The organism is Sphingomonas hankookensis, from assembly GCF_028551275.1.
GTDB lineage: Bacteria > Pseudomonadota > Alphaproteobacteria > Sphingomonadales > Sphingomonadaceae > Sphingomonas > Sphingomonas hankookensis_A.
Map to the genome: position 1 here is coordinate 1,359,235 of NZ_CP117025.1, position 228,638 is coordinate 1,587,872.

Genomic DNA, 228,638 nt, shown 5'->3' on the forward strand with positions numbered 1-228,638 from the left:
AGCAGATAGTCGTGGATGCCGCTGGACAGCAGGTCGCGGTACAGGCGGACGTCGTTCACCTGCCCCATGGCGATGACGATCGTGCCCGGTTCGCACACTTCGGCCAGGCCGTTGATGTCGTTCAGCGGATCGCCCGATTCGGACAGGTCGACGAACAGGATGTGCGGGCTGGCAGAGACGGACAGCGTCTGCACCGCATTGCGCAGCCCGCCCTTCATCACCTTTTCGACCGGCCAGCCATGGTCGCCGGCGACGCCGCGCAGCGTTTCGGCCGAGTTTTCGTCGCAGACGAACGCGACGAAGGCGTCGCGCTGCCCGGATTTGGCGAGGGAGAAGGGGGCGTTCATTACTGGCTGCTCCCGCCCGAACCGCCGGTGCTGCCCGCGGCGTTGCTGACCTGTCCGCCATTGCCGCTGGGCGCCGCGCGGCGCAGCGCGCCGACCGCCTTGGTGTTGACCATGGTGTCGGTCGTCTCGGCATTGCCGCGTCCGAGCACCATGTCGCCCGGACGCGCGACCATCGCCGCCAGGTTCGAATTGATCGAACAGCCGAAGTCGGACGAGGTCTGCGCCGAAAAATTGGGCTGGTAGGTGCGCGAGTTGTCGGGGCATCCCGGCACGCTGGCGGTCATGCGCGACACGACGACGCGGACGGTGCCGGGGGCGAGGGCGCCGGGCGTCGGCGGCACCGCATCGGCGAGCAGCAGCCCAACGCGGGCGGCTTCGGCGGCGATGTCGCTGCGCACCGCGTCGTCGCCGGCCCCGGCATCGTCGACGCCGATCTCGTCGCCATAGCGCAGGTGCATCGCCTCCAGCCAGCCGGCGAGGCGGGCGCGTTCGCCGGGCGCGAGGCCGGCAGGGCCGGTCGCCATGTCGAAGGCATAGGCGGAGCGGCTGACCACCGGCTGATGCACCGATTCGACGCCGCGATTAACGGTGCCGGAGCAGCCGGCGACCGCGATCGTCGTGCCGAGCGCGAGGATACGGAAAAGGGTCATCGGGGCGTGCCTCACTGGATGCTGAAGCCGGGGGCGACCGGCTGGGCGCTGCGGCCGCCTTTGCGCGGGGCGGGGGCAGCGGGAGAGGGATTGGCGGACTCCGGCACGACCGGGGCCGGTGCGGTGAGCCCGATGGCCGGACGGGCGGCCCCCTGCGGCGCCATGGTCGGTACCGGGCGCGGGGTCGGTTTGCGCTGACCGGTCAGCTGGCCCATCAGCACCCGTTCGACATCGTCGGGGGTCGAATAGGCGTCGGTCGGCAGCGCGATGCGTTGCTGGCTGTCGACCGGCTTCACCAGATAGGGGGTGATGACGATGACCAGCTCGGTTTCGTTACGGGTGAAGGCGTTCGAGCGGAACAGCGAGCCGAGGATCGGCAGGTCGCCGAGACCCGGCGCCTTGTCGATCGAATTGTCATGGCTGTTCGATAGCAGACCGCCGATCATCATGCTCTGACCCGAGCCCAGTTCGACGGTCGTTTCAGCCCGTCGCGTGGTGAGCGCGGGGATCGTGGTGCCGTCGATCTGCACCGCGCCGGCGGCCGACAGCTGCGATACTTCGGGGCGGACGCGCAACGAGATGCGGCCATCGGCCAGCACGGTCGGCGTATAGGCAAGGCTAACGCCGTACTGCTTGTACTGCACCGACACCGCGCCCAGCCCCTGGCTGACGGGGATCGGGATTTCGCCGCCCGCGAGGAACGATCCGGTTTCGCCGGACAGGGCGGTCAGGTTCGGATTGGCGAGCGTCGTCACCTGCCCGATGCGCTCACCCAGATCGAGCGCGCCGAGCAGTTCGAGGCCGAGCAGCTTGCCCGCAAGGTTCAGCGTGGTGCCGTTGGTGCCCTTGGTCGGGAAACCGTACAGCGTGCCGCCGGGACGCCCGCCATTGGCGAGGAAGTCGGTATTGGTTGGCGAACCCGGGATGGTCGTGATCGTCCCCTGCCGTCCCTGCGCGACACCGAACAGCATGCCGCCCGACACGTCGCGCGACGTCAGGTTGACTCCGATATTCTTGACGAAGTTGCGGCTGACCTCGGCAATGCGAACCTGCAGGTTGACCTGCAGCGGGGTGGCCAGCTTCAGCCGGTTCACCACGCCGATCTTCAGCGCGACATTGGGATCGCCCACCGCGACGCCCGGATTGAGCAGCGAGGCGACCAGCCGTTCGGCCTGCGCGCTGTCGGCGGGCGAGGCGATGGTACCGTTGAGGACGGCCAGCTGGCCGACCGTCGTCACGCGGATATCGGCCTCCGGCATCGCCGCCTTCAGCATCCGGTCGAGCGAGGTCAGGTTCTGCCCCACGCGCACATTGGCGGCATAGACGACCGCCCCGCTGGCGCTGGTGGCGAAGATCGTCGCTTCGCCATCGGCCTTGCCGAACAGGTGGATCTGGCGCGGATTGCCGACATAGACGTCGGCGACCGCGGGGTTGGACACCCAGACATCGGCGACATTGGCAGGCAGCGTGACCAGCTCGCCCTGCCCGATCGACAGCTGGACGTCGTTGGTCGGGCGCATCGTGCCGGCGGGCGGGGTGCCGACCCGCGCCGCACGGACCGCGCCAGCGGCGGTGCCGGGCGCGGCGAGCGCGGTGGCGGGCAGCGCCGATCCGGTGACGAGCGCGACCGACAGGGTCGCGGCCAGCGACCGGCGCATGAGGTTCAGGCGAGGCATTACTTGGCTCCTCCGACCGGCACGGCGGTCACATCATTGCCGCGGGTGATCCGCACGACCGGTCCGGCCGGGGCGGCGGGTGCCGTCGGCGTGGCGGTCATCGATCCGGCGGGCGGTCCGGCATTGCTGGGGCCTGCCATCATGCCGGCCTTGCCCGGCACCGAGCTGCGCTGGAAACGCGACACGTCGGCACCGGTCGAAAAGGTCGATCCGCCGTCGATCGGGCGGCTGGCGATACGCTCCAGCGCCGCTTTTTCCGCCTTCGGATCGCCATTGGCCGGCAACTGCACATCGCCGCTGGCGATGGCTTCCTCCAGTTCGGAACGGTTGTCGGCGATCGAACGCAGCGACAGCGACAGCGTGCCGACGGTCTGCGCGACGGCGATCTTCTCGGCAATGCGCGGCGTCGCCTCGACCGTCACGGTCGAATAGGTCGACACCAAAGTCTTGCCCTGATCGTCGGTATTCTTGTCGGTGCGCTGGTCGGTCGCCAGCACGCGCAGGTTGCGCAGGAAGGTTTCCGATGCCTTGAGCGGCGGGCCGTCGCCGCCGCCGGCCACGGTCTGCGTCAGCACCAGGTCGACCCGGTCGCCGGGAAAGACGAAGCCCGCGACCGCGCTCTGCGCCGACACCGGCACGGTGACCGCGCGCATGCCCGGCCCCAGGGCGGCGGCAAGGAAGCCGCGGTCGCCCGGCTTGACCAGCGCGCCCTGCGTGATCGGCTGTCCCGCCGGAATGGCGAAGCGGACGACGGTGCCGACCAGATTGCGCGATTCGGGCATGGCTTCGAGGAAATAGGCGTTTTCGACCAGTTCCTTGGGCCAGGGCGTGAACCGGAGCGCGGTCGCATCGATGATCGTGCCGACCGGCAGCGCCTTGGTCGCGACCAGCACGCGCGGGCCGTCGATCGGCGCCGCCATCGGCGCGGCGGTGGCGACGGGGGCCGAAGCGCCGGCCATCAGGTTGCGCGCCATGAACGCGGTCAGGCCCGCCACGAACAGCGCTCCGATCAGCAGGAACAGTTTCCGAGAATCCATGACCTAGCTGGCCCTTCCATTCGTCTGGCCGGTTGATTCGCCGTTAAACATCACCGAAATGGGTTAAGAACGGGTTCGCAATCGCGAGCATGCCGGCGACGGCGATGGCGATCCCGTAGGGAATTTCCGCCACCTGGGCCGCCCGCCGCCGCCATCGATCGGCAAGGAACAGCAGCGTCAGCCCTCCGCCCAGCAGCGACATGACCATCAGCATCGACAGCACGCCGCCCGGCGGCAGCCACAGCGCGAGTGCTGCGATCATCTTCACGTCGCCGCCGCCCATCTGTCCGGCGACGAACGCGGCGAAGAACAGCGCGAAGACGATCAGCGCGACGCCCAGCTGCCACGCCATATCGACGCCCGACAGATCGTTGGCCCACCACCAGGGCAGCGCCAGCAGCGCGATCGCCGCATTCTTCCAGTTCGCGATTTCGCGGGTTCGTGCATCCTCGATGCCGGCGAGCAGCAACAGCAGCAGCAGCGCAAGCGCCAGCCAAGGAACGACGATACCCCCCATGTCGTTAAGCCCTAGACGTAAGGGGTTTCGAAACCGTAACCGGACCCATGGCCGCCCACGCCCTCTACCGCCGCGCGATTCCCGCCGCTGCCGCCATCACCCGGTGGCAGGCGCCCGACGGCTGGTCGCACCGCCGGTTCGACTGGGCCGCACCCGCCAATGTCCGCCCGCGCGGCAGCCTGTTGTTCCAGACCGGGCGGGGCGACATGTTCGAGAAATATCTGGAGACCTTCGCCCATTGGCATGTGCGCGGATGGAGCATCACCGCGTTCGATTGGCGCGGGCAGGGCGGATCGGGGCGCTGCACCCCGGCGGGCGATTGCGGCCATATCGACCGGTTCGAAACCTATCTCGACGACCTCGCCGCCTTCTGGACGCAATGGGATGCGGAGGGGCCGCGGGTGCTGATCGGCCATTCGATGGGCGGGCATCTGGCGCTCCGCGCGGTGGTCGAGCAGCGTGTCGATCCGGCGGCGTGCGTGCTGGTCGCGCCGATGCTGGGGCTGCGCGCGCCGATCGGCCCGCGCTTCGGCGAGCGGATGGCGCGGCTGATGAGCGCGATGGGCAGCCCGCTGAGGCCCGCATGGAAAGGTAACGAGCGTCCGCATACGGTGCGTCCGCGCGAAACGATGCTGACCCATGATCCGGCACGCTATTCCGACGAACTGTGGTGGCAGGGGACCGATGCCGCGCTGCGGACCGGGCCGCCGAGCTGGCGTTGGGTAATCGATGCGTTCCGCTCGACCCGCGAGCTGCGCGCGAGCCCGGCGCTGGCGTCCGTCCGGGTGCCGATCCAGATGCTGGTCGCCGATGCCGATGCGCTGGTCGATGCGCGCGCGGCGGTGGAGGTTGCCGGGCGGTTGCCCGATGTCGAGTTGCTGCGCTTCGGGCCGGAATGCGCGCATGAAATCTTGCGCGAGGCCGATCCGGTCCGTTCGCGCGCCATTGCCGCGATCGACACCTTCCTCGACGCCCGCGCGCCCGCACCGCACCGGACCCACGCATGACGCGCAGGCGGGTGGCGATTATCGGCGCGGGGATGGCGGGGGCGAGCCTTGCCGCCGAACTGGCCGCGACCGACGATGTGTTGCTGCTGGAGGCGGAGGCGCATCCTGGCTTTCACGCGACCGGGCGGTCGGCGGCCTTCTGGTCGGAAACCTATGGCGGGCCGCTGGTGCAGCCGCTGACCAGCGCATCGGGACCGTTCCTGCACGCGCCGCCCGCCGATTTCGCGTCGCAGGGTTTTTTGCGCACGCGCGGCGAATTGCTGCTGGCGCGGGATCGCGCGGTGCTGGCGGCGATGGCGGCGGAGTTCGCGACGAGCGGCGTGCCGATCGAATGGAGCGACCCGCATGGCGTGGTCGAGGGCTTGCGGGGGCCGTGGCATGCTTTGTGGTCGCCGGGCTGTGCCGATATCGATGTGGGCGCGCTGCATGCCGCCTATCTGGCACAGGCGCGGCGTAGTGGCGTCGCGTTGCGCTGCGATGCGCGGCTTACCGGTGGTCGGCGCGCCGGCGGGCAATGGCGGCTGGAAACGGTGACGGGTGAGGACGTCGTGGCCGATATCGTCGTCAACGCCGCCGGGGCATGGGCGGACGAAGTGGCCGTGCTGCTCGGCGCCGCGCCGCAGGGCATCCGGCCCTATCGGCGGACGGTGGTACAGGTGCGGGTCGATCCGCCGGCCTCGCCCGACCTGCCGCTGGTGATGGATGCGGCGGGGGGGTTTTACTTCAAGCCCGAACCGGGCGGGCGGCTGTGGCTGACGCCGCATGACGAGACGCCCGACCGGCCGCACGACGTCGCCGCCGAGGAGATCGACGTGGCGCTGGCGATCGACCGGTTCGAAGCCGCCGTCGACTGGCGGGTCGAGGCGGTCGAGCGGCGCTGGGCGGGGCTGCGCAGCTTCGCGCCCGACCGGCTGCCGGTCTATGGGTTCGACGCATGGGTGCCCGGTTTCTTCTGGTGCGCAGGGCAGGGGGGCTTCGGGATCCAGACCGCGCCCGCCGCCGCGCGGTTGTGCGCGGCGTTGCTGGGTGTCGGCAATGTGCCGCAGGGGGTCGACGCGGCGGTCTATTCGCCGCATAGATTGTCGGAGTAATTCGCGACACCCATTTACGTTAGCGCTATCAGTTCCTATCTGGGCGCCAACACTTGGCGCAAAGAGGATGCACATGACGATCACCGGCGAACTGTTCCTGGGTTCGAAGCGCGTCGCCCGCGACGACCAGTTCCAGGCCTATGACCCCGCAACCGGCGCATTGTTCGGCGAAGGTTTCTCGAAGGGCACGAAGGAAGACGCGGAAGAAGCGTGCGCCCGCGCGGCCGAGGCGTTTCCGATCTATTCGGCGCTACCGCTCGAACAGCGCGCCGGCTTCCTCGACGCGATCGCCGACGAGATCGAGGCACTGGGCGACGAACTGCTCGAACGCGGCAGCCGCGAAACCGGCCTGCCGATCGCCCGCCTGACCGGCGAACGCGGCCGCACTTGCGGGCAGCTGCGCCTGTTCGCGAAGGAAGTGCGCGACGGCGCGTGGCAGCAGCTGCGCATCGATCATGCCGATCCGGCACGCGCGCCGGTGCCCAAGCCCGACCTGCGGCTGCGCACCGTGCCGGTCGGCCCGGTCGTGGTGTTCGGCGCGTCGAACTTTCCGCTCGCCTTCTCGACCGCCGGTGGCGACACTGCGTCGGCGCTGGCGGCGGGTTGCCCGGTGATCGTGAAGGCGCATCAGGCGCATCCGGGCACCGCCGAGCTGGTGGCGCTGGCGATCGTCCGCGCCGCGGAAAAGACCGGCATGCCCGATGGCGTGTTCTCGATGGTGTCGGGGTCGGGCCAGGTGATCGGCACGACGCTGGTCGCCGATCCGCGGGTGCAGGCGGTGGGCTTTACCGGCTCGCGCAGCGGCGGCACCGCGCTGATGAAGGTTGCACAACAACGCCCGCAGCCGATCCCCGTCTATGCCGAAATGTCGTCGATCAACCCGGTCGTGCTGATGTCCGAAGCGCTCAAGAACCGCGGCGAGGCGCTGGCCAAGGGCTATGTCGGCTCGCTGAGCATGGGCGCGGGGCAGTTCTGCACCAATCCGGGCCTGGTGCTCGGCATCGACGGACCGGAGCTCGACGCGTTCCTCGACATCGCCGGCGACGCGCTGCTCGGCACCCCGGCGCAGGTGATGCTCAGCGACGGCATCCACAAGGCGTATGAGGAAGGCCGCGCCAAGCTGGCGTCGAGCCCCGCGGTGACGCTGGTCGGCGAGGGGCAGGAACCGGACGGCCCGACCCGTGGCCGCGCCGCGATCTTCGCCGTGTCGGGCAAGGACTTCATCGCCGATCCGGCACACGCGCACGAAGTGTTCGGCATGTCGTCGGTCGTCGTGAAGTGCGCGAATGCCGACGAACTGGCCGAAGTGCTGTCGAAGCTGGAAGGCCAGCTGACCGCGACGCTCCAGATCGACGAGGGCGATTATGCCGATGCGCGCAAGCTGATCCCGGTGCTGGAACGCACCGTCGGCCGCATCCTGTGCAACGGCTGGCCGACCGGCGTCGAGGTCGGGCATGCGATGGTCCATGGCGGCCCGTTCCCGGCGACGTCGGACGGGCGCACGACGTCGGTCGGCACGCTCGCCATCCACCGCTTCCTGCGGCCGGTATCGTATCAGGACTTCCCGGAAGCGCTGTTGCCGGAAGCGCTGCGCGAAGGAAACCAGCAGGGCGCGCTGACGCGCATCGACGGGGCGTGGACGGTCGGTTGATCGATCGCGAGGATGCGATGCCGGCCTGAGGGAGCGGGCCGGCAGCGTATCTCCGTCGGCGATGTCGACGGAGACAAGGAGGCGGCGGGTCGTTGATCCGTCGCCTTTTTTGCGTTTGGATGGACCCATGGACGACGATACGATCATCGATACCCCCGAAGGCCCGAAGCGTTGGGGGGATTGGAAGAAGAAGAACCCGGTGCAGGTGCCGTCGCGGCGGACCAAGGGGAAGGATCTGCCGAACAAGGTGAAGATTCGGACAGATGAGTGAGGCTTGCGCCCCGCCGCCCGTTTGTCCTGAGTAGCCATGGAGCTTGTCGAAGGACCGTGTGGGGCGGGCGCTTCGATAATGATCGGGTGAACCATGCCCCGCATGGTTCAGGATCGTCAGGGGGACGATCCGACCCGATCATCCTCGACTTCGCTTAATCCTACTCAGCACGAACGGGTGGGTTGAGTTTGTTGACCTTTCCCCACCCACCCCGTTCGGTTCGAGCAGCTTCGAGCTTGTCGAGAAGCGTCCGTCGAGAACGGGTTGCTTGAGGCAGGCGGGTTTTCGACAGGCTCGAACCGAACGGTGGCGAAGGTGGTTTGCTGCCGATAGCTCCACTCTTGCGGAAACCCGTTCTCGACAAGCTCGAACCAAACGGGGGAAGGGGGAGGCCCGAACCAAATGGAGGGGGGGAGGCTCGAACTAAACGCGGGCGGGGAAGGAGAGAAGGTAGCCCCTACCGCCGCCCGGCCAGCCAGATCACATGCCGCGCGCCCTTGGTCCCGCGCGCCCGCACGACCTGCTCATCCACCAGATACCCGCAATCCTTCAACCGCTTGGTGAACGCCGCATCAGCATAGGCCGACCAGATCGCCAGCACGCCCCCCGACCGCAGCGCCCGCTTCGTTACCTGAAGTCCGCGCGCGGAATAGAGCTTGTCGTTGCTGGCATGGGTCAGCCCGTCCGGCCCGTTGTCGACATCCAGCAGGATCGCGTCCCAGCCACCATCCTCGATCGCCCACGCCACGTCGCCGACCGCGATCCGCACGCGCGGGTCGTCGAGGCAGCCGTCGAAGATATGCGCCAGCGGCCCGCGCGCCCATTCGACGATCTTGGGCACCAGTTCGGCGACGACCACCTCGGCATCGGCGGGCAGAATCTTCAGAGCACGCCGCAGCGTGAACCCCATGCCGAGGCCGCCGATCAGCACGCGGGCGCCCTTGCGTCCGGTCAGATGCGCGCAACCCAGATCGGCCAGCGCCTCTTCCGACGCCGACATGCGGCTGCTCATCAACTCGTTGCGGTCGAGGACGATCATGAAGTCTTCGCCACGCTGGACCAGGCGCAGTTCGACGCTGTCGCCGGGGACCTGTGCGGTGTCGATCAGGACGCGCGGGATCATTGGGCCAAGGCCGCATCGCTGGCGAGCTTGTCGGCGCGCTCGTTATCGGGGTGGCCGGCATGGCCCTTCACCCACACCCATTCGATGCGGTGCGGCTTGGCGGCGGCGAGGAGTTCCTGCCACAGCTCGGCATTCTTGACCGGCTGTTTCGCAGCGGTCTTCCAGCCATTCTTCTGCCAGCCTTTGATCCATTTGGTCAGGCCGTCCATGACATAGCGGCTGTCGGTCGACAGGATCACCCGGCACGGGCGCTTCAACGCCTTCAGCCCCTCGATCGCGGCCATCAATTCCATGCGGTTGTTGGTGGTGACCTTTTCCCCGCCCGACAATTCGCGCTCGCGACCGTCCGCGGCGCGCAGCACCGCGCCCCAGCCGCCGCGGCCCGGATTGCCCTTGCACGCGCCATCGGTCGCGATTTCCACGCGAGGGAGTTCGGCAGTCTCGGTCATGCGAAGGCGGTCGGGTTCGCGTCGTACCAGTCGAGCCGGCGCAGATAGGCGAGCGGGTCCTTGCGCGTCACCAGCGCGTCGGCCGGTGTGTTGATCCAGTCCCAGGCGCGGGTCAGCAGGAAGCGGATACAGGCACCCTTCGCGAGCAGCGGCAGCGCGGCGACCTCCGCATCGGAGAGCGAGGCCTGCGTGCGATAGCCGGCCAGCAGCGCCTGTCCGATCGCCGGGTCGAGGGCCACACCCTTGGCGTCGAAGCTCCACGCCGAATGGGTGATCGCGACGTCGTAGGCGATGATGTCGGTGCAGGCGAAATAGAAATCGATCAGCCCCGTCACCCGGTCGCCGAGCATCAGGACGTTGTCGGGAAACAGGTCGGCATGAATCGCGCCGATCGGCAGGTCCGTGGGCCACGTCGCGACGATGGCATCCAGCGCCGAACCCACCCGCGCGCGAAGGCCTGGCTGAATCGAATCGAGCTGATCGGAGCAGTCGGCGAACAGCTTCGGCCAGACCGCGACGCCCATCGAATTGGCGCGGGTCGGCGCGAAGCCGGCAAGGCTGCGGTGTAGCGCGCCGAGCGCCGCGCCCGCCGCATGCGCCTGTTCGGCGGTCGGATGGCTGACCGATACGCCCGACAGGAATTCGATCAGGCAGGCGGGACGCCCCTCCAGCGTCTGGATCACCTGACCCGCGCGGTCGGGCAGTGCGCGCGGTACGGGGTTGCCCGCATCCGCCAGCGCATCGGTCATCGCGAAGAAGAAGGGCAGGTCGGCCAGATCGACCCGCTTTTCATACAGCGTCAGGATGAAACGGCCGGTGGTGGTGTCGACCAAATAGTTGCTGTTCTCGACCCCCTCGGCGATCCCCTTGGCCGAAATCAGTTCGCCATGGTCGTAACCGGCCAGGAAGCGCGCGAGCGCTTCCGCCGACACTTGCGTATAGACGGCCATTACGCGGCTTCGAGACCGCGCGGCAGTTTGAACGCGATCGTCTCGCGCGTCATCTCGACCTCGCGCTCGGTCACGTCGAAGCGGGTGGCGATGCGGTCGACCAGTTCGCGCACCAGCACTTCGGGCGCCGACGCACCGGCGGTGATGCCGAGCGTGCCGACACCGTCCAGCCACGCAAAGTCGAGATCGGCGGCGCGCTGGATCAGCTTGGCCGAGGTGCCTTCGCGTTCGGCCACCTCGACCAGCCGCACCGAATTGGACGAATTGGGCGCGCCGATGACGAGGACGAGGTCGCAGCTCTGCGCGATCGCCTTCACCGCATTCTGCCGGTTCGACGTGGCATAGCAGATGTCGTCGGCCTTGGGCGCGACGATGGTCGGGAAGCGCGCGATCGTCGCCTCGACGATGGCGCGGGTGTCGTCGACCGACAGCGTCGTTTGGGTGAGGAAGGCGAGGTTGTCCGGATCGGCCGGGGTCAGCTTCGCGACATCCTCGACCGTTTCGATCAGCGTCATCTGGCCTTCGGGCACCTGGCCGAAGGTGCCGATGACCTCCGGATGGCCGGCATGGCCGACGAACAGGATATGGCGGCCCGATGCGACCAGCCGTTCGGCCTGGCGATGGACCTTCGACACCAGCGGGCAGGTGGCGTCGAGATAGTCGAGGCCGCGCTCGCTCGCCGCCGCCGGCACCGATTTGGGCACGCCGTGTGCGGAGAACACGACTGGCACGCCGTCGGGCACCTGATCCAGTTCCTCGACGAAGATCGCGCCCTTGGCCCTCAGCGAATCGACCACGAACTTGTTGTGGACGATTTCGTGGCGGACATAGACCGGCGCGCCGTGTTTCTGGATCGCCAGCTCGACGATCTGGATCGCGCGGTCGACCCCGGCGCAAAAGCCGCGCGGGGCGGCGATCAGCAATTCGATGGCGGGGCGCGGGGTCTCGGTCATGGAGCCAGCGCTTACAGCTTGTTCGGGCGCGCGCCAAGTGAAGCCGGGCGGCGGGCCTGCAAACACGCCATTGCTTGCGTGCGCGTAAGGCGGTTCCTATGAAGCATCGCTACTCAGGAGGCGCGGCATCGCCGCACCGTTGCATAAGGTACAGATTTCCGTGACCCTCCGCAAAACCGCCGCCGTCGCCACCATCGCCCCCGTGCTCGCTCTGGTCGCGCTGTCGGGGTGCAAGCGCACCGGCGAGCTGGACGTGACTTCGGGCGTCGGCATTTCGGCGGTGCGGTCGGCCTGTCCGGTCGCGGGCGTGCCGGCCGGGACCGGCGACATCACGCTGTTCGATCCGCCTGCCAGCACCGATGCGAAGGCGATCGACGTCGTCGCGACGCTGACCAACGTCCGCGCCTCCTGCGTCGAGGGGACGGACACGATCAACAGCACGGTCAGCTTCGACGTGCAGGCGCGGCGCAACCGCACCGATGCGGCGCGGGTCGTGACGTTACCCTATTTCGTGACGGTCGTGCGCGGCGGCACGCAGGTCGTGTCGAAGCGCATCGGGCAGATCACGCTCAACTTCGCGGCCGGTGAGGCGCGGGCATCGGCGCAGGGGCAGGGGACGGCGATCGTCGACCGCGCCGCCGCGACGCTGCCGCAGGAAACCCGCGACCAGATCAACCGCCGCCGCAAGCCCGGGGACCAGGACGCGGCGATCGACCCGCTGTCCGATCCGGCGGTGCGCCAAGCGGTGCTGGCCGCGACGTTCGAGGCGCTGGTGGGATTCCAGCTGACCGACGCGCAGCTGCGGTATAATGTGACGCGGTGAGGCCGGGCGGAGCGGGTAATCTGCTTCGTCTTCGTCATTCCCGCGAAGGCGGGAATCCATAGACGCTATGGTAGCGCCTCTTGCCTTGACGTCAGCGCGTATGGATTCCCGCCTTCGCGGGAATGACGACGTGGTTGAGTTGGCATGCCTACGTCATCCGGTCTGCGCGGGGACTGCCAATCGCGTCGGGAAACGGACCGCTTGCAACGCCCCTTCCGTCCGCTAGCCGCCCGCTTTCCCGATTGACTAATCCCCACGCCCAAGCCAGAGGTTCGGGCATCAAGGCTTGCAGCCGACGCCACGCGCGGGAGAGTGCGGAGTGATCCGCCGCCGAAGGAGCAACCGCCCCGGAATCTCTCAGGCAACAGGGACCGCGCGGGGCCACGATACTCTGGAAAGCGTTGCGGCCATAACGGTCGGACCACCGAAGGGGTAAGCAGGGCATGTGCCCCGCGAAAGCTCTCAGGTTCCGTGACAGAGGGGGCGATGGTTGCAGGGCGCGCTGTGCCCCTGCGTCCGTCGATCGTCCCTATCACGAAGGATGTGGCCCATGAGCGACATTGCGCCCGAACCCGCCCACGAACTGCGCGCCGACGGCACCGATCCGGTCGAGGAACTGCCGCCGCAGGTGCTGCCGCTCGACGCCTGGCACCGGGCGAAGGGTGGCCGCATGGTCCCGTTCGCGGGCTATACGATGCCGGTCCAGTATGAAGGCATCATGGCCGAGCATCTGTGGACGCGCGAAAGCGCCGGGCTGTTCGACGTAAGTCACATGGGCCAGCTGGTGATCCACGGACCGCATGCGACTGCCGCGCTCGAAGCGCTGCTGCCGGGCGATCTGCGCATCCTGAAGCCTGCCAAGATGCGCTATTCGCTGCTGCTCGACGAACAGGGTGGCATTCTCGACGACCTGATGGTCACGCGGCTGGATGCGGCGGACCCCGGCGTTCCGTTCCCGATGGATGCGGCGGCCGGCGAGGACGCCTTCTATATGGTCGCCAACGGTGCGACCAAATATGACGATATCGGCCATCTGCGCGAGCATCTGGCCGACGAGATCACGCTCAACCATCTCGACGACCGCGCGCTGCTGGCGTTGCAGGGGCCGAAGGCGGTCGATGCGCTGGATCGCATCCTGCCGGGCGTCGCCGCGCTGACCTTCATGACCGCCGGTGCGTTCGAATGGAACGGGCACAAGCTGTGGATCAGCCGTTCGGGCTATACCGGCGAGGACGGCTATGAGATTTCGCTGCCCGAGGACGCCGCCACCGCCTTTGCCGACGCGATCTGTGCCGAACCGGAAGTGAAGCCGATCGGTCTGGGCGCGCGCGATTCGCTGCGCCTCGAAGCAGGGTTGCCGCTCTATGGCCACGACCTCAGCCCCGATACGACTCCGGTCGCCGCCGACCTGGGTTTCGCGCTGTCGAAGCGTCGTCGCGAGGAAGGCGGCTTCCCCGGCGCCGAGCGTATCCTCGCCGAACGCGCCGCCGGCCCGCAATTGAAGCGGATCGGCGTGATCGTCGAAGGCCGCCAGCCGGTGCGCGAAGGCGCCGAGGTCGTGGACGCCGACGGCAATGTCGTCGGTCACGTCACCTCGGGCGGGTTCGCGCCGAGCGTGCAGGCGCCGATCGCCATGGCCTATTGCCCGCCGGCGCTGGCGGAAAGCGGGGCGATCACCCTGCGCCAGCGCGGCAAGCTGCATCCGGCGCGGGTCGTGCCGATGCCGTTCGTCCCCCATCGTTACGTCCGTTAAGAGGGAGTTGCCCCGATGAGCCGTTTTTTCACGCAGGAACATGAGTGGATTGAAGTCGACGGTGAAGTCGCGACGGTCGGCATCACCGAATATGCCGCCGGGCAGCTGGGCGACATCGTGTTCGTCGACGTTCCCGCCGATGGTCGCGAACTCACCAAGGGCGACGATGCCGCCGTCGTTGAGTCGGTCAAGGCCGCTTCCGACGTCTATACCCCGGCATCGGGCACGGTGATCGAGGGCAATGCGGCGCTGACCGACAACCCGGCGCTGGTCAACGAAGACCCCGAAGGCGATGGCTGGTTCTTCAAGCTGACGCTCCGCGATGAGAGCGAGCTGGGCGAGCTGATGGATGAAGAGAAGTACGCCGCGTATATCGCGCGGCTGTAAGGATCGCGCCCGACACCATCGTGGTCCCGGCGCAGGCCGGGACCCATGGATACGGGCCGTTCCGATATTTCGATGCCGCCCGTGTCCATGGATTCCGGCCTTCGCCGGAATGACGGATGCGATGGCGGTTCTGCAGTAGGACCATCATGCGCTATCTTCCCCTGACCCCGACCGACCGCGCGGACATGCTGTCCGTGATCGGTGCCGACAGCATCGACGACCTGTTCGTCGACGTTCCCGAATCCGCCCGGCTCGACGGGCCGGTGCCCGGTCTGCCCAACCATGCCAGCGAGCTGGCAGTCGAGCGGCATCTGTCGGCACTGGCGGCGAAGAATGTCGCGGCGGGGTCGGTGCCGTTCTTCCTCGGCTGTGGTGCGTATCGCCATCATGTGCCGGCCAGCGTCGACCACCTGATCCAGCGTGGCGAGTATCTGACCGCCTATACGCCCTACCAGCCGGAAATCGCCCAGGGCACGCTGCAGATGCTGTTCGAATTCCAGAGCCAGGTCGCCCGGCTGCTGGGCTGCGACGTGGCGAACGCGTCGATGTACGACGGCTCGACCGCGGCATGGGAAGCGGTGACCATGGCCCGCCGCGTGACGCGCAAGGCGAAGGCGGTGTTCTCGGGCGGGGTGCATCCGCATTACGTCTCGGTCGCCAGGACCATGGCGAAGTACACCGGCGACGTGCTGGACGTGACCGACCCGTGGCTGGTCGCCGAAACCGACGACGATCGGGTGATTGAAAAGATCGACGCCGATACGTCGTGCGTCGTCGTGCAGTATCCGGACATTCTGGGCCGTATCCCCGACCTGAAGCGCATCGCCGATGCGGCGCATGCGGTAAAGGCGCTGCTGATCGCGGTCGTGACCGAACCGGTCGCACTGGGCGCGATCGAGGCGCCGGGCCATCTGGGCGCCGACATCGTCGTGGGCGAAGGCCAGTCGCTCGGCGTAGGCCTCCAGTTCGGCGGTCCCTATGTCGGCCTGTTCGCCTGTTCGGAAAAGCTGGTGCGGCAGATGCCGGGGCGCCTCTGCGGCGAGACCGTCGATGCCGAGGGCAAGCGCGGCTTCGTGCTCACCCTGTCGACCCGCGAACAGCATATCCGCCGGGAAAAGGCGACGTCGAACATCTGCACCAATTCGGGGCTGTGTGCGCTCGCCTTCTCGATCCACCTGACGCTGCTCGGCGAAAAGGGGCTGCGGCAGCTGGCCGAGGTCAATTATGCCAAGGCCTGCGCGGCGGCCGATCGTCTGGCGCAGGTGCCGGGCGTCGAACTGGTCAACGACAGCTTCTTCAACGAATTCACGCTAAAGCTGCCGACCGAAGCGCGGCCGGTGGTGCGCGAACTGGCCGATCGCGGCGTGCTGGCCGGCGTGTCGCTCGGCCGGCTCTATCCGGGCGACGAGGGGCTGGCCAACGGTCTGGTCGTGGCGGTCACCGAAACCGTGACCGAGGAAGATATCGAGGCGCTTGCCGTAGCGCTGACGGAGGTACTGGCATGAGCGTGAACCAGAGCGGCTGGCGTCCCGAAATGGGCGATGCTTCGCAGGCAGCACAGGCGACCTTTACCGGCAACCGCGCGCTGATGCTGGAAGAGGCGCTGATCTTCGAGATCGGATCGACCGAAACCACCGGCGTCGACATCGATGCAGCGCCCAAGGTTGCCTCGCGTCTCGGCAACCATGCCCGCAAGGGCGCGATCGGTCTGCCCGGCCTGTCGGAACCGGAGGCGGTGCGCCACTATACCCGCCTGTCGCGGCAGAATTACGCCATCGACCTCGGCCTGTTCCCGCTGGGGTCGTGCACGATGAAGCACAATCCGCGCCTGAACGAACGCATGGCGCGGCTGCCGGGCTTCGCCGATCTGCACCCGCTGGGGCCGATCGACACGGTGCAGGGCGCGCTGGAGCTGATCCATCAGCTGGCACACTGGCTGGTCACGCTGACCAACATGGATTCGGTCGCCATGTCGCCCAAGGCGGGCGCGCATGGCGAACTGTGCGGTATCCTCGCGATCAAGGCGGCGCTGGAAAAGCGCGGCGAGGGTCATCGCAAGGTCATCCTCGTCCCTGAATCGGCGCACGGCACCAATCCGGCGACGGCGGCGTTTGCCGGCTTCACCGTGAAGGCGATCCCCGCCACCGCCGAAGGGCGCATCGATACGCAGGCGCTGAAGGACCGGCTGGGTCCGGACGTTGCCGGCGTTATGATCACCAACCCCAACACCTGCGGTCTGTTCGAGCGCGACCTGAAGGAAATTTCCGACGCGGTGCATGCGGCGGGCGGCTATGTCTATTGCGACGGTGCGAACTTCAACGCGATCGTCGGCCGGGTGCGGCCGGGCGATCTCGGCGTCGATGCGATGCATATCAACCTGCACAAGACCTTCTCCACCCCGCATGGTGGCGGCGGTCCGGGTTCGGGTCCGGTGGTGTTCTCGAAGGCGCTGACCCCCTTCGCGCCGCTGCCGTTCGTCGAGAAGCAGGGCGACCGCTTCGTGCTGGTCGAAGAGGAAACCGCCGGCGAGCATCACGCCGACAGCTTCGGCCGAATGGTCGCATTCCATGGCCAGATGGGCATGTTCACCCGCGCGCTGAGCTACATCCTCAGCCACGGCGCCGACGGCCTGAAACAAGTTGCCGAAGACGCGGTACTCAACGCCAATTACGTCCTCCGCAGCCTCGACGACACGCTCGACGCGCCGTTCGGCGACAGCGGCCCGTGCATGCATGAAGCGCTGTTCAGCGATGCGAACCTTGCCGAGGGCTTCTCGACGCTGGACGTCGCCAAGGGGCTGATCGACGAGGGCTATCACCCGATGACGGTCTATTTCCCGCTGGTCGTCCACGGCGCGATGCTGGTCGAACCGACCGAAACCGAGAGCAAGGCGGCCCTCGACCAGTTCATCGGTGCGCTGAAGTCGGTCGGCGAACGCGCCAAGGCGGGCGATGCCGCGCTCAAGTCCGCGCCGCACTTCGCCCCGCGTCGTCGCCTCGACGAAACGCTGGCGGCACGCAAGCCGGTGCTGGCGTGGAAGGACAGCGTCGCGCCGGTGGCGGAAGCGGCCGAATGATCGCCGCCGTCCCGCCCGGTCACCGGGCGGGACGATAGCGCCAGCGTCAGAGGATCGCTTCGCGCAGGCGCGGGGCCGGTTTCGCCCGGGCCCGCGCCGCATCGCACACCCGCCCGACCACGACCGCCAGCGCCATCATCGCGGCGAGCGCGACCAGTTGCGCGATATCGGCGCCGATGCCTGCCGCCTGCAGCCGGGCGATGATCGCATAGCCGATCACGGCATGGACGAGATAGAGCGGGTAGGAGATCGCGCCGAGCCACAATAATAGCGGATGGTCGAGGCCGCGGAGCCGTCCGGTTGCAATCCCGAGGAACAGCGCCATCATCGCGATCAACAGCAGCGTGGCGTGCAGACCACCGGTCAATGCCTGTACGCCCAGCATCGCCGCCGCCAGCAACCGCTGATCCTGCCAGCGAACCGTACCGCGCCAGACGGGATAGGCGATCAGCCCGACCGAGAACCAGATGCAATGTTCGGTCAGCAGGACGAACTGCAGCCAGCCCGGCGTCGGCAGCAGCCAGCACACCAACCGGACCGCGAGCCATCCGAGGACGAGCCGCTCGATCGACCGCAGCGCGCCGATCCGCCACATGATTGCGATCAGGGCGTAGAAGATGACCTCCACATTGAGCGTCCAATAGACGCCGTCGACCATCGGCACCCCGGTCAGCTTCTGCATCAGCGGCAGGTTCGCCAGCCATTCGAGCGGAGTGACTGCCAGCCGCGCCGGTCGGAACGTCCATGCGACGATGCCGGTCAGTATCATCGCCAGCCAATATTCGGGCAGCAAGCGCCGGGCACGGGCCTGCGCGAACGCCCCCAGGGTCGGCGTCCGTTCGAGCGTGGCCAGCATCGCGAAGGCTGAAATGGCGAAGAACAGCTTCACGCCGTCATCGCCCCAACGCAGTTGCAGGTGCGGCAGCGCTGTCCCCGGCACCATGAACTGGATGAAATAGCTGTAGTGGTACAGCACGACCGCCAGCGCCGCGAGGCCACGCAAGGCGTCCAGCTCCCGCAGCCGGTCGGCGGGGCGGCGGGGGGCGGTTCCTACCATTCGCCCGATGTGCGGCCACCGGAGTCAAAACCGCGTTAATCGTCGCGCCGTGGCTCCGCACGGCACCTTCCGCGGCGGCGTGGCGACGCATTGCCTGACGGAACCTTGTCCGATGCGACCGGTTGCCATCGGTACATGACCGAAACATCCACCCCCGCCGACGCGGCGACCGAGGAAGAGCGCAAGGTCGCGCTGGATCCCGAACAGGAAGAGGTGGTCGACGATCGCCGTGCCGCCTCCGCGCTGATCGTGCACGAAGTGGTCCGGCGACAGGGGATCGAGGAACTCGAACGGCCCGCCGCGTCGCTGATGTGGTCGGGCATCACCGCCGGTATCGCCATCGGCCTGTCGCTGCTGGGCAAGGCGGTGATGGAAACCGCTGTCCCCGCCGGCCCATGGACGCCGCTGCTCCAGGCGCTCGGCTATGCGATCGGCTTCGTCGTGGTGATCTTGGGGCGGATGCAGCTGTTCACGGAGAGCACGTTGTCGGCGGTCCTGCCGCTCGCGACCGATCCGTCGGTGCGCAACCTGGCGCGAACGCTGCGCCTGTGGGGCATCGTGCTGTTCGCCAATCTGATCGGCACCTTCGCCTTTGCCGGTTTCGCCATGCTCGGCGGGCTGGGGTCGGAACAGGCAGCCGAATTGCTCGAGGTAAGCGGGGTCGTGCTGAAGCATGTCGGGATGGAAGGGTTCCTGGCCGGCATCCCTTCCGGCATCCTGCTGGCCAGCGTGGTGTGGACCTTGCCAAGCGTCGAAGGGCAAAAAGTGACGCTGATCGTGCTGCTGACCGGGTTGATCGATCTGGGCGGCTTTGCCCATGTCGTCGCCGGGTCGGCGGAGATGTGGGTGCTGGTGCTGCACGGCGACATGGGCGCGGGACAGGCGCTGGCGTTCTTCGTTCCGGTACTGCTCGGCAATATCGTCGGCGGCAGCGTGCTGTTCGCGCTATTGGCCCACGCACAGGTACGGGGCGAAATCGAGGAAGATTGAACTCAGTCCTCCTCGACCATCGCGCGGACCTTTTGCCGCCCCAGCCGGTGCTCGCGCCATACGATGAACAGGCCGCTGGCGATGATGATCGGCGCACCGACCCAGGTCATCGGCGTCGGCAGCACGCCGAACAACAGCCAGCCATAGACCGTCGCCCATAGCAGGCCGGAATAGTCCATCGGCACGACGACCGCGACCGGCGCGGCGCGCGATGCGGCGGTCAGCGCGATCTGCCCCATGCCACCGACCATGCCGATCGCGACCAGGTTGGCCCAGGTCAGCCAGTCGTGCGAGCGGATGTCGAAGGCATAGGCGGTGGCGATGAACGGCAGGGTCAGCGTGGAAAACCAGAAGACGGTCGTCCCCGCCGGCTCGTCGCGCAGCTGGCGCAGCGCGATCGCGACGAGGGCGACGAACAGCGCCGCCATGAGCCCGACGAACGCCCCGAACAGCGGCACGTGCGAACTGCCCGGTTGCGACACGACCAGCACGCCGACGAAGCCGACCAGCACTGCGCTCCACCGCTGCCAGCCCGTCCGCTCTCGCAGCACCAGCGCGCCGAGCAAGGTCGCAAAGATCGGCACGGTGAACTGGAACGTGGTCGCCTCCGCCAGCGGCAGCAGCAGCACCGCGCCGAAGGTAAAGACCATGCCGACCAGTCCGATCATCGATCGGGTCAGATGCCCCTTGAACCGCGTGGTGCGAAGCGACCGCAGCCCCGGACCTGCCGCGACGAAGCCCAGCACGATCGGCAACGCGCAGAGCTGGCGATAGAACATGGTTTCGGGCAGCGACGCGCCGCGCGTCTCGGCCAGCTTCACCAGTGCCGACATGGTGGACAGGAAGAAGATCGCGAGCAGGCGGAGCGCCAACCCCGTCAGGATACGGTCGCCGGGCATGGGGGGGCACCTACAGGCTGTAGCGCGCCGACGCCACCCCGCGCGCGTGCCCGCGAAAGTTGCGAAGGTTGCGCAAAGTCGACCGCGAAGGAATCGCTAACCATGACGCCGTGGTGGAGGGCGGCAGCCCGCCACGGCCATCGCCATGACACGTCGACTGCGGAAGTTGACGCCGCCGTGTCGTGCGGCGCCGCGCAAGGAATGCGGTGCTACCGCATGGCGACCGTGGATCGCCGGAGCGAAGCGTATGAAATACAATGATATTAGTCGAACTGCGGGGGCAAAGTCCTTTCCCGCCCAGCGGATCGTTCGTCCCGCGGTGCCGGTGCGCCCGCGCGCGACGTTGCTGTTCTGGCTCGCCATCGCCGTCCTGCCATGGCTGGTGATCGCCGCGATCCTGTTGGCGGGCGATTGAGCGCGTATCCCCGCTTGGCGAACGGCCCCGTTTGCCGCTATCGCGCGGTCCCATGAAGCACGCTCTCAACGTCACGCGCGAACAGGATTTCGCCGCCTGGTATCAAGCCGTCATCACCGAGGCCGATCTGGCCGAGGAATCCGGGGTGCGCGGGTGCATGGTCATCCGGCCCTGGGGCTATGGCATCTGGGAGCGGATCCAGCGGCTGCTCGACGACCGGATCAAGGCGACGGGGCATGAGAATTGCTATTTCCCGCTGTTCATCCCGCTGTCCTATTTCGAAAAGGAGGCCGAGCATGTCGACGGCTTCGCCAAGGAAATGGCGGTGGTCACCCATCACCGGCTGGTCGCGGACGGCAAGGGCGGGCTGACCCCCGATCCCGAAGCGAAGCTGGAGGAGCCACTGGTCGTGCGCCCGACCAGCGAGACGGTGATCGGCACCGCCTTTTCACGCTGGGTGCAGTCGTGGCGCGACCTGCCGGTGCTGATCAACCAGTGGGCGAACGTCGTGCGCTGGGAAATGCGCACCCGCATGTTCCTGCGCACCGCCGAGTTCCTGTGGCAGGAAGGGCATACCGCGCACGCCACGGCGGAAGAGGCGCAGGGCGAGACGCTGAAAATGCTCGAAGTCTATCGCGAGTTCGCCGAAACGTGTCTCGGCCTGCACGTGATCGCGGGCGAGAAGCCGGAGAATGAACGCTTCCCCGGCGCGGTCGCGACCTACAGCATCGAGGCGATGATGCAGGACGGGAAGGCGTTGCAGGCGGGCACGTCGCACTTCCTCGGCACCAACTTCGCGCATGCGCAGAACATCCGGTTCCAGAATGCCGAGGGCCAGTTCGAACACGCCAACACGACGAGCTGGGGCGTGTCGACGCGGATGATCGGCGGCGTCATCATGGTCCATGGCGACGATGACGGCCTGCGCGTGCCGCCCGCGATCGCGCCGTGGCAGGTGGTGATCGTGCCGATGCTGCGCGATGCGCCCGAGGACGAACCGCTGATCGCCTATTGCCGCGAGTTGCAGGCGTCGCTGACCAGGCAGACCGCGCTCGGCGAACCGGTCCGCGCGCTGCTCGACCTGAAACCGGCCAAGGCCGCCAACAAGCGCTGGGGCTGGGTGAAGAAGGGCGCGCCGGTGATCATCGAGGTCGGCGGGCGCGACATGGCCGGCGGCAATGTGTCGGTCGTGCGGCGTGACCGGCTGTATCGTGGCGATGGCAAGCTCGACAGCGCGGTCGTCGCGAAGGACGATTTCGTGGGCGAGGTCGGCGCGACGCTGGCCGATATCCAGGCGGCGCTGCTGGCGCAGTCGACCGAGAAGTTGCGTGCCGCCATCGTGCCGGTCGAGGACTGGGCGGGGGTCGAGGCGCATTTCGCGTCGGGCGTGAAGAACCCCGGCTGGGTCGATGTCCGCTGGTCGAAGCCGACCGGCGATGCGCTGGAGGCGGTGGTGCAGCGGTTGAAGGGGCTGAAGCTGACGATCCGTAATGCGCCGTTGGGGCAGACCGGGTGTGACGATGGCCCGTGCGTGTTCACCGGTGCGCCGGCGGTGGAGCGGGTGCTGATCGGGCGGGCGTACTGACGCCGGCCCCAACGTCACCCCGGACTTGATCCGGGGTCCCGCTTCTTCTCAACCGCTGGCAAGAAAGCGGGACCCCGGGTCAAGCCCGGGGTGACGATTGGGTAAGGGGCACGTTGTGGCAACCAGCCGGTAGAAACCATGCGTATCCCCGCGCAGGCGGGGATCCAGAGTCACGAACGGTAGCGCTTGTAACCCTGGACCCCCGCCTGCGCGGGGGTACGGCTCGGCCGGCAAGTCACAGAAGCTGCACCTCGCCTGGACCCCCGCCTGCGCGGGGGTACGGCCCTCGATTGGGTGGGTGGATCCGCGCACTGACGTGGACCCCCGCCTGCGCGGGGGTACGGCTTATCGTCTGGTAACAGCCTCCGTTCAACCGTACCCCGGCGAAGGCCGGGGTCCAGTTACGGAATGGTTGCCATAAACTCGCTGACGTCCCCCAACTGGACCCCGGCCTCCGCCGGGGTACGGTTCGAGTAGGTCAGGACGCGACCCTCAATCCTTCAGCTTCCCCGGCACCTGCCCACCGGCCTTGCCGAGTTCCTGCAACACCGCGCGGTGCAGCCAGATATTCATCTCGGCGCTGCCGTCCTTCGCGCCGGTATAGCCCAATTCGGTCGCCAGCTCCTTGCGGTTGTCGAGGCTGGAATCGAGGTCGAGCAGCTTCATCAGGTCGACAATCGACGTCCGCCAGTTGAGCGGCGGATTGCCCTTCTGCGCCGCGATGCGTTCGATCGCGGTCATCGGGTCGACCGGCTGGGGCGCGGCGGGGGTCGCCGGTGCGGCAGGGGCCGCGGGTGCAGGGGCAGCGGGCGCAGGCGCGTGCTGCGCGGGGGCGGGTGCTGGCGTCGGCTGCGGCGCGGGGGCGTCCTTCTTCTGCCCGAAATAATTGTCGCCGAACGGGCCGCCGTCCTTGCCGAAGATCTGCGTCTTGATGCGTTCGAAAATGCCCATGGTCGTCTCCATTCCGGGTGGATCGAACCCCAACGGGCAGGCGGCGGATCGGCTCCCTGACGATACGCCATTGGTCTGACGGGCAGGGCACTCTATGTCATGGCCGATGGTACGCACCAAAACGCCGCCCGGCCTGCCCACGCGTGAGCAGATTATCGATTTCATCCAGACGTCGGATACCCCGGCGGGCAAGCGCGAGATCGCGCGCGCCTTCGGCCTGTCGGCGCAGCAGAAGATTTCGTTGAAGGCGCTGTTGAAGGACATGGCCGACGAGGGGCTGATCGACAGCGCGCCCGGCCGTGCCTTTCACAAGATGGGCGGCCTGCCCAAGGTGACGGTGCTGCGCGTCGCCGATGTCGATGACGGCGGCAATGTCTGGGCGGTGCCCGAACGCTGGGAGGCGGAGACGCCGCCGCCGCGCGTCCGCGTGCGTGAGCGCGGCCGGCGCAGCGCGCTGGGCATCGGCGACCGCATCCTCGCGCGGACGGAGGAGGCGGGGAACGGCTGGGCCGCGTACCCGATGAAGAAGCTCGACCGCGCGGCCGAAGCGGTGCTGGGCGTGCTGCGCGCCGAGGGCGACAAGCTATGGCTGCAGGGCGTCGACAAGAAGGAACGCCGTGAGGTGCCGGTGTCCGACGCCGGCGGTGCGGCGCCCGGCGACCTTGTTCTGGCGGCGATGGCCGGCCGCCCGCCACGTATCACCGCGCGGGTGGTCGAACGGCTGGGCGATCCGTTCGAGGCGCGCAGCTTCTCACTGATTGCGATCCACAAGCACGGCATTCCCGACGTGTTTTCGGAGGAGGTGCTGGCGGAGGCGCGGAAGGTGGCGGGATATCCGATCAGATCCTCTCCTCCCCGCGAAGCGGGGAGGATTTCGGGCCGTGAAGACCTGCGTCACCTTCCCATCGTCGCGATCGATCCGATCGACGCGCGCGACCATGACGATGCGGTGTGGGCGAAGGCCGACGACAGCGAAGACAACGCAGGCGGCTGGCAGGCGATCGTCGCCATTGCCGACGTGTCCTTCTATGTCCGCCCCGGCTCCGAACTCGACAAGTCGGCGCGCTCGCGTGGCAACAGCGTGTATTTCCCCGACCGGGTCGTGCCGATGCTGCCCGAAATCCTGTCGGCCGACGTCTGTTCGCTGAAGGCCGGACAGGACCGTGCGGCGCTGGTCTGCCACCTGACCATCGCGAAGGACGGGACGCTCAGGAAATGGCGCTTCACCCGCGCGGTGATCCGGGTTGCCGCCAACATCGCCTATGAACATGCGCAGGCCGCGATCGACGGCGCGGCGGACGCCCCGGTGCCGGCCGAACTGGTCGAGAACGCGCTGAAACCGCTCTGGGCGTGCTGGGCGGCGCTGGCGAAGGCACGGGCGAAGCGCGAGCCGCTCGACCTCGACCTGCCCGAACGGCGCATCGTGCTGGACGAGAAGGGCCGCATCCTCTCGGTCGCCCCGCGCGAACGGCTCGATTCGATGCGGCTGATCGAGGATTACATGATCGCCGCCAATGTCGCGGCGGCCAAGGCGCTGGAGGCGAAGAAGGCGCCGGTCATGTACCGCGTCCACGAACCGCCGACGCGCGAGAAGCTGGTGGCGCTGAAGGACTATCTCGAAACCTTCGACGTGCCGTTCGCGCTGGGGCAGGTGATCCGCCCCGCGACGTTCAACCATGTCCTCGACCGGATCGGCGAGGCCGATTTCCGACCGCAGGTGATGGAGCAGATTCTCCGCACCCAGACGCAGGCGTTCTACGGTCCGCAGAATCATGGCCATTTCGGGCTTGGTCTCGGCAGCTATGCCCACTTCACGTCGCCGATCCGCCGCTATGCCGATCTGATCGTCCATCGCTCGCTGGTCGGCAGCTATGGCCTGGGCGAAGGGGCGCTGCCCGCCGACGACGCCGCGAACATGGAACGGGTGGGCGAGGCGATCAGCGGCCTCGAGCGCCGCGCGATGGAGGCGGAGCGCGAGACCGTCGACCGTTATGTCGCCGCGTACCTCGCCGAACATGTCGGCACGGTGATGGAGGCGCGGATCACCGGCGTCGCCAGCTTCGGCTTCTTCGCCACGGTCGAGGGGGTGGGCGGCGACGGCCTGGTCCCCGCGCGCGACCTGGGCACCGAATATTTCCGGTTCGACGAAAGCTCGCAATCGCTGATCGGCGACCAGAGCGGCGAGACCTTCGCCGCCGGACAGCGGCTGCAACTGCGGCTGGCTGAGGCCAATCCGGTATCGGGTGCGCTGCGCTTCGAACTGCCCGATGGCAAGGGGTCGGCGGGGAGCGACCGGCGCAAGGGACCGCCGCAGCGCATGTTGAAACGCCGCGGGCGTCCGGCCAATATCCGCCATCAGGGCCGCAAGCGATGAACGTCGCGGTGCAGGACGTCCCGGCGCGCAACCGTCGCGGCCGGTTCCGCCGCTGGTGGCGGATCAACGTCATCGGATCGGTCGATCACGATGCGGTGCTGCGCCAGGTGGCCGAGGAGGCGGGCTGGTCGCCGCGCTATGGGTTGATGATCGTGCTGTCGATGGCGCTGTCGCTGCTGGGGCTGTTGATGCCGTCGGTCGCGGTGCTGATCGGCGCGATGCTGATCTCGCCGCTGATGATGCCGATCATTGGCCTCGGCTTCGGTATCGCGGTGCTCGACGTGCCCGACATCCGCAAGTCGCTGATCGCGCTGGCGATCGGGGCGGGGCTGGCGGTCGGGCTGTCGGCGCTGCTGGTCGCGCTGTCGCCGATCCAGACGATCACGACCGAGATTGCCGGGCGGACGCGGCCGACGCTGTTCGACCTGCTCGTCGCGTTCCTGTCGGCCATCGCCGGTGCCTATGCATTGATCCGCGGGCGTGGGGCGACGGTGGTCGGGGTCGCGATCGCCATCGCGCTGATGCCGCCTTTGTGCGTCGTCGGCTTCGGCATCGCGACCGATAATGCGACGGTGGCGGGCGGGGCGCTGCTGCTGTTCTTCACCAACCTCATCACCATCGCGCTGACCGCCGCCGCGATGGCGCGGATCTACGGCTTTGGCCGGCACCTGACGCCGCGCAACACCACGTTCCAGATCGTGCTGTTCGTCGGCGCGATGCTGGCGCTGTCGGTGCCGCTGGTCGCGGCGTTGCGCCAGATCGCGTTCGAGTCGGTCGCGCAGCGACAGGTGCGCAGCGCGATCCTGTCGCGCTTTCCGGGCGAAGCGCGGCTCAGCCAGCTCGAAATCACCTATGACCGGAGCGCTGTGCGGGTGCGTGCGGTGGTGCTGACGCCGAAGCTCGACCCGCAGGCCGATGGCGCGCTCGCCGCGCAACTGGGGCAGCGGCTGGACCGGCGGCTCGACCTGCATGTCGACCAGATCCGCAGCTCGATGGACCAGCAGGCGACCGAGGCGGCGCAGATCGCCAAGGTCAACGAACGTGCCGGCGCGACCTTCGGCCCGGTGCGCGACCGGATCATGGCGCAGGTGGCGCTGGTCACCGGTGCGGCGGTCGATGCGATGCAGGTCGATGACGCCGGCCGCAGCGTCCGCGCGGTCGCCGCAGAGCTGCCGGGTTTGCCGCCGCGCGGCTATCGCGCGATCGAGGCGCGCGCCCGCGCCGCCGCGCCGGGTTGGCAGGTCGAGGTCGTGCCACCGATCGCCGGCGATGCGCCGCCGCCGATCGCCTATCAGGCCGGCGTGGCCGATGCCCGCGCGCTGGACGACGCGGCATGGCTGTCGGCGCGGTTGAACCGGGGGATCGTCGTCAGCGGCGGCACGACCGCGCAGCGCGACGCGCTGGTCGCCGGGATCGGCGCGCGCGGTGGCCGGGCGGTGGCGGGCGCGCCGGCCGGAGCATTGTCGCTGGCATGGGAACCGGTCGCGAGCGAATGACCGGCGGTGGTTTCTTCCAGGAAAACGATCATTGTCATCTCGCTGTCACGCCCGGTTAGCGCCTGATTCACCGGGCGCACCTATCGCTTGCCAGGCAATGGTTCAGCATACCCGCCTCGACCCGGCTTTGATGGCCGATCATCTGACGATCGGTCATGACGCGACCCTGACGCAGGTCGTCGACCGGTTCCGGCGCCATCATGACCTGCGCCTGCTGGCGGTGCTCGACGAACGGCGGCAGCCGGTGGGGGTGCTGCGCGAGCTGGATGTGCGCGAACTGCTGTTCAACCCGTTCGGCCATGCCCTGCTGCGCAACCCCAGTTTCGGCGATGCCATCGCGCAGCTGATCCGCCCGGCGACCGTCACCGATCACGACACGCCGCTGCCCGATCTGCTGGCGATGCACAGCGACCGGGGCGTCGTGCTGGTGCAGCACGGGACGTTCCTCGCGCTGCTCGATCCCGAACAGCTGTTGCGCATGGCCAGCCGCTGGCATGGCGACGCATCGGCGCTGGCGCAGGCGCGGTCGCAGCGGGTCCATGCCGCCGCCAATGCGTTCGAGGCGGGGATCAAGGCGCTGGCGAACGATATCGGCACCGCCTGCAGCGCGATCGGCCGGGTCGCCGCCGAGCTGGACCAGCGTGCCACCACGACCCATGGCAGCGCCGCATCGGTCGCCGCCGCCGCGCACCAGACGGCGGTCGGCATGGTCGATATCGAACAGCGCGGCCGGGCGCTGGCCCAGTCGATCGAACGCATTACCCGCGACGCGGGCGAGGCGCTGCGCCTGCGCGAACAGGCGAGCGCGGCGGTCGAGCGCACCGGCACGCAGGTCCGATCGCTGTCCGACGTGGCGACCACGATCGAGGAAATGCTGGCGCTGATCCGCGGCCTTGCCAAGCAGACCAACCTGCTGGCGCTGAATGCCGGGATCGAGGCGGCGCGCGCCGGGGCGGCCGGCACGGGCTTCGCGGTCGTCGCGGGCGAGGTGAAGTCGCTGGCGCGTCAGACCGAAGCGGCGGCGGGCGATATCGCACGCCGGGTGGATGCGGTCCACCTGCTGCTGGGTGACGTGGGGCAGGGGCAGGCGGCGGTGCAGAGCGCCATCGCGGCGATCGGCCAGATCACCACGACCATCGGCACGGCCGTCGCCGCCGAGCGCAGGACCACCCAGGCGATCGCCGAACGGGTCGAGGAAGCGCGCGGGGCGGGCGCCGACATCGACGCCAGGGCCGGGGCGATCGCCGCGGCGGCGGACGGCATCGGCGACCGGGCGGGCATGCTCACGCGGCTGGTGGAGGGACTGTCGGGGCTCAGCCGGCAGTTGCAGGGGCGGGCGAGCGAATTGGTGTCGGCGGTGGCGTGAGGGGGCTACCCTCCTCTCCCGTTTGCTTCGAGCGCAGGTTCGAGCCTGTCGAGAACCGAAGTCGAGAAGGGGTTGCCCCAAACTCAGGGTTCTCGACGGACGCTTCTCGACAAGCTCGAAGCTGCTCGAACCGAACGGTTGAGGTGGGAATGCAGCGCTCCAACCCGGCCGTCAGCCCGGACTCGATCCGGGGTTCCGCCTTATTTCCGGCGGTCGGGAAGAAGCGGGACCCCGGATCAAGTCCGGGGTGATGAAGAGGAGCGTAGCGCCGCTACCTTACCCTCACCCTGCCTCTTGAAACTGCAGATTCGCCAACCGCGCATACAGCCCGCCTTGCGCGATCAACTCGCCATGTCGGCCGCTCTCGACGATCCGACCCTGATCCATCACGATGATCCGCGACGCCGCGCGTACCGTCGCCAGCCGGTGCGCGATGACGAGGGTCGTCCGGTTCGCCATCAGCCGGTCGAGCGCATCCTGCACCAGCCGCTCGCTCTCGGCATCGAGCGCCGAGGTCGCTTCGTCCAGCAACAGGATCGGCGCGTCGCGCAGCAGCGCGCGGGCGATCGCCACCCGCTGCCGCTGGCCCCCCGACAGCCGTGCCCCGCCTTCGCCCAGATAGGTGTCGAGACCGTCGGGCAAGTCGCGCAGAAACGCACTGGCATTGGCGGCATCGGCGGCGGCCCAGAGCTGTTCGTCGCTCGCATCCCAGCGGCCGTAGCGCAGATTGTCGCGGGCGGAGGCGGCGAAGATCACGGTTTCCTGCGGGACCATCGCGATCCGCGCGCGCACCGCCGCCGGATCTGCATCGCGAACATCGACGCCATCGACCGCGACGCGGCCGGCTTCTGGATCGTAGAAGCGTTGGATCAGCTGGAACAGCGTCGACTTGCCGGCACCCGACGGGCCCACCACCGCCACCGTCTCCCCCGGCGTCACGTCGAGCGTGAAATCGGTCAGCGCGGCGACTTCCGGGCGGGTCGGATAATGGAAGGTGACGCCTGCGAACGCCACCGCGCCGCGCGCCGGTTCGGGCAGCGCGACCGGATTGGCCGGCGCGGCGATGACCGGGCGTTGCGCCAACAGGTCGGCCAGCCGCCCGGCGGCACCCGATGCACGCAGCAAATCGCCATAGACTTCGGTCAGCGCGCCGAACGACCCGGTCACCAGCGCAGCGGTCAGCACGAAGGCGGTGATCGCGCCGCCGGTCGTCCGCCCCGCCGCGACGTCGCTGACCGCATCCCACATGATGAGGGTGATCGCGGCGAACAACATGCCGATGACGAAGGCGGTCATGATCGCCCGCGTCGCGAACCGTTTCTTGGCGGTGGCGAAGCCGCGATCAACCGCATCGGCGAAGCGTTCGCTCTCGCGGCGTTCCTGCCCGAACGCCTGCACGATCTTCATCGCGCCCAGCGTCTCCGACGCGACCGTCCCGATGTCGGCGATCCGGTCCTGGCTGCTGCGCGACAATTTGCGCACCCGCCCGCCCAGCCACATGATCGGCAGCACGATCACCGGGATGCCGACGATCAGGTAGAGCGTCAGCTTGGGTTGCAGGCTGAAGAGATAGATGACCCCGCCGACGCCGACCAGCAGGTTGCGCAGCGCGACCGATACGGTGGTGCTGACGATCCCCTCGACGATCGCGGTGTCGGCGGTCAGGCGCGACGCGATCTCGGACGGGCGGTTTTCCTCGAACCAGCCGGGCGACAGTGTCAGCAGGTTGCGATGCACCGCCAGCCGCAGATCGGCGACGGTCCGTTCGCCCAGCCACGACACGAAATAGAACCGCCCGGCGGTCGCGATCGCCAGCACGACGACGACGCCCAGCAGCCCTTCGAAATAGACGCCGATCTCGCTGACGCTCGCCCCTTCGGCAAAGCCGTTGTCGACCACCTTCTGAAAGGTGCGCGGGATCCACAATGTCGCGACCGCGGCGGTGACCAGCGACACCAGCGCGCCGACCAGTTGCAGCTTGTAGCGGATGGTGAAGCGCCAGATCAGCCGGAGCGCCGGCAGCATCTTCGCACGATCGGGGGCAGGGGGCGTGTCGGCCATGGCGCTGCCTAGCGCCTGGGGCGGGCGACCGCAAAGGGAACCTCCGACCCCGTCATTGCTTCAACGTATCGAAGGGACGCGATGATGTGTCCACGCATGCGCTTTCAGCGCAGGGACAGATTTGGCGTGCGACGTTCGAAGCGTTGCCGATGGCAACGAATCGCTATATTTTCACTGGTACGGGTAGTCCCCGTCAGAGAAGGTCCGGGGATGCCCATGTTGTACGACGCTTATGAATGGCAACGCTCGCTGCTGGCCGGGGCCAGCGCGATGGCGAATTTCAGCGCGGGGCTGTTGCAGAACCCCAGCAATCCGTTCGCCTATTTCGGTGGTGGCCCGGTGCTGGGATCGGCGTTGCAGGTGTTCGCCCATGCCGCCGCGCCGCGCGGCAAGCCGGCCTTCGGCCTCACCACCACGACGATCGACAGCAAGCCGGTGGCGGTGCGCGAGGAGATCGTGCTGCGCCGCCCGTTCGGGCAGCTCAAGCGCTTCGTCCGCGAAGGGGTGGAGGGCAGCCCCAAGCTGCTGATCGTCGCGCCGATGAGCGGCCATTATGCGACGCTGCTGCGCGGCACGGTCGAACGCATGCTCCCCTTCGCCGATGTCTACATCACCGACTGGCGCGATGCGAAGCTGGTGCCGGTCGGCGACGGCAGCTTCGACCTCGACGACTATATCGACTATGTCATCGCCTTCCTCGAAAAGATCGGCGAGACGGGCGATGCCCGCGCGCATGTGCTGGCGGTGTGCCAGCCCTCGGTCCCGGTCTATGCCGCGACCGCGCTGATGGGGGCGGACGAGCATCCCAACCGGCCGCGCACGCTGACCATGATGGGCGGGCCGATCGACACGCGGCAGGCGCCGACCGCGGTCAACATTCTGGCGACCGAACGGCCGCACGCGTGGTTCGAACAGAATGTCATCGCGACCGTGCCGATGACTTATCCCGGTGCCGGTCGCCGCGTCTATCCGGGCTTCCTGCAGCTGGCCGGCTTCATGAGCATGAACCTGGGCAGCCACATGATCTCGCACTGGGAGATGTTCAAGCATCTGGTGCAGGGTGATGGCGAAGGCGCGGGCGCGACCCAGCGTTTCTATGACGAATATCGCGCGGTGTGCGACATGACCGCCGAATTCTATCTCCAGACGATCGACCTGGTGTTCCAGACCCATGCCCTGCCCGAAGGAACGATGAAGCATCGCGGGCGGCCGGTCGATCCGGGCGCGATCACCGACACCGCGATCCTCGCGATCGAGGGCGAGCGCGACGATATTTCGGGATTGGGCCAGACCCGCGCCGCGCTGACGCTGGCGACCGCGCTGCCCGACGACATGAAGCAGTACCATATGGCGCCCGAGGTCGGCCATTACGGTATCTTCAACGGATCGAAATGGCGCAACCGCATCGCGCCGGTGCTGGAGGAATGGATCGCCCGCCACGACGGCTGATCCGTTAGTTCGGGTACAAGGAACGGGAAGGGCGGGGGCTGCAAGACCCCCGCCCTTCGTCCATTCAGACGTCGACGACGGCGTGGCTGCCGGCTTCGTCCCCGCCCTTGATCGTCTGGCCGGTGAACATCTTCAGCTTGCCGAGCAGCGACTGGTCGGTTTCCCACACCTCGGCATCGTCGAGGTCGAAGCGCAGCATCAGCAGCGACGGGTCCTGCCGGCCCTGTTCGTACCAAGCCTCGACCTGCTTCGACCAATATTTGTCGATGATGGCCGGATCGCTTTCCTCGGTCAGCGTGCCTGCGATGCAGGCGAACAGGTCGTGCCCCTTGGCGACGAACTGCACCATCGCCGGACCGCCCTCGGCTGCACGGTTGTCGCGCTTGGTATAGAACCAGAATTCGCTGTGCGCGTCCTCGTCCAGCACGGCGTACATCGGTTCGGCATGCTGGTGCTTGCCGGTCAGGCCCAGCATGACATAGGGGCTGGCCGCCATCGCCTTCCACATGGCGTCGCGGATTTCGGCGGGGCTCTTGTTCGACATGGATTTTCCTTCCTGGGTAGGTGACCCGACAACGACCCAGAACGCACAGGTTTCCCGCGAAGACGGCGCATGCAAATCCCATTGCGCAACGCGCCGGACTTCCCTAGTGCCTCCCCACCGCGCAACGCGCGATCGCTGGGGCGTCGCCAAGCGGTAAGGCACCGGTTTTTGGTACCGGCATTCGTAGGTTCGAATCCTGCCGCCCCAGCCAATTTGCCATCTAAGTTATTGTTTTAGCGGCAGAAAATTGGTCTCAGCCACTGGATTGGGCCGGTGGGTGTGACGGCTCCATGTGGAGATGCCGTGCCTGCAATTCAAAATGTCGAGCGCAGAGGCGCCGTCTATTACTGGCGCCGTACCGTCCGTTTTCAGGTTGGTAAGCCTTTCACCCTACGCCTCAGCCTCCGAACTACCGCCCAGGCGGTGGCGCGCAGCATGGGGTGCGCGATGACCGCGAAGAGCGAGACTTTGAAAATGACCTTGGGCCAGGACGGCGGAGCCGCAAGCCTGACAACGACCCAAAAGGCCGGGATCTTCCGTAGGGCGATGGAGGAGATGCGCGACCATCTCGAGTTGGTCCACGTCGGATTCCAGCGTACTGATCCGAACGCCACCTTTTTGATCGAGGGCCTCGTCGGCATCTACGAAGCAATGCTCCGGGATTTCGTCGTGAATGGCGTCCCAACGAACGTCGGTAGTCGCGAGCATGTCGAGGCGCGATTTCCAAGCCTGACGGACGACCAGAAGGAGACACTGATCGACTTCTTTGCCGATCGACCAGACTGGCGTGACCGGTCCCTCGACAAGGCCGCGTGTGACCTTCGCGCGTCAGGCGTATGCGAAACCGCCGACAATCTCGACATTGCCCGGAAGGTCAATCTCGAAGGACGGCTCGCCGCCGCTCTTGAATATCGGCGGCGACTGGTCGATCCCGCAACGATGTGGACTGGCATGATCGACGATCGCGCCGCGTCTGGGCCGATGCCCTTCGCTGCGGTTGCCGCTGTACCCGCGGCCGTTGCTACCACGGCGCCGCCGCCGGAGTCCCAGGTCGCCGAGCCATGGGCATCGATGACGCCGACCCAAGCGGCGGAACGCTTCATCGCCGACAATCCCAAGATCGTTGGTGACGCGAGGCGGAAGGCGCGCTGGACCGCGAAGACCCGGACGCAATTCCTGTCAGCGGCGCGCCTGCTTGAAAAGAGCTATGGTGCCCGCCCGATACGGCTCGTCGTGCGGAAGTGTGGATCGGCGTGGAAAAGGGACCCCGGTAGCGGGGTGATCGGCGTCGAAAAGGGACCCCTCATCCCGTTGGTCTAGGCTGTTCGCTTGGCGGTGTGTCAGGCGGCGAGATCGGGATGCTGGTATTGGAGACGGTGTTGAGGATCCGGCGCGAGCACGCGTCGGGGAAGGCCATCAAGGCGATAGCGCGGGACCTGCACCTGTCGCGCAAGGTGGTGCGCAAGGCGATCCGGGCGCCGGAAGCGGACATGGGGTATCGGCGGGAGGTACAGCCGCTGCCGAAGCTGGGGCCATTTCAGGCGCGACTGGATGCGTTGCTGGAGGAAGATGAGGCACGGCCGCGGCGCGAGAAGCTGCGCCTCACGCGCATCCACGACCTGCTGCTGCGCGAGGGGTTCGACGGCTCGTACGACGCGGTGCGGCGTTATGCGGCCCGCTGGCGCCGGGCGCGACGTCGCGATGTGATGAATGCGCCGGCGTTCATCCCGCTGCTGTTCCGGCCGGGCGAGGCTTACCAGTTCGACTGGAGCCACGAGGACGTGGAGATTTCGGGCAAGCCGATGCGGGTAAAGGTCGCGCATGTCCGGCTATGCGCGTCGCGGGCAATGTATGTGCGAGCCTATCCCCGCGAGACACAGGAGATGCTGTTCGACGCGCATGCGCGGGCGTTTGCCTTCTTCGGAGGTGTGCCGACGCGCGGCATCTACGACAACATGAAGACGGCGGTCACGAGCGTGTTCACGGGCAAGGAGCGTGTCTTCAACCGGCGCTTCCTGGTCATGGCCAACCATTACATGGTCGAGCCGACCGCCTGCTCGCCGGCGTCGGGCTGGGAGAAAGGTCAGGTCGAGAACCAGGTGCAAACCGCACGCGGCCGCTTCTTCCAGCCACGCCTGCGATTTACCAGCCTCGAGGAGCTGAACGGTTGGCTGGAGGCCGAGTGTCGGCGCTGGACAGAGTTGCACCAGCATCCCGAGCAGAAGGAACTGACGGTTGCTCAGGCCTGGGCTGCCGAGCGCAGCGTGCTCCAGCCTGTTGTCGCACCCTTCGACGGCTTTCATGAGAGCGAGCATGCGGTAAGCGGCACATGCCTCATCAGCTTCGACCGCAACCGCTACTCCGTTTCTGCCAGGGTGGTGCGACGTGCCGTTCAGGTCCGCGCCTATGCCGACCGCATCGTCGTGCGCTGCGACGGGGAAGTCGTCGCCGACCATCCCCGGTTTTTCGGCCGGGACCGGACCATCTACGACCCGTGGCATTATCTGCCGGTGTTGGCGACCAAGCCGGGCGCCCTGCGGAACGGCGCGCCGTTCCAGGGCTGGGAGCTGCCGCCTGCGCTGGCACGACTGCGGCGCAAGCTTGGCGTCGGTGACGATGCCGACCGGCGGTTCGTGCGGGTGCTGGCCGCGGTGCTCGACGACGGACTCGAGGCGGTGGAAGCGGCCGTGCGCGAAGCATTGCTGGCCGGCGTCGCCAGCGACGACGTCATCGTCAACATCCTGGCCCGCCGGCGCGAACCGCCGCGACCGCTGACTATTGTCACGCCAGAAGATCTGGCGCTGCGCCATCCGCCCCGCGCCGACTGCAACCGCTATGACAGCCTGCGAGGCCTCCATGCAGCGGCATGAGATGATGACGGCCATGACCGAGTTGGGGCTGAAGGGCATGGCTGGCGCTTTCGACGAGGCGGTCACTACCGGTCTCCAGCGCAAGCGCACGACCATGGAGGTCCTGACCGACCTGCTGCGTGCCGAGGCGACGCACCGCCATGCAGCCTCGGTCCGTTACCGGATGTCGGCCGCCAGGTTGCCCGCGGTGAAGGACCTCGACGCCTTCGTCTTCGGCGACACTCCCATCAACGAGGGACTGGTGCGCTCGCTGTACAGCGGCTCGTTTCTTCCGGGCCGACGCAACGTCGTGCTGGTCGGTGGAACGGGTACCGGCAAGACGCATCTCGCCACCGCCATCACCGCCAATGTGGTACGAGCCGGCGCCCGCGGACGCTACTTCAACACAGTGGACCTGGTGAACCGACTCGAGGAGGAAACGCGCCTTGGCAAGGCCGGCACGCTGGCGGCCCAGCTCTCGCGCCTCGACCTCGTGGTGCTCGACGAGCTTGGCTACCTGCCGTTTGCACGCTCGGGCGGTCAAATGCTCTTCCACCTCGTCAGCAAGCTCTACGAGCAGACCTCCGTCATCGTCACCACGAACCTCGCCTTTGGCGAGTGGCCGACCGTCTTTGGCGACCCCAAGATGACCACCGCACTGCTCGACCGTATTACCCACCATTGCGACATCGTCGAAACCGGCAACGACAGCTGGCGCTTCAAACATCGAAGCTGACGCCCAGGACCACCGGCAGAGAACGCTTCGCGCTGGTTGCGCCTCCGGTCGGGCTACGCCCGCCCTACGCCGCAACCAGCGCGAACGGTGCACCCGTCATACCCGTAACGCTGCTCGACGAAGGGGGTCCCTTTTGGACGCCGATAGGGGGTCCTTTTTGGACGCCGATTGACAGATGAATGGGGTTCCGCGTTCATCCGATACCGCTGAGACTGCAGAAAGGTGGTCCTGCTAGAGGCCGCAATGTAGAATTCTGTTCTTCGTGCATAGATATGGGGGCAAGCGATATGGATCGATTCGACTGCGCGATCCTGGCGGAACTGGAACAGGATTCGCGACAGGGCTTCGGCACAATCGCGGACAAGGTGGGACTGTCGAAAACGCCGTGCTGGAACCGCGTCCAGTCGCTCGAACAGCGTCGGGTCATCACCGGCTATCGCGCCACGATAGATCCGCACGCCATCGGCTTGCGGCTTAGCGCCTTTGTCGAGGTATCGGTCGACTTCGCCCATCATGCCGCGTTCGAAGCCGCCGTGCTCGACCATGCGGCCATACTCGACTGCTATACGGTCGCTGGTGACGGCGACTATTTGCTCCATGTCATCACCCGCGACGTCGAGACGCTGGACGGACTGTTGCGTAGCGAACTGAGCCGGCTTCCCGGCGTTCAGCGCTTTGCGTCGACCATTTGCATGAAGACGATCAAGCGCGCCGCACCGCTAATGGCTGCGGTCAAGGTCGCCTGACCGGCTCGTTATCTTTCCGGAACGTTACATTTCTTGTCTCTGCCCAATCGGGTTGACGCCCCGACGTCCGATATTGCACCTGCCCCGCAAATGCTAATCACTCGCAAGAGTAATAAGGGGGTTTCATGGCAATCGGATTGGGCCGCAGGGTATCGGCAGGGGCGTTGGCTTGGGCGCTGACACTCGCGCCAGCCGTCGCGCAGACGCAGGCCGGGGCGAGCGATAGCGAGGATGTGGCGGCCCCCGACATCGTCGTCACCGCCTCTGGGTATGAGCAGCGCATCATCGAGGCACCGGCCAGCATCAGCGTGCTCGACCGCGCGAACCTTGAGGCAAAGCGCTTCGGCAGTCTCGCCGAGGCGTTGCAGGACGTGCAGGGCATCGATGTCGGCGGGGAGGCGGGCAAGACCGGCGGGATGAACATCTCGATCCGCGGGATGCCGAGCGACTATACGCTGATCCTGCTCGATGGTCGGCGACAGAACCCGCCGGGTGGCGTCACGCCCAACGGCTTCGGCGAAACCACGACCAGCTTCCTGCCGCCCTTCTCGGCGATCGACCGGATCGAGGTCGTGCGCGGACCGATGTCGACGCTGTATGGGTCCGACGCGATGGGCGGGGTCGTCAACATCATTACCCGCAAGGTCGGGAACCGCTGGGTCGGAACGGCGACCGCCGAAAGCACGATCCAAGGGGACGACCGGTTCGGCAATATCCAGTCGGTGAACGGCTTCGCACAGGGGCCGGTGGTCCGCGACCTGATTGGCCTGACGCTGTGGGGCAGCCTGTTCCACCGCGAAGGATCGGACATCCCGATCCCCGGCGATCCCGCGCTGACCCTCGGCCGCAATCCGGTGCGCGCCGATATCTACAATTACGGCGCCCGCCTGTCGCTGACCCCGCATGCGGATCATGATCTTTGGATCGAGGCGGATCGCAACACTCAGGCCTATGACAATAGCGAAGGGCGGCTCGGCACGCTGGGGTCGGGCGGCTATGCACCGGAATTGCAGTTCAACCGGTCCAACTATGTCGTCGCGCATAGCTGGCGCAGTGGCCTGGGTACGCTCGACACGACGCTGACCCGCAACGAAACCGCGACGATCGGTCGCCTGATCCCGCGTGGCACACCGGGCAAGGTGGCGGGCAGTCCGCGCACGCTGGAGGCGCGCAACGACATTATCGATTCCCGCTTTGCCGGACGGCAGGGGCCGCTCGCCTTCACCCTCGGCGGCCAATATTGGCATGCCCGCATGGTGGAGGGGGTCGCGCCCGAACCGTTCACCTTCACCCAATGGGCGGGCTTTGCCGAAGCGACGCTGACCCTCGCTGAAGGCTTCAACCTGACCGGCGGCGTGCGCTATGACGATCATTCGACCTTCGGCAATAAATGGTCGCCGCGTGCCTATGCGGTGTGGAACGTCACCGACGCGCTGACCGTGAAGGGCGGCGTCAGTCGCGGGTTCAAGACCCCGCGCGTCGAACAGATTGCCGAGGGGATCATCGGCTTCGGCAATCAGGGGCGCACCCCGTTGCTGGGCACGCCGAACCTCATTCCCGAAACCAGCACCAGCTACGAAGCCGGTGTCTATTACGACGCCGATGGCTGGTTCAGCGGCAACGTCATGCTGTTCAACAACGACTTCACCGACAAGATCGCCGCCGGACCGGGCATCCCCAATTGCCAGTTCGCCGGCAATCCGAACCGGCCGGGCTGTCTGGACGTGGGGCCGTTCCCGGCGGTCGACCTGTTCGCGCAGTCGATCAACATCGACAAGGCCCGCGCACGCGGCGTCGAAGCGGCGGGCACATTCGCCTTCAGCCCCGCCGTATCGCTCACCACCAACTATACCTATACCGAAACCGAACAGCTGAGCGGTGCCGACCGGGGCCTGCCGCTGATTGGTATTCCGCGGCATATGCTCAACGGCAATCTGCGCTGGAAGCTGGGGGAAAAGGCGAATCTGTGGACGCGCGCCGAAGTCCGCTCCAGCCGTTATCGCGGCAACAACGAACAGCAGCGCGCGATCGGCGATTTCCGCGGCTACGAGCTGTTCCATGTCGGCGGCAGCTATCAGGTAACCGACACCTTCCGTCTATCGGCGGCGATCTACAACATCCTCGATACCGATTATGCCGTGTACGAACCCTATCGCAGCGGTGCCAACACCGTGTTCACCCCGGCCTATGCGATCAATCAGGAGGGGCGACGGCTCTGGCTGTCGGCCAATGTCGATTTCTGATCGCCGAACAGCGGCCCGAGCGGATCGCCGATCAGGCCGCTGACCATCGCCGCCTGGATACGGGTCGCCGGCCACAGCTTCGACAGTGGGCCGACGATCCGGTCGCGCAGGAAGGGGAGCAGCCGGCTGTCGGACTGATAGACCGGGGTGAACAGCGCGGTCAGCGCCTGATACACCCGGACATGCCGCTGCCGCATCACGACCGCCTGCGTGAGTGCGGTAGCGACATCCGGTGATCGCCGCAGGGCGAGGGCGAGCGCATAGGCGTCAAGCAACGCCATATTGGCGCCCTGTCCCAGCTGCGGGCTGGCCGAATGCCATGCGTCGCCGATATGGATCATGCCGGTCTCGGCCGGCGTCGCCAGCGTGCGATGCGCGTAGCGGGCGAAGGTCAACTGATCGGCGGATCGGATCTGGTCGAGCAACGCCTGCGTCGCGGGCCAGAGCGTCGCGACGTCGGCTTTCCACGCCTCGAGTCCGGCACTGTGCCATTCCGCCAGCCGGTCGGCCCGCAACGACCAGAACAACGCCGCCTGCTGCCGGCTAGTGCCCGGGAGACGGCCGACCGGCAGCACGCCGACCATCACGCTGGCCCGGCGATAGCGCTGCTCCAGCGCGGTGGGATCGAACCCGGCGGCGTCCGGCCAATCGAGCGTGCCCCACAAGGCGCCATAGGCCAGTTCCCGACCGCAGGGTGGCGCGAGCGGCGTGCGCGTGCCGAGGGCGTCGACGATCAGGTCGAACGGCCCGGCACGGCGTCCGCCTTGCAGCAGCAGGATGCGCTGCCCGCCGGCGGTCGCCTCGCTACCCGTCACCGCGCAGCCGGTTTCAATGGCGATCCCTTCAACCGCGACGGCGCGATGCAGAAGCGAGAACAACGCCGCGCGATGCACGCCGATGCCGAACCCCGCGCGTCGCCCAAGCGCCGCATAGCGCACGTCGAGGACGATCCGCCCGCTGCTTCCCGCCTCGCCATGCAAACGATCGACCCGCGCGCCATGGTCGAGCAAATCGTCGGCCAGTCCCAGTTCCCGCAACACCGCAAAGCCGGTTGGCTGGATCATCAGCCCCGACCCGACCGGGCGCGGCGCATCGAACCGTTCGAACAGCGTGATGCGATGACCGTCGCGGTGCAGCAGCAGCGCGGCGGCGAGACCGGCCGGGCCGCATCCGGCAATGGCGATGGCGAGCCGCTGCATCGGATCAGTCTAGGCGCGGACGGCCGAATGTGACCAGTAGAACCAGCGCGATCAAAGGCCGCGTTCGATCTTTTGCGGAGGACATCCCGAGACATCATGCAGTTTGCGAATGTCAGTCGCCCTTTGCGCAGCCGATTTTGGCATGGACCAGCGCAAGGCGAGAGCGTATGCACAAGGTATGTTATTACATAACCAATCAATGCTCGCTGATCGGTCGAGTGTTTCGCCCGAAGACGGCATGGGGAGTGCAAGCGCGGCGTTGCCGTCGCACGTCCGGATCGGTGACGGGATCGATGCGTTGCGCTGCATCCGATCGGCGGACGTCAATCTGGCGATATGGCGTCGATCGTATCCAGATGTCGCCATCGCCGAAGTCATATTGGACGCGGTCGATGACGTAGCAATGGTGCAGCCGGTCGAGGAGATCGCCACGACGTTGCCCGACGAACTCGCGACGGCGGGTTATCCGACGGCGATCGCCCGTCTGCTCGCGGCCGACGTCGCAACGCTCGCTTCGGCCCTCGCGACGATCGTCGGCGTGACCCGGGTATCGATCCGGTTGGACGTGGTGGAAACCGACGCGTGCCGCCGGTTCCACGCCGATTATGTAACCGCCCGGTTGATCTGCACCTATGTCGGGCCGGGAACCCAGTGGCTTACAGCTGCCGACGCAGCAGCGCTGGGCGAGGGGGCGGCGGTCGACAGCTTGGTCGTCCGGTCGCTTTCCACCGGCGATGTCGGGATGTTCAAGGGCAAGACTTGGGCGCCCGACGCGCCGATCGTTCACCGTTCCCCGCCGATCCTGACCACCGGCGAGCGCCGCCTGTTGCTGGTGATCGACCCCGCGCCCTAAACCTCGTTCAGCTCGGTCACGAATTCATAGCGGTCGCCGCGATAGACCGACCGGGTGAACTCGACGATCCGCCCGTCGGACAGCCGGGTACAACGTTCGATGCGCAGCACCTCCGACTGCTGCTCGATCGACAGGATGCCGGCCTCGGTCGCGGTGGCGAGCGATGCGCGCACCCGCTGCGTGCCGCCGACCGGGCGGAAGCCGTGCGCCTCTAGCGCTTCGTAGAGCGAGTCCTGCAACTGGGCGAGGTCCGGCATGAATTCGGCCGGCACCACCGCATGTTCGATCGCCAGCGGATCGCCGCCCGACAGCCGCACCCGGCCCAGCCGTGCGACGCGAGTATCGGGCGCGACCGCCAGCGCATGGGCCTCCTCCTCGGTCGGCAGGGCATAGCTTTTGTAGATCCACACCACGCCCGGCGCTTCGCCACGCGACCGGGCATCGTCGCTGAAGCTGGTCAGCCGTGCGCCGCGCGCCTCGATCCGGGGGGCGACGAAGGTCCCCGACCCCTGTTTGCGCACGACGATGCCCTCGTCGATCAGCTGCTGGATGCCCTTGCGCACCGTGACGCGGGAGAGTCCGGCCATCTCGCTTAGGTCGCGTTCGGAGGGGAGGGCGCCGCCCGGAACGATCCCGCCATCGCTGATATGGTTGCGCAGGCTGCGCGCGAGCTGGAGATAGAGCGGCGTGTCCTTGTCGCCGCTGGGCCAGGCGATTTCGCGCATCAATTGCCTGCCGCAATCGCGGCATCTAGCCGTCCGTGATGCCGGTCGAGCAATGCCGCCGCGTCCTCCGGCGTCATGCCGCGCGCGATCAGCACCGCGCGGCGGATATCATTGTCGCCGCGTTCCAGCGCTTCGGCGGCGGCATCCGGCGCGACCCCGGTCAGGTCCTGCACCATTGCCCGCGCGCGGCGCAGCAGCTTCGCGTTCGACACCCGCATCGCCACCATGCGACCGTCATAGACGAGGCCCAACCGGATCATGATCGTGGTCGACAACAGGTTCAGCGCGGCCTTCTGCGCGGTGCCGGCCTTCATCCGGGTCGATCCGGCGACGATCTCGCTCCCGGTCGACGCGACTACAACATGCTCGGCGGCGTCTACCAGCGGCGTTGCCGCATTGTTGGCGATACCGATGGTCAGCGCGCCTGCCGCCCGCGCCGCTTCGATCGCCGCGACCGTGAACGGCGTCCGCCCGCTCGCCGCCACACCGATCATCACGTCCTGCGCACCCACTCCGGCAGCGGCAACCTCGGCGCGCGCCGCATCGGCATCATCCTCCGCCCCCTCGCGTGCCTTGGTCAGCGCGTCCGCGCCCCCGGCCATCAGGAACAGCGTCCGCTCGCCCGGCCAGCCGAAGGTCGGATGCAGCTCGGTCCCGTCCTGCACCGCCAGCCGGCCGGACGTACCCGCGCCGACGAACACCAGCCGCCCGCCGCTCTCCAACCGCGCCGCAGCGGCGTCCGCAGCGGCGGCGATGGCGGTGGTCTGCGTCTGGAGCGCGGCGATCGCCGCCATCTGTCCCTCCAGCATCGCCTCGACGGCGCACTGCGTCGGCCAGCGTTCGACGCCCTGATAGCGAGGATCAAGCGTTTCGGTATTCATGCGGAAAGTCCGTCCGGTTGGCCGCGCCCCGCCGCCCCCGCCGGAGCGGCGCAGACGAGGAACGCGACGAAGGTGCCGATGCACAGCTGAAAGGGAAAGGCGAGACCGGTGAGCGCTCCGGGAAGGCCGAGCACGCGGGCGATGCCCGGCTGCAACAGCACGATCACCGCAAAGCCGATGAGCAAAGCCGCGACCACGGAGTTCGTTGTACCCCGAGTGGTGAACAACGCGGTGAAGTACACACCCAGCAGCCCGGCATAGGTGAACACCATCACCTGCAGCGCGAACTCCAGCAGCCCCATGTTGCTATGCCGTTGCCAGTAATAAGACGCGACCGCCATCGCGAGCATGGCGAGACCGATCACGCCCATGCCGGCGCGCCCCGCACTCACGAAATGGCTCTCCGCCACCGTGCCGCGCCGCTCGCGCCACGGGCGATAGAAGTCCTGCACCAGCACCGACGACATGGCGTTGAGCGCCGAATTGGTCGTCGCCACCGCCGCCGCGCAGATCCCGATCGTCACCAGCCCGCGCAGGCCACCTGGCAACTGGGTCAGGATATAGTGCATGAAGATGCTGATCTTCTCGCCCCCGAATGCCTGCCCGGCGGTCGCCGCGGCACCGCCCATCAGGTCGGGGCGGTTATAGAAGACGTGCAGTAACAATCCGATGACGATGAACAGCCCGACTGTCGGGATCGTCGCGAATACCGACAGGTACAGGCCGCGCGCGCCGGTCTTCGCATCCTTGCACGCCAGCAGCCGCTGGGTCGTGTCCTGATCCATCCCGGCATTGGCGATGTAGAGCAGGGTGATCCCGGTCACGATCGCCAGCAGCGAGAAGGGCCGCGACAAATCCGTCGAAACATCGAACAGCCGCAGCTTGTCGACCCCGCCGGGGGCATTGCGCAGCGCGTCGATGATCGCTTCGTTCGACGCCGGGATCGACAGGCGCAGGAACACCAGTACCGCGATCGCCGACCCCAGATATACGACGAACTGGATCAGGTCGTTCCACAGCACCGACTTCAGCCCGCCGATGAAGGTAAACAACACGCTGGCGACCACCAGCAGCGCGGCGGCAATCAATATGCCGGTCGCATCGACCGATCCGGTGATGACCATGGCGAGGGCGATCGCCGCCAGATACACCCGCGCACCGCCTGCAAAGACCCGCCCGACGAGGAACATGCCCCCCGCCCAGCGGGTCGCACGGATGCCGAAGCGCATCGTCAGCAGTTCGTACGCCGTGGTCGCGCGGATGGCGTAGAAGCGCGGGATCATCACATGCGCGACGAACATCGCGCCCAGCAACCCGCCCAGATTGCCGGTCAGATAGGTGAGGTCCGCGCCATAGCCATAATCCGGACCGCCCAGAAACGTCGCCGCTGACTGGGTCGCCGACAGCACCGACACCGCCGCCAGCCATGCCGGCACATTGCCGCCGGCCAGGAAATAATCATGCGCCGACGCGGTATTGCGGGGGGTGAAGATCCACCCCCCGGCGACCAGCAGCACCAGATAGGCGGCGATGACCAGCCAGTCGGCCAGCGAGAAGGGCAGGCGCATCGCGCTTACATCTTGGCCGTCAGGGTGAACCCGATCGTGCGGCCGAGAATGTCATAGGTATCGGGGAAGGTATTGAAGACCCCACCCGCCGACACGCGCGGCGGACGCCGGTCGAGCAGGTTGTACACGCCCGCGCTCATCGAGATCGCTGGGGTGAAGTCGCGCGACGCCGACAGGTCGAACGTGTCCTGCGCGCCGATGATCTCGCTCGATCCAGCCGCACTGGACTTCACCGCGCCGATCCGCTGCCAGTCGAACTGGATCACGCCATGATCGAACAGGATGCCGATACCGGCGGTATGGCGGTAGTCCGGCTGTACCAATGTCGTACCATCGCTGGAACAGGTAGCACCGAACGTGCCCTTGCACTGCACCGCGTTGACGGTCGGATTCGCCTGGATCAGGTACGATGTGACGATATTGCCCTGATAGCTGGCACGCAGCCCCACGCCGTTCATCCATTCGGGCCGCAGCGTATAGCTGGCGGCGACGTCCAGCCCGCGCTGGAGCAGGCGCCCGAGATTCTGGTTGTTGACGAACGCGTCCTTGAACGACCCGTTGGCGTTGCGCGTCACCAGGTTGCACAGCGGGTTGCCGGCAGTCGGATTGGTGATGTAGCAGCTGGTGATCGCCGCGATCGGCTGGATCACGCCCACCGCGCCGCGCAGGTCCAACTCATACCAGTCAACCGTCGCATTGAGACCTGGCAGGAAGATCGGGGTCAGCACACCGCCGATCGTCTTGGTAAAGCCGGTTTCCGGCTGGATGTCCGGATTGCCGCCGTAGAAGTAATTTCCGGTCAGATAGCTGGCGGCACGGGAATCGGTCGAACCCGCCGCCGGCGCACCCAGTCGGTCGCACTGCGCGCGGTTGCCGGTGCCGATCACGCACGGATCGCCGCCATAGCGTGGGCGCAGCCGGTCGACCGTGACGAGGCTGCTGAACGGCAGCGACGATGTGCTGGCGGCGAACTCGCCGAAATTGGGGGTGCGCAGCACGCGCTGGTACGTTCCGCGCAGCCGCAAATTGCGGTCGACCGCCCAGTTCGCCTCGACCTTCCATGTACCATGGGTGCCGAACAGGTCGTAGTCGGACAGGCGATAGGCACCGCCGACGTCGAACTGGCGGATGAACGGCGTATTATGGATCAACGGTACGCGCAGTTCGCCATACAGCTCCTTCACGTCGAACTTGCCGGTATAGGCCGCCTGCACCCCCTGCCGATACGTATTGCCCGACAGCAGCGCGCTGTCCTGCTGGATGCTCGCCGTCTCGCGGCGATATTCCACGCCGGCGGCAAAGCCGATCGACCCGGCGGGCGGGGTGAACAGGTCGTCCAGCGTCCCGCTGACCGTCGCCGCGGTCACGAACTGGTCGCGCTTGCGGTTGAAGCCGTTGATCGGGCTGCCCAGCGCCGCGGCGATGCCGGGGCGGTTGGGGCCGAAGATATCGACCGTGTTGACGATCGATGCGAAATTGTTCGCGCCGCTGGCATTGGCGACCTGCCCGTCGCCGCCGATCAGCGAATTTTCGATCGACCGCCCATATTGCGCATAGATGTTCCACTGGAGCGCGCTCGTGATCGGCCCGCGCAGCCCCGACTGCAGCTGCAACGTGTCGCGTTCGGTGCGATAGGTTATGAGCCCCAGTTCGGCCAGCGAGCGGCTGACATTCACCTGCGCCACGCCGTTCACGAAGGTCAGCTGGCTGCGGATCGCATCGGTCAGGAACGGGTTGGTCGCATTGATGCCAACCGTGCGGCTGACGCTGGCCGGCTGCGCGCCGGGCGTGCCGGTCTCTTCGGTGCGGGCGTTGGTGAACATCGCGCGGCCGTAAATCTCGACCGCCGGGGCAAGCTCGTATTTGTACAGCGCGGCAAGGTTGATGCGCTTCAGCGGCGATACCAGCGGGTAGCTGCCTGAGACGTTCGACGTCGCCGACGGCGTGGTGGTGAACGCGCCGGCATCGGTAAAGCCGAAGCGGCGGCCGCTCGCGACATCGGTGAACACGCCGCCGATGCTGGGAATGGTCTGGTTCGGTGTCGCCGCCCAGTCGCGCTGGCGCGCGAGAATACCGTCACGCTGGGTGTAATCGGCGGCGAACACCAGATTGCCGCGGTCGCCGACGCCCAGGCCCAGCATCACCGACCCGCCATATTGCGCGCCGCCGCGCACCGACAGGCGGCTGGCGGCGGTCCCGCGCACCCCTTCGAACTCATCGTTCAGGATGAAGTTGACGACACCCGCGACCGCATCTGCGCCATAGACGGCGGCAGCGCCCCCGGTCAGCACGTCGACCCGCTTGATCAGCGACGCAGGGATGGCGTTGACGTCGACCGAGTTGCGGAAGCTGAACGGCGCGGCGCGGGTGCCGTCGATGAGCACCAGCGACCGGCTCTGCCCGAAATTGCGCAGTTCCAGCACCTGCGCCCCGAACGCATCGCTCCCCTGCGACCCCTGTCGCACACCGCCCGACAACTGCGGCAGTTTGGTCGAGAAATCCTCGATCGTCAGCGCGGATTGCAACCGGATCTGCTGTTCGCTGGTCGACGCGACCGGGCTGCTCGACACCAGTCCCGGCGTGGGGATGCGTGTCCCGGTGACGACGATTTCGCCATCGCCCTGATCGTCGCTGGCGGTCGAGGCGCCGGCAGGGACGGGAGTCGTGGCGGTTGTGCTTTGAGCCATCGCGATCCCGGGTAACTGGGGCAGCGCAATGGCTAGCGCCGCCAGCGCGGTCGAATGCCGGAACGATGGTGCCATGGTCTGCTCCTCTGTCGCACCGCCGGTTTTGTGTTCGGTGCCCTTATTCGCGAATCAGCGACGGAGTTGAAGTGTGTATACCTGCAGCTATCATGTAAAGGGGCGGTATTAATTTGGTATTGTAATAATTGAGCAGTTCTCTGCGGGGGCGGGGAGACTCGGCATTGAGGTGACGGCGCGCGCGCAGGATGGGGTGGATCCCCGCGGGGGCGGGGGAGACGTATATTTAGTCGACGCGAACCCGGCGTTCCAGGGTGGATCCCCGCGGGGGCGGGGGAGACCGACTGGCGGCCTGATATACCTGCCCGCCCTGGGTGGATCCCCGCGGGGGGGGGAGACTGTCGTGTCGCGCTGGCAGTTGTCGGGGCAGGAGGTGGATCCCCGCGGGGGCGGGGGAGACAGTTCCTCATAGGTGAATTTGACCCCGGTATTGGGTGGATCCCCGCGGGGGGCGGGGGAGACCACGATATCAAATCGGCAACGTCGATCGCTTCGGGTGGATCCCCGCGGGGGCGGGGGAGACTCACGCACCCACTCACGCTTCTGGCGAGCAACGGGTGGATCCCGCGGGGGGGGGGGGAGACTAGGTGCCGATGGTCGACGCTCCGCCCAGCGCGGGTGGATCCCCGCGGGGGCGGGGGGAGACTGCTATTGGAAATGTCATATCGAAAGCGTCAAGGTGGATCCCCGCGGGGGGGGGAGACAACGTCATCAACCTGGGGGACGCCGCGAAGTCGGGTGGATCCCCGCGGGGGCGGGGGAGACAAGCAATATTGGCGGCTTGTGCGCGGCGATACGGGTGGATCCCCGCGGGGGCGGGGGAGACTCAGTTGGTAGAGCATCTCGTTTACACCGAGAGGGTGGATCCCCGCGGGGGGGGGGAGACGCCGCGCGCGGTCCGCACCGCCTCGACCAAGCGGGTGGATCCCCGCGGGGGGCGGGGAGACGCGATGCCGCCATCTCGCGCGCGAAGTTGTTCGGGTGGATCCCCGCGGGGGCGGGGGAGACCTGGGCTTCGTCCACCTCTGCATCCCGATGGAGGGTGGATCCCCGCGGGGGCGGGGGAGACACGAACGGAACGCCGGGGGCGGTGCCGGTGAAGGGTGGATCCCCGCGGGGGCGGGGGAGACAGGCTGGGGAGCTTATCCTTGCCGATGATATCGGGTGGATCCCCGCGGGGGCGGGGAGACTGGCACTACGCCGAGGAGCTGATGCACGACACGGGTGGATCCCCGCGGGGGCGGGGGAGACGTCATCCCGTGGTCGGAGTTGCTGATATGAAGGGGTGGATCCCCGCGGGGGCGGGGGAGACTCGGCGACGGAGGGCTGAGCGATGGAGATTGGGGGTGGATCCCCGCGGGGGCGGGGGAGACAAGACAGCAGGGTCGCTACACACATCAGCGAACGGTGGATCCCCGCGGGGGCGGGGGAGACAAGCTCGTCGAGGGTATCCAGTGTGCCATCGCGGGTGGATCCCCGCGGGGGCGGGGGAGACCATATCTAATCCCATAGCGTAATGTTATGGGAGGGTGGATCCCCGCGGGGGCGGGGGAGACACTGTCACTCGTTGGCGGGTGACGCCTTCCGGGGTGGATCCCCGCGGGGGGGGGAGACCGTGCCGCACCGATCGGCGGCCGCAAGAAGGGGGGGGATCCCCGCGGGGGCGGGGGAGACTCATACTAGCGTGACTACCCGTATAGTCGGACGGGTGGATCCCCGCGGGGGCGGGGGAGACCGCAACGCGACGGTCGGGGAGTTCCTGACCTGGGGTGGATCCCCGCGGGGGCGGGGAGACACATACGCGGCAGCGGCTTTTCCGTTCACAAGGGGTGGATCCCCGCGGGGGCGGGGGAGACACGGGCCGCAAGCTCCGCCAGCCGCGCCACACGGGTGGATCCCCGCGGGGGCGGGGGAGACGGCGCGCAACGCGACGCCATATTCCCGCAACGGGGTGGATCCCCGCGGGGGCGGGGGAGACGGCACACCATCCGACAACCCCGCGACGATCTCGGGTGGATCCCCGCGGGGGCGGGGGAGACCCGCTTTCGGGCCTGACCGATGTGGCGCTGTCGGGTGGATCCCCGCGGGGGCGGGGGAGACGCGGCTTTTCCGATGCGGATCTTCATGGTTTCGGGTGGATCCCCGCGGGGGCGGGGGAGACGCCGGAGGTCAGGTCGAGCTTTTCGCCGTAGCGGGTGGATCCCCGCGGGGGCGGGGGAGACCGTGCCTGCGGAAGCCGTGACGATCGCATATCGGGTGGATCCCCGCGGGGGCGGGGGAGACGCCAGAGAGGACGAACAATGACCTTCCGTTCCGGGTGGATCCCCGCGGGGGGCGGGGGAGACTCAAGCTCCCGATGGATGCGCTCGAGGGGATCGGGTGGATCCCCGCGGGGGCGGGGGAGACGACGTCCTCGACGAGCAGATGGTCGTCATCTACGGTGGATCCCCGCGCGGGGCGGGGGAGACAGCATTCCCCTTTACCTCTCAGCTCTTGAACGGGGTGGATCCCGCGCGGGGGGGGGAGACGCGCTTCCTTCCGCGCTGCTTCCGCGCAGGGTGGGTGGATCCCCGCGGGGGCGGGGGAGACTTCGCATACGGACGTGCCGCTTCTGCCGCATCGGGTGGATCCCCGCGGGGGCGGGGGAGACCCATCGCCAACGGCGACGATCCCGGCGAACCTGGGTGGATCCCCGCGGGGGCGGGGGAGACTATGTCTCTGTCTCTGTCTCTGTCTCTGGTGAGGGTGGATCCCCGCGGGGGCGGGGGAGACGCGTTGCGCGGGCGGTGACGCATGAGCCGCTGGGGTGGATCCCCGCGGGGGCGGGGGAGACGGGCTGGTGGCCTCGGAGGGACTGCAATTAGCGGGTGGATCCCCGCGGGGGCGGGGGAGACATTATCCCAAGTCATCCCCGGAAGGAACTGGCGGGTGGATCCCCGCGGGGGCGGGGGAGACTTGGTCGGATGCGCGACGATCCAGACCGCGACGGGTGGATCCCCGCGGGGGCGGGGGAGACCTTCTGCTTGTGCGGCTTCATCTTGCGCATTTGGGTGGATCCCCGCGGGGGCGGGGAGACGGCATGCCGCTGCTCGCGCCGGCGGTGATGACGGGTGGATCCCCGCGGGGGCGGGGGAGACGTCAACGAGGCCGGCGAGTTCAAGTACGGCACGGGTGGATCCCCGCGGGGGGGGGGGGAGACCCGTTCTTGCCCGGCACGTAATCGAAGTCGGTGGGTGGATCCCCGCGGGGGCGGGGGAGACACTTGGCGTTAGGTTGGTGAAATTGTTTACCTTTTCAAAGATCGTTGGTCGAGGCTGATTATCTAGGGGTTGCGGGAGCTTAGCGCCCGGCGGACCAGAAGAATGCCGTCATGGGCCACGACGTCCTTGGGCGGTTCGCCGAGCACGGAAAGGCCCAGACCGCCTGCGGAAGCGGGTTCGGCCCAGCACATTACGATGCTGCCGCGGCGCAGGCGGCCATGCCATTCCTCGACCACCGTCCAGATGCGGCCGCGCACGCCGGCGCTCATGCGCGGCTGGGCATAGACGCCGGGGGCGAGTTCGAGCATCGCCGAGCCGAGGAAGCCGCGATAGCGGTCCTCGACGCCGCGGGTGATGACGACGGTCAGCGGCATCAGGTCGTCGCCCCCGCCGCCTCGCCGGGCATCAGCAGCCCCTTGATCCGGTCGATCATGCCGGGAATGACGCTGCGCTGCCGGAACAGCAGGGCCGCGCGCTTGCGCACCAGCCGTTCGATCGGGGCGGCACCATGCGCCCGCGCCTCCCTGACCGCGCCGAAGGCGATGTCGAGCAGCACGTCGTGGCGGTAGAGGTCGGCGATGTCGAGGACGAAGCTCTGCCCCGAATCCTCGTGCACAAAGCCTAGTTGCGGGATCGCGCCGGTCGAGGCGACCGCGACGGCGGCAGCGGCGGTCATCGCCGATCCGGCGTGGTTGATCGCCTGGTTGGCGAGGTCGCCGGCCTCCGGGTTTTCACGGTCGTAGCGGCGGCCGTTCCACGCGATGCCATGGCGTTCGGCGGCAAGGACATAGGCACGCTTGATCCGCGCGCCCTCCTGTCCGCGCAGCACGGTGATGTCGCGGGTCCGCACGATCTGACCAAAGCGCATCGCGTACATCGCACGGGCGGTTTCCATGCGCAGCTTGGGATCGGCCCAGCGGCGGACCTGTGCGCGGGCCAGCGCCGAACTGTCGGGCATCAGCGGCGGCGCGGTGTAGAAGCGGACCGCGCCGTCGCCGATCGCCGCCAGCGCACAGCCATGGCGCGCCAGCAGCCGCAGCGCGTCATGCGTGACGCTCGACCCCGGTCCCAGCAGCACGATCGAGATGGAATGATAGGGAATTTGATAATCCCCGGCGACCAGCGCCCCGCCGCCCGCCGTCACGAAGCGAAGACACCCGTCCTCCACCTCCAGCCGCCCGCGATCCAGCCAGACCAGCCCCTGCCGGTCGGCATGGGGGATGCGCGCCTTTTCGAGGCCGAGGCGACCCGAGAGCATCTATCCGACCCGGCCCGGCGGGGCGAGCAGCAGCATGCCGTAACCGAAGCCGGAATGCCGCCCGATCCCCTTGGCCAGCAGCGCGGCGAAGGCGGCGGGATCGGCGATGGTCAGCGTGCCGCCGATGAGCGCGTCCGGTCCCTCGACGCGGTGGGTGCGGCGGCCTTCGCTACGGTGCGTGTTGCGCAGGGTGCGGGTTCGGCGGAAATGGCGCAGGTCGGCATGGTCGAGCGTCGCGGCGTCGGCAAGGCGCTTCGCCAGCCAGTCGATATAGACCGCTTCTCGGTCGACCGTATCCGGGTCGCCGCCTGCGCGCGCAACCCGTTCGCGTGCGGCGTGGTTGGCGTCGATCTCGCCTGCCCCGGACAGCCAGCCGCCGTCCCGCTCGGTCCGCGCGGCGCGGGCTGATTTGCCGAAGCGCACGACGGGCCGCACGCGGACCTCGAAACCGAAGCGTGCGCCTTCGCGCCAGCGTTCGGGCATGGGGCGCAACGCGGGTTCGCCGTCGAACAGCGCGTCGATCACGGCATCGGCGGGTGGCAGCGCGGCAGCGTCGGCGAATTCCGCGCGGTCGTGGACATAGCCGAGCAGATGCGGGCCCTTTTCATGATCCGGCAGGAAGCGGAACGGGCGCGGCGCAGCATCGCCGAACCGGGCGAGCAGGGCAGCATGGAGCGCATAGCCCAGATCCTCGTCGCTCAGCCGCCGCGCCACGGCGAAGCCGGCCAGCGCATGGACATGGATGCCGATGCGGGCGAGATGCAGCGTCACGGCGTCACCCCCGGCCAGTCGAGCCGCCCGACCGTCACCCGGCGCAGCCCTGCATGGACACCGGCGGGCCAGTGGCGTTCGTCGGTCAGTTCCTCGTCCTGCGTGTTGCTGGTGGCGACGCTGCCGGTCGGTTCGCCGAACGGCCATTGCGCGCGGATCGTGGCGGGTTGGAGTTCGATCATTGCGAACCCCAGCGCCAGCGCGTCGGGAATGGTGTCGGCGTCCACCATGGCGAGCAACAGCGGTCGCGACGGCAGGAACGGCTTGCGGCCGAGGAACAGCGGGCGTTCGGGCCGGGTCAGCGCCTCGGCCAGCGTGGCAAGATCGGGCGCTTCGTCGGCCGGTTCGAGGCGACAGGCGATCAGAACGCGGGCATCGGCGTCCATGTCGCGATAGCGGATGTGCGGCGATTTATAGGTATCGGCCCCGCCCGCGCGCCCCTCCACCCGGCCGCGCGTGGTCCAGCCGCGATCGTTTGCGCCGAGCTGCGCGGTCTGGAACTCGCGTTCGCGGCGCCCCTCGGCCACGCGCGCCGATCCGATCACCAGCCGGTCCTGCAAGGCGGCGTGCGCGTCGACGTCGAAGCGTTCCCAGCCGAGCGCATTGGCGAACAGGCCGGCGACCATCGATTTCGACGGAAAGTCGCGCACCACGCCGTAAGCATCGACCAGATCGCCGCCGAAGCTCATCAACGGCGCGTCGCAATCGAGCAGCAGGTGTTTCACGCAGCCGCGTCCCGCACGACCGACCCGGCCCATGCCGCCAGTTCGCGCAAGCTGCCATTGGCGACTTCGGGCACGGCGAGGTCGGGCAGGGCGGCGAGGCGGCGCGCCTCTCCGGTTTCGTACATCCGGTCGAGGTCGGTGAGGTGGCCGGCCATCGCCTGTGCCGTGCGGTGGCCGAGCGAGCGGTTGGAGGTGCGGTCCTCGGTCGCGATCGCATCGCGAAAGGCGTTGGCGAGGGTGCGCGGCTGGCGGTCGCCGGCCTCGACCAGCACCAGTTCCGCGCGGCTGTAAGGCGCGGTCGACCCCTTCTTCGCGCCGGGCGAGATTTCGGCGACGAGGTGAACGAGATGCTCGACCACCTGTGCGGCCAGCGTGCGGTCATGGTCGCCGGCCCAGTCCTTGCGGTCGCAGCCGGTCAGGTTGGAGACGAGCAGCGGCACGTCGACCACGACATAGCCATAATAGAGGCCGGAGGTCAGTTCGGTGTCGAACACGCCGGCCGCGCCGGCATCGTCGCCCTGTTCGCGGTCGCTGAGGTCATCGACCACGGTGAAATAGTCGGTCTCGGTCTGCATCGCATGGACGGTGAAGGCATGGGCGACATGGATCGCGGCGTCGCGGTTCGCCTTCGTATCGCTGGTCACCATGCGGCCGAACAGGGCTGCCTCCAGCGAGGCCGCCAGAAGATTCTGGTCGCGCAGCTGGTTGAGATTGTTCTTCTGTTCCTTGACCCAGACGTCCGCCGCCGCCTTCACGCCCGCCGCGCTCCCGCTTTCGGCGAGCAGGCGTTCGGCCTCTTCGCGCAGCCATGCCAGTTCGGGGCGGCCGAACAACAAGGCCTGACGCTGCTGCTTGTCCTTGGCATTCTTGCCGTAGAATTTGGTGATGAAGGCTTCCTCGACCGCATCGACCATGGCGCCGTCGAAACGTGCCCGCAGCGGGCCGGTGACCTCGCGTTCGATCGCCTGTTTGGAGCGGACGCCCTCGACGCCGTTCTGCCTGGCGAGTTCGTGCAACGCGTGGCGGTCGTCGGCCATGCGCCAGTGGCGCTTGAGGCATTGCGACGACACGCGGGTGCGGGTGGCGGTGCCGAAGGGCAGGCGCTTGGCAAGGCCGGCATCGTCGCGGTTGAGCAGCGCGCCGGGCCATGCGGCGAGGAAATGGATCTGGATGAGTTTCGGCACGATGCCGTCGGTTGCGGTGGTCGTCATGCGGAATCCCCTCAGTTCGATTTGGCCTGCGCGGCGTAATAATGCCGCGCCATGCGCAGCCGGGCGGCGTCCGATTTGACCGGATCGCCGCCCAGCAGGTGATAGATGTCCCACAAGTTCACCGGTTGCCGCTCCCGCGACAGGATGCGGACGGCCAGCGCCAGTTGGTCGCCCAGCGCCTCCCCCCGGCTGGCGAGCAGGCGCAGCAGGCGTTTTTCGGAAAAGCTCGCCTCGAACAGCGCGGCACCGACGCCGCGCCGTTCGTCATGCGCGTAGAGTGCGGCGGTGCCCGACAGCAGCCCGGCGAAATGGCCGATCAGGCGCAAGCGGGTCCAGTCGTCCTTGATCCGCGACTGCGGGACCTCCGCGCGCAGCAGCGTCTTGATTGCGACGGCATCGGCGGCGGGCGATTTGGTCAGCTCCATCCGGCGCAGCGCGGCGCGGTCGCCGCTCGACATGCCCTTCATCTGGCGCGAGATCGACGTCATCCAGTCGTCCGGTGGGGCCATGTTCGCGGTGGCGGGATTACTCGCCATGTTCGGCCTCCTCGACCCATTTCTTCATTTCATAATGCAGCAGCGATCCGGCGCGGGCGCGTGCCGGGACCCGGCGGACTTCGGTGCCCGGCGCGGCTTCGGCGGCGATGTCGAAAATGTCGCCGGCGAGATCGCGCAGCGTCTCGCGCCATGCCATGCGGTGATTGTCGTCGGTCGCGGCGACCTCTTCCCAAAAGGGGGCATTGAAGAAGATGCCGTCGACCGCTTCGTTGAAGCGGTTCATCCAGCGTTCGATCTTCTTCTTGGCGCCGTCATCGTCCAGCCGCGCCTTGTCCGGCCCGCCCTGTACCAGCGAGATCAGCGCGCGGCTGAGGCGACGGCTGGCCTGAAAGCCTTCCTCCGCCCGCTTGCCCGCAACCTCGCCGATGCGGTCGAGGGGCAGGCGGCGGCCATCGGCGTCGCGCAGCGCGCCCGGCGTGCGGATGGTGCGGCGGTGCAGCCCTTCGGTCTTGCCCTGTCCGCGCACCAGCGCGGCGGCGACGATAGCGAGACCTTCGCGGTCGTCGGCGGGGTCGGGTTTGGCGAGATGGGGCAGGGTGATCTTCTTGGCGTCGAGCAGCGTCGCCATCTGGCGATAGCCGAAGCCCGCGCCGGTCGGCGTGTGGCTGGTCGATCCGTCCGCCTTCATCGGTGCCCAGGGGTCGCGCGTGTTGCCCTTCAGGTCGGAGGCGGCGACGCGGGCGCATTTCGATCCGGCGGCGAGCGCTTCGATCGCGTCGCCGCTGCGTCGCAGCCGGATGCGGCGGCAGATTTCGACATAGAGTTCGTCGAGCTTGCCGTAATCGAGCGAGAGCGTGCCGTCCCAGGGCACGGTCCACAGCAGCATCGTGCCGGTGCGTCGGTCGGGCCGGGCGCGGGCATCGGCGACGAGGCGTTCGACATCGCGCCGGAATGCGCGGGCGGCACCACCGGTCGGGCGGATGCCGAGGCTCATGCGGCTGGCGAAGCCGCCGTTCATGCGCGAGATGCCGTAATTGCCGGCGCCGAGGAACCCTTCGGTCGTCTGCAGCGTGACGAGGGCGAACAGCCAGTCCTCGTCGCTCGCCGCGACCATCCGTTCCTGTTTCAGGTCGTGGTTCTTGGCGGTGACGAGCATGTCGAGCGCGTCGGGGGTGGGGATGCGGTTCTTGTACGCCGCCCGGTCGGTGGGCTGAACGGTCGGCGGCTGGAGCAGGGCGGGCTTCGACCAGTCGTCGACGACGAGGTCCCATGCCTCCGGCTGGTCGGGAGTGAGGGCGAGCAGCAGGTCGCGCCATGCCGCTTCGGTGGCGGGAAACGTATCGGTGCCGGCATGGGTCAGCGCGAGGGCGGCGACCTGTACGGTGAAGGCGTGCCACGGCTCGCGCTGGTGGGGGCGGAGCGCGGGGAAGCTCCATGCCTGTCCGCCCGCGAGCGCGGCGAAGGCGGCGAACAGGCTGCCGCGATGCGTGTCGCCTTGTTCGTCCCGCCAACCGATCATCTGCCCCTCCGCCGGGGACAAGGGAGCCGGATCGGGGGCTTGCGTCAAGGCTTTACGATCAGTCACGGAACAGCGCCGTTTCGGCCGTCAGGACGGTGGGGGCGGTGAGCGCGCGGTCGAGATAGAGGTTGCGGGCTTCGCACGAGGTTTCGGCGACCAGCAGGCAGCTGTGGCAGGCGGCACCGCTCAGCGCGCGTTCGTCGCTATGGTGGTCGGGGTCGTGCTCGGCGCAGATCGGGTCGCCCGAGCATAGCGCCAGCCGGTCGAGCGCGCGTTCGGCGATGGCGCCGAGGCGGGGGAGGACGGCGACGAGGCCGCCCAGCGTCCCCTGCGCGCCGGTCGAGGCGGTGTAGAGCAGCAGGCCGTAGCGTGGGCCGTCTTCTTCGAGCACGGCGTAGAGGCGCTCTTTCAGCGCGGTGGCGGGGTAGCCGCAGTCGAGCGCGATCTCGTTCATCAGCGCGTGGGAGAAGCCGTGCATCGCGTAATAGGCGAGGTTCGGGAAGCGCAGCTTGTCGCCATAGGCCTGTCCCTGGCGCCAGCGTTCCCAGCCGCTCCACAAGGCTTCGTGACGGGCGGTGACGGTGGGGCGGGCGAGCCAGGCGGCGATGGCTTCGGGGTCAAAGCGCAGGAAGATGCCTTCGCCCAGCTGTTCGACGGCGGGGAGCCAGTCGAGGTCGTGGGCGAGGGCGGCGCCTTCGACCGCGACGTGCAGTTCCTCGAGGTCGCCGTCGATCGCGGTCGGGGCGGCTTCGAAGCGGGTGAAGCCATAGAGGCAGGCAACCTCGCGCAACCGGTGCACCGCGACGACCGAGGCGATCGGGGCGAGGCGCGGGCGGTCGCCGTCCCATGCATCGCGCGGCAGGGTGCGGGCGTGGAGGCGGGCGTCGGGGGCGTCGGTGCCGATCTCCGCGAGGCCGGAGGCGAGGAGGTCGAATTCGGCGACCTTGGGTGCCTTGGCGAGGGTCTGGTGGCCCGTCGCGCGCAGTTGCGCTACGCGGGCGACGATTTCGGTGTCGCTCCATCCCTCCAGCGCCGCTCGGAGCGACGGGTTGGCGCGGCGGGCGAGGGTCATTTCGGCTTCGGTCGTGACCCAGTCGATCGCGTCCATCTGCCCCTCGACCAGCCGGGTCAGTTCGTCCTCGGCGGCGGGGAGCGAGATGACGGTCAGCACCTGCGGGAAATAGGCGTTGGTCGCGGTACGGGTGAGGAAGCGGAGATTTTCGCCGCATTCCGCATCGTCCTTGTTCAGCCATGGCCGTCGTCCGCGACATTTGCCGAAGCGTCCATCGGCCTGGGCATCGCGCAGCGACAGCGATGCGCCGCAGCCGCAGGTGATGCGGGTCGAGGCGGGATCGCCCGAGGTGCCGCGCTCCTCCAGCCAGAGCGGCTGCACGCAGCGGCCGGGCTGGTCGACATGGACGGCGTAGGACCAGTCGATGTCCTGCAAATGCCCCTTGTGACAGCCCGCGACGAAGCGGATCGGGGTGACGGGTACGCGGCAGCCGTCATCGTCGGTGAAGTCTGCCCGCCCCTTCGGATTGAGGTCCTGCCAGCGGACGAGGCGGCGGCGGCGGATGTCGCCCTTCGTCTCCGCATCGCGCGCGACGAACCATGCGGGGAAGATACGCGCCTCGATCCCCGGCGGCTCGCCCGTACCGCTGCGTCCCTCGTCATCGGCAGGCGGGGTGCGCAGGGTCAGCTGCACGTCGTCGGCGAGCCGCCCGGTCGCCCGCAACAGCGTTTCGAGCACGGCGGTCGCACGCGGTTCGTGGACCGGACGCCAGCTGCCGCGTTCGCGCATGTGCCACAGGTCCAGCCCGCCGATCACGACCGATCGCGTGGGCAGGTCGACCATCGCGCCGGGACCGAAACCGAAGACCAGCTGCGACTGGCGAAGGGTAATGCGCTTGCCGCTCATGCCATGTCTCCTGCGCCGCTGACCCGTTCGCCGTTCGGCCCGCGCGGCTTGACCAGCACGCCGGGTTCGACGTCGCGCATGCTGTAGCCTGCCTGGAACCGCCGGTGGGCGGGCGACAGATTGGACAATGCGGGATCGAGCGGCGGGTGGAGCAGCCGGTGCGGGCGGTCGTCATAGGTGAAGCGCCCGCCGGCCATCGTGCCTTCGTCGGCGAGCATCATCCAGTCGTCGAGCAAGCCATCGACGGTCGCCGCCAGCCGGTCGCGTCCGCCGTCGATGGTTGCGGGCGCGCGCTCGACCAGATGCGCGACCACCGCCGCGCGGGTGTCGGGTGCGTTGGCGAGGGCGGCGACGGCGGCGGAGGGCGTCAACGACGGGTCGAGATGGCGGGCGATGGCGACGACCACGGCGGCGAGCGACCGGTCGAGCGCGCGCGCCGACCATGGCGTCACGCTGGTCGCCTCCACCGCGCGGTAGAAGGTGTCATGGAAATGGGTGAATTGTTCGAAGTGCATGCGGTCGCGCGGGCGATGGACGTTGAGCACGACGGCGACGAGGCCGGGGCGGGCGGGGTTGCGGCCGACGCGGCTGGTCGCCTGAATATATTCCGCCGCCGTCTTGGGTTGGCCCTGCACCAGCATCAGCCCCAGGCGGTCGATGTCGAGGCCGACCGAGATCATGTTGGTCGCCAGCGCCACGTCGACCGGTTCGCCGGTGCCGTCGAAGCGGGTTTCCAGCCGGGCCTTGGCCGCCGCGACCTGATCGGTCGAGACGCGTGAGGTGAGTTCGACCGGTTCCCCCAAGCTGCGGTTGCCGAAGGGGTGGTCGACCGGTTCGATCCGGCGGCGGCGGTCGCCATAGTCGGTCAGGCGCGCGGCGACCTCATCCTCGACGATCCGGCGCGCGCCGCCCAGTTCGCGCAGCGCGTTGAAATAGCAGAGCGCGGTGCGATAGGCGTCGGCGTCCCCTTCGGCATCGGCCAGCCCCTGCGCCGCGCCCAGCAAGGTCACCAGCGTTTGCAGGAACACCAGCTTCGGCCCGCGCCCCGCCGCCGCGATGCCGACATACCAGCGCGCCGGATCGTCGGCGCTTTCGGGCTTGGTCAAGGCGAAGAAGCTGTCGCGGCGGTCGATGCCGGGCGGCGGGAAGATGCGGGTATCGTGGCGGTCGAACAGCGCGCGGATCTGATCGCGGGCGCGACGGACGGTGGCGGTCGACGCGATGATCTTCGGCCGGACGCGCTGTCCGTCGATCCGGCGCGAGGCGAGGCGGTCGATCGCCGCTTCGTAGAGGCCCGCGACGGTGCCCAAGGGGCCGGAGATCAGGTGCAGTTCGTCCTGCACCACGAGGTCGGGGGGCAGGAGCCGGTGGCCGTTGTCGAGCGCGCGGCCCTTCCCCGGTTCGGCGGCGCCGTAGAAGCCGTCCGCATCGGCGCGATCGACATGGCCGAAGAATGCGCCGGCCGCGCCGTTCCATGGCAGCGCGGCGAATTTGTCGACGGTCGCGATCAGGAAGGCGGGCAGGCGGCGATAGATCGCCTCGTCCACCGTCACGATCGGCAGGGGGCGGTCGCCGGTGAACGGGCAGTCATGGTTGACGCAGCGCAGTTCGAGATTGGTCGGCGCGTCGCTGTTCGGCACGCAGCGAAAGCTCTGCGGCGTGAAGGCGGTGTCGCACCACGGACATGCCTTGATCGGGGCGGGGGCGCGGGAGTCGCGGCCGCTGGTATAGGCGCGGACCCGTTTGACGGCGGTGCCTTCGGTCTTGTCGCCCTTGCGCCCCAGCCGGTTGGGGCTGGCGTCCGATCCGACCCATAGCCCGATTTCGATCGGCCAGTCACCAAGCAGCGGGCGGGCGGATGCGTCGCGATAGTCGGGTCCGGTGCGCAGCAGTTCGAGCGCGCAGACGAGCCCGGCGGCGCGGCCCAACTGGTCGAGCGTCAGCAGGCGCAGCGTATAGCGCATGATGACCGCGACGCCGGCACCGAGCAGCCCGCTGGCCCCCAGCCGCCGGAGCGCGATGGTGAAGGCGGCGAGGCCGAGATACGCCTCGGTCTTGCCGCCGCCGGTCGGAAAGAACAGCAGGTCGGCGGTGTCGCGGTCGGGGTGACGCGGATCGGCCATGCCCGACAGGTTGAGCAGGAGGAAGGCGAGCTGGAACGGCCGCCAGGTCGGCTGGGTGTCGGTCGGGCGGCGGGCGCGGGTCGCATCAGCGACCGCGCGGTTGGCGATGGCGAAGGCGCTTCGGACGGTGGCGTCGCGTTCGAGCAACGCGATGCCGGCAGCGATGCGGTCGCATGCTTCGGCCTGATCGGCGATCAGTTGCTGCGCGGTGCGGACCCGTTGGGGTGCGGTAGCGATGTCGGGGGCGGTGGTCGCAGCGTGCTGGTCGGACGACCAGGTGCGATAGGCGGTGACGAGCGGTTGCAGGGCGATGGCCAGTGCCGTGCCGTCGCCGGCGAGGCCGGACAGGGCGTCCATGCCGAAGGTGACGTCGGGGACGGGTGCCGCCACCGTCCGCTCGACCGCTGCGCGCGGCAGATGGGTGGTGTGGACGCTTCGGACCGCGCCATCGGGGTCGGCGACATGGCCGGTGGCGCAGCCGAGGCCGACCGCATAGGCCGCGCTGTCGCGATAGTGCAGGTCGGCAAGCTGGTCGTCCCAATCGTCGCGGGCGATGCGCGACAGGTCGTGCTGCGCGACGAAGCCGGTGGCGCATGTCAGCGTCAGGCGCACCTGATAGGCGTAAGCGAGGTCGCGGTAGCGCGAGGGTGGCTCCAGCCGTTTGTTGACGAGGAAGACCGTCACGACCTGCACGGCGCGCGTCGTGCCATCGGCGCGGCGCAGCGCGAACGGGCGGGCGCGGATGGCGAGTTCGAGCGCGCCGCCGGGGCGGGCGGTAGCGGCCGATCCGACGAGGGGCATACGGGCGATCCCGTCCGCCTCGCGCGGGATGCGCAGCGTTTCGGTGGCGTGGCGGGGCACGCGCCGCCAGCCGACCGGTGCGCCATGCGGTTCGGCCCCGCTTTCCAGCATGTCGGGCGGCAGCGGCGGTTCGGGGGCATAGTCGCCCCAGTCGATCGTGACCGACAGCGTGTCGACCGAGGCATCGACCATGGTCGATAGGCCGATGGTGCCGGGCAGGAAGCGGCGCCGCGCGGCGGGTGTTTCGGGTTCGTCGTGATCGCCTGCCGCACCGCCCGCGCCGAACCCTTCGTCGGGGAGCAGGCCGTCGATCTCGTCCCATTCGGCGTCGGGGGTGTCGCTGTTCTCGGCGGTCAGTTCGCCGGAGGGGGCGATATAGCCCGACAGATACCAGCGCGACGGGCTTTCGCCCGGTGGCAGGCGTTCGGTGGCGAGGTCGGCATCCTCCGCCTCGCTGGGGCCGATCAGGTTGCGCCGGAGCCGCGCGACCAGTTCGTCGCGTACTCGTGCCGCGTTCATGCCATCCGCTCCATTTTCGCGCGTTCCTCGTTCAGTCGCAGCAGCCGGGCCAGCACCGCATCGCGAAACGGCGCGTTCCAGAACAGACGGCCCCGGTAGCGGTGGTCGTCTTCGGTGTCGGGAGCGAGGAAGACCGGCGCGGCCTGCGCGGCAAGGTCGTCCCAGCCATAGGCGGACAGCACCGCGCGATCGATGGCGGCGTGCAGGTCGCGAAGCTCCACGATGTCGGCGTCGGTGTCGGTTGCCCGGTGGAAGCGGTTATAGGTCGGGGTCATGCCCTGATCGCGCGCGATCATCAGTTGCGCGCGGTGGTCGTGGTAGGACTTGCCGGCGGCTTCGAGGGTGGGGTCGGTGTCGAAGGCTGGCGGCAGGGGGAAGGTTTCGAAGCAGTCGGACGGGGTGTAGCGCAGATCGTCCTTCATCGAGGATGCGAAGGCGCGTGCCCAGACTTCGTGGACACGGGATTGCAGCGTGGCGAAGGCGGCCATGGAGTCGAAGGCGAGTACCGACAGGGTGTTACCGAAAAGGCCGTTATTGCCGACGCGGACCAGCGCCCAGTGCGGGGTCGCAGCGCAGCTTGTCACGAACAGACTACTCAGCCTGCGGGTAGCAGCATACAGGCCGGGTCGAGGCGCTTCGTAAAGCCACCAGCGATCGCGCGTGCGCGGATTGCGCACCGTGTCCCGATACGGCTTCACCACGTTCCGAAGCAGCTCGACTGCTTCGGGAAACCTCGTTTCAGCTTCCTCCAACGATAGACCGGTAAGGTCGATGGCGTAGCGGAAGGGACGATGGTGAGGGTCGTTATAAACTTCCTCACCGCCCAAGAAGGAGCGGATGACCGCCCGCGATGCCGGTGCGCGCGCAAGTAGTGCGTGCATGGCGGCGATGGTGTTGTCCGGGCTTGCCGGCTTGTCGTCGCGGAACAGGAAGCCAGGGCCGTAAACCTTTGTGCCTTCGAAAGCCGTGCCTGCATTGGCCTGCAATTTAGTTGGTGATCCATCCAGATCGCCCTCCATCAGATAGGCCGAGATGCGGCGGACCGGGCGGCCGTCGAGGATGGGCGGGGTCGTCGTCGCTCCCTTCGTGACGAAGACCTGTGCGACGACGACCGCCGCTTCGCCTTCCCAGACGTGGCGGCTGACGGCGCGGGTGATGGTGCCGCCGTCGGCGAGGATGCGGGTGAGGCCGGTGTCGCGGGTGTCGCCCTGCCGGATGGTGTTGGTCGCGATCAGGCCAAACGCGCCGCCGATGCGCAACAGGCTGAACGCGCGGCGGAAGAAATGGGCGGCGAGATCGGCATTGCCGTGCGCGCCGTCGTGCAGCGTCTTGAGCCAGTCGGGATAGGCGGCGGCATTGCCCGCCGCGATGGTGTTCTTGCCGGCGAAGGGCGGGTTGCCGATGATCGCGTCAAATCCGGGATTGGGGCGGCTGAAAACGTCCTCGAACGCGAGTTCCCAGTGGAACGCCTCGATCCCGATCGGGGGAGCGCGGAGAGCCGCCTGCCATGTCGCCAGTTGCGCCCAGCTTTCGGGGGTGGGGGCGAGGACGCATTGCTGCACCTCGGCCAGTTTTGCCGCGCGGTCGCGGGTCTTGTTGGCGGCGAAGTAGGACCAGAGTATCGCATCGGCGACGAGATGCGCCCGGGTGAGCGCGGTGGTTGCCGCCCGGTGCCGGCGTTCCTGCGCGGCATAGGGGGCGATCTCCGCCTCCTGCCGCATCAGCCGGCGCAGTTCGGCGGCGGCGTCGATGCCGTCGCGCACGATCGCCTCGACAAAGCCGTGCTGGCGCGAGACGCGGTCCCAGGTCACCGCGACGATCTTTGGATTGGGCAGGCCGACCAGGCTGTCGCCCGAGCGCAGTACCGCGTCGAGAAAGGTGAATTCGTGCGCGCTGGCCAGCGTCTCCAGCCAGAGCGAGAGTTTCGCCAGGTCGATGGCGAGGGGGTTGCGGTCGACGCCGCGCAGGCAGTGCTGCGCCACCAGCCGCTTGGCATGCAGCAGTTCGTCCTCGTCCGCCGGGATGGTCGGGCGCTGCGCGGGCCAGCGGGTCCAGGCGGCGACGAGGCGTTCGCCGAGCTGGCGGCACGCCTCCACCAGGAACGCGCCCGATCCGGCGGCGGGGTCGCAGACCTTCAGGTCGATCACGTCGGCGGGGCCGGCATCGGGACCGATGCGGGCGAAGGCGGGGGCAAGGGCATGGGCGACGATCGGGCCGGTCAGGCTGGGCGGGGTATAGTGGCTGCCGGTGCGGCGGCGTTCCTCGGTCGGTTGCAGGATCGGCGTGCCGGCCGCGACCGGATGGCCGCGCGGCGCGGCGCGGTGGTCGGCGACGGGGGCGAGGGCGGCGGCGAGCGACGTCGCGTCGGTGGCGGTGCGTAGCGCGCGGGAAACTGCGGTCGGCCAGCCGCTGCGGCCGGTGGCGGTCTTCAGCCACTTCTCGCGCTCGCTGGCCGGTGTGGCGGCAAGGGCCGATAGGTCGACCCAAACCGGCACGCGGTTCGCCTTGCCCGCGCGGATCGCCAGCATCGCCGCGGGGGCGCACTCGGCGGTGAAGCCCATCACGGTTTCATAGACCGACCCGATCTGTTCGACGCTGAGCGCGCGATAGTGGAGCCGTTCGCCTTGGTCGATCAGCAGCGCGTCGAGCATGCGCAGCACACAGCCGTCGCCGACCGGCAGCACCGCTTCCGGATCGTCGGGGCTGTCACGGCCGAGCAGGAAGGGGAAGGCGTCCTCGTCGAACAGCTTGCCGCCGCGCGCCTGCATGAATCCCGACGGATCGCCGCGCCCGACCAAGCGGAACAGCGCGATCAGCTGCCCCCAGGCGCCGCGGCGTTCGTCCATTATGTCGGGATAGAGCGCGGCATCGTCGCGCAGCCGCAGGTGGAGCGCGCCCAGCGCATAGCCCTGTTCGTACAGCGTCGCCGCCGCGCCGCCGGGCTGCGAGGGCATCAGCGCGCGATCCTCGGCATAGAGAATGAAGATCAGGCGGAGCAGGACGGTCAGGAGGCCTTCGTAGAGATGCTGCGGCCGGTGTTCGGCGAGCGCGCGGATGCGGGCGGGATCGGCGGCGTCGAGACCGCGCAGCAGTTCGTGCAGCGAGGCGAGCACCTGAACGGCGAGGCGGCTCGATACGTCGGCCTGCGCGGCACGGCTTTCGGCGAGGAGCGCGGGGAGGCGGTGCGAGGGCGGGCCGGTGAAGAGGGCATGGGTATCGAGCAGCAGCTTCAACCCCGCCAGCATGCCGCGCCCGGCGACATCGGACAGGGCGTGGAGCGGCCAGCTCATATGGCCCGACACTTCGCCGCGCGGGGCGACGACGAGGCGCAGGATCGGTTCGACGGTCGCGCCTTCGCGGCGGCCGGTTTCGCGCGACCCAAGGATGACGCCCGCGCCGATGCCGGTTTCGCGCAGGAGGCGTTCGAAGCGTTGCTGCGCCGTCGCCTCCCATCCATCGAGCGTGCCGCGCCGGTCGAGCAGCAGCCCCGGCGCCTCGATCCGCACCAGCAGTTGCGGGGTGCCGTCCGCCGCCAGCACCGCCCAGTCGGGTTCGAGCAGGACGTCGAGTTCGGGGAAGGCGATGCGCAGCGTGTCGGGCAGGGCGGGGCCGCCGGGCGCTCCGGCGACGCGTGCCGCCGGCCAGCCGAGAACGTCGCGGAAGAACGGCCACGGATCGGGTTCGGCCAGCGCCGCTGCCACCCCCGCGCTGTCGGCGGCGTCCTGCGGCGTGACCCATGCGCCGATGCGAGTCAGCGCCGCGGGGGCGACGACCAGCCCGACTGGCTGGAGGTAGCCGATCCAGTCGTGGGGACCGGTGGTCATGCCGTCGGCCAGAGATAGACCAGCCCGATCGGCTCCAGCCGGGTGGCGTGGATGCGGGCGGCGGCGCGGAGGCGTTCGGGTTCGCGGACCAGTTCGTCGTCGAGCCGGGTGGCGGCGCGATCCCAGGAGCGGCGGTCGGCGGCGCGCTGCCGTGCTTCCGCAGGGTCAAGCAGCAGGTCAAGCTGTCCGGTATCGGACCCGCGTTCGCGCAGGATCCGGGCGATGCGCTGTTTGAGCAGCGTCTCCAGCCCCTGCGCCTCGGCAGCGGCGCGGCGGGTGAGGTCCTGCGCGACACGGGCGGCACGGGCGTCGGCGCGTTCGGTCAGCGCGGGGCGGAGGTCGGCGACGTTGCGCGCGGCGTGGGCGGTCGCGATGCGCACGGTGTCGGGGTCGGCGTCGGTCGCGTCGCGCAGCGCGGCCAGCAGTTCGTCCAGCACGCGCGCTTCCGCCTCGCGTCCTTCGGCGAGCGGACGCAACGGGGCGTCGTCGCGCCAGTCGGCGGCGACGCTCAGCACTTCCTCATGCAGCCGGGCTGCATGTTCGCCGTAGAGGGCGAGGCGGCCGAGCAGGACGACACGGGGGCTGGCGGTGGTCGCGGTGCGGATGACGCAGCAACGCTCCAGCCCCTGCCGGAACCCGGCCGACAGGAACCGGCCGAGGAGGCGTCGGACGAGGCGGTGTTCGAGGTGAAGCTGTACAACATCGCCGGCGTCGCGGCCGTCGTGCAGGATCGCGGGCGCGAAGCTGATGCGGCGGACGGCGGCGTCGGGACTGGCGCGCCATTCGCCGGGACGCTCGCCGGGCCGGACGGGGCGTGCGCGCAGTTCGTCGATCAGCGGGGTCCAGCTGGGATCGCCGGCGAGGCGCGGTTCGTCGAGCGCGAAGACGGGCGTTTCGCCGACCGTACCGGGCATGGTCCATGCGCCGCCCGATCGGTTGAGCGCGAGTTCGACCACCGATTGCAGCTCGTCCGGGTCGACGCCGACCCGCGTGCGTGCCTTTTCCAGCGCGCCGGCCAGATCGGCCTGTTCGCGGCGCAGGCGCGCCAGGCGGGCGTCGGCGGTGTCGTCGAGGTCGCGCACGGCGGCGGCGACGCGGGCATCGGCCTCCGCATCGCGGATGCGGGTGGCGAGGTCGCGGGCCCCGTCGCGGTCGATGCCGCTGCGGAAACTCTCGGCGATGCGGTCGCCCAATACCTGTCCGGCGGAGCCGAGCTGGCGCCGGATCGCCTCCGTCTTGCGGACCAGCGCGTCGAGCACGACGTCCTCGGGCCGCTGGGCATAGGTGAAATAGCGGCAGGTGACCGTGTCGGCCGGTTGCAGTTTCCGGTCGATGCGGCCGTTGCGTTGTTCGAGGCGCGACGGGTTCCAGGGCAGGTCGACATGGATCAGGTCGTGGCACTGCGACTGCAGGTTGATGCCTTCGCGCGCGGCGTCGGTGCAGATCAGGATGCGAAGCGGGTTGGTCGGATCGTTGAAGGCGCGCTTGATATCCTCGCGCCGTTCGGTCGAGGTGATGCCGGTGAAGCTGTCGATCCGTTCGGCTTCGTAGGGGTCGGCGGGGTCGGTCAGTACCGAGAGCTGGCGCTGGAGCCAGCGGCGGGTATCCTCATATTCGGTGAACAGGATCAGCCGCCGGTCGCGCCAGCCGCCATCGGCGTCGAGCAGGTTGGCGCGCGCCCAGTCGACGATCCAGCGGACGCGCGCGTCGGGGGCGGTGCGGGCGGTTTCGGCCAGCGCCAGCATCGCGGCGGCATGGGCGCGTTCGGCGGCGAGGCGGGCGGGCGGGGTGTCCCGTGCGCCGGCCAGTGCTTCGGCGCGGGCGCGGGCTTCGTCGCTGCGGTCGAGCAGGTCGAGCGCGGTGTCCTCCTGCGCGGCGAGGTCAGGGGCGTCGGGTTCGGGGTCTTCGACCGGCGTGGTCGCTGCCGCCCCGGCGATGGCGCGGTCGAGGCCGTCAATATGGACCTTCAGCGTGCGGGCGAAGGCGGGGATCGAGGAGAGGAGGCGCTGTTGCAGGCCGACGAAGCCGAGGCGTGCCTGCGCGCGGCGGGCGGGGGGCAGGGTGGCGATCCGCGCCTCGCGCAGGGCGCGATAGTCGGCGAGCATCGCGGCGAGCGCGAGTTCGGGGGCGGTTTCCGGCAGATGGTCGAGGACGATCGGTTCGACCAGGCGTTCGGGGAAGCGTTCGCCGAGTGCGCGCAGGTCGCTTTTGAGGCGGCGGACCATGACCGGTTCGAGGTCTGCGGGCCGCAGCGCGACCCCGCGCGTGAAGCGCTGCGGATCAAGCAGTTCGAGCAGGGTGGCGAAGCTGTTCGGGTGGCCGTTATGCGGTGTCGCCGAGAGGAACAGCCGATGTTCGAACCGGTCGGACAGGTCGCGTAAGGATCGGGTGAACTGGCTTTCGATCGCATAGCGCCCGCCACCGGACGGGGCGGCATGATGCGCCTCGTCAAGGATCAGCAGCGAGCGGGCGCGAAAATCCTCCAGCACGTCGCGCAACGGAGCGACATAGGCTTCGTCGCCCAGCAGCCGGTGCGACAGGATGAAGCGCGATCCCGAGCCCCAAGGGTTCGCGCCATAGCCGCGACGGCGGCGCAGCGCTTCGAGATGGCGGGCGTCGATGATGTCGAAGGCGAGGCCGAACTTGCTCTGCAATTCGTCGCGCCACTGGCCGGTCATCGCGGCCGGGGCGAGGACGACGGTATAATCGACGCGGCGGCGCAGCAGCATCTCGCGCAGCACCAGCCCGGCCTCGACCGTCTTGCCCAAGCCCACATCGTCGGCGATCAGCAGGTTGACGCGCGGCAGGCGCAGCGCCTTGCGTAAGGGCAGCAGCTGATAGGGATCGAGCCGGATGCCGGCGCGGAACGGCGCCTGGAACAGGTCGCGTTCGGCCGCGGTCGCGGTGCGCCAGCGGACGGTGCGCAGATAGGCGGAGAAGCTGGCGGCATCGCCGCCGAGCACGCCGCCTTCGCGGCCGAGCGAGGCCCATGCCTCCTCATCGTGCAGCCGCGCGTCGACCTCCGCGCTCCACAGTATGCGGGCATCCTCGCCGCTGGCGTCGTCGTCGATGCAGGCGAGGCGGTGGCCGTCATAGGGGCCGTCGGGCTGCGCCTCGACCATCCACAGCCGCCCGCGCAGCGACACGAACTGGCCGACGCCGGGCTGGGGCGTGCGGATGCTGCTGGCCATGACGGTTCCCCTCTCGGGCGCGAGGGTGGGGGGCGGGGGCGGGGGTGCCAATGGCGGTTGGGTCCGGTTTCGCGGTGATGGGCGTCGTTGGGATATTCTTCCCGAACAGGTGGAGGATGATCCGTTGGTCAAAAGCCCATCCGTCACCCCGGACTTGATCCGGGGTCCCGCTTGCCTGCGCGGGCGTGGCAGAAGAAGGGGGACCCCGGATCAAGTCCGGGGTGACGAGGGGGGGCGGGTCGTCGCTGAATGTCGGCCGGTCACTTCCGGAACATCCGTTTCGGATCAATTGCCTTGCCGCGAACGCCGGTAGCGTCGACCATGCCGGGATGGAGATGCCGATGATGCCCGACCTGCAACGCCCCTGGGCCAAGCTGTTGCGGAACGAGGAGAAGGTCGTGGTGGCCGCGCTGCCGCTGGTCGATCATTGCCTCGACGTCGGGGCGGTGGCGGAGATCGTCTTGCAGGCGTGGCGCGGTCCGCTGGAGGCGGCGGCGGGGCGGGCGCTCGGCGAGCAGGATATCTCGCGATTGGCGGTGCTGGCGGCGCTGCACGATCTGGGCAAGGCCAATCGCGGGTTTCAGGCGCGGATCGATCCGGCGGCGGAGTTGATCGGTCATACCGGCCAGGTCGCCGCACTGCTGAACCATTCGAAGCTCAAGCGGACGCCGGCGGCGGTCGCGTTGCAGGCGATGATCGACGACTGGGATGCCGAACAGCATTTCGCGGCGGTGATGGCGCATCATGGCAAGCCGCTGGGCGAGTTTCACGAAGCGGCGACGTCGCTCGATTGGGGCAGGCATAACCGGCATTGGATGCCCGAGGGGGACGGCGATCCTGCTGCCGCCGTCGTGCCGCTGATCGAGGCGGTTCGCGAACGCTGGCCGCGGGCGTGGGAGGCCGGGCCGCCACTCCCGTTGGCGCCGCGCTTCGTGGCGTTGTTTGCCGGGCTGGTGACGCTGGCGGACTGGCTGGGATCGGACAGCAAGCGCTTTCCGGTGGCGGGGCCGCATGGTGCAGAGCGGGTCGCCCTGCGGGCGGAGGCGGCGCTGGCGGCGGCGGAGGCGCGGGGGCTGCTGGCGCTCGACACGCCGGCGGGCGATTTCGTCGCGGCATTCGGCAATGCGCCCTACGACTTTCAGACGGCGGCGGGCGATTGGGGGCCGGTCGCGCTGATCGAGGCGGAGACGGGGTCGGGCAAGACCGAGGCGGCGCTGTGGCGCTGGCTGGAGCTGCGGCGCGCGGGACAGGTCGACGGGCTGTTCTTCGCGCTGCCGACCCGGTCGGCGGCGGTGCAGTTGCAGCGGCGGGTCGATGCGATGCTGACCTCGGTATGGGGGGCGGATGGTCCCCGCGCGGTGCTGGCGGTGCCGGGGTATCTGAAGGCGGGCGATGCGAGCGGGCAGGCGTTGCCGGGCTATGCGGTGCGCTGGGACGATGGCGCCACGGGCGAGGAGCGGTGGGCGGCGGAGCGGGCCAATCGTTTTCTGGCGGCGCGGGTGGCGGTGGGGACGATCGATCAGGCGTTGCTGGGGGTCCTGCCGGTCAAGCATGCGCTGTTCCGGTCCAGCGTGCTGGCGCGCAGCCTTTTGGTGGTCGACGAGGTCCATGCGTCGGATGCCTATATGACCGGGCTGCTCGAACGGCTGCTCGACCAGCATGGCGCGGCGGGCGGGAAGGCGTTGCTGCTGTCGGCGACGCTGGGATCGGGCGCGCGGGCGCGGCTGTTGCGGCAGACGCCACTGTCGCCCGAAGCGGCGGAGGCAGTGCCCTATCCGGCGTTGTCGGGGCGCGGCGTGGCACCGCGGGCGGCGCGCGGGGCGACCGGACGCGACAAGCAGGTCAGGGTCGAGGTCGCGCCGATCATGGAGGATGCGTCGGCGATCGCGATGCGGGCGGTGGAGGCGGCGCGCGACGGGGCGGCGGTGCTGGTGGTGCGCAACAGCGTGGCCGGGGCGGTCGCGGTGGCGCAGGCGGTGGCGGAGCTGGCGCCCGAACTGGCCTTTGCGGTGGAGGGGGTGGCGACGGTCCATCATGGGCGCTTTGCGGCGACGGACCGCGAAAGGCTGGACACGGCGGTGACCGCGGCGTTCGGCAAGGGGCGCGGGCGTGGCGGGCGGGTGCTGGTGGGCACGCAGACGCTGGAACAGTCGCTCGACATCGATGCCGATCTGCTGCTGACCGATCTCGCGCCGGTCGACGTGCTGCTGCAACGGATCGGGCGGTTGCATCGGCATGCTCGGGCGGAGCGGGGGGCGTTTGCGGAGGCGCGGGCGATCGTGCTGCGGCCGGCGGAGCGGGATTTGACGCCGTTGCTGAAGGGGCGGGCGCTGCACGGGCTGGGCGGGGCGAGGCGGGTGGCGCCCTATCCCGACCTGTTGCCGGTCGAGGCGACGCTGGCGCTGCTGGAGGACCGGCCGGACATCGCCATTCCGCGCGACAATCGGCTGCTGGTCGAACGGGCGCTGCATCCCGAACTGCTCGACGCACTGGCGGAGCGGCTGGGGGTGGCGTGGCAGAACCACCGCAACGAGCGCAACGGCGGCGCGGCGGTCGATGCCCAGGCGGCGGGGCAGGTGGCGCTGGACTTCCGGCGGCGCTTTACCGAATGGCTGCCGTTCGACGGGGGCGAGGCGGTGGCGACGCGGCTGGGTGCGCGCGACCTGCTGGTCGATCTGGCGCAGCCGTTGGCCGGGGCGTTCGGGGGGACTGTCGACCGGATCGCCATTCCGGCGTGGATGGCGCCGGGCGTCGGGGATGCGGCGGTCGAGGCGAGAGATGCGCATGGGTTCTCGATCGGGTCGTATCGCTTCGCCTATGACCAGTGGGGCCTGCGCAAGGCCGATTGAAATATGCGTGCGGGTATAACCGGCGGTCATGGGCCGGTTGACGTGGGAAGCGGATCGTTTGAGGTTCGCGCTTTGCCGTGTCCGGAGTAGCCATGACCGCATCCGCCGCCGCTGCGGTCCCGCCCGCCGACGCCGTCGTCCATCCAGGGCGCAGCGCGATGCTGCTCTACGGGCTGCTGGGCTTTTCGGCCGGGCTGCCCTTCTACATGTTCTCGACGGTGCTGGCGCTGCGGTTGCAGGCGCATGGCGTGGCGCTGACGGTGCTGGGTTTCTTCGCGTGGGTGCAACTGCTGCCGACGCTGAAGTTCGTGTGGGCGCCGCTGCTCGACCGGTACGATGTGCCGGGGTTCAGCCGCTTCTGGGGCAAGAGGCGCGGGTGGATCATGCTGGCGCAGCTGGGCATCGTCACCGCGATGGGGGCGATGGCGTGGACGGCGGATGACGCCAGCCTGCCCGTCACCGCGCTGTTCGCGGTGCTGCTCGCCTTCTGGACCACGACGCTGGAGGTCGCGGCCGATGCGTGGCGTATCGAGCTGTTCCCGACGCAGGACCAGCAGGGGCCGATCGTCGCCGCGAACCTGTGGGGATACCGCACGGCCATGGTCGCGGCAGGCAGCGGGGCGTTGTTGCTGGCGGACAATGGCGGGTGGACACTCGCCTATCTGCTGATCGCGGTCGCGGCGTTCCTGCCGTTTCCGATCCTTGCCGCGATGCGGCCCGAGGACGGGCGGGGCGGGGGGCGGATGGTGGCGCTGACCACCGGAATTTTGGGCGGGGCGGTGATCCTCGTCGCCGCTTGTGCCGTGACCGCTGCGGTCGGCTATGTCCTGCTGTCGGCGGCCGAGGGGATCGGGATCGATGCGAAGAGCAACGTCACGCCCTGGGTGCTGGGGCTGTGCATGGTGCCGTTCGTCGCGATGGCGGCGGGGTTGCCATGGATCCGCAAGGCTCCGCCGACCGCGCCGATCCGCACCTCGACCGCGATCGGGCCCTATGTCGATTTCTTCTGGCGGTTTCAGTATGCCGCGATCCTGCTGATGGTCTTCGTCTCGCTGTACCGGATGGGCGACGTGCTGGCGCTGAACCTGTCCAAGCCGATGATCAAGGATTTGGGCTATACGCTCAGCCAGATCGGGCGGGCGGATGGCGTGGTGGCGCTGGCGGCGAGCATGGTCGGCGTGGGTTTGGGCGGATGGATGGTCACGCGGCGGCCGATGCTGTGGGCGCTGGCGGTGGGGGCGGTCGTGGCGGCGATCGGCAATTTCGGGTTCGTGTGGCTGGCGCATCAGCCGGTCAGCGAGGCGATGCTGTATGTCGCCACCGCGCTCGACCAGTTCGGCAACGGCTTTGCGGGGGCGGTGTTCGTCGTCTATCTCTCGCTGCTGGTGAATCCGCGCCATCCGGGGGCGCAATATGCGTTCCTGACCGGCTTTGCTTTCCTGTTGCCGCGGATGCTGGCGGGGGCGGGGGATCGATGGTCGGGGTGATCGGCTATGACGGGTTCTTCCTGCTGTCGGGGGCGGTGAGCCTGGCCGCGATCCCGTTGCTGCCGGCGCTGGCGAAAATCCGGGCGCGGGAGGATGATGCGTGATCGATCGGGCCTTTGCCGAAGCGGCGCGCTATGTCGCCGAGGGGCGGATACCGGGGGCGACGCTGGGGATCGTGACCGCCGAGGGCGCGCGGGAGGTGCGGGTCGCTGGCCTTGCCCGCCGGGTGCCGGACGAGGTGCCGCTGACCCGCGCGCATTGGTTCGATCTGGCGTCGGTCAGCAAGGTCATCGCGACCACGCGGTTCGTGCTGCAACTGGCCGACGAAGGGCGGATCGATCTCGACCGGCCGCTGACCGATGCGATCCCCGACCTGCGGCAATATGACGTGGGCGGCGCGGCGGAGCGGCGGCTGACGTTTCGCGACTGTCTGGTCCACCGGACGTTCCTGCCCGCGGTCGAGCCGATCTATACCTATGGCGACGATCCGGCGCGGCTGCGGGCGTTCGTGTTGCAGCGCGAGTGGAAGCACGGGCCGGCGGTCTATTCGGACATCAACTTCATTTTGCTGGGGATTGCGGTCGAGCGTATCACCGGCGCGGGGCTGGACGCGCTGCCGCTGGGGCCGGGACTGAGCTGGGGGCCGCCGCCGGGGCCGGCGGTCGCGACCGAGCATTGTTCGTGGCGCGGGCGGGTGCTGGTGGGCGAGGTGCATGACGAGAATTGCTCGGCGATGGGCGGCCGGACCGGGCATGCCGGGCTGTTCGGGACGGTCGACGGGGTGCTGGATTTCGCAGCTGGGCTGCTCGACGGGAACGGGGCGTCGGCGGCGATGCTCGACGCGATCCGGACGCCGGTGGAGGGGCATCGCACGGCGGGGTGGGAGATCCGTTTTCCGGGGTGGTCCGGCGGGCAGGCGTGCTCGGCGGGGACGATCGGGCATACCGGGTTTACCGGGACGGGGTTGTGGGTCGATTTCGAGCGCGGGCTGGCGTGGACGCTGCTGACCAATCGAGTGCATCCGACGCGGCATTTCGATAGCGGGATTTTCGAGTTGCGGCCGGCGACGGGGGATGCGGTGGTGGCGGGGTTTGATGCGATGTCAAAGGGTTAGTGGATTTGGGGGGCAAAGTTCACTAAGTTCACACTCGTGGCGGTTTTGGGTGGCGTTTGGTTTGGGGCGGGTTGCGGCGGTTCGAAAGAGCGTCCGCAGGGTTAGCTGAGGCGGCGTTTGTAGGAAAGCAGAGGGTTCGTCGCTTCTACGTGGGCCGGGGCCTCGTGTGGCGAGGCACGCGCTTCGCTACGGGGAGATCCCAGCCTTGGCTGGGATGACGTTTGGGGCCGGAATGGAGGCGGCGTTTCGGCTTTTGCGGAAGAAGAAGCGGGACCCCGGATCAAGTCCGGGGTGACGGTCGGGGAGCGTACCCCCGCGTAGGCGGGGGTTCAGATCCGCGGGCGGTGTCGTTTGTTGCCCTGGGCCCCCGCCTTCGCGGGGGTACGGTGCGCCTTACGCCGCTTCGATCACCTCGCGCAGCACGCCCAGAAACTCGCTGGCCAGCGCGCTGGGCGGGCGGTCTAGCAGGTGCATGGCGTGGACGTCGAAGGTCAGCGAGGGCTTCAACGCACGCATGGCGAGGCCGTCGGCGAGCGAGGCTTCGGCGGTGAAATTGTCGACGACGCTCAACCCCACGCCCGCGCGGACCAGCGCGGCGGCGATGTAGAAGGTGCGGGCGGAGGCGACCTCCTGCAATTCGATGCCGAGGCGTTCGAGTTCCTGTGCGAAGAGCTGGCCGATGGGACCGCTGGCCGCCAGCGTGATAAAGGGGTGGCCGACGAGTTGCGGCAGGTCGATCCGCGCCGCCATGCCGGGCAGGTCCGCCTCGCGGTAGAGGACGACGAGTTCGCCTTCGCCCAGCCACACCTTGCCGAGCGGAGCGCCGCGCGGGACTTCGGCGGCGATGGCGATGTCGGTCTCGCGTTCGTACAGCTTGCGCAGCAGGTCGTCGTGATGGACGGTCTGCAGGTCGAAGCGGACGTCGGGGCGCCTGGCCATGAAGCGGGCGACGGCGGTCGGTAGCGCGCCCAAGGCGAGGCTGGGCAGCGCCGAGATGCGCAGCGTCGCGCCGCCGCCGCTGCGCAGGTTGCGGCCGGCTTCGCGCAAGGCACGGACGCGTTCCTGAATGTCGGCGACGTCGCCGAACAGGGCATGGGCGTCTTCGGTGGGCACGAGGCGGCTGTTGGTGCGCTGGAACAGTTCGAAGCCCAATAGCGTCTCGGCATGGCGCAGCGTTTTGGAGACCGAGGGCTGCGAGATGTTGAGCGCGCGGGCCGCCGCACTGACCGATCCATTGACGTAGACCGCGTGGAAGATTTCGATGTGGCGCAGGTTCATGTCGCCACTTGGCCCCGATAGCGCGCCTCGTCCAGCCCGTGTTCGGCGCGCGCCACCAGTGTCGCGACGGTCAGGTTGGCGCTGGCCGAGGGGACGGTGCGGGTCATGTCGAGCAGCCGGTCGAAGGGGAGGACGAGGCCGACGACCAGCGCGGTCTGTTCCGCGCCGACCCCGACCGCGCCGAGCATCGCCGCCAGCATGAACAGCGAGGCGGAGGGAACGGGCGCGGTGCCGAAGGCGGCGAGGGCGCCGGTCGCGAGCATGACGCCGAGCATCCAGGCGTCGGGAACGATGCCGAGCGCCTGCAACGCGAACTGGCCGAGCAGGCCTACATACATCGCCGTCCCGTCCTTGCCGATGCTGGCGCCCAAGGGCAGCACGGTCGAGGTGATGGGCCGGGCGATGCCGAGATTGTCCTGGCTGACCCGGAGCGCGACCGGCAGGGTGGCCGAGGACGAGGCGGTCGAGAAGGCGACGATCAGCGCATCGACGATCCCGCGAAAGAAGCGCACCACCGGCAACCGCGCGACGAAGCGCAGCAGCCCGGCATGAAATGCCATCTGGGTCAGCGAGGCGAGGATGACGCACAGCGCCAGCCAGCCGACATGGACGAACACCGCCGTGCCGCCGCTTGCCACCGCATTGGCGATGAGGGCGAGGACGCCGAACGGGGTCACCTCCATCACGATGCGGACGAGGTGGAGCAGGACGGCGGCAAGCCCCTGAAGGAGGGCGACGACCGGCTTGCCCGCTTCGCCCGATACCACGCTGGCGATGCCGAGCAGGACGGCGACGAAGATGATGGCGAGCATGTCGCCCTTTGCCAGCGCGTCGACGATATTGACGGGGACGATGCCGAGCAGCTGGTCGGCAGGCGTGACGGGCGGGCCGAGGACGTGCGGCGCGACACCCGACAGGGCGATGCCGCTGCCGGGTTGCAGCAGCAGGCCGAACCCCATGCCGATCGACACCGCGACCAACGTGGTGAAGGCGAACAGCGCGACGGTTCGCCCGCCGATGCCGCCCAGCCGGCGCGGATCGCCCAGCGAGGCGATGCCGGCGGCGATGGTGATCAGGACGACCGGCACGACCAGCATCTTGATGAGGCGGACGAACAGGTCGCCGACGATCTTGATCGCCGCAGCGCCCTCCGGCCACAACAGGCCGATCACGACGCCGAGGAACAGCGCGGCGACGACGCGCTGCCACAGGGGGATCGCGAACCAGCGGCGCATCAATTGCCCCAGAAGCCCGGCGTGGCGGGCGACAACATGCCTTCATGGTCGGTGACGCCGCCTGCGCGGTCTTCGCTCAGCCACAGCGGACCGTCGAGATCGACGAACGACGCCCGGCCGCCCAGCTGCATGGCCGGCGCGATGCCCAGCGACGAACAGACCATGCACCCGACCATCAACCCGAATCCCTTTGCGTGCGCCCTGCCGGCCAGCACCAGTGCTTCGGTCAGCCCGCCGGTCTTGTCGAGCTTGATGTTTACCACGTCGTAGCGGCCGGCGAGGCGGTCGAGATCGGCGGCGGTGTGGAGCGCTTCGTCGGCGGCGATGGGGACGGGGCTGTCGAAGGTGGCGAGGTCATGATCTTCGCCGGCGGGGAGCGGCTGTTCGAGCAGGTCGACGCGCCATTCGATCAGGCGTTCGCGTAAAGACCGGAGCGTGTCGATCGTCCAGCTTTCATTGGGATCGACGATCAGGCGGGGCAAGGGCGCGACGCTGCGGATCGCGGCGATCTGGGCGGCGGGGTCGGTGCGGTCGACCTTGACCTTGAGCAGGGGCACGGTCGCGACCTTGGCCGCTGCGCGGGCCATGGCGTCGGGGGTGTCGAGGCCGATGGTGATGGCGGACGGCAGCGCAACCGGTTCGTCGAGGCCGGCGAGGGCGGCGACCGTCGTGCCGGCGAGGCGGGCTTCGAGATCCCATAGCGCGCAGTCGACCGCGTTGCGCGCGGCCCCGGCGGGGAGCAGCGCGGCGAGGTCCTGTCGGCCGGCGCCGTCGGCCAGCGCCGGGGCGATGGCGCGGATCGCGGCGATCGTGTCCTCGATCGTCTCGCCATAGCGGGCATAGGGGACGGCTTCGCCTCTCCCGATCGTTCCGCCTTCGCGAAGGGTGACGGTGACGACATCGGCCGCCGTCTTCACCCCCCGCGAAATGCGGAACGGGGTGCTCAGGCCGAAACGGTCATGGGCGACGTCGAGGTGTCGAAGCATGTCTGCATCCAGTCGATGATCGGGTCCGCGCCGAAGCGATAGGGATCGGTGCAGGGCAGGCCGTGGGCGTCGGCGGTCTGCGCGCACAGGCGGCGCGCCTCGTCCTCGGGCAGCTTGACCGTGTTGAGCGCGATGCCGACCGCCTGCACGTCGGGGCTGGTGAGGCGCGCGACCGACAGGTTGGCGGCGATGCACTCGGCGATGCCGGGGACGGCGTAATGGGGAAGCCCGCGCATATGCTCGCGCGCCGGGTCGTGGCACATCACGATCGCGCGCGGCTGGGCGCCGTGGAGCAGGCCGGTCGAGACACCGGCGAAGGACGGGTGGAACAGCGATCCTTGTCCCTCGATGAGGTCCCAGCCGTCATCGCTGCGCGCCGGGGTGATCGTCTCGATCGCGCCCGAAATGAAGTCGGCGACCACCGCGTCGACGGGCACGCCCGAGCCGGCGATCAGGATGCCGGTCTGTCCGGTGGCGCGGAAATCGGCAGTGATCCCGCGGGCGACCATAGTGCGCTGGAGCGCGAGGGTCGAATACATCTTGCCGACCGAACAGTCGGTGCCGACGGTCAGCAGGCGGTTGCCGGCGCGCTTCTTCCCGTTGCCGACCGGCAGGTTCGCGGGGGGATCGCGGACGTCGAACAGCTGGACGCCGGCTTGCCGTGCGGCATCGGCGATTTCCGGCACGTCGCGCAGCCGCTGGTGCAGGCCCGAGGCGACGTGCATGCCGGTGGCGATGGCGGACAGCGCATCGCGGATCAGCGCGTCGCCCATCTTGCCGCCGGCATTGGCGATGCCGAGGATCAGGGTGTTGGCGCCGGCTGCGCGGCCTTGCGCGGCGTCCATGCGTGGGAGGCCGAGCGTCAGCGGGCAGTCGTCGTGGCGCCATTCGCCGACGCATTCGTCCGGGCGGAAGGCCGCAACCCCGCGCGAGGTCTTGATGCCGACCGCGTCGTCGGAATGGCCGAGATAGAGGAGGAAGGGACCGGGGATCATCGCGCACCCTGCTGGCTGTATGGACCATCGGGATAGGGCGGGGTGGCCGCGCGCGTCATATCGTGCTGTCGCGGGGAGGTATAGCGTTGGGTTATGGGTGGTGCTGTCGCAACGAACGTCGTCCCAGCGCAGGCTGGGATCTTGCGGTAGTACGGCGCGCGCCTCGCCGCGGGAGGCCCCAGCCTGCGCTGGGGCGACGGTGTTGTCGCACCCGTCACCCTGGACTTGATCCGGGGTCCCGCTTCCTGGCTGGCGTTGGAAGAAGGAGAAGCGGGACCCCGGGTCAAGCCCGGGGTGACGTGAGGGTTAGGTGGTGGGGCAGTTCTTCGGCGTCGGGCGCAGCAGGGCGCGGCCGGGGGCGGCGCCGGTGGTGGCGCCGTCCTTGAGCGCTAGTTTGCCGTTTACGAACAGCGCCTTGACGCCGGCGCTGGGTACGCGCGGGTTTACGTAGGTGGCGCGGGGGGCGTAGTTGACCGGGTCGAACACGACTACATCGGCATAATAGCCGGGTTTGAGGTAACCGCGATGGTCCATGCGGTACATGTCGGCGGTGGCGCCGGTCGAGCGGTGGATGAAGTCGCGCATCGTGATCACCTTCCGCTCGCGGACATAGACCTGATATTTGCGCGGGAAGGTGGCGTATTGCCGCGGATGGCCGTTCGATCCGTCGGAGCTGGTCACGACCCAGGGCTGCCGCATGATGAGGTCGGCATCGGCGTCGATCATGTTGAAACTGGCGACCGAGACGCCGGCCGGTTCCTTGCCCGTGGCATCGGCGACGCGCAGGATCTTGATCGCGGCGTCGATCGGGTCGAGCTTCCACGCGGTCGCCATCTGGGCGAGCGTCTTGCCGGTCCACGGCATCCCGGCGCTGGTCAGCAGCAGCGAGTCCGCGCCGCCGCGCCGGCGGAGATTCTCGGCCATTTCGACCTTGATCTTCGCCAGCGTCGCCGGGTCGTCGAAGCGCTGGATCAGGCGCGGATAGCCGCCGTCGTTCGCCCAGCGCGGGACGAGCGAGGCATCGACGCTGGAGCCGGAGGCGAGCCACGGGTACTGGTCGGCGGTGACGTTCTGCCCGGCCTTGCGCGCGGCTTCGATCGTGGCGATCAGTTCGGGGGCCTTGCCATGGACGTCGACGCCCAGCGCTTTCAGATGGGCGATATGGACCGGCATGTTCGCCTGCCGTCCGATCTCGATTACTTCTTTGGTCGAGTTGATGAGGCCGATCGAATAGTTGGATTCGTCGCGCTGATGGGTGTCGTACATGCCGCCGCGAATCGCGGCTTCGCGGGCGATGGCGACGACCTCGTCGGTCTTGGCGAAGCTCTGCGGCGCGTAGAACAGGCCGGTCGAAAAGCCATAGGCGCCTTCGCACATCGCCTTGGCCACCAGCGCCTTTTCCTGCGTCAGTTGGGCAGGGGTCGGAGCGCGGTCGTCCTGTCCGAGCACGCGGCCGCGCACCGATCCGAAGCCGACGAACGGCGCGACATTGGTGCCGATGCCGCCGGCCATCAGCTTGCGCGCGTCCTCCGCGACGTCGGGCGTGCCGTATCCGTCGACGCCGATGACGATGGTCGACACCCCCTGCGCCAGCCAGGGGAGGTTGAGACGCTCCTTCGCGTCGGTCGAGCGGATATAGCTGTCGGGATGGGTATGGGCGTCGATGAAACCGGGTGCGACGATCTGGCCCTTCGCGTCGATGATCTGCGCCGCCTGCGTCCGGCGGGTCGGGCCGACATAGACGATGCGGTCGCCGGCAATCTCGACATCGCCGGTGATCGGTTCCGCGTTCGCGCCGTTATAGATGGTGCCGCCACGGATCACGATGTCGACCCGGGGCGCGGCTGCCACGGCCGGACCGGCGAGCGCGGCGAACAGGGCGATCAGGGGCAGGCGCTTCATCGGCGAATCCTTCTGGGCGGGGGCATCAGCGTAGCACGGCGCGCGGCCTTGCCGTCCACCGCCGTGCGGCTGAACAGCAGGGGCAGCGTCTGGCCGGCGATCCACGGGGTGTACTGGTCGCGGTAATGGGGGCTGCGCGGGTCGTTCGACTGGCCGGGCAGGTTCAGGAATACCGAATTGTCCCATGCGCCGACGTCGATGACCTGCAGATAGCTGGCTCCGCCGCCAACGCGCCAGCCGGGGCCGTCGCCCAGCCAGCGTGCCATGACGGTGTAGCTGTCGCCGCCCGATCCGCCGCCCTCGATCGGGGGGAAGGCGGCGGCGATGGCGGGGATGCGCGACAGGGGATGGGCGATGCGGACCTGATGCAGCTTGCCCCAGCGCCATGCGGCAGGGTCGCGGCCGAGCAGCGACTGCGCGCTGGTCCAGGCGGAGGCGAGCGCGTCGCGTAGCATCGCGTCGCGGGCGGTGGCCGGTAGCCGCGCATCGGGTTTCGCGAGGATGCCGAGCAGGACCGAGGGGTCGATTTCGGTCACCAGCGCCTTGGCCCGGTCGGGGACGATGGCAGCCAGCATCCGCTTGCCCAGATCGCGCCACAGGATTTCGAACAGCGCGGCGGGGCCGCTGTCGGCGGTCAGGCGGCCGTCCCAGCGGCGCAGCATGTCGCCGGCCGGGGAGGGTGTGGCGGGCAATAGCGCGATCAACTGGCGTGCCGGCGTCGAGACCGTGTCGAACTGCAACGCGACGCTGTCGGCGATGCTGTGCTTCGGCTGGGCGGCGAGCACGTCGGCGATGCGTTCGTAGCGATAGGGCGCGCGGAACGAGAAGGCGGGGATGCGGTCGCGCGGCCAGTCGGCGGGCAGGTTGTTCTGGTTGGCCGAGGCGAACCAGCCCTTCCTGGGGTTATATTCGTTGGGCAGCGACGCGAAGTCGCGCATGCCGGTCCAGTCGTAGCGACCGTCGCCCGGCACCGGCAGCAGCCCGTCGCCGCGCTTGCGCACCGGTGCGAAGCCGATCACCTGCCAACCGGTATTTCCCTGCGTATCGGCATAATGGAAATTGGTCGGCGAGGGGTGGAGCCGGAACGCTTTCCTGAGCGATGCCCAGTCGCGGGCGAGGTTGATGGCGACCATCGCGAAGGCGCCGCCGCCGCCCGGCTGCATCGCGATCGACGCCAGCACGCTGGCGCGGCGCTTCGCCGGATCGTGCGACACGACCGGCCCCTGCACCGAATAGCGCAGCGTCGCGACATAGGGGGCGGTGCCCTTTACCGGGATCGCGATGTCGATCTTGGTAAAGCGCTTCCAGCCGCCATTGTGGCGGTAGCGTTCAGGATCGGCGGGATCGAGTTCGAGGATGAACAGGTCCTGCTGGTCGATATGGAAGTTCGTGCGGCCAAAGGCGAAGCGGTCGGTATGGCCCTGCATGATGCCGGGCAGGCCGGGCGCGCCGCCACCGATCACGTCAAGGCCAGGCGCGGTCAGGTGCGCGACATGGCGCGGGCCGAAGCCGCCGATGCCGAGATGCGGGTCGTTGGCAAGGATCGGGCGGCCGGTCGCGGTGCGGTTGCCCGCGACGGTCCACGCGTTGCTGCCGGCATTGGCGTGTTCCATCGGACCTTCGGCCGGATCGCGGACCGGGGTGTCGGGACCGAAGGGCAGGCCGCCCTGCCGCAACACGCCGAAGTCGGCGGGCGAGATGGCGGCGGTGTCGAGGCCGTCGGGGACGGTCATCTGCCAGTTGGGACGCAAGGGCGCGACGATCGCGTCGAGGTCAAGCAGGCCGATCGCGGCCAGTTGCGCGCGGCGGATTTCGTCATCGGCATTGCCGATCGCGCCACCGCGGGCGAGCACCATATCCTCGATCGCCCATTTGATCGGCTGGACCCCGAGGATCGTGTATTCGGGCGGAAGCAATGCCGGGTCGGCCAGCACCTCGTCGATGCGCGCGTTGATGCCTGCGATATAGGCGCGGGTGCATTCCAGCACATTGGCGGGCACCTTGCGCAGTTCGGCATCCAGGTCGCCGCGATAATGGAACAGGCGGGCCGCCGCATCGTGCCGGGCGAAGTCCGCGCCGAATGCTTCGGCCAGCCGGCCCAGTTCCCGCCGGTGGCCGAGATCGATCTGGAACAGCCGGTCGCGCGCGACGACATAGCCCTGTCCGTAGAACGCGTCGGGGATGGTCGCGGCGCGGATATGCGGCACGCCGTAAATGTCGTCGACGATCTCGATCGGGGCGGAGAGGGTGTCGGGCGCGGGCGCGGCACCCGCGACCATCGGCACCAGCGCGAACGCGGCGGCCGATCCCTGTAAAAAGGCGCGGCGGTTCATCATCGGCGGCATCCCTTGCTGGTCATGCGATGCGGCGCTCGGCATCGCACAAAAGGTACACGTTCGTCCTGAGTAGCTGTTGAGCGTAGTCGAAACAGCGTATCGAAGGACCGCCGAGGGTGCTTCGATACGAGGCTTCGACAAGCTCAGCCTCTACTCAGCACGAACGGGTGAGGCTGAGGTTGCCGCACTCTACGGACAGCGTGCCGGCGACAGGTATGACAACCGCGCCCCGGCCCATAGGGCGCGTTTATGGCAGGGCTGCCCATAATCTGCGGCTATGGCCCGACGAAGCGATAATAGCCGCGCATCGCTTGACGCATGTCCCTGCGACCGCGCAGCTTTCGCCTTCGACACGAACGACGATGGCGCTACGGCGGCTACGATCGGTTCGGCGATGCCGCAGGAACCAATCCGGTAACAAATCCAGCCCGACCAACGGGCGAAGGGGAGCTAACCATGACGACATCCATGCCCTTCCGGCGGTATCTCCCGGCACTGGCGCGCGCGACCAGCCTCGCTGCGCTGTGCATCGCGACCCCAGCGTTCGCGCAGGACGCGGTTCCGCAGACCGACCAGGCGACCGCTGCCGAGACGCAGGCGGAGGGCGAGATCCTCGTCACCGGATCGCGCGTGGTGCGCGACGGGTTCCAGTCGCCGACGCCGCTGACCGTGCTGACCCAGCAGGAAATCCAGAACAGTTCGCCGACCAACAACCTAGCCGATTTCGTGAACCAGATTCCGGCGGTGGCGGGCAGTTTGCGCCCCGCCAACTCGCGCCTCGCGATCAGCTCGGGTCTGGCCGGGATCAACGCGCTGAACCTGCGCGCGCTGGGCGAAATCCGCACGCTGGTGCTGCTCGACGGGCGGCGCTCGGTCGGGTCGAGCGTCACGGGACTGGTCGATATCAACACCTTCCCGCAATCGCTGGTGAAGAGCGTCGAGATCGTGACCGGCGGTGCGTCGGCGGCCTATGGGTCGGACGCGGTGGCGGGCGTGGTCAACTTCGCGCTCGACAAGACCTATGAGGGGCTGAAGGTCACCGCCGACAGCGGCATCACCGAATATGGCGACGGGTTCAATTACTCGTTCAGCGTGGCGGGCGGCACGAGTTTTGCCGACGGGCGCGGGCATATCCTGCTGAGCGGGGAAGTCGCGCATCGCGACGGCATCTTCCAGGTCGATCGGGAATGGAATGCGCGCGGGCGGGTGGTCGTCACCAACCCGGCCTATACCAATACCAACGGGTTGCCGCAGTTCCTGACGCTGAACCAGATCGGCGTGGCGAACGCGACGCCGGGTGGGATTATCCTGAATTCGACCGGCGGCACCGCCAACCGGCTGCGCGGCATCTATTTCGGTGCCGGCGGGTCGGTGAACCAGTTCAACTATGGCAGCTTCAATTCGCCCGCGCTGGGCGGCAGCAGCGCACCGACGCGGACGCAGGGCGGCGACTGGCAGCTGAACGATCAGGGGCGCAATATCGGCCTCGACGCCGATGACGACCGGCATGGCGTGTTCGGGCGGGTCAGCTATCAGCTGGCCGACTGGATCACGGTGTTCGGCGAGGCATCGTACAACTGGCAGAAAACGCTGTTCAACGCCGGGCCGCAGCTGACGACGACGACCACGCTGCGTGCGGACAATGCGTACCTCATCAACACGTTGGGCGCGGCGCGGCTGGCGGGTATCCAGACGGTGACGATCGGCACCACCGCCGTCGACCTACCGTATCGCAAGAACAACAGCAGCCGCGACGTGCAGCGTTACGCGATCGGCGCGGAGGGCGATTTCCAGCTGTTCGGCAACAAGGCGGTGTGGAGCGCCTATGGCCAATATGGCGAGACCAACGCCCGCGAGCAGCTGCGCGACATCATGAACGTCGCGCGCATGGCCAATGCCACCGACGCGGTGTTCGCGCCGGCGGGCAATGCGCTGGGCGTGGCCGCCGGCACCATCGTCTGCCGCTCGACGCTGACCGCGCCCACCAATGGCTGCGTCCCGATGAACCGGCTGGGCGTCGGCGTCACCAGCCAGGGCGCGATCGATTATGCGCTGGGCGATCCGTATCGCGACCAGACGCTCAAGCAGACGGTGGCGGGCATCAACCTGTCGGTCGTGCCCTTTGCGACCTGGGCCGGCGATGTCAGCGTCGCGGTCGGCGGCGAATATCGCAAGGAAGAAGTGTCGGGCAATGTGCCCACCGAGTTCCAGACCGGATGGTCGGTCGGCAACTTCCTGCCGACCTTCGGCAGCTACAACGTCAAGGAAGCCTATCTCGAGACCGTGGTCCCGCTGGGGTCGGGAGTCGAGTTCAACGGCGCGGTGCGGGCGACCGATTATTCGACGTCGGGTTATGTGACGACGTGGAAGGTCGGCACGACGTGGCAGCCGATCGAGGATATCCGTTTCCGCGTCACCCGGTCGCGCGACATCCGCGCGCCCAATCTGAACGAGCTGTTTCAGGCGGGCACGTCGCGTACGAACACGTTGACCGATCCGTTCACCAACCGCAACGGCGTCACCTTCCGCGAGACGACGACGGGCAACCTGAACCTGAAGCCCGAAATCGCCGATTCGACCAGCGTCGGCGTGGTGTTGCAGCCGCGCTTCATCCCCGGCTTCTCCTTCTCGGCCGACGGGTTCCTCATCAAGCTGCAGGACGCGATCGGCCAGTTCTTTGCGCAGGATATCATCAACCGCTGCTTCGAAGGGCGGACCGAGTTCTGCGCCGCCTATGGTCCCGATCCGACGGGGGACCGCGAGTTCTTCTTCCGCGCCAGCCCGTTCAACTTCGCGCGGCAGACGGTGCGCGGGCTGGACTTCGATGCAACCTATCGCCTGCCGCTGGCTGACGTGGTCGACAGCGTGCCGGGCAATGTGACGCTCAAGGCATTGGCGACGCGCTATATCGACAACATCACCGACAGCGGCGTGCCGAACGTCGTGCCGGTCGATATCGTCGGGCAGCTGGGCGGGTCGAGCCTGCCGAGCTGGATCTATCGCTTCAACGCCAGCTACGACACCGACAATTTCGCGATCACCGGCACCGCGCGCGGGGTCGCCGGCGGGACCTATTCGAACAATTATATCGTGTGTTCGACGAACTGCCCGGTCGGGCGTCCGGGGGGGACCGTGTCGCAATTCCCGACGATCGACAGCAACAGGATCGACGGCGCGACCTATTTCGACCTCAACCTGACCGGCAAGGTCGATATGGGCGGCGGCGCGAAGGGGGAGGTGTTCCTGAACGTCACCAACCTGTTCAACCGCGAACCGATCCTGCTGCCCGAAACCGGGCTGGCGGCGAACAGCACCTATTCGGACCTGCTGGGCCGGGCGTTCCGGGTGGGCATCCGGATGCAGACGCGGTGAGGGGGTAGTCGCTTCGTCCTTGATGATGCCGTACCTCCGCGCAGGCGGGGGGCCAGCGTCCCGAACGCCAAGGTTGCGTTGTCCGGCTCTGGACCCCCGCCCGCGCGGGGGTACGGTGAGTGCGAGTTGAGGATGGCGGCAGACGGGATGGTATGACGAGCGGCCTAGCAACCGAGCAACTGATCGCCACCCTGCGCAAGGCCGTCGGGCGCCGCCACGTGCTGACTGACCCGCGCCGGACCGCGCGGTTCCGGCGGGGGTATCGCACTGGCGAGGGGGCGGCGATCGCAGTGGTGCGGCCGGGGTCGCTGGTCGAACTGTGGCGGGTGGCGCAGGCGTGCGTTGGCGCCGATGTGTCGATCCTGATGCAGGCGTCGAACACCGGGCTGACCGGCGGGTCGACGCCCGATGGCGACGACTATCCCGGCGGGCTGGTGATCATCAGCACGATGCGGCTCGACCGGTTGCACCTGCTTCGCGGTGGCGAGCAGGTCGTGTGCCTGCCGGGGACGACGCTCTATGCGCTGGAGGCGGCGTTGCGGCCCTTGGGGCGCGAGCCGCATTCGGTGATCGGGTCGTCGTGCCTGGGCGCGTCGGTGGTCGGCGGGGTTTGCAACAATTCGGGCGGGTCGCTGATCCGGCGCGGGCCGGCCTATACCGAACTGGCGCTGTTCGGCAGTGTCGGCGCCGACGGAGCGCTGCGGCTGGTCAACCATCTGGGGATCGCGCTGGGCGACGATCCGGAGGCGATCCTCGACCGGTTGGACCGGGGGGATTTTGCAGCGGCCGATGTCGATCCGGCGACGGACAAGCCGGCGCACGACCATCGTTACGTCACCCATGTCCGTGATATCGACAGCGACGTGCCGGCGAGGTTCAATGCCGATCCGCGCTGCCTGTTCGAGGCGGCAGGGAGTGCGGGCAAGCTGATCGTGTTTGCAGTGCGGCTCGACACCTTCGCGAAGGAGGACGAGACGGTCACCTTCTATATCGGGACCGACGATCCCGACCGCTTGACCGAGCTGCGCCGGACGATGCTGCGCGATTTCGCCGAGCTGCCGATCGCGGGCGAATATATGCATCGCGGGGCGTTCGATATCGCCGACCGCTATGGCCGCGACACGTTCCGCGCGATCGAGCGGCTGGGCACCGACCGCTTGCCGCGGCTGTTCGCGGCGAAGGCGTGGGTCGATGGCGTGACCGAGCGCTTCGTACGCAATCTGAGCGACCGGGTGTTGCAGCGGGCCGGCGCGTTGCTGGGCGATCATCTGCCACCACGAATGCGCGCATTTCGCGACCGGTTCGAACATCATCTGCTGCTGAAGATGCCGCGCGGCGATGCGGCGGCGACCGCCTCGCTGCTCGACACGCTGCTGCCCGGTGGCTGGTTCGAATGTTCGGCCGACGAAGCCACCAAGGCGTTCCTGCACCGCTTCGTCGCGGCAGGCGCGGCGGTGCGCTATCGCGCGGTCCATGGCGATACGGTCGAGGATATCGTCGCGCTCGACGTCGCACTGCCGCGCAACAGCCGCGACTGGGCCGAAGTTTTGCCGGACGATCTGGGCGGGCAGGTGGTCGACACGCTATATTACGGGCATTTCTTCTGCCACGTGTTCCACCGCGACTATATCGTGCGCAAAGGCGTCGACCCGCTGGCGTTCGAACATGCGCTGTGGAAGCGGCTGGATGCGGTGGGCGCGCAATATCCGGCCGAGCATAATGTCGGGCATCTCTATAATGCGAAGCCAGAACTGGCCGGATTTTACCGCAAGCTCGATCCGCGCAACCAGCTGAATCCGGGGATCGGGCACACGCTCAAGGCGCGGGCATGGGAAGCATGAGCTTCTTTCTGGGCATCGATGCCGGCGGCAGCAACTGCCGGGCGCGACTCGTCAACGCCTCCGGGCGGGAGGTCGGCACCGGGCAGGCGGGCGCAGCCAATGCCGGGATCGGGGTCGATCCGCTGCGGGCGGTGCTGACCGATGTGATCGCGCAGGCAACCGTGAAGCTGTTTCCGGCGGAGAGAGCGACGGTCCGCGTCGGCATGGGGATTGCGGGCATTCGCCGGCCGGGAATCCGCGCCGCGCTGGAGGCGACCGACTTCGGTGTCGCTGGGGTCGTGCTGGCGAGCGATGCGCAGATCGCGCATCTGGGCGCGCATGGTGGCGGCGATGGCGCGATCCTGATCCTCGGCACCGGCAGCGCGGCGCTGCTGCGCATCGACGGGCAGGAGGTCGCGCTGGGCGGGTACGGTTTTCCGGTGTCGGACGAGGGGAGCGGCGCGGCGCTGGGGCTGAGTGCGGTGCGCCATGCGCTGCGTGCACTCGACGGGCGGACACGGCATACGCCGCTGGCCGATGCGGTGGCGGCGCTGTTCGACCATGACGTGCTGAAGGCGGTGGCGTGGATGGCCACCGCGGGGCCGCGCGATTACGGGGCGCTGGCGCCGATCGTGATGGACCATGCCGATGCGGACGATCCCATCGCCCGGTCGATCGTCGAGGATGCGGCGGGCCATGTCGAGCGGTTCATCGAAACCCTCGTCGCCCGCGGGGTGACGCGCTGCACACTGGTCGGCGGGCTGGCGCCGCGGCTGCAACCCTGGCTGCGCGTGCGGACCGTCGCGCATCTGTGTCCGCCGATGGGCGATCCGCTGGACGGTGCGGTGCGGCTGGCCGGCCTTGAATCGCGGTCGAGCGACGAACTGCGTTAAGGACGTTTAAACCAGACTCGTCGCAATCCTTCATTACAATGTCGATGCGACGTCTGGCCCTTCTGATCCTGCTGATGGCGGGCGTGCTGCCTGCCATGGCGCGCGCGTCGGCGGTCGCGGACGGTTGGGCGGCCTGGCGCACGCCATGGTTCCAGACGCTGGACGGCAGCGCCGGACTGCCGCATTCGACGACCACCGCCATCGTCCAGAGCAGCGACGGGTTGATGTGGATCGGCACGCGCGGCGGGCTGGCGCGCTATGACGGGCAGCGGCTGAAGGTATTCCGCCAGACTATCGGGCGGACTGGTGGCGTTCCCGACAATTACATCCGTTCGCTGCTGGCGCTGCCGCATGGCGCGGTGCTGGTCGGCACCAATGTCGGCGGAATGGTCCGGTACGACCCGGGCTCGAACGGCTTCGTCGCGATCGGCGGGGCGACCGGGGTGGGCGTTGGAACACGCATCATGTCGATCGTGTCCGACGGACAGGACGGTGCCTATGTCGCGTCGGACCGGGGCGTGTTCCATTACGATGCCCGGCACGACCGGATCGCACCGGTGACCAGCCAGGGCGATGCGCTGGCCGAGGGCGCGTTCGCGGTGCATCGCGATCCCGACGGGACGCTCTATGCCGGTGGCGACCATGGGCTGTTCGTCCGGCGACGCGGCGCGGCCCGCTTCGTGGCGGTGGCGACCCCGGATATCGGCGACGTCTGGGCGATCGCCCGCGACCGGATGGGGCGGTTGTGGATCGGCACCGGATCGCACGGCATCTTCGTGCAGTTGGCGGGTGGCCGCGTCATCCAGCCAGCGGCGCTGGCGGGCGCGTCGCCGTTGATCGCACACCGTACCGTCCGCACCTTCGCCACCGGGCCGAACGGCGTGGTGTGGGCCGGGACCGATGGCGTCGGCGTGCTGCGCATCGCAACCGAGGGCGGCCTTGCCGTTCGATCGATCCGCAACCTCCAGGCCAATCGCGGGTCGCTGTCGGGGGATACCGTACGCGACCTGCATATCGACCGGACGGGGCGGTTATGGGCGGCGACCGAGGTCGGCGCGTCGCATACCGACCCGGCACCCGAAGCGATCCTGACCATCGGCAACGCCATGCCCGATCCGCGCCATTCGCTGGCCGATCGCACGGTCAGCGGGGTGATGGTCGACCGCCGCGACCGCATCTGGGTCGGCATGAGCAACGGGATGATTGACATGGTCGACCGCATGCAGGGGGTGGTCCGCCACCTGCGGCTGGACGGCAACCATGCCGGGCAGGATATCAAGGCGTTCGCCGAACGCCCCGACGGCACGATTTTGGCCGGCGGCCGCGGGGTCGTGATGATCGATCCGGATACGCTGACCGAACGGGCGCTGCCGCTGCCCGAGCTGGGCGACTTGCCGGTCATTTCGATGCTGCGGATCGACCATCGCCTGTTGATCGGGACCTATCGCGGGTTGTTCGTCCGTGACGAACGTAGCGGCAAGGTCCGCCGCTATCGCCATGTGCCGGGGAATGACGCGTCGCTCGCCAACAACGAAGTCATCAATATCGTCGCGGCACGCGGCGGCGGCGTCTGGATCGCGACCCCGCGCGGGATCAACCGGTTCGATCCGGCGAGCGGCCGCTTCGCGACCTATCGCAACGATCCCGCCGATCCGACCAGCCTGCCGCAAAACTATACCGGATCGATCGTGGCGGCGGGCGATGCGCTGTGGGTGGGCACCTATGGCGGGGTCGCCCGGGGCAAGCGCGTCGGAGACGACTGGCGGTTCCACGCGATCACCGAGGCACGCGGCCTCGCCAACGACAATGTCGCGGCGGTGCAGATCGACCGCGCGGGGCGGCTATGGGCCACCGGGGCCAGCGGGATTTCGGTGATCGATCCGCGCCACGAAAGCGTGCTGACGGTCAGCCGCCGCGACGGGCTGACCGCCAACTCGTTCAGCCAGCGCGTCTCGGCGATCACCCGCACCGGCGACCTGCTGTTCGGGGGAACCGGGGGGCTGATGGTGCTGCGGCCCGACCGGCTGCTCGCCGCGCATCCGACCGCCACGCCGCCGCTGACGCTGAGCGAGATCGAGGAGAATGGCCGTGTCGTTCCCTTCGACCCGTTGGGGCGCGACCGCACCATCCATGCCGACGGGCACGGCATCCGCATCGCCTTTGCGTTGAGCGATTATGCCGCGCCGGAGGAGATACGCTATCGCTACCGCCTGCGCGGGTTCGACGCCGACTGGGTCGCGATTCCCCCCGCCAGCCCGGCGACGGCGATCTACACCAACCTGCCCGGCGGCACCTACATCCTCGAACTGCAGGCGCAGATTCCGGGGGTGCACCCGCGCGTGGTCACCGGCCGGGTGAGCCTGGTGGTGGCGCAGGCATGGCATGAACGCTGGGTGGTGCGCGCCGCGCTGCTGCTGGTGGCGGTGCTGGTGGTGTTCGGCATCGTGCAGCTGCGCACGGTCGTGCTGCGCCGCCGGACGCGCGCGCTGGAGACTGTGGTCGAGCAGCGGACGCGGGAGCTGCGCGCGGCCAATGCCCGGCTGGAACGGCTGGCCGGCACCGACCCGCTGACCGGCCTTGCCAACCGGCGGACGATGATCGCGATGCTGGAGGCGGCGCGCGAAACGGCGTTGCGCTCGGGCGGGCATTATGTCGTCGCGATGCTCGATATCGACCGGTTCAAGCGGATCAACGACGCGCACGGGCATCAGGTCGGCGACATGGTGATCGAGGCGGTCGCGACGCGGATCGCCGCGTCGGTGCGCGCGGTCGATTCGGTGGCGCGCTATGGCGGGGAGGAGATTGCGATCCTGTTCGCCGACATTTCGCCCGAAGAAGCGCTGGACACCAGCGAGCGGGTGCGCGCCGCCGTCGCCGCCGACCCGATCGTCGCGAACGGGATTGCGGTGCGGGTGACGGTCAGCGGCGGGATTGCGGTGGCGACGGGCGACACGTCGCCGGCCGAACTGCTGCACCGCGCCGACCTGGCGTTGTACCGCGCGAAGCGCGCAGGGCGCGACCGGGTCGTGCTGGACGACGGGGCGGAAGTCGACGCGTCAGCCGCGCGCTGACGCATCGCCTGCGCGGGCGATGCGCAGGACGCCGTCGCCGATCTTGCCGAAGCCGAGCGTCATATAGTCGAGAAAGTAATTCTGGTGCAGCCGCCACGGCGTGCGCGACCCCTGCGCCGGGGTGATGCTGGCCGCACGGGTGACGTAACCCGAACTGAAATCGAGCAGCGGGCGGCGTTCCACGTCCGGTCCGGGCGGTGCGGGTAGGCAGATGTCGTAGCCATGCCGTCGCATATGGTTCAGCATGCGGCACATGCGACGCGCCACCAGGTCGATCTTCAGCGTCCACGACGCGTTGGTATAGCCGAGTGCCAGCACCATGTTCGGCACGCCCGAGGCCATCATGCCGCGATAGATGAGATGGTCGGCGGGGACGAACGGCACGCTGTCGATGGTGAGCGCGATGCCGCCCAGCAAATGCAGCTTCAGCCCCGTCGCGGTGACGATGATATCGGCATCGACATGGCCGCCCGATGCCAGCTCGATGCCGGTGGGGGTGAAGCGGCGGATCGCATCGGTGCGGATGCTGGCCGATCCGTCGCGCAGCGCGGTGAACAGGTCGGCGTCCGGCACCAGGCACAGCCGCTGGTCCCACGGATCGTAGCGCGGGGTGAAATGGCGATCGACATCGGGCAGGTCAGGCAGCTCGCGGCGGACGCCCTTCAGGATGAACGCCTCCATCCGGCGCGGGAATCTGCGGGCGAACTGAAAGGCGGCAAGACCCAGCGCGGCGCTTTTCCACCGGGCAAGGCGTCCCGCGACCGGTTCCGGCAGCAGGCGGTAGAGAAGATGCGCGACGCGATCCCGCGAAGGTTGCGACACGATGTGACTGGGCGAGCGCTGCACCATCGTCACCTGCGCGCCGCGTGCGGCCAGCGCAGGGACCAGCGTCACCGCCGTCGCGCCGCTGCCGATCACCGCCACGCGCTTGCCGGCGACGTCGAGGCCCTGCGGCCAGTGCTGGGGATGGACGATGCGTCCGGCAAACTCCGCCTGTCCCGGAAAATCCGGGGCATGGCCGCTGGCATAGTCGTAATAGCCGCAGCCCATGAACAGGAACCGGCAGGTGACGGTCGACACCGCGCCGTCGACCTCGACGGTCAGCGTCCAGCGCGCGGTTTGCGACGACCATTCGGCACGGACGATGCGGTGGTGAAAGCGGATGTGGCGGTCGATGCCGAAGCTGCGCGCGGTATCTTCGATATAATCGCGAATGTCACCGCCATCGGCGATCGCCTTGTCCCCGCGCCACGGACGGAACGGAAAGCCCAGCGTATGCATGTCGGAATCCGACCGGACGCCGGGATAGCGGAACAGGTCCCACGTCCCGCCGATCGCGTCGCGCGCCTCGAAGATCGCGTAGCGGCGGTCGGGGCAGCGCCGTTGCAGGTGCCATGCGGCATCGATGCCGGACAGGCCGGCACCGATGATCGCGACATCGAGTTCGGGTTCGACAGGGATCGCCATGGCCGGGATATCGGCCGTGCCGGCGTCCTTGCCAAGCCCGGCGTCAGCCGCGCGTGCCGAGCAGCAGCGCGGTCAGCACCGGATCGCCGGTGCGGCGCGGATCGGCGCGGATCGCGGCCTCCTCGCGGCCGATCGCGCGGAAGATGGCGTTGCCGGCCTGATCGGCGGCGCTGCGGGCGATGGCGGTATAGTCGATGCCGGTCTGCGCGGTGACGATCGCCGAGAGGATTTCGGTCGCGTCCGACCGCAGGCCGTTCGAAAATTCGGGGAACATCGCCTCGATCACCGCGCCGCGTGCCGATTGCGCCAGCAGGTCGGTGGCGGCGGTCGGGCCGCCGCGCAGCACGGCGACGGCGTCGGCCAGCGTAAGGCCACGGATCGAATCGAGCACGATCGGCGTCGCACGGTCGGCGGCATCGACCGCGATGTCATTCAGCGCCATGGCGATGCGGCCACGCACCGCGTTCGTCCGCAGCACCGCTGCCAGTACATTGTTCTGTCCGGCGGTCTCCGGCAGGGTCAGGCGGGTCAGCTGATCGTCATAGAAGCCGCCGGGCCGCAGCAGCCGGTCGAACGCCCGCTGGCTGGACAGGGTCAGCAGGCGCCGGACGCCTTCCTCGACGCCATAGCTGCCAAGCGGCGTGGCACAGCCGCCGAGCACGGCGACCGGGAGGACCAAAGCGGCGGCACCGAGGATGCCGCGGCGTGAAATTTGGGGCGACAGCGAGGCATGGATCATGACGGGCTTCTCCGGAACGAATGTTGCGCTGCCAACGCAGGCGATGGCTCCCGGTGCCGTGTCTGCCGTGAACCGACGTTGAACCGCGCTTCGTTTTGCTTCCGTTTCGGCCGCGCAACCCATTGCCGAGCCGCGCGGCGCGCCCTAGCTACCGGAGCATGGCTGATCCCTATGCAACCCTGGGTGTCGCGCGCGGCGCGACCGAAGCAGATATCAAGAAGGCGTATCGCAAGCTCGCCAAGGAGCTGCACCCGGACCGGAACAAGGACAACAAGGCCGCGTCGGACCGCTTCACCAAAGTCACGCAGGCCTATGACCTGCTGACCGACAAGGACAAGCGCGCGCGGTTCGACCGGGGCGAGATCGACGGCGACGGCAATCCGACCTCGCCCTTCGGCTTTGGCACCGGCGGTGGCGGCGCCGGCGGCTTTCGCCCCGGACCGGGCGGGCGCGGCGGGTTCGACATGGGACCGGAAGGGCAGGGCGGCGACTTTTCGGACATTTTCGAAGGACTGTTCGGCGGCCGGGCCGGAGGCGCCGGTGGCGGCTTCGCCAGCGGGTTCGGGCGGCGCGCCCAGCCCAAGGGCGGCAATGTTGCCTATCGATTGAAGGTGCCATTCGAGGATGCTGCGACGCTCAGCCCGCAGCGCATCACGCTGGCCGATGGCAAGACCATCGACCTGAAACTGCCGGCGGGTGTCGATACCGGCACGCAGATGCGCCTGTCGGGCAAGGGCGATCCGGGGCCGGGCGGTGCGGGCGACGCGATCGTGACGGTCGAGGTGCAGCCGCACCGTTTCTATACCCGCGACGGCGACGATGTGCGCGTCGACCTGCCGATCAACCTGGCCGAGGCGGTGCTGGGCGGCAAGGTCCGCGTGCCGACCGTCGACGGCGCGGTGATGCTGAGCGTGCCCAAGGGGGCGACGTCGGGCAAGACGCTTCGCCTGAAAGGGCGCGGATTCCATCGCAAGGACGGGACGCGCGGCGACCAGCTGGTGACGCTGATGGTCGACCTTCCCGCCGATGATGCCGACCTGACGCGCTTCGTCGAGGGGTGGAGCGGCGCGAATACGGACCCGAGGGCGAAGCTGGGCGTTTGATCCGCCTGCGAAACCATTCGAAACGAACTGCATGACCGAGCCGTCCCCGACCAGCCCCGAGGCCCGGCACCGTCACGGGCGCCCGTCGCTTGCGCGGCTGCGCCCGTCTGCGCGCGCGATCGAGGTGACGAAGCGTGTCGCGATCGGTACGTTCAACGACGGCTTCACCCATGCCGGCAACCTTGCCTATCTGTCGCTGCTGACGCTGTTCCCGTTCTTCATCGTCGCGGCGGCGATCGCGCGGGCGGTCGGGCGCAGCGGCGACAGCATCCATGCGGTGACGGCGTTCCTGCAGACCGTGCCGCCCGAAGTGGCGACCGTGTTGCAGCAACCGATCCTCGACGTGTTGCAGGCGCGATCGGGGTCGCTGCTGTGGCTGGGTGCGCTGGTGGGTCTGTGGACCACGACCGGCTTCATCGAAACGGTGCGGTCGATCCTGCGGCAGGCCTATGGCATCCCGTTCTCGCGACCCTTTTGGGAATATCGACTGGGGTCGATCGGGCTGATCGTCGGGTCGGTGGTGATGCTGATGATCGCGTTCAGCCTTCAGGTCGTGCTGGTCGGCGTCGAGCAGGTCATCTATCGCCTGCTTCCGTTCCTGCAGCCCTATGCAGCCTATCTGTCGATCGCGAAGCTGTTTCCGGCGCTGGCGCTGTTCATCGCGCTCTACACGCTGTTCTATTCGCTCAGCCCCAAGAAATACCGCAATTCCAACTGCCCGAAATGGCCCGGAGCGGTGGCGACGGCGACGGTGTGGATCGGCACGACGCAGCTCCTCCCGCTCGCGATCGATGCGCTGGGCGGATATGACCGCACCTATGGCAGCCTGGCCGGTGTGATGATCGCGCTGTTTTTCTTCTACATCGTCGGCCTGGGCGTGGTGATCGGCGGCGAATTGAACGCGGCGCTGGCGGAAACACCCGACCCTGCGCTAGAGGGTGCGGCAACAGACGAAAAAGGGACAGTCGCGTGAACGGTTTGATGCAGGGCAAGCGGGGGGTCATCATGGGCCTCGCCAACGATCGGTCGCTGGCCTGGGGCATCGCCAAGCAGCTCGCCGCGCAGGGCGCAGAGCTGGCCTTCACCTATCAGGGCGAGGCGCTCGAACGGCGCGTGCGTCCGCTGGCGACCGAGCTGGGCGCCGACTTCCTGATCGAATGCGACGTGTCGGACATGGGCGCGCTGGACGCCGCGTTCGACACGATCGCTGCTCGGTGGGCGACGATCGATTTCGTGGTCCACGCCATCGGCTTTTCGGACAAGAACGAACTGCGTGGCCGTTATTACGACACCAGCCTCGACAATTTCCTGATGACGATGAACATCAGCGTCTATTCGTTCACCGCAGTCGCCAAGCGCGCTCGGGCGCTGATGCCCAATGGCGGTTCGTTGCTGACGCTGACCTATTACGGGTCGGAAAAGGTCGTTCCGCATTATAATGTGATGGGCGTGGCGAAGGCGGCGCTCGACATGTCGGTCAAGTATCTGGCGATGGACATGGGGCCGGAAAATATCCGGGTGAACGCGATTTCGGCGGGTCCGATCAAGACGCTGGCCGCCAGCGGCATCGGCGATTTCCGCTATATCCTGAAGTGGAACGAGCTGAACTCGCCGCTGCGCCGCAACGTCACGATCGACGATGTCGGCGGGGCGGGGCTGTATCTGCTGAGCGACCTGTCGAGCGGCGTGACCGGCGAGATCCATCATGTCGACGCCGGCTACAACGTCATCGGCATGAAGGCCGAGGACGCGCCCGACATCGCGCTGTCGTAAGCGATGAGCATCATCCGCGCGGCGACCGGTGCGGACGCGCCGGCGGTCGATAGCCTGCTGCGCGCCTGTTTCCCGCGCGACGCGGAGGCGCGGCTGGTCCAGCAACTGGCGATCGATGGCGATCTCGTGCTGGTGCTGGTCGCCGAGGATGCGGGCGTGGTAGTCGGCATGATCGCGGCCAGCCGGATGCAGGTAACGGCCGACACGCGCGAGATCGCAGCGGTCGCGTTGGCACCGCTGGCGGTGGCGAGGGCGGCACGGGGGCAGGGCGTCGGCGAAGCGCTGGTCGCCGCTGCCATCGCGCATCTGCGCAGCGCACGGGTCGAGCTGGCGTTCGTGCTGGGCGATCCGGCTTATTATGGCCGCTTCGGGTTCGAGGCGGCAACGGCGCGCGGGTTCGACAGCCCCTATGCCGGCGAGCATTTCATGGGCATTCGCCTGAACGACGGACCGTGCGTCCACACACCCGGCGCGGCCGCCCATGCCCGCGCCTTTGCGGCGTTGGGGGAAGACGCATGAGCCACAATAGCTTCGGTCATCTGTTCCGCTTCACGACATGGGGCGAGAGCCATGGCCCGGCACTGGGCGCGGTGGTCGACGGGTGCCCGCCGGGCCTGCCCCTGAGCGAGGCGGACATCCAGCCGTTTCTCGACGCACGGCGGCCAGGGACCAGCCGTTTCACGACGCAGCGGCGCGAGCCGGATGCGGTGCGCATCCTGTCGGGGGTGTTCGACGGGCGGACTACGGGCACGCCGATCAGCCTGATGATCGAGAATGTCGACCAGCGGTCGAAGGATTATTCGGAGGTCGCCAAGGCCTATCGCCCCGGCCATGCCGACTATGCCTATGACGCGAAGTACGGCTTTCGCGACTATCGCGGCGGCGGGCGGTCGTCGGCGCGCGAGACGGCGGCGCGGGTCGCGGCGGGCGCGGTCGCGCGGCTGGTGATCCCGGAGGTGACGATCACCGCCTGGGTCGAATCGATCGGTGGCGATGCGATCGATCCGGCGGCGTTCGATGTCGCTGAGATCGGGCGCAACCCGTTCTTCTGCCCCGATGCGGCGGCGGCAGCGCGCTGGGAAGCGTTGGTCGACGGCGCGCGCAAGGCCGGCTCGTCGCTGGGCGCGGTCGTCGCTTGTCGCGCCGAGGGCGTGCCGGCGGGCTGGGGGGCGCCGCTCTATGCCAAGCTGGATGCCGAACTGGCCAGTGCCGCCATGTCGATCAACGCAGTGAAGGGGGTCGAGATCGGCGACGGCTTTACAGCGGCGGCGCTTTCGGGTGAGGCGAATGCCGATCCGATGCGGCCGGGCGCGGATGGCCCCGAGTTCCTCGCCAACCATGCGGGCGGGATTGCCGGCGGCATCTCGACGGGGCAGCCGGTGACGCTGCGGGTAGCGTTCAAGCCGACCAGTTCGATCCTGACCCCGGTCGAGACGATCGGACCGGACGGACAGGCGACGACGATCGCGACCAAGGGCCGGCACGATCCCTGTGTCGGTATTCGCGGTGTGCCGGTGGTCGAGGCGATGGTCTCGCTGGTGCTGGCCGACCAGAAGCTGCGCCATCGCGGGCAGGTGGGCTGACGCCGGAAGGTCGCCGAACCGGTCGTGCAGCAGGAGCATCGCGGCGGCGGCGGGGAAGCGTGACCGCGGGAATCGGTCGCCACCAAAAACGTCGCTCGTGCCTGCCTGCCGGTGTGTCGGCACGCGATTCGGGACAGATTTCTGCCACAATCGACCGCTTCCTCGCCACGGCCCGTCCGCGTTCTGCCCGGATCGGGCGATGAGCCGTTTCGCGGCGCTGGACCCTTTCGGTGGGTAACGCATTGAAACCCTTGCTTGATGCAAGGAGAATTTCAATGCGCAAGACCATTGTCACGAGCTTGCTGATCCTGTGCGGTTCGACCGCGGCCGTCGCGCAGGTGTCGCCGACCCAGACTCAGCCGACGTCGCCGACGACGACGCAGGGCACCCCCGACCCGATGCGTCCCACCCAGCCGGCACCGCAGACGACCGGCCCGACCAACCCGGTCGATGCCCCGACCGATCCGGCCAAGCCCGGCGAGTCGAAGACCGACACGACGGACGATACGACGACCACCACCACCGGCGATCCGTCGACGACCACGCCGCCGCCGACCGGCACGCCGCAGTAACGCGGTCGATGCAAAAAGGCCCGCCCGGAGCGATCCGGGCGGGCCTTTTTTGTTGTTCTATTCGCTACCGTTGGGTTCGAGCAGCTTCGAGCTTGTCGAGAAGCGCCCGTCGAGAACTTGCCGCCGGGGAAAACCCTTCTCGACTTTGGTTCTCGACAGGCTCGAACCTGCGCTCGAAGCAAACGGGGTTGATTGGTAAGTTCGAGCTTCAGTCCGCGAATGGGTCGCGGACCAGGATCGTGTCGTCGCGCTCGGGGCTGGTCGATACCAGCGTCACCGGGCATTGGATCAATTCCTCGATACGGCGGATGTACTTGATCGCCTGCGCCGGCAGTTCGGCCCAGCTGCGCGCACCCGCCGTCGATTCCGACCAGCCCGGCATGGTTTCGTAGATCGGCTCGACCTTCGCCTGATCGGCGGCGTGGGCGGGATAATAGTCGAGCACCTGGTCGCCCAACCGATAGCCGGTGCAGATCGCCACTTCCTCGAACCCGTCGAGCACGTCGATCTTGGTCAGCGCGATGCCGGTGATGCCGCCGACCGCCGCCGCCTGCCGCACCAGCACGCTGTCGAACCAGCCGCAGCGGCGCTTGCGGCCGGTGACGGTGCCGAATTCATGGCCGCGCACGCCGAGCCGCTCGCCGGTTTCGTTCTCCAGCTCGGTCGGGAACGGGCCGGAGCCGACGCGGGTGGTATAGGCCTTGGCGATGCCCAGCACGAAGCCGACCGCGCCCGGGCCCATGCCCGAACCGCCCGCCGCGGTGCCGGCGATGGTGTTGGACGAGGTGACGAACGGATAGGTGCCGTGGTCGATGTCGAGCAGCACGCCTTGCGCGCCTTCGAACAGGATCCGCTGACCCTTCGCCTTGGCCTGCGCCAGCACACGCCACACCGGCTGGGCATAGGGCAGGACGAAGTCGGCGATCTCGCGCAGTTCGGCGATCAGGCCCTCGCGGTCGATCGCGGGTTCGTTGAAGCCGGCGCGCAGCGCGTCGTGATGCGCGGTCAGGCGATCGAGCTGCGGGCCGAGATCGTCGAGATGGGCGAGGTCGCAGACGCGGATCGCGCGGCGGCCGACCTTGTCCTCGTACGCCGGGCCGATGCCGCGACGGGTGGTGCCGATCTTGCCGGCGCCGCTGGCGTCTTCGCGCAGGCCGTCGAGATCGCGGTGGAAGGGGAGGATCAGCGCGCAGGTCTCGGCGATCATCAGCGTATCGGGGGTGACCGAGACGCCCTGCTCGCGCAGGCGCTCGACCTCCGCCTTCAGCGCCCAGGGATCGAGCACGACGCCGTTGCCGACGATCGAAGGGGTGCCGCGCACGATGCCCGAGGGGAGCAGCGACAGCTTGTAGGTGGTGCCGCCGACGACCAGCGTATGGCCGGCATTATGGCCGCCCTGGAACCGCACGACCATGTCGGCGCGCTCCGCCAGCCAGTCGACGATCTTTCCCTTGCCCTCGTCGCCCCACTGGGCGCCGATCACCGCTACGTTCGCCACGTCCTGTAACCCTCATGCATGCCGGTATCGGCGCTGCACTAGGCCCGTAGCGCGCCCGCGTCCACCTCGGCGGGCGGCGTAGCGCCCGGAATATGACGATAGAGTTGCGTTTCCTCGCGCCGGATGCGGTCGGCCAGCACCGCCGCGAGCCCGCGGGTCGCGGTTTCGAAGCCGTCGGGATCGTCGGCGATCTGCTGGCCGTTCCAGTCGTGCATATAGGCTTTGAACGCGTCGGCGAGGCCGCCCATCTCCTCTTCGAACCGGCGGGAGAGTGCGGCGGCGACCGGGTCGCCGCCCCGTTGGAGCAGGGGATGGAGCAGTCGGTCCTCCTTCGCCAGATGCGCGAGGAGCAGGCGGCTGAGGCGCCAGCGCAGCGGTGCGACGGCGGAGGCGGGAAGCGGACGCTGTGCCGCCTGTTCGACCAGCTCGCCGATCACGGCGGTCAGTTCGGCATGTTCGTCGACCAGCGTTTCGCGCGTGAGCTGCATCGCCATTTCCTCCGGCGATCGACCCTGTGGCACAACGTCCTAACGAACCATGTACGCCCCGGCTCGACATTGTGCGTTCCGGCGCGCAAACCGGGGCAGGACATAAGAGGAGAGTGTGCCGCATGAAACTTGCCAGCCTCAAGGGCGGTCGCGACGGACGCCTGGTCGTCGTGTCGAGCGACCTCGCCTGGTATGCGGATGCGAGCGGGATCGTGCCGACGCTGCAGGCGGCGCTGGACGACTGGGACCGCCACGAAGGCGCGCTGCGCAACCTGGCGACCGACCTCGACCACGACGTGATCCCCAAGGAGCGGTTCCACGAGCGCGACGCCGCGTCGCCGCTGCCGCGCGCGTATCAATGGGCGGACGGATCGGCCTATGTGAACCATGTCGCGCTGGTGCGGCAGGCGCGCGGGGCGGAGATGCCGGAGACGTTCTGGCACGATCCGCTGATGTATCAGGGCGGGTCGGACGGGTTCCTGGCCCCCCGCGATCCGATCCCGGCGGGCGACGCAAGCTGGGGTCTGGATTTCGAGGGCGAGGTCGTGGTCGTGACCGGCGATGTGCCGTTGGGGGCGTCGCGCGAGGAGGCGCTGGCGGCGGTGCGGCTGGTCGGGCTGACCAACGATGTGTCGCTGCGCGGGCTGATCCCCGGCGAACTGGCCAAGGGGTTCGGGTTCTTCCAGTCGAAGCCGGCATCGGCCTTCTCGCCGGTGTTCGTGACGCCCGATGCGCTGGGCGACTGGTGGCAGGACGGCAAGCTCCACCGCAAGCTGCACGTCGACCTGAACGGGAAGCCGTTCGGGCGGGCGGACGCGGGCGAGGACATGACGTTCGATTTCGGCACGCTGATCGCCCATGCCGCCAAGACGCGGGCGCTGGGCGCCGGCACGATCATCGGATCGGGCACGGTGTCGAACCGCGACGGCGATGGCGGTCCTGGCAAGCCGGTCGCGGACGGCGGGGTCGGATATTCGTGCCTGGCGGAAATCCGCACGGTCGAGACGATCCGCGCCGGCAAGGCGGAGACGCCGTTTCTGAAGAGCGGCGACACGGTCCGCATCTGGGCCGAGGACGACCGGCATCACCCGATCTTCGGCGTGATCGAGCAGACGGTGGGGTGAGGCTTGGCCGTTCCCCCGGTCGTTCAAGGCCGGGGGAACGGGCAAGGCGACAATGATTTAATACGGTGTCGTAACCGTTCGGGGGTGCCATGACGATCGTTCGAACCTGCCGCTGGCTGATCCCGGTTCTGCTGGCCGGCTGTACGACGGCACAGGCACCGCGTCCGGTGGCGAGTGTCGTGACGACGCCGGCCGCTGCCGTGCCGACCCCGGCCGACCGGTTCGGGCCGCTGTTCGAAGCGGTGCAGATGCGGCGACTCTTTCCGGACGGAAAGACGTTCGTCGACTCGGTGCCGAAGCGACCGGATGCGGCGATCCTCGCCGATTATCGCAAGGGCAGTTTCGACGATGCGGCGCTGAAGGCGTTCGTACTGGCCAATTTCGACGTGCCGGGGCTGGAGCCGGTGCCCGAGTCCGACCATGGCCCGCGCCTGCCGATCGAGCGGCATATCGCCGAATTGTGGCCGCATCTGACCCGCGATCCGGTGACGCCGCCGCCGGGATCGACCGCGCTGGCGGTAAAGGACCGGTTCGTGGTGCCCGGCGGGCGGTTTCGCGAGCTTTATTACTGGGACAGCTATTTCACGATGCTGGGACTGGTCGCCGATCGGCGGCAGGATCTGGTCGAATCGATGCTCGACGGGTTCGTCGACCTGGTCGAGCGCTATGGCCATGTTCCCAACGGGACGCGGACCTATTATCTCAGCCGGTCGCAGCCGCCGTTCCTGTATCTGATGATGGGCCTGTCGCAGAATCGCGATCCGGCCGTGGCGGCGCGGCGGCTGGCGGCGCTGAAGCGGGAATATGCGTATTTCACGACGCCCGAGCGGTCGGTGACGCTGCCCGATGGGGCGGTGTTGCAGCATTATTGGGATGCGCGGACGACGCCGCGCGACGAATCGTGGCGCGAGGATGTCGAGACGGCGAAGGCGGCCGGGCGACCGGTCGGCGACACCTATCGCGACCTGCGCGCCGGGGCGGAGAACGGCTGGGACTATTCGTCGCGCTGGCTGGGCGACGGGCGGACGCTGGCGACGATCGACACGACCAGCATCTTGCCGGCCGATCTCAACAGCCTGTTGTGGGGCATGGAGCGGGCGATTGCCGAGGGGGCGGCGACGTCGGGCGATACGGCGACGGCGCGGGACTTTGGCGATCGGGCAGCGAAGCGCGGCGCGGCGATCGAGCGCTGGCTGTGGAGCGAGGCCGAGGGGCGCTATGGCGATTACGACGTGAAGCGGCGGCTGCTGCGCGACGGGGTGACGGCGGCGACGGCCTATCCGCTGTTCGTGGGGCTGACGACGGGCGCCCGGGCGGCGCGGGTCGCGGGCACGATCGAGCGGCAGTTGCTGGCGCCGGGGGGCTTGCGGACGACGCGGGTCGATACCGGGCAGCAATGGGACAAGCCCAATGGCTGGGCGCCGCTGCAATGGATCGCGGTCGCCGGGCTGGACCGGACGGGCAACCGCGCGCTGGCGGACAGGATCGCACAGCGGTTTCTGGCGACGGTACAGCGCGAATATGCGGCGTCGGGGAAGCTGGTCGAGAAATATGACGTCGAGGAGGTGAAGCCGGGCGGCGGGGGTGAATATCCGCTGCAGGACGGGTTCGGGTGGACCAACGGGGTGACGCGCGCGCTGATGGAACGGGGGCGTGGAAGTTGACGAAGGTTGCGGTACGTCGAATTTTGTAGCGGGTGGGTATCAGCAGAAAATCGTTTTTCCTCAGTAATTTGGATGTTGGCAGTGTAACCTTTCCTGCGCGGAAGTTCACACTGTCGGCCAGGAAGCGGGACCCTGGCTCCAAATCCGGGGTGACGTGGGGCGTGGGGGTGCGGGGCGGACCTGTCAAATAGCGGGCGTCAGGATGGCAGGGGGCGGGCGTGTAGGAAAGCGTTACGCCGTCCACGCCGCCAGATCGTCCTGCTGCCCGATCAGCGCGAGGCCGTGGGCGACCGAGGTCAGTTCGTTGCCCGACGCCAGCCGGTCCTGCCCGAAGCGGTCGGCAAAGGCGCGGCGGATGGCGGGGGTGAGCGAGGTGCCGCCGGTCAGGAACACGCGGTCGATGCCGTCGGCGTCGAGCCCCGCCACCTCCAGCGCGCGGTCGACGGTCGCCATGATGCGCGCGAGATCGTCGGCGATCCATGCTTCGAACTGGTCGCGGGTGACCTGTGCCTCAATGGCGATGCCGCCCCCTTCGAACGCGAAGGTCGCTTCGTCGCCCTGCGACAGCGCGCGCTTTACCTGTCCGACCGCGTCGTAGAGCGGATAGCCCTGTTCGCCCTCGATCACCGCGATCATCCGGTCGATGGCGTCCGGATCGGTCGCGGCGCGGCGCAGTTTGTCGAGTTCGGCCAAGGTCTTGCGGTTGCGCATCAGCGCGAGGCGCGACCAGTCGGTGAAGTCGGTGAAATGGCCGGCGGGTATTTCCAGCACCTTGTCGAACGAACGATAGGTGCCGCCCTTGCCGAGCAGGGGCAGGACGAGCCTGTCGAGGATGCGGCGGTCGAACTGGTCGCCGGCGATGCCGATACCGGCATGGCCCAACGGCCGGGCGCGGCGGTCGCTGCCCGGCGCTTCGAGTCGGACGACCGAGAAATCGCTGGTGCCGCCGCCGAAATCGGCGACGAGGATCGTGGCCGCGTCCGTCAGCGTCGCGGCATGGCTGAACGCGGCGCCGAGCGGTTCGTAGACATAGACGATCTGCGCGCCCAGCGCGGCGAACATCGCGTCATAGCGTGCCCTCGCGAGCGCTTCGTCGGGGCGGTGGCCGGCATAGGTGATCGGGCGGCCGACGACGATGCGTGTGGCGCCGTTCAGTACGCCATGCGCGCGGGCGGCGAGGCGGTCGAGGAAGGCGCGGCCGAGATCCTCGAAGCGGTAGCGTTTGGTGAAGATCGGCGCGGTGTCGAAGCTGGGGCTGGCGGCGACCGACTTGAACGATTGCAGGAAGCGGCACCCCTCCGGAAACTGGAGATATTCGTCGATCGCCCAGGGGCCGGCCTCTACCGCGATGCCACCGGGGACGTCGTCCTGCCAGAAGCACAGTGCCGAGCGGAAGACGGCGTCGGCGCCGTCCGGCCCGTCGAGCGGCACGAGGGTCGCGCCGTCGCCATTGGCGCGGGCGAGGACGGAATTGGTGGTGCCGAAATCTAGGCCGAGGGACATGGGGGCTCCGGGCGCGGGGCGGGACGCCCTACACCGGTTGCGGGGGTTGTCTTGGGGGTTGGGGAAGAAGGTTGGTTCGCGCGGAGGCGCGGAGGCGCGGAGGCGTGGAGAGAAGAATTTTGGATTTCGCGCAGAGGCGCAGAGGCGCGGAGGGGTTGTGGGTGGGGCGCCCTTCACGGGTTGGGTCGTTTGCCTTGGGCGTTGGGGGAGGTGAGTCCTGAATGTCTCGTCACCTTGGACTTGATCCGGGGTCCCGCTTCTTTTGCTGCCGTCGAAGAAGAAGCGGGACCCCGGGTCAAGCCCGGGGTGACGATGGGGCGGGGGTTTCGATCCTCAGGGATCGGTGGGTCGCTTTGGATCGGTAGGTGGCAGGGCCGGTGGCCGGTCGTACCTCGGGTTCCACCTACGTGCGTATCCCCGCGCAGGCGGGGATGCAGGGTTGGCAAACGATGCCGGTTCGACCTTGGCCCTGGACCCCCGCCTGCGCGGGGGTACGCCCCGCAGCGTGCCGCCCGGAGACTCCTGATAGCCGGGACCCCCGCCTGCGCGGGGGGTACGTCCTCGTCGCAGGTAAGGAACCAGCGTACCGGACCTCGACCCCGGCCTTCGCCGGGGTACGGTTTGCGGCTGGGGTTAGCGGGTTGCTCGTACCCCTGCCGGGGCTGGTGCGGGTGCATTGGCGAGCGGCGGGGCTCCGGCACCGGCCGGGGGCGGCGGCGGGAGCTGGCCGTTGGCGGCGGCGGCGGCGGGGCTGCGCCGTCGGCGGGCGGCGGGGGCGGAGGCATCGCGCCGGGGGCGCAGCCCGGGCCGCCGGGGCCGCCCGGGCCAGCGGGACCGCGGGCTTCGGGACCACCCGGACCGTGCGGGCCGGGGCCGCGCCCTTCGGGACCCTTGCCGGGGCGGGGCGGGGGCGGGCCGACCGGGGTGACCTTGCCCGCGGCGTCGACGACATAGGAGGCGCGTAGCTGTCCGTCGTCATAGCGGCCCTGTACCTGGATGGGCGCGCCCTTCGTCACGTTCGCGTCGCGGCCGCCATCGACCATTGCCTTGCCGCTGCCGTCCTGCACCACGAAGCGGTCACCATAGACTTCGGCGACGTGGCCCTTGACCGTCACCACGCCGCTGCTGCTTGCGAGCCGGGCGACCGGGGTCGCCACGGTCGGCGCCATTTCGACGCCCGGCCGGGTCAGCGACACCGCGCCCGCCCCGCCCGCCGCGCCGATGGCAAGGCCGATCGCGACGCCCAAGCCCAGCTTTCCGGTGCTGCCCAAAGAGAATTTCGCCATGTGCTTCACTCCTTCGTTGTTCGATGGAGCCGTTGTAGCGAGTCGTGCCCTCGCCACGCTGAACCCGGTGGTTCAGTTTCGGTTTAGGCGGGGGTGACATTGGCGTTGTCGTCGGTCTTGAATAGTCGTTGCGCCTGTCGGCCCTGTCGAGGGGCTGTTGGGGCAGGTGCTTCGATACGGGTCTTCGACTTCGCTCAGCCCCTACTCAGCACGAACGGGAGCGGGGCAGATAAGTTTAGCGGAGCGGCCATGCGGATATTGCTTGTCGAGGACGATCCCGATCTGGGGCCCGCCATCGCGCGGGCGCTGCGGGGCGAACAGTGTGCGGTCGATCTGGTGCCGAGCGGGATCGACGCGCAACATCTGGGCGAGACCGAACGCTATGACGTCGCGGTGCTCGATCTGGGCCTGCCAGACCGCGAGGGAACGGCGGTGCTGAAGGGGTGGCGTGATGCGGGGCGCGACCTGCCGGTGCTGGTGCTGACCGCGCGCGACGGATGGTCGGACAAGGTGGCCGGCTTCAAGGCCGGGGCCGATGATTTCCTGACCAAGCCGTTCCGGATCGAGGAGCTGATGATGCGGCTGCGCGCGCTGGTGCGGCGGTCGGCGGGGCATGGCGCGACGCGGATCGCGTGCGGGCCGCTGGCCTATGAGACGCAGACCGGGGTGTTCGAGCTGGACGGGCTGCCGGTCAAGCTGACCGCGCTGGAGCACCGGGTGCTCGCCGCGCTGATGCTGGCGAAGGAGGCGGTGATCGAGCGGCTGGACCTGATGGAGCGGGTCTATGAAGGCGATGCCGATGTCGATTCCAACAGCCTGGAGGTGATCATCGGGCGGCTGCGCAAGAAGATCGGCGCGTCGCTGATCGAAACGGTGCGCGGGCGGGGATATCGGCTGACGGCGGGCGGGCAATGAGGCTGCCGCGGTCGATCCATGGCCGGATGCTGGCGCTGTCGGTGGCGACGACATTGGTCGCGCTGCCGGTGGCGGGATTTTCGATCGGGCATGTGCTGGAGCGGTTCGTGACGCATGGTGTCGACGAACGGCTGGCGGACCGGTTGCAGTTGCTGAGCGCCGTCGTGCGCGCCGATGGCAGCGTCGACCGCGAACTGCTCGCGCGGCCGGGGGTCGAGGAAGCGTTCGGGCGCGGCGGCGCATGGACGATCGATGCGCCGGGCGGAGCGTACGGCAGCGCGATGTTGCCGATCGCGGTGCCGGGACCGCCCCGCCCCCATCCGGCGGGTGCGCGCGAGGGGATACCGTTCGATACCGAGCTGGGCGACGGCACGCCGGTGCACGGCCTGATCCAGATCCGCGAGAGTGAAGCCGGGCCGGTGCGGCTGGGCGTCGCGGTGCCGCGCGCGGCGATCGAGCAGCCGCTGCGCGGGGCGATGCTGCCGCTGCTGGCGACGCTGGCGATCGTCGCGCTGGTGCTGGCGGTGGTGACGTTGGTGCAGCTGCGGCTGGGGCTGCGGCCGATCAGGACGTTGCGCGAGCGGGTGGCGGCGGTGCGCGAGGGCGCCGCTGCCGATGTGCCGGAGGATCAGCCCGAGGAACTCAGGCCGCTGGCGGTCGAGCTGAACGCGCTGGTGCGCGACAATGCGGCGGCGCTGGCAGCCGCGCGGGCGTCGGCGGCGAACCTGGCCCATGCGCTGAAGACGCCGGTGGCGACGCTGGCGCTCGACCTGGCCGACGATCCCCGCCGGCGACAGGTCGAGCGGATCGATGCGACGATCCGCCACCATCTGTCGCGGGCGCGGGGTGGGGCGGTCGACCGGCGTGCGGCGACCGCGTTACGGCCGGCGGTCGAGGCGCTGGTCGGCGTGGTGCGGGCGTTGCACCGCGGCGGCGGCGTGGCGGTCGAGGCGGACATCGCCGATGTGAGCGTCGCGGTCGATGCGGCGGATCTGGACGAGCTGGCCGGAAATTTGATCGACAATGCCGCGCGCCATGCGCGGTCGCTGGTGCGGGTGGTGGCGGTGCGCGACGGGGCGATGGTGCGGCTGTCGGTCAGCGACGACGGACCCGGCATTCCCGCCGTCGACCGCGCGCGGGCGACCGATCCGGGGGTGCGGCTGGACGAGCGGGGCGACGGGCACGGCTTCGGCCTCGCCATCGTGCGCGACGTAGCGGCGCTCTATGGCGGTCGGCTGACGCTGGGTGAGGCGGACGGCGGCGGGCTGGTCGCCGCCGTCACGCTGCCGGTCAGCGCGGCAGGTTGAACACGATCCGCTGGCTGTTGCCGGTGCAGGCGGTGTTGTTGTCGGGGCGGAAGCTGCTACGGAAACGGGTCGCGCCGATCATCTTTTGCGCGGCGTCGCCGAACACGAACGGCGGATAGGCGGCGACGGTGCGCGGGGTCAGCGTATGGCCGTCGGCGGCGATGTCGAATTCGACCCGCGCCCAGCCTTCGAAGCCCATCTGCAACGCTTCGGTCGGATAGCGGGCGCTGGTGGCACCTTGCTTGGCGACGGCGGGGGTGGGGGCGATCAGCGCGCATTGGTCGCTGCTGAGCCCGGTGCGGGTGAACGCGGCCTGGGCGGCGGCGGTGTCGCCGCTCTGCGCGGACAGGTCGGCGCGGTTGAGCAGCGCGGCGACCTTCAGCGGATGGGTATCGGGCAGCGGCGCGGCGAGGACCGCGTCGATCATTTGCGTGCGTTCGACCGAGCGGACCTGACTGCCGCCATTGGCCAGCATCATCCTGACCGTTGCCGCCGACAGCGGATCGGCGGCGACCTCCGGCCGGCGCAGGACGGTGCGGAAGCCGTCGAGCACCTGGTCGTAATTCTTCGCCGCGACATAGGCGTCGCTGATGCGGAAGCGGGTGGCGACCGCTGCCGGCGCACCGGTCGCCTGCGCCAGAGTCAATGCCTCGGCGATCAGCGGGCGCGCTTCCTCGGCGCCGACCAGCTGCGAATTGAACATCCAGCCGAGCGCGCGCAGTTCGGCGACCTTGTCCCCGGCGGTGCGGGCGCGGGCCACTTCGGCGCGGGCGAGCGGCAGGGCGCGGGCGGCGGGCTGTTCTTCCCAGGCGAAGGCGGGCGCGCCCTTCGACGTCAGCCATGTATCGAACGCGTCGTCGATCGGCTGGGTGATCGACGGGCGCTGGGCGGCGGTCGAACAGCGCAGCTCGACCCGTGCCGATTGCCGCCAGAAGGCGGGAATGGCGGTCGCGTCCTCGGGCTGCCACGACCAGTCGCCGACCGCGCGGGCAAAGGCGAGCGCCGCCGCGCGATTGCCGGTGGTGTAGATCGGCGCGACGTTGCGCACGATGCCGTCGTCGCCGAGGGAAAATTCGACCACGGCGACTTCGGTCGGCTTCAGGCCGGCGGGGCCGCCGCAGGGCGGCAGGTCCATCTGTCGCGCGCCGGCAAAGGGCGCCTTTTCGAGCCGGCCGGCCCCGGTATAGGCGAGATAGGTGCGGGCGCGTTCGCGGTCGCCATTCAGCAGCGCCGCCTGCGCAAGGTCGGCGCGGGTCGCGATTTCGGACAGATTGACCTTCTGGTCGAGGCCGCCCTGTTTCTTCAGCGAATCCTTGAGCACGGTATAGGCGTCGGCGGTGCGCCCTTCGTTGAGAAGCACGCGGGCATAGCGGGTCTGGACGGCGGCGACTGTCGCCTTGTCGATACTGGCCTCGGATTCGGTCAGCTTGCGTGCTTCCTCGGCATAGGCCAGGGCGCGGCCGTCATGGTCGAACGACAGGGTGCGGGCGAGGGCGAGCAACGGGACGACCCGTTCGACCCCCTTGGCGAGGTCGAGCGCGGCGCGGTAGGCGGTGGCGGCGGCGTCATAGTCGAATGCGTCATAGGCAGCGTCGCCCAGCGCGAGATGGGCGGACCCCAGATCGGCGCGGAATTCGTCGGGTTTGGCGGCAAGCGTCGGCAGGCCGCGGCGGATGGCGGCGACGCCGGCCTCGCGCTCGCCCATGCGGACGCGGCAGATGCCGCCGCGCACCGCGATCGCGCCGGTCAGCAGCGCGTTCTTGTTGGTCGCGGTACGCTTTTCCAGCGCCTCGTAGAGTTTCAGTGCCTCGGCACAGTCGCGGGTGGAATAGGCGGCGTTGGCGGCATCGAACTGCGCCTGCAACGTCAGGGGCTTGGCCGGGGCGGCGGGCTGGGCCGGGGTCGCGGCCTGGGCGAGGGCCATCAGGCCGTGCAGAATCGGATCGAGCATGTTTTTCCCCCTGTTTCCAAGGATCAAAGCACGGCAATGTTACAGCGTCGATGGGGGATGCGATGAAGCGTTGGGCGGGCTTTGGCGGCTGGGCGGCCGCGCTGATGCTGGCGGCGGTGCCAGCGGGGGCGGCGGCGCCGACCTATCCCGCGCGCACGATCCTGTTGTTCGTCGCGTCGTGGTGCGCGCCGTGCCATGGCGAGATCGCGGCGCTGCCCCGGTTGAGCGAGGCGGCGGGATCGTGGACGGTGCTGGTGGTGCCGATCGATCGCGGGCGGGCGACGGCAGCGATGGTGCAGGGGGTGCCGGTGGCGCAACGCTGGGTGCCCGATGCGGCGCGGATGGCGGCGATGCGCGAGGATCTGTTCGGCGGGACGGCGGGGTTGCCGTTCAGCGTCGCGGTCGGTGGCGACGGGCGGCCATGTGGCGTGCATCGCGGGGTGTTGAGCGCGGCGCGGGTGGCGGCGTTGCGGGCGGGGTGTGGGGGGTAGGTGACTTCGCGCTTTTTGAGGCCTAACTCGATGGAGTTCGTTGCGACGGTACATGTCGATTGGCGTAGCGCGTACCCCCGCGTAGGCGGGGGTCCAGGGTTCCAGACGCAGGCCGTTGTTTTGCTTGGCTCTGGACCCCCGCCTGCGCGGGGGTACGGCACATTAAGACTTTCAGGTCCCTCTTTCCCCGTTAGCCGGTTGATCAGAAGCGGGTCCCCCGTCTGCGCTCGGTGACGGTGGTCTCAGAGTGTCAGAGCGTGACGCTGCCGCCGGTTCCGCCGCGCAGGGTCAGCGATTTGACCACATTGCCCTGGCGGATATTCACCTGATTGACCTGCGCGCGGTAGACGTCGGTCAGCACGGTCGAGCGGACCGCGACGGTTTTCGGCTTGCGCGGCGCCTTCCCCACATAGTCGATGCGGACCTGCGAATGGGTCAGGTCGGTCGAGACATGGGTCAGCGGGAGGGGCTTGCCGTCGATCGTCAGGGTGAAGCGGCGCAGGATGTAATTCTGAAGTGCGGCGACCGCCTTGGGATCGTCGAGGCTGACCTGCGCGTCGGGTGCGATCTTCGACAAGGCGGGTTCGATGTCGTGCGCCTCGAACCGGTGCGACACGGTGACCTTGCCATCGGCCAGCGTCACGACCGCGAGCGAGTCATGCCCGCGATGCGCCTGGGCCGGGGCGATCACCGCCATAGCGGCGAGGAGGGCGAGCGGCGCCCTCACTTCGCCACCGGCGCGGGATAGGTCTGGAGCGAGCCGGGCTTCACCTGCACGTCGAAGTCCTTCATCCGGTTTTCGAGATCCTCGACATCCTCGATCTCCAGCACGACGGGGCGGATGGCGCCGCGATAGACATTGTTGCCGCGATCGGCATCGGCGATTTCGAGCAGCGGATCGACCTCCGCCCCGGTGATCGTCTTGCCCGTGACATACTGCCACGTCACCGCCTTCGGATTGTAGCGCCACACCTCGGCGGGGATGCGGACGATCTCGGTCGTGTTGTCGCTATAGGTCAGCTTGAGCGGGATCGGCATGACGAGGCCGCCGATGTTGCGGAACGAGAATCGGTAGAATTTGTCGCGTACCTGGAAGGCGGCGCGCTCCTCCGGGGTCAGCTTGGCGAGCTTTTCGGCGAGGTCGCGGCGCTGCTGCGGGCTGACGGCGAAGCGGTCCTGCCGGTCGTAGAAGTCGCGCGTCGACGGGTCGCGTTCGGTGACGGTCCGCTGTCCGGCATTGTTGCGCACGGTCAGCGAGGTGTTTTCCGCATCGGCCAGCGCGCGGCGTTCGCGGGCATTCGCCTCCAGATCGCCGCCGGCGATGCGGCCCTCGACCACCTTGTCGAGCGCAATGTCGACATGGTCGGTCGAATAGAACCAGCCGCGCCAGAACCAGTCGAGATCGACGCCCGAGCTTTCCTCCATGGTACGGAAGAAGTCGTAGGGGGTCGGCCGCTTGAAGCGCCAGCGGGTGGCATATTCGCGGAAGGCGCGGTCGAACAGCTCACGCCCCAGCACGGTTTCGCGCAGGATGGTGAGCGCGGTCGCTGGCTTGCCATAGCCGTTGGCACCGAATTGCAGCACCGAATCCGACTGGGTCATCAGGGGAACCTGATTGTCGGACAGCATATATTCGGCAATGTCCTTCGGCTCACCGCGCCGCGACGGGAAATCCTTGTCCCACAGCTTTTCGGCCTGGAACTGGAGGAAGGTGTTCAGCCCCTCGTCCATCCATGTCCATTGGCGTTCGTCACTGTTGACGATCATCGGGAACCAGTCGTGGCCGACCTCGTGGATCACCACGCCGATGAGGCCGGTCTTGGCGCGTTCGGTATAGGTCAGCTGGCCGGTCTTGGCGTCCTTCACCGGCCGGGGGCCGTTGAAGGTGATCATCGGATATTCCATGCCGCCGACGGGGCCGTTGACCGACTGCGCCACCGGATAGGGGTAGGGGAAGGCGAACTTGCCATAGACGTCGATGGTGTGGGCGATCGCCTTGGTCGAGTACGCATCCCAGAGCGGGCGTGCTTCCTTCGGATAGAAGGACATCGCCATGACATTGGGGTTGGCGGCGTAATTCTGCCGCACGTTCATCGCGTCCCATGCGAATTTGCGCGACGATGCCCAGCCGAAGTCGCGGACATTCTGCGCGGCGAAGGTCCAGGTCTTGGTGCCCGAGGCACGGCCGCGTTCGGCGGCGACCGCTTCATCGGGGGTGACGATGTACATCGGCGCGGTAGCCGATTTGGCCTGCTCCAGCCGCTGGCGCTGGGTAGCGGTCAGCACCTGATCGGGGTTCTGGAGCACGCCGGTCGCCGAAACGACGTGATCGGCGGGCACGGTCAGCGCGACACGATAGTCGCCAAATTCCAGCGTAAATTCGCCGGCATCGAGGAAGGCCTTGTTATGCCAGCCTTCATAGTCCGAATAGACGGCGAGGCGCGGGAACCACTGGGCCCCTTCGAAGATGCAGTTGCCGTCCTCACCCTGTCCGGTGAAGCATTCATAGCCGGAGCGGCCGTCGACGACCTTCTGCTCGGCCATCGGGAACGACCAGTCGATCGACAGCGTGACCTCCCCGCCATTGCCGGCGACCGGCTGCGGCAGTTCGATGCGCAGCAGCGTGTCGGTGACGCGGTGGGCGAGCGGCTGACCATCGGGGCCGCGCACCGCCGAAATGGTGAAGCCGCCTTCCCACGTCTTCATCGCCTCCGCCCGGCGGATCTCGCCGATGCTGATCGACGTCGCATCGGGCACGGTCTGCGTCATCTGCGCGATCGACGACCGCTTATACTGGTTCTGGTCGAGCAGCAGCCAGAGATAGGGCAGCGCATCGGGTGAGTTGTTGCGGTAGCGGATCGTTTCCGTGCCGGTCACGACCTTCGTCGCTTCGTTGAGCGACACCTTGACGTCGTAATCGACCTTTTGCTGCCAGTAGCGATAGCCCGGCGCGCCCGATGCGTTGCGGTAATCGGTCGGGGTCGGCCAGTCCTCTCCCTCCAGCTGGCGGAACTTGTCCTGCCAGTCGCCCTTGGTCTGGCGGATCGGGTCGGCAAGGGCGGGAGTGGTGCTGAGCAGCAGCGCGATCAGCGCGAGGCGGGGGGCAGCGGACAAGCGGGCGGGCCTTTCGAACGTAACACTGTATCGTTACGCCGGATACCAGACACGTCAACCATCCGCTGTCGCGGCACGGGCGACGAAATCGCCTCCCATGCGTTTGCGGCGGCGTTGAAATCAAGGAAACTGCCATGACCCGACCCGCCGGAACCGAAGGCTTCACGCTGAACCAGACGATGCTGCGCGTTCGCGACCCCAGCGCCAGCCTGGCTTTCTATCAGGATGTGCTGGGCATGACGTTGTTGCAGAAGCTGGATTTCGAGGAGGCGGCGTTCTCGCTCTATTTTCTCGGCTTCCTGCGCGACGGGGAGAGCGTGCCGAGCGACCCGAAGGAGCGGGCGCGGTTCGTGTTCACCCGCGAGACGACGCTGGAATTGACGCATAACTGGGGGACCGAGGACGATCCCGATTTCGCCGGCTATCACAGCGGTAACGACGATCCGCGCGGCTTCGGCCATATCGGGATCAGCGTACCCGACGTCGCCGCGGCGTGTGCGCGGTTCGAGGAGCTGGGTGTGACGTTCCGCAAGCGGCCGGACGAGGGGCGGATGAAGGACATCGCCTTCATCACCGATCCGGACGGTTACTGGATCGAAATCCTGTCGCCGAATGGCATGACACAGGCGGTGGTCGACGCGGGAGACGACGCATGAAGGCGGTCGCATTGCGCGCGCCCGGCGGGCTGGACCGGCTGGAGGTTGTCGATCGCGCCGATCCGGGGCAGCCGGGGGCGGGCGAAATCCGCGTGGCGTTGCGGGGCAGTTCGCTCAACTTCCACGACTATATTGTGGTGAGCGGGAAGTCGCCCGCCGAGGATGGCCGGGTGCCGATGGCGGACGGCGCCGGCACGGTCGAGGCGGTCGGCGAGGGCGTCACCGACTTTGCGGTGGGCGACATGGTCGTGTCGTGCTTCTTTCCGGATTGGCAGGATGGCGGGCCGACCGTCGGCGATTTCGCGCGGACGCCCGGCGATGGCATCGACGGGTTCGCGCAGGAGGTGGTCGTGCTGCCGGCGACGGCCTTTACGCTCGCGCCCAAGGGCTGGGATGCGGTCGAGGCGGCGACGATCACCACCGCCGGGCTGACCGCGTGGCGGGCGCTGGTGGTCGATGGCGGGTTGAAGGCGGGCGATCGGGTGCTGCTGCTGGGCACCGGTGGCGTGTCGATCTGGGCGTTGCAGATCGCCAAGGCGATGGGGGCGAAGGTCGCGATCACTTCGTCCAGCGATGAAAAACTGACACGGGCCAAGGCGTTGGGGGCGGATTTCACCGTCAATTATCGTAGCGATGGCAACTGGGGCGCGACGATCGCGGACTGGGCCGAGGGGCGCGGGGTCGACCATGTGGTCGAGGTCGGCGGTCCGGCGACGCTGGCGCAGTCGATCGCGGCGGTCCGGGTCGGCGGGCATATCTCGCTGATCGGCGTGCTGACCGGCATGGGTGGCGAGGTGCCGACCGCCGCGCTGATGGCGAAACAGGCGCGGTTGCAGGGGCTGATCGTCGGCAGCCGGCGCGAGCAGCAGGAGTTTGTCCGCGCGCTGGACGCGATGGCATTCCGGCCGGTGGTGGATCGGCGGTTCGGGTTGGAGGAACTGGCCGAGGCGTTCCGGTATCAGGAAGACGGCGACCATTTCGGGAAGATCGGGGTGGGGTGGTAGGGGCATCGTCTAACCCTCACCCATGCCGTACCCCCGCGCAGGCGGGGGTCCAGAGCCAAGCAGCGAAATGGTTGCGTTTGTGACCCTGGACCCCCGCCTGCGCGGGGTACGGTTACTCTACGGGAACCCGCTCAATTCCCGCTCGGCGACTTCGCCTTCACCGTCTCCGGCGGGGTGATCGGGGACAGCGTCTGCTTCTGCGTCGCGGTGTTGATGCGGCGGCGGCGTTCGAAGGGGGGCAGGTCGACGCGGCGGCCGGTCTTGAGCGCCTCAACAATTCCTTCGATCACGCGCAGGTCGGCAATGCCTTCCTCCGCGTCCGGCTCGGGATCGTCGCCGTTCAGGATGCAGTCGGAGAAATATTTCATCTCGCCGCCGAACTGGTCGGTCGGCTTGAACTTCTCTTCGCGCTTGTCGGTGCCGATCGTGATCGTCTGATGCTGGGTATCGCCATAGCCGAAGGCGGGGTCGATATGGATGCTGCCCTTGGTCCCGGCGATGGTCAGGTGGTCGACATTGCCGGCATAATAGCTGACGGTGAAGCTCGCCAGACGGTCGCCGGGCATGCGCAGCACGACCGCGAAGGTATCGTCCAGATCGCCGAAGCCCGCAGCCGCCTGCCGGGTCGCTACCGCCGATTCCACCGCGATGGGTTCCTCGCCGAACAGATAGCGGATGGCGTTGATCGGGTAGGGACCCATGTCGAACAGCGGGCCGGCGACGATGCCGTGCTTGGCGCGGTGGTTGTCGGGGTCGAGCGACTGGCTGAACGTCGCGGAGAAGGTCACGAGGTCGCCAAGCTTGCCGTCGCGCACCATGTCGATCGCCGCCAGCGTGCCGGGTTCGAAGTGCAGGCGGTAGGCGGTCATCAGCTTGGCCGACGACGCCGCCTGCGCCGCGGCGATGGCGCGGCCCTGTTCGACCGAGATTTCCAGTGGCTTCTCGCACAGGACGTGGATGCCGGCGGCGAGCGCGGGAATGGCGAATTCGGCATGGCGCCAGTTGGGCGTACCGAGATAGATGGCGTCGATCGTGCCGGACGCCAGCAGTTCGTGGAACTGGTCGTAATCATAGGTCGCGTCGACGCCGTACATCTCGGCCAGTGCCGCCGCCTTCTCCGCATCGCCGGTGACGATCGCGACCAGCTTGGAATTGCCGGTATGCTTGATGCCGGGCAGCATCGAGCGCTGGGTGATGTCGCCCGCGCCGACGACGGCGTAGCGGACCTTCTTGCCTAGCCCGAAGGCGGACGCGATGCTCATGGATGGCTTCTCCGTGGGGATGGGAATGGGGCGCCAACGCACGCCGCGCGGACATTCTCCCGCCCTTTCGGACATTTGGCCCTTATCATGGGTTATCGGTTTCATGCTGTTCCGATCCCGCGCCGCCGATCCCGCCATGCTTCGCGATGCCGAGGGCTATCTGCCGCTCGCCCGCTATGGCGCGCTGGGCGACGGACGCGCGGTGGTGCTGTCGGGCGCCGATGGATCGATCGACTGGTGGTGCGTGCCGAACATGGATTCGCCCGCGCTGTTCGACCGGTTGCTCGACGGGACGCTGGGCGGCTATTTCGCGATCACGCCGACCGAGCCGTTCACCAGCGAGCAGCGCTATCGCGACGACAGCAATGTGCTGGAGACGATATTCACGACCGCGACGGGCCGGGCGAAACTGACCGAGAGCCTCAACAGCGGGACGGCGGGGCGGCTGCCCTGGGCCGAACTGGCGCGGCGGGTCGAGGGGCTGGACGGGCATGTCGCGTTCGCGCTGACGCTGCGCTTCGGGCGGCGGGCGGATACGGTCAGCCCCTATTTTGCGCGGGCCGGCGGGCATGACGTGTTTCATGTCGGCGCAGTGCTGGGGCTGGTCCGGTGCAGCGATCATGTCGTCATCGAACGGCAGGGCGATGACGGGATCGACGGGCGGATCGCGGTGTCGCAAGGGCAGCGGGCGACGGTCGGGATCGTGGCGGGTGCCGACGAGCCGCTGGTCGTGCCACCGATCGAGGCGATCGATGGGCGCATCGACCTGTCCGACAAGGAATGGCGCGACTGGACGCAGGCGCTCGACTGGTCGGGACAGCTGCATTGTGACGGGGCGCGGCGGGCGCTGGCGATCCGCAGCGCACTGGCGCTCAAGCTGCTGCTCTATTCGCCGACCGGGGCGATCGTCGCGGCGGCCACGACCTCGCTGCCGGAGAAGGTCGGGGGGCCGAAGAACTGGGACTATCGCTATGCGTGGATCCGCGACGCCGGCTACACGATCAAGGCGTTCCTGCGCATTGGCGCCCATGCCGAGGCGAAGGCGGGCTTTACCTGGCTGTTGAAGCGTCTGGGGCAGGGGGTGCCGAAGGTCTGCTACACGCTGGGCGGCGATCCGGTGCCCGAAGTGCGCGAGATCGACATTCCGGGCTATCGCGGGTCGAAGCCGGTGGTGACCGGGAACCTGGCGACCGACCAGCATCAGCACGGGATTTATGGCGACATCTTCGAGACGGCCGAGCGGTTCGTGGCGTGCGGTAACATCCTCGACGGGCAGAGCGCGGCGACCCTGTCGCACCTCGCCGATCTGTGCGCGGATCGCTGGCGACAGAAGGATGCCGGCATCTGGGAACTGACCGAGGTGCAGCATTACACCATGTCGAAGATCAGCTGCTGGCAGGCGCTGCAACGCGCGGTCGAGCTGGCCGATGCCGGGCAGATTCCGACGACCTGCCGCGACCGCTGGGCGCGCGAACGCGACCGGATCATGGACTGGATCGGCGAGCATTGCTGGGACGAGGAGCGGGGGGCGTATCTGTGCTATCCGGGCGCCAAGGGGCTGGACGCGTCGCTGGCGCTGGCGGTGCGGTTCCGTTTCGACGGGCAGGACCGGCTGGCGCGGACGCTGGACGCGATCGACCGGGAGCTCGGCGCCGGGGCGTTCCACTATCGCTACACGGGGATGGAGCAGGAAGAAGGGTGCTTCCTCGCGTGCACTTTCTGGATGGTCGAGGCGCGCGCGATCCTCGGCCAGCACGACCGGGCCGAGGCGGCTCTGGCGGCGGCGATGGACGGGCTGAAGCATGGCACCGGGATTTTGCCGGAGATGATCGATCCGAAGACCGGCGATTATCTCGGCAATCTGCCGCAGGGGCTGAGCCATCTGGCACTGATCCAGGCGATTGCGACGCTCGGCGGAGCTGAACTTTGAGGCAGGGAACCGCTCGCCGGTTCAATAGCTTGGTCAGCTTCCTGACGGGAGAGAACCATGGATTACGGACTGGGCGGCGCGCTGGCACTGGTGACGGGCGCGGATAGCGGCATCGGGCGCGAGACGGCGCGGATGCTGTTGCAGGAAGGCGCGCGGGTCGCGATCAGCGATCAGGATGCGGACTCGCTGGAGCAGGTGCGCGCGGAACTGGTCGAGCATGGCGAGGTCGTGGCGGTCGCCGCCGACGTGACCGACCTGTCGAGCGTCAAGGCGCTGTTCGAGCAGGTGCGTAGCGAGCTGGGCGATCCGACGATCCTCGTCCATGCCGCCGGTGTGACCGGCGCGACGGGCGATTTCCTGGAGGTGGACGACGCCGGGTGGCAGTCGACGCTGGACATCAACCTGATGGGGGCGGTGCGGGTGACGCGCGAGGCGATCCCGGCGATGCGCAAGGGTGGCGGCGGCCGGATCGTGCTGATCGCGTCGGAGGATGCGGTCCAGCCCTATGTCGACGAACTGGCGTACTGCGCATCGAAGGCCGGGGTACTGAACTTGGCCAAGGGCCTGTCGAAGGCCTATGGCTGCGACAATGTGCTGGTGAACAGCGTATCGCCCGCGTTCATCGCGACGCCGATGACCGATGCGATGATGGACAAGCGCGCCGAGGAGCAGGGCACCGACCGCGACGGCGCGATCAAGAGCTTCCTGAAGGAAGAACGCCCCGGCATGACGCTGGGCCGGCGCGGCAAGGCGGAAGAGGTCGCGGCGGCGATCCTGTTCCTGGTGTCGAAGCCGGCGAGCTTCGTGAACGGCGCGAATTTGCGGGTGGATTCAGGGTCGGTGATGACGATGGCGGGGTGATGTTCCTGCCAAGTACGCAGCCTATTCCCGCGTAGGCGGGAATCCAGAGTTACGGGCGGGGCGTTCGTGGCTCTGGACCCCCGCCTTCGCGGGGGTACGGTTGGTGTGTGGGGGCGCCGGTCACCTGTTCGTTACCCGGATCAAGCCCGGGGTGACGTAGGGCGGTCAGACCAGCACCTTCTCCGGCTTGGTCACCGCTTCCAGCGGCGTGTTCGCATCGATCTCCATCAACGGCTTGAGCAGGCCGTCGCGGAGGTCGTAGACCCAGCCATGGAGTTCGAGCGGCTGGCCGGCCGCGAATGCCTTTTGCACCACGTCGGTGCGGGCCAGCTGGACCAGCTGGTCATGGACGTTCAGTTCGACCAGGCGGTTGGCGCGCTGATCCTCGGGCAGGGCGTCCAGTTCGTCGCGGTGGTTGTCGACAACGTTGCGCGCGATCGCCAGCCAGTCATGGACATGGCCGTCGACGCCGCCTTCCAGCGCAGCCTGGATGCCGCCACAGGCATAATGGCCGCACACGATGATATGGCCGACCTTCAGCACCTCGACCGCGAACTGCACCACCGACATCAGGTTCTGATCGCCCGGATCGACCAGATTGGCGATGTTGCGGTGGATGAACATGCCGCCCGGTTCGGTATTGGTCAGCTGGTCCGGCGCGACGCGGCTGTCGGAACAGCCGATCCACAGGAATTCCGGCTGCTGCCCGACGATCTGCCGCGTGAAATAGTCGGCATTTTCCTCCAGCCGTTCGGCGGCCCATGCCTTGTTGGCGAGGAGCAGGTGCTTGTATTCCCTCATGCGTAGGCGACCTCCTTGCGCGGGGCCTTGATCTGCGGCGCGGTCTTGTCGCCGATGTCGCCGCGCACCAGCACATTGATGTTGCGATACTGCGCGTTCTTGATGAAGCCGTTGATGATGTCGATATTGTCGAGGTCGACATAGCTGGTCGCCGACAGGTCGATCACCACCGTGCAGTCGTCGGGCACCTTTTCCAGTTCCTTGGTCAGTTCGACCTTGTGGATGAAGTACAGGTTGCGCTTGGCGCGCACCATGCAGCTGGCGCCGGGGCCTTCGCCGTCCTGCACGAACGTCACCGCCGGGCGGAAATTGCGGGCGATGACGAAGATGAACCCGACGACCAGCCCGATGACGATGCCCTTCAGCAGGTCGGTGAACAGGATCGCGGCGATGGTGACGACGAACGGCACGAACTGGGTCATGCCCTGTTTCCAGCGTTTGGTGAACAGCTCTGGCTTGGTCAATTTATAGCCGGTCTGGATCAGCACCGCGGCGAGCGCCGACAGCGGGATCAGGTTGAGCAGCGTCGGGACCAGCAGGACGCTCAGCAACAGCCAGGTGCCGTGCAGAATCGTCGACATCTTCGACGCGGCATTGGCGTCGACATTCGCCGACGAGCGCACGATGACCGAGGTCACCGGCAGGCCGCCGATCAGGCCCGAAATGATGTTGCCACCGCCCTGCGCCAGCAGTTCGTGGTTCTTGTCGGTCACGCGGCGCTTGGGGTCGAGTTCGTCGACCGCCTTCACCGACAGCAGCGATTCGAGGCTGGCGACGATGGCGAGGGTGACGGCGACGGTCCACACGGTCGCATTGCCGATCTGGCCGAAGTCGGGAAGGCTGAACAGCTTGACGAAGCCGCCCAGGCCATCGGCGATCGGCACGCTGACCAGATGGGTCGGCTTGACCTGGATCGACGGGGCAACCGCGCCGAACAGCGCGTTCATGAGCACCGATCCGACGACCACGACCAGCGGACCCGGCACGAAGCGCAGCGGGCCGTCCTTGGGCTTGTTCTTGTCCCACCAGAACAGGAACGCGATGCTGATCGCCGCGATGATCGTCGCGCCCCAGATGACCTGTTCGCGCAGCACGAACAGGATGGTGTTGAAGGTATTCAGGCCATCGCCCTGGCGGAAGGCGAAGTCGCCGCCCGGATCGCCGTCATAGCCGATGGCGTGCGGCACCTGCTTGAGGATCAGGATCAGGCCGATCGCCGCCAGCATGCCGGTGATGACCGACGAGGGCACGAATTCGCCCAGCACGCCCGAGCGCGAGAAGGACAGCAGGATCTGCATGCAGCCCGCGAGGAACACGGCGAGCAGGAACGCTTCGAAGCTCGGCAGCTTGGTGATCGCGTCGAGCACGATCACGGTCAGCCCGGCGGCAGGGCCGCTGACCGACAAGGGCGACTTGCTGAGCGAACCGACGACGATGCCGCCGACGATCCCGGCGATCAGCCCGGAAAAGAGCGGCGCGCCCGAGGCGAGCGCGACGCCGAGGCACAGCGGCAGCGCGACCAGCGCGACGACGATCGAGGCGGGCAGATCCTGCCGCAGATTGGCGATCAGAGAGGGTTGCGACGACATGGCGATCGATTGCCTTTGAAACAGGGTGCGCCGGACGTGCTTGGGGGAAGCACGCCCGGCGCGGAACCCACGGCCGGCGGAACGGGGGAGGGAAGATTCGCCCCGCCAACCCGCAGGAACTGGTTATTCGGCGGCTTCTGCCGTCACGAAATCCGCAGCAAGGCGCTTGGCGGCGGGCAGCGCCACCGGCAACGGGCGATCCGCATTGATCGGCGCGAACCGACCGGTTTCGCCGTCCAGCGCGAGGATCGTGCCCGCATGGATGTCGACGAACCAGCCGTGCAGCGTCAGCTCGCCCTTGGCGATGCGCGACGCGACCGCCGGATGGGTGCGCAGGTGCGAAATCTGGACCACGACGTTTTCCAGGCTGGCGGCGCGGACCGCAGCGGCATCGTCGAGATCGGGGTAGCTGTTTTCGACCACCGAATGGGCGGCATGGCTGTGGCGGAGCCACGCGGCGACGCTGGGCAGGCCGTCGAGCGTGTCCGGCTTCATCAGTGCGCCCATCGCGCCGCAGCCCGAATGGCCCGACACGATGATGTCGGTGACGCCGAGCACCGCGACCGCATATTCGACGGTCGAGGTCGTGCCGCCATTCTGCTGGGTGAAGGGGGGGACGATGTTGCCGGCATTGCGGATGACGAAGACGTCGCCCGGCTTCGCCTGCAGGATATGTTCGGGAACGACCCGCGAATCCGAACAGGAGATCATCAGGACCTTGGGGCTTTGCCCGTCGGTCGCCAGCTTCGAATAGAGGTCGGCATCGCTGCCGAACACATCCTTTTCGAAGCCGAACACGCGGCCGATCACGTCGTTCATCGTCGTTCCCTCCAAACCGTTTCAGCAGCTTAGGGGCCACCGGTTCAAGGATCGGGTATAGACGACGCAATCTTGCTGCGTTCGGCGGCTGTGTAACGAATTATTGCCGGGGCGCGAACGGTGCGGGCAGGACGATCGCCGCGCACAGCCCGCCGCTGTCGCGATTGCGCAGCTCCAGCCGACCGCCCTCCGCCTCCGCCGCGCGCTGGACGATCGACAGGCCGAGGCCGAAGCCCACCGTGTCGCGCTTGCGCGCGGTGTCGAGCCGGACGAACGGTTCGAGGACGTCGGCCAGCGATTCGTCGGGAATGCCCGGGCCGTCATCCTCGACCCGGATCACCGTCGCGCCATCCTTTAACGCGAGGGTCAGCGTGACGCTGCCGCCATAATGGATCGCATTCTCGACCAGGTTGACGACGGCGCGGCGGAAATTCGACCGGCGTACCGCGCGTTCGAAATGGTCGGGGCCGACATAGGTCGCGTCATGGCCATGGTCGGCGGCATCGTCGACGATGCTGGCGCACAGCACCGCAATGTCGACCAACACGGCGCGTTCGGGTTCGCTCTCCCCGCCCAGAAAGGCGAGCAGCGAGGTGACCATCGCCTCCATCTCTGCCAGGTCGTTCTGCACCGTGTCGCGCAGGTCGCGGTCGGGAATGGCATCGGTGCGCAGGCGCAGGCGGGCGAGCGGGGTGCGCAGGTCGTGGCCGACGGCGGCGAGCGCGCGGGTGCGCTCGTCGATCAGCCGGTGGATGCGCGCCTGCAACCCGTTGAATGCGACGACGAGGCGGCGGACCTCGCTCGGCCCCGCTTCCTCGATGGTCGGCAGGGTCGATCCGCCACCCGGGCCGAACCGGTCGACCGCATCGGCCAGCTGGCGCATCGGGCGCAGCGTCCGGCGGATCAGCAACCCGCCGACCACCATCAGCGCGATGGCCGGGATGAGCGCCAGCAGGATGCGGCCCAGGGCGAGGTCGAACGCGCGCAACGGTTCGAGGGTGCGGAAATAGAGCCAGCTGCCATCCTCCAGCTGGAGTGCGCCGCTGACCACCGATCGCCGCCCCTGGCCGATCAGGGTCAGGTGGAGGCCGGTGGGCGCGAGGCTCGGTTCCCAGGCGAGTACCTGCTGCTCCATCTCGCGCAGCTCGGTGCCGCTGGCCGGCAGTTCGGGCGCGGTCGCGCGCCATTGCACGGCATAGCGTTCGGTGGTCAGCTCGGTCGCCATGCCGGCGCGCTGGTCGACCGGGCGTTCCTCGACGATGCGGGTGGCGATGACGAGGTGCTCCGCCAGGCGGCGCGCCTCGTCATCGCGCACCGAAAACTGGCTGGCGCGTTCGTACAGCAGGACCGACACGCCGAATTCGAGGACGATGGTCAGCAGCAAGATCGCGACGATCCGGCCGATCAGCCCGACCGGCAAAGCCGTGAAACGCTTCAACGGCGTTCCACCGGCACGTTCAGCATATAGCCGACGCCGCGCACGGTGACGATCGGCGGGGTGCCGCCCGCGGTCGACAGCTTGCGACGCAGGCGGCTGATGAGCACGTCGATGCTGCGGTCCGAACTGTCGCCCAGCCGGGTGCGGGACAGCTCGATCAGCCGTTCGCGGGCGATGACGCGCTGGGCATGGTCGAGCAGCACGACCAGCAGGTCGAATTCGGCACCGGTCAGGTCGACCTGCGCGCCGGTCGGCGAAGTCAGTTCGCGGCGCGGCACGTTCGCGGTCCAGCCTTCGAAGCTGTAGATGCCTTCCTCGCGCTGCGCCGCCTGGGCGTTCAGCTCGCCCCGGCGCAGCACGGCGCGGACGCGGGCGATCAGCTCGCGCGTGCCGAACGGCTTGGGCAGGTAATCGTCGGCGCCGAGTTCGAGGCCGATGACGCGATCGACCTCGCTGCCCTTGGCCGATACGAAGATGATCGGCACGCTGCTGTTCTGGCGGATCTGGCGACACAGGTCGATGCCGCTGGTGCCGGGCAGCATGATGTCGAGCAGGATCAGGTCGACCGGCCCCTGTTCCAGCGCCAGCCACATTTCGGGCGCAGCCGAACAAGTGCGGACATGATAGCCATTTTCCTGCAACGCGCGGGCGGTCAGTGTGCGCAGGGCGGGATCGTCCTCGACGACGATGATCGAAGGGGCGGTCATGGGGTCAGGCTCTCCATCGCGTTCTTGTCGTGGCCTATCGGCTCGGATCGTCATTCCCGCGGAGGCGGGAATCCATAGACGCAGCGGTTATGGTTCGATCCACGACCTTGGCGTGTATGGATCCCCGCCTGCGCGGGGATGACGAGGTTTGACTGGCGGAATTCGTTCACTTCCTCCGCTATGTCCATCGGAGCGGGCAATCCGTCAATTCACCTCGCGCCCGATCGGATACAGCAGAAACCGTTCGTCATAATAGGGCGTGCGGGCATAGAACCATTGCAGCCGCGCGGTCGGATCGGCGGCGAAGGCCGGGTCGGCGGCGATCTTCGCATCGAATTCCGCCTTCAGCTTCGGGTCGTTCGCCAGCATTCGGTCGGCGAGCGGCGCGATGGCATAGCCCTCGATATATTCGGTCCGTTGCAGCATGCCGGGTGCGAGGTTCCATGCGAGCACGCCATCCTCGCTTTCGGGTTCGAGCAGGAAGGCGGCGAGGAGGCCCAGCGGCTGGTCGGCGGGCACGCGGACCGACCCGGCAGGCATGGTCTCGCGGCGGCGTTCATGGACGATCGTCGCCTCCAGCGGGATATGGCCTTCATTGGCGCGGCCGAGCTTCGGGTCGGTCGCGCGCGCCATGTCGAGGTCGAGCGTGCGCGGTGCCGCGATCGGTTCGATGGCGATGCCGTGCAGCTTCAGCAGGTCGATGACATGCGGCAGGGTGGCGGGCACCCACCACGCGCGGGGCAGCGTAACCGTTTTGTCGGGGTTGCTGCCATAGACCGGCATCTTGAAGGTGACGGGTTTGGGCAGCCAGCGCAGTTCGTCGCGGCCCGAGGCGGGCGAGCGATAGGTGTCGTGCGCCAGGCCGAGGAAATCGACGCTGTAGATCGGCTCGGGCGTCTGCTTCCACGACGTCGTGACGGTTGCCGGTCGGGCGGCGCGGTCGGCATCGATCGCGGCGCGCAGTTCGCCGGCGCGCTCGCCCGCCAGCCGCAGCGATTCCTCGACGAAGACATAGGTGCCGAGCACCCGCTGGCGATAGGGCTTGAGCGAGTGCGTCTCGACCAGCACCGTCGGGATATGCGCGACATCGCCGTAACCGGTCGAGAAACGCGGCGTGTCGACGTCCTGCGTCATGCCCTTTTCCGGCTCGCGATTGTCGAGCGTGCTGACATAATAGCCCGGAATATGGCCTTTGCGCTTGAGCGCCGCGTCCATCGCCGGGCGCAGCCGCGTGTCGAGGAACCGCCCGATCGCCGCCGACCGCGCATAATAGCCCCGCCAGCCGGAAAAGGCGTAGGTCACGTCATAGCGGTGGTCGATGCCGTCGGTGACATGCAGGTCGAGATACAGGATCGGATCGACCCGGCGGATCAGGCCGATCATCGCCTGCGTCTCCGGCGCATCGGCCTTCAGATAGTCGCGGTTGAGGTTCAGGTTCTGCGCGGTGGTGCGCCAGCCCATGTCCTTGGGCCCGCGCTGGTTCGGGCGGTTGAACGGTGAGGAGCGTTCATGGCCGTCGACATTGTAGATGGGGACGAACACCAGATCGACCTTGTCGAGCAGCCGGTCCTTGCCGCGCAGCGCGATGTCGCGCAGCAGCATCAGGCCGGCATCCTTGCCCTCGATCTCGCCGGAATGGATGCCCGCCTGTACCAGCACGACCGGTTTCGGTGTCGCGGGGCCGCCGACCACCGGCTTGTGCGCGCGGACGGCATAGAGGTCGCGCCCCTGCGGGCTTTTGCCGAAGGTTTCGATCGAGAGCAGCGGAGAAGCGGCGACGAGCTTGTCGATCCACGCGCGGGTTGCGGCATAGTCCGGCGTGGTGACGAACCCGCTTGCCTCCGCCGGGGTGATCCACGGATCGGCGGGCTTCGCGACCAGCTTTTCGCTCGCACCGTGCCACGGGCGGACCGGAGGCAGGGGCGCTTCGAGCGGCGTCTGGGCGGTGGCGGTCGAGGCGAGGAGCGCGGCGGCGAGGATCAGGATACGCATGCACGCGATGGTAGCGGATGTTACCGGTGATGCCAGTGGCTCGCTTGGCCGGCCGACTTTATCCATTGCCGATCCGGAACGATCGGTTCCGTGACAAGTTGTTGCTCGATCAATATTCCCATATGGAGCCATGGCGATCGCCCCGGCGTATGAATTCAAGCCGCACGAGCGGCCGTTCCTGCCCGGATCTCCCGCGACGCCCGATCATCCGTTCGGGCGGCGCGTCGGCTATTTCGCGACCGGCATCCTGCTGGGGGTGACCGGGGGGTTCAGCAACGGGCTGCTGATCGCGAACCTGCCGCAGATCCAGGGATCGCTCGGCCTGACGCCGGTCGAGGGCGGCTGGCTAACCGCCGTGTCGTCGATGACCAGCGTGTGCATGTCGATGCTGCTGATCAAGTTCCGCCAGCAATTCGGGATGCAGCGCTTTACGCGGGTGTTCCTGGCCGCGTTCCTGATCCTCAATATCCTCCAGCTGGTCGTGCACAGCTATGGCGTGCAGCTGGTGGTGCGTGGCGCATCGGGGATCGTCGCCAGTGCGCTGACGACCCTGTGCTTCCTCTACATCATGCAGGCGCTGCCCGCCGCCGCGCGGCTTTCGGGGATGATCATGGGGTTCGGCGCGTCGCAGGTGGCGCTGCCGCTGGCGCGCACGCTGTCGCCGCTGCTGCTGGCCGATGGGCGGATCGAGGCGCTGTTCTGGTTCGAACTGGGGCTGACGCTGATGTGCCTCGGCGCGGTCGCGCTGCTGCGGCTGCCGCCGTCGGAGCGGACGCCGGCGTTCGAGAAGATCGATTTCCTGACCTTCGCGCTGCTGGCACCGGGTGTCGCGTTGCTGTGCGCGGTGCTGGTGCAGGGACGGATCCAATGGTGGTCGACGCCGTGGCTGGGCTATGCGCTGGCCGCCGCCATCCCGCTGATCGGGGGGGCGCTGCTGATCGAGCATAACCGCGCCAACCCGCTGCTCAACACCCGCTGGATGCTGGGGCGCAACATCATCCGGTTCGCGATCGTGGCGGCAAGCTTGCGCATCCTCCTGTCCGAACAGACGTTCGGCACGGTCGGGCTGCTGACCGTGGTCGGCATGGGCAACGACCAGCTGGTGACATTGAGCCTCGTCATGACGCTGGCGTCGATCGGCGGGGTCGTGGTCAGCCTCAAGATGCTGAACATGCAGGATTTGTACAAGCCGGTGGTGATCGCCGTCGCGCTGATCGGCCTTGGCGCGTGGCTGGATTCGGATTCGACCAACCTGACCCGCCCGTCGAGCCTGTATGTCAGCCAGGGGATCATCGCCTTTGCCGCGCTCTATTTCCTGGGGCCAATGATCATGATCGGCGTGTTTCGCGCGCTGGCGCGGGGGCCCAGCCATATCATCAGCTTCTCGGCGATCTTCAGCATTTCGCAGACGATGGGCGGCCTCGCCGGCACCGCGCTGCTAGGCTCCTTCCAGATCGTGCGCGAGAAATATCATGCCTTCGAACTGACCCAGACGCTGACGGCGACCGACCCGCAGGTGGTGCAGCGTATCCAGCAGCTGGGCGGTGCCTATGCCCGCGTGCTCGGCGACTCGGCGCTGCGCCAGGCGTCGGGTGCCGGGCTGCTCGGGCAGCAGGTGACGCGCGAGGCGAACATCCTTGCCTATAACGACGTGTTCCTTGGCGTCGCGATGCTGTCGGCGGCGATGGTCGTGTGGCTGGGGGCGCTGTGGCTGCGCTTCCGCGTGAAGGGCGTGAACCCGCTCGCCGGCGATCTCGCCGCCGTACAGCAGATGCGACAGAAACAGATGTCATGACCGATACCCAACTTTCCACAGAAGAAGCAGAACGGCTGGCCGATCCGGTCGAGGTGCCGCAGGAACCGACCAAGGCGCGCGGCTGGGCACCGCCGCGCGGCAGTCTCAAATCCACGCTCGGCTTCGTCGCGCTGCTGCTCGGCGGGGTGGCGCTGGCCCTCTATGCCTGGGGGCTGTGGCCGTTCGGCAGTGCGATCCAGGCGACCGACAATGCCTATGTCCGTGGGCAGACGACGATCATCGCGCCGCAGGTCAACGGCTATGTGACGGAGGTGCTGGTTCGCGATTTTCAGGACGTGAAGGGCGGGCAGGTGCTCGCCCGGATCGACGACCGCATCTATCGCCAGCGGGTCGACCAGGCGCGGGCGCAGCTGGCGGCGCAACAGGCCAACCTCGCCAATTCGCAGCAGAGCGAGCGGTCGAGCGAGGCGAGCCTGGGTGGACAGGACGCGGCGGTGCAGAATGCGCGGGCGCAGCTGGCACGCGCGCAGGCCGACATGGCGCGGGTCAACGATCTGGTGCGCGAAGGATCGGTGTCGCTGCGCGAACGCGATCAGACGCTCGCCGCCCTGCGCGCCGCCGAGGCGGGGGTCGCGCAGGCGCAGGCGCAGCGCAGCGTCGCACAGGAACAGGTGCGGACCGTCACGGTCGGGCGCGGCGGGCTGTCGGCGGCGGTCGAGAATGCGAAGGCGGCGGTGCGACTGGCCGAGATCGATCTGGCCAATACCGTCATCCGCGCGCCGCAGGACGGGCGGCTGGGTGAGGTCGGCGTCCGGCTGGGCCAATATGTGACGGCGGGCACCCAGATGATGTTCCTGGTCCCGCCGACCGTGTGGGTGACCGCCAATTTCAAGGAAGCGCAGACCGCGCGCATCGCACCGGGACAGCCGGCGACGATCCGCGTCGACGCGCTGGACCGCGCCGAGCTGCACGGTCGGGTCGAGCGGATCGCCCCGGCTGCGGCCAATGAGTTCGCGGTGATCCGCGCCGACAACGCCACCGGCAATTTCGTGAAGGTGGCGCAGCGTATTCCGGTGCGCATCGCGATCGACCGCAACGATCCGCTGTTCCAGCGGCTGCGGCCCGGCATGTCGGTCGAGGCGCGGGTCGATACGCGCGGCGGCACGTCGCCGGCGGCGCGATGAAACGGGCTGCGCTCCTAGGGTTGGCGCTGCTGGGCGCCTGTACCCCGGCCAAGCGGCCGCGACCCGAGGCGGCCAGCGTCACGCCGCCGGCCGCGTGGCGCACGACGCTGCCCGGTACGGCGACCGTAGCGGCGAACTGGTGGGAGGCGTTCGGCGATCCCGAACTGACGCGGCTGGTAACGGCGGCGCTCGCCAACAATCCCGACATCGCCGTTGCGGTGGCGCGGGTGGCGGAAGCGCGGGCGGCCGAGCGGGTGGCGCGCGCGGCGCGCTTTCCGACGCTCGACGCCGGCGTCGGGCTGATCGAACAGCGCGCGCTCAATGCGTTCGGCTCGGCGACGACGGGCACCTCGCTGCAACCTGTGTTCCAGTCGGCCTATGAGGTCGACCTGTTCGGCCGGGTCAAGCGCACCATCGATGCCGCGCGACTGACCGGCGATGCCGCTGCCGCTGCCGCCGATACCGCGCGGCTGTCCGTCGCCGCCGCCACCGCCAGCGGGTATGTCACGTTGCGCGGGCTGGATGCGCGGATCGCAACGGTGCGGGCGACGATCGCGTCGCGTGGCGAGGCGCTGCGCATCGCCCGGTCGCGGGCGGAAGCGGGCTATACCTCGCAGCTCGAACTGCGGCAGGCGGAGGCGGAATATGCCGCCGTGACCCAGACCCTGCCGCAGCTGGAGCTTCTCGCGCGGCGGCAGGAAAATGCGCTGTCGCTGCTGACCGGCACCCCGCCGCGCACCATCGCGCGCGGACGGCCGCTGGAGGCGCTGGTGCCGCCTCCGATCCCCGCCGGTCTGCCGTCCGACCTGCTGCGCCGCCGGCCGGATATCGCGCAGGCAGAGGCGTCGCTGGCGGCAAGCGACGCATCGTTGGCGGCGGCGCGCGCGCAGTTCCTGCCGCAGCTGCGCCTGACCGGATCGACCGGCGAGGTGTTGTCGAGCGCCTTGCCCAATCCGGTCGGCATCTGGTCGATCGGGGCGAGCGTGCTGGCGCCGCTGTTCCGGGGCGGGCAGCTGCGCGGCAATTACGATGCGGCGACCGCGCGGCGCGATCAGGCGGCCTTCGCCTATCAGCGCAGCGTGCTGACCGCGTTTCGCGAGGTCGAGGATGCGCTGGCGGCGGTCGACCGGCTGGCTGCACAGCGACGCGCGCTGGAAACGCAGCGGACCGCGACGGCGGAGGCGCTGCGCCATGCCACCAATCGCTATCGCGCCGGGTACAGCCCGTATCTGGAGCAGCTGGATGCCCAGCGCGCCTTGTTCAGCGCCGAATTGACGCTGGAGCAGACGCGCGCCGACCAGTTGAACGCGCTGGTGGCGCTGTATCAGGCGATGGGCGGGGGCTGGGGCGGATGATCCGGGTCGCGACCCCGGCGGACATCCCCGCGCTGCACGCGCTGGTCGAATCGGCGTTTCGTGGCGACAGCGCGCGGGGCGGCTGGACGCACGAGGCCGACCTATTGGACGGCCAGCGTACCGATCCGGCTGCGCTGGCCGATGCGATCGCCGATCCCGACCGCACCATCTTGATCGCGCTGGACGGCGATGCACTGATCGGCTGCGTCGAGGCGAAGCGTGCCGGAATGGGACGCTCGGCGCTCGGCATGTTGTCGGTCCGGCCCGACCGGCAGGCGACGGGACTCGGGCGGCGGCTGGTCGCGGCGGCGGAGGCCTATGCCCGCACGGAACACGGCGCGACGCGGATGGAGATGACGGTCATCGCCTCGCGGGGCGAACTGATCGCCTGGTATGAGCGGCTGGGCTATGCGCGGACCGGAGAAACCCGGCCTTTTCCGATGGATGACCCGCGGTTCGGGCTGCCGCGTATGGCCTTGTCGTTCGTCGTGCTCGACCGGAACATCGGGTGACCTGCCCGGATGCGACAAGCCCCGCCCGGTGGTCCGGACGGGGCCTGCGACGGCTGCGCAAGGGAGTGCGCTCCGTAACTCTACTTCGGCGTCACGAATCCGCAACGGCTGTTTTCGAAGATCGGGTCCGGCTCCGGTCCGATCAGCACGTCGATATAGGCGTCGAGAACGCCGATCAGGCGGCGAAAGGTCGCGGCTTCTTCGAAATCCGGGTCGCCGATCCGGCGATACAGGACCCCGGCGCTCATCGTCAGGATCATGTCGCACAGCCGGCTGCGCGCTTCCGCCTGCGACTCGTCGGGCGCCAGCGCTTCCAGCACGCGCATCAGCGCCGCCGACACGCTAGGGTTGATCCTGTGCGCGATGGTGCGGATCCGGTCGTTGCGCGCCGCCTCCGCCATGATCTCCGCGAACAGCGGATCGGGTTCGCCGTCGCTGCCGCAACGCAGGAACTCGCGCAGCCATTCCCGGAGCGCGGGAACGTCGCGATGCTCGATCGCGCGGGTCATGTCCTGATCGTTCAGGAAGACCGCCAGATCGCTCTCGACAATTTCCGCAACGATCGCCTCCTTGTCAGCGAAGTCGCGGTAGATCTGCCCGACCTTGATTCCCGACTCGGCGGCCAGCTGGGCGACGCCGGTGCCGTGGAAACCCTGTTCGGCGAACAGTCGCCGGGCCACGCTGACCAGTTTTTCGCGACGTGCCGCCGCCCGGCTGGCGCGACATGCCTCTCCGCACTGCAACAAATTCACTTGTGGTTCACCTGTACCCTCTTGCCACAATCGCAATCGCGGCGTACCCGCCGCAAAGTGTGAGTGATCGATCACTCACGTTTAGCACATCCGTCGAGGACGTTCATGAAAAATCGCATGGCCCCACTGGCACTGGCGCTCATCCTTTCGGCTTGCGGCGGCGGCGGCGAGTCGCAGCAGCAGGGCGCGCCGCAGGGGCCACCCCAGGTCGGGTTCGTGACCGTCCAGCAGCAGCCGGTGACGCTGACCACCGAACTGCCCGGTCGGACCGCGCCCTATGAGACGTCCGACGTCCGGCCGCAGGTCAACGGGCTGATCCTCGCCCGCCTGTTCCAGGAAGGCGATTATGTGCGCCAGGGCCAGCCGCTCTATCGCATCGATCCCGCGCCCTATCAGGCGGCGGTCGCTAGCGCGCGGGCCGCGCTGTCGCGGGCGCAGGCGTCGATCGCCTCGACCCGCAACCTCGCGCGGCGCTATGGCGAACTGGTCAAGATCAACGCGATCAGCCGGCAGGAATATGAGAATGCGGTGAGCGGCGCGCAGCAGGCCGAGGCCGATATCGCCGCCCAGCGCGCCGCACTGCAACAGGCGCAGATCGACCTGTCGCGCACCACCATCCGCGCGCCGATTTCCGGCCGGATCGGGCGGTCGGTATCGACCACCGGCGCGCTGGTATCGGCCGCGCAGACCGAAGCGCTGACCACGATCCAGCGGCTCGACCCGATCTATGTCGATATCCAGCAGTCGAGCGCCGACCTGTTGAAGCTGCGCCAGCAGATCATGGACGGCGACCTGTCGCGCGGCACCGGCGCGGCGCGCGTACGGCTGAAGCTGGAGGATGGCAGCACCTATCCGATGGAAGGTACGCTGAAGTTCACCGACGTCACCGTCGATCCGGCGACCGGCACGCAGGCGATCCGCGCGGTCTTTTCCAACCCGCGCGGGCTGCTGCTGCCGGGCATGTATGTCCGTGCCGAACTGGTCGAGGGGACGAAGGCCAACGGCATCCTCGTGCCGCAGCGTGCGGTGACGCGCGATCCGAAGGGGGCGGCGACCGTCCTCGTCATCGGTGCCGATGGCAAGCTGGCGCCGCGTCCGCTCCAGACGCAGCGCACCGTGGGCGACCAGTGGCTGGTTACCGGCGGCCTGCAACCGGGCGACAAGGTCGTGATCGAAGGTGCGCAGATGCTCCAGCCCGGCACCCCGGTGAAGGGCTATCCGTGGAAGCCCCAGCCCGAGGGGCAGGCACCGCAGGGTGCCGCCCCGGCGGGCGGGCCCCAGGCACAGGCGAAGTAAAGAGCCATGTCCCGCTATTTCATCGACCGGCCCATCTTCGCATGGGTCATCGCCATCGTCATGATGCTGGCCGGCGCGATCGCGATCCGCAGCCTGCCGATCGCCCAGTTCCCGGAAATCGCGCCGCCCGCCGTCGCGATCACCGCCACCTATCCGGGTGCGGATGCCGAGACGCTGGAGCGCACGACGACCCAGATCATCGAGCAGCAGCTCAAGGGCATCGATAACCTGCGCTACTTCTCGTCCTCGTCCTCCTCGGCGGGGACGGTGACGATCACGCTGACGTTCGAACAGGGCACCGATCCCGACATTGCGCAGGTGCAGGTGCAGAACAAGCTGCAGGCGGCGACCCCGCTGCTGCCGCAGGAGGTCCAGCGCCAGGGGATTCAGGTCACCAAGTCCGCCGCCAGCTTCCTGCTGGTCGTCGGCCTCGTGTCGACCGACGGGTCGCACAGCAACAACGACCTGTCCGACATGGTCGTGTCGCAGTTCCAGGACCCGATCAGCCGCGTGAGCGGGGTCGGCGAGTTGCAGATGTTCGGCGCGCAATATGCGATGCGCATCTGGCTCGATCCGATCAAGCTCAACAGCTACCAGCTGACCGTCGCCGACGTGACGTCGGCGGTGCAGTCGCAGAACGCCCAGGTTTCGGCCGGCCAGATCGGCGCGCAGCCGGCGCCCAAGGAGCAGATGCTCAACGCCACGGTCAGCGTGCAGTCGCGGCTCCAGACGCCCGAGCAGTTCGCCAATATCCGCCTGAAGACCAACGCCGACGGCGCGGTCGTCCGGCTGGGCGATGTCGCGCGGGTCGAGCTGGGTGCCGAGAATTACGGCTTCGACGTGCAGTATAACGGCAAGCCCGCCTCGGGCTTCGGCGTGCGCCTTGCCGCCGGTGCCAATGCACTCGACACGGTCGAACTGGTCAAGCAGCGCGCCGAGGAAATCGGTCGCGGCCTGCCGGGCGACGTCAAGGTCATCTACCCGTACGACACGACCCCGTTCGTCCGCCTGTCGGTCGAACAGGTCATCCACACGCTGATCGAGGCGGTGGTGCTCGTCTTCCTCGTCATGTTCCTGTTCCTGCAGAACTGGCGGGCGACGATCATCCCGACCATCGCGGTGCCGGTGGTGCTGCTCGGCACCTTCGCGGTGATGGCGGTCGCCGGGTTCACGATCAACACGCTGACCCTGTTCGGCATGGTGCTGGCGATCGGCCTGCTGGTCGACGACGCGATCGTCGTCGTCGAAAACGTCGAACGCCTGATCCAGACCGAGGGGCTGTCGCCAAAGGAAGCCGCGCGCAAGTCGATGGACGAGATCACCGGCGCGCTGGTGGGTATCGGCCTCGTCCTGTCGGCGGTGTTCCTGCCGATGGCGTTCTTCGGCGGGTCGACCGGCGTGATCTATCGCCAGTTCTCGATCACGATCGTCTCGGCGATGGTGCTCTCGGTGCTGGTTGCGCTGATCCTGACGCCGGCACTCTGCGCCACGATCCTGAAACCGCACGACCCGCACAAGCATGAGCAGGGCAACGGCCCGCTCGCGCGCTTCTTCCGCTGGTTCAACGACCGGTTCGAACGCAGCCAGCATAAGTACGAGAACGGCGTCCGGCGCACCACGCGCAGCTGGAAGCGGTCGATGCTGGTCTACCTGCTGATCGTGCTGGGCATGGTGTTCGTGTTCACGCGCCTGCCCTCGGGCTTCCTGCCCGACGAGGATCAGGGGACGGTGCTGGCGCTGGTCCAGGGTCCGGCCGGCGCGACGAGCAGCCGTACTGACAAGGGGCTGACGCTGGTGCGCGACCATTTCCTGAAGCAGGAAAGCGGCAATGTCGCCGGTGTGTTCACCATCAACGGTTTCAGCTTCGCGGGGCAGGGGCAGAATGCCGGTCTGGTGTTCGTCAACCTGAAGCCATGGGAGGAGCGCAGCGGCGCCGAGAACAAGGCGCAGGCGATCGTCGGCCGCGCGATGGGCACATTCGCCGGGTATAAGGACGGGCTGATCTTTGCGCTGGTCCCGCCCGCGGTGCAGGAGCTGGGCAACGCCACCGGCTTCGACGTGCAGCTGGTCGATACCGGCGGCATCGGCCATGAACGGCTGGTGCAGGCGCGCAACATGATGCTGGGCATGGCGGCGCAGGACCCGCGCGTGGCACAGGTCCGTCCGCTCAGCCTGGAGGATGCGCCGCAGCTCAAGGTCAAGATCGACGAGGACAAGGCGCGCGCGCTCGGGCTCGACCTCGCCGACGTCAACTCGACCATCGCGACCGCATGGGGCGGCGGGTACATCAACGACTTCATCGATCGCGGTCGCGTGAAGCGCGTCTATGTCCAGGCCGATGCGCCCTATCGCCTCGCGCCGGAGGATGTCGGCGACCTGTATGTCCGCAACGCCACCGGACAGATGGTGCCGTTCACCGCCTTCTCGACGCTGGAATGGGCCAATGCTCCGGTGTCGCTGACCCGCTATAACGGGCAGTCGGCGATGCAGCTGCAGGGATCGCCCGGACCGGGGCTGAGCACCGGTGCGGCGATGGAGGCGATGGAGGAAATCCATGCCAAGCTGCCGCCGGGCACCGCGCTGGAATGGACCGGGCTGTCGTTCGAGGAACGGTTGTCGGGCGGCCAGGCACCGGCGCTGTACGGCCTGTCGCTGCTGATCGTGTTCCTGTGCCTGGCGGCGCTGTACGAAAGCTGGTCGGTGCCGATCTCGGTGCTGCTGGTCGTGCCGCTGGGCATCCTGGGCGCGCTGCTGGCGGCGTGGCTGACGGGGCTGAACAACGACATCTACCTCCAAGTCGGGCTGATCACCACGATCGGCGTGTCGGCGAAGAACGCGATCCTGATCGTGGAATTTGCCGAGGAGCGGATGGCCGACGGCCTGAATGCGGTCGATGCGGCGGTCGAGGCGGCGCGGCTGCGGTTGCGCCCGATCCTGATGACGTCGCTGGCGTTCGTCTTCGGCGTGTTGCCGCTGGCGATCAGCACCGGTGCCGGTGCCGGTGGCCAGAACGCGATCGGCCGCGCGGTGGTCGGCGGCATGTTGTCGGCGACGGTCCTCGCGATCTTCTTCGTACCGATGTTCTTCGTCGTCGTGCTGCGCCTGTTCGGGCACGGCGGCAAGGACACTCCGTCCGCCAACCGGCCGTCCGCGAACGACGACGTCGAACCCGATGGCGGCAACCGGTCCTCCGATGGCGGCGAACCCGCGCCGCAGGGGGCATGACCATGAGCAAAGTGATGACGCTGCGTAGTCTGACCCTCCTTGTCGCCACCACCGCACTGGCGGGATGCAACCTTGCGCCCAAGAATGTCCGGCCGGAGGGGGCGATCCCGCTGACGCTGCCGCAGGGCGGGCCGTACCCGGTGCTGGGCGCCGAACAGGCCGATGTGACCCGGATCGGCTATCGCGACTTCTTCCTCGATCCGCGGTTGCAGGCGGTGATCGCGACGGCGCTGGAGAATAATCGCGATTACCGCGTGACGGCGGCCAACGTGCTCGCCGCCCGCGCCCAGTACCGCGTGACCCGCGCCAGCCAGGTGCCGACGACGGCGGCCAATGGCGGCGTCACCTACACCAACAACCCGTTCGGCGCGCTGGGCGGTGCCGGCGGGGCAGGGGGCGCCGGCGGGGTGGGCGGCGTGCCCGCGCAGACCGGCAACCTCGAAATCTATCAGGCGTCGGTCGGCTTCTCCGCCTTCGAACTCGACCTGTTCGGTCGGGTGCGCAATCTCAGCCAGGCGGCGCTCCAGGAATATTTCGCGACCGAAGAGGCGCAGCGGGCGGCGCGGATCGCGTTGATCGGTGAAGTCGCGACCGCGTGGCTGACCATGGCCGCCGATCAGGACCAGTTGCGCCTGTCGCGCGAAACGCTGGCCAGCTTCGGCCGGACGCTGGAGCTGACCCGCGCCCAGTTCCGGGTCGGCGTCATCTCCGAACTGGAGGTTCAGCAGGCGGAAACCAGCTATCAGCAGGCGCGCAACGATATCGCCGCGCTGACCGCGCAGATCGCGCAGGACCAGAATGCGATCAACCTTCTGGCGGGCACCACCGTCCCGGCCGAGCAATTGCCGGCGGAACTGGGCGATCGCGACCTGATCCTGTCGAACCTGCCGACCGGCGTGTCGTCGACCGTGCTGTTGCGCCGCCCCGATGTGCTGCAGGCAGAACGCCGCCTCTATGCCGCCAATGCCAATATCGGTGCGGCGCGCGCGGCGCTGTTCCCGACCATCTCGCTCACCGCGACGCTGGGCACGATCAGCACGGCGCTGGGCGGGCTGTTCGGTGCGGGCACGCAGCAATTCTCCGTCTCGCCGGGCGTGGCGCTGCCGTTGTTCGACGGCGGCCAGCGGCGCGGCAATGTCGAGGTCGCGCGCGCGCAGCAGCTGGCGGCTGTCGCGACCTATGAAGGCGCGCTCCAGACCGCGTTCAGGGAAGTCGCCGACGCGCTGGCGACGCGCGGGACCATCGGCGAGCAGCTGTCGGCGCAGACGGCCAAGGCGCAGGCGGCGGCGACCGCCCAGCGGCTGTCCGACGCACGCTACCGGGCCGGGATCGATTCGTTCCTCAACACGCTGGATGCGCAGCGGACCAGCTATGCCGCGCGGCAGACGCTGGTACAGACCCGGCTGGCGCGCGCGACCAACCTGGTCACGCTGTACCGGACGCTGGGGGGCGGACTGAACTGACGGCGGCACCCGGTCGAACTTCCTGCCGGTCCCGACCGGACGCAGCCCCCTTGCGTCCGGACAGGATCGGCATATGCTCTCCTGTATAACCATAAGGAGAGGAACGATGAATCCGATCGAACCGTGCGATGCCGCCGGCGAGAAGAGCATGGTGATCCTGCAGAGCCTGCTGTGTCTCCTGCGCGAAAAGAACCTGCTGTCGCGTGCGGATATCGAGGAACTGGCCGCCAAGGTCGCCAGCCGCGCCGCCGACCGCGACCATGATCCGCTGCCCTGCCAGAGCGACGCCGCGATCGCCGCCGCCAGCGAGATGAACCGGCTGGGCGCCTATATCGGCGGGCGCTACGGCGGAAAACACCGTCGTATGTAATTGATTCGGCGTCGTTCGCCGCATGTCCCATTGCGACCGGCGGTGTCATCACGGCGTCAGAATTTGCGGCGACACGCATCCCCGGAACCTGTCGTGCGTTCAAGCAACGTCCGGTTCCGCCGGGCGAGTATTAGAAACGGACGATTGAACGTCCTTGAGAGGTTGTCGTGTCTTCGATTGGACCGGACGAAATGTCCTACTTCGTACGCCGTGCCGAACAGCAGTTGGAACTGGCGCAGCAGGCCGACCACGAACAGGTCGTCAGCGCGCATTACGAACTGGCAAACCTGTACCTCGACCGCGCTTATGCGCCGGTCATGCCGGCGGAGGGTTCGCAGCAGGCGGCGTGAGGCCGATTCCGAAGCGATCCGCCGACCGTCCCAACCTGGTTTCAGATCGAGCCCCAACCCTCCACCACACGTCACCCCGGGCTTGACCCGGGGTCCCGCTTGTTACCGCCCGTGGCGAGTAAGGAGTACACCAACGCGTTCGTGCTGCGCCTGGTCGGATTGGGCTGGTTGACGTGCCACTTCTTCCAAGATTGGAGAAGAAGCGGGACCCCGGGTCAAGCCCGGGGTGACGAATGGGGAGAACCGCCTCCGATCTTGTGAAAGGCCTCACGCCCTCCGCTGATCCAGCACCGATCCCCAAGCCGACCGGAAGCACGCAGCGCCCCCGGAGCCGGGCCTCCACGAAACCGCAGCCCTATTCCCCCTGCTGGTTCACCATCGCATCGTCGACCGGCGCGTCGTCGCTGCTTTCCTGCCCGCGGGTCGATCGCGACGTCATGCCGGTGGCGGACGCGTCGTCCAGCACCTGCTGGTCGGGTTCGACCGGTGGGGGCGGGGGAGATCCTCGACCGGGGCGGGTGCCGACAGATTCTCCGTAATCACCGGCGCCGCCTCGAAATTCTGCTCCGGTAGCGGGGTCGGCGGCGGGGCGTCCTCGTCGAACGCGCTGTTCTCGATCGGTGCCTCGTCCACATTCTCGTTCGAACAGGCACCAAGCCCGGTCGCCAGCAACAGGCCGCTGCCAGCCAGCAGCGCCACACGCCATCCGTTGAACATCGTCATCCCCTTATCGAGCCGCCATCTGGCTGGCTTCGGCGCGTGCGGCGATCTTGTTCGCCAGCACGCCGTCCCATTTATACGGATCCTCGCGGAAGCTCATCGTGCCGTTCGGTGTCGCGAACGCGGTCCAATACAGCAGATAGACCTTTACCGGATCGGCGACCTTGGCCCGCACCGTTTTGCCCGATGCCAGCGTCGCGTCGATCTGCGTATCCGGCCATTCGGGCGTCGTGCGCAGCAACAGCCGCGCAAGATCCTCGGGCTTTTCCAGACGGACGCAGCCATGGCTGGCCAGCCGGTCGAACTTCGCAAAGCCGGCCTGCGCCGGCGTGTCGTGCAGATACACCGCGAACGGATTGTCGAAATCGAACTTGAACCGGCCTAGCGCGCTATTCTCCGACGCTTGTTGCAGGCGACGCCCGCCGCCCTCGGTCTCGATCACGCGAAAGCCGTTGCGCTTAAGATAGCCTGGGTTCGCCCGCTCCTTCGGCCACAATTCCTTGTCGGCGATCGACGACGGCACGTTCCACGGCGGATTGAGCACGATCGAATGGATCGTCGAGGTCAGCATCGGCGTCTCGTCACCCGGACGCCCGGTCACCGCCTTCATCGACGTGACCGGCTGGTCGCCATCGAACACGGTCAGCACGGCGGCGGCGATGTTGACCTGGATACGGTTCTTTTCCAGCTCGGTCGGCAGCCAGCGCCACCGCTCCATATTCGCCTTGATCTGCTTGATCCGCTCGCCCACCGGCACGTTCAGCGACGCGACGGTCTGCGCGCCGACCTGTCCAGCGGGGTTGAGACCATAGCGGCGCTGGGCGCGGCGGACGGCATCCAGCATCGCCTGATCGAAGGTATCGCCGGTCGGCGACAGGTCGGCATCCTCGATCGCCAGCCGCTTGCGCAGCGCCGCGACCTGTGGACCCTTGCCGCCCAGCCGCATTTCTGAGCCGGCACCAACCGTCGGCCAACCGCCATTCGCCTGAATCTTGCGATAGCGGGCCAGACCGGTCACCAGCGTGTCATAGCCGGCATAGGGCGGTGGCAGCGACGCGATCCAGGCAGCCAGCCGGTCCTTCGCCAGCGCGTCGCGGAACGACGGCAGCGGGTCGAACGCCTGCGGGCGCATCGCCCAGTCCTTCTGGAAATCGGCATTGTCCAGCCGCCCCGCGCGCACCGCATGGGCATGATCGAGCGCGGCACGCACGAGTGCCGGTCCGGTCAGCCCGGCCAGCGACGGTTCGCGATCCTTCAACCCCTGCGCCACGGCATCGCGTGCCAGCAACCGCGCGAGCTCGCTCTCCTGCGCCGCGGTCAGCGTCGGCAGCGGGGCGGCGGCCGGGATTGGCTGCACCATCGACTGGGTCGTCGGCAGCGTCGGGACGACCGGCGGTGGCGTCACCTGCGCCACGGCGGCGGTCGCACCGGTCAGCGCGATGCCGGCCAGCAGCGCGCGGTGCGCAAGGCGGGCGAAACGAGGGCGATGGTCGGTAATGCTAATCATCCTATACTCTTCCGGTGCGGCACGCAGGCTATAGTCTCTTCGAACCTGCCGCACGATGAACCGTTCCGCCTTTGGCGGCATGTTACCACAGGGACGGGGTGGTTTCGAACCCCTGCCGCTCAAGAAAGATGGCGCTTGTCGAGCTTTCGCGCGAGCGTCCTGCGGTGCATTCCCAGCCTTCGCGCGGCTTCCGAGATGTTGAATCCAGTGTCCGCGAGCGTCTGATGGATGTGTTCCCACTCCAGCGTCTTGATCGAGGTGGGAGCGGCGGTCAGGTCGGCATCGGCATTGCCCTCTACCCGGGCGAAGGCGGCCTCGATTTCGTCGGTGTTGGCCGGTTTGGTCAGATAGTTGGTCGCACCCAGCTTGATCGCCTCCACCGCGGTCGCGATGCTGGCGAAGCCGGTCAGCACGACGATGCGGATCGTCGGATCGATCGCCGACAGCGCGGAGACGCAGGCCAGCCCAGACGCGCCGCCCAGCCGCAGGTCGACCACCGCATATTCCGGTTCGAAGCTGCGCGCGACATCCTCCAGCCGGTCGGGACCGTCGATCACCTCTACGCCATAGCCGCGTCGTTCGAACGATCGGCACAATGTACGGGCAAAGGTCGCGTCGTCCTCGACGATCAGCAATCGGCGCTCGGTCATCGCGTCTTCTCCAGCGCCAGCGAATCGATCGGCAGGATCAGCGTCGTCTCCGCCCCGCCGCCATCACGGTTCAATGCCTCGATCGTGCCGCCCAGCGGGCGCAGGACATTGGTGGCGAGATAGAGGCCGAGCCCGGCGCCCTGCCGATCCTTGCTGGTATTATAGGGTTTGCCGAGCTGTGAGAGAATGCGGTCGGTAAAACCATTGCCGTCGTCGCGCACCGTCAGTCGGAGCGTCGATCCGTCGCGCAGCGCCAGCAGCGCGATGTTGCGCCCGCCAGCCTCGAGAGCATTGTCGAGCAGATTGGTCAGCGCTTGCGCCAGCGCGCGGTCGGCGACGATCGGTACGTCGGGCCCCAAGCGATCCTCGAACACGGCGCGTGCCGGATCGTTGCCGCGCCAGCGGTCGAGCGTCGCGGTCAGGAAGGTCCGCAATGTCGTGCGGGTCGGTGCCTCGCCGGTCACTTCGCCCGCGGCGAACAGGATGCCCGACACGATTTCCTTGCAGCGCGCGACTTCGGCCCGCATGTCGTCGACCTCCGCGACGAAGCGCGGGTCGCGGCAGATCGCCGGTTCGTTCTTCCAGTCGCCGAGCAGCACCGAGATCGACGACAGCGGCGTGCCCAGCTCGTGCGCCGCACCGCTGGCGAGCAGGCCCATGCGGACGATATGCTCTTCCTCGACCGCGCGCTGGTGGAGCTGGGCGACCTTGGTATCGCGGTCGCGCAGGTTCGCGGCGATGCGCGTGACGAAGGCGACCAGCAGGGTCGCCGCCAGCACAAAATTGATCCAGTTGCCGATCAGATAGGCGTCGGACAGGCTGCTGGCATAGGCCGGCGGCAGGTCGAGCGGGCGGTGGAACGGGCCGAGCAGCGCGAACGCCCCGCTGGTGATCGCGACCAGCGCCCAGCTCGACCAGACCTTCAACAGGATCGCGCCGATCACGACCTGCAACAGATAGAGCGACACGAACGGATTGCGCGCCCCGCCCGACAAGTACAGTTGCGCCGTCAGTGCGGCGACGTCGAGGACGAGCGCAGCGAACAGCGGCAAATTGGTGTCGCTCCACCGCGACCGGCGCGCCAGCGTGACGAGGTTCAGCACCACCAGCGCCGCCAGCACGCTCGCCATCGGGATCAGTGGCAGGCGGATGCCGAGCAGCCCGTCGACCACCAGGATCGTGCCCAGCTGCCCCCCGACCGCCAGCCAGCGCAGCTGCACGAGCAACAGCATGTTGCGGCCGACTCCGTCCGCCATGGGCAGGCGCGGAGTCGTGGAAGGAGGGGCGGGTTGCATCGGGCGCATGTTACGCCCGTGGTTCGCGCCGTGCGACCCACCATGTCATGCCACCCAGCAGCAGCGCGAGGCCGAACCAGGTCAGCGCGTAGACGAGGTGGTTGTTGCGGAACGAGACGATGGTCAGCCCACCGCGCGGCCACTCGACCTGTGGATCGGCGACGGCATCGATGAAATAGGGGGCGACGTCGGTGAGCCCACGCCGGGCCGCGATCGCCGCGACGTCGCGTGAATGCCAGCGATCCTCGGCCGGCACGTTGCTGCGCAGGAAGCCGCCGCCCGGTTCGCTGATGCGCAGCAGCCCGCGCACGGTCACGGTGCCGGGTGGCGGGGGCACCTTGCCGCGCTGGTCAGCCGGCACGAACCCGCGATTGACGAGGAGCGTGAAGCGCCCGGTATCGAGCGGCGTCAGGACCCAGAAGCCGCCGCCGAGCGCCGTTGCGGCCTGGGTATAGGTGTCGGCGTCGGGGCGGTAGCGCCCGGTAGCGATGACGGGACGATAGGCGTCGTTGCTCGTGATCGTGCCCCATGCCGCTGGGGGCGGGGCGGGGACGGGCGGGGAGCGGAGCATCCCTTCGGTCCGCTGGATCAGGTCCAGCTTCCATGCGCGACGCTGCAGCTGCCACACGCCCAGGCCGATCAGGCCGGCGATGACGCATCCGATCAGCGTGCCGATCAGGATGCGTCGGATCGGCCGGCCCCGCATCACATCGCGCCCATGTCCCCGGACATCTGCGGCATCATGTTCACGTTCATATGGTACATGACCCACAGCGACCCGGCGATCACGATCCCGACCAGGACGACGGTGAAGATCAGCGCCATCAACGTCCAGCCGCTTTCCGACTTGGTGTTCATGTGCAGGAAGTAGATCATGTGGACGACGATCTGCACGACCGCGCACAGCATGACGATGCCCGCGGTGATCCGCGTATCGGCAAAGGCGTTGGTCATGACGAGCGCGAAGGGGATCGCGGTCAGCAGCACCGACAGCAGGAAGCCGATGACATAGTCCTTGCGCGAACCATGTGCGGGCGCGTCGCCATGGCCGTGAGCGCCATGACCGTGCGCGTCGTGATGGGCGTGGCTGGCCATTAGAGGACTCCCAGCAGATAGACGAAGGTGAAGACGCCGATCCAGATGACGTCGAGGAAGTGCCAGAACAGCGACAGGCACATCAGCCGGCGCATGTTGGCAGCACCGAGGCCGTATTTGGCGACCTGCACCATCAGCGTGACCAGCCAGATCGAGCCGAAGGTGACGTGCAACCCGTGGGTGCCGACCAGCGTGAAGAACGCCGACAGGAACGCGCTGCGCTGCGGCCCGGCGCCTTCATGGATCAGGTGGCTGAATTCGTAGAGTTCGATGCCGAGGAAGCACAGGCCGAACACGCCGGTGATGGCGAGCCAGCGCAGCGTCGCGGCCTTCTTGCCCTCTTCGGCGGCGATCATCGCGAAGCCGTAGGTGATCGACGAGAACAGCAGCATCGCGGTGTTGAGCGCGACGAGCGGCAGGTCGAACAGCTCCTTGGCGTCGGGGCCACCCGCGGTGCTACCCGAATAGACGCCATAGGCGGCGAAGAGCATGGCGAAGATGAGACAGTCGCTCATCAGGTAAAGCCAGAAGCCGAGCATGGTGCTCGACCCGGCCTCATGCTCATGCTCCTCCGCCAGGTGGTAGGCGCGACCTTCCGCGCCCGCGGGGACTTGTACCGACGAACCCATGTTTTACGCCCCCGCGGCCTGGAGGTCGGCGGTGCGCCGCCGCTCCGTCTCGATGACTTCCTCGACCGGAATGTGGAAGTCACGCTTGTAGTTGAAGGTGTGGAAGATCGCGATGCCGATCACCGCGACGAACGACAGCGCCGCCAGCCACCAGATATACCAGACCATCGCCAGACCGAACACGGTCGACACGCCCGCGATCACGATACCGGCCCAGGTGTTGCTCGGCATGTGGATCGGCTGGAAGCCTTCGGTCGGCCGGGCATATTTGTGGCTCTTCATGTCGTACCACGCGTCCATGTCATGAACGACGGGGGTGAAGGCGAAGTTATAGTCCGGCGGCGGCGACGAGGTCGCCCATTCGAGGCTGCGGCCGTCCCACGGATCGCCGGTCACGTCGCGCAGCTTGTCGCGGTTCAAGATGCTGACGGCGATCTGCACCAGGAAGGCGGCGATGCCGACCGCGATGATCACGGCACCCACGGCGGCAATGACGAACCAGATCTGCAGGCTCGGATCGTCGAAGTGGCGCAGACGCCGGGTGATGCCCATCAGGCCCAGCACGTAGAGCGGCGTGAAGGCGACCCAGAAGCCGACGAACCAGCACCAGAAGCTGACCAGACCCCATTTGCGGTCGAGCTTGAAGCCGAACGCCTTGGGGAACCAGTAGTTGATGCCGGCGAAGGTACCGAACACGACCGCGCCGATGATCACGTTGTGGAAGTGCGCGATCAGGAACAGCGAGTTGTGCAGCACGAAGTCGGCCGGCGGCACCGCGAGCAGAACGCCGGTCATGCCGCCGATGGTGAAGGTCAGCATGAAGGCGATCGCCCACATCATCGGCAGCTCGTAGCGGATACGGCCGCGATACATGGTGAACAGCCAGTTGAAGATCTTCGCGCCCGTCGGGATCGAGATGATCATCGTGGTGATGCCGAAGAACGAGTTGACGCTCGCCCCCGACCCCATGGTGAAGAAGTGGTGCAGCCACACCAGATACGACAGGATGGTGATGACCAGCAGCGCGTAGACCATCGACGTATAGCCGAACAGCCGCTTGCTGGAGAAGGTCGACACGACTTCGGAGAACACGCCGAACACCGGCAGGACCAGGATGTAGACCTCCGGGTGGCCCCAGATCCAGATCATGTTCACGTACATCATCGGGTTGCCGCCGAGCGTGTTCGTGAAGAAGTTGGTGCCGACATAGCGGTCGAGCGACAGCATGGCGAGCACGGCGGTCAGGACCGGGAAGGCGGCGACGATCAAAATGTTGGTGACCAGCGCCGACCAGGTGAAGATCGGCATCTTCATCAGGCCCATGCCCGGTGCGCGCATCTTGACGATGGTCGCGATCAGGTTGACGCCCGACAACAATGTCCCGACGCCCGCCAGCTGGAGCGCCCAGATATAATAGTCGACGCCCACGTCCGGCGAATAATCCAGCCCCGACAGCGGCGCGAACGCCAGCCAGCCGGTGCGGGCGAATTCGCCGACGAACAGGCTGGCCATCACGATCACGACGCCCGATGCGGTCATCCAGAAGCTGAAATTGTTCAGGAACGGGAAGGACACGTCGCGCGCCCCGATCTGCAACGGCACGATATAGTTCATCAGCCCGGTGACGAACGGCATCGCGACGAAGAAGATCATGATGACACCGTGAGCGGTGAACACCTGATCATAATGGTGCGCGTTCAGAAAGCCTTCGTTGTCGCCGAACGCGATCGCCTGCTGGCTGCGCATCATGATGGCGTCGGCGAAGCCGCGCAGCAGCATGACGATGCCGAGGATCATGTACATGATCCCGATCTTCTTGTGATCGACCGTCGTGAACCACTCTTTCCAGAGATAGCCCCACAGTTTGAAATAGGTCAGCGCCGCCAGCACCGCCGCGCCGCCGATGGCGACCGCGATGAAGGTCATGACGATGATCGGTTCGTGGATCGGGAAGCTTTCGAGCGTCAGGCGCCCGAAGATCAGCTTGGTAAGGGTATCGGACATGATCTCGTTCTCAGCCAAGTGCCGGAGCGGTGCGGCCCGGGATCGCGGGCGGCGCGATGCGGGTCATGTTGCGGTTGGCGTCGTTGCCCGGATCGGCGGCACCGGGAGCGGCCGACGACCCCTGCGGCGCATCGCCGCTGCTATGCGGGCTGACACCATATTCGGAAGGTGCCTTTTCCAGCGCGCCCTTGGTACGCTCCCCTTCGGGCAGTCGGCTGTTGACCGCCGAACCATGGCCTCCATGGCCCATGCTTTCGGTCATGCACGGCGTGCCGGGCTTGACGCACATCTGCACGATGCGGGTGAACAGCCCCTGTTCGACCCCGCTGAAGCCCATCGGCGGCACCTTTTCGCTCGGCTTCTCCAGCTCGAGATAGCGCGCGGTGTCCAGCCGGTTCGGCATCGCCTTCACGCCTGCCACGAACTTGTCGAAGCCGGCGGCGTCGGTGCTCGTCGTCTTGAAGTTCATATAGGAGAAGCCGGCACCGCTATAATGCGCCGACATGCCGTCGAAGGTGCCCGGACGGTTCAGCACGGCGTGGAGCTTCGTCTCCATGCCCGGCATCGTGTAGATCATGCCGGCCATGGCAGGCACGTAGAAGGTGTTCATCACCGACGACGACGACAGACGGAACCGTACCTGGCGATCGACCGGCACGACCAGGCGATTGACCGTCGCGATGCCCTGTTCGGGATAGATGAACAGCCATTTCCAGTCGAGCGAGACGACCTGGATCTCCAGCGGCTGCTGGTCCTCGGGCACCGGCTTGCCGGACGAAATCTGCCCGATCGGGCGATAGGGATCGAGCAGGTGGGTGCTGATCCAGGTCAGCGCGCCGAGCGCGATGACGATCAGCAGCGGACCGGACCAGATGACCAGTTCGAGCGCGGTCGAATGGTCCCAGTCGGGCTTGTAGGTCGCCGTTTCGTTGCTGGCGCGGTATTTCCACGCGAACCAGACGATCAGCGCCATCACCGGAATGATGATGAGCAGCATCAGGCCGACCGATATCATCAGGACGTCGGCCTGTTGGCGCGCGATGTCGCCGGCGGGATTGAGCACGACCAGGTCGCATCCGCCGAGCAGCGGCAGGGCCGCGAGCGGGAGGAGCGAACGCAGTGGCCGGTGCCACGGGAGCGAGCGGGGCAGGATCATGGGCGCGACCTATGCCGTGCGATGCTGCACTGCGATAGGACATTTTGTCCTATCCCCGCGTTTGGTGCATTGCGATAACGGGCGCACATTCTGTTTATCCGCGCGGCATCCGCGCTGCTCTTGGAGTCCCTATGGCCGAGGCCTTCGTCCACTCCCGCGAACTCGAGGCCGATGCCCGGGCCGTCAACCATGGCGGCGGCGAGGTGAACGTCCAGTCCGAAGAGATCGCGATCGGCGTGATCATCGGGCGTACGTCGGAATTTTTCGACTTCTTCGTCTATGCGATCGCGTCGGTGATCGTGTTCCCGCAGCTGATGTTCCCCTATGTCGATCGGCTGACGGGCACGCTGTACTCGTTCGCGCTGTTCCCGCTGGCGTTCTTCGCGCGGCCGCTGGGCACGCTGCTGTTCATGTGGATCGACCGTCGCCATGGGCGCGGCACGAAGCTGACCATCGCGCTGTTCCTGCTCGGCACGGCGACGGTGGCGATGGGGTTCCTGCCGGGCTATGCCCAGGTCGGCGCATGGTCGGTGATCCTGCTGGCGGTGCTGCGTATCCTGCAGGGTATCGCGCTGGGCGGCGCATGGGACGGGCTCGCCTCGCTGCTGGCGCTCAACGTGCCGCAGGATCGCCGCGGCTGGTACGCGATGATCCCGCAGCTGGGCGCCCCGCTCGGCCTGATGGTCGCCAGCGCGCTGTTCGCCTTCTTCACCGCTTATATGAGCGCCGAGGATTTCATCAGCTGGGGCTGGCGCTATCCGTTCTTCGTGGCGTTCGCGCTGAACGTCGTGGCGCTGTTCGCGCGGCTGCGCATCGTCGTGACGCCCGAATATACCAAGCTGTTCGAGAATCGCGAGCTGAAGGCGTCCCCGGTGCTGCCGACGGTCGGCCGCGAGTGGAAGACGATCGTGATCGGCGCGCTGGTGCCGCTGGCCAGCTTCGCGCTGTTCCATATGGTCACGGTGTTCCCGCTGTCGTGGATCCTGCTGAAGACCGAGCAGCCGATCGAACGCTTCCTGTGGATCGAGACCGCGTGCGCGCTGTTCTTCATCTTCGCGATCATCATTTCGGGCGTGCTGGCCGATCATGTCGGTCGCCGCACCCTGCTAGGCATCGGTGCCATCGCCATCGCGCTGTTCTCCGGCCTTGCGCCGCTGCTGCTGAACGGCGGCGACGCGGGTGAGATCGCGTTCATGATCACCGGCTTCATCCTGCTGGGCCTGTCGTTCGGTCAGTCGTCGGGGACGGTGGCGTCGAACTTCGCCAAGGATTCGCGCTATACCGGCGCGGCGCTGACGTCGGACCTAGCGTGGCTGTTCGGGGCGGGCTTCGCGCCGTTCGTGGCACTGGCGCTGGCCGACAAGCTGGGGCTGCTGGCATCGGGCCTGTACCTGCTGTCGGGTGCCGTCGGCACGCTGGCGGCACTGGCGCTCAACAAGGAACTGGCACGCCGGCTCGATTGATCCGGTCGATGCTGCGATACTGGACGGCGGCGCTTGCGCTGGCGGCGGGAACCCCCGCCGCGACGCAGGACGCCGCCGTCGTCGTTTCCGCCGACACCGCACTGGCACAGGATGCGGCCGAAGTCGCTCGCATCCGCAGCATCGATCCGGCCGATGCGCTGGTCCTGTTGCGCAAGCAGGCGGCCAGCGTCGCCGTGACCGAATGGATCGAGGGCGAATATCGCGACCGGCTGGCGGGAACCTCGGTCGAGCGGGACGGCGCGGTCACCGTCCTGCTGACCGGCAAGCGAGCCGTACCGGACGGGCAGGTGACCATCGACGGCCTGTCGATCCCGATCCGGTTCCGCATCGGTGCGACCGCCACGCGTACGCAGATGCTGGCGGCGATTGCCGATCACCAGGCGGCGATCCGGGCGATGGTGCAGCGTCCGCCGGCCATGGGAATCGACGCCCGGAACGGCACGTTGCTGGTCCTGATCGGCGCGGCGGATGCAGCGGGCGATGTTGCGGCGCTCAAGCGGCGGATCGAGTCGCTGACCGGCGTGCCCGTCCGGATCGCGACCAGCGGTCGACCCGAACTGGACCTGTCGGGCGAGGTCGTCGGCGGATCGCGGCTGATCGGCCCCGATCCGGTCAGCGGGCGGCGCTTCTACTGCACGACCGGCTTCGTCGTGACCGATGGCGTGCAGAACGGCATCGTCACGGCCGCCCACTGCCCCGACACGCTGGAGCATGTTGCCAAGGACGGTACCCGCACCCCGCTGACCTTTATCGGTCAATGGGGCTGGGGGTTTCACGACGTACAGGTCAATGCCAGCCCCGATGCGGTGCAGCCGCGATTCTATTCCGACGCGGCGCGCACGGTGCTGCGCCCGGTCGAGGGGCAGCGCAGCCGGACCGGCACGCGGGTCGGGGATATCGTGTGCCACCGGGGCGAACATAGCGGCTATAGCTGCGCCGAGGTCGAAATGGTCGACTTCGCGCCTTCCGGTGACCTGTGCGGCGGGCCGTGCCTGCCGACTTGGGTCGCGGTGGCAGGGCCGGGATGCAAGGGCGGCGACAGCGGCGGGCCGGTGTTCGTCGGCACGACCGCGATCGGGCTGTTGAAGGGGGCGAGCTACCGTCCCGACGGGACCTGCGTCTTCTATTATTACATGTCGCTCGACTTCCTGCCCGATGGCTGGCGACTGGTTCGCGCAGGCGGCGACTTCACATTGCCGGGGGCGCTTCCCAACTCCCCGCGATGACGACCGCGATTCCCGCCGCCACCTTGATCCTGTTGCGCGACCGGGCCGTCGGACCGCCCGAACTGTTGATGGTCGAGCGGTCGGCGGCAATGGCCTTTGCCGGCGGCGCACTGGTATTTCCCGGCGGGCGGATCGACCCGGGCGACCGGGCGTTGGCGCTGGCGATGGGTAACGGTGATCTTGCGCCGCGACTGGCCGCGATCCGCGAGACGATCGAGGAGGCCGGGATCGCGATCGGCCTATCCGGCGACGTGGAAGCGATGCGCGCGGCACTGGCTGATGGCGCACCGATCGGGGCGTTGGGCCCGGTCGATCCGTCACCACTGATCTCCTATGCCCGGTGGCGTCCCGACCATGTGCCGGTACGGGTGTTCGACACGTGGTTCTACGTCGCCCGCCTGCCGGAGGATGCACCGCCTGCACGGGTCGATGCGACGGAGAATGTCCGGACCCTGTGGCTGGCAGCCGCCGACGCGCTCGCCTCCGCCGACCGGGGGGAGGCGACCTTGCTGTTTCCGACCCGCCGGGTCCTGGAGCGGCTCGCGCAGCATGAGTCGGCCGACGAGGTGCTGGCCGATGCCGCGCGCTGGCCGGTCCGGACGATAACGCCGTGGGTCGAGGAGCGGGACGAGGGCCGCTTCATCTGCATCCCCGACGATCTGGGCTATCCGGTCACGGCCGAACCCGCCGACCGCGCGGTGCGCGCATGAAGGCGCTGTCGGTCGGCGTTCGTACCCTCGTATGGCTCGCCGTCCTCGCTGCCATCGCTTTTGCCATCTACGCTTTTTCCCGCAGTCGCCCGCAGGACGTGCCCTGGACCCCGCTCGACCTGTCGCAGCCGGTTGGCATGTTCACGCGTGCGAAGATAGGTGATTTGGCGGGCGACTTCGCGGGGTGCCGTGCGCTGCTGGATGTGGCAGGCGTGCGCTACACCGCGCTGCCGCCGCGCGACGATGCGGGGCAATGCGGGTACGACGATGCGGTGCGGATGCGCGGGGGCGGGTCGCGGACCATTGCCATCACGCCCGATGTCGGCGTGTCGTGCCGCGTCGCGACCGGGATGGCGCTATGGGAGTGGCAGGTCGTCCAGCCCGCCGCGCAGAAGCATTTCGGCGAACCGGTCGTCAGAATCGAGAATTTCGGCAGCTATAATTGCCGGCGGATGTATGGCCGCGACACCGGGGCGTTCAGCGAGCATGCGACAGCCAACGCGCTCGACATCGCTGCATTCGTGCTGGCCGATGGACGGCGGGTGAGCGTCGTCGGCGACTGGACGGCAGGGCAGGGCCGCGACGATGCGGCGAAGGCGGCGTTCCTGCGCGAGGTCCGCGATGGCGCGTGTGGCGTCTTCTCGACCGTGCTGTCGCCCGATTACAATGCCGCGCACCGCGACCATTTCCACTTCGATCAGGCTACGCGCGGATTCGGCGGGGCATGCAGGTGAGGGGGCCGGCTGCTGGGCGTGGTAAGGCTGGCACGGATTGACCGGCCGCGGCTGATGCGGTGGCACCAGTCCAAATCCTGTCCGTCACTCCCGGACCTGATCCGGGTCCCGCTTCTACCTACTCCCCCCCGGACGAAGAAGAAGCGGGACCCCGGCTCAAGGCCGGGGTGACGTTTTAGGACAGAGTGGGCCGTCATATCACGGAACGGTCGGAGCCCCATCCGCCCCCGCGATCAATGCATCGGCGCGCCGGCTTCGACCTTTTCGACCCACGCCGGATAGAAGGCCGGTTGACGCATCGACCAGCCCGATGCCGTTGCCGCCGCTTCGCTGAGCGATTGCAGCAGCTTGCGACGTAGTTCGGGATGGAGATGCGGCAAGGCGGCCGAGGCGCAGAAGGCGGCGGGCAGCCATGGGCGTGCCTCCGGCCCGACCAGACGTTCGTACAGGAAGCGATAGGCGCCGAACGTCGTCAGCCGCCCCTGGCCCAGATCGAACGCGGTCACCGTCAGCAGCGGCGTCATGAACGGTTCGATCGCATCCAGCCCGCTGTCCTCGGGAATGCACGCGCGGATGTCGGGCAGGCGATCATAGATGCGTGCCTGTGCACGGATGCTGGCGGCCTCCACCACGTCTCGCGACCAGCGGCGCATCGCGTCGTCGCGATCCAGCCCGATATCGAGCGAGCGGCGGATGTACCGCTGCGTCGCTGCCGAAAAGGTCGCGAACTCCTTCATCTCCGCCAGCGTCATCGCGCCTTCCGCCGGCCTGCGTGCAATCGCCATCTGTGAACTCCCCGCCCAAGATTACAACCGACCGAATAGTGCCGAAGAATAGTTAACGGCTTGCTGAACGAAACACGGCACCCCCGATCGACGACATATCCGAACAGGTTCGGTGCTGCATTGCAACAACGACCTGATGCAGTTCGTCGCATCGGCGTTCGGCGACACGTCGGGAGCGGGCAGGGCAAAACGACCGGCGTTCCACGGTTCATCCGCCAGTCATCGCCGCGCAAACACGGTTCGTCGGAATTGGTTCCCATTTGGCCAGGGGTGGGGTTTTCGTGGGCGGTAAACCCTGCTTCATGCCGCTCACGACATTCGTGGGGCCGTGGGGGTCAGATGAAGTTTGGTGCTGTGGCAGCGCGTTTCGCGCTGGTGGTTTCGTGCGCTCTGGCGATGGTGGCTCCGGCCCAGGCCCGGTTCTGGCAATGCGCCCCCTATGCCCGCGAAATCTCGGGCGTCGAAATCTTCGGCAACGCCCATACCTGGTGGGGCCAGGCCGCCGGCAAGTATGAACGCGGCCATGCGCCCAAGGAAGGGGCGGTTCTGTCCTTTGCCGCCACCTCCAAGATGCGCCTCGGTCATGTCGCGATGGTGTCGAAGGTCGTCAGCGACCGCGAAGTCCTGCTGACCCATGCCAACTGGTCGCGCCGCGGCGGGATCGAGCGCGATGTCCGCGCGATCGACGTGTCGGCCGCCGGCGACTGGAGCGAAGTGAAGGTGTGGTACGGTCCGCTTGGCGGTCTCGGCACCTCGGCCTATCCAGCGAACGGCTTCATCTATGCCAAGCACGCGCCGCGCGGCAGCGAGCTGGAAGCGCCGCTGGTGATCGTGAAGACCGATCCGCCCGCTCCGGTGCAGGGCGGTGCCAGCACCCAGCCGGCCCATGCCCGCATGGTCGTCGCGCTCAACGACTGATCCGATCCCCGCGCCATTGCCAAAAGGGCCCGCCGCACGCGGAATGCGGCGGGCCTTTTGGTGTTCAGGCGGGGCGGAAGGTCATCGCCACGCCGTTCATGCAATAGCGCTTGCCCGTCGGCGGCGGCCCGTCGTCGAACACGTGGCCGAGATGCCCGCCGCAGCGGCTGCACAATACCTCGGTCCGGGTCATCATCAGCGAGCGGTCGGCGCGGGTCATGACGGCGCCCGGGCGCGGGGTGTAGAAGCTCGGCCAGCCGGTGCCGCTTTCGAACTTGGTCGTCGACAGGAACAGCGGCTGATTGCAACCGGCGCAGGCGAAGACGCCCTTGCGCTTTTCGTCGTTCAGCGGGCTACTATAGGGGCGTTCGGTCCCCTCCTGCCGCAGCACGTTATATTGCGCCGGGGTCAGGCGCGCCTTCCACTGGGCGTCGGTCAGCTTGAACGGGAAGGTCTGCGCAGCCTCGCTCGCCTCCGGTGCACAGCCGATCAGCGCGGCGAGCGCCGACATTCCGGTCAGTTCGAGCAGGCGGCGGCGATCGATCGGCATCGTGCGATTCCCTTCGCCGCCGATGTGGGGAAGGGGCGTCGCACCGGCAATGTCCGGGTACGGAAGCCGACAAACGAAAATCTTTTGCCAATTTCGCGGTCCGGTTGCATGGTAAACGATACGCATGGCCTTGCCGTAGCCGCAATTTGGGGCCATTTGGCGCGTTATGCCTTTTTCGACGTTACCCGAACCGCTCGCCGCGGCGCTTTCCGCGCGTGGTTATGAAGCCCCGACCGCCGTTCAGGCGGCCGTCCTGACGCCTGATGCCGAAGGACGCGACCTGCTGGTGTCCGCCCAGACCGGATCGGGCAAGACCGTCGCCTTCGGTCTCGCCATCGCGCGCGACCTGCTCGACGCCGAGGACAAGATGCCGCGCGCCGGCGCGCCGCTGGCGCTGGTCATCGCCCCGACCCGCGAGCTGGCGTTGCAGGTCGCGCGCGAATTGCTGTGGCTGTACGGCCCAACCGGCGCGCGCATCGTGTCGTGCGTCGGCGGCATGGATGCGGCGCGCGAACGCCGGAATCTGAGCCATGGCGCGCATATCGTCGTGGGGACGCCGGGGCGTCTGCGCGATCACCTCGAACGCGGCGCGCTCGACCTGTCGGGGCTGAAGGTCGCGATCCTCGACGAAGCCGACGAGATGCTCGACATGGGCTTTCGCGAGGATCTCGAAGGGATTCTCGACGGCACGCCGGCCGAGCGCCGCACGCTGTTGTTCTCGGCGACGCTCGCCAAGCCGATCGTGGCGCTGGCCAAGCGCTACCAGAAGGACGCGTTCCGCATCGACACGCGCGAGGCGGAGCGGGGCCATGGCGACATCAGCTATCAGGCGATGACCGTCGCGCCGAACGATATCGAGAATGCGGTCGTCAACCTGCTGCGCCTGCACGAACCGGACACCGCGTTCCTGTTCTGCGCGACGCGCGAAGCGGTGCGCCACCTGCACGCCAATCTGGTCGAGCGCGGTTTCGATGCGGTCGCGCTGTCGGGCGAGCATTCGCAGTCGGAGCGCAACCATGCGTTACAGGCGCTGCGTGACCGCCGTGCGCGCGTCTGCGTCGCGACCGACGTTGCCGCCCGCGGCATCGATCTGCCGTCGCTGAGCCTGGTCGTCCATGTGGAACTGCCGCGTGATGCCGAAGCGCTCCAGCACCGTTCGGGCCGCACCGGCCGCGCGGGCAAGAAGGGCATCGCCGCGCTGATCGTGCCGTTCCAGCGTCGTCGCCGGGTCGAAGGACTGCTGCGCGATGCGAAGATCAACGCCGAATGGATCGGCGTGCCGACCCCCGAGCAGATTCACGCGGCCGATCGGGAGCGCCTGCTCGCCAAGCTGGCCGAGCCGGTCGAATTCGACGAGGCCGATGTCGAACTGGGCGCGCGCCTGCTGGCCGAGAAGACGCCGGAAGATATCGCCGCGCTGCTGGTCCGCGCCTATCGCGCCAAGCTGCCCGCGCCCGAGGAATTGTCGGCTGGCGGCATGCCCGAACGACGCGAGCGCCAAGAAGGGCCGCGTCCGGGGTTCGAGGACACGGTGTGGTTCCGCATGAATGTCGGTCGCCGGCACAATGCCGATCCGCGCTGGCTGCTGCCGCTGCTGTGCCGTCGCGGTCACATCACCAAGGGTGAGATCGGCGCGATCCGCATTGCGAACGATGAATCGGCGTTCGAAATTCCCAAGGCGATCGCGGGCAAGTTCATCGCCTCGGTCAAGCGCACGGCGATGCCGGACGATGACCTGATGTTCGAACAGATGTCGGGTCCGCCGGCCGCTCCGCAGCGCCGGACCAATGGCGCACCGCCTCGCCATTCCGCCAAGCCGTATCGCGGCGGGCGTCGGGGGTGAGCTGATTTTCGCGCGGAGGCGCGGAGGGGTTGCGGTCGCGGCGACCATCCGCCGCGACAGCGGCTGTTCTCCTCTGCTGCAGGGTAGTCGAAAGGCTTCGCCGGACAAGCGTCAGGCGTTCGACACGCAACTTCTCTGCGCCTCCGCGTCTCTGCGCGAAAATCTAACCTTCTCCCTTCTTCTCCGCGTCATCGCGCCTTCGCGTGAACCAACCTTTCTTCCGCTGCCCAAACCGTTGCGTGATCCGCCCAAAAGGCGTATGGCGCGCCGGTTCGACGAGCACAGACTCGCGTAGGCCGGATGCGCAGGCGTCCTTTCCGCATTGCCGGGGCAAGCCTTTCGTGACGACAGGGTCGTGGAATGCCGCGTGTCGTATTCGGCGCGCGCGGCAATGCCGGTCAAAGACCGCCGGAGACAACCGGCCGGCCGGAAACAGATACGTTTAGGAACCAAGAGTTATATGGCCAGCATGGCAAATCCCACCCGTGACGATTTCGCGTCGATGCTCGACGACATGTTCGGTGCTTCGGAAAGCTTCGAAGGCCGCGTTGTCATCGGCACCGTCACGGGCATCGAAAACGACCTCGCCGTCATCGACGTCGGCCTGAAGTCGGAAGGCCGCGTGCCGCTGCGCGAATTCGCGGCGCCGGGCCAGAAGGCCGATCTGAAGGTCGGTGACGAAGTCGAAGTCTATGTCGACCGCGTCGAGAATGCGAACGGCGAAGCGATGCTGAGCCGCGACCGCGCCCGTCGCGAAGCCGCGTGGGACAAGCTGGAAACTGAATTCGCCAAGACCGCGCGCGTCGAAGGCGTCATCTTCGGTCGCGTCAAGGGCGGCTTCACCGTCGACCTGTCGGGCGCCGTGGCGTTCCTGCCGGGTTCTCAGGTCGATATCCGTCCGGTTCGCGACGTCACCCCGCTGATGGACATCCCGCAGCCGTTCCAGATCCTGAAGATGGACCGCAAGCGCGGCAACATCGTCGTGTCGCGTCGCGCGGTGCTGGAAGAAACCCGCGCCGAGCAGCGTTCGGGCCTGATCCAGAGCCTTGCCGAAGGTCAGGTGATCGACGGCGTGGTCAAGAACATCACCGATTACGGTGCGTTCGTGGACCTGGGCGGCATCGACGGCCTGCTGCACGTTACCGACCTGTCGTACAAGCGCGTCGGGCATCCGTCGGAAGTGCTGAACATCGGCGACACCGTCCGCGTTCAGATCATCCGCATCAACCGCGACACGCAGCGCATCTCGCTCGGCATGAAGCAGCTGGAAAGCGATCCGTGGGATGGCGCCGGTGCCAAGTATCCGGTCGGGGCGAAGCTGTCGGGCCGCGTCACGAACATCACCGAATATGGTGCGTTCGTCGAACTGGAGCCGGGTATCGAAGGTCTGGTCCACGTTTCGGAAATGAGCTGGACCAAGAAGAACGTCCATCCGGGCAAGATCGTCAGCACTTCGCAGGAAGTCGACGTGATCGTCCTCGAGGTCGATCAGGACAAGCGCCGCATCTCGCTGGGCCTCAAGCAGGCACAGGCGAATCCGTGGGAGAAGTTCGCGGAAGATCACCCCGTCGGTTCGACCGTCGAGGGCGAAGTCAAGAACGCGACCGAATTCGGCCTGTTCATTGGCCTGGACGGCGACGTCGACGGCATGGTCCACATGTCGGACATCGCCTGGGGCATTTCGGGCGAAGACGCGCTCAATCTGCACCGCAAGGGCGAGACGGTTCAGGCCGTCGTGCTGGCGGTCGAGCCGGACAAGGAGCGCATCTCGCTCGGCATGAAGCAGCTGGAGCGTGGTGGCCCGGTCGCGGCGCAGGCGGGTGATCGCCTGAACAAGAACGCGATCGTGACCGTGACCGTGCTCGAAGTCCGCGATGCGGGCCTCGAAGTGCAGCAGGGCGACGATGGCGCGACCGGCTTCATCAAGCGCACCGATCTCGGCCGCGACCGCGACGAACAGCGTCCGGAGCGGTTCCAGGTTGGCCAGAAGTTCGACGCGATGGTCACCGGCTTCGATCGTTCGAAGAAGCCGACCTTCTCGATCAAGGCGATGCAGATCGCCGAAGAGAAGCAGGCGGTTGCGCAGTACGGTTCGTCCGACTCGGGCGCGTCGCTGGGCGACATTCTGGGCGAGGCGCTGAAGGCGCGCGGCGAACAGAAGTAAGCTTTTCGTCCGCCGATCGGTGGAAACAGGGACGGGGTGCTCCAGTTTGGAGCGCCCCGTTTTTGCGTTCATTCGAAAGGCGGATTGTGAGGAACGATCAACATAGGTTAGTGCAACCCAATGTCCGGATCGAACCGTTCCGCGACATGGTTTTGATTTGGTGGGGGAAAAGATGATCCGATCGGAACTGGTTCAGCAACTGGCCCAGGAAAATCCCGAATTGCCGGTGCGGGATGTCGAACGGATCGTCGCGACCTTTTTCGATGCGATCACCGAACAGCTGCGTGAAGGCGGTCGTGTCGAACTGCGCGGCTTCGGCGCCTTTTCAACCCGCGCGCGCGATGCCCGTACCGGCCGCAACCCGCGCACCGGCGAAGCGGTCGAGGTCGATGCCAAGCGCGTGCCCTATTTCAAGCCCGGCAAGGAAATGCGCGCGCGGCTGAACGTCTGAGCGCGTACCGCGCCGGGACGGTTTTGCCCTCTTTCGCGCAGGGCTTTGCTGGCGCATGGCATGGGCCGAACCGATAGAGGACCGGCCGATGCACGTTCGCCACTTCCTGCCCTTCGCGCTGGTGCTGCTGGCGGCTCCGCTGCCGGCGCAGCAGCGCACCGCCCCGTTCGTGATCGAACAGACCGGCGAGGGGTTCGCGACGATCGATGCGGCGGTGACGGCGGTGCGCGACGGCACCGCGACCATCCTGATTGCGCCTGGGACCTATCGCGACTGCACGGTGCAGACCGGCGGCGACATCACCTTTCGCGCGCGTACGCCCGGCACGGTCATCTTCGACGGCGGGGCGTGCGAGGAAAAGGCGACCTTCGTCCTGCGCGGACGGCGCTCGACCGTCGACGGAATCGTGTTCCGTCGCATCCGCGTGCCCGATGGCAATGGCGCGGGCATCCGTACCGAGATCGGCGACCTGACCGTGACCAACTCCACCTTCCTCGACAGCCAGGAAGGAATATTGGGCGGCAATCCGGACGGGCGGCAGCGCATCGTCATCGACCGCTCGACCTTTGCCGGGCTCGGCCAGTGCGACGAGACGACCGACTGTTCGCATTCAGTCTATCTCGGCAACAACGGCTCGATCACCATCACCCGGTCGCGCTTCGAACGCGGCACCGGCGGCCATTATGTGAAGATCCGCGCGCCCCGCATCGACATCACTGACTCCAGCTTCGACGACAGTCGTGGCAACAAGACCAACTATATGATCGACCTACCCGAAGGCGCGACCGGAGTGATCGCACGCAACACCTTCGTCCAGGGCAAGGCTAAGGAGAACTGGACCGGCTTCATCGTCGTCGGTGCTGAGAAGCGCACTTTCCCGGCGCGCGGGCTGCGCATCGACGATAACGACGCACGGCTGGCGCCCGGCATGGACAAGAGTCCGGCGTTCGTCGCCGACTATACCGGCGACGGCGTTGCGGTCGGCGCGAACCGGCTGGGACCGGGGGTTCGCAAATTCGAGACGCGGTGACGCAGGCTATTGCTAGCCGGCCACGCTTTCCCCTTCGGTCGAACGGCAATACGCGATATTCGTGCATCCATGAAAAGCCGTTTTACGCTCGCTGCACTTCTGACGCTGTCGGCCATGCCGACGCTTGCCGCGCCCCGACAGTCACCGCCCGTGCGCACTTTGAACGACCTGTCAAATTGGACGATGCAGCCGGATGCGGTGCGGCGGAACGACGCTGCGGTGCTTCGTCGGCCATTGTCGAAGGCAGAGGCGGATGTGGCGCTCGAACTGTTGGCGGCGGCACGGATGCGGCAAGTGACAGCCGACTATCGGGCGGCGATGGCGGCGAAGGCGATCACGCTGGGCGACAAGACGCTGCGCTGGGAAAGTCGTCAGTTCGGCAGCGCTCTCCATGGCAAGCGCAGCCTGTGGATTTCGATGCATGGCGGCGGCAATGCCGCGCCGGCGGTCAACGACCAGCAATGGCGCAACCAGATCCGGCTCTACGAACCGGCCGAGGGCATCTACCTCGCGCCGCGCGCACCGACCGATACGTGGAATCTGTGGCACGAGGCGCATATCGATCCGCTGTTTCAACGGCTGATCGATGCGCAGGTCGCGATCAACGGCGTCGATCCGGATCGGGTCTATCTGCTCGGCTATTCGGCCGGCGGCGATGGCGTGTGGCAACTGGCGCCGCGCATGGCGGATCGCTTCGCCGCGGCATCGATGATGGCGGGCCATCCGAACGAGGCGGGCGTGGCGTCCTTACGCAACCTGCCGTTCGGCATCTTCATGGGCGGAGCGGACGCCGCTTATGACCGCAACAGGATCGCCGCCGAAAAGAGCGCGGAACTGGCGAAGCTCCACGCCGCTGATCCGGGCGGTTATGTTTCGATCACCCGCATCTATCCCGGCCTGCCGCACTGGATGAACCGCAGGGATGCCGAGGCCCTGCCATGGATGGCGCAATTCGTCCGCAATCCGTGGCCGAAGCGAGTCGTCTGGGTGCAGGACGATGTGACCCACGACCGTTTCTACTGGCTGCACCTGCCTGACGGCGCCGCGCCCAAAGCGGGCGACCGGATCGATGCGCGCGTCGACGGACAGGCGATCACCATCGACGGCGCGGTCCCGGCGGGGCTGGTGCTGCGCCTGTCGGACCGGCTGGTCGATCTCGACCGGCCGGTGCGGGTGACCGTCAACGGCGGGCGGGTATTCGCGGGCAAGGTGCCGCGCACCGCCGCCGCGATCGTCCGCTCGCTGGAGGAGCGGGCCGATCCGGCAGCGGCGGCGACGGCGATGCTGCGGTTGCCGTGAGTGGGCGCGTCCGTCGAGCGGAGTTCTTGACGGACGCTTCTCGACGAGCTCGAAGCTGCTCGAACCGAACGGTCGGATCAGCGACAGGTCGACCCTTCGCCGGGGTTCAGGTCGAGGCAGCGGCCGTCGATTTCTCCCTTCGGCACGTTCAGCCCGATGGTGGCTGCCAGCGTCGGCAGGATATCGACCGTCTCGACACCGAACGGCTCCTCGAACCCGCCGGCGCCCTTGCGCCAGAACAGGATCGGCACGCGCCGGTCATAGTCCCAGAAGCTGCCATGCGTCGCGACCGCGCTGCCGACAACCGGATGCGGCAGCGTCAGCACTCGCGGCTTCATCGCCACCAGCAGGTCGCCCGAGCGCGGCGGATAGAAGGACGCGCGGGCGCGCTCGACCAGCGTCCAGGTTTCGGGCGGGGTGTTCGGCACGGTCGTTGCCATGATCTGCGCGCGGGTAAAGACCGCCTGGGTCTGCGGATGCGCCATGAACATCGCGATCGCCTCGCGCTCGACCGCCGCCTTCTGCGCCGGGGTGAGCTTGATGTCGTACCACACATCGCCATTGACCCCGCCGAACAGGATGGGGCCGGCGATGCCGAGCTTCTGCCCGATCGCCTTGCCGATGCCCTCGACGGTCAGCTCGCCGTCCTGCCGCACGGCGTCGGGAATTGCGTGGTGCGCATGGCGTTCGCTGGCGTCGCTGCCGCCATGGTCGGCGGTCAGCACAACCTGATAGTCGACACCCGTCGCGTCGAGCACCTTGAAGAACTCACCGAGGCTCTGGTCGAGCGAGGTCAGCTGCAGGCACATCTCGCTGCCTTCGGTGCCATAGCCGTGCCCGACATAGTCGGTGGCCGACGCGCCGATCGAGATGATGTCGGTCTGCGGCCCCTGACCCAGCTTCATGTCCTGGATCAGCCCGGCGGCAAGTGCGAGGACGGCGGCGTCATATTCGGGCGAGCGGCGGAAATTGTTCACGTCGCCGGCGGCGCGTTCGAACCGGCCGGTGCCGATCGTCTTGCCCGCGACCGCAACGGCGCGGGCGAGCGGCTGGCAGAAGGTCGGCAGCGTCATCGGGCCTTGCGCGGTGGCGATCTGCTTCGCGACGGCTGCGTTGGCGCGTGCGACGACCGGCGGCATCGTGCGACCGGCATAGCTGGTGAAGCCGTCCTTACCGAACCACCACAGCTCGTCGACCTTGTGCCCGCCCATCATCACCGCCGCGCGGTCCTTGCCCGCGACCGATACGACGCGGGTGCGCGGATCGGCGGCCTTCATCCGCTCGCCCAGCGTGGGCACCATCAGGTGCACGTCGGACACGGTATAGTCCTTGAAGGTCGAGCCGGGGACGCGCTCGTCCTCTGCACAATAGACCTTGTGATCGGGGCGGTTGTTGCCGCGCTGGTCGATCCAGTCATTGGCGATGATGCCGGTGCGCGACGGGCGCGATCCGGTCAGGATCGTCGAATGGCCGGGGCAGGTCTCCGTCGCGGCATGGCTCTGATAGCCCGAGGGGAACACTGCGCCCTGCATCATCCGCACGAACCCGCCGGTGAAGCGCGCGCGATATTCGGCGAACAGGTCGGCGGAGAATTGATCGACCGAGATCGCGACGATCAGCTTGGGCGGCGTCGCCGGATAGGTCGGCGGCACCGGTAGGGCGGCCGGGACAGGGGCCGGTGCGGCGGTCTGCGCCAGAGCGGGGACGGCGGTGCCAAGCAGTAGCGCAGCGAGGGTCAGGAAACGCATTAAGGAACTCCGCGGACGGTGCATCCGTCCCGAAACTTCGCTACCCGGCGTACATGACACCGGCAAGAACGCTGTGGCGACTCGTCCTGATCCTTTTCGCATTTCTGGGCGCGTTGCCGGTGGCGGCACAGGTGCCGGGACAGCGGCATGTCCAGATGCGGATCGTAGCGGAGAGCGACGCCCCGGCGGCGGGATCGCGCGTTGCGCTGGCGCTGGTATCGATGCCCGATGCGGGATGGCACGGTTACTGGCAGAATCCCGGCGCGGTCGGCACCCAGCCGCAGCTCGACTGGACATTGCCGGCGGGTGCCAGCGTCGGTCCCTTGCGCTATCCGGTGCCCGAGCGGCTGACCGTCGCGGGCATCATGAACTATGTCTATGAGCGACCCTGGACCATCCTGACCGAGCTGCAACTGCCCGCCGGGCTGGCGAAGGGCACCATCGTGCCGGTGCGGCTGTCGATCGACTATCTGGTCTGCACCCGCGAAATCTGCGTACCGGAAAAGGCGGAGCTCGCCACCGAACTGACGATTGGTGACGGCGCGATCAACCCGGAGCGTCGCGCCGATTTCGATGGCTGGCGGCGCGCGCTGCCCCGGCCGCTAGGATCGCCCGCACTGTTCCAGGCTGGCGACACCCTGAGGCTACGCGTGCCGTTTCCGGCGTCGCAGGCGATCGGCGATCCCTATTTCTTCCCGCTCACCGAGAGCGCGGTCGATTACGATGCGCCGCAAAAGATCGCGCGCGACGGCGACGCCCTCGTTATCGAAACGAAGGCTACGGGCAAGTCGGCTGCGATCGAAGGCGTGCTCGCGACCGGTCCGGGGAAGGGCTTCGCGATCCGCGCGACCCCCGGCACGGTGGCGGCAGCGGCCGAACCGGCACCGATCCGCACCGTGCTGATCGCCTTTGCCGGGGCGCTGCTCGGCGGACTGCTGCTCAACATCATGCCGTGCGTCTTTCCGATCCTGAGCCTCAAGGCGTTGAGCTTGGCCCGTTCGGGCGAGTCCGCGGTCCATGCGCGGGCGGAGGGTGTTGCCTATACCGCTGGAGCGGTCGTCACCTGCATGGCATTGGGCGGCATATTGCTCGCGATCCGTGCGGCGGGCGTGGCGGCGGGATGGGCGTTCCAGCTGACCGATCCGCGCGTCGTATTGCTGTTGCTGGTGCTGACCGGCGGCATCGCGCTGAACCTCGCCGGGCTGTTCGAACTGCCTACGCCACAGGTCGGCAACCGCAGCGGGCGGGGCGGGGCGTTCGCCACCGGGGCACTCGCGGCGTTCGTTGCCACTCCCTGTACCGGCCCGTTCATGGGTGCCGCGCTGGGATCGGCGCTGGTCCTTCCGCCGGTCGCGGCGATGGCGGTGTTTGCCGGGCTGGGCTTCGGTCTTGCACTGCCGTTTCTGTTGCTGGGCTTCGTTCCGGCGCTGCGGCGGCGCCTGCCTAAGCCCGGCGCGTGGATGGACGCGTTCCGGAAAGCGCTGTCGGTGCCGATGTTCCTGACCGCGCTGGCGCTGGCATGGATATTGGGGCGGCAGTCCGGGGTCGACGGGATGGCAATGGGGCTGGGGGCACTGCTGCTCGCCGGGCTGGGACTGTGGTGGACCGGGCGGCGACAGCTGCGCGGGCGCGATCGGGCATGGAGGCCGGGGATCGCCGCACTGGTGCTGGCGGTGGCGAGTGCCGCGCTGGTGCAGCGCGCACCGCCGGCCGGCGCTGCGACTACCGGGATCGCCGGCGCCGAACCGTTCAGCGAGGCACGGTTGGCGGCGCTGCGCGCAGAGGGCAAACCGGTCTTCGCCTATTTCACCGCGGACTGGTGCCTGACCTGCAAGGTCAACGAACGCGCCGCAATCGAGACTCGCGCGGTGGCGGAGGCGTTCGGCAAGGGTGGCGTAAAGGTGCTGGTCGGCGATTGGACCGATGGCGACCCAGCGCTGGGCCGTTTTATCGAGGCGCATAACCGTGCCGGCGTGCCGCTATATCTTTATTATGCGCCGGGCAGCGGAGAGGCACGCGTGCTGCCGCAAGTACTTACGCCGGCGACGCTGACCGAACTGGTATCCTGAGCCGCCAAACCCGCTTGCCAGCACCGATTTCGCAGCGCAGCATGCGGAGCATAATCCGTCAGGCGGCGTTGGGGGTTGAATGGGGCAAGCGTTCGACGAAATCTGGGGACAAGGCGGGCCGGACGATCCGCGCGCCGACCTTGCGGCACTGGCACGGTGGATGCGCGAGGTGCCGCCCCATGAGTTGAAACGCCGCCTGCAATCCGCCGAAGCGACCTTTCGCCAGCTGGGCATCACCTTTGCCGTGTATGGCGATAGCGAGGCGGCGGAGCGGATCATCCCGTTCGACATCGTGCCGCGCGTGTTCATGGCCGACGAATGGGCACGCCTGTCCAAGGGGCTGATCCAGCGGACGCAGGCGATCAATGCGTTCCTCGACGACATTTATGGCGAACGCCGCATTCTGAAGGCCGGGGTGCTGCCGCCCGACCTGATCTTCGGCAACGCGCAGTTCCGCCCCGAAATCGCCGGCATCCGTCCGCCGCACGGTGTCTGGGCGCATATCTGCGGCATCGATCTGGTCCGCACCGGGCCGGACGAGTTCTTCGTGCTGGAGGACAATGCCCGCACCCCGTCGGGCGTGTCGTACATGCTGGAAAATCGCGAGGCGATGATCCGGCTGTGCCCCGAACTGTTCCGCAATTTCCGCGTGGCGGCGGTGGACAGCTATCCCGACAAGCTGCTGGAGACGATGCGTTCCGTCGCTCCGCCCGGGGCGGGGGCGCATCCGACCTGCGTCGTGCTGACGCCGGGCCATTTCAATTCGGCCTATTACGAACACAGCTTCCTGGCCGATTCGATGGGTGTCGAACTGGTCGAGCCGGCCGACCTGCTGGTCGATGACGACGTGGTATGGATGCAGACCATTGCCGGGCGGGTGCGGGTCGATGTCATCTATCGCCGGATCGACGACGACTTCATCGATCCGGTGGTTTTCCGGCCGGAATCGCTGTTGGGGGTACCCGGCCTGATCGCCGCCTATCGCGCGGGCAATGTCGCGCTGGTCAATGCGCCGGGCAACGGCATCGCCGACGACAAGGCGATCTACAGCTATATGCCCGAGATCGTCCGCTTTTATGCGGAGAGCGAGCCTTTGCTCCCCAATGTCGAGACATGGCGCTGCCGGGAGCCGGATGCGCTCAAATACGTCCTCGACCATCTGGACGAGGTGGTGGTGAAGCTGGTCGACGGGTCGGGCGGCTACGGCATGCTGGTCGGGCCGACTGCGTCCAAACAAGAGATCGAGGATTTCCGCCGCGCGCTGATCGCCGAACCGCAGCGTTATATCGCGCAGCCGACGCTGGCGCTGTCGACCGTGCCCACCCTGACCGACGCTGGCCTCGCCCCGCGTCACGTCGATTTCCGCCCATTCGTGCTGACCGGTGCGGAGACGGTACAGGTCGTGCCGGGCGGGCTGACCCGCGTTGCGCTGAAGGAAGGGTCGCTGGTCGTCAATTCGAGCCAGGGCGGCGGGACCAAGGACAGTTTCGTGCTCATGGACGATGGTCCGGTGCAGTCGCAGGTGCAGGCGCAATCGATGGGCGGCATGACCCAGTCGCAGGGGGGGCGCTGAAATGGCGATGCTGTCGCGCACCGCCGCCTCCCTCTACTGGCTGGGCCGCTATGTCGAACGCGCCGATTTCCTCGCACGGCTGGTTGAGGCAACGGTGCGGCTCGACGCGCTGTCGTCGCGCCCGGCGGGCGACGCCGCCTGGGCCAGCGCGCTGGCGGTCAGCTATACCGAAGACAGCTTTGCCGCGACCGGGCAGGCGGTCGGGCAGGCCTCGGTCGCCCGCTTCCTGACCTGCGACCGCAGCCATGCCGGGTCGATTCTGTGGTGCCTCGACGCGGCGCGCAACAATGCGAAGGCGGTGCGCACCGCGCTGACCCGCGACGCATGGACGGCGATCAACCGCGCGTGGATCGTCTTCAACTCACCGCGTGGCGAGGAGGGCGAGGATATCCTCAACCTGGTCGAGGCGATCAAGGCGGAGGCGCGCGGCTTCGAAGGCGCGGTCCAGCGCATGATGAAGAACGAGGCGACGTGGTTCGTCCAGCTGGGTGCCGCAATCGAACGCGCCGACAACACCGCGCGGCTGATCGACGTCAAATATCACCTGCTGCTGCCCGAAGGCGAGCGGATCGGTGGCGCGATCGACCGCGACCAGTGGACCACGATCCTGCAGACGGTTTCGGCCGTCACCGCCTATCGCTGGCTGTACAGCGAGGGGCTGAAGCCCGCGAACGTCATCGAACTGCTGCTGTCACGTGGCGAAGTGCCGCGCAGCCTCGCCGCGTGCGTCGACGAAACGGTCGAGATGCTGAACATGCTCGGCAAGCGTACCGGCTTCCAGGGCGAGGCCGACCGCATGGCCCGCGCACGCCTCGCCCGGATGCAGAAGACCCGCGCACACGAGGTCATCGTCAGCGGCCTGCATGAATATCTGAATGCCTTCATCCGGGAGAATGCGATGCTCGACGCCGCGATCGCCCGCCAGTTCCGCTTCATCTGATGCGGCTGTCGGTCCACCATGAGACGCGGTATCGCTTCACCGAACCGCAGGCGCGCATCGTCCAGCTGCTCCGGCTGTTTCCCGGCGATACGAGCCATCAGACGGTGGTCAACTGGCGTATCGATGTCGACTGCGACGCACGGCTGCGGGAAGGGTTTGACGGCTACGGCAACATCACCCGGATGCTCTATGCCGAAGGCCCGGTCGATACGCTCGTCCTCTCCGTGTCCGGCGAAGCGCTGCTGACCGAACAGGACGGCCCGATCGAGGTCACCGACGAGCCGTTTCCCCCCGACCTGTTCCGTCGCGTAAGGCCGCTGACGCGCGCGGATGCGTTGATCGAGGGGCTGGGGCAAGGCGACGACCTTGGCGCGATGACGGCGCTGGCCGGCGCGATCCATGCCCGCTGGCCGCTCGACCGGCGACCGACCCCGGCGATCCGCTCGGCGGCTGAGGCGGCAGGCGACGAGCGGCTGGGACCGCGCGACATGGCGCAAATCTTCATCGCCGCGGCACGGGCGCAGGGTGTGCCCGCGCGCTACGTATCGGGCTACAGCCTTTCCGGCGACGACGAACGGCGGACCGCTGCGCCGCATGCCTGGGCGGAGGCGTATGTGTCAGGCGGCTGGTACGCGTTCGATCCCGCGACCGGCGGGCGTTCGGGCCTCGATCATATCCGGGTCGCGGTGGCGCTGGATGCCGCGGGTGCAGCGCCGATCGCCGGGGTCCGGATGGGGGCGGGCGAGGAGGAACTGGACGTGGATGTCCGGGTAGGCAGCGAGACGGAGTAACATCCTCCCCGGCACGGGGGAGGGCCGTGAAGCTGTGGTGGAGGGGATCGTCCCGAGCGTTCCGCTTGCGGAGCGTCCCCTCCACCAGCCTGCGGCTGGTCCCTCACCCCGTGCCGGGGAGGAGCTTTTAGGCTTCGTGCCCCCGATAGTTCTTCAGTTCGTCGCCGACGATCTGAACCACGTGCAGCACGTTGGTCGACCCCGGCGTTCCGAACGGCACGCCGGCGCAGACGACGACACGGTCGCCCGCGCGGGCCATGTTGTGGCGCAGGACCATGCGCTTGGCCTTCGCCACCATCTCCTCGAACGATTCGACGTCGCGGGTGTGGACGGCATGGACGCCCCACAGCAGCCCCAGGCGACGCGCGGTGTCGATCTGCGGCGTCAGTACCATGATCGGCACGGCGGGACGTTCGCGCGCGATGCGGCGCGCGGTCGAACCCGACTTCGTGAAGCACAGGATCGCCTTCGCATCGACCGTGGCGGCGATGTTCTTGGCGGCTTCGGCCAGCGCGTCGGCGGTGGTGGGATCGGGGCGCAGCACGGTGAAGTGGACGCGGTCGCCATGCGCCGGGTCGCGTTCGACGGCGTGCGAGATGTCGTTCATCATCGCCACCGATTCGACCGGCCAGCTGCCCGCGGCGCTTTCCGCCGACAGCATGATCGCGTCCGCCCCGTCATAGACGGCGGTCGCCACGTCCGACACTTCGGCGCGGGTCGGCGAGGGCGAGGTAATCATCGATTCGAGCATCTGCGTCGCGACGACGACCGGGCGGCCGAGGCGGCGGGCGGTCTCGACGATGCGCTTCTGCAGCGGCGGCACCGACTGCGGCGGCAGCTCGACGCCCAGATCGCCGCGCGCGACCATTACGCCGTCGCACTGCTCGACGATCTCTTCCAGCCGGGCGACGGCCGAGGGCTTCTCGATCTTGGCGAGCAGCGCCGCCTTGCCTTGAATGAGCTTGCGCGCTTCGGCCAGATCCTCCGGACGCTGCACGAACGACAGCGCGATCCAGTCCACGCCCTGGTCGACCGCGAAGTGCAGGTCGGAAATGTCCTTGGGTGTCAGCGCGGCCATCGGCAGCACGACGTCGGGCACGTTCAACCCCTTCGAATTCGACAGCGCACCGCCGACGACCACTTCGGTTTCGATCTTGTCATCGTCATGATCGAGGACGCGCAGCACCAGCTTGCCGTCATCGAGCAGCAGGCGGGCATCACGGGCGATCGCGGCGAAAATCTCCGGGTGCGGCAGTTCGACACGGGTCGCGTCGCCCGGCTCGTTCGAACGGTCGAGCGTGAAGCGCTGCCCGGCTTCGAGCATGACGCGCCCTTCGGCGAAGCGGCCGACGCGCAGCTTCGGTCCCTGCAGATCGGCGAGGATGGTCGTCGGGCGGCCGAACTGCTTCTCCAGCCCGCGAATCGCTTCGATCACGGCAACCTTCGACTGCTGGTCGCCATGGCTCATATTGACGCGGAAGGCGTCGGCGCCGGCTTCGAACAGCTTGGCGATCATTTCCGGCGTGTTGCTGGCGGGGCCAAGCGTGGCGAGGACGCGAACCTTGCGCGAACGGGGGCTGATGGCCTTGGTCATGAAAGTCTCCGGGCGTTGCGCGCCTGCCTCTAAGGCTTATTCGTAAAGGTTCAACCTTGGAGCGGAAACTCATGCCATCAATCGATTCCATCAGCGACGCCGCACAGGCCGCCGCATTCCGCCGGCTGGTCCGCCACCTCCAGCATCGCACCGACGCGCAGAATGTCGACCTGATGGGGCTGGCCGGTTTCTGTCGCAACTGCCTGGGCGACTGGCTGGGCGAGGCCGCCGGCCTGTCGAAGGACGAAGGGCGCGAGGCGGTGTACGGCATGCCCTATGCCCAGTGGAAGGCGACGCATCAGCTGCCCGCGACCCCCGAACAGATCGCCCGCATGGACGAGAGCGTCGCGAAGAACCGCACCGATGCCGCGCTGGACGAGGCGTTGGACGACAGCTTTCCGGCGAGCGACCCGCCGGCGATGACCGAACCCCGTTGATCGGTTGAGGCGGGCGCGCGGATCGGCTAGGCGCGCCCGTTCACGAATTCTTGACCATCGTTAAGGGAACCCCATGACCGACAACGTCTCGGCGGAACAGCTCCGCCTGCTCATCGAGCGCATCGAACGCCTCGAAGAGGAAAAGAAGGGCATCAGCGACGACATCAAGGACGTCTATGGCGAAGCCAAGTCGACCGGGTTCGACGTGAAGACGATGCGCACGATCATCCGCCTGCGCCGCATGGAAAAGCACCATCGCGACGAAGCGGACATGCTGCTCGAAACCTACAAGCAGGCGCTCGGCATCTAAGCAGGACCAGGGGGGCAGGGACATGGCCAGCGTCTTCCACTTCGCGACGCGCCTGCTGAAAGGGCGTGGCGACCCGCAGGGCGAGGAAGAGGCCCATGTCCTCTCCGCGATCGAACGCGGCACCCCCGTCACCCGCGACGCCGCCGACGAATCGGATGCGCGCGCGACGTTCGGTGATCGGCTGGCGGACCGGGTCGCGGCGGTCGGCGGGTCGTGGGGGTTCATCATCGCTTTCACGGCCGTCCTGCTCGGATGGATGCTGCTCAATTCCGACGTGCTCTCGCATTTCGGGCTGGCGTTCGATCCTTACCCTTACATCTTTCTCAACCTGATGCTGTCGACCCTCGCCGCGATCCAGGCGCCGGTCATCATGATGAGCCAGAACCGGCAGTCGGAAAAGGATCGGCTGGCCGCGCGGCTGGACTATGAAACCAATTTGCGCGCAGAGATCGACATCCTCGCGCTGCACGCCAAGCTCGATACCGATGTGATCGATCGGCTGGCGGCGCTGGAGGCGAAGATCGACGCGCTGGCGCGAACCGCGCCCACCGCCTAAGAGCGGACCAGAACCTAAAGAGGCACCGATGGCAGGCCATAGCAAATTCAAGAACATCATGCACCGCAAGGGTGCGCAGGATAAGAAGCGGTCGGGCATGTTTTCCAAGCTCAGCCGCGAAATTACCGTCGCGGCGAAGATGGGCCTGCCCGATCCCGACATGAACCCGCGCCTGCGCGCGGCGATCAACGCCGCCAAGGCGCAGTCGATGCCCAAGGACAATATCCAGCGCGCGGTCGACAAGGCGTCGAAGGGCGACATGGAGAATTACGAGGAAATCCGCTACGAAGGCTTCGGCCCGGCGGGGGTTTCGCTCATCATTGAGGCGCTGTCCGACAACCGCAACCGCACCGCCACCAACGTGCGCACCGCCGTGTCGAAGAATGGCGGCAACCTCGGCACCGCCGGTTCGGTCAGCCACGGGTTCGACCGGGTCGGCCTCATCAACTATCCCGCCAAGGCCGGTGACGCCGAAAAGGTGTTCGAGGCGGCGCTGGAAGCCGGAGCCGAAGACGTGACGTCGAGCGAGGACGGCCACGAGATCTGGACCGCTCAGGGCGATCTGCACGAAGTCGCGAAGGCACTGGAGCCGGTGCTGGGCGAGGCGGAAGGTGCCAAGCTCGCATGGCGGCCGCAGACGATGGTGTCGGTCGGCGAGGACGATGCGGCGACGCTGTTCAAGCTGCTCGACGCGCTCGACGACGACGATGACGTCCAGACCGTGTGGGGCAATTACGAAGTGTCCGACGAGGTCATGGAGAAGCTGGGTTGATGGATCCGATCCTCCCCGGCACGGGGAGGGGGACCGCCGCGAAGCGGTGGTGGAGGGGGATGTCCAAGCAGTGCATCGCCTGTGAAAGCCCCCCTGCACCGGAGTGCGGCTGGTCTCCCTCCCCGGGCCGGGGAGGATCGTTTTGCTGATCCTCGGCCTTGACCCCGGGCTCGGCACCACCGGCTGGGGCGTGATCCGCGCCGATGGCAACCGCCTGTCCCATGTCGCCAACGGCCAGATCCGCACGGACCCGTCGATGCAGCTCCCCCGCCGCCTCGCTTTGCTGTTCGGCGCCTTGGGCGAGGTGATCCGCACCGAGCGTCCCGATGGCGCCGCGGTCGAGGAGGTGCTCGGCAACAGCAACGCGCAATCGACGCTGAAGCTCGGCCAGGCACGCGGAGTCGTGCTGTTGTCCGCATCGACGGCGGGCCTCGCGATCGGCGAATATCATCCGAGCATCGTCAAGAAGGCGGTGGTCGGCACCGGCGGCGCGGACAAGAAGCAGATTCAGGCGATGGTCGGCCATCTGCTGCCGGGCGTAAAGCTGTCCGGTCCCGACGCGGCGGATGCCTTGGCGGTGGCGATCACTCATGCGCATCACCTTGCCAGCGCACAGGCGCGGGCGCGGCGGTCGACGGGGATCGGCGCGTGAGCGTGGCCGCGACCGTATCCCCGCGCAGGCGGGGACCCAGAGCCAAACAGAACCGGCGTCGATGGTCGCCCTGGATCCCCGCCTGCGCGGGGATACGCCGTATCGAGAGAAGTCCCGCATGATCGCCCATCTCAAAGGCACGCTGTCCGTCTCCGGCATCGACCATGCGGTCATCGACGTGAACGGCGTCGGCTATCTGGTCGGCGCGTCGTCGCGCACCTTGCAGGCGCTGGGACCGGTCGGCGGCAGCGTGACGATCCATACCGAGATGCTGGTTGCCGAGGATTTCATCCGGCTGGTCGGGTTCGCGAGCGCCGACGAACGCGACTGGTTCCGTTTGCTGACCGGGGTGCAGGGCGTCGGCGCGCGGGTTGCGCTCGGCATCCTGTCGACCCTGTCGCCCGAGGAGGTGCGCACCGCGATCGTGCGGGGGGACAAGGCCAGCATCGCCCGCGCCAATGGCGTCGGTCCGAAACTGGCCCAGCGGATCGCGATGGAATTGAAGGACAAGGTCGGTGGCATCGCCATCGGTCCTGGTGCGGTCGCTCCCGCGGCTGGCGGTGATGGTGTCGAAGGTGACGCAGTATCGGCGTTGTTGAACCTTGGCTTCAAACCGGCCGAGGCGGCGACGGCGGTCGGGAAGGCGGCGGAGGAGCTGGGTTCGGGTGCCAGCCTTGACGCGCTGGTGCGGCTGGCGTTGCGCAAGGCGGCACGCTGATCGGGCGGGGGCGTGGCATGTTCCTGCTGATGTTGACACTCCAATCAGCCGCCATCTTGCCAGCGGGTACCGCGCCGCCTCTACGCGGGGAAGCGTGGCTGGTCCTGCAGACCGCCGCCGATCCGCTGGCGCTGGTCGGAGCGGATGTCACCAAGCGCGTGCCGGACGCACGGGTCATCGCGACCGAGGAATGCGACGGAATGCGTCCCGGCCTGTTCATCCTCGTGGTGAAGCCCGGTTCGTCCGCGCGAACGCGTGATGCCTATGTCCGGCGCTGTATCGCCCAACCCTATAGCGCGACGGGGCGCGGCATTCCGTCGGTCGACCCCAGCTTTGCGGCGTTGCGTGCACGGCCGGTCAATTTCGACGGCAAGGACATCGTCACCTTCATCCGCGCGAACCTGCTGGTCCGTCCTTACTATGTCGATTTGGCCAACGACCCGCGCGAGGGATTGCGCGTGGCGGTCGAGGATATGATCGATGGCCGCCGTCGCCCGATCGAACGCGACTGCAACGCTCCCGAAGTGATGCGCGGAGTCGATCATATCGCCATTGCCTGTGCCGTGGAGCAGATCGCCGGACAGCCCGTCTACCGCACCGTAATCTACCGCGCGAGCGACCTTTCGCGCGTTCGGGAGATACCGCGCTGTCGCGACCCGCAATTCTTTCGGGTCGACCTGCTGCGCTGCTGGACGCAAACGGTTTCTGCAATGGGCAAGGTGACGCTGAAACCGCGCTACGTCACGTTTTGATGGCTGACGGTGCGACGCATCTCGACCGCCTGCACGCGAACGTCTAGGGAACAGGCGTGACCGACGACCGTATCACCACCCCGATCCGCCGCCCCGACGACGTCGACGCCGCGCTGCGGCCCAAGGCGCTCGACGAATTCGTCGGGCAGCAGGCGGCGCGCGAGAATCTGCGCGTGTTCATCGATGCCGCGCGCGGGCGGGGCGATGTGCTCGACCATGTCCTGTTCTTCGGCCCGCCGGGATTGGGCAAGACGACGCTGGCGCAGATCGTCGCGCGCGAGATGGGCGTCGGCTTCCGTGCCACCTCCGGCCCGGTGATCGCGAAGTCCGGCGATCTCGCCGCGCTGCTGACGAACCTCGAGGATGGCGACGTCCTGTTCATCGACGAAATCCACCGGCTCAATCCGGCGGTCGAGGAAGTGCTGTACCCGGCGATGGAGGACCGCGCGCTCGACCTGATGATCGGGGAGGGGCCGTCGGCACGCAGCGTGCGGATCGACCTGCCGCGCTTCACTTTGGTCGGTGCGACGACGCGACAGGGGTTGCTGACCACGCCGCTGCGCGACCGGTTCGGCATCCCGATCCGCCTGCAATTCTACACGGTCGACGAACTGACGCGTGTCGTCACGCGCGCCGCCGGGCTGCTCGACCTGGGTATCGCCAAGGACGGCGCGACCGAGGTCGCCCGCCGGGCGCGGGGCACGCCGCGTATCGCCGGTCGCCTGCTGCGCCGCGTACGTGACTTCGCCAATGTCGCGGGCGTCGAGATCGTCGACGCGCGCACCGCCGATGCCGCGCTCAACCGGCTGGAGGTCGATGCCAAGGGCCTCGATGCGATGGACCGCCGCTATCTGACCATGATCGCCGATGTGTATCGCGGCGGTCCGGTCGGCGTGGAGACGCTGGCGGCGGGCCTGAGCGAGCCGCGCGACACGATCGAGGAAGTGATCGAGCCCTATCTGATCCAGATCGGCATGATCGCCCGCACCGCGCGGGGGCGGTGCCTGAATGCGGGCGGGTGGAAACATCTGGGTTTCGAGCCGCCGGCGGGGGTTCAGGACGGGCTGTTCGACTGATCAGGCGGCGATCGCCTCGGTCAGCCACGCCATTGCCGATTCCCGATCGCCGAACAGGCCATAGCCCGGCGCGGTCCGGCGCGCCTGTTGCTTCAGCAGCGTACTGCCGACGAGCACGGCGATACGCCGTGACCCGATCGACGGATCGGCCGCCATGGCGCCGAGCGCGGCCAGCGTCTCCTGATTCTGGACGGGAAAATCGAGCAGGTCGAACAACGTGACCTGCTGGCCGATCGGACAGCCGCGTTGCGGCAGCCAGGGCAATTCCCGCCGCAGCGTCCGATCGAACCGCCGCATCGTCGTGGCATCCCAGAATCCCCGCATCCGGATTTCGACGAACCGGTCCTGTGCCGAGAGGTGGATGGTGAAAGCGGAATCTTCGATGATATGGGCCGACGGCATGGCGGTATCGCTATGGATGAAGCCGTTAAGAACCGTATAAACTTCGCCTGCCGCCACTCCGAGGGTACGTGGAGGACCGTCCCCCCTTTCCCGTTCCGGCCGCGATGGTTAAAGCGGACAAATGACCGACCCCGACCAGCCGGCCGGCGGCCGCTTCGTCGGCGGCACGCATCGCTTTCCCGTCCGCATCTATTTCGAGGACACCGACCTGTCGGGCGTCGTCTATCATGCGAACTATCTGCGCTATTTCGAACGGGCGCGCAGCGACATGCTGATGATCGCCGGTATCGACCAGCGCGCGGCGCATGAAGCGGGCGAGGGCGCCTATGCGGTGCGGTCAATGCAGCTCGACTGGCGGGCGCCCGCACGGCTGAACGATGCGCTGGTCGTGGTCAGCACCGTCGAACGGGTCCGCGCGGCGGCGGTCGATATTCAGCAAACAGTCATCCGCGACGATCTTCTACTGGCGTCGGCACGGGTGGAGGTCGCGTTCGTGGCCCCCGGCGGGCGGCCGCGTCGCCAGCCGGCGGCGTGGATCGACACCTTCGCCGCGCTGGTCGCAACCGATAAAGGGGCATGATGGACGTTTTCGTGAACACCGACGCCGCGACCATGTCGCCGGTCGCGCTCTTCCTTCAGGCCGACTGGGTGGTGAAGGCGGTGATGCTGGGGCTGCTGGCGGCGAGCATCTGGACCTGGGCGATCATCGTCGGCTTCCTGGTCCGCGCCCGCAAGGTGCGGCGCGACATCGACCGGTTCGAAACCGAGTTCGAACAGGCCGAGGATATCGACGCGTTCCACCGGTTGCAGGGATCGCGCGACACCGCCATCGCCCGCGTCTTTTCGTCGGGTGTGCGTGAATGGCGCCGCTCGACCGCGTCGAAGCAGATCGATCGGGAGGGGACCCGCGAACGCCTTGCCACCGCCATGGCGTCGAGCGTGGCGGATGAGAGCGAGACGCTGGCCGACCGGCTCAACATCCTCGCGACGGTCGGATCGGTCGCGCCGTTCGTCGGGTTGTTCGGTACGGTGTGGGGCATCATGCGGTCGTTCACCGCGATCGCGTCCGAACAGAACACTTCGCTGGCGGTGGTCGCGCCGGGCATTGCCGAGGCGTTGTTCGCGACCGCCATCGGCCTGTTCGCAGCGATCCCGGCGGTCATCGCCTATAACCGCTTCAGCCACCGCGTGAACCGGATCGAGGCGCGGCTGAACCGCTTTGCCGATGCGTTCCACGCGACGCTGTCGCGCCAGCTCGAAGGCGTCTGATCCATGGGCATCAACCTGCCGTCGGCAAAGGGAAAAGGGCGCCGGGCACCGATGGCGGAGATCAACGTCACGCCGCTGGTCGACGTGATGCTGGTGCTGCTGATCATCTTCATGGTGACCGCACCGCTGATGACCGCGGGTGTGCCGGTAAACCTGCCCGACAGCCGTGCCAAGGCGGTCGAGCCGACCCAGCAGCCGGTGACGCTGTCGATGGATGCCGATGGGCGGACCTATATCGACGATGTCGAAGTGTCCGCCGACAACCTGCCGGGCGAACTGGAAAAGATCGCGGCGGCGGGTGCCGGCGCGACCGAGCCTCGGCAGGTCATGCTGCGCGCCGACCGCAGCCTCGACTATGGCCGGGTCAATGCGGTGCTGGGCGAACTCAACCGCGCCGGGTTGAACCGCGTGTCGCTGATCAGCGTGGCGCAGTAAGCCCATGCAGAAGGCGGAGAAGATCGGGCTTGGCGCGGCGGTTGCGGGACATGTCGTCCTGTTCGGCCTGTTGTCGGTCGGCTTTCTCGCCACGCCGAACCCGGTGAAGTTGAAGAACCAGCCGATGGACGTCAGCTTCGCCGAAGAGGTTGCGGCCGAACAGAGCGCGCCCGAACAGACCGACGCGCCGGCGATCAGCCAGGCGCCGGAAACCGGCGCGCCCGAGGAGGCGGCACCGAGCGAACCGGTGAGCGAGCCGGAGGCCGCACCGGAACCCGAACCCGCCCCGCCGGCGCCTGCGCCCCGGTCGCAGCCGGCGCCACGCCCGGAACCCAGGCCTGCGCCCAAGCCGGCGCCGGCCCCCAAGCCCGTACCGAAACCGGTGCCCAAGCCGGCGCCGAAGCCCGCTCCGGCGCCGAAGCCCGAACCCAAGCCGGCTCCGGCGCGGCAACCGGCTCGACCTGCGCCCGCCCGCCCGACGGCGGTTGCGAAGGCGCCGCCCAAGGCCGCCCCGGCCAAGCCTTCGCCAGCACCCGCCAAACCGGCGACCAAGCCTGCGACGACGCGCGGACAGGGGAATAATGCACAGGCAACGGCGCAGCGTCCGCGCGGCGGGCGTCTGGGCAATGATTTCCTGAAGGGCATCGCGGACACGCCCGCGCCGGGCAAGGCGCCGGCGCCGCGCGGCACCGCGGTCAGCGCGCAGTCGGTCGCCGGCCTCGCCAGCGCGATCCAGCGGCAGGTGCAGCCCTGCGCCAACAAGATTCCGAACCCCGGCCCCGGCGCGAACCAGATCCGGTCGCGCATCCGGTTGCAGATGCGGTCGGACGGGACCTTTGCCGCCAGGCCCGAACTGCGCGGGCAGACGGGAATCGACGACGAGAATCGCCGCTATGCGCAGCGCGTATCCGAACTGGCGATCGCCGCGCTGACGCAGTGCGCGCCGTACGAATTGCCCGCCGACCTGTATGAAGGCGGGTGGAAAGACATCATCATCAACTACAAGCTGCCCGGCTGACCGGAGGGGATGTATGCGTAAACTGACGATGGCACTGGGCGCGGTCCTCGCGAGCCTGCTGGCGGCACCGGCCGCCTTCGCGCAGGTCGAGGTCGATATCGAGGGCGGCATTTCCGAACCGCTGCCGATCGCGGTGCCGGTGATGCCGACGCCGCAGATTGCCTCCACCCCCGCCGGGTCGACCGACGCGCTGGGGCGGCAGCTGGCGGAGATCGTCGCCAACGACCTGCGCAATTCGGGGCTGTTCAAGCCCGCCGGCCCGGCCGGGCTGCCCGCCATCGCGATGGCGCAGGTGCAGGCGCCCGACTATGCCGCGTGGAGCAATGCGCAGGCGCTGGTGCAGGGCTATGTCCGCGCCGAGGGTAACGGCACGCTGACCATTGGCTGCTATCTCTACGACACGTTCGGGCGCACCGAACTGACGCGGCAGGGGTTCAACGTGGCGCCCGCCGAATGGCGCCGCGCTGCCCACAAATGCGCCGATGCGGTCTATACCCGCCTGTCGGGCGAGAGCGCCTATTTCGACAGCCGCATCGTCTATGTCAGCGAGACGGGGCCGAAGGGCAATCGCATCAAGCGGCTGGCGATCATGGACCAGGACGGGGCCAATCACCGCTTCCTGACCAACGGCCAGTCGATCGTGCTGACGCCGCGTTTCGCGCCGAACCAGCAGTCGATCGTCTATATGAGCTACGCCAATGAGCGGCCGGCGATCTATGTCCTCGACCTCGACAGCGGGCGGCAGCGGTTGCTGGTGCAGAACGCCTCGCTGACGTTTGCGCCGCGCTTCTCGCCCGATGGCCGCTATGTGCTGTTCTCGATGGCGCAGGCGGGCAATACCGACATCTACCGCGTGTCCGCATCGGGCGGCAGTCCGCAGCGGCTGACCAATGCGCCGGGGATCGACACCGGGGGCAGCTATTCGCCCGATGGCTCCAAGATCGTGTTCGAAAGCGACCGGTCGGGGTCGCAGCAGCTCTATGTGATGAACGCCGACGGGTCGAACCAGCAGCGGATCAGCTTTGGCGGCGGGCGCTATGCGACGCCGGTATGGAGCCCGCGCGGCGACCTGATCGCCTTTACCCGGCAGGGCGGCGGATCGTTCCGCGTCGGCATCATGTCGCCCAGCGGCGGGGGCGAAAAGCTGTTGTCCGACGCCTGGGGCGATGAAGGGCCGAGCTGGTCGCCCAATGGCCGCGTGCTCACCTTCTTCCGCAGCGCGCAGGGGTCGGGCCGGACGCAGATCTGGTCGGTCGACCTGACCGGCGCGAACATCCGCCGCATTCCGACCGCGCTCGACGGGTCGGACCCGAGCTGGGGGCCGCTGCGCCCCTGATCGTTCACCAACGGGGACCAATCCGCTACAGGGGCATTGTAGCGAGGAGCGAAACGACCAAGGGAGGTTTCGATGACCAAGTTTTCCACCACGCTGATCGTGGCAGGCGCGCTGCTGGCGACGGCGGGCTGCGCCAAGAAGCGGCCCGAAGTGCTGCCGCCCGCACCGGGCCAGACCGTCGATCCGAATGCGGGCACCGGCGGCACGGGCACCGGGACCGGCGCCAATGGCGTCGTGCCGGGATCGCGCGCCGATTTCCAGCAGTCGGTCGCCAGCGACACGATCAATTTCGGTCTCGACCAGTACGATATCGACGCGACCGCGCGGCAGATCCTCGACAGCCAGGCGCAGTGGCTGACGCGCTATCCCAATGTCCGCGTGACGATCGAGGGGCATGCCGACGAACGCGGCACCCGCGAATATAACCTCGCGCTGGGCGATCGTCGCGCCAATGCCGCGAGCAGCTACCTGGCGACGCGCGGCATTTCGCCGTCGCGGATCACGACGATCAGCTATGGCAAGGAACGCCCGCTGGCGCTGGGTTCGGACGAAGCGGCGTGGGCGCAGAACCGTCGCGCCGTCACGGTCGTCCTCCAGTAATCCGATGCGGCGGCGGTGCGCGACGCGCCGCCGCCGGTCAGTCGAGCGGGCGTGCCGCCGACCATTTGCGCCGTTTCTTGACGAAGCGGGTTTCGTAGCGGCGAACGACCGGATCGCCCGCCAGCATCGCATCGGCGAAGCGGTTGTAGTCGGCCATGTCCGCGACCACGACCATCAGCGTCAGGTCGAACGTTCCGGTCACTTCGAGGATCGCCTGCACCTCCGGCACCGCATCCAGCCGCCGCAGCAGCGCCTCGATATGCGGCAGGGCGTGGCGGTCGAGCTGGATATCGACGAGCGCCGACAGGAAGGGACCGACCCGGTCCGACACGATCGAGACATCGGCGACGATCGTCCCGTCCTCCCGCATCCGCCGCACCCGCCGGGTGATCGCGGACGGCGACAGGGCGACGTCGCGCGCGAGATCGTCGGCGGTGCGCAGCGCGTCGCGTTGCAGCCAGTGGAGCAGTTCGCGATCATAGCGATCCAGATCGCGCATTCCCGTTCCAGGCCCCCGCCGCATTGCCGGTTTTCGGCGATGTCGCCCCGTTCTTTGCCGAAATCGGGCAGGGCAGCCAAGCGATAAAACGGAACGTCACCGGGAGGAATTATGCGTCGCTGGATCGTTGCTTCATCATTGTCGCTGGCCATGGCCGGCATCGCCGTCGCGCAGGCGCCCGCCGACGATCCCGCCGCCGTCGTCGCGGCGACCCGGAAGGCGATCAGCGAACGCTATGTCCTGCCCGATACCGCCGCCCGGCTGAGCGCGGCGCTGGCTTCGCCGGCGCATTATCGCGGTCTGTCGGGTGAGGCGCTGGCCGAGCGGATCAATGCCGATCTGCGCACGGTTACTGCCGACAAGCATCTGGGCATCCGGTACGACCCGACCATGGCGGCGATGCTGGGCAGTCAGCCTTTGCCCGACGATGACGCGGCGATGCCGCCGGCCATGGCACGGATGATCGCGCGGCAGAATGGCGGCGTCCGGGCGATGGAGGTGCTGCCCGGCAATATCCGCATGGTCGCCTATGACGGGTTCGCTTGGGGCACGCCGGAGGCCGAGGCGGCGATCGTCGGCGCGATGCAGTTCCTGCGCGGTGGCGACGCGTACATCATCGATCTGCGCCGCAATGGCGGCGGGTCGCCGGGAGCGGTCGCGGCATTAGCCAGCTATTTCGTGCCCGCCGGCACGCCGTTGATGCGCTTCGAGATGCGCGGCAAGCCGGGCGAGGCGACCACCGCGCCCAAGGCGCCGTTCAGCCTGGCCGGCAAGCCGCTCTATGTGCTGACCAGCGGCGGCACCGCATCGGCGGCGGAGGAGTTCGCGACCCATGTATCGGCGCTGGGCTTCGGTACGCTGGTCGGCGAGCGGACCGCCGGGGCGGGCTTTCGCAACGACCTGCTGCCCATCGGCAAGAGCTATGTGCTGAGCGTATCGAGCGGGCGGGCGATCAGCCTGAAGACCGGCAAGGATTGGGAAGCGGTGGGGGTTGCTCCCGCCATCGCCGTGCCGGTCGATCGGGCGCTGGCTGCGGCGCAGGCGGCGGCGATGAGCGCGATTGCGGCGAAGGCCGGCGGCGACGAACGGCGCGAGGCGGAGCGGCTGGCCGCCTTCTACCGGGCCATGGCGACGCCGGTGCGGGCAGCGCATCCGCTGGCGGACTATGCCGGAAGCTATGGCGAGCGGCGGCTGGTCGTCAGCGGCGACCGGCTGACCAGCAGCCGCGGTGGACGCGCGCCGTCGCCGCTGGTGCCGATCGAGGGGAATGTCATGGTGCCGGAAGGTGACCCTTTGTCGCGCTTCCGCTTCGTGGAGGAGGGCGGGCGGATCGTCGCGCTGGAGGTCGAACGGATCGACGGGTCGGTCGAGCGCGTGGCGCGTGGCGCGGGGTAAGGGTTGTCGGTTGGTCGTCACCCGCGCGAGCGACGGGGCATGCGGCGGCAAGGAGGGCGGGAGTTATCCCATGTCGACCGTCAGGGGTCGGAGTGACCTCTCCGTCCTTGGCACCGATCGACGTTCAGCGACAATCGTGAGTGTTCGTCATTCCCGCGCAGGCGGGAAGTCCATAGACGCCGAGGTTTCGGCTGGCTTCGCGACGCTGGCGCATCGGGACTCCCGCCTGCGTGGGAGTGACGGGAGTATCCGGGCGAGCTTATGGTCCGGAAGGCGTGTTCTCGACGGTCGCTTCTCGACAAGCTCGAAGCTGCTCGAACCGAACGGTTTCGTGTAATGATTACAAGGAGTTACCGGACAGAGGCGTTTCAAAGTTCACTAAGTTCACACTCGTGCGCAGTGCGTGCGTTGCGTGGACTTGGCCATTCGGCGGCGGCGTGGCGTGTTCCGTTGGAAAGAGCGCCAGCGATCATGACGATGCCGCGAATTGTAGGAAAGGGTCATCGTGGGCGATCGTTTTGCGCTAACGCAGGAAGGACCCCAGCCTTCGCCGGGATGACGCGAGCAGGTGGCATCCGGCCTTAGAGCATGATGACTTCAGGCATAGCCGTTCGTCCTGAGTAGCCGCTGGAGCTTGGCGAAGGGGCGTATCGAAGGACTGCCACAGATGCTTCGATACGGGTCTTCGACAAGCTCAGCCCCTACTCAGCACAAACGGGTAGAGTTCATGTCATTGGATCTAAACGAAAACCGCCCCGTAGATCGCTCTACGGGGCGGAGTCGTGTCAGGCGCCGGCGGCGGCCTTGGTCTTGCCGCCCTTGCGCGGTTTCTTGGGCGCGGCGGGGGTCATTTCGAAGGCGAGGGCATTGTCCTTCAACCGGACCTTCACCTCGCCGCCATGGACGAGCTTGCCGAACAGCAGCTCCTCGGCCAGCGGCTGCTTGATCTTGTCCTGGATCAGGCGGCCCATCGGCCGTGCGCCGTAGAGCTTGTCATAGCCGCGCTCGGTCAGCCACGTCTTCGCTTCGTCGTCCAGATGGATATGGACGCCGCGATCGGCCAGCTGGAGTTCGAGCTGGAGGATGAACTTGTCCACGACGCGCGCGACGACTTCCGGCGGCAGATAGCCGAACGGCACGATCGCATCGAGGCGGTTGCGGAATTCGGGGGTGAAGAGCTTCTTCACCGCTTCCTCCTGCACGTCCTCGCGGTCGATCTGGCCGAAGCCGATCGATTCCTTGGCCATGTCCGATGCGCCCGCATTGGTCGTCATGATCAGGATGACGTTGCGGAAATCGACGGTCTTGCCGTGGTGGTCGGTCAGCTTGCCGTTGTCCATCACCTGCAACAGGATGTTAAACAGGTCGGGATGCGCCTTCTCGATCTCGTCGAGCAGCAGCACGCAATGCGGCTGCTGGTCGATCGCGTCGGTCAGCAGGCCGCCCTGGTCATAGCCGACATAGCCCGGAGGGGCACCGATCAGCCGGCTGACCGAATGGCGCTCCATATATTCGGACATGTCGAAGCGCTGGAGCGGAATGCCCATGATCTCCGACAGCTGACGCGCGACCTCGGTCTTGCCGACGCCGGTGGGGCCGGTGAAGAGATAGTTGCCGATCGGCTTGTCGGGGTCACGCAGGCCGGCGCGCGACAGCTTGATCGCCGAGGACAGCGCCTTGATCGCGTCGTCCTGCCCGAACACCACCCGCTTGAGGTCGAGTTCGAGATTGGCGAGCACGCGGGTATCGTCGGTCGACACGGTCTTTGGCGGGATGCGGGCCATCGTCGCGATGACCGCCTCGATCTCCTTGGCGGTGATCGTCTTCTTCCGCTTGGGCGCCGGCACCAGCATCTGCATCGCGCCGACCTCGTCGATCACATCGATCGCCTTGTCGGGCAGCTTGCGGTCGTTGATGTAGCGCGCCGACAATTCCACCGCCGACTTGATCGAATCGGGGGTGTACTTGACCTTGTGATGCTCCTCGAACGCCGTGCGCAGGCCGGTCAGGATCTTGATCGTATCCTCGACCGAGGGTTCGTTCACGTCGATCTTCTGGAACCGGCGCAGCAGCGCGCGATCCTTTTCGAAGTGGTTGCGGAACTCCTTGTAGGTCGTCGAGCCGATACAGCGAATCTGTCCGCCCGACAGCGCGGGCTTCAACAGGTTCGACGCGTCCATCGCCCCGCCGCTGGTCGCGCCGGCGCCGATGACGGTGTGAATTTCGTCGATGAAGAGGACCGCGTGGGGCAGTTTTTCCAGCTCGGTCACGACCTGCTTCAGCCGTTCCTCGAAATCGCCGCGATAGCGGGTGCCGGCGAGCAGCGCGCCCATGTCGAGCGAATAGATCACCGCAGGCAGCAGCACTTCGGGCACGTCGCCCTCGACGATCTTGCGCGCGAGGCCTTCGGCGATGGCGGTCTTGCCGACGCCGGGGTCGCCCACATAGAGCGGGTTGTTCTTCGAACGGCGGCAGAGAATCTGCACGGTGCGGTCGACCTCGGCCGACCGGCCGATCAGCGGGTCGACCTTGCCGGTCTTCGCCTTCTCGTTCAGGTCGACGCAGAACTGCTTGAGCGCGCTCTCGTTCTTGCCCTTATCGGCAGCCTTGGGGCTTTCCTTTTCCTCGGCACCCTTGGGCGCGGGGGTTTCGGTGGCGGTCGATCCGCCCTTGCCGACGCCGTGGCTGATGAAGCTGACGGCATCGAGGCGGCTCATATCCTGCTGTTGCAGGAAATAGACGGCATAGGTCTCGCGCTCGCTGAACATCGCGACCAGCACATTGGCACCAGTCACTTCGTCACGGCCCGACGACTGCACGTGCAGGATCGCGCGCTGCACGACGCGCTGGAAGCTGCTGGTCGGCGAGGGGTCGGTCGCGGCGTCGAGTTTGAACGTGTCGAGTTCGGTGTCGAGATAATGGGCGACGGTCGCGCGCAGTTCGTCGAGGTCGACGCCGCAGCCGGTCATCACCTTGGCCGCATCGACATCGTCGGTCAGCGCGAACAGGAGGTGTTCGAGCGTCGCATATTCGTGCCGGCGCGAGGATGCGGCCTCGAGCGCCTTGTGCAGCGTGGATTCCAGTGCGGATGCGAAGGATGGCATTCAGTTCACTCCGGTCGGCCGGCGAGAACGCGCCGGCCCTGCGTCCCGGTATCCCGGGTCTCCCCCAATGTCGGTATGCCGCCGCCCGGCATCAAGCGGGGCGGAACATCTCATGACCGGAACAGCGCGTCGGCGCTGGCACGGTGGCTATTGGCTCGCTCGATCCGCGCGCGGCATCGCTCGATCTCGCGCTCCAGCGCGGCGATACGCTTCGTCAGTTCGTCGACCGACAGCGGGTCCAGATCCTCGGCGAGCACCATGGCCAGCAGGTTGCCACGAACATGGTTAACATTTTCGTCGGGTTCCATCACGATGCAGCGTTGACCCTACGGCTGGCGATGTCAATAACGCCGGAGACAGGGGGATGAGCGTTATGGACGTACCAGCGGCGATGCGTGCGATCGATCCGACGGAAGCCGGAGGTCCGGAGGTGCTGGTCGTCGTCGATCGCCCGACCCCGCGGCCGGGTCCCGGCGAGGTGCTTATCCGGGTGGCCGCGGCCGGCGTCAATCGCCCCGACGTCCTGCAACGCACCGGCGGCTATGCCCCGCCGCCCGGCGCGCCGAGCATCCCCGGGCTGGAGGTCGCAGGCCATGTCGTCGCGGTCGGCGACGAGGGTGACGCGCATCTGGTGGGGCAGCCGGTCTGTGCGCTGCTCGCGGGCGGCGGCTATGCCGAGTATGTCGCGGTGCCGGCCGGGCAGTGCCTGCCGGTGCCCGACGGGCTGTCGATGGTCGAGGCGGCGGCGCTGCCCGAAACCTTGTTCACCGTGTGGACCAACTTGTTCGAGCGCGGCTACGCGGCGGAGGGCGACAGCGTGCTGGTCCATGGCGGCACCAGCGGCATCGGCACCATGGCGATCCTGCTCGGCAAGCTGTTCGGGCTGACCGTCATCGTCACCGTTGGCAGCGATGCGAAGGCGAAGGCCGCCCGCGATCTGGGGGCGGCACATGCGATCAACTACCGCACCGAGGATTTCGTCGAGCGGGTGGCGGAGATCACCGGCGGGAAGGGCGTCAGCGTCGTGCTCGACATGGTCGGCGGCGACTATGTGCCGCGCAACATCAAGTGCCTGGCCGAGGATGGTCGCCACGTCTCGATCGCGGTGCAGGGCGGGGCGAGCGCCACGGTGCCGCTATGGGATATCATGCGCCGCCGCCTGACGCTGACCGGATCGACGCTGCGCCCGCGCGATGCGGCGTTCAAGGAAATGGTCGCCGACGAATTGTCGCGCACGGTGTGGCCGCACGTCGCCGAAGGGCGGCTGCGCCCGGTCATGGACCGGACTTTCCCGCTGGAACAAGCCGCCGATGCGCATCGCCGGATGGAAGCGGGCGATCATGTCGGGAAGATCGTGCTGACCCTAGAATAGACCGGTCCGACGCGGTGCTGCTGCGGGCCGGGGTCGGCCGCGGTAGTCGATCGCCATTCCTTTGGGAGAGTGGTGATGCGAACGATCCTCGGCCTGGTTGCGATGGCGAGCGCAGTTCCGGCGGCGGCACAGATGGACCCGGTCGTGACCGCACAGGGACAGTTGCTGTCTGCCACCATGCGCGGCCACGCCGAGCGGGACGCCGCGCGGTTGCGGCGGGGTGTTCCGCCCAAGAGTGCCGCCCAGAGGAAGCACGAGGCGGATTGCGCGCAGCTATGGCAACTGCGCGACCGGATGACGCGTGCCCAGCGGGTCCGGTTGTACGACCTGTGCCCCCGCTGAACGGCGGTCTTGCCTAGTTCGGCTGCCCGGACTACATCGGACCCAACGTGGCCGCTCGGTTTGGGCGGCCCTTTCTATTTCGGAGACCCGTCGTGGCCCAGCCGCTGATGCCGCACGCGACCGCTTCCTGGCTGGTCGACAATACCGCCTTGTCCTTTCCGCAGATTGCCGATTTCTGCGGCCTGCACGTCCTCGAGGTGCAGGCGATCGCCGACGACACCGCCGCGACCAAGCTGACCGGTCGCGACCCGGTGCGCGCGCACGAACTGACGATGGAAGAGATCGAGAAGGGGCAGAAGAACCCCGATTACCGCCTGGTGATGCAGAAGGGTCCCGAGCAGGTCCGCCGGACCAAGGGGCCGCGCTACACCCCGGTCAGCAAGCGGCAGGACAAGCCGGACGGCATCGCCTGGATCATCCGCAACCACCCGGAAATCAGCGACGGCGCGATCGGCAAGCTGATCGGCACGACCCGCACCACCATCGCCGCGATCCGCGACCGGACGCATTGGAACATCGCCAACATCACGCCGAAGGACCCGGTGACGCTGGGCCTGTGTTCGCAGCGCGAGCTCGACGCGCTGGTCGGCAAGGCGGCGAAGGCCGCCGGCATCGAGGCACCGACCGACACACGGCTGGAAGGGGACCGCGAGGCGCTGATCGAACAGCTGCGCAACGAGCGGACCCAGGCGGCGCGCGACGCCGAACTGGCCGAGCGCGGCGAATCGGCCGAGCCGTCGAGCTTCTTCGACCCGTTCAAGCGCTGATACGCTTCACCCGAAGGCATTGCCGGCCCAGCCATCCCGCGATGGCCGGGCCGTTTGCGTATCGGCGGCAATGGCTTAGGCTGCACCCTTCCGAAGCGGAGTGCCATGCCCATGTCCGACGACCTGAACGCCCGCGCCATCGCGCTGTACGACGCCTTCACCCATGAGCATCACGACCGCCGCACCTTCATGGCGCAGATGGTCGCACTCGCCGGATCGGCGGCCGCCGCCGAGGCGCTGATCGCCGGCATCGCCGCGTCGCCCGCCGCCGCGCAGCAGGTCGCGGCGAGTGACGGCCGGCTCGATGTCGCGAAGGCGAGCGGGACCGAGGCGGGGCATCCCGCCACCGCCTATTTCGCAGCGCCCAAGGGCGGCGGCAAGCTGCCGCTGGTGCTGGTCATCCACGAAAATCGCGGGCTCAACGCCCATATCGAGGATGTCGCGCGACGGGTCGCGCTGGCCGGCTTCCGGGTGATTGCCCCCGATCTGCTCGCGCCGCAGGGCGGCACGCCAGCCGACGAGGACAAGGCCCGCGCGATGATCGGCACGATCGATTATGACGTCGCGCTCGCGCAGGCGAGGGCGTATCTCGCCAAGGCGCGGGGTGAGCGCCGGGGACTGAAGACCGGCGCGGTCGGATTTTGCTGGGGCGGGGCGTTCGTCAACCGGCTGGCGGTGGCCGATCCGCTGCTGTCGGCCGGAGTCAGCTATTACGGGCCGGCCCCCGATCCGGCCGAAGCGCCGAAGGTGCGCGCGGCGATGATGCTGCAGCTGGCGGAGAAGGATGCGCGGGTGAATGCGACGGCGATCCCGTGGGGCGAGGCGCTGCGCAAGGCCGGCAAGACCGCGACGACGCATGTCTATCCCGGGGTCGACCATGCGTTCAACAACGACACCTCTGCGATGCGCTACGATGCTGCTGCGGCGAAACTGGCCTGGGATCGGACCATCGCCTTTCTGCGTCACGAGCTTGACGCCAAATAGGTAGATGTTCCACCTTCGTTCCAATGATTTGGAGGAGATGCCCCATGGCCGGACTGACGCTGTACACCAACCCGATGTCGCGCGGGCGGATCGCGCGCTGGATGGTGGAGGAGGTTGGCGCGGACTATGATGTCGAGATGCTCGGCTATGGCGGGACGATGAAGGCCGACGCCTATCTGGCAATCAACCCGATGGGGAAGGTGCCGGCGATCGTCCATGACGGTCATGTCGTCACCGAATGTGCCGCGATCTGCGCCTATCTTGCCGATGCCTTTCCCGACGCCGGTCTTGCACCGGTCGCGGGCGAACATGCCGATTATTATCGCTGGCTGTTCTTCGCGGCGGGGCCGGTCGAGCAGGCGGTCACCAACCGCTCGCTGGGCGTCGTGCCAACCGACGATCAGCAGCGGATGGTCGGCTATGGCGATTACGACCGGGTGGTCGACGTGCTGGAGGCGGCGGTGTCGGCGCACCCCTATATCGCGGGCGACCGCTTCACCGCCGCCGATGTCTATGTCGGGTCGCAGGTGATGTGGGGGACGCAGTTCGGTACGCTGCCGAAGCGCGATGCGTTCCTGGCCTATGCCGCCCGGCTGGCCGACCGTCCGGCGCATGTCCGGGCGAGCGAGCTGGACGATGCGGCGATGGCGGAGATGCAGGCGGCGGGGTGAGTATCGACCAGTACGTCATTCCAGCGAAGGCTGGAATCTCCCGGTAAAGGCGCGCGCGCCTCGCCGCGGGAGGCCCCAGCCTTCGCTGGGGCGACGATTTGCAACGGGCGTCGGTCCAACTACCGCCGCACGCCGATCAGCCACACCTTCGGCTGGCCGGTCGGCTGCGGCTTTCCGTCCAGTCGCCGGGCGCGCAGGATGCGGATGGGGTCGAGGATCATCTGCCCCTTCATCGCGTCCGATCCGCCGCCGGTCGGCCTGGCGAGGATGCGCTTGACCACGTCCATGCCGCCGACGACCCGGCCGAACGCGGCATAGCCGGCGAAGTCGTCCTTCGCGTCCATGCTGGGCATCGCGCCGACCAGCAGCACGAAATTGCCGCCCGCCGAATTGGCCTCGGGGCGCCGCGCCATCGAGATCGCGCCGTCGACATGTTTCACGCCGGTGCGGTCGGTCCGTTCGTGCGGAAAGGGCGGCAGGATGCGGCGGGCATCGGTGCGGATGCCACCCTGGATGAAGCCCAGCTTCGGATCGGCCTTGCGCCGCGCCGAACGGTAGAAGTCGGTATCGTCGAACCGACCGTCATCGACATAGGCGAGGAAGTTCTTCGACGTCGCCGGCGCGCGTTTGACGTCCAGCGCGACGATGATCGACCCGACATTGGTGTCGATCTTCACCCGGACATAGCCCGGCGCGGCGCGGGTGGCGGACTGGGCGTGGGCGGCGGGCGCGAGCGCCATCAGCAACAGGGCGAACAGGATACGCATGGAGCGGCTTCTATCGCCGCTCGCCGCCGGGCGGAAGCGCCGCGTCAGTCCGTCCGCATCGCGGCATATTCCGCCAGCAGCGGGCCGAACGCCTCGGGCGGCGGAAAGCCCGGATAGCGGTGGCGCGCGGGCGTCGTCGCCCAGGGCAGCGCCTCGGCAACGCAGGTGTCGATGAACGGCGCGAACGCTTCCGGCCGGTCGAGTACGCCGACACGAACATTGGTGAAGCCGGGATCGGGTTCGATGCGGGTGAACAGCCAGCCCTTGCAATGGTCGCAATGATGGTGGCGGACCTGTTCGCCATGCAGCCCGCCGATGACGGTATCGCCGGTGACGGTCAGCGCGGCGCTCGGCACCGCGAGCGTCAACGAGAAGGCGCTGCCGGACATGCGCTGGCATCCGCGGCAATGGCACGCCATCGTCATCATCGGCGCGGCATCGATGTGGAGGTGCACCCGGCCACAGCGGCAGCTCCCGTCGATCGGCAGGGCAGGGGGCATCGCATCGCTCCGTTGGCGCAACAGGTCGCATCGGTATAGGTTGTGCGGCGGGCCGGGCAAATGGGGGTGATGACGATGATGACGCGGGCGATCCTGTGGCCGAGCTTCGCGCTCGTCGCGCTGATCTTTCTGGTCAGCCTGACGCTGGTACAGGCGCGCTTCGGCCATATGCGGCGGCAGCGGCCCCGCGCGACCGACTTAGTCGACAGCGAGGCGAGTCGCGCCTATTTCCGCCCGGTCGAACGGCCCGCCGCCAATCTCGCCAACCTGTTCGAGATGCCGGTCCTCTATTTCGCGCTGGTCCCGCTGCTGCTGATCACGGGGCTCGCGACGCTGGCGCAGGTTTCGCTCGCCTGGGTCTATGTCGCGCTGCGCGCCGGGCACAGCATCGCGCATATCGACGGCCGGGTGCGGCCGCGCTTCCTGTTCTTCGTCGCGTCGCATGCGGTGCTGGCGGCGATGTGGGTCGGCTTTGCGATCGATACCGGCTTCTCGGCGCGCTGACGGACCGGAACGCGACGGCACCGCGCGACGTTGGACCGCCGAACCGCTGGAGACAAACCGATGACCCGTTTCGCCGCCGCTGCCGCCCTGCCACTCGTCGCGCTGCTCGGCGCGTGCGGCGGACAGGAAATCGTGACGACCAACGATGCGAACGTCGTGTCGAACGACGTCTATGCCAATGCCGCCTTCCGCAACGACGGCGAGGTCGGCAACGAGATGATCGCGATCAATCCGATGGAGACCGAAGCCAATTCGGTCACGACCGCCGGCGACGCGATGATGGGCAACACGCCCGACGCGATGAACGCGACGATGGGCAACAGCATGAACTGATCGCCCGGCGATCGGAATGCTGTGACGGCGGACGGCAGGGCAGGGGCCTTGCCGTCCGTTTGGCATTCGGGTGTCCGCCCAGCACCATTGACCGCGCGGGGGCGGATCGGTATAGGCCGCGCGTCCCGCTGGGTCGGCGTCGTAGCCGTCACTGGCCTGCATGTGGGTTCAAAGAGCTGAACATTGCTGGAGACATCGGCCCCGAGGGTTTGCGCCCACGTGGCCTTTGCGCATTTCTGACAGGAACGGCTCCGGCAAAGTAACCGCAAGATAAGGTGAAGGGCTTCATGCCGACGATCAACCAGCTGGTCCGCAAGGGCCGCGAACCGCAGAAGGCCAAGTCGAAGGTCCCTGCGATGGACCAGAACCCGCAGAAGCGCGGTGTCTGCACCCGCGTCTACACGACGACCCCGAAGAAGCCGAACTCGGCGCTGCGCAAGGTGGCCAAGGTCCGCCTGACCAACAGCCGCGAAGTCATCAGCTACATTCCGGGTGAAGGCCACAACCTCCAGGAGCACTCGGTCGTGCTGATCCGCGGCGGTCGTGTGCGCGATCTTCCCGGCGTTCGCTACCACGTCCTGCGCGGCGTGCTCGATACGCAGGGTGTCAAGGATCGCCGCCAGTCGCGTTCGAAGTACGGCGCCAAGCGTCCGAAGTGATCCCGTGCCGCGCAGCTTCTGCGCGGCCTGAGGTCCATCTACCCCCAGTAAGCCCCCGACAGGTTCGGGAACCGGCTGAAGATTGAAGGAATATCTGATGGCTCGTCGTCGTCGTCCCGAAAAGCGGGAAATCCTGCCTGATCCCGTATACGGGGATGAGGTTCTGACCAAGTTCATGAATTCGGTGATGCTGGACGGCAAGAAGTCCGTCGCCGAAGGCATCGTCTATTCGGCATTCGAAACCGTCGAAGCCCGTGCGAAGCGCGATCCGCTGGGCGTGTTCCACGATGCGCTGAACAACGTGAAGCCGAACATCGAAGTGCGTTCGCGCCGCGTCGGTGGTGCGACCTACCAGGTCCCGGTCGAAGTCCGCTTCGAACGCGCCCAGGCACTCGCCATCCGCTGGCTGATCGCCTCGGCCCGCAACCGCAGCGAGAACACCATGTCGGCGCGCCTGTCGGGTGAGCTGATGGACGCTGCCAACAACCGCGGCAACGCCGTCAAGAAGCGCGAAGACACGCACCGCATGGCGGAAGCGAACCGCGCCTTCTCGCACTACCGCTGGTAAGCAAAGGCGGTGGCTTTTCACCGCTGAACTAACCGCCTATATCGTGGGGAGCGGGCGTCATGCCTCGCTCCCCACATTGCTAAGGAAGCACGATCATGGCCCGCAGCCATCCGCTCGAACGGTATCGTAACATCGGCATCATGGCGCACATCGACGCCGGCAAGACGACCACCACCGAGCGTATTCTTTACTACACCGGCAAGTCCTACAAGATCGGCGAAGTGCACGAAGGCACCGCCACCATGGACTGGATGGAGCAGGAGCAGGAACGCGGCATCACCATCACCTCGGCGGCAACCACCTGCAAGTGGCGTGCGGAAGAGGGCAAGGGTGAAGAGCACCTGATCAACATCATCGACACCCCCGGCCACGTCGACTTCACCATCGAAGTCGAGCGTTCGCTGCGCGTGCTCGACGGTGCGGTCGCCTGTTTCGACGGCGTTGCCGGCGTCGAGCCGCAGTCGGAAACCGTGTGGCGTCAGGCCGACAAGTACGGCGTGCCGCGCATGTGCTTCGTCAACAAGCTCGACCGCACCGGCGCCGACTTCTATTTCTGCGTCGATTCGATCATCGAGCGTCTGGGTGCGCGTCCGGCGGTCCTGTATCTCCCGATCGGTATCGAAGGCGGCTTCAAGGGCCTGGTCGACCTGGTCGAGAACCGCGCGATCATCTGGCTCGAAGAGTCGCTGGGCGCGAAGTTCGAATATCAGGACATTCCGGAAGACATGAAGGAAAAGGCTGCGAAGTATCGCAGCGACCTGATCGAAATGGCCGTCGAGCAGGACGACGACCTGATGGAAGCCTATCTCGAAGGCAACGAGCCGTCGGTCGCCGACCTCAAGAAGCTGATCCGCAAGGGGACGCTGGCGATGAACTTCGTGCCGATCGTGTGCGGTTCGGCGTTCAAGAACAAGGGCGTGCAGCCGCTGCTTGACGCGGTCGTCGACTATCTGCCGTCGCCGCTGGACATTCCGGACGTGCAGGGCGTGAAGCTCGACGGCGAGACCCCGGATTCGCGTCCGGCGTCGGACACCGCGCCGCTGTCGCTGCTGGCGTTCAAGATCATGAACGATCCGTTCGTCGGCTCGCTGACCTTCGCCCGCATCTATTCGGGCACCCTCACCAAGGGTTCGTACCTGAACTCGGTGAAGGACAAGAAGGAAAAGATCGGCCGTATGCTCCTCATGCACGCGAACTCGCGTGAGGACATCGACGAGGCGCGTGCGGGCGACATCGTCGCCATCGCGGGCCTGAAGGAAACGACGACCGGCGATACGCTGTGCGATCCGGCCAACCCGATCATCCTGGAACGCATGGAGTTCCCGGAACCCGTGATCGAGCTGTCGGTGGAGCCGAAGACCAAGGCGGACCAGGAAAAGATGGGCATCGCGCTCAACCGCCTGGCTGCCGAGGACCCCTCGTTCCGTGTGTCGACCGACCATGAATCGGGCCAGACGATCATCAAGGGCATGGGTGAACTTCACCTCGAAATCCTCGTCGATCGCATGAAGCGCGAATTCAAGGTGGAAGCGAATGTCGGTGCGCCGCAGGTGGCGTATCGCGAATATCTCGCCAAGCCGGTCGAGCTGACCTACACCCACAAGAAGCAGTCGGGTGGTTCGGGCCAGTTCGGCGAAGTGAAGGTCAAGGTCGTTCCCGGCGAGCGTGGTTCGGGCTACCAGTTCTTCGACGAGATCAAGGGCGGCAACATCCCGCGCGAATATATCCCGTCGGTGGAAAAGGGCATGCGCGAGACGGCACAGACCGGTTCGCTGATCGGCTTCCCGATCATCGACTTCGAAGTGCACCTGATCGACGGCAAGTACCACGACGTCGACTCGTCGGCGCTGGCGTTCGAAATCTGCGCCCGCGGCGCGATGCGCGAAGCGGCGCAGAAGGCCGGCATCAAGCTGCTCGAGCCGATCATGAAGGTCGAGGTCGTGACCCCGGAAGACTATCTGGGCGACGTCATCGGCGACATGAACAGCCGTCGTGGCCAGATCCAGGGCACCGACAGCCGCGGCAACGCGCAGACCGTCGAAGCGATGGTCCCGCTCGCCAACATGTTCGGCTATGTGAACCAGCTCCGCTCGTTCACGCAGGGCCGCGCGCAATACTCGATGCAGTTCTCGCACTATGACGAAGTGCCGCAGAACGTCGCGGATGAGGTCAAGGCGAAGATGGCCTGAGGCGCACGGGGCTAAGCCAGCTTAGCTCCGAGACGCCGAAAGGCCGGCCGGCGGAGCGGTCCCACGACCGCTCCGACCGACGGCGAATTTACTTCGTCGTCCTCTCCCCGGTTCGGGGGCTGGCATTACGAAACAACACCCGCTAAAGGGCCGCGTTCGCGTGGCCCCTGATGCGGCACCGAATTCGAATCAGAAGGTAGGAAAATGGCAAAGGCAAAATTCGAGCGGAACAAGCCGCACCTGAACATCGGCACCATCGGCCACGTCGACCACGGCAAGACCTCGCTGACGGCCGCGATCACCAAGGTGCTGGCGGACACGATGGGCGGCGTCGCCGTCGACTTCGCCAACATCGACAAGGCTCCGGAAGAGCGCGAGCGCGGCATCACCATCTCGACCGCGCACGTCGAGTATGAGACCGCCAACCGCCACTATGCGCACGTCGACTGCCCGGGTCACGCCGACTATGTGAAGAACATGATCACCGGCGCGGCGCAGATGGACGGCGCGATCCTGGTCGTGTCGGCCACCGACGGCCCGATGCCGCAGACCAAGGAGCACATCCTGCTCGCCAAGCAGGTCGGCGTTCCCACCATGGTCGTCTTCCTGAACAAGGTCGACCTGGTCGACGACGAGGAAATCCTCGAACTCGTCGAAATGGAAATCCGCGAAGAGCTGTCGAAGCGTGAATTCGACGGCGACAACATTCCGATCATCCGTGGCTCGGCCACCTGCGCCCTGTCGGGTTCGGACCAGAAGCTCGGCCAGGACGCGATCCTCGAGCTGATGAAGGCCGTCGACGAGTCGATCCCGCAGCCGGAACGTCCGCTGGACAAGCCGTTCATGATGCCGATCGAAGACGTGTTCTCGATCTCGGGTCGCGGCACCGTGGTCACCGGCCGCGTCGAAACCGGCGTTGTGAAGGTCGGCGAAGAAGTCGAAATCGTCGGCATCCACGAATCGGTCCGCAAGACCGTCGTGACCGGCGTCGAAATGTTCCGCAAGCTGCTCGATCAGGGCCAGGCCGGCGACAACATCGGCGCGCTGATCCGCGGCGTCGCCCGTGACGAAGTGGAGCGTGGTCAGGTTCTGGCGAAGCCGGGCTCGATCACGCCGCACACCGACTTCCAGTCGTCGGTGTACGTGCTGTCGAAGGACGAAGGTGGCCGTCACACGCCGTTCTTCGCCAACTATCGTCCGCAGTTCTACTTCCGCACGACCGACGTGACCGGCACCATCGAACTGCCGGAAGGCACCGAAATGGTCATGCCGGGCGACGAAGTCGCGCTGGGCGTGAAGCTGATCGCTCCGATCGCCATGGACGTCGGCCAGCGCTTCACCATCCGTGAAGGCGGTCGTACCGTCGGCGCAGGGGTTGTCAGCGGCATCGACAAGTAATATAGCGACTCGAACAGGTGGCGGTCCCCGGAGACGGGGGCCGCCATTTGCTATTTTATGAGGGCGCCTCGCTTGTAGCTGGGGTGCTCACTAAGCCATTCGTTGTTAATCAAGAGCCGTCCCAACGGCCCGCTCTTTCGCATCGGTAGGACCATGGACAACAATATCCGTATTCGCCTGAAGGCGTTCGACCATCGCGTGCTCGACCAGGCTGCCGGCGACATCGCCGACACCGCCCGTCGCACCGGCGCCCTGATCCGTGGACCGATTCCGCTGCCCACGCACATCGACAAGTTCACGGTCAACCGCGGCCCGCACATCGACAAGAAGTCGCGCGAGCAGTTCGAGACCCGGACCTACAAGCGTCTGCTCGACATCGTGCAGCCGACCCCGCAGACCGTCGACGCGCTCATGAAGCTCGACCTCGCGGCAGGGGTGGACGTAGAGATCAAGCTGGCGTAATAGCCGCTTGCCGCGACGTAGGGTGATTCCGCCCTGCGTCGCGCTTTCGCTTCCCGCCGGTTCGTTCTGAACAAAGGCGGTCGAAGCCGGGAAAGCAACCATAGGGATACCGAACGGCACGAAGTCTGCGGACGAAGTGCCGTTGTCCGCGTCCCCGCTATCGTCGATGCAGCCCTTCGGTGGGGGAATATCGGCGATGTCTGGCCCTGGCGGGGGCGTGCAGATCGCAAGGGCTGGGGCTTCGGAGGCGGGTGACCGCGCACCGGGGCCTTTTTCGTTAGGCAAGCTCGTCGTCAAGACGAGCCTCTGTTGGAGGAGTGGGTCATGCGCACTGGCGTGATCGCGAAGAAAATGGGAATGACCCGGTTGTTCCAGGACGATGGGCGCCACGTGCCCGTCACCGTCCTGCAGCTGGAGGACGTGCAGGTCGTCGCCCGTCGTGAGAAGGATCGTGACGGTTACGTCGCGGTGCAGCTCGGCGCCGGCACCGCCAAGGCGAAGAACGTCGCCAAGCCGCAACGTGGCCATTTCGGCAAGGCCGAAGTGACCCCGAAGGCGCGCGTGGTCGAGTTCCGCGTGGCGGACGATGCGCTGCTGGATGTCGGTGCCACCATCGGTGCCGATCACTATGTCGCCGGCCAGCTGGTCGACGTTTCGGGCCGTACGCAGGGCAAGGGCTTTGCGGGCGCCATGAAGCGTTGGGGCTTCGGTGGTCTGCGCGCCACGCACGGCGTGTCGGTATCGCACCGTTCGCACGGTTCGACCGGTCAGCGTCAGGATCCGGGCAAGGTCTTCAAGAACAAGAAGATGGCCGGCCACATGGGCGACCGTAACCGCACGCAGCAGAATCTGCAGGTCGTATCGACCGACGTCGAACGCGGGCTGATCTTCATCAAGGGTTCGGTCCCCGGCCACAAGGGTAGCTGGCTGACGGTCAAGGACGCGGTGAAGGTCGCGCGCCATGCCGACGCGCCGTATCCCGCGGGCCTGAAGAGCGCCAACAGCAACGACGCGGCCGCACCGGCAGCGACCGACGGCCAGGAGGGCTGATCATGAAGGTCAAGGTACAGACCCTCGACGCCGTCGAAAGCGGCGATATCGAGCTGAACGACGAGGTGTTCGGCCTCGATCCGCGTGCGGACATCCTGCACCGGGTCGTGACCTGGCAGCTCGAAAAGCGTCGCGGCACCGCCCGCGGCACCCGCGAGCGCGCCGATGTCGCGCGTTCGGGCAAGAAGCTGGGTCGCCAGAAGGGCGGCGGTGTCGCCCGTCACGGCGATCGTCGCGCGCCGGTGTTCATCGGCGGTGGTAAGGCGCACGGTGCCCGCGTCCGCGACTTCAACCCGGGCCTGAACAAGAAGGTTCGTGCACTGGGTCTGAAGATGGCGCTGTCGAGCCATGCCAAGGCGGGTTCGCTGGTGGTCCTGGACGGCCTGACCGTCGAGGACGGCAAGACCAAGGCGCTGACCGGCAACCTGTCGAAGCTGGGCTTCGGCAAGACCGCGCTGGTCATCGACGGCGACGCCGTGGAAACCACCTTCGCGCTGGCCGCGCGCAACCTCCGTCAGGTCAATGTCCTGCCGGCCGGTGGCGCCAACGTCTATGACATCCTGAAGCACGACACGCTGGTACTGACCCGCGCCGCCGTCGAAAAGCTGGAGGCCCGCTTCAATGGCTAAGCAGCAGCAGGCGATCGACATCCGTCACTATGACGTGGTGCTCGCGCCGCACATCACCGAAAAGGCGACGATGCTCTCCGAGCATAACGCGGTCGTCTTCAAGGTCGCGAACAAGGCGTCGAAGCCGGAGATCAAGGCAGCGGTCGAAGCGCTGTTCAACGTCACCGTCACCGGCGTGAACACGATCGTGACCAAGGGCAAGACCAAGAAGTGGAAGGGCGCGCCCTACACTCGCTCGGACTTCAAGAAGGCGATCGTGACGCTGGCCGAAGGCCAGTCGATCGACATTACCGAGGGGGCCAAGTAACATGGCACTCAAGCAATATAATCCGACCACGCCGTCGCAGCGTGGCCTGGTCCTGATCGACCGTTCGGCGCTGTACAAGGGCCGTCCGGTCAAGTCGTTGACCGAAGGCAAGACCAAGACCGGCGGTCGCAACAACAAGGGCCATGTGACCTCGCGCGGCATCGCCGGCGGTCACAAGCAGCGCTACCGCATCATCGACTTCAAGCGTCGCCTGTGGGACGTCGAGGGCACCGTGGAGCGGATCGAATATGATCCCAACCGCACCGCCTTCATCGCGCTGATCAACTATGGTGCGGACGAAGCGGGCAAGGACCGCGTCGCCTACATCATCGCGCCGCAGCGTCTGAACGTCGGCGACAAGGTGATCGCGGGCAAGAAGACCGACGTGAAGCCGGGCAACGCGATGGAACTGGGCCAGGTGCCGGTCGGCACGATCGTCCACAACATCGAGATGAAGCCGGGCAAGGGCGGTCAGATCGCTCGTTCGGCCGGCACGTACGTGCAGGTCGTCGGCCGCGACAAGGGCATGGTCATCGTTCGTCTGAACTCGGGTGAACAGCGCTACATCCACGCCGCCTGCATGGCGACGATCGGTGCGGTGTCGAACCCCGACAACCAGAACCAGAACCTGGGCAAAGCCGGTCGCAACCGCTGGCTCGGCCATCGTCCGCTTACCCGCGGCGTCGCCAAGAACCCGGTCGACCACCCGCACGGCGGTGGTGAAGGCCGGACCTCGGGCGGCCGTCACCCGGTCACCCCGTGGGGCAAGCCGACCAAGGGCGCGCGCACGCGGCACAACAAGGCGACGGACAAGATGATCATCCGTAGCCGTCACGCGAAGAAGAAGGGCTAAGCGATGGCTCGTTCCGTATGGAAGGGTCCGTTCGTGGACCTCAACCTGCTGAAGAAGGCAGAAGTGGCGCAGGACGCCGGCACCCGTGCCGGCCCGATCAAGACCTGGTCGCGCCGCTCGACCATTCTCCCGCAGTTCGTCGGCCTGACGTTCAACGTCTATAACGGCCGCAAGTTCGTGCCGGTTTCGGTCAACGAAGACATGGTGGGCATGAAGCTCGGCGAGTTCGCTCCGACGCGCTTCTTCCCCGGCCACGCCGCCGACAAGAAGGGCAAGCGCTGATGAGCAAGCAGGCAGCACCCCGCCGCGTTGGTGACAAGGAAGCTCTGGCGGTCGCGACCCAGGTCCGCGGCTCGGCGCAGAAGCTGAACCTCGTCGCCGCGCTCATCCGCAACCGCAAGGCCGGTGACGCGATGAACATCCTCGCCTTCTCGAAGAAGGCGATGGCGGTCGACGTCCGCAAGTGCCTCGCTTCGGCGATCGCGAACGCGGAAAACAACCACAACCTCGACGTCGACGCGCTCGTCGTCAAGGAAGCCTCGGTCGGCAAGTCGATCACGATGAAGCGTTTTGCGACCCGCGGTCGCGGCAAGTCGACGCGCATCCTGAAGCCGTTCAGCCGCGTGCGCATCGTCGTGTCCGAGGTGGAGGAAGCGTAATGGGTCACAAGTCCAATCCCATCGGTCTGCGTCTGCAGATCAACCGCACCTGGGACAGCCGTTGGTATGCCGAAGGCGCCGACTATGGCCGTCTGCTGCTGGAGGATCTGAAGATCCGCCAGTACATCATGAAGACGCTGCCGCAGGCCGCGATCTCCAAGGTGGTCATCGAGCGTCCGGCCAAGCTGTGCCGCATCTCGATCTTCGCAGCCCGTCCGGGCGTGATCATCGGCAAGAAGGGCACCGACATCGAAAAGCTTCGCAAGAAGCTGGGCACGATGACGGGCTCGGACGTGTCGCTGAACATCGTTGAAATCCGCAAGCCGGAAATCGACGCGAAGCTCGTCGCGCTGGGCATTGCCGACCAGCTCGAGCGTCGTATCGCCTTCCGCCGCGCCATGAAGCGTGCGGTGCAGTCGGCGATGCGCCTGGGTGCCGACGGCATCCGCGTCGCTTGCGGCGGTCGTCTGGGCGGTGCGGAAATCGCCCGTTCGGAAGGCTATCGCGAAGGTCGCGTTCCGCTGCACACGCTGCGCGCGAACCTCGACTATGCCGAGGCCGAAGCGCACACCGCGTATGGCGTCTGCGGCGTCAAGGTCTGGATCTTCAAGGGTGAGATCCTCGGCCACGACCCGATGGCGCAGGACCGGCTGATGATGGAGGCCCAGACCTCCGGCGTGCGCCCCGCGCGCGACGATCACCGCCGCTAAGGATAATTTGAGATGCTGCAACCAAAGCGCACCAAGTTCCGCAAGGCCTTCAAGGGCCGCATCCATGGCGATGCCAAGGGCGGTACGTCGCTGAACTTCGGGTCGTACGGCCTGAAGGCGATGGAGCCGGAGCGGATCACCGCCCGCCAGATCGAAGCGGCCCGCCGCGCGATCACGCGTCACATCAAGCGCCAGGGCCGCTTGTGGATCCGGATCTTCCCGGATCTGCCGGTGTCGTCGAAGCCGGCCGAAGTCCGCATGGGCTCGGGCAAGGGCTCGCCCGAATTCTGGGTCGCCCGCGTCAAGCCGGGTCGGATCCTGTTCGAACTGGACGGCGTGCCCGGCCCGCTCGCCGCGGAGGCGTTCTCGCGCGCCGCGATGAAGCTGCCGATCGCGGTCAAGGTCGTTGCCCGTCTGGGCGACACCTCGCACCTGGAGGGTTGAAAATGACGAAGGCAACCGATCTTCGCGCCAAGAGCGACGACCAGCTGGTCGAGGAACTGTCGAGCCTGAAGCGTGAGGCGTTCAACCTCCGCTTCCAGGCGGCGACCAGCCAGCTGGAAAAGCCGACCCGCGTGAAGGAAGTCCGTCGCGACATCGCGCGGATCAAGACGCTGCAGGGCGAGCGTTCGCGCTCGTCCGACAAGTAAGGACGAGAGACATGCCGAAGCGCGTGCTGACCGGGATGATCGTCTCGGACAAGACCGACAAGACGGTGGTGGTCAAGGTAGAGCGGAAGGTGAAGCACCCCCTCTACGGCAAGATCATCCGCCGTTCGAAGAAGTACCATGCCCATGACGAGGGCAATGAGTATCGCGAAGGCGAGACCGTGCGCATCGAAGAGACCGCGCCGATCTCGAAGCTGAAGACCTGGAAGGTGATCGAGCGGGTGAACACCCACGCGACGCCGGCGGAAGTCGCAGCCGAGGCGTAAGCCTTTGCAGGGGTGGGGCGCTTCGGCGTTGCCACCCCAAGCAATTCCGGGGTCGGACCCGGATGTGACGAACATTCGCGGGAAGGCTTGCCTTTTCGCTATGGGGCGGTTAATGGGCCGCTCCCCCCGGCGCGGTATCCCGCAGCCGGGGGTTCATTTTTAGCAGGCGGGGTCCGGTCGGAATCGGCCCCATGGACAAGGAATCGCATCCATGATTCAGATGCAATCCAACCTCGACGTCGCTGACAACAGCGGCGCGAAGCGGGTGCAGTGCATCAAGGTGCTGGGCGGCTCGAAGCGCCGCACGGCCGGTGTCGGCGACGTCATCGTCGTCAGCATCAAGGAAGCCGCTCCGCGCGGCCGCGTGAAGAAGGGTGACGTGCACCGCGCCGTCATCGTTCGCACCGCCAAGGACATCCGTCGCACCGACGGTTCGGTGATCCGCTTCGACGGCAACGCCGCGGTGCTGGTCAACAAGAACGAGGAGCCGATCGGCACCCGTATCTTTGGCCCGGTGGTCCGCGAGCTGCGCTCGAAGGGCTTCATGAAGATCATCTCGCTCGCCCCTGAGGTGCTGTAATGGCTGCTGCGAAGATCAAGAAGGGCGACACCGTGATCGTCCTGTCGGGCAAGGACAAGGGCAAGACCGGCCAGGTCACCCAGTCGATGCCGAAGGATGGCAAGGTCGTCGTTTCCGGCGTCAACATCGCCGTTCGCCACAAGAAGCCGAACCAGGCCGACCCGCAGGGCGGTCTGGTGCGCTCGGAAGCGCCGCTGCACGTCAGCAAGGTCGCGCACGTCGTCGACGGCAAGCCGACCCGCGTTCGTTTCGAAGTGCGTGACGGCAAGAAGGTCCGGGTCGCCGTGAAGGGCGGGGAGGTCATCAATGGCTGATAAGTACACGCCGCGCATGAAGTCGATCTATGACGATCGCATCGTGAAGGCGATGACCGAGAAGTTCGGTTACAAGAACGCGCTCGAAGTGCCCCGGATCGAAAAGATCGTCCTGAACATGGGCGTGGGCGAGGCGACGCAGGACAAGAAGAAGGTCGAGCAGGCCAGCTCCGAAATGGAGCTGATCGCGGGCCAGAAGCCTGTCGTCACCAAGGCGAAGAAGTCGATTGCGCAGTTCAAGCTGCGTGAAGGCATGGCGATCGGCTGCAAGGTCACGCTGCGCCGTGAGCGGATGTACGAATTCCTCGATCGCTTCATCACCATCGCGCTCCCCCGCGTCCGCGACTTTCGTGGCCTGAACCCGAAGTCGTTCGACGGCCGTGGCAACTATGCCTGCGGCATCAAGGAACAGATCGTGTTCCCCGAAATCAACTATGACCGCATCGACAAGGTGCGCGGCATGGATGTGATCGTGACCACCACCGCCAAGACCGACGACGAAGCTCGCGAGCTTCTGCGTCTGTTCGGTTTCCCCTTCCCGCAGGAAGCGGAAGCCGAGGAAAAGAAGGCGGCCTAATCCGGTCCGCCCCCGGCCACGGGGGCGGCCGTTCGCTTTAACGAAGAGAGCTTAAGTCCATGGCGAAACTGAGTTCCGTGAACAAGAACGAGCGCCGTCGCGCGCTCGTCAAGAAGTTCGCACCCAAATATGCGAAGCTGAAGGCGATCGCAGCCGACCAGTCGCTCGACGAAACCGAGCGTCTGATCGCGCGGCTGAAGATGGCCGAGATTCCCCGCAACGGGAATCCGACCCGCATCCGCAACCGTTGCGAGCTGACGGGTCGTCCCCGTGGCTATTATCGCAAGTTCCGTCTCGCCCGCGTCATGCTGCGTGAACTGGCCAACAAGGGCCTGATCCCCGGCGTCACGAAGTCGAGCTGGTAAGGAACACAGCAATGGCATTGACCGATCCCCTGGGTGACATGCTCACCCGCATCCGCAACGGCCAGCGCGCGCGCAAGGACTCCGTCCTGACGCCTGCCAGCAAGTTGCGGGCCCGTGTCCTCGACGTGCTGCAGCGTGAGGGCTATATCCGTGGCTACAGCGAAGAGCAGATGGGCCCCGCGGCCGGCATCCGCATCGAGCTGAAGTATTTCGAAGGCCAGCCGGCGATCAAGCACGTCGCGCGCGTTTCGAAGCCCGGTCGCCGCGTCTATTCGGGTTCGCAGGAACTGCCGAAGGTGCGCAATGGCCTCGGCATCACTATCGTCTCGACGCCGCGCGGCGTTCTGTCCGACGCCGAAGCGCGCGAACAGAATGTCGGTGGCGAAGTCCTCGCGGAGGTCTTCTGATGAGCCGCATCGGTAAGAAGGCAGTCCCGGTTCCGGCCGGCGTGACCGCCAACATCGCAGGGCGCGAGCTGAGCGTGAAGGGTCCGAAGGGCACGCTGACGCTGCCGCTGGCCGACGACATCAGCTATGCCGTCGAAGGCGACAGCATCTCGGTGCAGCCGGCGAATGACACCAAGCGCGCTCGCGCGTTCTGGGGCATGCAGCGCACGCTCGTGCAGAACCTGATCACCGGCGTGACCACCGGCTTCACCAAGAAGCTGCTGATCACCGGCGTCGGCTATCGTGCGGCTGCGCAGGGCAAGAATCTGAAGCTGCAGCTCGGCTACAGCCACGACGTCAACATCGACGTGCCGGAAGGCATCGAGATCAAGACGCCCGATCAGACCACGATCGAAATCAGCGGGATCGACAAGCAGAAGGTCGGTCAGATCGCTGCCGAGATCCGTCGTTGGCGTAAGCCCGAGCCGTACAAGGGCAAGGGCATCAAGTACGACGGCGAGTTCATCTTCCGCAAGGAAGGGAAGAAGAAGTAATGACCAAGGGTCTCTCCCTCTTCGAGAAGCGCCGTCGGCGCAATCGCACCGCGCTTCGTGCGCGTTCGGGCGGCCGTGCGCGGCTGTCGATCCATCGTTCGGGCAAGCACATCTACGCCCAGGTCATCGACGATGCAGCGGGTCGTACCGTTGCTTCGGCATCGACCCTGGAAAAGGACGTGCGTGGCACCTCCGGCGCGAACATCGATGCCGCCAAGGGCGTCGGCACCCGCGTTGCGGAAGCGGCGAAGGCCGCGGGCGTGACGCAGGTCGTATTCGACCGTGGCGGCTTCCTGTTCCACGGCCGCGTCAAGGCGCTGGCCGAGGCCGCCCGCGAAGCCGGATTGGAGTTCTAAGACATGGCTGACGAAAACAATCAGGCCGAAGCACCCGCCGTTGAGGCGACCGGTGGCGAACAGCCGCAGGGCCGTGGTCCGCGTGGCGGCCGTGGTCGTGGTGGCCAGGGCGGCGGCGACCGTGGTCGCGGTGGCCGTGACGGCGGCCGTGGCCGCCGCGACGATCGTCGCGGCGCAGAGGATGGTGGCGAGGAGCTGATCGAAAAGCTCGTCCACATCAACCGCGTGTCGAAGACCGTGAAGGGCGGCAAGCGCTTCGGTTTCGCAGCGCTCGTCGTCGTCGGCGACGGCAAGGGCCGCGTCGGTTTCGGGCATGGCAAGGCGCGCGAAGTGCCGGAAGCCATTTCGAAGGCGACCGCCGCTGCCAAGAAGGCGATGGTCCGCGTTCCGCTGAAGGACGGTCGTACGCTGCATCACGACGGCAACGGCCACTTCGGTGCCGGTCGCGTGACGGTGCGTTCGGCGCCGCAGGGTACTGGCATCATCGCCGGTGGTCCGATGCGCGCGATCTTCGAATCGCTGGGTGTCGCCGACGTGGTGACCAAGTCGGTCGGTACGTCGAACCCGTACAACATGATCCGTGCGACCTTCGAGGCGCTGAACGACCAGTCGTCGCCGAAGGCGGTGGCCCAGCGTCGCGGCAAGAAGATCGCCGACCTGCTGGGTCGTGGTGGATCGCAGACCGCCGAGGCTGACGCCGCGGCGATCGTGGAGTAACGAGCGATGGCAACCGTGAAGATCACCCAGACCGGGTCGCCGATCCGCCGGACCAAGGATCAGCGCGCGACGCTGATCGGTCTCGGCCTCAACAAGATGCACAAGACCGTGGAACTGGCCGACACCCCCGAGGTGCGTGGCATGATCCGCAAGGTGCAGCACATGGTGTCGGTCGAAGGCTGATACGCCTTCCACCTTTACCGGTGACAAATGCGGGGAAGGGGGCTATGCGGCCCCCTTCCTCATTTCTTTAGCGCGAACATAGCGAAAGCGAGTGCACACATGAAACTCAACGAAATCCGCGACAACGACGGCGCCCGCAAGAGCCGGATGCGCGTCGGCCGGGGCATCGGCTCGGGCAAGGGCAAGACCGCCGGCCGTGGCCAGAAGGGCCAGAAGAGCCGCGAAGGCGTCTCGATCAACGGCTTCGAAGGCGGCCAGATGCCGCTCCACATGCGGATCCCGAAGCGCGGCTTCAACAACATCTTCGCCAAGGATTACGCCGAAGTGAACCTCGGCGCGATCCAGAAGGCGGTCGACGCCGGCAAGATCGAAGCCGGTGCGGCACTCGACCACGCTGCGCTCAAGGCCGCGAACCTGGCCCGTGGCGGCAAGGACGGCGTCCGTCTGCTCGGCAAGGGCGAACTGACCGCAAAGCTGACCTTCACCGTTGCCGGTGCGTCGAAGTCGGCGATCGAAGCGGTTGAGAAGGCGGGTGGTTCGGTGTCGGTCATCGAAGTCGTGCCCGCGCACGAAAAGGCCGCTGCCAAGAAGGGCAAGACGCTCGCCGCCAAGAAGGCTGCGCACGCGTAAGCCTGCTCCCGTTGGGTTCGAGTAGCGATCGAGCCTGTCGAGAGCGCATATCGAGAACGGGGTACCGCTTAGCGGACCGTTCTCGACGGACGCTTCTCGACTGCGCTCGAAGCTGCTCGAACCGAACGGTTTCCTAGGGGGGCGTGTATCGTCCCCTTAGACATCCCGGCAGCAACCCCTATATGGTCGCCCGGGGGGTGGGCTGATGGCCCGCCAGCATCATTCGGGACATATCCATGGCAGCCGCCTCAGACGGTCTTGCGACCAATCTCAATCTGTCGAAATTCGGTCAGGCGACCGAACTCAAGAAGCGCCTGTGGTTTACGCTTGGGACACTGATCGTGTTCCGCATGCTGAGCTATGTGCCGCTGCCGGGGATCGACCCGACGCAGCTCGGCCTGCTCGCGAACCAGACGCAGGGCGGCGTTCTCGACTTCTTCAATACTTTTTCGGGCGGTGCGCTGACGCGCATGTCGGTCGTCGCGCTGGGCGTCATGCCCTATATCACCGCATCGATCGTCGTGCAGCTCGCGACGTCGCTCAGCCCGCAGCTCGCCGCCATCAAGAAGGAAGGCGAATCGGGCCGCAAGAAGCTCAACCAGTACACCCGCTACGGCACGGTCGCGCTGACCGCGATCCAGGGCTACACCATCGCGGTCGGGCTGGAGGCGTTCGGCGCTTCGGCCGGCGCGCAGGCGGTGATCGAGCCGGGCATGACCTTCCGCATCGCGGCGGTCATCTCGCTGATCGGCGGCACCATGTTCCTGATGTGGCTGGGTGAGCAGATCACCAGCCGCGGCATCGGCAACGGCATCTCGCTCATCATCATGGCCGGCATCGTCGCACATCTGCCGACGACTTTGCTCCAGTTGTTCGAAGGCAGCCGGTCGGGCACGATGAACCCGCTGACTCTGATCGGCATCATCGTCGCGGTCGCCGGCCTCGTCCTGTTCATCTGCTTCATGGAGCGCGCGCAGCGCCGCATCCTGATCCAGTACCCGAAGCGTCAGACGGCGCGCGGGGTGCAGGCGGATCGCAGTCACCTGCCGCTCAAGATCAACACCGCCGGTGTGATCCCGCCAATCTTCGCGTCGTCGCTGCTGCTGATGCCGGTGACCATCACCCAGTTCGCCGGACAGGCGACGGCGGGCGAGAGCCGCTGGGGCGACTTCATCATCACCCTCAACCAGTATCTGGCGCATGGCCAGCCGCTCTACATGCTGCTGTACGGCGCGGGCATCGTGTTCTTCTCGTTCTTCTACACTGCGATCGTCTTCAATCCCGAAGAGACCGCCGATAACCTCAAGCGCTATGGCGGGTTCATCCCCGGCATCCGCCCGGGCAAGAATACCGAGAATTATTTCGACTATGTGCTGACCCGCATCACGGTCATCGGTGCGGCCTATCTGGTCATCATCTGCCTGCTGCCCGAATATCTGGTATCGGCGCTGTCGATTCCCTTCTATCTCGGCGGCACCAGCCTGCTCATCGTCGTGAACGTGACAATGGACACGGTGACGCAGATCCAGTCGCACCTGCTGGCGCACCAGTATGGCGACCTCATCAAGAAGGCCAAGCTGAAGGGCGGACGCCTGCGCGGCTGAGCGTAACAGGACTAAGGGGGCAGCTATGGACATCATCCTTCTCGGACCGCCGGGCGCGGGCAAGGGCACCCAGGCCGCGCGGCTCGAAGCGGCGCGCGGCATGGTGCAGCTGTCGACCGGCGACATGCTGCGCGCGGCGGTGAAGGCGGGCAGCCCGGTCGGCCTGCAAGCCAAGGCGGTGATGGATGCCGGCGAACTGGTGTCCGATGCGATCGTGTCGGCGCTGATCGGCGAGCGGCTTGACCAGCTGGGCGATCGCGGCGCGATCTTCGACGGCTATCCGCGCACCGCGGCGCAGGCCGACGCGCTCGACCTGCTGCTCGAACATCGCGGACGTCAGCTGACCCATGTGATCGAGCTGGTGGTCGACGAGGATGCGCTGGTCGAGCGCATCGTCGGCCGTTTTACCTGCGCCAATTGCGGTGCGGGCTATCATGACACGTTCAAGCAACCCGCGGTTGCCGGGGTGTGCGACGCGTGCGGCGCGACCGAGTTCAAGCGGCGTCCCGACGACAACGAGGAAACCGTGCGTACCCGCATGGTCGAATATCGCGCTAAGACCGCGCCGATCCTGCCGCTCTACGAAGCGCGCGGCCTGGTTCACCGCGTCGACGGCATGGCCGACATGGACGACGTGACCGGACAGATCGCGGTGATCCTCGACACGTAAGGGCAGGGCGGGCTTCGGTCCGCCAGCCGCAACCGTCACCCCAGCGCAGGCTGGGGTCTCCCCGTTGGAGCGCGCAGCGCCCGCTCCTCGGAGACCCCAGCCTGCGCTGGGATGACGTGTTCGGGGAGGCTGAGTTGCGGATGCGCTACCTGCGCACCTCACGCCCCATCCCGAATTTGGTTCCGTCCACCGGTTGACAGGGTGGGAATCGGTCCGTATCAGCGATCCACCCCGACAAACCGGTTTACGGCGGCGCTTCCGCGCGTTCGCCGCGATCGCGCGTGACGGGTTGCAACGCTACGAGATGAGGGGCCGCTGCCATGCGGCGCCTCGTGGAGCTGGGAGAATTTAGTTCATGGCACGTATCGCGGGTGTTAATATCCCGACCAACAAGCGCGTCGTCATCGCGCTGCAGTACATTCACGGCATCGGTCCGGCCAAGGCCAAGGAACTCACCGAGCAGCTGGGCATCGCCGCCGAGCGCCGCGTGCAGGACCTGAGCGACCAGGAAGTCCTCCAGATCCGTGAAGCGATCGACGCGAACCACACCGTGGAAGGTGACCTGCGTCGCCAGACCGCGATGAACATCAAGCGTCTGATGGACCTCGCCTGCTATCGTGGCCTGCGCCACCGCAAGGGCCTGCCGGTCCGCGGCCAGCGCACGCACACCAATGCGCGCACCCGCAAGGGCAAGGCGAAGCCGATCGCGGGTAAGAAGAAGTAAGAAACAGTCCGGGGGACTGTTTCTAACTTCTTCTCCGTCGGAGAGAGGTAAGAGGCCGACCGCCTCCCGATCTCCGCACCACGCAAGATACTCAGGTCAGGATTTCCAATAATGGCACGTGAACCGCAGCGCCTTCGCCGTCGCGAGCGCAAGAACATCACCGCCGGCGTCGCGCATGTGAACGCCAGCTTCAACAACACCATGATCACCATCACCGATGCGCAGGGCAATGCGATCAGCTGGTCGTCGGCCGGCATGATGGGTTTCAAGGGCTCGCGCAAGTCGACCCCGTACGCCGCTCAGGTCGCTGCTGAAGACGCCGGCCGCAAGGCTGCCGACCACGGCGTGCGCACGCTCGAAGTCGAAGTGAAGGGCCCGGGTTCGGGTCGTGAATCGGCGCTTCGTGCGCTCCAGGCCGTCGGTTTCCAGATCACGTCGATCCGTGACGTGACCTCGATCCCGCACAACGGCGTGCGCCCGTCGAAGCGTCGTCGCGTCTGATCCGTGCCTGCCGCCCCGCCGGGTTCGTCCGGCGGGGCCGTTCTTTCATGGCGCGGACCCGTCCTTTCCGCGCCGCCAAGCTAGGGGAAGCCCGTGTCCGTCAACGCTAAGAACTGGCAGGAACTCAAGAAGCCGAGCGGCCTCGAGAAGAAGCCGGGCGGCGATCCCAAGCGCCGTTCGACCTTCGTGGCCGAGCCGCTGGAGCGTGGGTTCGGCCTGACGCTCGGCAACGCGCTGCGTCGCGTGCTGCTGTCGTCGCTGCAGGGCGCCGCCGTCACCTCGATCAAGATCGAGAACGTCCTTCACGAATTTTCCAGCCTTGCCGGCGTCCGCGAGGACGTGACGGACATGGTGCTGAACGTGAAGCAGATCGCACTGAAGATGCAGGGCGAAGGCCCGAAGCGTCTCCAGTTGTCCGTCACCGGTCCGGCCGAAGTGAAGGCCGGCGACATCGCCGTCACCGGCGATATCGAGGTGATGAACCCCGATCTGGTATTGTGCCATCTCGACGATGGTGCGACGCTCAACATGGAACTGACCGCCGATGTCGGTAAGGGCTATGTGCCGGCTGCCGGCAACCGTCCGGCCGATGCGCCGATCGGCCTGATCCCGGTCGACGCGCTGTATTCGCCGGTCCGCCAGGTCAGCTATAAGGTCGAGAACACCCGCGTCGGGCAGGAACTCGATTACGACAAGCTGACGCTGACGATCGAAACCGACGGCACCGTCACTCCTGAGGACGCACTGGCCTATGCCGGTCGCATCCTTCAGGACCAGCTCGCGCTGTTCGTCCACTTCGACGATTCGACGCTGCCCCGCGCCGCCGCAACCGGCACGCAGGTCGCAGCGCCGCAGAGCGAAGGCCAGGGCGACACCGCGCAGATCAACCGTTACCTGCTCAAGAAGGTCGACGAGCTGGAACTGTCGGTTCGTTCGGCCAATTGCCTCAAGAATGACAACATCATCTACATCGGCGACCTGGTCCAGAAGACCGAAGCCGAGATGCTGCGCACCCCGAATTTCGGTCGCAAGTCGCTGAACGAAATCAAGGAAGTGCTGTCGTCGATGGGTCTTCGCCTCGGCATGGACATCCCCGGATGGCCGCCCGAGAACATCGAAGAAATGGCGAAGAAGCTCGAACAGGAGATTATGGGCTGATTTTGCACCGGGGCAGGCAAGCCTGCCCCGGAGACAAAACCAGCCCGGCCGGCGGCCTTTCAGGCCGTCCGACAACACGGGCTTCGCCCGTGTCGGGCCAGTTTTGAAATGGCGGCAAGTGTGAACTTAGTGAACTTTGCCGCGAACAGGCGAACCGGTGGCAGCCTCTAAACAGCCACCAGCTCTGGGGATTCCGTGACACGGCCCCTTAACGAACGAAGGAAATACCCATGCGTCATCGCGTCGGCGGCCGTAAGCTGCAGCGTACCTCGGCACACCGCATTGCGCTGTTCCGCAACATGTCGGCCGCGCTCATCAAGCATGAGCAGATCACGACGACCGTCGCCAAGGCGAAGGAACTGCGTCCCTATGTCGAAAAGCTCATCACGCTGGCGAAGAAGGGCGGCCTGTCGAACCGTCGTCTCGCCCACGCTCGTCTGCTGGACGATGCGCAGCTGACCAAGCTGTTCGACGTGCTGGCGACCCGCTATGCCGATCGCAACGGCGGTTACACCCGCATCATCAAGGCCGGCATCCGCGCGTCGGACGCCTCGCCGATGGCGATCATCGAATTCGTCGACCGCGACGTGTCGGCGAAGGGCCAGGATTCGGGTCCGGTCCTGAGCGAAGAGGATTTCGACGAAGCCGCCTGATCGGCCTTTCGTTCGAGTGACACGGGGAAGGGCGGTCGTACTGCGGTACGGCCGCCTTTTTTCGTTGCGGTGGGTAACATTGTCTCCGCGGGGTTGCACGGGCGCGCCGCTCGCGTATCCTGCTGGTAACGCCGGATACCTTCCGGCTCGTCCCGTGGAGCAACGATGTACCGCCATGCCCTTGTCGCGATCGCGTGCCTGATGACCAGCACGACTGCCCTAGCCCAGACCATCGCCTATCCGCAGACCCGCACGGTCGACCAGGTCGACGAGCAGTTCGGCGTGAAGGTCGCCGATCCCTATCGCTGGCTGGAGAACGACGTCCGCAACGACCCGCAGGTCGCGGCCTGGGTCGCGGCGGAGAACAAGGTCACCGACGCGTATCTGGCCACGCTGCCCGGCCGTGACATCTTCAAGCAGCGGCTGACGAAGCTGTTCGACTATGAACGCTTCGGCGTGCCGAACCGCGAGGGCGGCCGCTATTTCTACAGCCGCAATTCGGGGTTGCAGAACCAGTCGGTGCTGTACGTCCGCGACAGCCTGAATGGGCAGGGGCGGGTGCTGATCGACCCCAATGGCTGGTCGAAGGATGGTGCGACGGCGCTTGCCGAATGGGCACCGTCCAAGGACGGCAAGCGGCTGCTCTATTCGATCCAGGACGGCGGCAGCGACTGGCGCAAGCTGCGCGTGCTGGACGTCGACACCGGAAAGGTGCTGGACGACCAGATCGACTGGGTGAAGTACGGCCTGTCGGCATCGTGGGTGAAGGACGGGTCGGGCTTCTACTATGCCCGCTTCCCGACCCCGGAAAAGGGGCAGGAGTTCCAGAGCCAGAACCTGAACGCCAAGGTCTATTTCCACAGGCTCGGCACGCCGCAGAGCGCCGACCGGCTGATCTACGAACGGCCCGACCAGCCGCGCTTCACCTTCTATCCCGGGATCACCGATGACGGCCGTTGGCTCGTCATCTCGACCAGTGGTCCGGGCGATCATACCGAGATCACGGTCCTCGACCTGACCAAGCCGAACGACCGCCCACGCACCATCGTCAACACCGACAATGTCGACTGGAACACGGTGGGGTCGAAGGACAGCACGCTGTACCTGACGACGACACAGGGCGCGCCGCGGCTGCGCATCGTCACGCTCGACATGGCAGCGGCCAACCCGCAGCCAAAGGAACTGGTGGCCGAGGACAAGGCGGTGCTGAACGGCGCGTCGCTGGTCGGCGGCCGGATCATGGCGGCGTATCTGGTCGATGCGAAGACCGAGGTGAAGCGCTTCACCCTCGACGGCAAGCCCGACGGTACGATCGAACTGCCGGGCATCGGCACGGTCGGCGGCGTCGGCGGCGAACTGGACAATAATGAGGGCTTCTTCGCCTTCTCCAGCTTCGCGACCCCGACCACCATCTATCGCTACGATGTCGCCACGCGACAGGTGACCCCCTGGGCCACGCCGAAGGTCGCATTCGACCCGGCGCAGTACGACGTCCGCCAGCGCTTCTACACGTCGAAGGACGGGACGAAGGTCCCGATGTTCATCGTCAAGCGCAAGGACGTGACCAAGCCCGCGCCGACCCTGCTCTACGCCTATGGCGGGTTCAACGTGCCGATCCTGCCGGGCTTCTCGCCGGGCCGCATCGCGTGGCTCGAACAGGGCGGCGTGCTGGCGGTCGCGAACATTCGCGGCGGCAGCGAATATGGCAAGGAATGGCATGACGGCGGCAAGCTGCTGAACAAGCAGAATGTGTTCGACGACTTCATCGCCGCGGGCGAAGACCTGATCGCGCAGGGCGTGACCGGCAAGGGCCAACTGGCGATCCAGGGCGGGTCGAACGGCGGCCTGCTGGTCGGTGCGGTCGTCAACCAGCGTCCCGACCTGTTCGCCGCCGCGCTGCCGGCGGTGGGTGTCATGGACATGTTGCGCTTCGACCGGTTCACCGCCGGGCGCTACTGGGTCGACGATTACGGCGTGCCGGCCAAGGAGGCGGATTTCCGCAACCTGCTGACCTATTCGCCCTATCACAATGTGAAGGCCGGCGTGACCTATCCGGCGATCCTGGCGACGACGGCCGACACCGACGATCGCGTGGTGCCGGGGCATACGTTCAAATACACCGCGATGCTCCAGTCGAAGGACATCGGGCCGAAGCCGCATCTGGTCCGCATCGAAACGCGCGCGGGCCACGGCTCGGGCAAGCCGACCGACAAGGTGATCGAGGAAACCGCCGATCTATGGGCGTTCATCGCCAAATGGACCGGGCTGGCGGTCAAGCCGGTCAACTGACAAATGACGCCGCGCGGGGCTGGCACCCGCGCGGCGCTCTGCTATCGGGGGGCATGAACGAGACCCCCGATTCCATCCTGATCGTCGATTTCGGCAGCCAAGTGACGCAGCTGATCGCGCGTCGCGTGCGCGAGGCCGGAGTCTATTCCGAAATCGCCCCGTTCCAGTCGGCGGAGGCCGCGTTCGAACGGATGAAGCCCAAGGGCGTGATCCTGTCGGGTGGCCCCGCATCGGTGTGCGACGACGGTTCCCCGCGCGCACCGCAGGCGATCTTCGACTCCGGCGTCCCGGTGTTCGGCATCTGCTACGGCCAGCAGGTGATGACCGCGCAGCTGGGCGGCAAGGTCGAGAAGGGCAATTCGGGCGAGTTCGGCGAGGCCTATATCGAGGTCGGCGACGACTGCGCGATGTTCGACGGCCTGTGGCAAAGGACCGAACGGCATCAGGTGTGGATGAGCCATGGCGACAAGGTCACCGAACTCGCCCCCGGCTTCCGCGCGGTCGCGACCAGCCCCGGCGCGCCCTATGCCATCGTCGCCGATGACGAGCGCCGCTATTACGGTGCGCAGTTCCATCCGGAGGTCGTGCATACCCCCGATGGCGGCAAGCTGATCGCCAATTTCGCCCGCCACGTCTGCGGTCTTGCCGGTGACTGGACGATGGCCGAATTCCGCGATGCCAAGATTGCGGAGATCCGTCAGCAGGTCGGCGACGGCAAGGTCATTTGCGGTCTGTCGGGCGGGGTCGACTCGTCGGTCGCCGCGCTGCTGATTCACGAAGCGATCGGCGACCAGCTGACCTGCGTGTTCGTCGATGGCGGCATCCTGCGCGCGGGCGAGGCGGAGCAGGTCGTCAGCCTGTTCCGCGGCCACTACAATATCCCGCTGGTCCATGTGGACGCGCAGGACCTGTTCATGGACGGCCTCGCCGGCGTCACCGATCCGGAGGCCAAGCGCAAGTTCATCGGCAAGACCTTCATCGATGTGTTCGAGGCCGAGGCGAAGAAGCTGGGCGGAGCGCAGTTCCTCGCGCAGGGTACGCTCTACCCCGACGTGATCGAAAGCGTCAGCTTCACCGGTGGACCGTCGGTGACGATCAAGAGCCATCATAATGTCGGTGGCCTACCGGAACGCATGAACATGGCGCTGGTCGAACCGTTGCGCGAACTGTTCAAGGACGAGGTTCGGGCGCTGGGTCGCGAACTGGGGCTGCCGGACGTGTTCGTCGGGCGCCACCCGTTCCCCGGACCCGGCCTCGCCATCCGTATTCCGGGCGAGGTGACCCGCGAGCGCTGCGGCATCCTGCGCAAGGCGGACGCGATCTACCTCGAGGAAATCCGCACCGCCGGGCTGTACGACGCGATCTGGCAGGCATTTGCCGTATTGCTGCCAGTGCGCAGCGTCGGCGTGATGGGCGATGGCCGCACCTACGACAACGTCCTTGCCCTCCGCGCGGTCACCTCGACCGATGGCATGACGGCGCAGGCATTCCAGTTCCCGGGCGACTTCCTGCCGCGCGTGGCGACCCGGATCATCAACGAGGTGAAGGGCATCAATCGCGTCACCTACGACTATACGAGCAAGCCGCCGGGCACGATCGAGTGGGAATGACAAGGACTCAAATCGCCCGGGGGCGATTTGAGTCCTTGTCATTCGCCCCGCGCCAGCGGGGTGGTGCTGAGCGCTTCGTTTAGTCCGTCACCCCGGGCGTGACCCAGGGTCCCGCTTTCTTTCGACGGTAGCAAAAGAAGCGGGACCCCGGGTCAAGCCCGGGGTGACGGGTTGGGCGGACGTCGGGCTGACGCAGTCGGCGACCCTAGCGCGGCAACCGGATCGTCGCGTTCAGCCCGCCGCCCTCGCGGTTCGTCAGCGCGACCTCACCCCCCGCATCGCGTACGATCGCCCGGGCCAGCGCCAATCCCAGCCCGATCCCGCCGGTATCGCGATTGCGCGACGTTTCCAGACGGGTGAAGGGATCGAACACCTCCGCCATCCGGTCCGCCGGAATGCCGGGGCCACGGTCCGCGACGATAATCGCCACGGCCTGCGCGCTCGTTGCCACCCGAACCTCGACAGCGCCGGCATATTTGATCGCATTCTCGATCAGGTTGCGCACCGCCCGCCGCATCAGATTGGGCCGCAGGTGCAGGGGCACCCGTGCCGCCTCCACGAAGTCGACATCATGGCCGAGGTCGCGGAAGTCGTCGACCACCGCGTCGACCAGCGCCGCGACGTCGACATCGGTCGCCGCCTCACTCGGCCGCCCCAGCCGCGCCAGCGAGAGGATGTCGTCCAGCGTCGCGTTCATCTCGTCGATCGTCTCGACCATTCGCGCCCGGTCGGTATCGTCCTCGACCGATTCGACTCGCACCCGGAGTGCCGCCAGCGGTGTCCGCAGGTCATGGCCGATCGCACCCAGCATCCGGTCCTTTTCGTCGACCATCGCATTCACCCGCCGCCCCAGATCGGTGAAGGCGGAGATCAGCAGCCGTACGTCCTGCGGCCCGGAAGGCTCAATTGCCGGCAGCGGGCGGGCGGGATGAAAGGCGCGTGCCGCCCCCGCCAGTCGCCTGAGCGGCTTGGCGATACGCCGCCCGATCCACAATACCGGCAGCAGCACGATGACGTAGAGGATGAAGGTCTGCGCCAGCAGCTGCCACAACAGCCCGCGCTCGGCCATCGGCCACGGCGTATGCGAGACCAGCCAGCCGCGCCCCGGCAGCTCGACCGCGGCATCCAGCACCGCGCCCATCCGCCGCAACCGGTCGGCGCGAGGGCCAGTGATACCCCGCGCCCGGACTTCGGCTTCGTCGATCGGGCGGATATTGGCCGCGATGGTGCCGACCCGGATGCCGGCTTCGGCAAAGCCCGACCTGATCGCCGCTTCGACGTCTCGCTCCGGCTCGCCGCGCATCGCCGGCACGCGATCCGTGACCAGCCGCACCCCACGCATCCGATCGCGCGGGGTTGCGTTCGCCTGTCCCGGCCGCGGCGCGATCCGGCGTTCGGCGGCGTCGATCAGCCGGGTGACGGCGGGAAGGGTGATTTCGGCGAAGCGAAAGGCACGGCGTTCGCGCAGCAACAGCCCGAAGTTCAGCGCCTGCGCGACGAACAACGCCACCGCGACCAGCAACGCGATCTGTCCGGGCAGGCTGGTCGGCAACAGCCGCTTCACAGGCGCGTCACCTCGGTCGCCAGCGTATAACCGCCGCCCCATACCGTCTTGATGATCTCCGGGTTGCGGACGTCGGTCTCGATCTTCTTGCGCAACCGGCTGACCTGATTGTCGATCGCGCGATCGAACGCCGCCGCCTCGCGCCCCTGGGTCAGGTCGAGCAACTGGTCGCGGGTCAGCACCTGGCGCGGGCGGGTGACCAAAGCATGCAGCAGGTTATATTCCCCGGTCGACAGCGGCACCGACACGCCCTCACGATCGACCAGCGCGCGTTCACCGGTCTTGAGCACCCATCCGGCGAAGGCGAACGACCCGGCCTCCGGCGCGTGTTGCCTGACCGCGCCGCCAGCCGTCCGCCGCAGCACGACCTTCACCCGTGCCGCCAGTTCGCGCGGGGAAAAGGGCTTCACGACATAATCGTCGGCGCCCATTTCCAGCCCGACGATCCGGTCGGTTTCTTCCGCGCGCGCGGTCAGCAGGATGACCGGCGTCTCGCTTGTCTCGCGGATATGGCGGCACAGCGACAGCCCGTCCTCGCCCGGCATCATGATGTCGAGGATAGCGAGGTCGATGGCATAGGCGTTCAGCCGCGCCCGCGCACCCTCCGCATCGCCCGCCTGGGTGACGCGGAAACCCTGCTTCGTCAGATATTGGGCAAGCGGTTCGCGGATCGATCGTTCGTCGTCGACCAGCAGTAAATGAGGAATATCGGCCATGTCGGACATGCTACGCGGCCCATCGACATAAGGGAAATGCCGGACGGCGCGGTACGCGACCGCGCCGTCCGGTCAGGGGTTACTCGGCCGGCTGACCGCCGCGGTGTGCCATGCGCTGGTCGCGCCATTGCTTGCGTTCGGCGGCATCGACGCGGCCGTCATGGTTGGCATCCTGCCGATCGAAGGCACGCGCCGCGACCGCGCGGAATTCCTCGCGGGTGACGACGCCGTTCTTGTCGACATCGGCGCGTTCCAGCATGCGGTCGCCCATAGACCGGCCGGGCATCGGCGTCGTGCCATCGACGGTCCCGCGCGGGCGCTGCGGCATCGCTGCGCGCTCGGCGGCGCTGATCGTGCCGTCGCGGTCGGTGTCGAGCGCGTCGAACCGGCGGTCGGCGCGGGCAAGCGCTCCCTCGCGGGTCAGGACGCCGTCGGCCATCGGACGGGGCGTGGGCGGTGGCGTCTGGGCGGTGACGATCGCGGGCAGGGCGATACCGGCGAGCGAGGCAGCGGCAATCAACGAACGCATGGGACTGTACCTTTGAACAAGGGGCGCACCCCCGGTGGAGAATGCGCCGCTTGTCGCCGGTAATTGTCGCCAGCCTTTGTCGACAAACCGCGGCTTTGTCGCAGTTTGTCGCAAGGCTCAGTTTTTAGGCGGCGTCCCGAACAGGTTGCGACGCTGTTCGTCGGTCATCGGCTTGCTACCGTCGCTGATCGCCTTGCCCTTGGCATAGGCCGCGGCCGTCGCGGGGCGGGCGGCGATGGCGTCGAACCAGCGCTTCAAATTCGGGAAGTCTTCCAGCTTCTGTCCCTGCGCCTCGTGCGGGACGATCCAGGGATAGGCCGCCATATCGGCGATTGAATAGTCGCCGGCGATGAAGTCGCGGTCGGCCAGTCGCTTGTCGAGCACGCCGTACAGCCGCGCGGTCTCGCGGATATAGCGGTCCTGCGCGTAGGGAATCTTCTCCGGCGCATAGATGTTGAAATGATGATTCTGCCCGGCCATCGGACCGAGGCCGCCCATCTGCCACATCAGCCACTGGATCGCGTCATAGCGTCCGGCGGTGTCGGCGGGCAGGAAGCGGCCGGTCTTTTCCGCCAGATAGAGCAGGATCGCACCGGATTCGAAGATCGACAGCGGATCGCCGCCGCCCAGCGGTTCATGGTCGACGATCGCGGGCATCCGGTTGTTCGGTGCGATGGCGAGGAATTCGGGGCGGAACTGCTCGCCCTTGCCGATATCGACCGGGTGGATGGTGTAGGGCAGGCCGGCTTCTTCGAGGAACAGCGTGATCTTGTGGCCATTGGGCGTGGGCCAGTAGTGCAGGTCGATCATGGAACGGCTCCGATACGGGGTAGGCGCGGCAGATGGTGTGCTTCCCCGCGCAAACCAAGGCGTCAGCGAGCGAACAGGGTGAGCGGAACTGCATCCGCCATCGCCCGATAGCCCGCTATCGAGGGATGCAGGTGGTCGCCCGAGTCATAGGCGGGCAGCAGGCGGTCGGGTCGCGCCGGGTCGCGTACTATCCGGTCGAAATCAATCACTGCGTCGAAATGGCCGGGGGTGCGGATCCAGGCGTTGATCGCCTGCCGTGCGGCTTCGGCGGCGGCGTCGGGGTGGTAATAGTCGTTGCCGACAAACGGCGTGATCGTGCCGCCGATGACGGTCAGCCTGAGCGCCCGTGCCCGCGCGACGATCTGGGCATATCCGGCGATCATCTGCTGCACTCGAGACTGGCGCTCCTCCGGCGAGACCGGCCGTTCGCGGCCTAGCCGGCCCAGGTCGTTGATCCCTTCGAGGACGATGACATAGCGCGCGCCGGGCTGGCTTGCCACGTCGCTGTCAAAGCGCGCCAAGGCATTGGGGCCGCTGCATTCCGCCAGCAGGCAGTTGCCGCCGATGCCTTGGTTCAGCACCGCGATCCGACGCGTGCGCGGGGCGGCGGACAGGCGGCGGGCGAGATCGTCGGTCCAGCGCAGATGCCGCCCGTCGGTCACGCCATAGCCATCGGTGATCGAATCGCCGAGCGCGACGATCGCCCGCGCCGGAGGGGCGGCGGTCACCTCGACGGCGGCGATCTGGAACCAGCGTTCGACCGGTCTGGCATCGGCGAAGGCGGTGTCGGCCAGCCGATCCCCGCCGGCAATCCAGCTACGCGTCCGGGCGCCGGGATGACCGGTCTGCTGGTCGGGCAGGGCGGCGAAGTGGGTGGTAATCGCGAGGTCGGACAAGGGCTTGGCGGCAAATGGCACCGGATCGGACCAGAAATCCGCGCCGGCGGGAACCTCGACGTCCGGGCGGCCACCGAAACGGAGCGCGCGGTCGGTGCCCGCCTGGATCCCGGCGGCGGCGGGGCCCGATGCGACCGCGACATGCGCCCCGGCGATCCGCAGCGGGGTCGTGCCGAACCGGTTGGTGAAGCGCACGCGCAGCGCCGCTCCGCCGAGCGTCAGTCGAACGACCTGGCGGACGGTCGTGTTGCCGGAAGTTGGCGAAGGTAGTGCGTGTTCGGGGTTCGAGCGGATCGGGGAGGTGGTCCAGGTCGCGACCCAGGTCGGCGGAGGAGAACGATTTGCCGATGCGATGCCACAATACAACAGAACAAAGCCTACGGTCGAAAGTATACGCATAGATGTTGCTCCGTTGTTTGCGTGATTAGATGTTTCAAATGCACTAATTGGCCAAGTGTATAAATTCGCCCTTGCGATGGTTCCGGTTGTTTCTTTGGAAACTCATCCACTATAAATCCATTTATATTGATGGGTTTGCGCAAAGGCCGCGTTGATGGCGGTCTGAAGGAAGTGGCAGGGTTAACGGACAACCGGGAGGACAGCGTATGCCAGGAACGGGCGGCGAAGTGATCATGCGAAACGAGGCCGATCAGCCGACGGTATCGTCTGCCGACTTCGCCCGCCGCTTCGGTCAGTTGCGCCAGATGCAGGATGACGAAGCGATCTTCGTCACGCATCATGGCCGTGCGACCCATGTGCTGACGACGGTTCGCCACTATAACGCGCTGCGCGACAACGAAGGTGACGGCGATGCGCCGATCGCGCCGCCCAGCCTGCAGGATTTCGCCAACTGCCTGACGGTCGGGGTGCTGCTGATCGATTACGACATGCGCATCCTGGCCGCGAACCATGTCGCGCATGCCCAGCTGGACCGGGAGGAAAACGAACTGGTCGGGCACCATGTTTTCAAGGCGGTACCGACGCTGCACGGGTCGCTGGTCGAAACCTATGTCCGGCGATCGGTCGCCAGCCGCGAACCGGCATCGGCGGAAATTCCGTCGCTGTTTCGCCCCGACAGCTGGGTGCGGGTCGATATCCATCCCTTTGCCCGCCATGTCACCATCCTGTTCCACGACATCACCGAGGACATGAAGCGGCACCGGCTGGCCGATGTGCGTCAGTCGCTGCGCGAGGCGATCGGGGTACATGACGGGATCGGGTATGTCTGCCTCAACACGCGCGGCCATATCGACCGGGCGGAGCCGACCTTTTGCGAGATGGTGCACCTGTCCGAAGAGCGGCTGCACCATGTCGCCATCGCCGACCTGGTCCCCGTCGCCCACCGCGTCGCGTTCCGCGAGGCGCTGGACAAGGTATTGAGCGGCGAGGGCGCGCGCACCATCGACAGCGTGCTGTTGTCGAACGACGGCGCGACAGTCGCGGTGCGGGTGACCATCGCGGAACTGCGCGGCGTCTATGGCAATTAAGGCGCGATCGTCCTGCTGACCCGGCGATAGGATCAGCCGACCAGCACCGGCGTGCCGCAGCGCACGCCGTCGATCCGTACGTCCGCCTGGCCGACATGCACCCCGGCCAGCGCGGTCACCTGCCCCACCACCAGGTCCAGCGCGGGCGCGACCGCGCTCAACGTATTGCCGAGCGTGCTGGTCAACAGGCCGGCCGACACGCCCAGCCCCAGCACATTGGCGCGGATGTCGATGGTGCGCAGCAGGCTGCTGGCGACGCCGGCGGCGATGTCGTTGGTCGAGACCGATTTGACGACATGGTCGTTGATCTCGGCCGTCGAGAAATTGACCCGCTGCGCCTGTGTGCCGCCGAGCTGCACATTCGCCAGACCGGTCAAGGACACCAGCGGCAGCGTGACCATCCGCGCGGGGCGCAGCGCCACCGCCTGCTGGAAATTCGGCAATGCGGCGGGATCGAGATCGGCGATCGCGACGCGTCCGAGCGACGGCGTGACGTCCAGCGCGGCGGTGGCGTTCGCCGGGCCGCCGCGACAGGTGATCTGCGCCAGCCGCGCCTCCGCCTCGGCCAGTTCGACATAGATCGGCACGCGCACCGACCCGAGGCTGAGCGGGGCGTTCACCAGCGCGATGTCGATCCACAGCCGGGTCTGCGCGCTGCGCACGACCGCCTGTCCCGCTTCGCCGACCGACAACCAGCGGCTGTTCGCCGCCCGCTCGCCGATCTGGAGGAACACCCGCGTCTGGCCGATGCCCGGAATGCCGAGGTCGATATCGCTCTGCACCTGTCGCGAGCCGCCCGAAATCTGCAGGACTTCGCGCAGGAATGCATAAGCATCGGTTTCGACCGGTCGCAGCGGATCGGCGACGTTGCGGCTGCCCAGCGCGCCGAGGTCGACGATCTTGTCGAGGCGGACCGTGCGATTGGGCAATTTGCCCGCGATGGAACGCAATAGCTGGGCCGCGGCGCTGCTGGTCGTCGACCCGGCCATCGCCGTCACTAGTTTCGGCAGGGCGATATCGGTCGCCAGCACGTCGTTGAATGTGTCGGCGCGCACGCCGCCGGTGGTTCGCAGCAGCTCGGCGGTCTTGAGCAGATCGACCTGTCCCGACACCAGCGCATTGTAATCCATGACCGACAGCGACAATTCGCTGCCCGCCAGTTGCGACAGCAGCGCGCCGGGCAGGCCGCCCTGCACCGATGCCAGCCGTGTCCCGAGCGAAAATGCGGCGAGGTCGATGCGCGCGGCGGTGGCGCGGGCTTCGATGGTGACGTCGCGATAGCCGAACACGCGGGCGAAGACCGGTTGGATGCGGCTTTCCAGTGCGACCTGCGCCGCATTGCCCGGCGTGCCGTTGGCGAGGAACCGGGCATCGACCGCCAGCCGTTCGTCGCGGGTAAAGCGGCCGGGGGTCATCACCGTCAGCCGCGTGCCGTTGTCGGGCGACAGCGATACCGCCGCCTGTGCCCGTGCCGTGCCGTTGGACAGGTCGCCGGCGGCCGCCAGCGCGGCGGCATCGGCCGCGCCCTGCAACCGGCGCTTTTCCAGATACAGGCTGGCGGTATCCACGCCCAGCACCGCCGTGCCGGTCAGCATCGTCAGCCCGCCGGCCAGCATCAGCGCGACATTGCCCTCCCGCGCCTTGACCAGGCGCCGCATAGCCCGGACGACCATCGTCAGAATCCTGCCAGCACGACGCTGGCCTGTCGCTGGATCATGGTCGTCGCGGCGGGCATGATCGGCAGCTTGAGCAACGGGTTGGCCGATCCGTCATAGGCGACGCGGACGGTCAGCAGCCGGCCGTCATCGTCGATGCGGACGGACACGTCGGTGCTGCGGATGCCGTAGCTGCGCGACAGGGTTTGCAGCGCGGCGCCGGTCCCCAACGTCACGCGCTCGGCCGGCGTGATCCCGGCGAGCGCCGCACGCGCGCCTTCGTTCGCGCTTTCCTGCACGACATGCGACATCGCCAGCCAGCTGCCGCCGCTGATAATGCCGAACAGGAAGACCATGAGGACCGGCAGCGCCAGGGCCAGTTCGATGAGCGCGGCACCGCGCCGGTCGGCCGCGACGCGCCGGAGCGGACGCATCCTGCGCAATTTACGTAACGATCGCAGGGGGATGGCGCCGTTGCCGCTCCCGCCCGTTCGAACGGGGCCGGCGGCCGTCGTTGCGCTGTAGTCCGATACGCGGAAGCCGATCGATACGACCATGCTGCACTCCTCCCGATCGACAGGATAGGGCGGTGCGGTGACCGGACGGTTTCCCGTAACCGACTGCGTTATCTCGCAATTTGCGAACCCTTCGGGCGCCTGGTGCCGCCGTCGCCGTCGGGCGTCCGGCGCGGTCCGTCATGCCGGTGCGACGGCGTGGCGCACGCCATATGGCCGACGTCTTGCCCCGCACCGCGCGAACAGTTACCCGCAAGCGTGATCCGCCCGCGCGTCCGCGGGCCACCCCAGATGTGAACGGGTATAGGTACGTGACTGCTGCCAATCGAGCGACGGAATCCAGGCTGTGGTGGCTGGGGGACCGGATGGCGGTCCTGGTCCTGGGCCTGATCGCCGGGTTCGTGGTCGGCCTGTCCTTTGCGGGCGACGGCCGGATCGCGCTGCCGGAAACGCCCGCGCCGGTCGCGTCGCCGACTCCGCTGGTGGCGCCCGGCGCATCCTCGACCGGGACCGATGCCGCGCCGGCGACGCCGGCCGCGCCCGCCATCGCCGCGCGCACCGTCGACGGGCCGATCGACCGCCAAGTCATCAACCGGGTGAAGCGCGACGGGGTGCTACGCGTCGGCGTGTTCGGCGACAGCTTCGGCAACGGCATCTGGGACGCGCTCTATCGGCAGCTGCCCAAGGACGACGGCTTCGAGGTGCTGAAATTCGCCAAGGAGGCGACCGGCTTTACCCGCTACCGCGTGATCGACCTCGAAAAGCGCGCCCGCGAACAACTCGCTGCCCAACCCGTCGATGCCGTCGTGATCAGCTTCGGCGCCAACGACAATCAGGCGGTGTTCGCCGACGGCCATCTCCACCCGTTGATGAGCGATGGTTGGAAACAGGTGATCGGCGACCGCATCGACAGCTACGTAAAGGCGCTGCGCTCGACCGGGGCGGTCGTCTATTGGGTCGGGCTGCCGGTGATGCGCGATCCGCAGCTGGATGCCGACATGCAGGCGATGGACGCATTTTACGAGGAGCATATGCGCCGGCTGGGCGTGCCGTTCCTCGACTCCCGTCCGCTGACGCTGGACGCGGAGGGCAAGTACAATGCCTATCTACCCGACCTGAAGACTGGCAAGCCGGTGCTGATGCGGACCGGCGACGGGCTGCACATGATCGGGGTCGGTTATCAGCGGCTGACCGCCAAGGTGGCGGACGACCTGCGGCGCTATGCCGAGCGTGCCCGGCGTGAGGCGGGGCGGCCGCTGCCGACGCCGACGCCGACGCCGACCGGGAATGCGCGCTGATGTCGGCGCTGTTCGCCCTAGCGCTGGCGCAGGCCGCAAGCGCCCAGGCCTGTATCGGCGGGCTGTGCGACGCGGAACGGCTTCGCCCGTTCCTTGAAAAGCTGGCCAGCGCGAAGGAAGCGCCCGAGCCGGTCCGCATCCTCCAGATCGGCGACAGCCATACCGCCGGCGACCAGATCACCGGCAGCTGGCGGACGGCATTGCAGACGCGTTTCGGCCGGGCGGGGCGCGGCGTGTTGCCGCCCGGTCGCCCCTATGCCGGCTATCTGACCCGCGACATCACCGCCGGCCAGTCGATCGGATGGAGCGTCAACGGCATCTTCGGCGCGGCCTATTCCGCGAACAGCAATATCCGGCTGGGGCTGAGCGGTTACAGCCTGACCAGCGAGCAACCCGGCGCGACGGTGACGCTGAGCGCCGATAACGGCCGCAATTTCGACCGGCTGACCGTCTGCGCGCTGAGCGGGCCGGGACAGGGGTCGCTGCAACTGAGCCTGGGCGCGGCGGTGGTGGCATGGTCGCTCGACGGGGCGCAGGCGGGCAGTCGCTGTCGCACGCTCGACGGCAATGGCGAGGCGACGATCGCGTCGGCGACGGTCATCGGCGGGCCGGTGACGATTACGTCATGGAGCACCGAACGGCGCATGGGCGGCGGGGTGATCCTGTCGAACCTCGGCACGGTCGGCGCGCAGTTCCTGCATTTCGGGCGGACCGACGACCGGGTGGTCGCGACCGAGCTGGCCGCCTATCGCCCCGACCTGATCGTTGTCGCCTATGGCACCAACGAGGCGTTCCGCCCCGGTTTTTCGGCCAGCGCCTACGAAGCGACGCTGCGTGCCGACCTGACGCGGTTGCGGCGGCTGGCGCCCGATGTGCCGATGCTGCTGATCGGCGCGCCCGATTCGGCGACCAAGCAGCCGGGGCTGCAAAGCGGCGAGAGCGGCACCAGTGCGCCATGCGCGGACGGTGGCGGATGGCGGCCGACCGCGGCGCTCGCATCGGTGCAGGCGGTCCAGCGGCGACAGGCCCGGGCGTTCGGCATCGCCTATTGGGACTGGGCGCAGCGCATGGGCGGGCGCTGTGTCGCCGATGGCTGGACGCAGGGGGCGACCCCGTTGATGCGGGGCGACCACGTCCATTTCACCAGCCGCGGCGGGGCGGAGATTGCGCGACTGTTGCAGGCCGATCTCGACGCGGCGATGACCCGGATCGTCGGCGCCGCGCCATCCTCGGGCTGGTCGACCACCGCTCCTTCTGCACCGGTTCGCTAAATGCTGTTTCCCACGCTCAGCTTCGGGCTGTTCTTCCTCGTCGTCTATTGCGTGACGTGGTCGCTGGGGCGGTCGAACGAATGGCGCAAGATCGCGCTGCTGCTGGCCAGCTGGTTCTTCTACGGCGCATGGGATGCGCGGTTCGTCGCGCTGCTGTTCGTATCGGCCTTCGTCAACTGGGCGCTGGCGCAGGCGATCGTGCGCAGCGACGACGACCGAACCGGCCGCGCGCTGGTGACGGTCGGGGTCGTCGCCAATCTGGGGGTGCTCGGCTATTTCAAATATGCCGGCTTCTTCCTCGAACAGTTGAGCGCGCTGCTGACTCCGCTCGGCTTTGCGCGCGACCTGCCGCTGTTGCAGGTGGTGTTGCCGGTCGGGGTGTCGTTCTTCACCTTTCAGGCGATCTCCTATCTGGTCGATGTCCATCGGCGGCGCATCCCGGCGGCGAACCTGCTCGACCTGACGCTGCTGATGTCGTTCTTCCCGCATCTGGTGGCGGGGCCGATCGTGCGCGGCGCGGACCTGCTGCCGCAGTTCCGTCGCGTGCCGACGATCGATCGTGGGGTCGTTGCCGCCGCGCTGCTGCTGATCCTGTGGGGGCTGTTCAAGAAGGCGGTGATCGCGTCGCAGCTGGCCGGCGCGCTGGTCGATCCGGCGTTCTTCGATCCGGCCAGCCGGTCGAGCTTCGACCTGCTGATCGGCGCCTA

General features: G+C 67.5%; 204 protein-coding genes, 1 tRNA gene, 2 CRISPR repeat arrays and 1 riboswitch (2 of these 208 only partly in view). Of the genes, 127 read left to right on the forward strand and 78 right to left on the reverse strand.

The genetic code is table 11. From position 1 onward, the window contains the following. The 5 genes in view from PPZ50_RS06440 to PPZ50_RS06460 are tightly spaced (at most 43 nt apart) and all read right to left on the reverse strand, a layout consistent with a single transcriptional unit that may run on beyond the window. A protein-coding gene (locus tag PPZ50_RS06440) for an AAA family ATPase (protein WP_066690220.1) crosses the window boundary here: on the reverse strand, positions 1-347 show its beginning. Its footprint begins 949 nt before the window's first position; the window shows 347 of its 1,296 coding nt (coding positions 1-347); its start codon is at positions 345-347; the stop codon falls past the left edge of the window. Further along, positions 347-997, reverse strand: a complete 651-nt coding sequence (locus PPZ50_RS06445; RefSeq protein WP_066690218.1) for a CpaD family pilus assembly lipoprotein — start codon at positions 995-997, stop codon at positions 347-349. Before PPZ50_RS06445 ends, PPZ50_RS06440 begins: the two co-directional genes overlap by 1 nt. An 11-nt stretch (positions 998-1,008) precedes the next feature. After that, a complete protein-coding gene (locus PPZ50_RS06450; protein ID WP_084401546.1) occupies positions 1,009-2,673 on the reverse strand; it encodes a type II and III secretion system protein family protein in 1,665 nt (554 codons plus the stop codon). Next, the gene (gene cpaB / locus PPZ50_RS06455; RefSeq protein WP_066690216.1) at positions 2,673-3,710 is read right to left on the reverse strand and encodes a Flp pilus assembly protein CpaB; all 1,038 of its coding nucleotides are present in this window, start codon (positions 3,708-3,710) and stop codon (positions 2,673-2,675) included. Before cpaB ends, PPZ50_RS06450 begins: the two co-directional genes overlap by 1 nt. Before the next feature lie 43 nt (positions 3,711-3,753). Beyond that, a complete protein-coding gene (locus tag PPZ50_RS06460) occupies positions 3,754-4,227 on the reverse strand; it encodes an A24 family peptidase (RefSeq protein ID WP_066690215.1) in 474 nt (157 codons plus the stop codon). Positions 4,228-4,274: 47 nt separating this feature from the next. On the opposite strand from PPZ50_RS06460, the gene PPZ50_RS06465 reads away from it, so the two are divergent. From PPZ50_RS06465 to PPZ50_RS06480, 4 genes are all read left to right on the forward strand, one after another. Beyond that, a complete protein-coding gene (locus tag PPZ50_RS06465; RefSeq protein ID WP_066690213.1) occupies positions 4,275-5,234 on the forward strand; it encodes an alpha/beta fold hydrolase in 960 nt (319 codons plus the stop codon). Next, complete coding sequence (locus PPZ50_RS06470; protein ID WP_272815750.1) at positions 5,231-6,325, forward strand: NAD(P)/FAD-dependent oxidoreductase; 1,095 nt, start codon at positions 5,231-5,233, stop codon at positions 6,323-6,325. Before PPZ50_RS06465 ends, PPZ50_RS06470 begins: the two co-directional genes overlap by 4 nt. A gap of 73 nt (positions 6,326-6,398) precedes the next feature. Further along, on the forward strand, positions 6,399-7,976 hold the full coding sequence (locus PPZ50_RS06475) for an aldehyde dehydrogenase (NADP(+)) (protein WP_066690208.1): 1,578 nt from the start codon (positions 6,399-6,401) through the stop codon (positions 7,974-7,976). A gap of 127 nt (positions 7,977-8,103) precedes the next feature. Beyond that, positions 8,104-8,247: a hypothetical protein gene (locus PPZ50_RS06480; RefSeq protein WP_162235335.1), complete on the forward strand. Its 144-nt coding sequence runs from the start codon at positions 8,104-8,106 to the stop codon at positions 8,245-8,247. 457 nt (positions 8,248-8,704) lie between these two features. On the opposite strand, the gene PPZ50_RS06485 is transcribed toward PPZ50_RS06480, so the two are convergent. The 4 genes from PPZ50_RS06485 to ispH are packed head-to-tail and all read right to left on the reverse strand — an operon-like array spanning position 8,705 to position 11,722. Next, complete coding sequence (locus tag PPZ50_RS06485) at positions 8,705-9,370, reverse strand: hypothetical protein (RefSeq protein WP_066690206.1); 666 nt, start codon at positions 9,368-9,370, stop codon at positions 8,705-8,707. Further along, the gene (gene rnhA, locus PPZ50_RS06490; RefSeq protein WP_066690205.1) at positions 9,367-9,819 is read right to left on the reverse strand and encodes a ribonuclease HI; all 453 of its coding nucleotides are present in this window, start codon (positions 9,817-9,819) and stop codon (positions 9,367-9,369) included. Before rnhA ends, PPZ50_RS06485 begins: the two co-directional genes overlap by 4 nt. Beyond that, complete coding sequence (gene thrB / locus PPZ50_RS06495) at positions 9,816-10,769, reverse strand: homoserine kinase (protein ID WP_066690202.1); 954 nt, start codon at positions 10,767-10,769, stop codon at positions 9,816-9,818. The genes rnhA and thrB overlap by 4 nt, the downstream gene beginning before the upstream one ends. After that, positions 10,769-11,722 carry a 4-hydroxy-3-methylbut-2-enyl diphosphate reductase gene (gene ispH / locus PPZ50_RS06500; protein ID WP_066690200.1) on the reverse strand — a complete coding sequence of 318 codons (954 nt, stop codon included), beginning with the start codon at positions 11,720-11,722 and terminating at the stop codon, positions 10,769-10,771. The genes thrB and ispH overlap by 1 nt, the downstream gene beginning before the upstream one ends. A 160-nt stretch (positions 11,723-11,882) precedes the next feature. On the opposite strand from ispH, the gene PPZ50_RS06505 reads away from it, so the two are divergent. The 5 genes from PPZ50_RS06505 to gcvPB all read left to right on the forward strand — a co-directional run bounded on the left by PPZ50_RS06505 (position 11,883) and on the right by gcvPB (position 17,761). Then, positions 11,883-12,545, forward strand: coding sequence for a hypothetical protein (locus tag PPZ50_RS06505; protein WP_198158543.1), 663 nt, complete (start codon positions 11,883-11,885; stop codon positions 12,543-12,545). A 295-nt stretch (positions 12,546-12,840) separates the two neighbouring features. Then, positions 12,841-12,929: riboswitch (glycine riboswitch) on the forward strand. Between the two features lie 166 nt (positions 12,930-13,095). Next, the gene (gene gcvT, locus PPZ50_RS06510; protein WP_084401544.1) at positions 13,096-14,298 is read left to right on the forward strand and encodes a glycine cleavage system aminomethyltransferase GcvT; all 1,203 of its coding nucleotides are present in this window, start codon (positions 13,096-13,098) and stop codon (positions 14,296-14,298) included. Between the two features lie 15 nt (positions 14,299-14,313). Continuing rightward, complete coding sequence (gene gcvH / locus PPZ50_RS06515) at positions 14,314-14,685, forward strand: glycine cleavage system protein GcvH (protein WP_066690195.1); 372 nt, start codon at positions 14,314-14,316, stop codon at positions 14,683-14,685. 146 nt (positions 14,686-14,831) lie between these two features. Continuing rightward, the gene (gcvPA, locus tag PPZ50_RS06520) at positions 14,832-16,190 is read left to right on the forward strand and encodes an aminomethyl-transferring glycine dehydrogenase subunit GcvPA (RefSeq protein ID WP_066690193.1); all 1,359 of its coding nucleotides are present in this window, start codon (positions 14,832-14,834) and stop codon (positions 16,188-16,190) included. Next, the gene (gene gcvPB / locus PPZ50_RS06525; protein WP_066690191.1) at positions 16,187-17,761 is read left to right on the forward strand and encodes an aminomethyl-transferring glycine dehydrogenase subunit GcvPB; all 1,575 of its coding nucleotides are present in this window, start codon (positions 16,187-16,189) and stop codon (positions 17,759-17,761) included. The genes gcvPA and gcvPB overlap by 4 nt, the downstream gene beginning before the upstream one ends. A 46-nt stretch (positions 17,762-17,807) precedes the next feature. On the opposite strand, the gene PPZ50_RS06530 is transcribed toward gcvPB, so the two are convergent. Further along, on the reverse strand, positions 17,808-18,818 hold the full coding sequence (locus tag PPZ50_RS06530; RefSeq protein WP_066690189.1) for an acyltransferase family protein: 1,011 nt from the start codon (positions 18,816-18,818) through the stop codon (positions 17,808-17,810). Between the two features lie 135 nt (positions 18,819-18,953). Here PPZ50_RS06530 and PPZ50_RS06535 point away from each other — a divergent pair, with 135 nt between their 5' ends. Continuing rightward, entirely contained in the window at positions 18,954-19,808 is an 855-nt protein-coding gene (locus PPZ50_RS06535) for a formate/nitrite transporter family protein (protein ID WP_084401542.1), read from the forward strand. A 2-nt stretch (positions 19,809-19,810) separates the two neighbouring features. Here PPZ50_RS06535 and PPZ50_RS06540 read toward each other — a convergent pair whose 3' ends face one another. Then, positions 19,811-20,707, reverse strand: coding sequence for a DMT family transporter (locus PPZ50_RS06540; RefSeq protein WP_066690187.1), 897 nt, complete (start codon positions 20,705-20,707; stop codon positions 19,811-19,813). 467 nt (positions 20,708-21,174) lie between these two features. On the opposite strand from PPZ50_RS06540, the gene PPZ50_RS06545 reads away from it, so the two are divergent. After that, a complete protein-coding gene (locus tag PPZ50_RS06545) occupies positions 21,175-22,707 on the forward strand; it encodes an aminoacyl--tRNA ligase-related protein (protein ID WP_272815751.1) in 1,533 nt (510 codons plus the stop codon). 492 nt (positions 22,708-23,199) lie between these two features. Here PPZ50_RS06545 and PPZ50_RS06550 read toward each other — a convergent pair whose 3' ends face one another. Continuing rightward, positions 23,200-23,658: a DUF3597 domain-containing protein gene (locus tag PPZ50_RS06550; protein ID WP_066690326.1), complete on the reverse strand. Its 459-nt coding sequence runs from the start codon at positions 23,656-23,658 to the stop codon at positions 23,200-23,202. 106 nt (positions 23,659-23,764) lie between these two features. Between PPZ50_RS06550 and PPZ50_RS06555 the strand changes: the two genes are divergently transcribed. The 3 genes from PPZ50_RS06555 to PPZ50_RS06565 all read left to right on the forward strand — a co-directional run bounded on the left by PPZ50_RS06555 (position 23,765) and on the right by PPZ50_RS06565 (position 28,894). Continuing rightward, complete coding sequence (locus tag PPZ50_RS06555; protein ID WP_066690183.1) at positions 23,765-26,032, forward strand: ribonuclease R family protein; 2,268 nt, start codon at positions 23,765-23,767, stop codon at positions 26,030-26,032. Then, positions 26,029-27,528: a DUF389 domain-containing protein gene (locus PPZ50_RS06560; RefSeq protein WP_066690181.1), complete on the forward strand. Its 1,500-nt coding sequence runs from the start codon at positions 26,029-26,031 to the stop codon at positions 27,526-27,528. Before PPZ50_RS06555 ends, PPZ50_RS06560 begins: the two co-directional genes overlap by 4 nt. Positions 27,529-27,658: 130 nt before the next feature. Beyond that, complete coding sequence (locus PPZ50_RS06565) at positions 27,659-28,894, forward strand: methyl-accepting chemotaxis protein (RefSeq protein ID WP_272815752.1); 1,236 nt, start codon at positions 27,659-27,661, stop codon at positions 28,892-28,894. Positions 28,895-29,176: 282 nt separating this feature from the next. Here PPZ50_RS06565 and PPZ50_RS06570 read toward each other — a convergent pair whose 3' ends face one another. Then, positions 29,177-30,955 (reverse strand): ABC transporter transmembrane domain-containing protein, encoded by a 1,779-nt coding sequence (locus PPZ50_RS06570; protein WP_066690177.1) that lies wholly within the window; start codon positions 30,953-30,955, stop codon positions 29,177-29,179. Between the two features lie 216 nt (positions 30,956-31,171). On the opposite strand from PPZ50_RS06570, the gene PPZ50_RS06575 reads away from it, so the two are divergent. Further along, positions 31,172-32,404, forward strand: coding sequence for a polyhydroxyalkanoate depolymerase (locus PPZ50_RS06575; protein ID WP_066690175.1), 1,233 nt, complete (start codon positions 31,172-31,174; stop codon positions 32,402-32,404). Between the two features lie 64 nt (positions 32,405-32,468). Here the strand turns inward: PPZ50_RS06575 and PPZ50_RS06580 are convergent, their stop codons facing one another. After that, positions 32,469-32,948: a pyridoxamine 5'-phosphate oxidase family protein gene (locus PPZ50_RS06580; RefSeq protein ID WP_066690172.1), complete on the reverse strand. Its 480-nt coding sequence runs from the start codon at positions 32,946-32,948 to the stop codon at positions 32,469-32,471. Between the two features lie 136 nt (positions 32,949-33,084). On the opposite strand from PPZ50_RS06580, the gene PPZ50_RS06585 reads away from it, so the two are divergent. The 6 genes from PPZ50_RS06585 (at position 33,085) to PPZ50_RS06610 (ending at position 39,522) form a co-directional block, all read left to right on the forward strand. After that, positions 33,085-33,159, forward strand: a tRNA-Gln gene (locus tag PPZ50_RS06585). 236 nt (positions 33,160-33,395) lie between these two features. Continuing rightward, a complete protein-coding gene (locus PPZ50_RS06590; protein WP_272815753.1) occupies positions 33,396-34,268 on the forward strand; it encodes a hypothetical protein in 873 nt (290 codons plus the stop codon). A gap of 38 nt (positions 34,269-34,306) precedes the next feature. After that, the gene (istA, locus tag PPZ50_RS06595; protein WP_272815363.1) at positions 34,307-35,818 is read left to right on the forward strand and encodes an IS21 family transposase; all 1,512 of its coding nucleotides are present in this window, start codon (positions 34,307-34,309) and stop codon (positions 35,816-35,818) included. Continuing rightward, a complete protein-coding gene (istB, locus tag PPZ50_RS06600) occupies positions 35,805-36,533 on the forward strand; it encodes an IS21-like element helper ATPase IstB (RefSeq protein WP_066691143.1) in 729 nt (242 codons plus the stop codon). Before istA ends, istB begins: the two co-directional genes overlap by 14 nt. A gap of 287 nt (positions 36,534-36,820) precedes the next feature. After that, positions 36,821-37,279, forward strand: coding sequence for an Lrp/AsnC family transcriptional regulator (locus tag PPZ50_RS06605; RefSeq protein WP_084401617.1), 459 nt, complete (start codon positions 36,821-36,823; stop codon positions 37,277-37,279). Between the two features lie 125 nt (positions 37,280-37,404). Then, positions 37,405-39,522 (forward strand): TonB-dependent receptor domain-containing protein, encoded by a 2,118-nt coding sequence (locus PPZ50_RS06610; protein WP_126014891.1) that lies wholly within the window; start codon positions 37,405-37,407, stop codon positions 39,520-39,522. On the opposite strand, the gene PPZ50_RS06615 is transcribed toward PPZ50_RS06610, so the two are convergent. Next, positions 39,477-40,721: an FAD-dependent oxidoreductase gene (locus PPZ50_RS06615; RefSeq protein WP_066689743.1), complete on the reverse strand. Its 1,245-nt coding sequence runs from the start codon at positions 40,719-40,721 to the stop codon at positions 39,477-39,479. The two genes, PPZ50_RS06610 and PPZ50_RS06615, sit on opposite strands and share 46 nt — an antisense overlap. 238 nt (positions 40,722-40,959) lie before the next feature. Between PPZ50_RS06615 and PPZ50_RS06620 the strand changes: the two genes are divergently transcribed. Then, positions 40,960-41,574, forward strand: a complete 615-nt coding sequence (locus PPZ50_RS06620) for a DUF1826 domain-containing protein (protein ID WP_164523911.1) — start codon at positions 40,960-40,962, stop codon at positions 41,572-41,574. Here PPZ50_RS06620 and PPZ50_RS06625 read toward each other — a convergent pair. From PPZ50_RS06625 to drmD, 15 genes are all read right to left on the reverse strand, one after another. Then, the gene (locus PPZ50_RS06625; RefSeq protein WP_066689741.1) at positions 41,571-42,299 is read right to left on the reverse strand and encodes a GntR family transcriptional regulator; all 729 of its coding nucleotides are present in this window, start codon (positions 42,297-42,299) and stop codon (positions 41,571-41,573) included. The genes PPZ50_RS06620 and PPZ50_RS06625 overlap by 4 nt on opposite strands. After that, positions 42,299-43,180, reverse strand: coding sequence for an N-acetylmuramic acid 6-phosphate etherase (locus tag PPZ50_RS06630; RefSeq protein ID WP_066689740.1), 882 nt, complete (start codon positions 43,178-43,180; stop codon positions 42,299-42,301). The genes PPZ50_RS06625 and PPZ50_RS06630 overlap by 1 nt, the downstream gene beginning before the upstream one ends. Then, the gene (locus PPZ50_RS06635; RefSeq protein WP_066689739.1) at positions 43,177-44,748 is read right to left on the reverse strand and encodes a sodium:solute symporter family transporter; all 1,572 of its coding nucleotides are present in this window, start codon (positions 44,746-44,748) and stop codon (positions 43,177-43,179) included. Before PPZ50_RS06635 ends, PPZ50_RS06630 begins: the two co-directional genes overlap by 4 nt. Before the next feature lie 5 nt (positions 44,749-44,753). Then, positions 44,754-47,510 (reverse strand): TonB-dependent receptor plug domain-containing protein, encoded by a 2,757-nt coding sequence (locus PPZ50_RS06640; RefSeq protein ID WP_066689738.1) that lies wholly within the window; start codon positions 47,508-47,510, stop codon positions 44,754-44,756. Positions 47,511-48,428: 918 nt separating this feature from the next. Then, positions 48,429-49,794: direct repeats of the CRISPR family, unit length 29 nt; unit sequence GGGTGGATCCCCGCGGGGGCGGGGGAGAC. A gap of 276 nt (positions 49,795-50,070) precedes the next feature. Further along, positions 50,071-50,770: direct repeats of the CRISPR family, unit length 29 nt; unit sequence GGGTGGATCCCCGCGGGGGCGGGGGAGAC. A 62-nt stretch (positions 50,771-50,832) separates the two neighbouring features. Next, a complete protein-coding gene (cas2e, locus tag PPZ50_RS06645) occupies positions 50,833-51,144 on the reverse strand; it encodes a type I-E CRISPR-associated endoribonuclease Cas2e (protein ID WP_066689737.1) in 312 nt (103 codons plus the stop codon). After that, complete coding sequence (gene cas1e, locus PPZ50_RS06650; protein WP_066689736.1) at positions 51,144-52,028, reverse strand: type I-E CRISPR-associated endonuclease Cas1e; 885 nt, start codon at positions 52,026-52,028, stop codon at positions 51,144-51,146. Before cas1e ends, cas2e begins: the two co-directional genes overlap by 1 nt. After that, the gene (locus tag PPZ50_RS06655; protein WP_066689735.1) at positions 52,029-52,799 is read right to left on the reverse strand and encodes a type I-E CRISPR-associated protein Cas6/Cse3/CasE; all 771 of its coding nucleotides are present in this window, start codon (positions 52,797-52,799) and stop codon (positions 52,029-52,031) included. Continuing rightward, positions 52,796-53,524, reverse strand: a complete 729-nt coding sequence (gene cas5e, locus PPZ50_RS06660) for a type I-E CRISPR-associated protein Cas5/CasD (protein WP_198158525.1) — start codon at positions 53,522-53,524, stop codon at positions 52,796-52,798. Before cas5e ends, PPZ50_RS06655 begins: the two co-directional genes overlap by 4 nt. Then, the gene (gene cas7e, locus PPZ50_RS06665; protein ID WP_066689733.1) at positions 53,521-54,735 is read right to left on the reverse strand and encodes a type I-E CRISPR-associated protein Cas7/Cse4/CasC; all 1,215 of its coding nucleotides are present in this window, start codon (positions 54,733-54,735) and stop codon (positions 53,521-53,523) included. Before cas7e ends, cas5e begins: the two co-directional genes overlap by 4 nt. 11 nt (positions 54,736-54,746) lie before the next feature. Beyond that, complete coding sequence (locus tag PPZ50_RS06670; protein ID WP_066689732.1) at positions 54,747-55,271, reverse strand: type I-E CRISPR-associated protein Cse2/CasB; 525 nt, start codon at positions 55,269-55,271, stop codon at positions 54,747-54,749. Then, positions 55,261-56,751, reverse strand: coding sequence for a hypothetical protein (locus tag PPZ50_RS06675; RefSeq protein WP_066689731.1), 1,491 nt, complete (start codon positions 56,749-56,751; stop codon positions 55,261-55,263). The genes PPZ50_RS06670 and PPZ50_RS06675 overlap by 11 nt, the downstream gene beginning before the upstream one ends. A 58-nt stretch (positions 56,752-56,809) precedes the next feature. Further along, on the reverse strand, positions 56,810-58,669 hold the full coding sequence (gene drmB / locus PPZ50_RS06680) for a DUF1998 domain-containing protein (RefSeq protein ID WP_066689730.1): 1,860 nt from the start codon (positions 58,667-58,669) through the stop codon (positions 56,810-56,812). Next, entirely contained in the window at positions 58,666-62,112 is a 3,447-nt protein-coding gene (gene drmA, locus PPZ50_RS06685) for a DISARM system helicase DrmA (RefSeq protein WP_066689729.1), read from the reverse strand. The genes drmB and drmA overlap by 4 nt, the downstream gene beginning before the upstream one ends. Continuing rightward, a complete protein-coding gene (locus PPZ50_RS06690) occupies positions 62,109-65,936 on the reverse strand; it encodes an Eco57I restriction-modification methylase domain-containing protein (RefSeq protein ID WP_272815754.1) in 3,828 nt (1,275 codons plus the stop codon). Before PPZ50_RS06690 ends, drmA begins: the two co-directional genes overlap by 4 nt. Continuing rightward, a complete protein-coding gene (gene drmD / locus PPZ50_RS06695; protein WP_272815755.1) occupies positions 65,933-69,127 on the reverse strand; it encodes a DISARM system SNF2-like helicase DrmD in 3,195 nt (1,064 codons plus the stop codon). Before drmD ends, PPZ50_RS06690 begins: the two co-directional genes overlap by 4 nt. Positions 69,128-69,468: 341 nt before the next feature. Here drmD and cas3 point away from each other — a divergent pair, with 341 nt between their 5' ends. The 3 genes from cas3 (at position 69,469) to PPZ50_RS06710 (ending at position 74,577) form a co-directional block, all read left to right on the forward strand. Continuing rightward, the gene (gene cas3 / locus PPZ50_RS06700; protein WP_164523931.1) at positions 69,469-71,976 is read left to right on the forward strand and encodes a CRISPR-associated helicase Cas3'; all 2,508 of its coding nucleotides are present in this window, start codon (positions 69,469-69,471) and stop codon (positions 71,974-71,976) included. A gap of 92 nt (positions 71,977-72,068) precedes the next feature. Beyond that, entirely contained in the window at positions 72,069-73,463 is a 1,395-nt protein-coding gene (locus tag PPZ50_RS06705) for a permease (RefSeq protein WP_272815756.1), read from the forward strand. 100 nt (positions 73,464-73,563) lie between these two features. Then, entirely contained in the window at positions 73,564-74,577 is a 1,014-nt protein-coding gene (locus PPZ50_RS06710; protein ID WP_066689726.1) for a serine hydrolase domain-containing protein, read from the forward strand. A gap of 393 nt (positions 74,578-74,970) precedes the next feature. On the opposite strand, the gene PPZ50_RS06715 is transcribed toward PPZ50_RS06710, so the two are convergent. From PPZ50_RS06715 to PPZ50_RS06740, 6 genes are all read right to left on the reverse strand, one after another. Next, on the reverse strand, positions 74,971-75,855 hold the full coding sequence (locus PPZ50_RS06715; RefSeq protein ID WP_066689725.1) for a LysR family transcriptional regulator: 885 nt from the start codon (positions 75,853-75,855) through the stop codon (positions 74,971-74,973). Further along, positions 75,852-77,090 (reverse strand): dicarboxylate/amino acid:cation symporter, encoded by a 1,239-nt coding sequence (locus PPZ50_RS06720; protein WP_066689724.1) that lies wholly within the window; start codon positions 77,088-77,090, stop codon positions 75,852-75,854. The genes PPZ50_RS06715 and PPZ50_RS06720 overlap by 4 nt, the downstream gene beginning before the upstream one ends. Then, on the reverse strand, positions 77,090-78,076 hold the full coding sequence (dgcA, locus tag PPZ50_RS06725; RefSeq protein WP_066689723.1) for an N-acetyl-D-Glu racemase DgcA: 987 nt from the start codon (positions 78,074-78,076) through the stop codon (positions 77,090-77,092). Before dgcA ends, PPZ50_RS06720 begins: the two co-directional genes overlap by 1 nt. Then, a complete protein-coding gene (dgcN, locus tag PPZ50_RS06730; RefSeq protein ID WP_066689722.1) occupies positions 78,034-79,071 on the reverse strand; it encodes an N-acetyltransferase DgcN in 1,038 nt (345 codons plus the stop codon). The genes dgcA and dgcN overlap by 43 nt, the downstream gene beginning before the upstream one ends. A gap of 306 nt (positions 79,072-79,377) precedes the next feature. Then, a complete protein-coding gene (locus tag PPZ50_RS06735) occupies positions 79,378-80,973 on the reverse strand; it encodes an N-acyl-D-amino-acid deacylase family protein (RefSeq protein ID WP_066689721.1) in 1,596 nt (531 codons plus the stop codon). Further along, positions 80,970-83,309, reverse strand: a complete 2,340-nt coding sequence (locus tag PPZ50_RS06740; protein ID WP_126014883.1) for a penicillin acylase family protein — start codon at positions 83,307-83,309, stop codon at positions 80,970-80,972. Before PPZ50_RS06740 ends, PPZ50_RS06735 begins: the two co-directional genes overlap by 4 nt. A 456-nt stretch (positions 83,310-83,765) precedes the next feature. On the opposite strand from PPZ50_RS06740, the gene PPZ50_RS06745 reads away from it, so the two are divergent. The 4 genes from PPZ50_RS06745 to PPZ50_RS06760 all read left to right on the forward strand — a co-directional run bounded on the left by PPZ50_RS06745 (position 83,766) and on the right by PPZ50_RS06760 (position 92,465). After that, positions 83,766-86,681 (forward strand): TonB-dependent receptor plug domain-containing protein, encoded by a 2,916-nt coding sequence (locus PPZ50_RS06745; protein ID WP_241215523.1) that lies wholly within the window; start codon positions 83,766-83,768, stop codon positions 86,679-86,681. A 152-nt stretch (positions 86,682-86,833) separates the two neighbouring features. Further along, a complete protein-coding gene (gene dld / locus PPZ50_RS06750; RefSeq protein WP_126014873.1) occupies positions 86,834-88,522 on the forward strand; it encodes a D-lactate dehydrogenase in 1,689 nt (562 codons plus the stop codon). After that, positions 88,519-89,394, forward strand: coding sequence for a BadF/BadG/BcrA/BcrD ATPase family protein (locus PPZ50_RS06755; protein ID WP_126014879.1), 876 nt, complete (start codon positions 88,519-88,521; stop codon positions 89,392-89,394). The genes dld and PPZ50_RS06755 overlap by 4 nt, the downstream gene beginning before the upstream one ends. Positions 89,395-89,438: 44 nt before the next feature. Continuing rightward, positions 89,439-92,465 carry a ligand-binding sensor domain-containing protein gene (locus PPZ50_RS06760; RefSeq protein WP_164523909.1) on the forward strand — a complete coding sequence of 1,009 codons (3,027 nt, stop codon included), beginning with the start codon at positions 89,439-89,441 and terminating at the stop codon, positions 92,463-92,465. Here PPZ50_RS06760 and PPZ50_RS06765 read toward each other — a convergent pair. Both PPZ50_RS06765 and PPZ50_RS06770 read right to left on the reverse strand, forming a co-directional pair. Beyond that, positions 92,451-93,932 carry a flavin-containing monooxygenase gene (locus PPZ50_RS06765; RefSeq protein WP_126014869.1) on the reverse strand — a complete coding sequence of 494 codons (1,482 nt, stop codon included), beginning with the start codon at positions 93,930-93,932 and terminating at the stop codon, positions 92,451-92,453. The two genes, PPZ50_RS06760 and PPZ50_RS06765, sit on opposite strands and share 15 nt — an antisense overlap. A gap of 43 nt (positions 93,933-93,975) precedes the next feature. Next, positions 93,976-94,671 (reverse strand): DUF4197 domain-containing protein, encoded by a 696-nt coding sequence (locus PPZ50_RS06770; RefSeq protein ID WP_126014867.1) that lies wholly within the window; start codon positions 94,669-94,671, stop codon positions 93,976-93,978. 158 nt (positions 94,672-94,829) lie between these two features. On the opposite strand from PPZ50_RS06770, the gene PPZ50_RS06775 reads away from it, so the two are divergent. From PPZ50_RS06775 to PPZ50_RS06800, 6 genes are all read left to right on the forward strand, one after another. Continuing rightward, positions 94,830-95,774: a DnaJ C-terminal domain-containing protein gene (locus PPZ50_RS06775; protein WP_126014865.1), complete on the forward strand. Its 945-nt coding sequence runs from the start codon at positions 94,830-94,832 to the stop codon at positions 95,772-95,774. 31 nt (positions 95,775-95,805) lie between these two features. Beyond that, complete coding sequence (locus PPZ50_RS06780) at positions 95,806-96,747, forward strand: YihY/virulence factor BrkB family protein (RefSeq protein WP_126014863.1); 942 nt, start codon at positions 95,806-95,808, stop codon at positions 96,745-96,747. After that, complete coding sequence (fabI, locus tag PPZ50_RS06785; RefSeq protein ID WP_272815757.1) at positions 96,744-97,547, forward strand: enoyl-ACP reductase FabI; 804 nt, start codon at positions 96,744-96,746, stop codon at positions 97,545-97,547. Before PPZ50_RS06780 ends, fabI begins: the two co-directional genes overlap by 4 nt. A 3-nt stretch (positions 97,548-97,550) precedes the next feature. Beyond that, complete coding sequence (locus tag PPZ50_RS06790; RefSeq protein ID WP_066689710.1) at positions 97,551-98,066, forward strand: GNAT family N-acetyltransferase; 516 nt, start codon at positions 97,551-97,553, stop codon at positions 98,064-98,066. Beyond that, positions 98,063-99,130: a chorismate synthase gene (gene aroC / locus PPZ50_RS06795; protein ID WP_126014859.1), complete on the forward strand. Its 1,068-nt coding sequence runs from the start codon at positions 98,063-98,065 to the stop codon at positions 99,128-99,130. The genes PPZ50_RS06790 and aroC overlap by 4 nt, the downstream gene beginning before the upstream one ends. Before the next feature lie 275 nt (positions 99,131-99,405). Then, positions 99,406-99,702, forward strand: coding sequence for a hypothetical protein (locus tag PPZ50_RS06800; protein ID WP_126014857.1), 297 nt, complete (start codon positions 99,406-99,408; stop codon positions 99,700-99,702). A gap of 208 nt (positions 99,703-99,910) precedes the next feature. Here the strand turns inward: PPZ50_RS06800 and PPZ50_RS06805 are convergent, their stop codons facing one another. Beyond that, on the reverse strand, positions 99,911-101,200 hold the full coding sequence (locus tag PPZ50_RS06805; protein ID WP_126014855.1) for an adenylosuccinate synthase: 1,290 nt from the start codon (positions 101,198-101,200) through the stop codon (positions 99,911-99,913). 38 nt (positions 101,201-101,238) lie between these two features. Further along, positions 101,239-101,688, reverse strand: a complete 450-nt coding sequence (locus tag PPZ50_RS06810) for a hemerythrin domain-containing protein (protein ID WP_272815758.1) — start codon at positions 101,686-101,688, stop codon at positions 101,239-101,241. Between the two features lie 122 nt (positions 101,689-101,810). Here PPZ50_RS06810 and PPZ50_RS06815 point away from each other — a divergent pair, with 122 nt between their 5' ends. Together PPZ50_RS06815 and treF are read left to right on the forward strand one after the other, a co-directional pair. After that, complete coding sequence (locus tag PPZ50_RS06815; protein WP_272815759.1) at positions 101,811-102,812, forward strand: fumarylacetoacetate hydrolase family protein; 1,002 nt, start codon at positions 101,811-101,813, stop codon at positions 102,810-102,812. Positions 102,813-102,901: 89 nt separating this feature from the next. Next, positions 102,902-104,476, forward strand: coding sequence for an alpha,alpha-trehalase TreF (gene treF / locus PPZ50_RS06820; protein ID WP_272815760.1), 1,575 nt, complete (start codon positions 102,902-102,904; stop codon positions 104,474-104,476). 231 nt (positions 104,477-104,707) lie between these two features. Here the strand turns inward: treF and PPZ50_RS06825 are convergent, their stop codons facing one another. After that, positions 104,708-105,979, reverse strand: coding sequence for an Hsp70 family protein (locus PPZ50_RS06825; protein WP_272815761.1), 1,272 nt, complete (start codon positions 105,977-105,979; stop codon positions 104,708-104,710). A gap of 1,104 nt (positions 105,980-107,083) precedes the next feature. On the opposite strand from PPZ50_RS06825, the gene PPZ50_RS06830 reads away from it, so the two are divergent. The 3 genes from PPZ50_RS06830 (at position 107,084) to PPZ50_RS06840 (ending at position 109,487) form a co-directional block, all read left to right on the forward strand. Then, the gene (locus PPZ50_RS06830) at positions 107,084-107,362 is read left to right on the forward strand and encodes a hypothetical protein (RefSeq protein WP_272815762.1); all 279 of its coding nucleotides are present in this window, start codon (positions 107,084-107,086) and stop codon (positions 107,360-107,362) included. A gap of 152 nt (positions 107,363-107,514) precedes the next feature. Next, on the forward strand, positions 107,515-108,180 hold the full coding sequence (locus PPZ50_RS06835; RefSeq protein ID WP_126014759.1) for a response regulator: 666 nt from the start codon (positions 107,515-107,517) through the stop codon (positions 108,178-108,180). Beyond that, positions 108,177-109,487, forward strand: coding sequence for a sensor histidine kinase (locus PPZ50_RS06840; RefSeq protein WP_241215519.1), 1,311 nt, complete (start codon positions 108,177-108,179; stop codon positions 109,485-109,487). The genes PPZ50_RS06835 and PPZ50_RS06840 overlap by 4 nt, the downstream gene beginning before the upstream one ends. Here the strand turns inward: PPZ50_RS06840 and PPZ50_RS06845 are convergent. Next, complete coding sequence (locus PPZ50_RS06845; protein ID WP_272815763.1) at positions 109,471-111,438, reverse strand: energy transducer TonB; 1,968 nt, start codon at positions 111,436-111,438, stop codon at positions 109,471-109,473. The two genes, PPZ50_RS06840 and PPZ50_RS06845, sit on opposite strands and share 17 nt — an antisense overlap. 62 nt (positions 111,439-111,500) lie before the next feature. Here PPZ50_RS06845 and PPZ50_RS06850 point away from each other — a divergent pair, with 62 nt between their 5' ends. Beyond that, complete coding sequence (locus PPZ50_RS06850; RefSeq protein WP_126014763.1) at positions 111,501-111,929, forward strand: TlpA family protein disulfide reductase; 429 nt, start codon at positions 111,501-111,503, stop codon at positions 111,927-111,929. 250 nt (positions 111,930-112,179) lie between these two features. Here the strand turns inward: PPZ50_RS06850 and PPZ50_RS06855 are convergent, their stop codons facing one another. After that, positions 112,180-112,656 carry a DUF6702 family protein gene (locus tag PPZ50_RS06855; RefSeq protein ID WP_206433002.1) on the reverse strand — a complete coding sequence of 159 codons (477 nt, stop codon included), beginning with the start codon at positions 112,654-112,656 and terminating at the stop codon, positions 112,180-112,182. Then, positions 112,653-115,043: a M1 family metallopeptidase gene (locus PPZ50_RS06860; RefSeq protein WP_206433003.1), complete on the reverse strand. Its 2,391-nt coding sequence runs from the start codon at positions 115,041-115,043 to the stop codon at positions 112,653-112,655. The genes PPZ50_RS06855 and PPZ50_RS06860 overlap by 4 nt, the downstream gene beginning before the upstream one ends. A gap of 134 nt (positions 115,044-115,177) precedes the next feature. Between PPZ50_RS06860 and gloA the strand changes: the two genes are divergently transcribed. Both gloA and PPZ50_RS06870 read left to right on the forward strand, forming a co-directional pair. Further along, positions 115,178-115,699, forward strand: coding sequence for a lactoylglutathione lyase (gene gloA / locus PPZ50_RS06865; RefSeq protein ID WP_066689697.1), 522 nt, complete (start codon positions 115,178-115,180; stop codon positions 115,697-115,699). Next, entirely contained in the window at positions 115,696-116,703 is a 1,008-nt protein-coding gene (locus tag PPZ50_RS06870; protein ID WP_272815764.1) for a zinc-dependent alcohol dehydrogenase family protein, read from the forward strand. The genes gloA and PPZ50_RS06870 overlap by 4 nt, the downstream gene beginning before the upstream one ends. 131 nt (positions 116,704-116,834) lie before the next feature. Here PPZ50_RS06870 and PPZ50_RS06875 read toward each other — a convergent pair whose 3' ends face one another. Then, positions 116,835-117,965: a Gfo/Idh/MocA family protein gene (locus PPZ50_RS06875; protein WP_066689695.1), complete on the reverse strand. Its 1,131-nt coding sequence runs from the start codon at positions 117,963-117,965 to the stop codon at positions 116,835-116,837. Positions 117,966-118,068: 103 nt separating this feature from the next. Here PPZ50_RS06875 and PPZ50_RS06880 point away from each other — a divergent pair, with 103 nt between their 5' ends. Further along, positions 118,069-119,895, forward strand: a complete 1,827-nt coding sequence (locus tag PPZ50_RS06880; protein WP_272815765.1) for a glycoside hydrolase family 15 protein — start codon at positions 118,069-118,071, stop codon at positions 119,893-119,895. Positions 119,896-119,952: 57 nt separating this feature from the next. Further along, the gene (locus PPZ50_RS06885; RefSeq protein WP_272815766.1) at positions 119,953-120,756 is read left to right on the forward strand and encodes an SDR family NAD(P)-dependent oxidoreductase; all 804 of its coding nucleotides are present in this window, start codon (positions 119,953-119,955) and stop codon (positions 120,754-120,756) included. A 165-nt stretch (positions 120,757-120,921) separates the two neighbouring features. Here the strand turns inward: PPZ50_RS06885 and PPZ50_RS06890 are convergent, their stop codons facing one another. The 6 genes from PPZ50_RS06890 to PPZ50_RS06915 all read right to left on the reverse strand — a co-directional run bounded on the left by PPZ50_RS06890 (position 120,922) and on the right by PPZ50_RS06915 (position 128,102). Beyond that, entirely contained in the window at positions 120,922-121,557 is a 636-nt protein-coding gene (locus PPZ50_RS06890) for a carbonic anhydrase (RefSeq protein ID WP_272815767.1), read from the reverse strand. Next, a complete protein-coding gene (locus PPZ50_RS06895; RefSeq protein ID WP_126014775.1) occupies positions 121,554-123,146 on the reverse strand; it encodes a SulP family inorganic anion transporter in 1,593 nt (530 codons plus the stop codon). The genes PPZ50_RS06890 and PPZ50_RS06895 overlap by 4 nt, the downstream gene beginning before the upstream one ends. Positions 123,147-123,269: 123 nt before the next feature. Next, positions 123,270-123,965, reverse strand: a complete 696-nt coding sequence (locus PPZ50_RS06900) for a carbonic anhydrase (RefSeq protein WP_126014777.1) — start codon at positions 123,963-123,965, stop codon at positions 123,270-123,272. Between the two features lie 100 nt (positions 123,966-124,065). Beyond that, positions 124,066-125,403 (reverse strand): ATP-binding protein, encoded by a 1,338-nt coding sequence (locus PPZ50_RS06905; RefSeq protein WP_272815768.1) that lies wholly within the window; start codon positions 125,401-125,403, stop codon positions 124,066-124,068. After that, a complete protein-coding gene (locus PPZ50_RS06910) occupies positions 125,400-126,110 on the reverse strand; it encodes a response regulator (RefSeq protein WP_126014781.1) in 711 nt (236 codons plus the stop codon). Before PPZ50_RS06910 ends, PPZ50_RS06905 begins: the two co-directional genes overlap by 4 nt. A 204-nt stretch (positions 126,111-126,314) precedes the next feature. Beyond that, complete coding sequence (locus tag PPZ50_RS06915) at positions 126,315-128,102, reverse strand: M14 family metallopeptidase (RefSeq protein WP_126014783.1); 1,788 nt, start codon at positions 128,100-128,102, stop codon at positions 126,315-126,317. Between the two features lie 130 nt (positions 128,103-128,232). On the opposite strand from PPZ50_RS06915, the gene PPZ50_RS06920 reads away from it, so the two are divergent. The 4 genes from PPZ50_RS06920 to PPZ50_RS06935 are packed head-to-tail and all read left to right on the forward strand — an operon-like array spanning position 128,233 to position 132,909. Further along, positions 128,233-129,897: an MFS transporter gene (locus PPZ50_RS06920; RefSeq protein ID WP_272815769.1), complete on the forward strand. Its 1,665-nt coding sequence runs from the start codon at positions 128,233-128,235 to the stop codon at positions 129,895-129,897. After that, positions 129,894-131,042: an HlyD family secretion protein gene (locus PPZ50_RS06925; protein WP_126014785.1), complete on the forward strand. Its 1,149-nt coding sequence runs from the start codon at positions 129,894-129,896 to the stop codon at positions 131,040-131,042. The genes PPZ50_RS06920 and PPZ50_RS06925 overlap by 4 nt, the downstream gene beginning before the upstream one ends. Beyond that, the gene (locus PPZ50_RS06930; protein WP_272815770.1) at positions 131,039-132,397 is read left to right on the forward strand and encodes an efflux transporter outer membrane subunit; all 1,359 of its coding nucleotides are present in this window, start codon (positions 131,039-131,041) and stop codon (positions 132,395-132,397) included. The genes PPZ50_RS06925 and PPZ50_RS06930 overlap by 4 nt, the downstream gene beginning before the upstream one ends. Further along, a complete protein-coding gene (locus PPZ50_RS06935) occupies positions 132,394-132,909 on the forward strand; it encodes a GNAT family N-acetyltransferase (protein WP_126014789.1) in 516 nt (171 codons plus the stop codon). Before PPZ50_RS06930 ends, PPZ50_RS06935 begins: the two co-directional genes overlap by 4 nt. A gap of 80 nt (positions 132,910-132,989) precedes the next feature. Here PPZ50_RS06935 and PPZ50_RS06940 read toward each other — a convergent pair whose 3' ends face one another. After that, positions 132,990-133,661, reverse strand: coding sequence for a TetR/AcrR family transcriptional regulator (locus PPZ50_RS06940; protein WP_272815771.1), 672 nt, complete (start codon positions 133,659-133,661; stop codon positions 132,990-132,992). Positions 133,662-133,766: 105 nt separating this feature from the next. On the opposite strand from PPZ50_RS06940, the gene PPZ50_RS06945 reads away from it, so the two are divergent. From PPZ50_RS06945 to PPZ50_RS06965, 5 genes are all read left to right on the forward strand, one after another. Beyond that, a complete protein-coding gene (locus tag PPZ50_RS06945; RefSeq protein ID WP_164523903.1) occupies positions 133,767-134,957 on the forward strand; it encodes an efflux RND transporter periplasmic adaptor subunit in 1,191 nt (396 codons plus the stop codon). A gap of 6 nt (positions 134,958-134,963) precedes the next feature. Next, positions 134,964-138,182: an efflux RND transporter permease subunit gene (locus PPZ50_RS06950; protein WP_272815772.1), complete on the forward strand. Its 3,219-nt coding sequence runs from the start codon at positions 134,964-134,966 to the stop codon at positions 138,180-138,182. Positions 138,183-138,184: 2 nt separating this feature from the next. After that, positions 138,185-139,645: an efflux transporter outer membrane subunit gene (locus PPZ50_RS06955; protein WP_272815773.1), complete on the forward strand. Its 1,461-nt coding sequence runs from the start codon at positions 138,185-138,187 to the stop codon at positions 139,643-139,645. Positions 139,646-139,751: 106 nt separating this feature from the next. Continuing rightward, a complete protein-coding gene (locus tag PPZ50_RS06960; RefSeq protein ID WP_066689680.1) occupies positions 139,752-140,015 on the forward strand; it encodes a hypothetical protein in 264 nt (87 codons plus the stop codon). Positions 140,016-140,206: 191 nt separating this feature from the next. Further along, complete coding sequence (locus tag PPZ50_RS06965) at positions 140,207-140,365, forward strand: hypothetical protein (protein ID WP_164523933.1); 159 nt, start codon at positions 140,207-140,209, stop codon at positions 140,363-140,365. A 435-nt stretch (positions 140,366-140,800) separates the two neighbouring features. Here the strand turns inward: PPZ50_RS06965 and PPZ50_RS06970 are convergent, their stop codons facing one another. The 9 genes from PPZ50_RS06970 to cyoA form a co-directional block, all read right to left on the reverse strand. Continuing rightward, positions 140,801-141,082, reverse strand: a complete 282-nt coding sequence (locus PPZ50_RS06970) for a hypothetical protein (protein ID WP_272815774.1) — start codon at positions 141,080-141,082, stop codon at positions 140,801-140,803. A 10-nt stretch (positions 141,083-141,092) separates the two neighbouring features. After that, positions 141,093-142,592: a L,D-transpeptidase family protein gene (locus tag PPZ50_RS06975; RefSeq protein WP_272815775.1), complete on the reverse strand. Its 1,500-nt coding sequence runs from the start codon at positions 142,590-142,592 to the stop codon at positions 141,093-141,095. A 119-nt stretch (positions 142,593-142,711) separates the two neighbouring features. After that, positions 142,712-143,242, reverse strand: coding sequence for a response regulator transcription factor (locus PPZ50_RS06980; RefSeq protein ID WP_126015051.1), 531 nt, complete (start codon positions 143,240-143,242; stop codon positions 142,712-142,714). Further along, on the reverse strand, positions 143,239-144,474 hold the full coding sequence (locus tag PPZ50_RS06985; protein WP_272815776.1) for an ATP-binding protein: 1,236 nt from the start codon (positions 144,472-144,474) through the stop codon (positions 143,239-143,241). Before PPZ50_RS06985 ends, PPZ50_RS06980 begins: the two co-directional genes overlap by 4 nt. Before the next feature lie 73 nt (positions 144,475-144,547). Beyond that, entirely contained in the window at positions 144,548-145,243 is a 696-nt protein-coding gene (locus tag PPZ50_RS06990) for an SURF1 family protein (RefSeq protein WP_272815777.1), read from the reverse strand. Next, a complete protein-coding gene (cyoD, locus tag PPZ50_RS06995; protein ID WP_272815778.1) occupies positions 145,243-145,632 on the reverse strand; it encodes a cytochrome o ubiquinol oxidase subunit IV in 390 nt (129 codons plus the stop codon). The genes PPZ50_RS06990 and cyoD overlap by 1 nt, the downstream gene beginning before the upstream one ends. Further along, positions 145,632-146,261 carry a cytochrome o ubiquinol oxidase subunit III gene (gene cyoC / locus PPZ50_RS07000; RefSeq protein WP_066689674.1) on the reverse strand — a complete coding sequence of 210 codons (630 nt, stop codon included), beginning with the start codon at positions 146,259-146,261 and terminating at the stop codon, positions 145,632-145,634. The genes cyoD and cyoC overlap by 1 nt, the downstream gene beginning before the upstream one ends. 3 nt (positions 146,262-146,264) lie before the next feature. After that, a complete protein-coding gene (gene cyoB / locus PPZ50_RS07005; RefSeq protein WP_272815779.1) occupies positions 146,265-148,265 on the reverse strand; it encodes a cytochrome o ubiquinol oxidase subunit I in 2,001 nt (666 codons plus the stop codon). A gap of 10 nt (positions 148,266-148,275) precedes the next feature. Further along, a complete protein-coding gene (gene cyoA, locus PPZ50_RS07010) occupies positions 148,276-149,421 on the reverse strand; it encodes a ubiquinol oxidase subunit II (protein WP_206433013.1) in 1,146 nt (381 codons plus the stop codon). A gap of 131 nt (positions 149,422-149,552) precedes the next feature. Here cyoA and PPZ50_RS07015 point away from each other — a divergent pair, with 131 nt between their 5' ends. From PPZ50_RS07015 to PPZ50_RS07030, 4 genes are read left to right on the forward strand one after another with little or no spacing between them, the layout of a single operon-like run. Continuing rightward, complete coding sequence (locus PPZ50_RS07015; RefSeq protein ID WP_066689673.1) at positions 149,553-150,884, forward strand: MFS transporter; 1,332 nt, start codon at positions 149,553-149,555, stop codon at positions 150,882-150,884. Between the two features lie 8 nt (positions 150,885-150,892). Then, complete coding sequence (locus PPZ50_RS07020) at positions 150,893-152,131, forward strand: hypothetical protein (protein ID WP_272815780.1); 1,239 nt, start codon at positions 150,893-150,895, stop codon at positions 152,129-152,131. Continuing rightward, positions 152,128-152,841: an NUDIX hydrolase gene (locus PPZ50_RS07025; RefSeq protein WP_272815781.1), complete on the forward strand. Its 714-nt coding sequence runs from the start codon at positions 152,128-152,130 to the stop codon at positions 152,839-152,841. The genes PPZ50_RS07020 and PPZ50_RS07025 overlap by 4 nt, the downstream gene beginning before the upstream one ends. Further along, the gene (locus tag PPZ50_RS07030) at positions 152,838-153,575 is read left to right on the forward strand and encodes an extensin-like domain-containing protein (protein ID WP_126015063.1); all 738 of its coding nucleotides are present in this window, start codon (positions 152,838-152,840) and stop codon (positions 153,573-153,575) included. Before PPZ50_RS07025 ends, PPZ50_RS07030 begins: the two co-directional genes overlap by 4 nt. Positions 153,576-153,808: 233 nt before the next feature. On the opposite strand, the gene PPZ50_RS07035 is transcribed toward PPZ50_RS07030, so the two are convergent. Beyond that, positions 153,809-154,360 (reverse strand): hypothetical protein, encoded by a 552-nt coding sequence (locus tag PPZ50_RS07035; RefSeq protein ID WP_066689669.1) that lies wholly within the window; start codon positions 154,358-154,360, stop codon positions 153,809-153,811. 339 nt (positions 154,361-154,699) lie between these two features. Here PPZ50_RS07035 and PPZ50_RS07040 point away from each other — a divergent pair, with 339 nt between their 5' ends. After that, entirely contained in the window at positions 154,700-155,278 is a 579-nt protein-coding gene (locus PPZ50_RS07040) for a CHAP domain-containing protein (protein ID WP_126015067.1), read from the forward strand. Positions 155,279-155,342: 64 nt separating this feature from the next. Here the strand turns inward: PPZ50_RS07040 and msrB are convergent, their stop codons facing one another. Beyond that, positions 155,343-155,828 (reverse strand): peptide-methionine (R)-S-oxide reductase MsrB, encoded by a 486-nt coding sequence (msrB, locus tag PPZ50_RS07045; protein WP_420794423.1) that lies wholly within the window; start codon positions 155,826-155,828, stop codon positions 155,343-155,345. Between the two features lie 166 nt (positions 155,829-155,994). Here msrB and PPZ50_RS07050 point away from each other — a divergent pair, with 166 nt between their 5' ends. The 5 genes from PPZ50_RS07050 (at position 155,995) to PPZ50_RS07070 (ending at position 162,615) form a co-directional block, all read left to right on the forward strand. After that, positions 155,995-157,671 carry a DEAD/DEAH box helicase gene (locus tag PPZ50_RS07050; protein ID WP_126015071.1) on the forward strand — a complete coding sequence of 559 codons (1,677 nt, stop codon included), beginning with the start codon at positions 155,995-155,997 and terminating at the stop codon, positions 157,669-157,671. 460 nt (positions 157,672-158,131) lie between these two features. After that, entirely contained in the window at positions 158,132-159,835 is a 1,704-nt protein-coding gene (gene rpsA / locus PPZ50_RS07055; RefSeq protein WP_066689665.1) for a 30S ribosomal protein S1, read from the forward strand. 172 nt (positions 159,836-160,007) lie between these two features. After that, a complete protein-coding gene (locus PPZ50_RS07060) occupies positions 160,008-160,286 on the forward strand; it encodes an integration host factor subunit beta (RefSeq protein WP_126015073.1) in 279 nt (92 codons plus the stop codon). A gap of 88 nt (positions 160,287-160,374) precedes the next feature. Then, positions 160,375-161,316, forward strand: a complete 942-nt coding sequence (locus tag PPZ50_RS07065; RefSeq protein ID WP_126015083.1) for a right-handed parallel beta-helix repeat-containing protein — start codon at positions 160,375-160,377, stop codon at positions 161,314-161,316. Positions 161,317-161,385: 69 nt separating this feature from the next. Further along, positions 161,386-162,615 carry an alpha/beta hydrolase gene (locus tag PPZ50_RS07070; RefSeq protein WP_126015075.1) on the forward strand — a complete coding sequence of 410 codons (1,230 nt, stop codon included), beginning with the start codon at positions 161,386-161,388 and terminating at the stop codon, positions 162,613-162,615. Positions 162,616-162,692: 77 nt separating this feature from the next. On the opposite strand, the gene PPZ50_RS07075 is transcribed toward PPZ50_RS07070, so the two are convergent. After that, positions 162,693-164,363, reverse strand: a complete 1,671-nt coding sequence (locus PPZ50_RS07075; RefSeq protein ID WP_272815782.1) for an alkaline phosphatase family protein — start codon at positions 164,361-164,363, stop codon at positions 162,693-162,695. A 53-nt stretch (positions 164,364-164,416) separates the two neighbouring features. Here PPZ50_RS07075 and PPZ50_RS07080 point away from each other — a divergent pair, with 53 nt between their 5' ends. From PPZ50_RS07080 to PPZ50_RS07095, 4 genes are all read left to right on the forward strand, one after another. Continuing rightward, on the forward strand, positions 164,417-166,432 hold the full coding sequence (locus tag PPZ50_RS07080) for a protein-disulfide reductase DsbD family protein (RefSeq protein WP_126012673.1): 2,016 nt from the start codon (positions 164,417-164,419) through the stop codon (positions 166,430-166,432). Between the two features lie 79 nt (positions 166,433-166,511). Next, positions 166,512-168,005, forward strand: a complete 1,494-nt coding sequence (locus PPZ50_RS07085; protein ID WP_066689660.1) for a circularly permuted type 2 ATP-grasp protein — start codon at positions 166,512-166,514, stop codon at positions 168,003-168,005. A 7-nt stretch (positions 168,006-168,012) separates the two neighbouring features. After that, a complete protein-coding gene (locus PPZ50_RS07090; RefSeq protein WP_198158528.1) occupies positions 168,013-168,945 on the forward strand; it encodes an alpha-E domain-containing protein in 933 nt (310 codons plus the stop codon). Beyond that, positions 168,945-169,736: a transglutaminase family protein gene (locus PPZ50_RS07095; protein ID WP_066689658.1), complete on the forward strand. Its 792-nt coding sequence runs from the start codon at positions 168,945-168,947 to the stop codon at positions 169,734-169,736. Before PPZ50_RS07090 ends, PPZ50_RS07095 begins: the two co-directional genes overlap by 1 nt. Positions 169,737-169,863: 127 nt before the next feature. On the opposite strand, the gene pyk is transcribed toward PPZ50_RS07095, so the two are convergent. Next, positions 169,864-171,330, reverse strand: coding sequence for a pyruvate kinase (pyk, locus tag PPZ50_RS07100; RefSeq protein WP_066689657.1), 1,467 nt, complete (start codon positions 171,328-171,330; stop codon positions 169,864-169,866). 71 nt (positions 171,331-171,401) lie between these two features. On the opposite strand from pyk, the gene PPZ50_RS07105 reads away from it, so the two are divergent. The 8 genes from PPZ50_RS07105 to ruvB all read left to right on the forward strand — a co-directional run bounded on the left by PPZ50_RS07105 (position 171,402) and on the right by ruvB (position 176,603). Continuing rightward, positions 171,402-171,767: a DUF1244 domain-containing protein gene (locus tag PPZ50_RS07105; protein ID WP_066689656.1), complete on the forward strand. Its 366-nt coding sequence runs from the start codon at positions 171,402-171,404 to the stop codon at positions 171,765-171,767. 73 nt (positions 171,768-171,840) lie between these two features. Continuing rightward, the gene (locus tag PPZ50_RS07110; RefSeq protein ID WP_066689655.1) at positions 171,841-172,077 is read left to right on the forward strand and encodes a DUF2312 domain-containing protein; all 237 of its coding nucleotides are present in this window, start codon (positions 171,841-171,843) and stop codon (positions 172,075-172,077) included. Positions 172,078-172,099: 22 nt separating this feature from the next. Continuing rightward, positions 172,100-172,633, forward strand: a complete 534-nt coding sequence (locus tag PPZ50_RS07115; protein ID WP_272815783.1) for a DUF1003 domain-containing protein — start codon at positions 172,100-172,102, stop codon at positions 172,631-172,633. A 28-nt stretch (positions 172,634-172,661) separates the two neighbouring features. Continuing rightward, positions 172,662-173,405: a YebC/PmpR family DNA-binding transcriptional regulator gene (locus tag PPZ50_RS07120; RefSeq protein ID WP_055763231.1), complete on the forward strand. Its 744-nt coding sequence runs from the start codon at positions 172,662-172,664 to the stop codon at positions 173,403-173,405. 142 nt (positions 173,406-173,547) lie between these two features. After that, positions 173,548-174,057, forward strand: coding sequence for a crossover junction endodeoxyribonuclease RuvC (ruvC, locus tag PPZ50_RS07125; protein WP_066689653.1), 510 nt, complete (start codon positions 173,548-173,550; stop codon positions 174,055-174,057). Positions 174,058-174,175: 118 nt separating this feature from the next. Then, complete coding sequence (ruvA, locus tag PPZ50_RS07130) at positions 174,176-174,775, forward strand: Holliday junction branch migration protein RuvA (protein ID WP_066689652.1); 600 nt, start codon at positions 174,176-174,178, stop codon at positions 174,773-174,775. Between the two features lie 17 nt (positions 174,776-174,792). After that, entirely contained in the window at positions 174,793-175,527 is a 735-nt protein-coding gene (locus PPZ50_RS07135) for a hypothetical protein (RefSeq protein WP_066689651.1), read from the forward strand. Between the two features lie 56 nt (positions 175,528-175,583). Continuing rightward, positions 175,584-176,603, forward strand: a complete 1,020-nt coding sequence (gene ruvB / locus PPZ50_RS07140; RefSeq protein WP_066689650.1) for a Holliday junction branch migration DNA helicase RuvB — start codon at positions 175,584-175,586, stop codon at positions 176,601-176,603. On the opposite strand, the gene PPZ50_RS07145 is transcribed toward ruvB, so the two are convergent. Next, entirely contained in the window at positions 176,604-177,005 is a 402-nt protein-coding gene (locus tag PPZ50_RS07145; RefSeq protein WP_066689649.1) for a hypothetical protein, read from the reverse strand. A 121-nt stretch (positions 177,006-177,126) separates the two neighbouring features. On the opposite strand from PPZ50_RS07145, the gene PPZ50_RS07150 reads away from it, so the two are divergent. The 6 genes from PPZ50_RS07150 (at position 177,127) to pal (ending at position 181,663) form a co-directional block, all read left to right on the forward strand. Then, positions 177,127-177,585 (forward strand): YbgC/FadM family acyl-CoA thioesterase, encoded by a 459-nt coding sequence (locus PPZ50_RS07150; protein ID WP_066689648.1) that lies wholly within the window; start codon positions 177,127-177,129, stop codon positions 177,583-177,585. Beyond that, positions 177,585-178,274: a protein TolQ gene (gene tolQ / locus PPZ50_RS07155; RefSeq protein ID WP_420038498.1), complete on the forward strand. Its 690-nt coding sequence runs from the start codon at positions 177,585-177,587 to the stop codon at positions 178,272-178,274. Before PPZ50_RS07150 ends, tolQ begins: the two co-directional genes overlap by 1 nt. 3 nt (positions 178,275-178,277) lie before the next feature. Continuing rightward, on the forward strand, positions 178,278-178,709 hold the full coding sequence (locus tag PPZ50_RS07160) for an ExbD/TolR family protein (RefSeq protein WP_066689646.1): 432 nt from the start codon (positions 178,278-178,280) through the stop codon (positions 178,707-178,709). A gap of 4 nt (positions 178,710-178,713) precedes the next feature. Continuing rightward, positions 178,714-179,727, forward strand: coding sequence for a cell envelope biogenesis protein TolA (locus PPZ50_RS07165; protein WP_066689645.1), 1,014 nt, complete (start codon positions 178,714-178,716; stop codon positions 179,725-179,727). Between the two features lie 28 nt (positions 179,728-179,755). Beyond that, positions 179,756-181,063 carry a Tol-Pal system beta propeller repeat protein TolB gene (gene tolB / locus PPZ50_RS07170; RefSeq protein WP_066689644.1) on the forward strand — a complete coding sequence of 436 codons (1,308 nt, stop codon included), beginning with the start codon at positions 179,756-179,758 and terminating at the stop codon, positions 181,061-181,063. 72 nt (positions 181,064-181,135) lie between these two features. Then, complete coding sequence (pal, locus tag PPZ50_RS07175) at positions 181,136-181,663, forward strand: peptidoglycan-associated lipoprotein Pal (protein WP_066689643.1); 528 nt, start codon at positions 181,136-181,138, stop codon at positions 181,661-181,663. Positions 181,664-181,700: 37 nt separating this feature from the next. Here the strand turns inward: pal and PPZ50_RS07180 are convergent, their stop codons facing one another. Next, positions 181,701-182,162 (reverse strand): Lrp/AsnC family transcriptional regulator, encoded by a 462-nt coding sequence (locus PPZ50_RS07180; protein ID WP_066689642.1) that lies wholly within the window; start codon positions 182,160-182,162, stop codon positions 181,701-181,703. Positions 182,163-182,273: 111 nt separating this feature from the next. Here PPZ50_RS07180 and PPZ50_RS07185 point away from each other — a divergent pair, with 111 nt between their 5' ends. After that, positions 182,274-183,557: a S41 family peptidase gene (locus PPZ50_RS07185; RefSeq protein ID WP_084401466.1), complete on the forward strand. Its 1,284-nt coding sequence runs from the start codon at positions 182,274-182,276 to the stop codon at positions 183,555-183,557. A gap of 785 nt (positions 183,558-184,342) precedes the next feature. Here PPZ50_RS07185 and clpA read toward each other — a convergent pair. Both clpA and PPZ50_RS07195 read right to left on the reverse strand, forming a co-directional pair. After that, entirely contained in the window at positions 184,343-186,661 is a 2,319-nt protein-coding gene (clpA, locus tag PPZ50_RS07190) for an ATP-dependent Clp protease ATP-binding subunit ClpA (protein ID WP_066689640.1), read from the reverse strand. Positions 186,662-186,771: 110 nt separating this feature from the next. Next, on the reverse strand, positions 186,772-186,969 hold the full coding sequence (locus PPZ50_RS07195; RefSeq protein WP_066689639.1) for a DUF1192 domain-containing protein: 198 nt from the start codon (positions 186,967-186,969) through the stop codon (positions 186,772-186,774). Between the two features lie 65 nt (positions 186,970-187,034). Here PPZ50_RS07195 and PPZ50_RS07200 point away from each other — a divergent pair, with 65 nt between their 5' ends. The 5 genes from PPZ50_RS07200 to PPZ50_RS07220 all read left to right on the forward strand — a co-directional run bounded on the left by PPZ50_RS07200 (position 187,035) and on the right by PPZ50_RS07220 (position 190,797). Next, on the forward strand, positions 187,035-188,033 hold the full coding sequence (locus PPZ50_RS07200) for an NAD(P)H-quinone oxidoreductase (RefSeq protein ID WP_232307922.1): 999 nt from the start codon (positions 187,035-187,037) through the stop codon (positions 188,031-188,033). Positions 188,034-188,105: 72 nt separating this feature from the next. Next, positions 188,106-188,375, forward strand: a complete 270-nt coding sequence (locus PPZ50_RS07205; RefSeq protein WP_198158518.1) for a hypothetical protein — start codon at positions 188,106-188,108, stop codon at positions 188,373-188,375. Between the two features lie 107 nt (positions 188,376-188,482). Beyond that, a complete protein-coding gene (locus tag PPZ50_RS07210; protein WP_198158527.1) occupies positions 188,483-189,142 on the forward strand; it encodes a DUF1013 domain-containing protein in 660 nt (219 codons plus the stop codon). A 105-nt stretch (positions 189,143-189,247) separates the two neighbouring features. Then, entirely contained in the window at positions 189,248-190,126 is an 879-nt protein-coding gene (locus tag PPZ50_RS07215; RefSeq protein WP_241215417.1) for a dienelactone hydrolase family protein, read from the forward strand. A gap of 44 nt (positions 190,127-190,170) precedes the next feature. Continuing rightward, the gene (locus PPZ50_RS07220) at positions 190,171-190,797 is read left to right on the forward strand and encodes a glutathione S-transferase family protein (protein ID WP_066689635.1); all 627 of its coding nucleotides are present in this window, start codon (positions 190,171-190,173) and stop codon (positions 190,795-190,797) included. A gap of 119 nt (positions 190,798-190,916) precedes the next feature. Here the strand turns inward: PPZ50_RS07220 and PPZ50_RS07225 are convergent, their stop codons facing one another. Both PPZ50_RS07225 and PPZ50_RS07230 read right to left on the reverse strand, forming a co-directional pair. Continuing rightward, positions 190,917-191,564 carry a peptidylprolyl isomerase gene (locus PPZ50_RS07225; protein WP_066689634.1) on the reverse strand — a complete coding sequence of 216 codons (648 nt, stop codon included), beginning with the start codon at positions 191,562-191,564 and terminating at the stop codon, positions 190,917-190,919. 44 nt (positions 191,565-191,608) lie between these two features. Then, positions 191,609-192,064, reverse strand: a complete 456-nt coding sequence (locus PPZ50_RS07230; protein ID WP_066689633.1) for a GFA family protein — start codon at positions 192,062-192,064, stop codon at positions 191,609-191,611. Between the two features lie 69 nt (positions 192,065-192,133). On the opposite strand from PPZ50_RS07230, the gene PPZ50_RS07235 reads away from it, so the two are divergent. The 35 genes from PPZ50_RS07235 to guaA all read left to right on the forward strand — a co-directional run bounded on the left by PPZ50_RS07235 (position 192,134) and on the right by guaA (position 217,190). Then, positions 192,134-192,568: an MAPEG family protein gene (locus tag PPZ50_RS07235; RefSeq protein ID WP_164523813.1), complete on the forward strand. Its 435-nt coding sequence runs from the start codon at positions 192,134-192,136 to the stop codon at positions 192,566-192,568. 60 nt (positions 192,569-192,628) lie between these two features. After that, positions 192,629-192,901, forward strand: a complete 273-nt coding sequence (locus PPZ50_RS07240; RefSeq protein WP_066689631.1) for a hypothetical protein — start codon at positions 192,629-192,631, stop codon at positions 192,899-192,901. A 287-nt stretch (positions 192,902-193,188) separates the two neighbouring features. Further along, a complete protein-coding gene (rpsL, locus tag PPZ50_RS07245; RefSeq protein WP_066689749.1) occupies positions 193,189-193,560 on the forward strand; it encodes a 30S ribosomal protein S12 in 372 nt (123 codons plus the stop codon). 97 nt (positions 193,561-193,657) lie between these two features. Continuing rightward, complete coding sequence (gene rpsG, locus PPZ50_RS07250; RefSeq protein WP_066689748.1) at positions 193,658-194,128, forward strand: 30S ribosomal protein S7; 471 nt, start codon at positions 193,658-193,660, stop codon at positions 194,126-194,128. 95 nt (positions 194,129-194,223) lie between these two features. Next, a complete protein-coding gene (fusA, locus tag PPZ50_RS07255; RefSeq protein WP_066689630.1) occupies positions 194,224-196,317 on the forward strand; it encodes an elongation factor G in 2,094 nt (697 codons plus the stop codon). A 204-nt stretch (positions 196,318-196,521) separates the two neighbouring features. Continuing rightward, positions 196,522-197,715, forward strand: a complete 1,194-nt coding sequence (gene tuf / locus PPZ50_RS07260; RefSeq protein WP_066689629.1) for an elongation factor Tu — start codon at positions 196,522-196,524, stop codon at positions 197,713-197,715. A 153-nt stretch (positions 197,716-197,868) separates the two neighbouring features. After that, positions 197,869-198,177 (forward strand): 30S ribosomal protein S10, encoded by a 309-nt coding sequence (rpsJ, locus tag PPZ50_RS07265; RefSeq protein ID WP_033921125.1) that lies wholly within the window; start codon positions 197,869-197,871, stop codon positions 198,175-198,177. A gap of 324 nt (positions 198,178-198,501) precedes the next feature. Continuing rightward, positions 198,502-199,227: a 50S ribosomal protein L3 gene (gene rplC / locus PPZ50_RS07270; RefSeq protein WP_066689747.1), complete on the forward strand. Its 726-nt coding sequence runs from the start codon at positions 198,502-198,504 to the stop codon at positions 199,225-199,227. A 2-nt stretch (positions 199,228-199,229) separates the two neighbouring features. Continuing rightward, a complete protein-coding gene (rplD, locus tag PPZ50_RS07275) occupies positions 199,230-199,856 on the forward strand; it encodes a 50S ribosomal protein L4 (RefSeq protein WP_066689628.1) in 627 nt (208 codons plus the stop codon). Continuing rightward, on the forward strand, positions 199,849-200,163 hold the full coding sequence (locus PPZ50_RS07280; RefSeq protein ID WP_066689627.1) for a 50S ribosomal protein L23: 315 nt from the start codon (positions 199,849-199,851) through the stop codon (positions 200,161-200,163). The genes rplD and PPZ50_RS07280 overlap by 8 nt, the downstream gene beginning before the upstream one ends. Position 200,164: 1 nt before the next feature. Further along, complete coding sequence (gene rplB / locus PPZ50_RS07285; RefSeq protein WP_066689626.1) at positions 200,165-201,016, forward strand: 50S ribosomal protein L2; 852 nt, start codon at positions 200,165-200,167, stop codon at positions 201,014-201,016. 3 nt (positions 201,017-201,019) lie between these two features. After that, the gene (gene rpsS, locus PPZ50_RS07290; protein WP_055763302.1) at positions 201,020-201,298 is read left to right on the forward strand and encodes a 30S ribosomal protein S19; all 279 of its coding nucleotides are present in this window, start codon (positions 201,020-201,022) and stop codon (positions 201,296-201,298) included. Continuing rightward, entirely contained in the window at positions 201,298-201,675 is a 378-nt protein-coding gene (gene rplV, locus PPZ50_RS07295; protein ID WP_066689625.1) for a 50S ribosomal protein L22, read from the forward strand. Before rpsS ends, rplV begins: the two co-directional genes overlap by 1 nt. After that, positions 201,675-202,385: a 30S ribosomal protein S3 gene (gene rpsC / locus PPZ50_RS07300; protein WP_066689624.1), complete on the forward strand. Its 711-nt coding sequence runs from the start codon at positions 201,675-201,677 to the stop codon at positions 202,383-202,385. Before rplV ends, rpsC begins: the two co-directional genes overlap by 1 nt. Before the next feature lie 12 nt (positions 202,386-202,397). Beyond that, entirely contained in the window at positions 202,398-202,829 is a 432-nt protein-coding gene (gene rplP, locus PPZ50_RS07305; protein WP_055790394.1) for a 50S ribosomal protein L16, read from the forward strand. Between the two features lie 2 nt (positions 202,830-202,831). After that, the gene (gene rpmC, locus PPZ50_RS07310; RefSeq protein ID WP_066689623.1) at positions 202,832-203,035 is read left to right on the forward strand and encodes a 50S ribosomal protein L29; all 204 of its coding nucleotides are present in this window, start codon (positions 202,832-202,834) and stop codon (positions 203,033-203,035) included. Between the two features lie 11 nt (positions 203,036-203,046). Continuing rightward, the gene (gene rpsQ, locus PPZ50_RS07315; RefSeq protein WP_055763313.1) at positions 203,047-203,319 is read left to right on the forward strand and encodes a 30S ribosomal protein S17; all 273 of its coding nucleotides are present in this window, start codon (positions 203,047-203,049) and stop codon (positions 203,317-203,319) included. 211 nt (positions 203,320-203,530) lie between these two features. Continuing rightward, positions 203,531-203,899: a 50S ribosomal protein L14 gene (gene rplN, locus PPZ50_RS07320; RefSeq protein WP_055996097.1), complete on the forward strand. Its 369-nt coding sequence runs from the start codon at positions 203,531-203,533 to the stop codon at positions 203,897-203,899. Next, positions 203,899-204,213, forward strand: coding sequence for a 50S ribosomal protein L24 (gene rplX / locus PPZ50_RS07325; RefSeq protein ID WP_066689622.1), 315 nt, complete (start codon positions 203,899-203,901; stop codon positions 204,211-204,213). The genes rplN and rplX overlap by 1 nt, the downstream gene beginning before the upstream one ends. Next, a complete protein-coding gene (gene rplE, locus PPZ50_RS07330; protein ID WP_066689621.1) occupies positions 204,206-204,790 on the forward strand; it encodes a 50S ribosomal protein L5 in 585 nt (194 codons plus the stop codon). Before rplX ends, rplE begins: the two co-directional genes overlap by 8 nt. Positions 204,791-204,849: 59 nt before the next feature. Then, complete coding sequence (gene rpsN / locus PPZ50_RS07335; RefSeq protein WP_055756896.1) at positions 204,850-205,155, forward strand: 30S ribosomal protein S14; 306 nt, start codon at positions 204,850-204,852, stop codon at positions 205,153-205,155. Between the two features lie 11 nt (positions 205,156-205,166). Beyond that, positions 205,167-205,562 carry a 30S ribosomal protein S8 gene (gene rpsH / locus PPZ50_RS07340; protein WP_033921102.1) on the forward strand — a complete coding sequence of 132 codons (396 nt, stop codon included), beginning with the start codon at positions 205,167-205,169 and terminating at the stop codon, positions 205,560-205,562. Then, on the forward strand, positions 205,562-206,095 hold the full coding sequence (gene rplF, locus PPZ50_RS07345; protein ID WP_066689620.1) for a 50S ribosomal protein L6: 534 nt from the start codon (positions 205,562-205,564) through the stop codon (positions 206,093-206,095). The genes rpsH and rplF overlap by 1 nt, the downstream gene beginning before the upstream one ends. Then, positions 206,095-206,451 (forward strand): 50S ribosomal protein L18, encoded by a 357-nt coding sequence (gene rplR, locus PPZ50_RS07350; RefSeq protein ID WP_066689619.1) that lies wholly within the window; start codon positions 206,095-206,097, stop codon positions 206,449-206,451. Before rplF ends, rplR begins: the two co-directional genes overlap by 1 nt. A gap of 3 nt (positions 206,452-206,454) precedes the next feature. After that, positions 206,455-207,168, forward strand: a complete 714-nt coding sequence (gene rpsE / locus PPZ50_RS07355; RefSeq protein WP_066689618.1) for a 30S ribosomal protein S5 — start codon at positions 206,455-206,457, stop codon at positions 207,166-207,168. Between the two features lie 6 nt (positions 207,169-207,174). After that, a complete protein-coding gene (rpmD, locus tag PPZ50_RS07360; RefSeq protein WP_055763335.1) occupies positions 207,175-207,351 on the forward strand; it encodes a 50S ribosomal protein L30 in 177 nt (58 codons plus the stop codon). Positions 207,352-207,450: 99 nt separating this feature from the next. After that, positions 207,451-207,981, forward strand: coding sequence for a 50S ribosomal protein L15 (gene rplO / locus PPZ50_RS07365; protein WP_066689617.1), 531 nt, complete (start codon positions 207,451-207,453; stop codon positions 207,979-207,981). Between the two features lie 236 nt (positions 207,982-208,217). Further along, a complete protein-coding gene (secY, locus tag PPZ50_RS07370) occupies positions 208,218-209,585 on the forward strand; it encodes a preprotein translocase subunit SecY (protein ID WP_272815784.1) in 1,368 nt (455 codons plus the stop codon). Positions 209,586-209,610: 25 nt separating this feature from the next. Continuing rightward, positions 209,611-210,255 carry an adenylate kinase gene (locus tag PPZ50_RS07375; RefSeq protein ID WP_066689615.1) on the forward strand — a complete coding sequence of 215 codons (645 nt, stop codon included), beginning with the start codon at positions 209,611-209,613 and terminating at the stop codon, positions 210,253-210,255. Positions 210,256-210,610: 355 nt separating this feature from the next. Further along, the gene (gene rpsM / locus PPZ50_RS07380) at positions 210,611-210,979 is read left to right on the forward strand and encodes a 30S ribosomal protein S13 (RefSeq protein ID WP_066689614.1); all 369 of its coding nucleotides are present in this window, start codon (positions 210,611-210,613) and stop codon (positions 210,977-210,979) included. Between the two features lie 111 nt (positions 210,980-211,090). Next, positions 211,091-211,480 carry a 30S ribosomal protein S11 gene (gene rpsK, locus PPZ50_RS07385; protein ID WP_055763349.1) on the forward strand — a complete coding sequence of 130 codons (390 nt, stop codon included), beginning with the start codon at positions 211,091-211,093 and terminating at the stop codon, positions 211,478-211,480. Positions 211,481-211,573: 93 nt separating this feature from the next. Then, entirely contained in the window at positions 211,574-212,638 is a 1,065-nt protein-coding gene (locus PPZ50_RS07390) for a DNA-directed RNA polymerase subunit alpha (protein ID WP_066689613.1), read from the forward strand. 230 nt (positions 212,639-212,868) lie between these two features. Continuing rightward, positions 212,869-213,291: a 50S ribosomal protein L17 gene (gene rplQ / locus PPZ50_RS07395; RefSeq protein WP_066689612.1), complete on the forward strand. Its 423-nt coding sequence runs from the start codon at positions 212,869-212,871 to the stop codon at positions 213,289-213,291. A 165-nt stretch (positions 213,292-213,456) separates the two neighbouring features. Further along, on the forward strand, positions 213,457-215,580 hold the full coding sequence (locus tag PPZ50_RS07400) for a prolyl oligopeptidase family serine peptidase (protein WP_066689611.1): 2,124 nt from the start codon (positions 213,457-213,459) through the stop codon (positions 215,578-215,580). 53 nt (positions 215,581-215,633) lie between these two features. Next, the gene (gene guaA, locus PPZ50_RS07405) at positions 215,634-217,190 is read left to right on the forward strand and encodes a glutamine-hydrolyzing GMP synthase (protein WP_066689610.1); all 1,557 of its coding nucleotides are present in this window, start codon (positions 215,634-215,636) and stop codon (positions 217,188-217,190) included. 205 nt (positions 217,191-217,395) lie between these two features. Here the strand turns inward: guaA and PPZ50_RS07410 are convergent, their stop codons facing one another. From PPZ50_RS07410 to PPZ50_RS07430, 5 genes are all read right to left on the reverse strand, one after another. Continuing rightward, on the reverse strand, positions 217,396-218,754 hold the full coding sequence (locus tag PPZ50_RS07410) for a sensor histidine kinase (protein WP_232307920.1): 1,359 nt from the start codon (positions 218,752-218,754) through the stop codon (positions 217,396-217,398). Continuing rightward, positions 218,751-219,470: a response regulator gene (locus tag PPZ50_RS07415; RefSeq protein WP_066689608.1), complete on the reverse strand. Its 720-nt coding sequence runs from the start codon at positions 219,468-219,470 to the stop codon at positions 218,751-218,753. The genes PPZ50_RS07410 and PPZ50_RS07415 overlap by 4 nt, the downstream gene beginning before the upstream one ends. Positions 219,471-219,549: 79 nt before the next feature. Continuing rightward, on the reverse strand, positions 219,550-219,999 hold the full coding sequence (locus tag PPZ50_RS07420) for an EF-hand domain-containing protein (protein ID WP_066689607.1): 450 nt from the start codon (positions 219,997-219,999) through the stop codon (positions 219,550-219,552). 117 nt (positions 220,000-220,116) lie between these two features. After that, entirely contained in the window at positions 220,117-220,809 is a 693-nt protein-coding gene (locus PPZ50_RS07425) for a glutathione binding-like protein (RefSeq protein ID WP_066689606.1), read from the reverse strand. Between the two features lie 62 nt (positions 220,810-220,871). Further along, positions 220,872-221,900: an SGNH/GDSL hydrolase family protein gene (locus PPZ50_RS07430; RefSeq protein WP_241215416.1), complete on the reverse strand. Its 1,029-nt coding sequence runs from the start codon at positions 221,898-221,900 to the stop codon at positions 220,872-220,874. 437 nt (positions 221,901-222,337) lie between these two features. On the opposite strand from PPZ50_RS07430, the gene PPZ50_RS07435 reads away from it, so the two are divergent. Next, positions 222,338-223,192 carry a PAS domain-containing protein gene (locus PPZ50_RS07435; RefSeq protein WP_232307929.1) on the forward strand — a complete coding sequence of 285 codons (855 nt, stop codon included), beginning with the start codon at positions 222,338-222,340 and terminating at the stop codon, positions 223,190-223,192. A gap of 32 nt (positions 223,193-223,224) precedes the next feature. On the opposite strand, the gene PPZ50_RS07440 is transcribed toward PPZ50_RS07435, so the two are convergent. Beyond that, positions 223,225-224,865 carry a pilus assembly protein TadG-related protein gene (locus PPZ50_RS07440; protein ID WP_066689604.1) on the reverse strand — a complete coding sequence of 547 codons (1,641 nt, stop codon included), beginning with the start codon at positions 224,863-224,865 and terminating at the stop codon, positions 223,225-223,227. 2 nt (positions 224,866-224,867) lie between these two features. Beyond that, positions 224,868-225,281, reverse strand: coding sequence for a TadE/TadG family type IV pilus assembly protein (locus PPZ50_RS07445; RefSeq protein WP_066689603.1), 414 nt, complete (start codon positions 225,279-225,281; stop codon positions 224,868-224,870). Between the two features lie 446 nt (positions 225,282-225,727). Between PPZ50_RS07445 and PPZ50_RS07450 the strand changes: the two genes are divergently transcribed. The 3 genes in view from PPZ50_RS07450 to PPZ50_RS07460 are tightly spaced (each overlapping or abutting the next) and all read left to right on the forward strand, a layout consistent with a single transcriptional unit that may run on beyond the window. Next, on the forward strand, positions 225,728-226,660 hold the full coding sequence (locus tag PPZ50_RS07450; RefSeq protein ID WP_066689602.1) for an SGNH/GDSL hydrolase family protein: 933 nt from the start codon (positions 225,728-225,730) through the stop codon (positions 226,658-226,660). Then, positions 226,660-227,931 (forward strand): GDSL-type esterase/lipase family protein, encoded by a 1,272-nt coding sequence (locus PPZ50_RS07455; protein WP_066689601.1) that lies wholly within the window; start codon positions 226,660-226,662, stop codon positions 227,929-227,931. The genes PPZ50_RS07450 and PPZ50_RS07455 overlap by 1 nt, the downstream gene beginning before the upstream one ends. Continuing rightward, on the forward strand, positions 227,932-228,638 hold the 5' portion of the coding sequence (locus tag PPZ50_RS07460; protein WP_066689600.1) for an MBOAT family O-acyltransferase. 700 nt of this gene lie beyond the right edge of the window; 707 of the gene's 1,407 nt are visible here — the first part of the coding sequence; the start codon lies at positions 227,932-227,934; the stop codon falls past the right edge of the window.

Coding starts and splice junctions, on each gene's coding strand:
- PPZ50_RS06790 (WP_066689710.1), top strand. CDS start 97,551: ATGAGCATCATCCGCGCGGCGACCGGTGCGGACGCGCCGGCGGTCGAT.
- PPZ50_RS07435 (WP_232307929.1), top strand. CDS start 222,338: ATGCGAAACGAGGCCGATCAGCCGACGGTATCGTCTGCCGACTTCGCC.
- PPZ50_RS06745 (WP_241215523.1), top strand. CDS start 83,766: ATGACGACATCCATGCCCTTCCGGCGGTATCTCCCGGCACTGGCGCGC.
- PPZ50_RS07065 (WP_126015083.1), top strand. CDS start 160,375: ATGCACGTTCGCCACTTCCTGCCCTTCGCGCTGGTGCTGCTGGCGGCT.
- PPZ50_RS06960 (WP_066689680.1), top strand. CDS start 139,752: ATGAATCCGATCGAACCGTGCGATGCCGCCGGCGAGAAGAGCATGGTG.
- rpsA (WP_066689665.1), top strand. CDS start 158,132: ATGGCCAGCATGGCAAATCCCACCCGTGACGATTTCGCGTCGATGCTC.
- rpsK (WP_055763349.1), top strand. CDS start 211,091: ATGGCACGTGAACCGCAGCGCCTTCGCCGTCGCGAGCGCAAGAACATC.
- PPZ50_RS06545 (WP_272815751.1), top strand. CDS start 21,175: ATGAAGCACGCTCTCAACGTCACGCGCGAACAGGATTTCGCCGCCTGG.
- rplP (WP_055790394.1), top strand. CDS start 202,398: ATGCTGCAACCAAAGCGCACCAAGTTCCGCAAGGCCTTCAAGGGCCGC.
- rpsG (WP_066689748.1), top strand. CDS start 193,658: ATGGCTCGTCGTCGTCGTCCCGAAAAGCGGGAAATCCTGCCTGATCCC.
- PPZ50_RS06970 (WP_272815774.1), bottom strand. CDS start 141,082: ATGTTCAACGGATGGCGTGTGGCGCTGCTGGCTGGCAGCGGCCTGTTG.
- pal (WP_066689643.1), top strand. CDS start 181,136: ATGACCAAGTTTTCCACCACGCTGATCGTGGCAGGCGCGCTGCTGGCG.
- PPZ50_RS07145 (WP_066689649.1), bottom strand. CDS start 177,005: ATGCCGTCGGCCCATATCATCGAAGATTCCGCTTTCACCATCCACCTC.
- PPZ50_RS06550 (WP_066690326.1), bottom strand. CDS start 23,658: ATGGGCATTTTCGAACGCATCAAGACGCAGATCTTCGGCAAGGACGGC.
- aroC (WP_126014859.1), top strand. CDS start 98,063: ATGAGCCACAATAGCTTCGGTCATCTGTTCCGCTTCACGACATGGGGC.
- rplV (WP_066689625.1), top strand. CDS start 201,298: ATGAGCAAGCAGGCAGCACCCCGCCGCGTTGGTGACAAGGAAGCTCTG.
- PPZ50_RS07225 (WP_066689634.1), bottom strand. CDS start 191,564: ATGCGTATCCTGTTCGCCCTGTTGCTGATGGCGCTCGCGCCCGCCGCC.
- PPZ50_RS06990 (WP_272815777.1), bottom strand. CDS start 145,243: ATGCGGGGCCGGCCGATCCGACGCATCCTGATCGGCACGCTGATCGGA.
- PPZ50_RS06930 (WP_272815770.1), top strand. CDS start 131,039: ATGAAACGGGCTGCGCTCCTAGGGTTGGCGCTGCTGGGCGCCTGTACC.
- cas1e (WP_066689736.1), bottom strand. CDS start 52,028: ATGCTCTCGGGTCGCCTCGGCCTCGAAAAGGCGCGCATCCCCCATGCC.
- PPZ50_RS07210 (WP_198158527.1), top strand. CDS start 188,483: ATGCCGCACGCGACCGCTTCCTGGCTGGTCGACAATACCGCCTTGTCC.
- cyoD (WP_272815778.1), bottom strand. CDS start 145,632: ATGGCCAGCCACGCCCATCACGACGCGCACGGTCATGGCGCTCACGGC.
- rpsM (WP_066689614.1), top strand. CDS start 210,611: ATGGCACGTATCGCGGGTGTTAATATCCCGACCAACAAGCGCGTCGTC.
- PPZ50_RS07080 (WP_126012673.1), top strand. CDS start 164,417: ATGACACCGGCAAGAACGCTGTGGCGACTCGTCCTGATCCTTTTCGCA.
- gcvPA (WP_066690193.1), top strand. CDS start 14,832: ATGCGCTATCTTCCCCTGACCCCGACCGACCGCGCGGACATGCTGTCC.
- PPZ50_RS06840 (WP_241215519.1), top strand. CDS start 108,177: ATGAGGCTGCCGCGGTCGATCCATGGCCGGATGCTGGCGCTGTCGGTG.
- PPZ50_RS07030 (WP_126015063.1), top strand. CDS start 152,838: ATGAAGGCGCTGTCGGTCGGCGTTCGTACCCTCGTATGGCTCGCCGTC.
- cas2e (WP_066689737.1), bottom strand. CDS start 51,144: ATGCCGCTGACCGTCGTCATCACCCGCGGCGTCGAGGACCGCTATCGC.
- PPZ50_RS07185 (WP_084401466.1), top strand. CDS start 182,274: ATGCGTCGCTGGATCGTTGCTTCATCATTGTCGCTGGCCATGGCCGGC.
- PPZ50_RS06570 (WP_066690177.1), bottom strand. CDS start 30,955: ATGGCCGACACGCCCCCTGCCCCCGATCGTGCGAAGATGCTGCCGGCG.
- PPZ50_RS06920 (WP_272815769.1), top strand. CDS start 128,233: ATGGCGATCGCCCCGGCGTATGAATTCAAGCCGCACGAGCGGCCGTTC.
- PPZ50_RS06605 (WP_084401617.1), top strand. CDS start 36,821: ATGGATCGATTCGACTGCGCGATCCTGGCGGAACTGGAACAGGATTCG.
- PPZ50_RS06870 (WP_272815764.1), top strand. CDS start 115,696: ATGAAGGCGGTCGCATTGCGCGCGCCCGGCGGGCTGGACCGGCTGGAG.
- PPZ50_RS06670 (WP_066689732.1), bottom strand. CDS start 55,271: ATGGCGAGTAATCCCGCCACCGCGAACATGGCCCCACCGGACGACTGG.
- PPZ50_RS06955 (WP_272815773.1), top strand. CDS start 138,185: ATGAGCAAAGTGATGACGCTGCGTAGTCTGACCCTCCTTGTCGCCACC.
- PPZ50_RS06615 (WP_066689743.1), bottom strand. CDS start 40,721: ATGCAGCGGCTCGCCATCGCCATTGCCGGATGCGGCCCGGCCGGTCTC.
- PPZ50_RS06640 (WP_066689738.1), bottom strand. CDS start 47,510: ATGGCACCATCGTTCCGGCATTCGACCGCGCTGGCGGCGCTAGCCATT.
- PPZ50_RS06445 (WP_066690218.1), bottom strand. CDS start 997: ATGACCCTTTTCCGTATCCTCGCGCTCGGCACGACGATCGCGGTCGCC.
- PPZ50_RS06810 (WP_272815758.1), bottom strand. CDS start 101,688: ATGCAGCTCACGCGCGAAACGCTGGTCGACGAACATGCCGAACTGACC.
- PPZ50_RS06760 (WP_164523909.1), top strand. CDS start 89,439: ATGCGACGTCTGGCCCTTCTGATCCTGCTGATGGCGGGCGTGCTGCCT.
- PPZ50_RS06460 (WP_066690215.1), bottom strand. CDS start 4,227: ATGGGGGGTATCGTCGTTCCTTGGCTGGCGCTTGCGCTGCTGCTGCTG.
- PPZ50_RS07025 (WP_272815781.1), top strand. CDS start 152,128: ATGACGACCGCGATTCCCGCCGCCACCTTGATCCTGTTGCGCGACCGG.
- PPZ50_RS07375 (WP_066689615.1), top strand. CDS start 209,611: ATGGACATCATCCTTCTCGGACCGCCGGGCGCGGGCAAGGGCACCCAG.
- PPZ50_RS06480 (WP_162235335.1), top strand. CDS start 8,104: ATGGACGACGATACGATCATCGATACCCCCGAAGGCCCGAAGCGTTGG.
- PPZ50_RS06770 (WP_126014867.1), bottom strand. CDS start 94,671: ATGATCCATGCCTCGCTGTCGCCCCAAATTTCACGCCGCGGCATCCTC.
- drmD (WP_272815755.1), bottom strand. CDS start 69,127: ATGGCCAGCAGCATCCGCACGCCCCAGCCCGGCGTCGGCCAGTTCGTG.
- PPZ50_RS06910 (WP_126014781.1), bottom strand. CDS start 126,110: ATGACCGCCCCTTCGATCATCGTCGTCGAGGACGATCCCGCCCTGCGC.
- rplD (WP_066689628.1), top strand. CDS start 199,230: ATGAAGGTCAAGGTACAGACCCTCGACGCCGTCGAAAGCGGCGATATC.
- rplX (WP_066689622.1), top strand. CDS start 203,899: ATGGCTGCTGCGAAGATCAAGAAGGGCGACACCGTGATCGTCCTGTCG.
- PPZ50_RS07115 (WP_272815783.1), top strand. CDS start 172,100: ATGGCCAGCGTCTTCCACTTCGCGACGCGCCTGCTGAAAGGGCGTGGC.
- cas7e (WP_066689733.1), bottom strand. CDS start 54,735: ATGACGACCACCGCAACCGACGGCATCGTGCCGAAACTCATCCAGATC.
- PPZ50_RS06825 (WP_272815761.1), bottom strand. CDS start 105,979: ATGTCCCTCGGCCTAGATTTCGGCACCACCAATTCCGTCCTCGCCCGC.
- PPZ50_RS07020 (WP_272815780.1), top strand. CDS start 150,893: ATGCTGCGATACTGGACGGCGGCGCTTGCGCTGGCGGCGGGAACCCCC.
- rplN (WP_055996097.1), top strand. CDS start 203,531: ATGATTCAGATGCAATCCAACCTCGACGTCGCTGACAACAGCGGCGCG.
- ruvA (WP_066689652.1), top strand. CDS start 174,176: ATGATCGCCCATCTCAAAGGCACGCTGTCCGTCTCCGGCATCGACCAT.
- PPZ50_RS06565 (WP_272815752.1), top strand. CDS start 27,659: ATGGCCGATCATCTGACGATCGGTCATGACGCGACCCTGACGCAGGTC.
- clpA (WP_066689640.1), bottom strand. CDS start 186,661: ATGCCATCCTTCGCATCCGCACTGGAATCCACGCTGCACAAGGCGCTC.
- PPZ50_RS06625 (WP_066689741.1), bottom strand. CDS start 42,299: ATGCGCGAAATCGCCTGGCCCAGCGGCGACAAGGACACGCCGCTCTAT.
- PPZ50_RS07180 (WP_066689642.1), bottom strand. CDS start 182,162: ATGCGCGATCTGGATCGCTATGATCGCGAACTGCTCCACTGGCTGCAA.
- guaA (WP_066689610.1), top strand. CDS start 215,634: ATGAACGAGACCCCCGATTCCATCCTGATCGTCGATTTCGGCAGCCAA.
- rplE (WP_066689621.1), top strand. CDS start 204,206: ATGGCTGATAAGTACACGCCGCGCATGAAGTCGATCTATGACGATCGC.
- PPZ50_RS06765 (WP_126014869.1), bottom strand. CDS start 93,932: ATGGCGATCCCTGTCGAACCCGAACTCGATGTCGCGATCATCGGTGCC.
- tuf (WP_066689629.1), top strand. CDS start 196,522: ATGGCAAAGGCAAAATTCGAGCGGAACAAGCCGCACCTGAACATCGGC.
- istB (WP_066691143.1), top strand. CDS start 35,805: ATGCAGCGGCATGAGATGATGACGGCCATGACCGAGTTGGGGCTGAAG.
- PPZ50_RS07220 (WP_066689635.1), top strand. CDS start 190,171: ATGGCCGGACTGACGCTGTACACCAACCCGATGTCGCGCGGGCGGATC.
- PPZ50_RS07425 (WP_066689606.1), bottom strand. CDS start 220,809: ATGATCGACCTGCACTACTGGCCCACGCCCAATGGCCACAAGATCACG.
- rpsE (WP_066689618.1), top strand. CDS start 206,455: ATGGCTGACGAAAACAATCAGGCCGAAGCACCCGCCGTTGAGGCGACC.
- tolQ (WP_420038498.1), top strand. CDS start 177,585: ATGGACGTTTTCGTGAACACCGACGCCGCGACCATGTCGCCGGTCGCG.
- PPZ50_RS06635 (WP_066689739.1), bottom strand. CDS start 44,748: ATGCGCCTGCCCTTCTCGCTGGCCGACTGGCTGGTCATCGCCGCCTAT.
- gcvH (WP_066690195.1), top strand. CDS start 14,314: ATGAGCCGTTTTTTCACGCAGGAACATGAGTGGATTGAAGTCGACGGT.
- PPZ50_RS06715 (WP_066689725.1), bottom strand. CDS start 75,855: ATGAACCTGCGCCACATCGAAATCTTCCACGCGGTCTACGTCAATGGA.
- PPZ50_RS06880 (WP_272815765.1), top strand. CDS start 118,069: ATGCTGTTCCGATCCCGCGCCGCCGATCCCGCCATGCTTCGCGATGCC.
- PPZ50_RS06485 (WP_066690206.1), bottom strand. CDS start 9,370: ATGATCCCGCGCGTCCTGATCGACACCGCACAGGTCCCCGGCGACAGC.
- PPZ50_RS07090 (WP_198158528.1), top strand. CDS start 168,013: ATGCTGTCGCGCACCGCCGCCTCCCTCTACTGGCTGGGCCGCTATGTC.
- PPZ50_RS06610 (WP_126014891.1), top strand. CDS start 37,405: ATGGCAATCGGATTGGGCCGCAGGGTATCGGCAGGGGCGTTGGCTTGG.
- rplF (WP_066689620.1), top strand. CDS start 205,562: ATGAGCCGCATCGGTAAGAAGGCAGTCCCGGTTCCGGCCGGCGTGACC.
- PPZ50_RS06815 (WP_272815759.1), top strand. CDS start 101,811: ATGAAACTTGCCAGCCTCAAGGGCGGTCGCGACGGACGCCTGGTCGTC.
- rpsL (WP_066689749.1), top strand. CDS start 193,189: ATGCCGACGATCAACCAGCTGGTCCGCAAGGGCCGCGAACCGCAGAAG.
- PPZ50_RS06950 (WP_272815772.1), top strand. CDS start 134,964: ATGTCCCGCTATTTCATCGACCGGCCCATCTTCGCATGGGTCATCGCC.
- PPZ50_RS07230 (WP_066689633.1), bottom strand. CDS start 192,064: ATGCCCCCTGCCCTGCCGATCGACGGGAGCTGCCGCTGTGGCCGGGTG.
- rplO (WP_066689617.1), top strand. CDS start 207,451: ATGAAACTCAACGAAATCCGCGACAACGACGGCGCCCGCAAGAGCCGG.
- rpsH (WP_033921102.1), top strand. CDS start 205,167: ATGGCATTGACCGATCCCCTGGGTGACATGCTCACCCGCATCCGCAAC.
- PPZ50_RS06630 (WP_066689740.1), bottom strand. CDS start 43,180: ATGAATACCGAAACGCTTGATCCTCGCTATCAGGGCGTCGAACGCTGG.
- istA (WP_272815363.1), top strand. CDS start 34,307: ATGCTGGTATTGGAGACGGTGTTGAGGATCCGGCGCGAGCACGCGTCG.
- cyoB (WP_272815779.1), bottom strand. CDS start 148,265: ATGTCCGATACCCTTACCAAGCTGATCTTCGGGCGCCTGACGCTCGAA.
- PPZ50_RS06735 (WP_066689721.1), bottom strand. CDS start 80,973: ATGAAGCGCCTGCCCCTGATCGCCCTGTTCGCCGCGCTCGCCGGTCCG.
- PPZ50_RS07135 (WP_066689651.1), top strand. CDS start 174,793: ATGTTCCTGCTGATGTTGACACTCCAATCAGCCGCCATCTTGCCAGCG.
- PPZ50_RS06890 (WP_272815767.1), bottom strand. CDS start 121,557: ATGAGGGAATACAAGCACCTGCTCCTCGCCAACAAGGCATGGGCCGCC.
- PPZ50_RS06720 (WP_066689724.1), bottom strand. CDS start 77,090: ATGCGCCGCTGGTTCGCGATCCCCCTGTGGCAGCGCGTCGTCGCCGCG.
- PPZ50_RS07035 (WP_066689669.1), bottom strand. CDS start 154,360: ATGGCGATTGCACGCAGGCCGGCGGAAGGCGCGATGACGCTGGCGGAG.
- PPZ50_RS07110 (WP_066689655.1), top strand. CDS start 171,841: ATGACCGACAACGTCTCGGCGGAACAGCTCCGCCTGCTCATCGAGCGC.
- PPZ50_RS06560 (WP_066690181.1), top strand. CDS start 26,029: ATGAACGTCGCGGTGCAGGACGTCCCGGCGCGCAACCGTCGCGGCCGG.
- PPZ50_RS07215 (WP_241215417.1), top strand. CDS start 189,248: ATGCCCATGTCCGACGACCTGAACGCCCGCGCCATCGCGCTGTACGAC.
- PPZ50_RS06475 (WP_066690208.1), top strand. CDS start 6,399: ATGACGATCACCGGCGAACTGTTCCTGGGTTCGAAGCGCGTCGCCCGC.
- cas3 (WP_164523931.1), top strand. CDS start 69,469: ATGATGCCCGACCTGCAACGCCCCTGGGCCAAGCTGTTGCGGAACGAG.
- PPZ50_RS06835 (WP_126014759.1), top strand. CDS start 107,515: ATGCGGATATTGCTTGTCGAGGACGATCCCGATCTGGGGCCCGCCATC.
- PPZ50_RS06845 (WP_272815763.1), bottom strand. CDS start 111,438: ATGCTCGATCCGATTCTGCACGGCCTGATGGCCCTCGCCCAGGCCGCG.
- rpmD (WP_055763335.1), top strand. CDS start 207,175: ATGGCAACCGTGAAGATCACCCAGACCGGGTCGCCGATCCGCCGGACC.
- PPZ50_RS06590 (WP_272815753.1), top strand. CDS start 33,396: ATGACCGCGAAGAGCGAGACTTTGAAAATGACCTTGGGCCAGGACGGC.
- PPZ50_RS07400 (WP_066689611.1), top strand. CDS start 213,457: ATGTACCGCCATGCCCTTGTCGCGATCGCGTGCCTGATGACCAGCACG.
- PPZ50_RS06530 (WP_066690189.1), bottom strand. CDS start 18,818: ATGGTAGGAACCGCCCCCCGCCGCCCCGCCGACCGGCTGCGGGAGCTG.
- drmB (WP_066689730.1), bottom strand. CDS start 58,669: ATGAGCGGCAAGCGCATTACCCTTCGCCAGTCGCAGCTGGTCTTCGGT.
- PPZ50_RS07165 (WP_066689645.1), top strand. CDS start 178,714: ATGCAGAAGGCGGAGAAGATCGGGCTTGGCGCGGCGGTTGCGGGACAT.
- PPZ50_RS06945 (WP_164523903.1), top strand. CDS start 133,767: ATGAAAAATCGCATGGCCCCACTGGCACTGGCGCTCATCCTTTCGGCT.
- secY (WP_272815784.1), top strand. CDS start 208,218: ATGGCAGCCGCCTCAGACGGTCTTGCGACCAATCTCAATCTGTCGAAA.
- PPZ50_RS07015 (WP_066689673.1), top strand. CDS start 149,553: ATGGCCGAGGCCTTCGTCCACTCCCGCGAACTCGAGGCCGATGCCCGG.
- PPZ50_RS06985 (WP_272815776.1), bottom strand. CDS start 144,474: ATGCTGTTGCTCGTGCAGCTGCGCTGGCTGGCGGTCGGGGGGCAGCTG.
- PPZ50_RS07085 (WP_066689660.1), top strand. CDS start 166,512: ATGGGGCAAGCGTTCGACGAAATCTGGGGACAAGGCGGGCCGGACGAT.
- PPZ50_RS06690 (WP_272815754.1), bottom strand. CDS start 65,936: ATGACCACCGGTCCCCACGACTGGATCGGCTACCTCCAGCCAGTCGGG.
- PPZ50_RS06580 (WP_066690172.1), bottom strand. CDS start 32,948: ATGTCGAACAAGAGCCCCGCCGAAATCCGCGACGCCATGTGGAAGGCG.
- PPZ50_RS07150 (WP_066689648.1), top strand. CDS start 177,127: ATGACCGACCCCGACCAGCCGGCCGGCGGCCGCTTCGTCGGCGGCACG.
- rnhA (WP_066690205.1), bottom strand. CDS start 9,819: ATGACCGAGACTGCCGAACTCCCTCGCGTGGAAATCGCGACCGATGGC.
- PPZ50_RS07195 (WP_066689639.1), bottom strand. CDS start 186,969: ATGGAACCCGACGAAAATGTTAACCATGTTCGTGGCAACCTGCTGGCC.
- msrB (WP_420794423.1), bottom strand. CDS start 155,828: ATGCCGATCGATCGCCGCCGCCTGCTCGAACTGACCGGAATGTCGGCG.
- pyk (WP_066689657.1), bottom strand. CDS start 171,330: ATGACCAAGGCCATCAGCCCCCGTTCGCGCAAGGTTCGCGTCCTCGCC.
- gloA (WP_066689697.1), top strand. CDS start 115,178: ATGACCCGACCCGCCGGAACCGAAGGCTTCACGCTGAACCAGACGATG.
- PPZ50_RS06850 (WP_126014763.1), top strand. CDS start 111,501: ATGAAGCGTTGGGCGGGCTTTGGCGGCTGGGCGGCCGCGCTGATGCTG.
- ispH (WP_066690200.1), bottom strand. CDS start 11,722: ATGACCGAGACCCCGCGCCCCGCCATCGAATTGCTGATCGCCGCCCCG.
- cpaB (WP_066690216.1), bottom strand. CDS start 3,710: ATGGATTCTCGGAAACTGTTCCTGCTGATCGGAGCGCTGTTCGTGGCG.
- PPZ50_RS06675 (WP_066689731.1), bottom strand. CDS start 56,751: ATGATCGGTTGGCGGGACGAACAAGGCGACACGCATCGCGGCAGCCTG.
- thrB (WP_066690202.1), bottom strand. CDS start 10,769: ATGGCCGTCTATACGCAAGTGTCGGCGGAAGCGCTCGCGCGCTTCCTG.
- PPZ50_RS06755 (WP_126014879.1), top strand. CDS start 88,519: ATGAGCTTCTTTCTGGGCATCGATGCCGGCGGCAGCAACTGCCGGGCG.
- PPZ50_RS07160 (WP_066689646.1), top strand. CDS start 178,278: ATGGGCATCAACCTGCCGTCGGCAAAGGGAAAAGGGCGCCGGGCACCG.
- gcvPB (WP_066690191.1), top strand. CDS start 16,187: ATGAGCGTGAACCAGAGCGGCTGGCGTCCCGAAATGGGCGATGCTTCG.
- PPZ50_RS06555 (WP_066690183.1), top strand. CDS start 23,765: ATGGTACGCACCAAAACGCCGCCCGGCCTGCCCACGCGTGAGCAGATT.
- PPZ50_RS07235 (WP_164523813.1), top strand. CDS start 192,134: ATGACGATGATGACGCGGGCGATCCTGTGGCCGAGCTTCGCGCTCGTC.
- PPZ50_RS07200 (WP_232307922.1), top strand. CDS start 187,035: ATGGACGTACCAGCGGCGATGCGTGCGATCGATCCGACGGAAGCCGGA.
- dgcA (WP_066689723.1), bottom strand. CDS start 78,076: ATGCTTCGACACCTCGACGTCGCCCATGACCGTTTCGGCCTGAGCACC.
- PPZ50_RS06925 (WP_126014785.1), top strand. CDS start 129,894: ATGACCGATACCCAACTTTCCACAGAAGAAGCAGAACGGCTGGCCGAT.
- PPZ50_RS06470 (WP_272815750.1), top strand. CDS start 5,231: ATGACGCGCAGGCGGGTGGCGATTATCGGCGCGGGGATGGCGGGGGCG.
- PPZ50_RS06875 (WP_066689695.1), bottom strand. CDS start 117,965: ATGAGCATCGCGTCCGCCTTCGGGCTAGGCAAGAAGGTCCGCTACGCC.
- PPZ50_RS07240 (WP_066689631.1), top strand. CDS start 192,629: ATGACCCGTTTCGCCGCCGCTGCCGCCCTGCCACTCGTCGCGCTGCTC.
- gcvT (WP_084401544.1), top strand. CDS start 13,096: ATGAGCGACATTGCGCCCGAACCCGCCCACGAACTGCGCGCCGACGGC.
- PPZ50_RS06965 (WP_164523933.1), top strand. CDS start 140,207: ATGTCCTACTTCGTACGCCGTGCCGAACAGCAGTTGGAACTGGCGCAG.
- PPZ50_RS07105 (WP_066689656.1), top strand. CDS start 171,402: ATGCCATCAATCGATTCCATCAGCGACGCCGCACAGGCCGCCGCATTC.
- drmA (WP_066689729.1), bottom strand. CDS start 62,112: ATGAACGCGGCACGAGTACGCGACGAACTGGTCGCGCGGCTCCGGCGC.
- PPZ50_RS06935 (WP_126014789.1), top strand. CDS start 132,394: ATGATCCGGGTCGCGACCCCGGCGGACATCCCCGCGCTGCACGCGCTG.
- rpmC (WP_066689623.1), top strand. CDS start 202,832: ATGACGAAGGCAACCGATCTTCGCGCCAAGAGCGACGACCAGCTGGTC.
- PPZ50_RS07120 (WP_055763231.1), top strand. CDS start 172,662: ATGGCAGGCCATAGCAAATTCAAGAACATCATGCACCGCAAGGGTGCG.
- PPZ50_RS07070 (WP_126015075.1), top strand. CDS start 161,386: ATGAAAAGCCGTTTTACGCTCGCTGCACTTCTGACGCTGTCGGCCATG.
- rpsC (WP_066689624.1), top strand. CDS start 201,675: ATGGGTCACAAGTCCAATCCCATCGGTCTGCGTCTGCAGATCAACCGC.
- rplB (WP_066689626.1), top strand. CDS start 200,165: ATGGCACTCAAGCAATATAATCCGACCACGCCGTCGCAGCGTGGCCTG.
- PPZ50_RS07280 (WP_066689627.1), top strand. CDS start 199,849: ATGGCTAAGCAGCAGCAGGCGATCGACATCCGTCACTATGACGTGGTG.
- rpsJ (WP_033921125.1), top strand. CDS start 197,869: ATGGACAACAATATCCGTATTCGCCTGAAGGCGTTCGACCATCGCGTG.
- PPZ50_RS06915 (WP_126014783.1), bottom strand. CDS start 128,102: ATGCGTATCCTGATCCTCGCCGCCGCGCTCCTCGCCTCGACCGCCACC.
- PPZ50_RS07440 (WP_066689604.1), bottom strand. CDS start 224,865: ATGGTCGTCCGGGCTATGCGGCGCCTGGTCAAGGCGCGGGAGGGCAAT.
- PPZ50_RS07455 (WP_066689601.1), top strand. CDS start 226,660: ATGTCGGCGCTGTTCGCCCTAGCGCTGGCGCAGGCCGCAAGCGCCCAG.
- PPZ50_RS07445 (WP_066689603.1), bottom strand. CDS start 225,281: ATGCGTCCGCTCCGGCGCGTCGCGGCCGACCGGCGCGGTGCCGCGCTC.
- PPZ50_RS06620 (WP_164523911.1), top strand. CDS start 40,960: ATGGGGAGTGCAAGCGCGGCGTTGCCGTCGCACGTCCGGATCGGTGAC.
- PPZ50_RS07040 (WP_126015067.1), top strand. CDS start 154,700: ATGAAGTTTGGTGCTGTGGCAGCGCGTTTCGCGCTGGTGGTTTCGTGC.
- PPZ50_RS06980 (WP_126015051.1), bottom strand. CDS start 143,242: ATGACCGAGCGCCGATTGCTGATCGTCGAGGACGACGCGACCTTTGCC.
- PPZ50_RS07450 (WP_066689602.1), top strand. CDS start 225,728: ATGGCGGTCCTGGTCCTGGGCCTGATCGCCGGGTTCGTGGTCGGCCTG.
- PPZ50_RS06740 (WP_126014883.1), bottom strand. CDS start 83,309: ATGATGAACCGCCGCGCCTTTTTACAGGGATCGGCCGCCGCGTTCGCG.
- PPZ50_RS06780 (WP_126014863.1), top strand. CDS start 95,806: ATGACCGAGCCGTCCCCGACCAGCCCCGAGGCCCGGCACCGTCACGGG.
- PPZ50_RS07050 (WP_126015071.1), top strand. CDS start 155,995: ATGCCTTTTTCGACGTTACCCGAACCGCTCGCCGCGGCGCTTTCCGCG.
- rplR (WP_066689619.1), top strand. CDS start 206,095: ATGACCAAGGGTCTCTCCCTCTTCGAGAAGCGCCGTCGGCGCAATCGC.
- rplQ (WP_066689612.1), top strand. CDS start 212,869: ATGCGTCATCGCGTCGGCGGCCGTAAGCTGCAGCGTACCTCGGCACAC.
- treF (WP_272815760.1), top strand. CDS start 102,902: ATGACGATCGTTCGAACCTGCCGCTGGCTGATCCCGGTTCTGCTGGCC.
- PPZ50_RS06535 (WP_084401542.1), top strand. CDS start 18,954: ATGACCGAAACATCCACCCCCGCCGACGCGGCGACCGAGGAAGAGCGC.
- PPZ50_RS06775 (WP_126014865.1), top strand. CDS start 94,830: ATGGCTGATCCCTATGCAACCCTGGGTGTCGCGCGCGGCGCGACCGAA.
- PPZ50_RS07415 (WP_066689608.1), bottom strand. CDS start 219,470: ATGGCCGATATTCCTCATTTACTGCTGGTCGACGACGAACGATCGATC.
- PPZ50_RS06540 (WP_066690187.1), bottom strand. CDS start 20,707: ATGCCCGGCGACCGTATCCTGACGGGGTTGGCGCTCCGCCTGCTCGCG.
- PPZ50_RS07075 (WP_272815782.1), bottom strand. CDS start 164,363: ATGCGTTTCCTGACCCTCGCTGCGCTACTGCTTGGCACCGCCGTCCCC.
- PPZ50_RS06975 (WP_272815775.1), bottom strand. CDS start 142,592: ATGATTAGCATTACCGACCATCGCCCTCGTTTCGCCCGCCTTGCGCAC.
- PPZ50_RS06450 (WP_084401546.1), bottom strand. CDS start 2,673: ATGCCTCGCCTGAACCTCATGCGCCGGTCGCTGGCCGCGACCCTGTCG.
- fusA (WP_066689630.1), top strand. CDS start 194,224: ATGGCCCGCAGCCATCCGCTCGAACGGTATCGTAACATCGGCATCATG.
- PPZ50_RS06800 (WP_126014857.1), top strand. CDS start 99,406: ATGCGCAAGACCATTGTCACGAGCTTGCTGATCCTGTGCGGTTCGACC.
- PPZ50_RS06705 (WP_272815756.1), top strand. CDS start 72,069: ATGACCGCATCCGCCGCCGCTGCGGTCCCGCCCGCCGACGCCGTCGTC.
- PPZ50_RS06465 (WP_066690213.1), top strand. CDS start 4,275: ATGGCCGCCCACGCCCTCTACCGCCGCGCGATTCCCGCCGCTGCCGCC.
- dgcN (WP_066689722.1), bottom strand. CDS start 79,071: ATGATCCCCGGTCCCTTCCTCCTCTATCTCGGCCATTCCGACGACGCG.
- PPZ50_RS06885 (WP_272815766.1), top strand. CDS start 119,953: ATGGATTACGGACTGGGCGGCGCGCTGGCACTGGTGACGGGCGCGGAT.
- rpsQ (WP_055763313.1), top strand. CDS start 203,047: ATGCCGAAGCGCGTGCTGACCGGGATGATCGTCTCGGACAAGACCGAC.
- cyoC (WP_066689674.1), bottom strand. CDS start 146,261: ATGGGTTCGTCGGTACAAGTCCCCGCGGGCGCGGAAGGTCGCGCCTAC.
- PPZ50_RS07095 (WP_066689658.1), top strand. CDS start 168,945: ATGCGGCTGTCGGTCCACCATGAGACGCGGTATCGCTTCACCGAACCG.
- rpsN (WP_055756896.1), top strand. CDS start 204,850: ATGGCGAAACTGAGTTCCGTGAACAAGAACGAGCGCCGTCGCGCGCTC.
- PPZ50_RS06575 (WP_066690175.1), top strand. CDS start 31,172: ATGTTGTACGACGCTTATGAATGGCAACGCTCGCTGCTGGCCGGGGCC.
- PPZ50_RS06900 (WP_126014777.1), bottom strand. CDS start 123,965: ATGAACGACGTGATCGGCCGCGTGTTCGGCTTCGAAAAGGATGTGTTC.
- rplC (WP_066689747.1), top strand. CDS start 198,502: ATGCGCACTGGCGTGATCGCGAAGAAAATGGGAATGACCCGGTTGTTC.
- PPZ50_RS07420 (WP_066689607.1), bottom strand. CDS start 219,999: ATGCGTTCGTTGATTGCCGCTGCCTCGCTCGCCGGTATCGCCCTGCCC.
- dld (WP_126014873.1), top strand. CDS start 86,834: ATGACGAGCGGCCTAGCAACCGAGCAACTGATCGCCACCCTGCGCAAG.
- cyoA (WP_206433013.1), bottom strand. CDS start 149,421: ATGATCCTGCCCCGCTCGCTCCCGTGGCACCGGCCACTGCGTTCGCTC.
- rpsS (WP_055763302.1), top strand. CDS start 201,020: ATGGCTCGTTCCGTATGGAAGGGTCCGTTCGTGGACCTCAACCTGCTG.
- PPZ50_RS07060 (WP_126015073.1), top strand. CDS start 160,008: ATGATCCGATCGGAACTGGTTCAGCAACTGGCCCAGGAAAATCCCGAA.
- tolB (WP_066689644.1), top strand. CDS start 179,756: ATGGCACTGGGCGCGGTCCTCGCGAGCCTGCTGGCGGCACCGGCCGCC.
- PPZ50_RS06895 (WP_126014775.1), bottom strand. CDS start 123,146: ATGTCGTCGCAACCCTCTCTGATCGCCAATCTGCGGCAGGATCTGCCC.